This window comes from Xanthobacter sp. AM11 (assembly GCF_047444035.1).
Lineage (GTDB): Bacteria > Pseudomonadota > Alphaproteobacteria > Rhizobiales > Xanthobacteraceae > Xanthobacter.
Map to the genome: position 1 here is coordinate 611,606 of NZ_JBLAOA010000001.1, position 221,260 is coordinate 832,865.

208 protein-coding genes, 2 tRNA genes, 1 other RNA gene, 3 pseudogenes and 1 riboswitch (2 of these 215 cut by a window edge) are annotated in these 221,260 nt (G+C 69.2%); of the genes and pseudogenes, 108 read left to right on the forward strand and 106 right to left on the reverse strand.

Annotation, left to right across the window (positions count from 1 at the left end; all coding sequences use genetic code 11):
- Both yidC and ACI7BZ_RS02925 read left to right on the forward strand, forming a co-directional pair.
- Positions 1–296, forward strand: partial view of a membrane protein insertase YidC gene (gene yidC / locus ACI7BZ_RS02920; RefSeq protein ID WP_414115700.1) — the 3' portion only. Its footprint begins 1,537 nt before the window's first position; 296 of the gene's 1,833 nt are visible here — the last part of the coding sequence; its start codon lies off the left edge, out of view; the stop codon is at positions 294–296.
- A 116-nt stretch (positions 297–412) separates the two neighbouring features.
- Positions 413–1,192, forward strand: coding sequence for an ArsR/SmtB family transcription factor (locus ACI7BZ_RS02925; RefSeq protein ID WP_414115701.1), 780 nt, complete (start codon positions 413–415; stop codon positions 1,190–1,192).
- Between the two features lie 133 nt (positions 1,193–1,325).
- Here ACI7BZ_RS02925 and hemA read toward each other — a convergent pair whose 3' ends face one another.
- Positions 1,326–2,612: a 5-aminolevulinate synthase gene (hemA, locus tag ACI7BZ_RS02930; RefSeq protein ID WP_414115702.1), complete on the reverse strand. Its 1,287-nt coding sequence runs from the start codon at positions 2,610–2,612 to the stop codon at positions 1,326–1,328.
- A 180-nt stretch (positions 2,613–2,792) separates the two neighbouring features.
- Positions 2,793–3,338: a hypothetical protein gene (locus ACI7BZ_RS02935; protein ID WP_414115703.1), complete on the reverse strand. Its 546-nt coding sequence runs from the start codon at positions 3,336–3,338 to the stop codon at positions 2,793–2,795.
- A 652-nt stretch (positions 3,339–3,990) separates the two neighbouring features.
- Here ACI7BZ_RS02935 and ACI7BZ_RS02940 point away from each other — a divergent pair.
- Complete coding sequence (locus tag ACI7BZ_RS02940) at positions 3,991–5,121, forward strand: type III PLP-dependent enzyme (RefSeq protein WP_414115704.1); 1,131 nt, start codon at positions 3,991–3,993, stop codon at positions 5,119–5,121.
- Positions 5,122–5,331: 210 nt separating this feature from the next.
- The gene (locus tag ACI7BZ_RS02945; protein WP_414115705.1) at positions 5,332–5,886 is read left to right on the forward strand and encodes a GNAT family N-acetyltransferase; all 555 of its coding nucleotides are present in this window, start codon (positions 5,332–5,334) and stop codon (positions 5,884–5,886) included.
- Between the two features lie 127 nt (positions 5,887–6,013).
- Here ACI7BZ_RS02945 and ACI7BZ_RS02950 read toward each other — a convergent pair whose 3' ends face one another.
- Positions 6,014–7,444, reverse strand: coding sequence for a homospermidine synthase (locus ACI7BZ_RS02950; protein WP_414115706.1), 1,431 nt, complete (start codon positions 7,442–7,444; stop codon positions 6,014–6,016).
- A gap of 331 nt (positions 7,445–7,775) precedes the next feature.
- Positions 7,776–8,993 (reverse strand): polyhydroxyalkanoate depolymerase, encoded by a 1,218-nt coding sequence (locus tag ACI7BZ_RS02955; protein WP_414115707.1) that lies wholly within the window; start codon positions 8,991–8,993, stop codon positions 7,776–7,778.
- Positions 8,994–9,346: 353 nt separating this feature from the next.
- Here ACI7BZ_RS02955 and ACI7BZ_RS02960 point away from each other — a divergent pair, with 353 nt between their 5' ends.
- Entirely contained in the window at positions 9,347–9,997 is a 651-nt protein-coding gene (locus ACI7BZ_RS02960; protein WP_414115708.1) for a glutathione S-transferase family protein, read from the forward strand.
- A gap of 5 nt (positions 9,998–10,002) precedes the next feature.
- Positions 10,003–10,764 (forward strand): sulfite exporter TauE/SafE family protein, encoded by a 762-nt coding sequence (locus ACI7BZ_RS02965; RefSeq protein ID WP_414115709.1) that lies wholly within the window; start codon positions 10,003–10,005, stop codon positions 10,762–10,764.
- A gap of 40 nt (positions 10,765–10,804) precedes the next feature.
- Here ACI7BZ_RS02965 and ACI7BZ_RS02970 read toward each other — a convergent pair whose 3' ends face one another.
- The 10 genes from ACI7BZ_RS02970 to ACI7BZ_RS03015 form a co-directional block, all read right to left on the reverse strand.
- A complete protein-coding gene (locus ACI7BZ_RS02970) occupies positions 10,805–11,956 on the reverse strand; it encodes a patatin-like phospholipase family protein (protein ID WP_414115710.1) in 1,152 nt (383 codons plus the stop codon).
- A 131-nt stretch (positions 11,957–12,087) separates the two neighbouring features.
- Positions 12,088–12,837, reverse strand: a complete 750-nt coding sequence (locus ACI7BZ_RS02975) for an acetoacetate decarboxylase (RefSeq protein WP_414115711.1) — start codon at positions 12,835–12,837, stop codon at positions 12,088–12,090.
- 164 nt (positions 12,838–13,001) lie between these two features.
- Complete coding sequence (locus tag ACI7BZ_RS02980) at positions 13,002–14,012, reverse strand: WD40 repeat domain-containing protein (protein ID WP_414115712.1); 1,011 nt, start codon at positions 14,010–14,012, stop codon at positions 13,002–13,004.
- Positions 14,013–14,290: 278 nt separating this feature from the next.
- A complete protein-coding gene (locus tag ACI7BZ_RS02985) occupies positions 14,291–15,187 on the reverse strand; it encodes an HD domain-containing protein (protein ID WP_414115713.1) in 897 nt (298 codons plus the stop codon).
- Positions 15,187–15,840 carry a 3-oxoacid CoA-transferase subunit B gene (locus ACI7BZ_RS02990; RefSeq protein WP_414119077.1) on the reverse strand — a complete coding sequence of 218 codons (654 nt, stop codon included), beginning with the start codon at positions 15,838–15,840 and terminating at the stop codon, positions 15,187–15,189. Before ACI7BZ_RS02990 ends, ACI7BZ_RS02985 begins: the two co-directional genes overlap by 1 nt.
- 35 nt (positions 15,841–15,875) lie before the next feature.
- Positions 15,876–16,529 carry a CoA transferase subunit A gene (locus tag ACI7BZ_RS02995; protein ID WP_414115714.1) on the reverse strand — a complete coding sequence of 218 codons (654 nt, stop codon included), beginning with the start codon at positions 16,527–16,529 and terminating at the stop codon, positions 15,876–15,878.
- An 11-nt stretch (positions 16,530–16,540) separates the two neighbouring features.
- Positions 16,541–17,734 (reverse strand): acetate/propionate family kinase, encoded by a 1,194-nt coding sequence (locus ACI7BZ_RS03000; protein WP_414115715.1) that lies wholly within the window; start codon positions 17,732–17,734, stop codon positions 16,541–16,543.
- Positions 17,731–19,134, reverse strand: coding sequence for a bifunctional enoyl-CoA hydratase/phosphate acetyltransferase (locus ACI7BZ_RS03005; RefSeq protein WP_414115716.1), 1,404 nt, complete (start codon positions 19,132–19,134; stop codon positions 17,731–17,733). The genes ACI7BZ_RS03000 and ACI7BZ_RS03005 overlap by 4 nt, the downstream gene beginning before the upstream one ends.
- Positions 19,135–19,250: 116 nt before the next feature.
- On the reverse strand, positions 19,251–20,015 hold the full coding sequence (gene fabI, locus ACI7BZ_RS03010) for an enoyl-ACP reductase FabI (protein ID WP_414115717.1): 765 nt from the start codon (positions 20,013–20,015) through the stop codon (positions 19,251–19,253).
- Between the two features lie 299 nt (positions 20,016–20,314).
- Entirely contained in the window at positions 20,315–21,568 is a 1,254-nt protein-coding gene (locus ACI7BZ_RS03015) for an ABC transporter substrate-binding protein (RefSeq protein ID WP_414115718.1), read from the reverse strand.
- Between the two features lie 164 nt (positions 21,569–21,732).
- Between ACI7BZ_RS03015 and hrpB the strand changes: the two genes are divergently transcribed.
- Complete coding sequence (gene hrpB / locus ACI7BZ_RS03020) at positions 21,733–24,231, forward strand: ATP-dependent helicase HrpB (RefSeq protein WP_414115719.1); 2,499 nt, start codon at positions 21,733–21,735, stop codon at positions 24,229–24,231.
- 1 nt (position 24,232) lies between these two features.
- On the opposite strand, the gene ACI7BZ_RS03025 is transcribed toward hrpB, so the two are convergent.
- Complete coding sequence (locus tag ACI7BZ_RS03025; protein WP_414115720.1) at positions 24,233–24,631, reverse strand: acyl-CoA thioesterase; 399 nt, start codon at positions 24,629–24,631, stop codon at positions 24,233–24,235.
- Between the two features lie 302 nt (positions 24,632–24,933).
- Here ACI7BZ_RS03025 and ACI7BZ_RS03030 point away from each other — a divergent pair, with 302 nt between their 5' ends.
- The 6 genes from ACI7BZ_RS03030 to ACI7BZ_RS03055 all read left to right on the forward strand — a co-directional run bounded on the left by ACI7BZ_RS03030 (position 24,934) and on the right by ACI7BZ_RS03055 (position 31,022).
- Entirely contained in the window at positions 24,934–26,058 is a 1,125-nt protein-coding gene (locus ACI7BZ_RS03030) for a linear amide C-N hydrolase (RefSeq protein WP_414115721.1), read from the forward strand.
- A 174-nt stretch (positions 26,059–26,232) separates the two neighbouring features.
- Positions 26,233–26,607, forward strand: a complete 375-nt coding sequence (rplU, locus tag ACI7BZ_RS03035) for a 50S ribosomal protein L21 (RefSeq protein ID WP_414115722.1) — start codon at positions 26,233–26,235, stop codon at positions 26,605–26,607.
- A gap of 21 nt (positions 26,608–26,628) precedes the next feature.
- Positions 26,629–26,901 carry a 50S ribosomal protein L27 gene (gene rpmA / locus ACI7BZ_RS03040; RefSeq protein WP_414115723.1) on the forward strand — a complete coding sequence of 91 codons (273 nt, stop codon included), beginning with the start codon at positions 26,629–26,631 and terminating at the stop codon, positions 26,899–26,901.
- Positions 26,902–27,045: 144 nt separating this feature from the next.
- Positions 27,046–27,675: a GNAT family N-acetyltransferase gene (locus ACI7BZ_RS03045; protein WP_414115724.1), complete on the forward strand. Its 630-nt coding sequence runs from the start codon at positions 27,046–27,048 to the stop codon at positions 27,673–27,675.
- Between the two features lie 93 nt (positions 27,676–27,768).
- Complete coding sequence (locus tag ACI7BZ_RS03050) at positions 27,769–28,275, forward strand: RNA pyrophosphohydrolase (protein WP_414115725.1); 507 nt, start codon at positions 27,769–27,771, stop codon at positions 28,273–28,275.
- Between the two features lie 338 nt (positions 28,276–28,613).
- Complete coding sequence (locus ACI7BZ_RS03055) at positions 28,614–31,022, forward strand: DUF3141 domain-containing protein (RefSeq protein ID WP_414115726.1); 2,409 nt, start codon at positions 28,614–28,616, stop codon at positions 31,020–31,022.
- A gap of 291 nt (positions 31,023–31,313) precedes the next feature.
- On the opposite strand, the gene ACI7BZ_RS03060 is transcribed toward ACI7BZ_RS03055, so the two are convergent.
- The 5 genes and pseudogenes from ACI7BZ_RS03060 to ACI7BZ_RS03080 all read right to left on the reverse strand — a co-directional run bounded on the left by ACI7BZ_RS03060 (position 31,314) and on the right by ACI7BZ_RS03080 (position 36,739).
- Positions 31,314–32,039, reverse strand: a complete 726-nt coding sequence (locus ACI7BZ_RS03060) for a DUF6925 family protein (RefSeq protein WP_414115727.1) — start codon at positions 32,037–32,039, stop codon at positions 31,314–31,316.
- Positions 32,036–32,761 (reverse strand): annotated as a pseudogene (locus tag ACI7BZ_RS03065) (ABC transporter ATP-binding protein); the annotation flags it as partial. The gene ACI7BZ_RS03060 and the pseudogene ACI7BZ_RS03065, both read right to left, overlap by 4 nt.
- Before the next feature lie 59 nt (positions 32,762–32,820).
- A complete protein-coding gene (locus ACI7BZ_RS03070; RefSeq protein ID WP_414115728.1) occupies positions 32,821–33,831 on the reverse strand; it encodes a FecCD family ABC transporter permease in 1,011 nt (336 codons plus the stop codon).
- On the reverse strand, positions 33,828–34,730 hold the full coding sequence (locus ACI7BZ_RS03075) for an ABC transporter substrate-binding protein (RefSeq protein WP_414115729.1): 903 nt from the start codon (positions 34,728–34,730) through the stop codon (positions 33,828–33,830). Before ACI7BZ_RS03075 ends, ACI7BZ_RS03070 begins: the two co-directional genes overlap by 4 nt.
- Before the next feature lie 8 nt (positions 34,731–34,738).
- Entirely contained in the window at positions 34,739–36,739 is a 2,001-nt protein-coding gene (locus tag ACI7BZ_RS03080) for a TonB-dependent receptor plug domain-containing protein (RefSeq protein ID WP_414115730.1), read from the reverse strand.
- A 107-nt stretch (positions 36,740–36,846) separates the two neighbouring features.
- Positions 36,847–37,043: riboswitch (cobalamin riboswitch) on the reverse strand.
- 256 nt (positions 37,044–37,299) lie between these two features.
- Here ACI7BZ_RS03080 and ACI7BZ_RS03085 point away from each other — a divergent pair.
- The 3 genes from ACI7BZ_RS03085 to ACI7BZ_RS03095 all read left to right on the forward strand — a co-directional run bounded on the left by ACI7BZ_RS03085 (position 37,300) and on the right by ACI7BZ_RS03095 (position 39,195).
- Complete coding sequence (locus ACI7BZ_RS03085) at positions 37,300–38,172, forward strand: alpha/beta fold hydrolase (RefSeq protein WP_414115731.1); 873 nt, start codon at positions 37,300–37,302, stop codon at positions 38,170–38,172.
- A 118-nt stretch (positions 38,173–38,290) separates the two neighbouring features.
- Positions 38,291–38,647, forward strand: a complete 357-nt coding sequence (locus tag ACI7BZ_RS03090; RefSeq protein ID WP_510802976.1) for a UCP034077 family protein — start codon at positions 38,291–38,293, stop codon at positions 38,645–38,647.
- Positions 38,648–38,709: 62 nt separating this feature from the next.
- Complete coding sequence (locus ACI7BZ_RS03095; protein ID WP_414115733.1) at positions 38,710–39,195, forward strand: DUF1269 domain-containing protein; 486 nt, start codon at positions 38,710–38,712, stop codon at positions 39,193–39,195.
- A gap of 98 nt (positions 39,196–39,293) precedes the next feature.
- Here ACI7BZ_RS03095 and ACI7BZ_RS03100 read toward each other — a convergent pair whose 3' ends face one another.
- On the reverse strand, positions 39,294–39,743 hold the full coding sequence (locus tag ACI7BZ_RS03100) for a PaaI family thioesterase (RefSeq protein ID WP_414115734.1): 450 nt from the start codon (positions 39,741–39,743) through the stop codon (positions 39,294–39,296).
- Between the two features lie 288 nt (positions 39,744–40,031).
- A complete protein-coding gene (locus ACI7BZ_RS03105) occupies positions 40,032–41,222 on the reverse strand; it encodes an ABC transporter substrate-binding protein (RefSeq protein ID WP_414119078.1) in 1,191 nt (396 codons plus the stop codon).
- 179 nt (positions 41,223–41,401) lie between these two features.
- Between ACI7BZ_RS03105 and ACI7BZ_RS03110 the strand changes: the two genes are divergently transcribed.
- The gene (locus tag ACI7BZ_RS03110) at positions 41,402–41,851 is read left to right on the forward strand and encodes a MaoC/PaaZ C-terminal domain-containing protein (protein WP_414115735.1); all 450 of its coding nucleotides are present in this window, start codon (positions 41,402–41,404) and stop codon (positions 41,849–41,851) included.
- A gap of 262 nt (positions 41,852–42,113) precedes the next feature.
- Here ACI7BZ_RS03110 and pcaF read toward each other — a convergent pair whose 3' ends face one another.
- The 6 genes from pcaF to ACI7BZ_RS03140 all read right to left on the reverse strand — a co-directional run bounded on the left by pcaF (position 42,114) and on the right by ACI7BZ_RS03140 (position 49,992).
- Positions 42,114–43,316: a 3-oxoadipyl-CoA thiolase gene (pcaF, locus tag ACI7BZ_RS03115; protein WP_414115736.1), complete on the reverse strand. Its 1,203-nt coding sequence runs from the start codon at positions 43,314–43,316 to the stop codon at positions 42,114–42,116.
- Positions 43,313–45,373: a 3-hydroxyacyl-CoA dehydrogenase NAD-binding domain-containing protein gene (locus ACI7BZ_RS03120; RefSeq protein ID WP_414115737.1), complete on the reverse strand. Its 2,061-nt coding sequence runs from the start codon at positions 45,371–45,373 to the stop codon at positions 43,313–43,315. The genes pcaF and ACI7BZ_RS03120 overlap by 4 nt, the downstream gene beginning before the upstream one ends.
- An 81-nt stretch (positions 45,374–45,454) precedes the next feature.
- Entirely contained in the window at positions 45,455–47,113 is a 1,659-nt protein-coding gene (aliA, locus tag ACI7BZ_RS03125) for a cyclohexanecarboxylate-CoA ligase (RefSeq protein ID WP_414115738.1), read from the reverse strand.
- A 21-nt stretch (positions 47,114–47,134) separates the two neighbouring features.
- On the reverse strand, positions 47,135–48,286 hold the full coding sequence (gene aliB, locus ACI7BZ_RS03130; protein WP_414115739.1) for a cyclohexanecarboxyl-CoA dehydrogenase: 1,152 nt from the start codon (positions 48,284–48,286) through the stop codon (positions 47,135–47,137).
- A gap of 141 nt (positions 48,287–48,427) precedes the next feature.
- Positions 48,428–49,210 (reverse strand): 2-ketocyclohexanecarboxyl-CoA hydrolase, encoded by a 783-nt coding sequence (gene badI / locus ACI7BZ_RS03135; protein ID WP_414115740.1) that lies wholly within the window; start codon positions 49,208–49,210, stop codon positions 48,428–48,430.
- Positions 49,211–49,221: 11 nt separating this feature from the next.
- Positions 49,222–49,992, reverse strand: coding sequence for an SDR family NAD(P)-dependent oxidoreductase (locus ACI7BZ_RS03140; protein WP_414115741.1), 771 nt, complete (start codon positions 49,990–49,992; stop codon positions 49,222–49,224).
- 209 nt (positions 49,993–50,201) lie between these two features.
- Here ACI7BZ_RS03140 and ACI7BZ_RS03145 point away from each other — a divergent pair, with 209 nt between their 5' ends.
- Entirely contained in the window at positions 50,202–50,771 is a 570-nt protein-coding gene (locus tag ACI7BZ_RS03145) for a MarR family winged helix-turn-helix transcriptional regulator (protein ID WP_414115742.1), read from the forward strand.
- On the opposite strand, the gene ACI7BZ_RS03150 is transcribed toward ACI7BZ_RS03145, so the two are convergent.
- A complete protein-coding gene (locus ACI7BZ_RS03150) occupies positions 50,737–51,903 on the reverse strand; it encodes an acyl-CoA dehydrogenase family protein (protein WP_414115743.1) in 1,167 nt (388 codons plus the stop codon). The genes ACI7BZ_RS03145 and ACI7BZ_RS03150 overlap by 35 nt on opposite strands.
- Before the next feature lie 330 nt (positions 51,904–52,233).
- Here ACI7BZ_RS03150 and ACI7BZ_RS03155 point away from each other — a divergent pair, with 330 nt between their 5' ends.
- The gene (locus ACI7BZ_RS03155; RefSeq protein WP_414115744.1) at positions 52,234–52,473 is read left to right on the forward strand and encodes a hypothetical protein; all 240 of its coding nucleotides are present in this window, start codon (positions 52,234–52,236) and stop codon (positions 52,471–52,473) included.
- 309 nt (positions 52,474–52,782) lie between these two features.
- Positions 52,783–54,084 (forward strand): tyrosine-type recombinase/integrase, encoded by a 1,302-nt coding sequence (locus ACI7BZ_RS03160; RefSeq protein ID WP_414115745.1) that lies wholly within the window; start codon positions 52,783–52,785, stop codon positions 54,082–54,084.
- Positions 54,085–54,120: 36 nt separating this feature from the next.
- Here the strand turns inward: ACI7BZ_RS03160 and ACI7BZ_RS03165 are convergent, their stop codons facing one another.
- Positions 54,121–54,381 carry a helix-turn-helix domain-containing protein gene (locus ACI7BZ_RS03165; protein WP_414115746.1) on the reverse strand — a complete coding sequence of 87 codons (261 nt, stop codon included), beginning with the start codon at positions 54,379–54,381 and terminating at the stop codon, positions 54,121–54,123.
- Positions 54,382–54,532: 151 nt separating this feature from the next.
- On the opposite strand from ACI7BZ_RS03165, the gene ACI7BZ_RS22085 reads away from it, so the two are divergent.
- The 4 genes from ACI7BZ_RS22085 to ACI7BZ_RS03180 are packed head-to-tail and all read left to right on the forward strand — an operon-like array spanning position 54,533 to position 56,470.
- Positions 54,533–55,324: a helix-turn-helix transcriptional regulator gene (locus tag ACI7BZ_RS22085; RefSeq protein WP_510802982.1), complete on the forward strand. Its 792-nt coding sequence runs from the start codon at positions 54,533–54,535 to the stop codon at positions 55,322–55,324.
- Between the two features lie 21 nt (positions 55,325–55,345).
- Positions 55,346–55,510, forward strand: a complete 165-nt coding sequence (locus tag ACI7BZ_RS22090; protein ID WP_510802984.1) for a WCX domain-containing protein — start codon at positions 55,346–55,348, stop codon at positions 55,508–55,510.
- Between the two features lie 55 nt (positions 55,511–55,565).
- Positions 55,566–56,015: a hypothetical protein gene (locus tag ACI7BZ_RS03175; RefSeq protein ID WP_414115747.1), complete on the forward strand. Its 450-nt coding sequence runs from the start codon at positions 55,566–55,568 to the stop codon at positions 56,013–56,015.
- A 17-nt stretch (positions 56,016–56,032) separates the two neighbouring features.
- Positions 56,033–56,470 (forward strand): hypothetical protein, encoded by a 438-nt coding sequence (locus ACI7BZ_RS03180; RefSeq protein ID WP_414115748.1) that lies wholly within the window; start codon positions 56,033–56,035, stop codon positions 56,468–56,470.
- 347 nt (positions 56,471–56,817) lie between these two features.
- On the opposite strand, the gene ACI7BZ_RS03185 is transcribed toward ACI7BZ_RS03180, so the two are convergent.
- Positions 56,818–57,720 carry a hypothetical protein gene (locus ACI7BZ_RS03185; protein WP_414115749.1) on the reverse strand — a complete coding sequence of 301 codons (903 nt, stop codon included), beginning with the start codon at positions 57,718–57,720 and terminating at the stop codon, positions 56,818–56,820.
- The gene (locus ACI7BZ_RS03190; protein WP_414115750.1) at positions 57,721–58,965 is read right to left on the reverse strand and encodes an MBL fold metallo-hydrolase; all 1,245 of its coding nucleotides are present in this window, start codon (positions 58,963–58,965) and stop codon (positions 57,721–57,723) included. It lies immediately after the preceding gene.
- 640 nt (positions 58,966–59,605) lie between these two features.
- On the opposite strand from ACI7BZ_RS03190, the gene ACI7BZ_RS03195 reads away from it, so the two are divergent.
- Both ACI7BZ_RS03195 and ACI7BZ_RS03200 read left to right on the forward strand, forming a co-directional pair.
- Positions 59,606–59,977, forward strand: coding sequence for a hypothetical protein (locus ACI7BZ_RS03195; protein ID WP_414115751.1), 372 nt, complete (start codon positions 59,606–59,608; stop codon positions 59,975–59,977).
- 390 nt (positions 59,978–60,367) lie between these two features.
- Positions 60,368–60,607 (forward strand): hypothetical protein, encoded by a 240-nt coding sequence (locus ACI7BZ_RS03200; RefSeq protein ID WP_414115752.1) that lies wholly within the window; start codon positions 60,368–60,370, stop codon positions 60,605–60,607.
- Positions 60,608–60,764: 157 nt separating this feature from the next.
- On the opposite strand, the gene ACI7BZ_RS03205 is transcribed toward ACI7BZ_RS03200, so the two are convergent.
- The gene (locus ACI7BZ_RS03205) at positions 60,765–61,616 is read right to left on the reverse strand and encodes a hypothetical protein (RefSeq protein ID WP_414115753.1); all 852 of its coding nucleotides are present in this window, start codon (positions 61,614–61,616) and stop codon (positions 60,765–60,767) included.
- Positions 61,617–61,766: 150 nt separating this feature from the next.
- Between ACI7BZ_RS03205 and ACI7BZ_RS03210 the strand changes: the two genes are divergently transcribed.
- From ACI7BZ_RS03210 to ACI7BZ_RS03225, 4 genes are all read left to right on the forward strand, one after another.
- A complete protein-coding gene (locus ACI7BZ_RS03210) occupies positions 61,767–62,777 on the forward strand; it encodes a PGN_0703 family putative restriction endonuclease (RefSeq protein ID WP_414115754.1) in 1,011 nt (336 codons plus the stop codon).
- A gap of 99 nt (positions 62,778–62,876) precedes the next feature.
- A complete protein-coding gene (locus tag ACI7BZ_RS03215) occupies positions 62,877–63,101 on the forward strand; it encodes an AbrB/MazE/SpoVT family DNA-binding domain-containing protein (RefSeq protein ID WP_414115755.1) in 225 nt (74 codons plus the stop codon).
- Positions 63,098–63,535, forward strand: coding sequence for a type II toxin-antitoxin system death-on-curing family toxin (locus tag ACI7BZ_RS03220; RefSeq protein ID WP_414115756.1), 438 nt, complete (start codon positions 63,098–63,100; stop codon positions 63,533–63,535). Before ACI7BZ_RS03215 ends, ACI7BZ_RS03220 begins: the two co-directional genes overlap by 4 nt.
- 266 nt (positions 63,536–63,801) lie before the next feature.
- On the forward strand, positions 63,802–64,311 hold the full coding sequence (locus tag ACI7BZ_RS03225) for a hypothetical protein (protein ID WP_414115757.1): 510 nt from the start codon (positions 63,802–63,804) through the stop codon (positions 64,309–64,311).
- 159 nt (positions 64,312–64,470) lie between these two features.
- Here the strand turns inward: ACI7BZ_RS03225 and ACI7BZ_RS03230 are convergent, their stop codons facing one another.
- From ACI7BZ_RS03230 to ACI7BZ_RS03240, 3 genes are all read right to left on the reverse strand, one after another.
- A complete protein-coding gene (locus tag ACI7BZ_RS03230; protein ID WP_414115758.1) occupies positions 64,471–65,847 on the reverse strand; it encodes a transposase in 1,377 nt (458 codons plus the stop codon).
- 400 nt (positions 65,848–66,247) lie between these two features.
- Positions 66,248–66,323: transfer RNA gene (locus ACI7BZ_RS03235), tRNA-Glu, on the reverse strand.
- 44 nt (positions 66,324–66,367) lie between these two features.
- Positions 66,368–67,045, reverse strand: a complete 678-nt coding sequence (locus tag ACI7BZ_RS03240; RefSeq protein ID WP_414115759.1) for a YggS family pyridoxal phosphate-dependent enzyme — start codon at positions 67,043–67,045, stop codon at positions 66,368–66,370.
- Between the two features lie 247 nt (positions 67,046–67,292).
- Between ACI7BZ_RS03240 and ACI7BZ_RS03245 the strand changes: the two genes are divergently transcribed.
- A complete protein-coding gene (locus ACI7BZ_RS03245; protein ID WP_414115760.1) occupies positions 67,293–68,921 on the forward strand; it encodes a sensor domain-containing diguanylate cyclase in 1,629 nt (542 codons plus the stop codon).
- Positions 68,922–68,969: 48 nt separating this feature from the next.
- On the opposite strand, the gene ACI7BZ_RS03250 is transcribed toward ACI7BZ_RS03245, so the two are convergent.
- The 4 genes from ACI7BZ_RS03250 to ACI7BZ_RS03265 all read right to left on the reverse strand — a co-directional run bounded on the left by ACI7BZ_RS03250 (position 68,970) and on the right by ACI7BZ_RS03265 (position 72,061).
- Positions 68,970–69,836: a C40 family peptidase gene (locus ACI7BZ_RS03250; RefSeq protein ID WP_414115761.1), complete on the reverse strand. Its 867-nt coding sequence runs from the start codon at positions 69,834–69,836 to the stop codon at positions 68,970–68,972.
- Between the two features lie 3 nt (positions 69,837–69,839).
- Positions 69,840–71,210 carry a leucyl aminopeptidase family protein gene (locus ACI7BZ_RS03255; protein WP_414119079.1) on the reverse strand — a complete coding sequence of 457 codons (1,371 nt, stop codon included), beginning with the start codon at positions 71,208–71,210 and terminating at the stop codon, positions 69,840–69,842.
- Positions 71,211–71,390: 180 nt separating this feature from the next.
- Positions 71,391–71,870 carry an A24 family peptidase gene (locus ACI7BZ_RS03260; RefSeq protein WP_414115762.1) on the reverse strand — a complete coding sequence of 160 codons (480 nt, stop codon included), beginning with the start codon at positions 71,868–71,870 and terminating at the stop codon, positions 71,391–71,393.
- 26 nt (positions 71,871–71,896) lie between these two features.
- Positions 71,897–72,061 carry a Flp family type IVb pilin gene (locus tag ACI7BZ_RS03265; RefSeq protein ID WP_414115763.1) on the reverse strand — a complete coding sequence of 55 codons (165 nt, stop codon included), beginning with the start codon at positions 72,059–72,061 and terminating at the stop codon, positions 71,897–71,899.
- Between the two features lie 204 nt (positions 72,062–72,265).
- Here ACI7BZ_RS03265 and ACI7BZ_RS03270 point away from each other — a divergent pair, with 204 nt between their 5' ends.
- Positions 72,266–73,222 carry a pirin family protein gene (locus ACI7BZ_RS03270; protein ID WP_414115764.1) on the forward strand — a complete coding sequence of 319 codons (957 nt, stop codon included), beginning with the start codon at positions 72,266–72,268 and terminating at the stop codon, positions 73,220–73,222.
- 60 nt (positions 73,223–73,282) lie between these two features.
- Here the strand turns inward: ACI7BZ_RS03270 and ACI7BZ_RS03275 are convergent, their stop codons facing one another.
- Both ACI7BZ_RS03275 and treS read right to left on the reverse strand, forming a co-directional pair.
- Entirely contained in the window at positions 73,283–73,591 is a 309-nt protein-coding gene (locus tag ACI7BZ_RS03275) for a hypothetical protein (RefSeq protein WP_414115765.1), read from the reverse strand.
- A 166-nt stretch (positions 73,592–73,757) separates the two neighbouring features.
- Entirely contained in the window at positions 73,758–77,015 is a 3,258-nt protein-coding gene (treS, locus tag ACI7BZ_RS03280; protein WP_414115766.1) for a maltose alpha-D-glucosyltransferase, read from the reverse strand.
- Between the two features lie 726 nt (positions 77,016–77,741).
- Between treS and ACI7BZ_RS03285 the strand changes: the two genes are divergently transcribed.
- Both ACI7BZ_RS03285 and ACI7BZ_RS03290 read left to right on the forward strand, forming a co-directional pair.
- Positions 77,742–77,987 carry a hypothetical protein gene (locus tag ACI7BZ_RS03285; protein ID WP_414115767.1) on the forward strand — a complete coding sequence of 82 codons (246 nt, stop codon included), beginning with the start codon at positions 77,742–77,744 and terminating at the stop codon, positions 77,985–77,987.
- Positions 77,988–78,261: 274 nt separating this feature from the next.
- Complete coding sequence (locus tag ACI7BZ_RS03290; protein ID WP_414115768.1) at positions 78,262–79,509, forward strand: MFS transporter; 1,248 nt, start codon at positions 78,262–78,264, stop codon at positions 79,507–79,509.
- A gap of 33 nt (positions 79,510–79,542) precedes the next feature.
- Here the strand turns inward: ACI7BZ_RS03290 and ppk2 are convergent, their stop codons facing one another.
- From ppk2 to ACI7BZ_RS03305, 3 genes are all read right to left on the reverse strand, one after another.
- Complete coding sequence (gene ppk2, locus ACI7BZ_RS03295) at positions 79,543–80,358, reverse strand: polyphosphate kinase 2 (RefSeq protein ID WP_414115769.1); 816 nt, start codon at positions 80,356–80,358, stop codon at positions 79,543–79,545.
- A 48-nt stretch (positions 80,359–80,406) separates the two neighbouring features.
- Positions 80,407–80,895 carry a hypothetical protein gene (locus ACI7BZ_RS03300; RefSeq protein WP_414115770.1) on the reverse strand — a complete coding sequence of 163 codons (489 nt, stop codon included), beginning with the start codon at positions 80,893–80,895 and terminating at the stop codon, positions 80,407–80,409.
- A gap of 267 nt (positions 80,896–81,162) precedes the next feature.
- A complete protein-coding gene (locus ACI7BZ_RS03305; protein ID WP_414115771.1) occupies positions 81,163–81,405 on the reverse strand; it encodes a hypothetical protein in 243 nt (80 codons plus the stop codon).
- A 465-nt stretch (positions 81,406–81,870) separates the two neighbouring features.
- On the opposite strand from ACI7BZ_RS03305, the gene ACI7BZ_RS03310 reads away from it, so the two are divergent.
- Positions 81,871–83,136, forward strand: coding sequence for a D-amino acid dehydrogenase (locus ACI7BZ_RS03310; protein ID WP_414115772.1), 1,266 nt, complete (start codon positions 81,871–81,873; stop codon positions 83,134–83,136).
- Positions 83,137–83,146: 10 nt separating this feature from the next.
- Here ACI7BZ_RS03310 and ACI7BZ_RS03315 read toward each other — a convergent pair whose 3' ends face one another.
- The 14 genes from ACI7BZ_RS03315 to hisB form a co-directional block, all read right to left on the reverse strand.
- On the reverse strand, positions 83,147–83,521 hold the full coding sequence (locus tag ACI7BZ_RS03315) for a Na+/H+ antiporter subunit G (protein WP_414115773.1): 375 nt from the start codon (positions 83,519–83,521) through the stop codon (positions 83,147–83,149).
- A 10-nt stretch (positions 83,522–83,531) separates the two neighbouring features.
- Positions 83,532–83,801 (reverse strand): K+/H+ antiporter subunit F, encoded by a 270-nt coding sequence (locus tag ACI7BZ_RS03320; RefSeq protein ID WP_414115774.1) that lies wholly within the window; start codon positions 83,799–83,801, stop codon positions 83,532–83,534.
- Positions 83,798–84,289 carry a Na+/H+ antiporter subunit E gene (locus ACI7BZ_RS03325; RefSeq protein WP_414115775.1) on the reverse strand — a complete coding sequence of 164 codons (492 nt, stop codon included), beginning with the start codon at positions 84,287–84,289 and terminating at the stop codon, positions 83,798–83,800. The genes ACI7BZ_RS03320 and ACI7BZ_RS03325 overlap by 4 nt, the downstream gene beginning before the upstream one ends.
- A 1-nt stretch (position 84,290) precedes the next feature.
- Entirely contained in the window at positions 84,291–85,820 is a 1,530-nt protein-coding gene (locus tag ACI7BZ_RS03330) for a monovalent cation/H+ antiporter subunit D (RefSeq protein ID WP_414115776.1), read from the reverse strand.
- Complete coding sequence (locus ACI7BZ_RS03335; protein ID WP_414115777.1) at positions 85,817–86,170, reverse strand: Na+/H+ antiporter subunit C; 354 nt, start codon at positions 86,168–86,170, stop codon at positions 85,817–85,819. The genes ACI7BZ_RS03330 and ACI7BZ_RS03335 overlap by 4 nt, the downstream gene beginning before the upstream one ends.
- Positions 86,171–86,174: 4 nt before the next feature.
- The gene (locus ACI7BZ_RS03340; RefSeq protein WP_414115778.1) at positions 86,175–89,030 is read right to left on the reverse strand and encodes a monovalent cation/H+ antiporter subunit A; all 2,856 of its coding nucleotides are present in this window, start codon (positions 89,028–89,030) and stop codon (positions 86,175–86,177) included.
- A gap of 235 nt (positions 89,031–89,265) precedes the next feature.
- A complete protein-coding gene (locus ACI7BZ_RS03345) occupies positions 89,266–90,099 on the reverse strand; it encodes a universal stress protein (RefSeq protein WP_414115779.1) in 834 nt (277 codons plus the stop codon).
- A 391-nt stretch (positions 90,100–90,490) separates the two neighbouring features.
- Complete coding sequence (gene coaA / locus ACI7BZ_RS03350; protein WP_414115780.1) at positions 90,491–91,459, reverse strand: type I pantothenate kinase; 969 nt, start codon at positions 91,457–91,459, stop codon at positions 90,491–90,493.
- Positions 91,460–91,474: 15 nt separating this feature from the next.
- Positions 91,475–91,801: a phosphoribosyl-ATP diphosphatase gene (locus ACI7BZ_RS03355; protein WP_414115781.1), complete on the reverse strand. Its 327-nt coding sequence runs from the start codon at positions 91,799–91,801 to the stop codon at positions 91,475–91,477.
- Between the two features lie 55 nt (positions 91,802–91,856).
- Positions 91,857–92,633 carry an imidazole glycerol phosphate synthase subunit HisF gene (hisF, locus tag ACI7BZ_RS03360; RefSeq protein WP_414115782.1) on the reverse strand — a complete coding sequence of 259 codons (777 nt, stop codon included), beginning with the start codon at positions 92,631–92,633 and terminating at the stop codon, positions 91,857–91,859.
- 7 nt (positions 92,634–92,640) lie between these two features.
- Positions 92,641–93,378 carry a 1-(5-phosphoribosyl)-5-[(5-phosphoribosylamino)methylideneamino]imidazole-4-carboxamide isomerase gene (hisA, locus tag ACI7BZ_RS03365; protein WP_414115783.1) on the reverse strand — a complete coding sequence of 246 codons (738 nt, stop codon included), beginning with the start codon at positions 93,376–93,378 and terminating at the stop codon, positions 92,641–92,643.
- A complete protein-coding gene (gene hisH / locus ACI7BZ_RS03370; protein ID WP_414115784.1) occupies positions 93,366–94,013 on the reverse strand; it encodes an imidazole glycerol phosphate synthase subunit HisH in 648 nt (215 codons plus the stop codon). Before hisH ends, hisA begins: the two co-directional genes overlap by 13 nt.
- A 3-nt stretch (positions 94,014–94,016) precedes the next feature.
- Positions 94,017–94,487, reverse strand: coding sequence for a DUF2628 domain-containing protein (locus tag ACI7BZ_RS03375; protein ID WP_414115785.1), 471 nt, complete (start codon positions 94,485–94,487; stop codon positions 94,017–94,019).
- Between the two features lie 9 nt (positions 94,488–94,496).
- Positions 94,497–95,090: an imidazoleglycerol-phosphate dehydratase HisB gene (hisB, locus tag ACI7BZ_RS03380; RefSeq protein WP_414115786.1), complete on the reverse strand. Its 594-nt coding sequence runs from the start codon at positions 95,088–95,090 to the stop codon at positions 94,497–94,499.
- A 165-nt stretch (positions 95,091–95,255) separates the two neighbouring features.
- Between hisB and ACI7BZ_RS03385 the strand changes: the two genes are divergently transcribed.
- From ACI7BZ_RS03385 to hslU, 3 genes are all read left to right on the forward strand, one after another.
- Positions 95,256–96,047, forward strand: coding sequence for an alpha/beta fold hydrolase (locus ACI7BZ_RS03385; RefSeq protein ID WP_414115787.1), 792 nt, complete (start codon positions 95,256–95,258; stop codon positions 96,045–96,047).
- Between the two features lie 95 nt (positions 96,048–96,142).
- Positions 96,143–96,691 carry an ATP-dependent protease subunit HslV gene (gene hslV, locus ACI7BZ_RS03390; RefSeq protein WP_414115788.1) on the forward strand — a complete coding sequence of 183 codons (549 nt, stop codon included), beginning with the start codon at positions 96,143–96,145 and terminating at the stop codon, positions 96,689–96,691.
- Positions 96,692–96,752: 61 nt separating this feature from the next.
- Positions 96,753–98,060, forward strand: a complete 1,308-nt coding sequence (hslU, locus tag ACI7BZ_RS03395; RefSeq protein WP_414115789.1) for an ATP-dependent protease ATPase subunit HslU — start codon at positions 96,753–96,755, stop codon at positions 98,058–98,060.
- Positions 98,061–98,081: 21 nt separating this feature from the next.
- Here hslU and ACI7BZ_RS03400 read toward each other — a convergent pair whose 3' ends face one another.
- Both ACI7BZ_RS03400 and ACI7BZ_RS03405 read right to left on the reverse strand, forming a co-directional pair.
- Entirely contained in the window at positions 98,082–99,518 is a 1,437-nt protein-coding gene (locus ACI7BZ_RS03400; protein ID WP_414115790.1) for a sigma-54-dependent transcriptional regulator, read from the reverse strand.
- An 80-nt stretch (positions 99,519–99,598) separates the two neighbouring features.
- Entirely contained in the window at positions 99,599–101,449 is a 1,851-nt protein-coding gene (locus ACI7BZ_RS03405; protein ID WP_414115791.1) for a tetratricopeptide repeat protein, read from the reverse strand.
- 173 nt (positions 101,450–101,622) lie between these two features.
- Here ACI7BZ_RS03405 and aptA point away from each other — a divergent pair, with 173 nt between their 5' ends.
- Entirely contained in the window at positions 101,623–102,984 is a 1,362-nt protein-coding gene (aptA, locus tag ACI7BZ_RS03410; RefSeq protein ID WP_414115792.1) for an omega-aminotransferase AptA, read from the forward strand.
- 148 nt (positions 102,985–103,132) lie between these two features.
- On the opposite strand, the gene ACI7BZ_RS03415 is transcribed toward aptA, so the two are convergent.
- Positions 103,133–103,285 carry a DUF3309 family protein gene (locus ACI7BZ_RS03415; RefSeq protein WP_414115793.1) on the reverse strand — a complete coding sequence of 51 codons (153 nt, stop codon included), beginning with the start codon at positions 103,283–103,285 and terminating at the stop codon, positions 103,133–103,135.
- Between the two features lie 157 nt (positions 103,286–103,442).
- Positions 103,443–105,299 (reverse strand): aminopeptidase P family protein, encoded by a 1,857-nt coding sequence (locus tag ACI7BZ_RS03420; protein ID WP_414115794.1) that lies wholly within the window; start codon positions 105,297–105,299, stop codon positions 103,443–103,445.
- A 131-nt stretch (positions 105,300–105,430) separates the two neighbouring features.
- Here ACI7BZ_RS03420 and ACI7BZ_RS03425 point away from each other — a divergent pair.
- Positions 105,431–105,505, forward strand: a tRNA-Gly gene (locus ACI7BZ_RS03425).
- Positions 105,506–105,829: 324 nt separating this feature from the next.
- Here the strand turns inward: ACI7BZ_RS03425 and ACI7BZ_RS03430 are convergent.
- Both ACI7BZ_RS03430 and ACI7BZ_RS03435 read right to left on the reverse strand, forming a co-directional pair.
- Complete coding sequence (locus ACI7BZ_RS03430) at positions 105,830–106,573, reverse strand: hypothetical protein (RefSeq protein WP_414115795.1); 744 nt, start codon at positions 106,571–106,573, stop codon at positions 105,830–105,832.
- A 564-nt stretch (positions 106,574–107,137) separates the two neighbouring features.
- Positions 107,138–107,968 carry an HlyD family type I secretion periplasmic adaptor subunit gene (locus ACI7BZ_RS03435; RefSeq protein ID WP_414119080.1) on the reverse strand — a complete coding sequence of 277 codons (831 nt, stop codon included), beginning with the start codon at positions 107,966–107,968 and terminating at the stop codon, positions 107,138–107,140.
- Positions 107,969–108,119: 151 nt separating this feature from the next.
- Here ACI7BZ_RS03435 and rpmB point away from each other — a divergent pair, with 151 nt between their 5' ends.
- The gene (gene rpmB, locus ACI7BZ_RS03440) at positions 108,120–108,416 is read left to right on the forward strand and encodes a 50S ribosomal protein L28 (RefSeq protein WP_414115796.1); all 297 of its coding nucleotides are present in this window, start codon (positions 108,120–108,122) and stop codon (positions 108,414–108,416) included.
- A gap of 257 nt (positions 108,417–108,673) precedes the next feature.
- Here rpmB and ACI7BZ_RS03445 read toward each other — a convergent pair whose 3' ends face one another.
- Positions 108,674–109,444: an alpha/beta hydrolase gene (locus ACI7BZ_RS03445; RefSeq protein WP_414115797.1), complete on the reverse strand. Its 771-nt coding sequence runs from the start codon at positions 109,442–109,444 to the stop codon at positions 108,674–108,676.
- 20 nt (positions 109,445–109,464) lie between these two features.
- Positions 109,465–110,661, reverse strand: coding sequence for a succinyl-diaminopimelate desuccinylase (dapE, locus tag ACI7BZ_RS03450; protein ID WP_414115798.1), 1,197 nt, complete (start codon positions 110,659–110,661; stop codon positions 109,465–109,467).
- A gap of 311 nt (positions 110,662–110,972) precedes the next feature.
- Between dapE and ACI7BZ_RS03455 the strand changes: the two genes are divergently transcribed.
- The 3 genes from ACI7BZ_RS03455 (at position 110,973) to ACI7BZ_RS03465 (ending at position 115,908) form a co-directional block, all read left to right on the forward strand.
- Positions 110,973–113,564: a DUF3772 domain-containing protein gene (locus tag ACI7BZ_RS03455; RefSeq protein WP_414115799.1), complete on the forward strand. Its 2,592-nt coding sequence runs from the start codon at positions 110,973–110,975 to the stop codon at positions 113,562–113,564.
- 104 nt (positions 113,565–113,668) lie between these two features.
- Positions 113,669–114,208, forward strand: a complete 540-nt coding sequence (locus ACI7BZ_RS03460) for a CAP domain-containing protein (RefSeq protein ID WP_414115800.1) — start codon at positions 113,669–113,671, stop codon at positions 114,206–114,208.
- 101 nt (positions 114,209–114,309) lie between these two features.
- Positions 114,310–115,908 carry an AMP-binding protein gene (locus ACI7BZ_RS03465; RefSeq protein ID WP_414115801.1) on the forward strand — a complete coding sequence of 533 codons (1,599 nt, stop codon included), beginning with the start codon at positions 114,310–114,312 and terminating at the stop codon, positions 115,906–115,908.
- Positions 115,909–116,080: 172 nt separating this feature from the next.
- Here ACI7BZ_RS03465 and ACI7BZ_RS03470 read toward each other — a convergent pair whose 3' ends face one another.
- Complete coding sequence (locus tag ACI7BZ_RS03470) at positions 116,081–116,860, reverse strand: HpcH/HpaI aldolase family protein (RefSeq protein ID WP_414115802.1); 780 nt, start codon at positions 116,858–116,860, stop codon at positions 116,081–116,083.
- A gap of 222 nt (positions 116,861–117,082) precedes the next feature.
- Between ACI7BZ_RS03470 and ACI7BZ_RS03475 the strand changes: the two genes are divergently transcribed.
- The 3 genes from ACI7BZ_RS03475 to ACI7BZ_RS03485 all read left to right on the forward strand — a co-directional run bounded on the left by ACI7BZ_RS03475 (position 117,083) and on the right by ACI7BZ_RS03485 (position 120,099).
- The gene (locus ACI7BZ_RS03475; RefSeq protein ID WP_414115803.1) at positions 117,083–118,270 is read left to right on the forward strand and encodes a pyridoxal phosphate-dependent aminotransferase; all 1,188 of its coding nucleotides are present in this window, start codon (positions 117,083–117,085) and stop codon (positions 118,268–118,270) included.
- A 3-nt stretch (positions 118,271–118,273) separates the two neighbouring features.
- Positions 118,274–119,020 (forward strand): lysozyme inhibitor LprI family protein, encoded by a 747-nt coding sequence (locus tag ACI7BZ_RS03480; protein WP_414115804.1) that lies wholly within the window; start codon positions 118,274–118,276, stop codon positions 119,018–119,020.
- A gap of 152 nt (positions 119,021–119,172) precedes the next feature.
- The gene (locus ACI7BZ_RS03485; RefSeq protein WP_414115805.1) at positions 119,173–120,099 is read left to right on the forward strand and encodes a sugar kinase; all 927 of its coding nucleotides are present in this window, start codon (positions 119,173–119,175) and stop codon (positions 120,097–120,099) included.
- A 101-nt stretch (positions 120,100–120,200) separates the two neighbouring features.
- Here ACI7BZ_RS03485 and ACI7BZ_RS03490 read toward each other — a convergent pair whose 3' ends face one another.
- The 7 genes from ACI7BZ_RS03490 to ACI7BZ_RS03520 form a co-directional block, all read right to left on the reverse strand.
- Positions 120,201–120,824: a 2,3-bisphosphoglycerate-dependent phosphoglycerate mutase gene (locus ACI7BZ_RS03490; RefSeq protein ID WP_414115806.1), complete on the reverse strand. Its 624-nt coding sequence runs from the start codon at positions 120,822–120,824 to the stop codon at positions 120,201–120,203.
- 30 nt (positions 120,825–120,854) lie between these two features.
- A complete protein-coding gene (gene dapB / locus ACI7BZ_RS03495) occupies positions 120,855–121,670 on the reverse strand; it encodes a 4-hydroxy-tetrahydrodipicolinate reductase (protein ID WP_414115807.1) in 816 nt (271 codons plus the stop codon).
- A gap of 62 nt (positions 121,671–121,732) precedes the next feature.
- Entirely contained in the window at positions 121,733–122,377 is a 645-nt protein-coding gene (locus ACI7BZ_RS03500) for a DUF1330 domain-containing protein (RefSeq protein ID WP_414115808.1), read from the reverse strand.
- Positions 122,378–122,391: 14 nt separating this feature from the next.
- Positions 122,392–123,108, reverse strand: a complete 717-nt coding sequence (gene pyrF, locus ACI7BZ_RS03505; protein WP_414115809.1) for an orotidine-5'-phosphate decarboxylase — start codon at positions 123,106–123,108, stop codon at positions 122,392–122,394.
- Positions 123,105–123,689, reverse strand: a complete 585-nt coding sequence (locus tag ACI7BZ_RS03510; protein ID WP_414115810.1) for a histidine phosphatase family protein — start codon at positions 123,687–123,689, stop codon at positions 123,105–123,107. The genes pyrF and ACI7BZ_RS03510 overlap by 4 nt, the downstream gene beginning before the upstream one ends.
- A 53-nt stretch (positions 123,690–123,742) precedes the next feature.
- On the reverse strand, positions 123,743–124,360 hold the full coding sequence (locus ACI7BZ_RS03515; protein WP_414115811.1) for a class I SAM-dependent methyltransferase: 618 nt from the start codon (positions 124,358–124,360) through the stop codon (positions 123,743–123,745).
- A 64-nt stretch (positions 124,361–124,424) separates the two neighbouring features.
- Positions 124,425–125,069, reverse strand: a complete 645-nt coding sequence (locus ACI7BZ_RS03520; RefSeq protein WP_414115812.1) for a TetR/AcrR family transcriptional regulator — start codon at positions 125,067–125,069, stop codon at positions 124,425–124,427.
- Between the two features lie 79 nt (positions 125,070–125,148).
- On the opposite strand from ACI7BZ_RS03520, the gene ACI7BZ_RS03525 reads away from it, so the two are divergent.
- Both ACI7BZ_RS03525 and ACI7BZ_RS03530 read left to right on the forward strand, forming a co-directional pair.
- Positions 125,149–126,129 carry an NAD-dependent epimerase/dehydratase family protein gene (locus tag ACI7BZ_RS03525; RefSeq protein WP_414115813.1) on the forward strand — a complete coding sequence of 327 codons (981 nt, stop codon included), beginning with the start codon at positions 125,149–125,151 and terminating at the stop codon, positions 126,127–126,129.
- Between the two features lie 77 nt (positions 126,130–126,206).
- Positions 126,207–126,752 (forward strand): hypothetical protein, encoded by a 546-nt coding sequence (locus ACI7BZ_RS03530; protein ID WP_414115814.1) that lies wholly within the window; start codon positions 126,207–126,209, stop codon positions 126,750–126,752.
- 33 nt (positions 126,753–126,785) lie between these two features.
- Here ACI7BZ_RS03530 and dnaJ read toward each other — a convergent pair whose 3' ends face one another.
- Together dnaJ and dnaK are read right to left on the reverse strand one after the other, a co-directional pair.
- Positions 126,786–127,922 carry a molecular chaperone DnaJ gene (dnaJ, locus tag ACI7BZ_RS03535; RefSeq protein WP_414115815.1) on the reverse strand — a complete coding sequence of 379 codons (1,137 nt, stop codon included), beginning with the start codon at positions 127,920–127,922 and terminating at the stop codon, positions 126,786–126,788.
- Between the two features lie 287 nt (positions 127,923–128,209).
- Complete coding sequence (gene dnaK, locus ACI7BZ_RS03540; RefSeq protein ID WP_414115816.1) at positions 128,210–130,105, reverse strand: molecular chaperone DnaK; 1,896 nt, start codon at positions 130,103–130,105, stop codon at positions 128,210–128,212.
- Positions 130,106–130,322: 217 nt separating this feature from the next.
- On the opposite strand from dnaK, the gene pncA reads away from it, so the two are divergent.
- A complete protein-coding gene (pncA, locus tag ACI7BZ_RS03545; protein ID WP_414115817.1) occupies positions 130,323–130,985 on the forward strand; it encodes a bifunctional nicotinamidase/pyrazinamidase in 663 nt (220 codons plus the stop codon).
- Positions 130,986–131,010: 25 nt separating this feature from the next.
- On the opposite strand, the gene ACI7BZ_RS03550 is transcribed toward pncA, so the two are convergent.
- Positions 131,011–131,391 (reverse strand): VOC family protein, encoded by a 381-nt coding sequence (locus ACI7BZ_RS03550; RefSeq protein WP_414115818.1) that lies wholly within the window; start codon positions 131,389–131,391, stop codon positions 131,011–131,013.
- Positions 131,392–131,579: 188 nt separating this feature from the next.
- Here ACI7BZ_RS03550 and ACI7BZ_RS03555 point away from each other — a divergent pair, with 188 nt between their 5' ends.
- From ACI7BZ_RS03555 to gshB, 9 genes are all read left to right on the forward strand, one after another.
- Positions 131,580–132,248 carry an alpha-ketoglutarate-dependent dioxygenase AlkB family protein gene (locus ACI7BZ_RS03555; RefSeq protein WP_414115819.1) on the forward strand — a complete coding sequence of 223 codons (669 nt, stop codon included), beginning with the start codon at positions 131,580–131,582 and terminating at the stop codon, positions 132,246–132,248.
- 119 nt (positions 132,249–132,367) lie between these two features.
- Positions 132,368–133,312, forward strand: a complete 945-nt coding sequence (locus ACI7BZ_RS03560) for a hypothetical protein (RefSeq protein ID WP_414115820.1) — start codon at positions 132,368–132,370, stop codon at positions 133,310–133,312.
- A gap of 98 nt (positions 133,313–133,410) precedes the next feature.
- Positions 133,411–134,799 (forward strand): sensor histidine kinase, encoded by a 1,389-nt coding sequence (locus ACI7BZ_RS03565; RefSeq protein ID WP_414115821.1) that lies wholly within the window; start codon positions 133,411–133,413, stop codon positions 134,797–134,799.
- Positions 134,796–135,803, forward strand: a complete 1,008-nt coding sequence (locus ACI7BZ_RS03570) for an NADH-quinone oxidoreductase subunit B family protein (protein ID WP_414115822.1) — start codon at positions 134,796–134,798, stop codon at positions 135,801–135,803. The genes ACI7BZ_RS03565 and ACI7BZ_RS03570 overlap by 4 nt, the downstream gene beginning before the upstream one ends.
- Positions 135,800–137,257, forward strand: coding sequence for a nickel-dependent hydrogenase large subunit (locus ACI7BZ_RS03575; protein WP_414115823.1), 1,458 nt, complete (start codon positions 135,800–135,802; stop codon positions 137,255–137,257). Before ACI7BZ_RS03570 ends, ACI7BZ_RS03575 begins: the two co-directional genes overlap by 4 nt.
- Before the next feature lie 8 nt (positions 137,258–137,265).
- Entirely contained in the window at positions 137,266–139,548 is a 2,283-nt protein-coding gene (hypF, locus tag ACI7BZ_RS03580; protein WP_414115824.1) for a carbamoyltransferase HypF, read from the forward strand.
- Positions 139,549–139,610: 62 nt separating this feature from the next.
- The gene (gene rsmI / locus ACI7BZ_RS03585; protein WP_414115825.1) at positions 139,611–140,591 is read left to right on the forward strand and encodes a 16S rRNA (cytidine(1402)-2'-O)-methyltransferase; all 981 of its coding nucleotides are present in this window, start codon (positions 139,611–139,613) and stop codon (positions 140,589–140,591) included.
- Entirely contained in the window at positions 140,584–140,970 is a 387-nt protein-coding gene (locus tag ACI7BZ_RS03590) for a YraN family protein (protein ID WP_414115826.1), read from the forward strand. Before rsmI ends, ACI7BZ_RS03590 begins: the two co-directional genes overlap by 8 nt.
- Positions 140,971–141,039: 69 nt before the next feature.
- Complete coding sequence (gene gshB / locus ACI7BZ_RS03595) at positions 141,040–141,984, forward strand: glutathione synthase (RefSeq protein ID WP_414115827.1); 945 nt, start codon at positions 141,040–141,042, stop codon at positions 141,982–141,984.
- A 24-nt stretch (positions 141,985–142,008) separates the two neighbouring features.
- On the opposite strand, the gene ACI7BZ_RS03600 is transcribed toward gshB, so the two are convergent.
- The gene (locus ACI7BZ_RS03600; RefSeq protein WP_414115828.1) at positions 142,009–142,794 is read right to left on the reverse strand and encodes a class I SAM-dependent methyltransferase; all 786 of its coding nucleotides are present in this window, start codon (positions 142,792–142,794) and stop codon (positions 142,009–142,011) included.
- Between the two features lie 140 nt (positions 142,795–142,934).
- Between ACI7BZ_RS03600 and ACI7BZ_RS03605 the strand changes: the two genes are divergently transcribed.
- Positions 142,935–144,467: a YifB family Mg chelatase-like AAA ATPase gene (locus ACI7BZ_RS03605; RefSeq protein ID WP_414115829.1), complete on the forward strand. Its 1,533-nt coding sequence runs from the start codon at positions 142,935–142,937 to the stop codon at positions 144,465–144,467.
- A 127-nt stretch (positions 144,468–144,594) separates the two neighbouring features.
- Here the strand turns inward: ACI7BZ_RS03605 and ACI7BZ_RS03610 are convergent, their stop codons facing one another.
- A complete protein-coding gene (locus tag ACI7BZ_RS03610) occupies positions 144,595–145,212 on the reverse strand; it encodes a hypothetical protein (protein WP_414115830.1) in 618 nt (205 codons plus the stop codon).
- Positions 145,213–145,539: 327 nt separating this feature from the next.
- On the opposite strand from ACI7BZ_RS03610, the gene olsB reads away from it, so the two are divergent.
- Positions 145,540–146,688 carry a l-ornithine N(alpha)-acyltransferase gene (gene olsB, locus ACI7BZ_RS03615; protein WP_414115831.1) on the forward strand — a complete coding sequence of 383 codons (1,149 nt, stop codon included), beginning with the start codon at positions 145,540–145,542 and terminating at the stop codon, positions 146,686–146,688.
- A gap of 52 nt (positions 146,689–146,740) precedes the next feature.
- The gene (arfB, locus tag ACI7BZ_RS03620) at positions 146,741–147,163 is read left to right on the forward strand and encodes an alternative ribosome rescue aminoacyl-tRNA hydrolase ArfB (protein WP_414115832.1); all 423 of its coding nucleotides are present in this window, start codon (positions 146,741–146,743) and stop codon (positions 147,161–147,163) included.
- A 117-nt stretch (positions 147,164–147,280) separates the two neighbouring features.
- Here arfB and recN read toward each other — a convergent pair whose 3' ends face one another.
- The 8 genes and pseudogenes from recN to murB form a co-directional block, all read right to left on the reverse strand.
- The gene (gene recN, locus ACI7BZ_RS03625; protein WP_414115833.1) at positions 147,281–148,963 is read right to left on the reverse strand and encodes a DNA repair protein RecN; all 1,683 of its coding nucleotides are present in this window, start codon (positions 148,961–148,963) and stop codon (positions 147,281–147,283) included.
- Between the two features lie 6 nt (positions 148,964–148,969).
- Entirely contained in the window at positions 148,970–149,797 is an 828-nt protein-coding gene (locus tag ACI7BZ_RS03630) for an outer membrane protein assembly factor BamD (RefSeq protein ID WP_414115834.1), read from the reverse strand.
- Between the two features lie 555 nt (positions 149,798–150,352).
- Positions 150,353–151,288 (reverse strand): UDP-3-O-acyl-N-acetylglucosamine deacetylase, encoded by a 936-nt coding sequence (gene lpxC / locus ACI7BZ_RS03635; protein ID WP_414115835.1) that lies wholly within the window; start codon positions 151,286–151,288, stop codon positions 150,353–150,355.
- A gap of 481 nt (positions 151,289–151,769) precedes the next feature.
- A complete protein-coding gene (gene ftsZ, locus ACI7BZ_RS03640; protein ID WP_414115836.1) occupies positions 151,770–153,563 on the reverse strand; it encodes a cell division protein FtsZ in 1,794 nt (597 codons plus the stop codon).
- An 85-nt stretch (positions 153,564–153,648) separates the two neighbouring features.
- Complete coding sequence (gene ftsA, locus ACI7BZ_RS03645; protein ID WP_414115837.1) at positions 153,649–154,974, reverse strand: cell division protein FtsA; 1,326 nt, start codon at positions 154,972–154,974, stop codon at positions 153,649–153,651.
- Positions 154,971–155,927 carry a cell division protein FtsQ/DivIB gene (locus ACI7BZ_RS03650; RefSeq protein WP_414115838.1) on the reverse strand — a complete coding sequence of 319 codons (957 nt, stop codon included), beginning with the start codon at positions 155,925–155,927 and terminating at the stop codon, positions 154,971–154,973. The genes ftsA and ACI7BZ_RS03650 overlap by 4 nt, the downstream gene beginning before the upstream one ends.
- Positions 155,924–156,845: pseudogene (locus tag ACI7BZ_RS03655) on the reverse strand (D-alanine--D-alanine ligase). The gene ACI7BZ_RS03650 and the pseudogene ACI7BZ_RS03655 overlap by 4 nt, the downstream one beginning before the upstream one ends.
- Positions 156,846–156,920: 75 nt before the next feature.
- Positions 156,921–157,898, reverse strand: a complete 978-nt coding sequence (gene murB / locus ACI7BZ_RS03660; RefSeq protein ID WP_414115839.1) for a UDP-N-acetylmuramate dehydrogenase — start codon at positions 157,896–157,898, stop codon at positions 156,921–156,923.
- A 238-nt stretch (positions 157,899–158,136) separates the two neighbouring features.
- On the opposite strand from murB, the gene ACI7BZ_RS03665 reads away from it, so the two are divergent.
- Positions 158,137–158,829, forward strand: coding sequence for a sulfite oxidase-like oxidoreductase (locus ACI7BZ_RS03665; RefSeq protein WP_414115840.1), 693 nt, complete (start codon positions 158,137–158,139; stop codon positions 158,827–158,829).
- 99 nt (positions 158,830–158,928) lie between these two features.
- On the opposite strand, the gene otnK is transcribed toward ACI7BZ_RS03665, so the two are convergent.
- From otnK to ACI7BZ_RS03680, 3 genes are all read right to left on the reverse strand, one after another.
- Positions 158,929–160,233: a 3-oxo-tetronate kinase gene (otnK, locus tag ACI7BZ_RS03670; RefSeq protein ID WP_414119081.1), complete on the reverse strand. Its 1,305-nt coding sequence runs from the start codon at positions 160,231–160,233 to the stop codon at positions 158,929–158,931.
- Positions 160,234–160,371: 138 nt separating this feature from the next.
- Entirely contained in the window at positions 160,372–163,137 is a 2,766-nt protein-coding gene (gene ppc, locus ACI7BZ_RS03675; protein WP_414115841.1) for a phosphoenolpyruvate carboxylase, read from the reverse strand.
- A 103-nt stretch (positions 163,138–163,240) separates the two neighbouring features.
- Positions 163,241–164,146 (reverse strand): hypothetical protein, encoded by a 906-nt coding sequence (locus tag ACI7BZ_RS03680; protein WP_414115842.1) that lies wholly within the window; start codon positions 164,144–164,146, stop codon positions 163,241–163,243.
- A 188-nt stretch (positions 164,147–164,334) separates the two neighbouring features.
- Between ACI7BZ_RS03680 and ACI7BZ_RS03685 the strand changes: the two genes are divergently transcribed.
- The 3 genes from ACI7BZ_RS03685 to ACI7BZ_RS03695 all read left to right on the forward strand — a co-directional run bounded on the left by ACI7BZ_RS03685 (position 164,335) and on the right by ACI7BZ_RS03695 (position 165,771).
- Entirely contained in the window at positions 164,335–164,607 is a 273-nt protein-coding gene (locus ACI7BZ_RS03685) for a hypothetical protein (protein WP_414115843.1), read from the forward strand.
- A 194-nt stretch (positions 164,608–164,801) separates the two neighbouring features.
- Positions 164,802–165,410, forward strand: a complete 609-nt coding sequence (locus ACI7BZ_RS03690; RefSeq protein ID WP_414115844.1) for a prolyl-tRNA synthetase associated domain-containing protein — start codon at positions 164,802–164,804, stop codon at positions 165,408–165,410.
- Positions 165,411–165,453: 43 nt separating this feature from the next.
- Positions 165,454–165,771: a hypothetical protein gene (locus tag ACI7BZ_RS03695; protein ID WP_414115845.1), complete on the forward strand. Its 318-nt coding sequence runs from the start codon at positions 165,454–165,456 to the stop codon at positions 165,769–165,771.
- 277 nt (positions 165,772–166,048) lie between these two features.
- Here the strand turns inward: ACI7BZ_RS03695 and ACI7BZ_RS03700 are convergent, their stop codons facing one another.
- The gene (locus ACI7BZ_RS03700; RefSeq protein WP_414115846.1) at positions 166,049–166,657 is read right to left on the reverse strand and encodes a hypothetical protein; all 609 of its coding nucleotides are present in this window, start codon (positions 166,655–166,657) and stop codon (positions 166,049–166,051) included.
- A 73-nt stretch (positions 166,658–166,730) separates the two neighbouring features.
- Between ACI7BZ_RS03700 and ACI7BZ_RS03705 the strand changes: the two genes are divergently transcribed.
- Entirely contained in the window at positions 166,731–167,285 is a 555-nt protein-coding gene (locus ACI7BZ_RS03705; RefSeq protein WP_414115847.1) for a DUF2975 domain-containing protein, read from the forward strand.
- 26 nt (positions 167,286–167,311) lie between these two features.
- A complete protein-coding gene (locus ACI7BZ_RS03710; RefSeq protein ID WP_414115848.1) occupies positions 167,312–167,539 on the forward strand; it encodes a helix-turn-helix domain-containing protein in 228 nt (75 codons plus the stop codon).
- A 16-nt stretch (positions 167,540–167,555) separates the two neighbouring features.
- Here the strand turns inward: ACI7BZ_RS03710 and ACI7BZ_RS03715 are convergent, their stop codons facing one another.
- The 3 genes and pseudogenes from ACI7BZ_RS03715 to ACI7BZ_RS03725 all read right to left on the reverse strand — a co-directional run bounded on the left by ACI7BZ_RS03715 (position 167,556) and on the right by ACI7BZ_RS03725 (position 170,994).
- Positions 167,556–168,002: a GNAT family N-acetyltransferase gene (locus ACI7BZ_RS03715; protein WP_414115849.1), complete on the reverse strand. Its 447-nt coding sequence runs from the start codon at positions 168,000–168,002 to the stop codon at positions 167,556–167,558.
- Positions 168,003–168,068: 66 nt separating this feature from the next.
- Positions 168,069–169,785, reverse strand: a pseudogene (locus ACI7BZ_RS03720) (acyl-CoA dehydrogenase family protein).
- An 87-nt stretch (positions 169,786–169,872) separates the two neighbouring features.
- A complete protein-coding gene (locus ACI7BZ_RS03725; protein WP_414115850.1) occupies positions 169,873–170,994 on the reverse strand; it encodes an FUSC family protein in 1,122 nt (373 codons plus the stop codon).
- Between the two features lie 270 nt (positions 170,995–171,264).
- Between ACI7BZ_RS03725 and ACI7BZ_RS03730 the strand changes: the two genes are divergently transcribed.
- Positions 171,265–172,146 (forward strand): YihY/virulence factor BrkB family protein, encoded by an 882-nt coding sequence (locus ACI7BZ_RS03730; RefSeq protein WP_414115851.1) that lies wholly within the window; start codon positions 171,265–171,267, stop codon positions 172,144–172,146.
- Positions 172,143–172,619, forward strand: a complete 477-nt coding sequence (locus ACI7BZ_RS03735) for an MmcB family DNA repair protein (protein WP_414115852.1) — start codon at positions 172,143–172,145, stop codon at positions 172,617–172,619. The genes ACI7BZ_RS03730 and ACI7BZ_RS03735 overlap by 4 nt, the downstream gene beginning before the upstream one ends.
- A 67-nt stretch (positions 172,620–172,686) precedes the next feature.
- Here ACI7BZ_RS03735 and ACI7BZ_RS03740 read toward each other — a convergent pair whose 3' ends face one another.
- Positions 172,687–173,241 carry an ActR/PrrA/RegA family redox response regulator transcription factor gene (locus ACI7BZ_RS03740; RefSeq protein WP_414115853.1) on the reverse strand — a complete coding sequence of 185 codons (555 nt, stop codon included), beginning with the start codon at positions 173,239–173,241 and terminating at the stop codon, positions 172,687–172,689.
- A gap of 62 nt (positions 173,242–173,303) precedes the next feature.
- On the reverse strand, positions 173,304–174,659 hold the full coding sequence (locus ACI7BZ_RS03745) for an ActS/PrrB/RegB family redox-sensitive histidine kinase (protein WP_414115854.1): 1,356 nt from the start codon (positions 174,657–174,659) through the stop codon (positions 173,304–173,306).
- A gap of 189 nt (positions 174,660–174,848) precedes the next feature.
- Between ACI7BZ_RS03745 and ACI7BZ_RS03750 the strand changes: the two genes are divergently transcribed.
- A complete protein-coding gene (locus ACI7BZ_RS03750) occupies positions 174,849–176,270 on the forward strand; it encodes a polyhydroxyalkanoate depolymerase (RefSeq protein WP_414115855.1) in 1,422 nt (473 codons plus the stop codon).
- A gap of 64 nt (positions 176,271–176,334) precedes the next feature.
- Complete coding sequence (locus ACI7BZ_RS03755) at positions 176,335–177,090, forward strand: M48 family metallopeptidase (protein ID WP_414115856.1); 756 nt, start codon at positions 176,335–176,337, stop codon at positions 177,088–177,090.
- 71 nt (positions 177,091–177,161) lie between these two features.
- On the opposite strand, the gene ACI7BZ_RS03760 is transcribed toward ACI7BZ_RS03755, so the two are convergent.
- The 3 genes from ACI7BZ_RS03760 to ACI7BZ_RS03770 form a co-directional block, all read right to left on the reverse strand.
- Positions 177,162–177,581, reverse strand: coding sequence for a DoxX family protein (locus ACI7BZ_RS03760; protein WP_414115857.1), 420 nt, complete (start codon positions 177,579–177,581; stop codon positions 177,162–177,164).
- 155 nt (positions 177,582–177,736) lie between these two features.
- Entirely contained in the window at positions 177,737–178,900 is a 1,164-nt protein-coding gene (locus ACI7BZ_RS03765) for an AbrB family protein (RefSeq protein WP_414115858.1), read from the reverse strand.
- Between the two features lie 64 nt (positions 178,901–178,964).
- Positions 178,965–180,188: a pyridoxal phosphate-dependent aminotransferase gene (locus tag ACI7BZ_RS03770; protein WP_414115859.1), complete on the reverse strand. Its 1,224-nt coding sequence runs from the start codon at positions 180,186–180,188 to the stop codon at positions 178,965–178,967.
- 235 nt (positions 180,189–180,423) lie between these two features.
- On the opposite strand from ACI7BZ_RS03770, the gene ACI7BZ_RS03775 reads away from it, so the two are divergent.
- A complete protein-coding gene (locus tag ACI7BZ_RS03775; protein WP_414115860.1) occupies positions 180,424–181,014 on the forward strand; it encodes a malonic semialdehyde reductase in 591 nt (196 codons plus the stop codon).
- A 32-nt stretch (positions 181,015–181,046) separates the two neighbouring features.
- Here ACI7BZ_RS03775 and ACI7BZ_RS03780 read toward each other — a convergent pair whose 3' ends face one another.
- The gene (locus ACI7BZ_RS03780) at positions 181,047–181,484 is read right to left on the reverse strand and encodes a GlcG/HbpS family heme-binding protein (protein ID WP_414115861.1); all 438 of its coding nucleotides are present in this window, start codon (positions 181,482–181,484) and stop codon (positions 181,047–181,049) included.
- 293 nt (positions 181,485–181,777) lie between these two features.
- Between ACI7BZ_RS03780 and ACI7BZ_RS03785 the strand changes: the two genes are divergently transcribed.
- From ACI7BZ_RS03785 to ACI7BZ_RS03835, 11 genes are all read left to right on the forward strand, one after another.
- A complete protein-coding gene (locus ACI7BZ_RS03785; protein WP_414115862.1) occupies positions 181,778–182,275 on the forward strand; it encodes a universal stress protein in 498 nt (165 codons plus the stop codon).
- Between the two features lie 614 nt (positions 182,276–182,889).
- Positions 182,890–183,717, forward strand: a complete 828-nt coding sequence (gene rimP, locus ACI7BZ_RS03790) for a ribosome maturation factor RimP (protein ID WP_414115863.1) — start codon at positions 182,890–182,892, stop codon at positions 183,715–183,717.
- Complete coding sequence (gene nusA, locus ACI7BZ_RS03795; protein WP_414115864.1) at positions 183,717–185,312, forward strand: transcription termination factor NusA; 1,596 nt, start codon at positions 183,717–183,719, stop codon at positions 185,310–185,312. Before rimP ends, nusA begins: the two co-directional genes overlap by 1 nt.
- Before the next feature lie 30 nt (positions 185,313–185,342).
- Positions 185,343–186,059 carry an RNA-binding protein gene (locus ACI7BZ_RS03800; RefSeq protein WP_414119082.1) on the forward strand — a complete coding sequence of 239 codons (717 nt, stop codon included), beginning with the start codon at positions 185,343–185,345 and terminating at the stop codon, positions 186,057–186,059.
- Positions 186,056–189,316 (forward strand): translation initiation factor IF-2, encoded by a 3,261-nt coding sequence (infB, locus tag ACI7BZ_RS03805; RefSeq protein WP_414115865.1) that lies wholly within the window; start codon positions 186,056–186,058, stop codon positions 189,314–189,316. The genes ACI7BZ_RS03800 and infB overlap by 4 nt, the downstream gene beginning before the upstream one ends.
- Before the next feature lie 226 nt (positions 189,317–189,542).
- Positions 189,543–189,932, forward strand: coding sequence for a hypothetical protein (locus ACI7BZ_RS03810; RefSeq protein ID WP_414115866.1), 390 nt, complete (start codon positions 189,543–189,545; stop codon positions 189,930–189,932).
- Positions 189,933–189,951: 19 nt separating this feature from the next.
- Positions 189,952–190,383, forward strand: coding sequence for a 30S ribosome-binding factor RbfA (rbfA, locus tag ACI7BZ_RS03815; protein ID WP_414115867.1), 432 nt, complete (start codon positions 189,952–189,954; stop codon positions 190,381–190,383).
- On the forward strand, positions 190,380–191,444 hold the full coding sequence (gene truB / locus ACI7BZ_RS03820; protein ID WP_414115868.1) for a tRNA pseudouridine(55) synthase TruB: 1,065 nt from the start codon (positions 190,380–190,382) through the stop codon (positions 191,442–191,444). The genes rbfA and truB overlap by 4 nt, the downstream gene beginning before the upstream one ends.
- A gap of 307 nt (positions 191,445–191,751) precedes the next feature.
- The gene (gene rpsO, locus ACI7BZ_RS03825) at positions 191,752–192,021 is read left to right on the forward strand and encodes a 30S ribosomal protein S15 (protein WP_414115869.1); all 270 of its coding nucleotides are present in this window, start codon (positions 191,752–191,754) and stop codon (positions 192,019–192,021) included.
- A gap of 260 nt (positions 192,022–192,281) precedes the next feature.
- Entirely contained in the window at positions 192,282–194,465 is a 2,184-nt protein-coding gene (gene pnp, locus ACI7BZ_RS03830) for a polyribonucleotide nucleotidyltransferase (protein WP_414115870.1), read from the forward strand.
- Positions 194,466–194,589: 124 nt separating this feature from the next.
- Entirely contained in the window at positions 194,590–195,273 is a 684-nt protein-coding gene (locus ACI7BZ_RS03835) for a hypothetical protein (protein ID WP_414115871.1), read from the forward strand.
- On the opposite strand, the gene ACI7BZ_RS03840 is transcribed toward ACI7BZ_RS03835, so the two are convergent.
- From ACI7BZ_RS03840 to ffs, 4 genes are all read right to left on the reverse strand, one after another.
- Entirely contained in the window at positions 195,230–195,550 is a 321-nt protein-coding gene (locus tag ACI7BZ_RS03840; protein WP_414115872.1) for a YbaB/EbfC family nucleoid-associated protein, read from the reverse strand. The two genes, ACI7BZ_RS03835 and ACI7BZ_RS03840, sit on opposite strands and share 44 nt — an antisense overlap.
- 16 nt (positions 195,551–195,566) lie before the next feature.
- A complete protein-coding gene (locus tag ACI7BZ_RS03845) occupies positions 195,567–197,432 on the reverse strand; it encodes a DNA polymerase III subunit gamma/tau (protein ID WP_414115873.1) in 1,866 nt (621 codons plus the stop codon).
- 154 nt (positions 197,433–197,586) lie between these two features.
- On the reverse strand, positions 197,587–197,814 hold the full coding sequence (locus ACI7BZ_RS03850; protein WP_414115874.1) for a hypothetical protein: 228 nt from the start codon (positions 197,812–197,814) through the stop codon (positions 197,587–197,589).
- A 220-nt stretch (positions 197,815–198,034) separates the two neighbouring features.
- Positions 198,035–198,133, reverse strand: an RNA gene (gene ffs / locus ACI7BZ_RS03855) — signal recognition particle sRNA small type.
- Between the two features lie 127 nt (positions 198,134–198,260).
- On the opposite strand from ffs, the gene ACI7BZ_RS03860 reads away from it, so the two are divergent.
- The 18 genes from ACI7BZ_RS03860 (at position 198,261) to ACI7BZ_RS03945 (ending at position 217,076) form a co-directional block, all read left to right on the forward strand.
- Positions 198,261–200,261, forward strand: coding sequence for an ATP-dependent nuclease (locus tag ACI7BZ_RS03860; protein ID WP_414115875.1), 2,001 nt, complete (start codon positions 198,261–198,263; stop codon positions 200,259–200,261).
- A 198-nt stretch (positions 200,262–200,459) separates the two neighbouring features.
- Positions 200,460–201,563, forward strand: coding sequence for a hydrogenase small subunit (locus ACI7BZ_RS03865; RefSeq protein ID WP_414115876.1), 1,104 nt, complete (start codon positions 200,460–200,462; stop codon positions 201,561–201,563).
- On the forward strand, positions 201,560–203,374 hold the full coding sequence (locus ACI7BZ_RS03870; RefSeq protein WP_414115877.1) for a nickel-dependent hydrogenase large subunit: 1,815 nt from the start codon (positions 201,560–201,562) through the stop codon (positions 203,372–203,374). The genes ACI7BZ_RS03865 and ACI7BZ_RS03870 overlap by 4 nt, the downstream gene beginning before the upstream one ends.
- Before the next feature lie 12 nt (positions 203,375–203,386).
- Complete coding sequence (cybH, locus tag ACI7BZ_RS03875; RefSeq protein ID WP_414115878.1) at positions 203,387–204,133, forward strand: Ni/Fe-hydrogenase, b-type cytochrome subunit; 747 nt, start codon at positions 203,387–203,389, stop codon at positions 204,131–204,133.
- Positions 204,134–204,463: 330 nt separating this feature from the next.
- Positions 204,464–205,090, forward strand: a complete 627-nt coding sequence (locus ACI7BZ_RS03880; protein ID WP_414115879.1) for a HyaD/HybD family hydrogenase maturation endopeptidase — start codon at positions 204,464–204,466, stop codon at positions 205,088–205,090.
- Positions 205,091–205,099: 9 nt separating this feature from the next.
- Complete coding sequence (locus ACI7BZ_RS03885) at positions 205,100–205,432, forward strand: HypC/HybG/HupF family hydrogenase formation chaperone (protein WP_414115880.1); 333 nt, start codon at positions 205,100–205,102, stop codon at positions 205,430–205,432.
- The gene (locus ACI7BZ_RS03890; protein WP_414115881.1) at positions 205,432–205,839 is read left to right on the forward strand and encodes a thioredoxin domain-containing protein; all 408 of its coding nucleotides are present in this window, start codon (positions 205,432–205,434) and stop codon (positions 205,837–205,839) included. Before ACI7BZ_RS03885 ends, ACI7BZ_RS03890 begins: the two co-directional genes overlap by 1 nt.
- An 11-nt stretch (positions 205,840–205,850) precedes the next feature.
- Complete coding sequence (locus ACI7BZ_RS03895) at positions 205,851–206,705, forward strand: hydrogenase expression/formation protein (protein ID WP_414115882.1); 855 nt, start codon at positions 205,851–205,853, stop codon at positions 206,703–206,705.
- A gap of 9 nt (positions 206,706–206,714) precedes the next feature.
- A complete protein-coding gene (locus tag ACI7BZ_RS03900; protein WP_414115883.1) occupies positions 206,715–207,587 on the forward strand; it encodes a [NiFe]-hydrogenase assembly chaperone HybE in 873 nt (290 codons plus the stop codon).
- Positions 207,584–208,594, forward strand: coding sequence for a nickel-dependent hydrogenase large subunit (locus ACI7BZ_RS03905; RefSeq protein WP_414115884.1), 1,011 nt, complete (start codon positions 207,584–207,586; stop codon positions 208,592–208,594). Before ACI7BZ_RS03900 ends, ACI7BZ_RS03905 begins: the two co-directional genes overlap by 4 nt.
- A complete protein-coding gene (gene hypA / locus ACI7BZ_RS03910; protein WP_414115885.1) occupies positions 208,587–208,928 on the forward strand; it encodes a hydrogenase maturation nickel metallochaperone HypA in 342 nt (113 codons plus the stop codon). Before ACI7BZ_RS03905 ends, hypA begins: the two co-directional genes overlap by 8 nt.
- Complete coding sequence (hypB, locus tag ACI7BZ_RS03915; protein WP_414115886.1) at positions 208,928–209,932, forward strand: hydrogenase nickel incorporation protein HypB; 1,005 nt, start codon at positions 208,928–208,930, stop codon at positions 209,930–209,932. The genes hypA and hypB overlap by 1 nt, the downstream gene beginning before the upstream one ends.
- Positions 209,929–211,407 carry a sigma-54-dependent transcriptional regulator gene (locus tag ACI7BZ_RS03920; protein WP_414115887.1) on the forward strand — a complete coding sequence of 493 codons (1,479 nt, stop codon included), beginning with the start codon at positions 209,929–209,931 and terminating at the stop codon, positions 211,405–211,407. The genes hypB and ACI7BZ_RS03920 overlap by 4 nt, the downstream gene beginning before the upstream one ends.
- A 32-nt stretch (positions 211,408–211,439) precedes the next feature.
- The gene (locus ACI7BZ_RS03925) at positions 211,440–211,739 is read left to right on the forward strand and encodes a HypC/HybG/HupF family hydrogenase formation chaperone (protein WP_414115888.1); all 300 of its coding nucleotides are present in this window, start codon (positions 211,440–211,442) and stop codon (positions 211,737–211,739) included.
- Between the two features lie 11 nt (positions 211,740–211,750).
- Positions 211,751–212,875 carry a hydrogenase formation protein HypD gene (gene hypD / locus ACI7BZ_RS03930; protein ID WP_414115889.1) on the forward strand — a complete coding sequence of 375 codons (1,125 nt, stop codon included), beginning with the start codon at positions 211,751–211,753 and terminating at the stop codon, positions 212,873–212,875.
- The gene (hypE, locus tag ACI7BZ_RS03935) at positions 212,872–213,942 is read left to right on the forward strand and encodes a hydrogenase expression/formation protein HypE (RefSeq protein ID WP_414115890.1); all 1,071 of its coding nucleotides are present in this window, start codon (positions 212,872–212,874) and stop codon (positions 213,940–213,942) included. Before hypD ends, hypE begins: the two co-directional genes overlap by 4 nt.
- A gap of 26 nt (positions 213,943–213,968) precedes the next feature.
- Positions 213,969–214,568, forward strand: coding sequence for a HupE/UreJ family protein (locus tag ACI7BZ_RS03940; protein WP_414115891.1), 600 nt, complete (start codon positions 213,969–213,971; stop codon positions 214,566–214,568).
- A gap of 144 nt (positions 214,569–214,712) precedes the next feature.
- Positions 214,713–217,076 (forward strand): Tex family protein, encoded by a 2,364-nt coding sequence (locus ACI7BZ_RS03945; RefSeq protein WP_414115892.1) that lies wholly within the window; start codon positions 214,713–214,715, stop codon positions 217,074–217,076.
- A 230-nt stretch (positions 217,077–217,306) separates the two neighbouring features.
- On the opposite strand, the gene ACI7BZ_RS03950 is transcribed toward ACI7BZ_RS03945, so the two are convergent.
- Positions 217,307–217,606 carry a hypothetical protein gene (locus ACI7BZ_RS03950; protein WP_414115893.1) on the reverse strand — a complete coding sequence of 100 codons (300 nt, stop codon included), beginning with the start codon at positions 217,604–217,606 and terminating at the stop codon, positions 217,307–217,309.
- A 371-nt stretch (positions 217,607–217,977) separates the two neighbouring features.
- Between ACI7BZ_RS03950 and ACI7BZ_RS03955 the strand changes: the two genes are divergently transcribed.
- The 6 genes from ACI7BZ_RS03955 to ACI7BZ_RS03980 all read left to right on the forward strand — a co-directional run.
- Positions 217,978–218,421 carry a host attachment protein gene (locus tag ACI7BZ_RS03955; RefSeq protein WP_414115894.1) on the forward strand — a complete coding sequence of 148 codons (444 nt, stop codon included), beginning with the start codon at positions 217,978–217,980 and terminating at the stop codon, positions 218,419–218,421.
- Between the two features lie 206 nt (positions 218,422–218,627).
- A complete protein-coding gene (locus ACI7BZ_RS03960) occupies positions 218,628–219,134 on the forward strand; it encodes a TspO/MBR family protein (protein WP_414115895.1) in 507 nt (168 codons plus the stop codon).
- Between the two features lie 36 nt (positions 219,135–219,170).
- Positions 219,171–219,365 (forward strand): twin transmembrane helix small protein, encoded by a 195-nt coding sequence (locus ACI7BZ_RS03965; RefSeq protein ID WP_414115896.1) that lies wholly within the window; start codon positions 219,171–219,173, stop codon positions 219,363–219,365.
- A 31-nt stretch (positions 219,366–219,396) separates the two neighbouring features.
- Entirely contained in the window at positions 219,397–219,975 is a 579-nt protein-coding gene (locus tag ACI7BZ_RS03970; protein WP_414115897.1) for a cob(I)yrinic acid a,c-diamide adenosyltransferase, read from the forward strand.
- A 192-nt stretch (positions 219,976–220,167) separates the two neighbouring features.
- Complete coding sequence (locus tag ACI7BZ_RS03975; RefSeq protein ID WP_414115898.1) at positions 220,168–220,899, forward strand: rhomboid family intramembrane serine protease; 732 nt, start codon at positions 220,168–220,170, stop codon at positions 220,897–220,899.
- Positions 220,900–221,031: 132 nt separating this feature from the next.
- On the forward strand, positions 221,032–221,260 hold the 5' end (the start) of the coding sequence (locus ACI7BZ_RS03980) for an electron transfer flavoprotein subunit beta/FixA family protein (RefSeq protein ID WP_414115899.1). Its footprint extends 521 nt past the window's final position; only the first 229 of its 750 coding nucleotides appear in the window; the start codon lies at positions 221,032–221,034; the stop codon falls past the right edge of the window.

Genomic DNA, 221,260 nt, shown 5'->3' on the forward strand with positions numbered 1-221,260 from the left:
GCTCCTATCTCATGCTGGGCGCCTGGCCCATCATCATGGGCATCACCATGTTCGTGCAGATGAAGCTGAACCCGGCCCCGCCGGACCCCACCCAGCAGATGATCTTCACCTGGATGCCCATCATCTTCACCTTCATGCTGGCCCATTTCGCCGCCGGCCTGGTGATCTACTGGGCCTGGAACAACACCCTCTCGGTGGCCCAGCAGGCGTTCATCATGAAGCGCCACGGGGTGAAGATCGAATTGTGGGACAATCTGCGCTCCGTCTTCAGGAAGAAGACGCCAGCCAAGGGCTGAGGCGGCACCCCTCACCACATCAAAACGCCGCGGCTCCCCAAAGGGCCGCGGCGTTTTCTGTTCGTCCAGATTGGTGACCATATTGACACGTGACTATATTGGCACATAAATAGCCCATGGATGATGTGTTCGCCGCTCTCTCGAACCCTATCCGCCGGGACCTCCTCGACCTGCTCAAGGTGAAGGATGGCCAGACGCTGGGCGAACTGGAGCGCCAGACCCGCCTGACCCGCTTCGGAGTGATGAAGCATCTGAGAGTGCTGGAAGACGCGCATCTGGTCCTCACCCGCAAGGTGGGGAGGGAAAAGCACCACTTCCTTAACCCGGCCCCCATCCAGCTCGTCAGCGACCGCTGGATCTCCCGCTACGCCGGCCCCCACGTGGCGGCGATGGCGAACCTGAAATACCTCGTGGAAGGGATTGCCCCCATGAACACCGCCCCGCCCAGACACATCTACGAGCTGTTCATCAAGGCGACGCCGCAAGCCCTGTGGGATGTCCTGACCGACGACAGCAAGACACCCCTCTACGAACACTTCAACATGACCTCCCGCACCGACTGGCGGACCGGCGGGACCCGCGAATACTTCATGGGCGACCGGGTGGTGATCACCGGCACGGTGCTGGAGCTGGACCCGCCGCGCCGCTTCGTCATGACCTTCTCGGCGCAATGGGCGCCGGAGGTGGCGCAGGACCCGCCCTCGCGAGTGACCTGGGACATCACGCCCGTGGGCGAGGATGCCTGCAAGCTCACCCTCACCCATGACGACTTCCCCGGCGAGACCGCCACCTCGAAGGCGGTGGTCCATGGCTGGCCCGAGGGCCTGTCGCGGCTGAAGACGCTGGCGGAGACCGGGCAGCCCTTCCTGATGACGGCGGTGGCACCTGCGGCCTGAGATGCTTGCTGCCTGAGCGGACCCGGCCGGCATCGGCGCAGCTGGCGGCCGCCGCAAAAAGAAAATGCCCCGGACCAGCCGGGGCATTGTCAATTTCCGAAAGCGTTCGAAGCGCCGGTCAGCAGCCCGGCAGTCAGCCGCCCGCCACCGGCAGCGGGATGGGCGCCGGGCCCAGCGCCGCGCTGCGGGAGGCCGAGGCGCGCTCGGCCACGCGGTCCGCATAGGGCAGCTCCAGCCGCTCCCACACGTCCGAGAGGGCGGTGGCCAGATGGGCGACGAGGGCGTCGTCGTGGAACGGCGTGGGGGTGATGCGCAGCCGCTCCGTGCCGCGGGGCACGGTGGGGTAGTTGATGGGCTGAATATAGATGCCGTACTCGGCCAGCAGCAGGTCGCTGGCCATCTTGCAGGCCTTGGCGTCGCCCACCATCACCGGAACGATATGGGTGGGCGTCTCCATCTGCGGCAGGCCGGCGGCGGCCAGCGCCCGCTTCACCTTGGCCACCTGGGTGCGCTGCCCGTCGCGCTCGGCCTGGGAGGCCTTCAGGTGGCGCACGGAAGCGGCGGCGGCGGCGGCGATGGCCGGCGGCAGGGCGGTGGTGAAGATGAAGCCCGGCGCATAGGAGCGCACGGCATCAATCACCAGGCGCTTGCCGGTGATGTAGCCGCCCACCACGCCGAAGGCCTTGCCCAGCGTGCCCTCGATGATGTCCACCTTGTGCATCACCCCGTCGCGCTCGGCGACACCGGCGCCGCGCGGGCCATACATGCCCACCGCGTGCACTTCGTCCAGATAGGTCATGGCGCCGTAGCGCTCGGCCAGCTCGCAGATGGCGCCGATGGGGGCGATGTCGCCGTCCATGGAATAGACGCTCTCGAACGCCACCAGCTTGGGCCGGTCGCCGGCCGCCTGCAGCAGCTCTTCCAGGTGGCCGAGGTCGTTGTGGCGGAAGATGGCCTTCTGCCGGCCGCCGTGGCGCACGCCCTCGATCATGGAATTGTGGTTCAGCTCGTCGGAGAGCACCACGCAATCGGGGATGAGGCGGACGATGGTGGAGATGCCGGTGGCATTGGAGATGTAGCCGGAGGTGAAGACCAGCCCCTGCTCCTTGCCGTGCAGGTCCGCCAGCTCGCGCTCCAGCATCACGATCTCGTGGCTGTTGCCGGAGATGTTGCGGGTGCCGCCGGCACCGGCGCCGCGCGCCTGCGCCGCCTCGCACATGGCCTTGACCACATCGGGATGGCTGCCCATGCCGAGATAGTCGTTGGAGCACCACACCACGATGTCGCGCGGGCCGCCGGGAGAATGCCACACCGCGCGGGGGAAATGGCGCGCGTCGCGCTCGATCTCGGCAAAGGTGCGGTAGCGGCGCTCCTTGCGCAGGGCGTCGATGGCATCGGCGAAGAAGTGGTCGTAATTCATTCCGAACCCTGCGGCGTCGAGCGGATCGCGGGCGACGATCCTTCATTGTTGTAATGTTATGACGGCAGATTGCTCCTTGTATTGATGCCAATCAAGAGCCCAGCCGGACGCGCGGCGATCCGGCGCGGCTTTCCCGCAAAAGCCGGGCATTCATGCCGATTTCCGCGCGGCGCGGCCGGGTCAGTTCGCCCGGGCCGGGGCGCCGGGCGCCGCCAGCACCAGATCGAGGAGGCGGGGCAGGAAGGCGTCGAAATTGGCCCGCGCCTGGGCCGTGGTGGGCGCGTCGCTCACCACCGAGAGCGAGGCCTGCGGCCCCACCAGCAGGGCATTGACGAAATGGTGGCGGACGCCGGCGGTGGTCTCATAATCGCGGGTGGAGGTGAAGACGCGCACGCCGCGGCTCTCCACCTCCTGCGCGGGGCCGATGGTGGAGGCGTGGGTGTCGGCGACCTGTTCGCGGATGCGCGCATTCACCCGCTCCTGCACGTCGGCGAACTGCGCCAGGGTCATGCGCGCCATGTGGCCGGGCTGGCGCAGGCTCAGCAGCGCCGCGCTGCCGCCGCAGGCCTTGCCGGCGCACTGGAAATAGGTGGTGCCGGTCTGCGCCATCCGGCTGGTCCAGCCCGCCACCTCCAGCCCGAAGGGATTTTCCGCCCGCGCCGCCTGCGGCAGGGCGGCCGCCAGCAGCGGCACGAGCACGGCAAGACCCACTGGAAATCGCACCATGGCCGACACCTCCGGTTGCAGCTATCCCGTAGCGGCCGGAGACCTGCCCGGGCAAGGGGGGCGGCGCGGATTCCCGGCGGCGGCGGCCGGCATTTTCAGGCGGCGTTTTTTCTGCCCCTGCCCCTTGCGCCGCCGGGGCGAATCCCTTAAATCCGCGTTGCCCAAATTCGCACGTGCCTGTGGTCGCGTGTCGGTCGGTAGGATCTCCGGACAAGAGGCCGGAAAGCTGCCAGGACGATCGACAAGCCGGAGGGAACCGGCCCACCCCGCTCCTCAATGCGGGGGACGTGACTTGAAGCAACGACGTAAGGGCTTTTTTGGTCTCGGTCGCCCCTCCAACGGGCGGCGTTACTGAAGAGGCACTACATCTTGCCGGCCGTGCGGAGCGGGAATTCCCCTCCAATCGTGCGCAGTCGTCTTCTCCCCTCGCGTCGGCCTGTCCGTCGCGGGTGGCGCGGCTGCCGTTCGGTCCGATGATGCGGCCGGGATAAAGCCCCGGCGAAGCGGGTACGGCCCGCAGGAACGTCGGCGTGTCCACATCGCCGCGAACCTGCCCGCGCGTGCCCCGGCCGGCCCCATGCGGGTGCCGTCCGTCCTGTCGTCGCACGGGAAATCCGTGCTTCACGAGGCTTCAGGTCACGGGGAGGACACCATGACCGATCGCATCCGCGAGTTTCTCAAGACCCGACGCGAGGACGGCCCCTGCGTGGTGGTCGATCTGGACGTGGTGCGCGCGAACTACCAGACGTTCGCCCGGGCACTGCCGGATACCCGTGTCTTCTATGCCGTGAAGGCCAATCCCGATGCCGCCATTCTGAAGGCGCTCCAGGAGTTGGGCTCCTCGTTCGACTGCGCCTCCACCGGCGAAATCGAGATGGTGCTGGCCACCGGTGCCGGCGCGGATCGCATCTCCTTCGGTAATACCATCAAGAAGGAGCGCGACATCGAGCGCGCTTTCCGCTTGGGCGTGCGCCTGTTCGCAGTGGATTCCTACGAGGAGGTGGAGAAGATCGCCCGCGTCGCCCCGCGCGCCAAGGTGTTCTGCCGCATCCTGTGCGACGGCGCCGGGGCCGAATGGCCGCTCTCGCGCAAGTTCGGCTGCGAGCCGGAGATGGCCGCGGACGTGCTGGAGCACGCCCACCGCCTGGGGCTCGATGCCTATGGCGTCTCGTTCCACGTGGGCTCGCAGCAGAAGAATGTGAACGCCTGGGACGCGGCGCTGTCCTCCGCCGCCGGCATCTTCCGCGAGTGCGCGCTGCGCGGCATCACCCTGTCCATGGTGAACCTGGGTGGCGGCTTCCCCACCCGCTACCTGCAGGACGTGCCCGCGGCCCAGTCCTACGGCGAGGCCATCTTCTCGTCCCTGCGCAAGCACTTCGGCAACGAGATTCCGCAGACCATCATGGAGCCGGGGCGCGGCATGGTTGGCAATGCCGGCCTGATCGAGACCGAGGTCGTCCTCATCTCCAAGAAGTCCGAGCGCGACGCTTTGCGCTGGGTGTATCTCGACATCGGCAAGTTCGGCGGCCTCGCCGAAACCATGGACGAGGCCATCCGCTATCCGCTGCGCACCCCGCGCGACGGGGACGACACCGCCCCCTGCGTGCTGGCCGGCCCCACCTGCGATTCGGCCGACGTGCTTTATGAAAAGACCCCGGTGGAGCTGCCCTTGTCCCTGGCCATCGGCGACAAGCTCATCATCGAGGCGTGCGGCGCCTATACCACCACCTATTCGGCGGTGGCGTTCAACGGCTTTCCGCCGCTGAAGTCCTACGTGATCTGACCCCGGCCGGGCCCGCAAGGCCCGCAGGTTCAGGCCCGCGCATCGGGCCGCAGGGCCTCCCCCGGCGCCGGCATCTGCCGCCCGGGCGTTGAGGAGGGGGCTTCCCCCTCGTCTTCCGCACCGTTCCCGGGGCCCTGCGCCTCCGGCCGCGCTGCCGCGCGGCGGGAACGGCCGTCTTCGCTTCTTCGGTTGTGGCATCAGGAGGTGCTGATGACTGAAATCGTGCTGGAACAGCCGGAAGATGTGGCCCCGCGCGAGGCCCTGCTGGACCTGTGCCTGGGGGAGGCGCGCTTCGCCAGGTCCTCCGAGCGCCTGCGCGAGGGCCGCCGGCCGGCGGACGGCCTCGCCTTCGCCGCTTATGGCCCGGACGGCCGGCTCGCCGGCACCGTGCGCCTGTGGCACGTCACCGCCGGCCCGGGCAAGCCGGCGCTGCTGCTCGGCCCGCTGGCGGTGCATCCGTGGTTCCGCGCCCACGGCCTCGGCGGGGAGCTGATGCGCGCCGCCCTGGACGCCGCGCAGGCCAGGGGCCACGGCGCCGTGATCCTGGTGGGCGACGCCCCCTATTACGCGCGCTTCGGCTTCTCCGCGCAGAAGACCGGCGAATTGTGGATGCCCGGCGCCTATGATCGCCACCGTCTGCTGGCCCTGGAGCTGAAGCCCGGCGCCCTCGACGGCGCCCGCGGCCTCATCAGCCCCACCGGCGCCCGCATCGCCCGGCCGTCTCTGGCGGAGCTGATGGCCGGCGAGCTGCGCCGCTCGGCCTGAGGCCGGCACAGCACGGGCAGAAAGACAGCCAGAATGCAGAAGGCCCCGGAGCATTGCTCCGGGGCCTTCGTGCTTTGGGGCGGCGACCCGCGCGCCTCGCGCTCTGCTCAAGCCGCGCGACGGTGGTTCACCGCACGATGATGTTCTTGAACTGCCACGGGTCTTCGAGGTCGAGGTCCTCGGGGAACAGCTTCTGTCGGCCGGTCAGCGGGGTCCAGTCCGTATAGGTGCCGATCACCGGGCCGAGATAGGGCATCTGGACCTGCAGGCAGCGGCGGAAGTCCATCTCGTCCGCCTCGACGATGCCGGCGGAGGGATTTTCCAGCGCCCACACCATGCCGGCGAGCACGGCGGAGGTCACCTGCATGCCGGTGGCGTTCTGGTAGGGCGCCAGCTCGCGGGTCTGTTCCACCGTGAGCTGGGAGCCGAACCAGTAGGCATTCCTGGCGTGGCCGTAGAGCAGCACGCCCAGTTCGTCCATGCCGTCCACGATCTCGTGCTCGTCCAGGATCTTCCACTTGCCCTGGAAGTGGCCGCCATTGCCGAACATCTCGTGCAGGGAGAGCACCGCGTCGTTGCAGGGGTGATAGGCATAGTGGCAGGTGGGCCGGTAGAGCACCTGGTCGCCGTCACGCACGGTGAGGTAGTCGGCGATGGAGATGGCCTCGTTGTGGGTCACCAGATAGCCGTACTGGGCCTGCGGCGTCGGCGTCCAGGAGCGCACGCGGGTGGCGGCGCCGGGCGACAGCAGGTAGATGGCGGCGCCGCAGCCGGCTTCGTGGGTGCGGCCTTCCGGCGGCATGGTCTTCTCGTGGGTGCCCCAGCCCAGTTCCGCGGGCTGGAGGCCTTCCGAGACGAAGCCTTCCACCGACCAGGTGTTCCAGAACTCGCCCATCACCTTGGGGTTGCGGGCGCGCTGGGTGTCGCGCTCGGCAATGTGGATGCCTTTCACCCCCAGCGCGCGGGCCAGCTGGCCCCATTCCTCGCGGCTCGCCGGCTCGGGCCGGTCGAGGCCGGTGTCGGCGGCGATATTGAGCAGCGCCTGCTTCACGAACCAGGACACCATGCCCGGATTGGCGCCGCAGGTGGACACCGCGGTGGGGCCGCCGGGATTGCGGCGGCGGGCGGCGAGCAGGCTTTCGCGCAGCGCATAATTGGTGCGCGCGGCGTTATCCATGGTCTCGTCGAAATAGAACCCCTTCCAGGGCTCCACCACGGTGTCGATGTAGAGGGCGCCCAGCTCGCGCGACAATTCCATGATGGCGATGGAGGACACGTCCACCGAAAGGTTCACGCAGAAGCCCTGGCCGGGGCCGTTGGTGAGCAGCGGGGTGAGCAGCTCGCGGTAGTTCTCGGCGGTGACTTCCGACTGGATGAAGCGGATGCCGCGGGCATCGAGCAGGGTCTTGTGGTCCGCAACGGGGTCGATGACCACCATGCGCGCGAGATCGAAATCGAAATGCCGCTCGATCAGCGGCAGAGTGCCACGGCCGATGGAGCCGAAACCGATCATCACGATGGGGCCGTCGATCTTGGCATGGACCGGCCAGTCGCTCATGGTGAAACACTCCTCGTCGGGGACGCGGCGCGCGACGGCCCGCAAAGGCCCGGCGCCGTGGCTTCAAGATCCCGGGACACGGCGGGCGGAGCGGCGGGCCGCCTCCTGCGCCTGTGGCCGGGGCAAGTCGCCCGCAGCGGATGCACGGGCGGCGGCACCATGTGTAAAGCATGGCCGCGCGTCAACCAATGACACGCTGCAAAGCCGGCAAACCGGTTGCCGCCCTGCATCGCACCGGTGCGGTGTGCGCCAGATCCGCTTCGGCCGGGTTCCGCTTCGGCCCGCCCCTGCCCCCACGCCACTGCGGTGAAGGGATGGACGGCGCCCGGCCTCAGTCGCTGGCCAGGATATGGTTGCGCACGATGGGATAGACCTGCCCCGCCCATTTGCGCCCAGAGAAGACGCCGTAATGGCCGACGCCCGCCTGCATGTGGTGGCGCTTCTTGTGCGGCCGCAGGGCGGAGCAGATGTCCTGCGCCGCCATGGTCTGGCCGATGGAGCAGATGTCGTCCCGCTCGCCTTCCACCGTCAGCAGCGCGGTCTTGCGCACGGCGCGGAAGTCGATGGGGGTGCCGCGATAGGTCAGCTCCCCCTTCGGCAGGCGATAGTCCTGGAACACGTAGCGCACGGTCTGCAGGTAGAATTCCGCATCGAGGTCGAGCACGGCGAAATATTCGTCGTAGAAGTGCTTGGTGGCCGCCGCCTTGTCCATCTCGCCCTCGGCGAGGTCGTTGTAGAGGTCGAGATGGGCCTTGATGTGCCGCGAGAGATTCATGCTCACGAAGGCGGTGAGTTGCATGAAGCCGGGATAGACCCGCCGGCCCGAGCCGGGAAAGCCCTTCGGCACCGTGGCGATGAGATTCTTCTCGAACCAGGTGATGGGCTTGGAGGTGGCGAGGTCGTTCACCTTGGTGGGGTTGATGCGGCAGTCGATGGGCCCGGCCATGAGGGTCATGGAGGCCGGCGTCGCCGGGTTCCGGTCCTGCCCCATCACCGCCGCCGCCACCAGCGCCTGGACGCAGGGCTGGCACACCGCCACCAAGTGGGAGCCGGGACCCATGATCTCGAGGAAGCGGATCACGTGCTCCACATAATCGTCGAAGGCGAAGGGGCCTTCAGACAGGGGCACGTCCCGGGCATTGTGCCAGTCCGTGATGTAGACGTCATGATCCGGCAGCATCGTCTTCACGGTGTTGATCAGAAGCGTGGCGAAGTGGCCGGAGAGAGGCGCCACCACCAGCACGCGGGGCTGGGCGATGTCCACGTCCTTCTTGAAGCGCAGCAGCGTGCCGAAGGGCAGCACCGCCACCTTCTCCTCGCTCACCTGCACATCGCGGTTGCCCACCTCCACCGAGCGGATGGCGAAATCCGGTCGGCCGTGGCTGAGCCCGGCGCGCTCCACCAGTTCGTAGGCGGCGGCGAGGTGGCGGATGCCCGCATGGGCGAAGCCATTGATGAGGGGCCCCGTGAGGCTCTGCCGCGCCAGACCGGCGAGGAGGCGCACCGGGCTCATGAGATCGGCCTGGGTCTGATACGCGAGATACATCATGGCTGCCCGTGTCGCCGCACCCGGCGGCAACGCCCCCGAGAGGATGCCCGATTGGAAGACTGGAGCATAATGCTTAAGAGTCCTTCTGTTCCGCGCCCTCGGAAAGCCGACGCCCCCCACGGACGGCGGAACGATTAAGTTGTTGTCGCAGACCTGTTTTTGCGCTTTGCAGCAGGCCCGAAGGGTTGTACCTGTTGGGTTGAATATTGGAGCGGAGCGTGGTGCATTGCAACACGCATCCGCAAACACAGCGATCCGGGGCCGCCGCCGTCCGGGCGCCAACGAAAATCCGGGGTGGGACAACGGGGCGGGCCTGACGGTCGAGAGACCAAAATCCGAGGCGCGGGACACGCATGGCGACACTCACCATCTCCAGCAAGAACTACTCCTCCTGGTCCTTGCGCGGCTGGCTCCTGTGCAAGATGGCCGGCCTCGTCTTCGAGGAAGAGCGCGTGCCCCTCGACGACCCGGACATGAAGGCGGAACTGCTGCTGCTCTCGCCCTCCTTCCTGGTGCCGCGGCTGGTGCATGACGACGTGACCGTGTGGGACACCCTCGCCATCGCCATCTTCCTGCACGAGGTGTTCCCCCAGGCGGGTCTTCTGCCGGCCGACCGGGCGGTGCGGGCGCACTGCCTGTCCATCTCCGGCGAGATGCATTCGGGCTTCACCAATTTGCGCTCGGCGCTGCCCATGAACATCAAGGCCCATTATCCGGGCTTCAAGGTGTGGGCCGGGGCGCAGGCGGACATCGAGCGCATCGTCGCCATCTGGCGCGGCTGCCTCACCGCCCATGGCGGCCCCTTCCTCATGGGCTCCGCGCCGACCCTGGCCGATGCCATGTATGCGCCCGTCTGCTCGCGCTTCACCACCTATGACGTGAAGCTCGACGCCGAGTGCGAGGCCTATCGCGCGCGCATCATGGCCCTGCCCTTCATGCAGGAATGGATCGAGGGCGCAGCGGCCGAGCCCGAGGAGCTCGAAGAGCTCGACGCCGAGTTCTGAGCGCCGTGGCCCTACCGGACCCTGCTGCGCTGCTGACCGGCTTCGCCGTTCTGGTGCTCGCCGGCATGGTCAAGGGGCTCATCGGCATGGGCCTGCCCACCGTGGGCATCGGCCTGCTCAGCCTGATCCTCACCCCCGCCGAAGCGGCGGCACTGCTCATCGTGCCGTCCGCCGTCACCAATGTGGTGCAGTACGCCACCGGGCCGAATGCCGTGGCCATCGCCCGCCGCTTCTTCTGGATGATGGCGGCGGTGGCGGCCGGCACCCTCGCCGGCGGGCTGCTGCTGGGCGGGCTGGCGTCGCCGGCGGCCCTGCCCGCCCTCGGCGCGACGCTGCTGGTCTATGGCGGGCTCGGCCTTTCGGCCGTGCCGCTGCACCTGCCGGCGTGGATGGAACGGTGGCTGTCGCCGGTCATGGGGCTTGCCACCGGGCTCGTCACCGGCACCACCGGCGTGTCGGTGATGCCGTCGGCCCCCTATCTCCAGGCCCTCGGCCTCAAGCGCGACGACCTGGTGCAGGCCCTCGGCCTCACCTTCACCGTCTCCACCTTCGCCCTGGCCGGCGTGCTGGCCAGCCCCGGCGCGGCGGGGGTGGCGCTGGGCGACCCCGCCCTCGTCTTGGGCTCCCTCGCGGCGCTGGTGCCGGCCTTTCTCGGCATGGAGCTGGGGCAGCGGGCGCGGCGCGTCATCCCGCCCCTCGTCTTCCGCAGGATCTTCTTCGCCGGCCTCGCCGCGCTCGGCGCCTACATGCTGATGCGCGGCCTGTGACGAACCTTGTCGCAAACATTGGGCGCGGGGCGCCCCGCCCTCACTCCGACAGGCGGTGGATGTCGTGCACCACGATGCCGATGGAATCGTCCGGCTTCTTCAGCCACTCGCCCCGGCGCAGGGTCTTCACCGTGTCCTCATAGCCGGTCTGCCAGTGGTCGCGCATGGAGGTGCCGGAGAATTCATAGTCCTTGAATTCCCGCTCATAGGTCTTTTCCTGATAGATCAGGTGGCAGATGTTCACCGGGCCGGAGGTGCTGTAATCCTCGATGAGGGAGAGGTCGTCCTCCGTGCGCAGCTGCTCGGGAATGCGCTGGAGCGCGTCATAGAGCTTGGAGCGCAGCTCCTGCACCCGGCGGAAGACATCGGTGGTGTAGCGGGTGCGGCTGGAATAGCCGATGTCCTTCTGCCGCTCGGAGACATCGAACATGTCCCGCGGCAGCGGCCCGCGGGCGCTGAACAGGTCCACCTGGAACACCAGCGCGCTGGGATGGTCCGGCTGGTCCAGGAGGAACTGGAGCGGCGTGTTGGAGACGACGCCGCCGTCCCAATAGAATTCGCCGTCGATCTTCACCGCCGGAAAGCCGGGCGGCAGCGCGCCGGAGGCCATGATGTGCTCCGGGCCGATGGTGTGTTCCTTATTGTCGAAATAGATGAAGTTGCCGGTGCGCACGTTCACCGCCCCCACCGAGAAGCGCTTCTCGCCGGAATTGATGCGGTCGAAGTCCACCAGCCTCAGCAGCGTCTCGCGCAGGGGCGAGGTGTCGTAGAAGGAGGTGGCGCCGTTCGCGCCGGTGGGCACCAGCCAGGGGTTGGGCACGCGCGGGCGGAAGAAGCCCGGCTGGCCGTGCAGGATGGTCATGGCCGCCGAGAGCTGGTTGCGCCACTGGCGGAAGATGTCGCCTTCCGGGGTGATGGGCAGCACCTTGCGCGAGGAGATGGTGGACCAGAACTCCTTCAGGCGCGGCACCCGGTCGTCGGGGGCATTGCCGGCGATGATGGCGGAATTGATGGCGCCGATGGAGACGCCGGAGATCCAGTTCGGGTCGCAGCCCACTTCGTGCAGGGCCTCATAGACCCCCGCCTGGTAGGCGCCGAGGGCCCCGCCGCCCTGGAACACCAGGGCGACGCGCTTGTACGCGCCGATGATGTCGCACAGGTTGGGAGGCATGTGGGTGGCGCGCGGCGTCATGGGGCAGCCTTCTCGTCTGGTCCGGGGGCCCGGCGCACAAGGCGGCGCCGGGCCTGGGTTGGATCATGTGCCATGCGCGGGACCGGCGCCACGGCTGCGCCGCCGATCCCGGCGGTTCGGGCGCGGAGGGCTCAGGCCGCGCCGTCCTTCAGGTAATCATAGACCACCTCGCCGAGGCCGAGGGTCAGGTCCGCCTTGATATGGGCGGCGGACAGCACTTCCAGCACCGGCAGTTCGGAAACCCGGCAGAGGGCGTGGGGGAACAGGCCGAGGGCCCCGGGGCCGGTCCAGCATTCCTTGACGGTCACATCTTCCAGATAATAGCGCACCAGTTCGCAGATGCGCGGCGTGGCGTCCACATGGGGGATGATCTTGAGCAGGAAGGTGGGGGTGAGGAGAGAAGCGAGCACCTTCTCCTTGTCCGCCGCCACATGCTTGTAGCCCATGGTGGCGGAGGCGCAGAGCACGCTGCCGTAATGCAGGGTGCCCACCAGCGTGTCGGTCTCCACCTTCATCTTGGGGTTGGCGAACTTCTTGGGGAAGCCCCACAGCTCGCGGCCGCCGGCGATGGGGGATTCATCGTCCAGATACATGGAGTGGGTGTAGCCGCCCTCCACCCCGTTGAACCGCACGGGGATCACCTGTCCGGTCTCGGTATAGTCGCCGAAGCCGGTGGAATCGGGCATGCGGATGAATTCATACTTGACGATGGGCGCGGTCACCTCGAGCGGCTCGGGCACCACCTTTGCCAGCGCCGCGGGATCGGTGCGGTAGGTGATGATCATGTATTCCCGGTCGATGAACCGGTAGGGGCCCGGCGGGTAGGAAGGACTGACGAGCGGCATGGAATAGGCGGTGCGGCGAACGTCAGCGATCTTCATGCCAAATCCCCTTGCTGGATGGATATGTACCCCGATTCGCGGGGACCGCCGGCCGCAACCGCCGCTGCCGGCGCAGACGGGCCCCGGCCGGGACCAAGCGCTTGCCATCAATGGTGGATAGCCCGAACCGGTGACACTGCCGCGACGTCATTCGTCCAGTGTGTTCAAAACGCGAGAAGTCCGCAATGGCCACGCTCGGTGCCGAAGGCAACCGCGCCGCCCTGCCTGTGCCAGGCGATGGCGCCCACGCGCGCCCCGTCCGGCGCGCGCAGCAGCAGTTCGGCGCCGTCGCCGAGGCGCAGCAGCAGGATCATGCCGTCCTCATAGCCTGCGGCCACCACCGGGTCCTTGGGGTGGCACGCCACCGCGGTGACCCGCGACGTGGGCGAGGGCGCGAGCATCATGGGCTCCTTGCCCATGGGGCCGTCCTTGGCCTGGAACGGCCACAGGATCACCTCCCCCGAGCCCGAGGTGGCCAGCCACTTGCCGTCTGCGGTGAAGGCGAAGGACTTCACCCGCGCGGGATAGCCGGTCATGCGCATGTGGGCGCCGTCGGCCACCCGCCAGCCGTGCAGCGCCGGCTCCTGCATGGTGGTGACCAGGAAGCGGCCGTCCGGCGAGAACGCCACCCCGAGGTGCGAGCCCTTCCAGCCGAACAGCTCCGGCTTGGCGCCGGGAGCATTGGGAAACCACAGGGTGACGCCGCCATAATGGGCCACGGCGAGCCGCAGGCCCTTGGGGGCGAAGGCGAGGCCGCCCACGGTGGAGGGCGCATCGAAGCGCCGGGGCTCCGGCGTCGCCCGGCCGTCGGGGAGGACGAAGGCGCTGCGCCCGGCCGAATAGGCCACCGCGCCGCCGGGGCCGAGGGCCACCCGGTCGATCCACCGCCCCTGGGCCTGCGCCAGCAGCGCCGCCGACCCGTCCGGCGCCAGCGCCATGACCCGGCCGTCGTCGCCGCCCGACACCAGCCGCGCGCCGTCGCCCACGGCGCTGAGGACCGTCCCCTCGTGCAGGGAAACGGTCTGCGTCTGCGCTCCCACCAGCGTCGCCCGCCCGTCGGCGGTGACGAAGCACGCCTTGTCCTCGAGGAAGGCGACGGCGAGCGTATCAGCAGCGAGGTCGAGGGGGCGGACGCGATCGGTGAGGCTGGCGGGTGCGGCGGTCATGGAGCCCATGTCTGCGGAGCGGAAAACCCGATCCTAGAGCGCGATCCGAGCAAATTGAACCAATTTGATCGGTGAATCGCCCTCTAACTTAAGGATAGAGAACGCGTTATCCGATCCGCTTGCGATGCAAGCGGATCGGCGCGTGCTCTGGAGCGCGATCCGCCCGGAGGGAACCGCGGCGCGGGGGCCCACGGGCGGCAAATCGCCGTCCGCCCCCCGGAGCAACTGCGCGAGCGGGCAGCGCGCGGATCTGGCCGGCGCATCCCGGTCACCGGCCGTGGCGCCGTTCAGGCGGTGTCGTCGGCATAGATGCGCACGTAGCGCCCGTCCACCTCCACCCCGACGAAGCGCTGGTCGAAGGCGATGCACAGCCGCTGAGCCATGGCGACGATGGCGTCGGTGCTGTCGGTGCGCACCCGCGCCAGCAGGATCTGGCGCCGGCGGCCCTCGAACATGGCGTCGGCCCGCTGCACCGTGACCGAGGGGAAGACATGCCCGAGGGTGGCGCAGAAGCTGTCCACGTCCTCCTCCGTCAGCGGCCGGCAGCCGGTGTTGGGCAGGTAGAGGATGTGGACCTGCTGGCCCACCGCATTCTCCAGGTGCCGCACCGCCACCGCATGGCCCTCGATCTCGAAGGCGGCCTGGTCGCGGATGGCGCATTCCACGTCGTGGGCGGTCTGGTCGAACAGGGCTTCCAGGGCGGCATTGACCCCGCGGCCGGCATCCACCAGATGGCGGCAGCCGTCCAGATAGCCGAGCTTGCGGTCGCTCCCCCAGCCGGCGGGCGGTGACACCACCACGGCCCGCAGGTTGGAGATGACATCCGCGATCTTCACCATGCGGGCGGCTTCGGACTTGGCGGCCATGGCGGCGATGCGGTGGCGGCGGCGCTCGTCCTTCGGCAGGCTCATGTCGTCGGAATTCTCCACGACGATGCCCGCCACCCGCGCGCCGAACGCCTGGCGCAGGTCGTCCACGCTGCGGGGCGTGTCCTCGATCACGTCATGGAGCAAAGCGGCGATGAGCAGCTCGGTGTCGTCGCCGCCGGTGGTGCGAGCCACCAGGTCCAGCACCTCGATAAGGTGGTTGATATAGGGCTCCTGCGCCGCCCCCTTGCGGCGCTGGTTGGCGTGCGCCTCGGCCGCATACGCCAGGGCGCGGGTGAGTTCGGTGACCGCCGGCATCAGCCGAGGCACATGGCGGGCACGTCGCCTTCGATGATCAGCTTCGCCGAGGTCTCGGCGAGGATCCGGTCGATGGAGACATCCGGCCCGCGCTCGCGCAGCACCAAGCCTTCGTGGGTGGGCTCGATCACCGCCAGCTCGGTGACGATGAGGCTCACCCGGCGCAAAGCGGTGAGCGGCAGGGTGCATTCCGGCACGATCTTGGGATCGCCCTTGGCCGAATGCACCATGGCCACGATCACCCGCTTGGCGCCGGCCACCAGGTCCATGGCGCCGCCCATGCCGGGCACCATCTTGCCGGGGACCATCCAGTTGGCGAGGTAGCCGCGCTCGTCGACCTGCAGGCCGCCGAGCACGGTCATGTCCAGGTGGCCGCCGCGGATGATGCCGAAGCTCATGGCGCTGTCGATGGAGGCCGCGCCCGGAACGGCGGTGACGAAGCCGCCGCCGGCGTCGGTGAGGTGCGGGTCCTCCATGCCTTCCGGCGGGCGGGCGCCGAGGCCGATCACCCCGTTCTCGGCCTGGAAATAGACCCCGGCATCATGGGGAATGAAGTTCGCCACCATGCTCGGCAGGCCGATGCCGAGATTGACCAGCATGCCCGGCTTCACCTCCTGCGCCACGCGGCGGGCGATGACTTCCTTGGCGCTCATGGCCGCCCGCGGCCGTTCCATCACGTCGGCTTCCATCACGCGGCCCTCGCAAGCAGGTGGTCCACAAGCACGCCCGGCGTCTTCACCGCATCCGGCGGGATGACGCCCACGGGCACGATCAGTTCCGGCTCCACGATCACGGTCGCGCCGGCCAAGGCCATGATGGGATTGAAATTGTGCGCGGTCAGCGAATAGGTGAGGTTGCCGGCGTAGTCCGCCTTCTGCGAGGCGATCAGCGCGAAGTCGCCGTGGATGGGCTTTTCCACCAGGTAACGCTTGCCATCCACCTCGACGGTCTGCTTGCCGGTCTCCACCGGCGTGCCGAGGCCGGTGGCGGTGAGCACGCCGCCGAGGCCGACACCGGCGGCGCGGATGCGCTCCACCAGCGTGCCCTGGGGCACCAGCTCCACCTCGATCTCGCCGGCGATCATCTTCTTCTGGATCTCCGGGTTGAGGCCGATATGGGAGACGATGGCACGGGCCACGCAGCCGGCGGTCACCAGCTTGCCGATGCCGCGGCCCGGCATCGCCGCATCGTTGGCGACGAAGGTGAGATCGCGGATGCCGCGCGCGACCATGGCGTCGATCAGGCGCTCCGGCGTCCCCACCCCCATGAAGCCGCCGATCAGCACCACTGCCCCGTCGGGGATGAGCTCCGCCGCGTCCTCGGGTCTGATGGCCTTCCTCATGCGTTCCTCCTTCACGCCGCGGCGGACTGCTGGAGCAGCCGCTTCGCGGCACGGGCTATGACGATTTCCTCGTTGGTCGGGATGACCATGATGCGCGCCCGGCTGAATTCGGTGCTGATCACCCGGGCGTTGTCGTCGTTGCGGTCATGGTCGAGGTCGAGGCCGATCCAGTCCAGCCCGTCGCAGATGCGGCGGCGGATCTTGCGGGAATTCTCGCCGATGCCGCCGCAGAAGACGAGGGCGTCGAGCCCGCCGAGGGCCGCAGCGAGGCCGCCCAGCTCGCGGCGGATGCGGAAGACGAAATAATTGATGGCCTCGTGCGCCGCGGGCACGTCCGCGCTTTCCAGCACCCGCATGTCGTTGGAGATCCCCGACAGGCCGAGAAGGCCGGACTTGTTGTAGAAGATGTCGCGCACCTCGTCGATGGTGCGGCCTTCCTGCTGCACCATGTAGAAAATGACGCCCGGGTCCACCTGGCCGCAGCGCGTGCCCATGGGCAGTCCGTCCAGGGCGGTGAAGCCCATGGTGGAGGCCACCGAGCGGCCGCCGAGGATGCCGCACATGGAGGCGCCGTTGCCCAGGTGCGCCACCACCACGCGGCCGGCATGCAGCTGCGGGGCGATGCGCTTCAGCTCGCCGGAAACAAATTCATAGCTCAGCCCGTGGAAGCCGTAGCGGCGGATTCCCTTGTCGTAATATTCGCGCGGCAGCGCGAACATGTCGTTTTCCTTGGGATGGTGCCGGTGGAAGGCGGTGTCGAAGCAGGCCACCTGCAGCGCATCGGGGAACGCCGCCTGCGCCGCCTCGATGCCGGCGATGTTGTGCGGCTGGTGGATGGGGGCGAAGGGCGAAAGCCGCTTCAGCTCGTCCATCACCGGCTCGGTCACCGTCATGGGCTCGGAATAGCGCGGGCCGCCATGCACCACCCGGTGCCCCACCACGCTGGCGCGGGCGGCGGGAAAATGCTCGCGCAGCAGCGCCAGCACCGTGGCGAGGGCGCTTTTGTGGTCGGCCGCCTCGCTGGCGGCAAGGTCGCGCTCCGCCCGCGGCAGCGCCTCGCCCAGATTGGCCTTGAGGCGCGGCTGCCGGCCGATGTTCTCCACCAGCCCCACCGCCATCTGCACCGGCTCGCCGGAGATGTCGTAGAGGCTGAACTTCAGCGAGGAGGAGCCGGCATTGAGGGTGAGGGTGACCGGCTGGGTCATGCGTCGCGCGCCTCTGCTTCACCCGCGATGCGGGCCTGGTGGATGGCGGCCACGGCGCACGAGGCGAGGCGGGCCTGGGCGCTGTCGGCCCGGGAGGTGAGGATGATGGGCACCTTCGCACCCATCACCAGCCCGGCGCCCTCGGCGTGGGACACATAGGTGAGCTGCTTGGCCAGCATGTTGCCGGCGTCCAGATTGGGCACCACCAGCACTTCCGCCCGCCCCGCCACCGGCGAGACGATGCCCTTGGTGCGGGCGGCGGCGATGTCGATGGCATTGTCCATGGCCAGCGGGCCGTCCACCATGCCGCCCACGATCTGGCCGCGCTCGGCCATCTTGGAGAGCAGCGCCGCATCCACCGAGGAGGCGATCTGCGGGTTCACCGTCTCCACCGCCGAGAGCACGCCCACCTTCGGCTGGGCGATGCCGAGGGAGATGGCGAGGTCGATGGCATTCTGGACGATGTCGATCTTGGTGACGAGGTCCGGCTGGATGTTGATGGCCGCGTCGGTCACCAGCAGCGGATGGGGAAGGCCCGGCACATCCATGACGAAGATGTGGGTGAGACGGCGGCCGGTACGCAGGCCGCGCTCCTTGCGCAGGACGGCGCGCAGCAGTTCGTCGGTGTGCAGGTGGCCCTTCATCACCGCGCCGGCCCGCCCGTCGGCCACCAGGTCCACCGCCATGTTGGAGGCGGCGGTGTGGTCCGCCACGTCGAGGATCTCCACCCCGTCGAGGCTCTCCCCGCATTCCTTGGCGGCGGCCTCGATCTTGGCGCGCGAGCCCACCAGGATGGGAGTGATGAGCGTGTGGCGGGCGGCCAGAAGGGCGCCGCCGAGGGAATTGGGCTCCTCCGGGGCCACCACCGCCACGGTGAGGGGCGCCAGCGGCTCGGCCCGCGCCACCAGCGCATCGAAATGGCGGTGGCGCTGCACCAGCAGGCCGGGAATGTCCTGCTCCTCATAGGTCAGCTTCACCTGCGGGGCGGCCACCACCGCCTCGCCACTCAGCAGCAGCTCCACCGGCTCCTCGCGATGGACGGTGGTGGCGAACACCACCGTGCCGTCGGGCCGCTTCTGCGAGAGGCGGACCCGCACCACCAGGTCGTCGCCGGCCTTGGCGCGGGCGTGGAAATCCAGGGTCTGGGAGCGGTAGAGGGTGCCGGCGCCGGGCAGGATGTTGCCCAGCACGGCGGAGATGAGCGAGCCCACCCACATGGCGGGCGCCGTCACCTCGTCCTTGCGGCCGTCATTGTCCAGGTCGTAGCCCGGCAGGTGCATGGGATTGTGGTTGCCGGAGGCGGTGGCGAAGACGAAGAGGTCGTCGGCCGTGCACACGCGGCGAAGCTCCGCAGTGTCGCCCACCTGGAGTTCATCGAACGTCTTGTTCTCGCGCTTCATGGTCGGAAAGCCTTCCGTTTCATGCCATCCCGGGGATGGTTGCAGGCTGGAGCGGCGGTGCGCAGCGGCGCGCGCCCGCGCACGGAGCCTGTCGGCCCGCGCGCCGGGCCGGAGGATCAGCCGACGATGCTGTAGCCGCCGTCGATGAGGTGCACACCGCCGGTGACGTTGGCGGCCTCGCGGCTCGCCAGGAAGGCGGCATAGGCGCCCACGTCCTCGATGGAGGCCAGCATGTGGGTGGGCGCGCGCTCGGCGGCGGCGTTGAGCAGCTCGTCGAAATGGTCGATGCCCGAGGCGGCGCGGGTCATGAGCGGTCCCGGGGAGAGGGCATGCACCGAAATGTGCTTGCCGCCCAGCTCGGCCGCCGCATACCGCACCACCGATTCCAGCGCCGATTTCACCGGACCCATGATGTTGTAATTGTCCACCACCTTCTCCGAGCCGTAGAACGACACGGTCATGCAGGTGCCGCCTTCCGGCATCATCGGCTCGGCCAGGCGGATCATGCGCAGGAAGGAGTGGACGGAAACGTCCATGGCCTGGGCGAAGCCTGCGGCGGAGCAGTCAACCACCCGGCCGTGCAGGTCCTCCCGCGGGCAGAAGGCGATGGAATGCAGCAGGGTGTCGAGCCGGCCCCAGCGGCTGCCGATCTCGCCGAACACCCGCTCCAGCTCGCCGGGAACGCTCACGTCCAGCGGCATGATGATGCTGGCGCCCAGCTCCTCGGCCAGCGGCCGCACGTGGCGTTCCGCCTTCTCGTTGAGATAGGTGATGGCAAGCTCCGCGCCCTGCTCGCGGAACGCCTTGGCGCACCCCCAGGCGATGGACTGGTCGTTGGCGACGCCGACCACGAGCGCCTTCTGGCCCTGAAGCGAAAACATGCAACGCCCCCCGCCTTCGCATGTATTTGCCGTGTCATTTGCTTCACGCGAAGCATGACGTCGGCAGACCTCCCCGCCGGCCGGCCTCATCCCAAAGGATGAGTTCGGCAGACCCAGTCGAGATGCACTCTTATTCCCCGCATCTGACTGTTTTATTACGCGAGGGTGGTGCTGGAACGGACCCAATGTGGCCATTGGCCGCTGGCACCGGCGGGAAGAGCATGGCAACACCGCCGCGCATCGCGGGCCTTTCGGCGGCAGGACGGGGCCCGCGGGGCAGTCCCGCGGGCCGCAGCAGCTCAGTTGGCGGCCTGCGTCTTCACCAGCGGGCAGTCGCCCTCAGCCAGCGGCCGGAACGCCTCGTCGCCGGGGATGACGCGGATGAGCCGGAGGTAGTCCCAGGGATATTTCTGCTCGGCCGGCGTCTTCACCTGGAGCAGGTAGAGGTCGTGGACCATGCGCCCGTCCTCGCGGATGCGTCCGCCATGGGAGAAGAAGTCGTCCACCGGCGTCGCCTTCATCTGCGCCGCCACGGTGGCGGTGTCGGTGGTGCCGGCCGCCTTCACCGCCTTGAGATAATGCAGGATGGCGGAATAGGTGCCGGCCTGCCCCATGGTGGGCATGGCCTTGTGCCGGGCATAGAAGCGCTGCGACCAGGCGCGGGTTTCCGCGTTCAGGTCCCAGTAGAAGCCCTGCGTGAGGATGAGGCCCTGTGCCACCGGCAGGCCGATGGCGTGGATGTCGGTGATGTGCAGGTAGAGGCCGGCCAGCTTGATGCCCGACTGGGGAATGCCGAATTCGTTGGCCTGCTTGATGGCGTTCACCTGGTCCGCCCCCGAATTGGCGAAGGCGATCAGCTTCGCCCCGGAGCCCTGGGCCTGGAGCAGGTAGGAGGAGAAATCCGTCGTGCCCTGCGGGTGGCGCACATGGCCCACCACCTTGCCGCCGCCCTTGGCCACCGCGCTGGCGGTGTCGCGTTCCAGCGCCGTGCCGAACGCATAGTCTGCGGTAATGAAGAACCACGGCCCGTCCTTGGCCAGGGAAGCGCCGGTGCCGGCGGCGAGGGCGTAGGTGTCATAGGTCCAGTGGATGCCGGTGGCGGCGCAGGCCTTGCCGGTGAAATCCGAGGAGCCGCCGGTGGAGGCCAGAACGAGCTTATTCTTCTTGCGGCCGATCTCCTGCACCGCCAGCAGCACGGAGGAGGTGGGAATGTCGGCGATGACCTCCACCTTCTCCTCGTCGATCCAGCGGTTCACCAGCGCCGCGCCCACGTCCGGCTTGTTCTGGTGATCCCCGGCGATGATCTCCACCGGGCGGCCAAGCACGGTGCCGCCGAAATCCTCCACCGCCATGCGCGCGGCGATCACCGAACCGGGACCGGCCATGTCGGCATAGATGCCGGCCTGGTCGTTCAGCACGCCGATGCGCAGGGGCTCGGGATCGGCCGCCGCGGGGCCGGCGGCGAGGGCCACCGCGGCAAGTGCGGCAAGCGCCAGGGCGACGGTGCGGGGGAAGGCTGCCCTGGAGGCAGGGGAAGCGTCGTGCGGGCGCATGGGGGTCTCCGGGAGGAACTGGGTCCCGGATAGTTCACATTTTCTGGTGATTCAATAGACAATACGTCTCGGGTCTGGTGTTTCCATATTTTCACATAATTATACGTAATTACGCAGCCTTTGCCATCTCCCGCACACCTGGCCTATGAGCGGCAGCAGCCGCCATGCTCCCGACACCCCTGCCCATAGACGCCGTTCTCGGCGACCTCACCGCCACTCTCGCCGCCACGCCCTGCGCCGTGCTGGTGGCGCCCCCCGGCGCGGGCAAGACCACCCGCGTGCCCCTCGCCCTGCTGGATGCCCCCTGGGTGAACGGCGGCCGCATCCTGGTGCTGGAGCCGCGCCGCCTCGCCGCCCGCGCCGCCGCCCGGCGCATGGCGCAGACCCTGGGGGAGCGGGTGGGCGAGCAGGTGGGCTTTCGCACCCGTCTCGGCTCCGAGGTCTCCCGCCGCACCCGCATCGAGGTGGTCACCGAGGGCATCTTCACCCGCATGGTGCTTGAGGACCCGGAACTGGCCGGCGTCGCCGCCGTGCTGTTCGACGAATTCCACGAGCGCAGCCTGGATGCCGACCTCGGCCTCGCCCTCGCCCTCGACGCCCAGCGCGGCCTGCGGGAGGACCTGCGCCTTCTGGCCATGTCCGCCACCCTCGACGGCGCCCGCGTCGCCGCCCTCATGGGGCCGGAGGGCGCCCCGGCGCCGGTGATCGAGAGCGCGGGCCGCGCCTTTCCGGTGGACACCCACTATCTGGGCCGCGATCCGCGCACCCCGGTGGAGCGGCAGATGGCCGACGCCATCCTGCGCGCCCTGGCGCAGGAACAGGGCTCCATCCTCGCCTTCCTGCCCGGCGCGGCGGAGATCCGCCGCACCCAGGACCTCCTGGCCGAGCGCCTGCGCGACCCGGCGGTGGATGTGGCGGCCCTGTTCGGCGCGCTGGACGCCGCCGAGCAGGACCGCGCCGTGCTGCCGGCCCCGCCCGGCCGGCGCAAGGTGGTGCTTTCCACCTCCATCGCCGAAACCTCCCTCACCATCGAAGGGGTGCGGGTGGTGGTGGATTGCGGCCTTGCCCGGGTGCCGCGCTTCGAGCCGGACGTGGGGCTGACGCGGCTGGAGACCGTGCGCGTCTCCCGTGCCGCCGCCGACCAGCGCCGGGGCCGCGCCGGCCGCACCGGGCCGGGGGTGTGCTACCGCCTGTGGGGCGAGGGGGAGACGCAGAGCCTGATGCCCTTCGCCACCCCGGAAATCCTTTCCGCCGACCTCGCCGGCCTGGTGCTGGACCTCGCCCGCGTGGGTGTGCGCGACCCGGCCGCCCTGCCCTTCCTCGATCCGCCGCCCGCCCCCGCCGTCATCGAGGCGAAGGCGTTGCTACGGCTGCTCGGCGCCCTCGACGCCACCGACGGGGTGACGCCGCTGGGCCGCCGCATGGCCCGCCTGCCCCTGCCGCCGCGCCTCGCCCACATGGTGGCCGCCGGGGCGGCGCGGGGTGCCGGCCGGGAGGCGGCGGAGATCGCCGCCCTGCTCACCGAGCGCGGGCTCGGCGGCGATGGCGTGGACCTCCTGCACCGTCTCGACGGCTTCCGCCGCGACCGCTCCCGCCGCGCCGAGGACGCCCGCCGGCTCGCCGAGCGCTGGGCCCAGTCGGCCGGCGGGCGGGACGGCGCCGCCGGTGCGGCGGATGCGGCGGCCGGCGACACGCCCTCCCCCGCCTGTCTGCTCGCCCTCGCCTTTCCCGACCGGGTGGCGAAGGCGCGCGGCGACGGCACCCGCTTCCTGCTCGCCAACGGCCGCGGCGGGGTGGTGGACCCGGCCTCATCGCTGGCCAAGGCCCCGTTCCTCGCGGTGGCGGAGGCCAGCGGGCGGGCCGATGCCGCGCGCATCACCCTGGCCGCCGCCCTTTCCGCCGAGGAGGTGGAGCAGCTGTTTGCCGGCGACATCACCGGCGGCGTCGAGATCGCCTTCGATGCCGAGGCGGCGGCGGTGCGGGCGCGCGAGGTGCGGCGCCTGCGGGCCATCACCCTGGCCAGCCGGCCGCGGCCGGTGCCGGCGGATGCGCCGACCGCGCGGGTTCTGGCGGAAGGCATCGCCACCCTCGGCCTCCAGCGCCTGCCGCTGAATGCCGCCGCACAGCAATGGCGCGAGCGCGTGCAGTTCCTGCGGGCCGCCGAGGGCGCCCCCTGGCCGGACCTCTGCGACGCGGCCCTGGCGGCAACGGCCGGCGCGTGGCTCGCGCCCTTCATCGCGGGCCGCACCGCCCTGGCCGACATTGCGGCGGGGGAGGTCTCGAACGCCCTCCACGCCCTTCTGCCCTATGAGCTGACCGCCCGGCTGGAGGCGGAGGCGCCCACCCATTTCACCGCGCCCACCGGCTCGCGCCTGCCCATCGACTATGGCGCGGAAGGCGGGCCGCAGGTGAGCGTGCGGGTGCAGGAATTGTTCGGCCTCACCGCCCACCCCGCCATCGCCGGCGGCCGGGTGCCGCTGACCCTCGCCCTGCTCTCCCCCGCCCACCGGCCGATCCAGGTGACCAGGGACCTGCCCCAGTTCTGGCGCGGCTCATGGCGGGAGGTGCGCACCGAGATGCGCGGGCGCTATCCCCGCCACCCCTGGCCGGACAATCCGGCGGAAGCCCCGCCCACCACCCGCGCCAAGCCGCGGGGCACCTGATTCAGGCGTCTTCCGGCGGCAGCGGGCGCGGGCGGCCCGCCTCGTCGATGGCCACGAAGGTGAACACCGCTTCCGTGACCTTGGTGGTGTCCTCGCTGGCACGGGCGCGGCGCCACGCCTCCACCTCGATGCGCATGGAGGAGCGCCCGACCTTCACCACCCGGGCGAACAGACTCACCTCGTCGCCCACCGCCACCGGGGACAGGAAGCTCATGGCCTCCACCGCCACCGTGGCCGCGCGCCCGCGCGAGCGCCGCGCCGCCACATTGCCCGCGGCAAGGTCCATCTGCGACATGAGCCAGCCGCCGAAAATGTCCCCGTTGGGGTTGGTGTCGGCCGGCATGGCAATGGTGCGGATGGAGGGATCGCCGCTCGGCATGTTCGACTCTTTGTCGTGCATCGGGGTCTCCGCACGCCTAAGGCGCAACGTGGGGGAAGCTCGGCCTCAGCCAATAGACAAATTTTCGCCGGCCGGCAGCCAAATTTGATCCATCTCAGAGAATCGCCCCGCCAGTGCTGCTTATCTGTGTTCGTCCATGTCTTTTCGGGGCAGACAGGGCATGGATGACCGGCTCCGCCTTGCTGTGTGGGCGGAGCCGGTATCTCCTTTCAGCCGACCCAATCGAAGGCCGGCGCGTGTTTCGGCAGGGCATGGCCCTGGCGGCGCACACGGAACGAGCCGGCCGCCAAAGCGAGGCCGCCGTGACCACATCCCCCCGGGCATCATCGCGCTTCACCCTGTCCATCCGCCGCGCCGCCGCGCTGGCCGGAACCGCGCTCGCTCTGGCCGCGGGCCTCGCACCGGTGGCCGAGGCGTGCACGCGCGCGGTCTATCTCGGCTCGGCCGGGGTGGTGGTGACCGGCCGCAGCATGGACTGGTCGGAGGACATGCGCACCAATCTATGGGTGTTCCCCGCCGGCATGGCCCGCGAAGGCGCCGCCGGGGCCAATACGCCGAAATGGGTTTCCCGATACGGCAGCCTGATTGCCTCGGGCTATGACGTGGGCACGGCGGACGGCATGAACGAGAAGGGCCTCGTCGCCAACCTGCTCTATCTGGCGGAATCCCAATATGCCCGCCCCGACGGCCGGCCGGCCCTCTCCATCAGCCTGTGGGCGCAATATGTGCTCGACAATTTCGCCACCGTGAACGAGGCGGTGGAGGCGCTGTCCCGCGAACCGTTCGTGGTGGTCACGGCGGCGCTGCCCAACGGGCGGGCGGCCCAGCTCCACCTGGCCGTTTCCGACGCCTCCGGCGACAGCGCCATCTTCGAGTATCTGGGCGGCAAGCTGGTGATCCACCACGGCCGGCAGTATCAGGTGATGACCAATTCGCCGTCCTACGACCAGCAGCTGGCACTCAATTCCTATTGGGAGGATGTGGGCGGCACGGTGTTCCTGCCCGGCACCTTCCGGGCGGCGGACCGGTTCGCCCGCGCCAGCTTCCTCATCAAGGCGCTGCCCTCCAAGGCCGAGCCGGCCATCATCACCGCCGTGCCCGACCACACCTATGACAACCAGGCGGTGGGCTCGGTCGCCAGCGTCATGCGCGCGGTCAGCGTTCCCCTGGGCTTCATCACCCCCGGCGAACCCAACATCGCCTCCACCTTGTGGCGGACGGTGAGCGACCAGAAGAACCGCGTGTTCTTCTTCGATTCCGCCACCAGCCCCAACACCTTCTGGGTGCCCCTGGCGGAGCTGGACCTCAAGCCCGGCGCACCGGTGAAGAAGCTGGATCTGACCGGCGGCAAGGTCTATTCCGGCAGCGTCGCCGCCCGCTTCGAAAAGGCCGAGCCCTTCACCTTCCTGCCGGTGAAGGTGGACTGATCGCCCCAGCACGCCCGCCGCCCGGGCGGCGGCCGGCCGCCCGCGGTGCATTGACTTTGCAGGCCCCGATGGTGTATCGGACCCACTTCGCGTGGGCCCATGCGCCCGCATTCCCTTTCCCGACCGGAAGAAGCCAGCCCTTCGAGGCTTGGCGGAACACGAAAGCGAGACAAGATGTTCGCGGTCATCAAGGCCAACGGCAAGCAGTACCGCGTTGCCGCTGCCGATGAAATCACCATCGACCACCTCGACGCCGAGGTGGGCTCCATCTTCACCTTCCCCGTGCTGATGCTGGCCGGCGCCTCCGTTGCCGTGGGCACCCCGCACGTGAACGGCGCCACCGTCACCGGCGAAGTGGTGGAGCAGACCCGCGGCGACAAGGTCATCGCGTTCAAGAAGCGCCGCCGGCAGAATTCGCGCCGCAAGCGGGGTTTTCGCGCCGACCTCACCGTGGTGCGCATCACCGAGATTTCCGGCCTGGGCGAGACCGTCAAGGCTGAACCGAAGACCACTGGCGCGCCGGCTGTCGAAGCCGCTGCCGACGCCTGATAGCGAACGAGGAGAGCAACAATGGCTCATAAGAAGGCAGGCGGCTCGTCCCGCAACGGTCGCGACTCCGACGGCCGCCGTCTTGGCGTGAAGCGCTTCGGCGGCCAGGACGTCATTTCCGGCAACATCATCGTGCGCCAGCGCGGCACCAAATGGCATCCCGGCCTCAATGTGGGCATGGGCAAGGACCATACCCTGTTCGCCCTCGTGGAGGGCAAGGTCGAGTTCCGCACCAAAGCCAATGATCGAACCTACGTATCCGTGATCCCTGCCGCCGCCGAGGCGGCTGAATAACCGGCGAGACCTGAAGAATGCAGGATCCCGCCGGTCTCGTCGAACCGGTGGGAGCCTGAACAGGTCGATCCTGGGCTCCTGGACAAACCGGGGAGACGAGACGTCTCCCCGGTTTTCGTTTGTCCGTGCCTTGAGGAGCCCGCCATGACCATCATCGAGACGCCCACCGGAGCGCCGCTCGCGGAGAGCTGTATCCCCGTCCTCGAAACCGAGCGGCTCGTGCTCCGCGCGCCGCGTATCGAGGACGTCGCCGCCGTCGCGGAGCTCGCCAACAATCGCAAGATCGCGGAGATGACCGCGAACCTGCCATTCCCCTACCGGCCGTCCGATGCCCACGCCTTCGTGGAGACCCTGGCCGCTACCCCCGAATCCGCCACCTTCGCTTTGTTCCTGAAGCGCGAGGGCGCCCTCTGCCTCGCCGGCATGTGCTCCTTCGGCCGCCGCGCGCCCGAGCCTGCCCCGGAGATCGGCTACTGGATCGGCGAACCCTTCTGGGGCCTGGGCATCGCCACCGAGGCGGCGCGCGCCGTCATCGACTATGCCTTTTCCGAAACCGGCCTGTCCCTGATCCTCGGCTCCGCCCGGGTGGTCAATCCGGCGTCGCGGCGGGTGCTGGAGAAGTGCGGCTTCCAATGGTCCGGGGTGGGCCTCACCCGGGTGAAGGCGCTGGGCGCCTCGGTGCCGGTGGACCGCTTCCAGCTCGACCGGCGCACCTGGGCGTCGCTGCGCGCCTGGGGCTCCACCGCTTTGCCCCGGCTGCGCGCGCCCCATTGAGGCGCGGCGGCCGGATTGCCCCATGGGAAGGCTTGCGTTGCGCGGCAACGCAAGCCATCAGGGGGTGCAATGCATTCGCCGCGGGCCCCGCTCATGTCCAAGCATGATGACCTTCCCTACCGCCCCTGCGTGGGGCTGTGCGTGTTCAACGCCGCCGGCAAGGTGTTCCTCGGCCGCCGCATCGGCGGCCCGGAGCATGTGGACGCCACCCATTCCTGGCAGCTGCCGCAGGGGGGCATCGACAAGGGCGAGGCTCCCTTTGATGCCGCTTTGCGCGAGCTCTATGAGGAAACCTCCATCCGCTCCGTGACCCGGCTCGGCGAGATCGAGGACTGGCTGTCCTACGACCTGCCCGGCCGCATCGCCGGCGAGGCCTGGAAGGGCAAGTATCGCGGCCAGACGCAGAAATGGTTCGCCCTGCGCTTCACCGGGCACGACAGCGAAATCGACATCGCCCGTCCCGGCGGCGGCCACCACAAGCCGGAATTCATGGACTGGCGGTGGGAAAGCCTCGATCGCACGGCGGAGCTGGTGATCCCCTTCAAGCGCGCGGTCTATGACGAGGTGGTGCGCGCCTTCCGCCTGTATTCCGCCCCCTGAGGCGGCGGACCCGCCCCCCCCGCCGCGCCGGGCGCCAGCCGCCCGATGCCGACCAGCCGCCACTCATGCCCCTGCCGCTCCGGCGGGCGTGGCGCCGCTTGCCTGCTTCCCGGCGCGGCACCCAGTCGAAATGACGTTTTTATGTCATTCCTTCCCGCATTTAAGACAAATATCGCGTCATGCGCCCCCTGCCCCCGACTCCAAATTAAATAGCCAGCTAAAATAAAGATATTCTCCGTCACACACTTGCAGATTGTCTCCTCTAGTTTGCGCTGCGGCAATTTTTTCTGCGCCCGCCGGTGGCATCTCCTGCCACGGGCATGGAGATGGAGGATCGCGTGGACAACCGACCCGAAGAACTGAACCTGGTGAATCCGTTCTTCTCCTCCGTGACGGACGGCAACGCCTGGACGGCGCGCCAGCGCGCCCTCGCCCTCACCGCCCAGACCGCCGAGCTCGCCACCCTGGGGGATCTCACCTCGCGCGCCGTCGGCCGTCACTTCACGTCCATCTCCAAGACCCACGGCGAGCGCCTGCGCGGCACCTTCAACCGCCTGACCGGGCTGGTGAGCGAGCTGACCCGGCAGGACCGCTCCCCCTTCGCCCTCGCCCAGGAAGCCCAGGCCTATCTCGCCGACCGCGCCCAGCGCGCGGTGCTGAGCGCCGACGTGCTGCGCGAGCGCGGCGACGTCTTCTTCACCCACGAGGCGGCCGGCTGCCCGCCGGTGCTGATCTATGACTACGACGTGGTGATGGACGGCAAGGACCTGCCCCGCCCCAGCAATTACATGCTGCTCAAGATCAAGCCGCCGGCGGGCACCGAAATCTTCGACTGGAAGCGCCCCTACGTGATCATCGACCCGCGCGCGGGCCATGGCGCCGGCATCGGCGGCTTCAAGGCCGACAGCCAGGTGGGCGTGGCGCTGAAGGCGGGCCATCCGGTCTATTTCGTCAGCTTCCGCCGCATGCCCGAGCCCGGCCAGACCCTCGCCGACGTGACCCGCTCGGAAGCCGCCTTCGTGCGCAAGGTGCAGGACCTCCACCCCGAGGCGCCCAAGCCGGTGGTGGTGGGCAATTGCCAGGGCGGCTGGGCGACCCTGCTGCTGGGCGCCTCCAACCCGGACCTCACCGGCCCGCTGGTGCTCAACGGCGCGCCGGTGGAAACCTGGTCCGGCGAGATCGGCTCCAACCCCATGCGCTATAATGGCGGCCTGCTCGGCGGCCAGGTGCAGCCCATGTTCTGGTCGGACTATGGCGACGGCGTCTTCGACGGCGCGTGGCTGGTGTACAACTTCGAAATGCTCAACCCGAGCCGCAACTTCTTCCGCAAATATTACGACCTGTTCGAGAAGGTGGACAGCGAGCGCGAGCGCTTCCTCGAATTCGAAAAGTGGTGGAGCGGCTTCTTCCTGCTCAACGAGCCGGAGATCGTGTGGATCGTGCGCGAGCTGTTCGTGGGCAACAAGCTGGCCCGCAACGAGGCCCGCCTGGAGCACGGCCGCTCCCTGGACATCAAGCAGATCCGTTCGCCCATCATCGTGTTCGCGAGCCACGGCGACAACATCACCCCGCCGAAGCAGGCCATCAACTGGATCATCGACACCTATACGGACGAGACCGAGATCCGCATCCGCGGCCAGCGCATCGTCTACATGGTGCATGACAAGATCGGCCATCTGGGCATCTTCGTCGCCTCGTCCATCGCCAAGCGCGAGCATGCGGAAGTCGCCTCCACCCTGAAGACCATCGAGGCGCTGGCCCCCGGCCTCTACGAGATGGTGATCGAGGACGTCACCGGCGAAGGCCAGGGCGCGCATTTCACCGTCTCCTTCGCCGAGCGCCGCATGAGCGACCTGCCCGGCTATGGCGACGGCCGCGAGGACGAAATCCCGTTCGCCGCCGTGCAGCGCCTCTCGGAGATGCAGGCGGACGCCTATGACGTGTTCATGCGGCCGCTGGTGCAGGCCTGCGTGACCCGCGCCAGCGCGGAGATGGGGCGCACCTTCCATCCCCTGCGCATCCAGCGCGGCTTCTTCTCCTCGCGCAACCCGATGATGCAGGCCATCCCGCAGATCGCCAAGGCGACCACCGAGGCGCGCAAGCCGGTGGCGCCCGAGAACCCCTTCGCCCTGGCCGAGCGGCTGTGGGCCGATGCCGTGGAGCAGTCCATGGACATCGTGCGGGACCTGCGCGACGCTTGGTACGAGACGGCCTTCTTCTCCATCTACGCCACGCCCCAGGCGCGCTGGTTCGGCCGCCACTTCGCCTTCGAGCGGACCCACAAGTCCAAGGACGAGCTGTTCGCCCTGCCCGAGGTCCAGGCGGCGCTGCTGCACCTGAAGTCCGGCGGCTTCACCGAAGCGGTCATCCGCATGCTGGTGCTGCTGGCGGACGCCCGCGGCAATGTGCGCCGCGATCGCCTGGAGCGCTCGGCGCAGGTGCTCACCAAGGACGAGCCCTTCCGCTCCCTGCCCATGGCCCAGCGCTCCCAGATCATCCACGAGCAGACCCTGATCGTGGAATATGCGGGTGATGCCGCGGTGCAGACCCTGGCGGACCTGCTGCGCACGCCGGAAGAGCGGCGCCTGGCGGTGGAGGTGGTGCAGTTCGTGCCCGGCCCGCTCGACGAGATGGAGCCCCGCACCCTCTCCATGCTCCAGCGCTTCCGGCACGTGCTCGGCCTGCAGCCGACCACCACCGATGTGCTGACCGACCCCCTCGCGCCGGTGGTGGAAGCGGCCCAATAGGCCGGCCGCCCCCCTCTCCCTGACGGCGACGGCCAACCCCATACCGGGCTGGCCGTTTTGCTGTCGAGGTCTCGAACAGGGAACGCTTTTGCCGCAACGGGCGGGAGGGGAGCTTCAGCCGTGCCCGTCTTTCGGCACGGGGCCGGCGCCGGGTGCTCCATGCGGTGGCGCGCGGGCGGCGCTCGCCCGAACCCATCCGGCACCGGTCGAAGACCGGAGCCGACGGCATCAGGCGCCACGCACGGTTGGTTCCAGGGTCCACGGCGCATCGCCACGGACGGGCCCGCCCCATCACCCGCCGCACGCACCCCCCGCGGCATCCGCCGGCGGATGGATGCCGAGGCAGGGCACCCAGCCCTGCGGAACCGGCACGGTGGCCGCATGGGTTCGCCGGTGGGCCAGCAGCTGCGGCAGCACATGGGTGTGCGGCCCGTCGGGGCTGCGCCCGCCAGGCGGCGGAATGGGCTGGAACACCTCGATGCGCCCCAGGGCGGAGAAGAACACCCGGTGCGGCCCGGCCGCCACCATGGCCGCCATCAGGCCCGGCGCCGCGAAGGCATCCAGGCCCTCGGCCGCCCGCAGCGCGGCGATGAGCGCGGCATCGCGTGTGCGCACGCACGCCTGCGTGCTGGCAAGGCCAACCCCCAGATCGAACAGCAGCGCGCCCCGGTCCTGCTCCCGCAGCGCCGCCGCATCCGGCCCCAGCTCGGTCACCACCGCGCGCCCGGCAAGGGCGGCGGCCGCCTCCGGCAGGCAGGCCACGCAGGCGCGCACCCGGCGTTCGGGATGCCGCGAGGGGGTCTCATAGGCCACCAGCCGGGCGTCGGCATGGTCCTCGACCCGCAGTCCGCCCCGCTCCGTCACCACGGCGATCCGCCCCGGCGCCGCGGTGATGACGGTGGTTTCCCGCGGGTCGCGCATGAATTCGGCGATGGCGCCGAACACACCGAGGCTGAAGCCCCAGAGCGGGTCCCTCACATGGCCCGCCAACAGGCCGAAAACGTCGTTGGTGCTCACGGCTGCGGCTCCTCCTGCTCCGGCTGCGCCGCGCCGCCGCGCCGCCACGGCAGGATGAACGGCTCGCCCTCGAACCGGCCCGCCGCCATGGTGACATCGTAGGCGGCGACCACCTGCTGCGGCACCAGCACCTGCGCCGACGGCCCCTCGGCGATCAAGGCGCCGTCCTTCATCAGGGCCAGGCGGTCGCAGAAGCGCGCGGCGAGGGTCAGGTCGTGCAGCACCGCCACCACGGTGGTGCCGCTGCGGGCGGCGGCGCGCAGCACCTCCATCACCTGCAGCTGGTGGTAGGGGTCGAGGGCGGCCACCGGCTCGTCCACCAGCAGCACCGGGGCTTCCACCGCCAGGGCGCGGGCCAGCAGCAGCCGCGCCCGCTCGCCGCCGGAAAGGGTGCCGGCCGCACGGTGGCGCAGGCCCGTCAGGTCCACTGCCGCCATGGCCCGCAGGGCGGCCGCGTCCACCTGCGCCGGCCCGTGGGGCAGGCGGCCGAGGGCCACCACCTCCTCCACCGGCAGGGGCCAGTGGATGCGCCCGTTCTGCGGCAGGAACGCCACCGTGCGCCCGAAGGCGCGGCGGCCGATGACGGCGGGGCTGCGCCCGCCATAGGCCAGGGTGCCGGCGGCCAGCGGCTCCAGGGCGGCAAGGGCGCGCAGCAGGCTGGTCTTGCCGGCACCGTTGGGGCCGATGAGGCCCAGCATCGCCCCCGGCCGGGCGACGAGGGAGAGATCGCGCACGGCGACCACATCCCCTCGCCGCACGCGGATGTTCTGCGCCTCCACGATCATTCGCTGTCCACCCGCAAGCGCCGCAGAAGGATGAGGAAGAAGGGCGCCCCCACCAGGGCCGTGACCACGCCCAGCTTCAGCTCCGGCCGCGTGGGCACGAGGCGCACGGCAATGTCGGCGCCAAGGGTCAGCGCCGCGCCGGCAAGGCCGCTGGCCAGCAGCAGCCGGCCCGGCCGGTGGCCCACCAGCGGCCGCATGAGATGGGGCACCACCAGCCCCACGAAGCCGATGGCCCCCGCCACCGCCACGCTGGCCCCCACGGCGGCGGCGGTGCCGCCGATGACGAGAAGACGGGTGCGGCGCAGGGAGAAGCCGAGGCTCGCCGCCGCATCCTCCCCCAAAGTGAGGGCATCGAGGGACGGGCCGGTGGCCAGAACCAGCACCCAGCCGGCCGCCATGAACGGCACGGCGAGGGCCACATGGGCAAGGCTGCGGTCGGAGAGGGAGCCCATCAGCCAGAACACCACTTCCAGGGCGGCATAGGGGCTCGGCGCCAGGTTCAGGGCCAGCGCCGTCAGCGCGCCCGCGAGGCTGCTGAGGGCGACGCCCGCGAGAATGAGGGTCGAGGTGCCCGCCCCGCGTGCGGCCAGCGCCAGCAGGAAGGCGGTGGCGAGCCCGGCACCGGCCAGCCCGCCCAGGGGCAGCGCCAGAGCGAAGGCCGACGACAGGCCGAAATAAAAGGCCACCACCGCCCCCAGCGCCGCCGCGCCGGAGACCCCGACCACGCCGGGGTCCGCCAGCGGGTTGCGCATGAGCCCCTGCAGCGCCGCGCCGGTGAGGCCGAGGCTGAACCCCACCCCCACCCCGAGGATGGCCCGCGGCAGCCGCAGTTCCGCCAGCACCAGCGCGGCAAGGCTCTCGCGGCCGGTGAGGAGGTCGGCGAACGCGCCCCCGAGGTCGAGGGGCGCATAGCCCACGGCCACCGAGACGGCGGCCAGCACCAGCACGAGAAGCCCGAGCCCGGCGATCAGCGCCCGGTGGGGGGGAAAAGGTTGCAGGCGCATCATCGTGCCGCGTGCTGCCGCGGGGCACCGGCCCCCGGCATCTGTGCCCGGGCCGCAGCGAGCCGCGCCGCCGCTTCCGCCAGCTCCGGCCCGGCGCAGGTCCACAGGCGGATGGGCAGGGGCACCGCGGCACCGGCGCGGCGCAGCGGGGCAAGGGCGGGATGGCGCAGCATCTCGTCGGCCAAAGAGGGCGGCGCGCCATCGGCCGCATTCACCACCAGCAGGTCGGGCCGCGCGGTGACGATCTCCTCCAGCACCAGCTGGCCGAGCCGGTCGGTGGAGAGGCGGGCGGCCAGATTGTCGAGCCCGGCCCGCGCCATCACCTCGCCGGCGAGGGTGTCGCGCCCGGCGGTGAAGCCGTTGGGCCGCAGCACGATGGCTTCCGGCGGCCGGGCCGGCGGCGGCGGCAGGGCGGCGAAGGCGGCCTCCATCTGCGCCACCATGGCCTCGCCGCGCTCCGGCACGCCCATGCGCCCGGCAACAAGGCGGATCTGCGCATAGGCTTCCGCCACGCTTTGCGGCGCCGCCAGTTCCAGCACCGGCAGGCCGAGGCGCCGCAGCATGGCGGTGGTGGTGCGGGTGGTGTAGGCGCCCACCACCACCAGGTCCGGCTTGAGCGGCACGATCTCTTCGGCCAGGCCCCGGTTCACCGGCACCTGCTGCGCCAGCGCCGCCACGTTGGAGGTGGCGGGATCGCGGGCCAGGAAGGTGACGGATGCCACCTGCCCCGGGTCCGCGAGCCGCAGCACCAGTTCGTCGGCGCACAGGTTCAGCGACGCGATGCGCGCCGGCCGCTCCGCCCCGGCCGCCGCGGGCACGGCCGCGCCGAGGCCCGCCGCGAGGAGCAGGCCCGCGACCCGTGTTGCGCCCCGCCTTGCGGCCGGTGTTGCGGAACCTGCCATGGCCCCTCTCAATAGGTCAGCTTCAGCCCGCCATAGGCACCGAAGCCCGGGGCGAGAAAGCCGTTGGGGTTCTGGTAGCTCTGGTCGAACAGGTTGTCGATGCGGGCGAACACGGTGGTGTTGGCGTTGAAGCGATAATTGGCCGCCACGTTCACCGCCGTATAGCCGGGCTGGTCGATATAATTGGAGCTGAGGCGCACGATGTCCCACCAGGACGAGGCATAGACGAGGCTGGCGGAGAGGTCGAATGCGTCCGTCGGCCGCCAGCCCACCGTCAGGCTCACCTTGTTGTTGGGCCGCCGCAGCGGGTAGCACGAGGTGGCGTCGATGGGCACGCAGGCCGCGCCGAAGGGCTGGCCCGGCGGGGTGTAGCCCACCACGTCGGTATAGGTATAGTCCACCCGCACATCGAGCCGGTCCGTCACCGCCACCGCGACGAAGGCCTCCACGCCCTGCGTGGTGGCGCTGGAGATGTTGACGTTCTGGTAGGTCACCGGATCGTAGCTGATCAGGTTGGTGATGTCGTTGTGGAAGTAGGTGACGCCGAACAACACGCGCTCACCGAAGATCTTCTGCTCGAAGCCGGCATCCCAGCCGGTGCTTTCCTCGGGCTTCAGGTTCGCATTGCCGTAATAGGGCGCATAAAGCTGGTATAGCGAGGGCGCCTTGAAGCCGGTGCCGTAGCTCGCCTTCAGCCGGGTTCCCGTTTCCGGGAACAGGAGGGCGGGCGCAAGGCGGAAGGTGGTGTGGTCGCCGAAGGTGTCGTCGCTATCGTAGCGCACGTTGGCGGCATAGAAGAACCGCTCGGCCAGGGAGCCCTGATATTCAGCATAGGCGCCGGTGTCGCCGGTGGAGGCGTCCATCTGCGTATAAGCGGTGGAGGAACTCATGCTCTCGTCGCGCCGCTCCACGCCCACCAGCAGGTTCTGCCCCGGGGCGACGGCGAGGTTGGTGCGCAAATAGTAGGTCTGCCGGTCGCCCTCATAGTCCCCGTTGGAGCCTTCATTGGGCCCGGTGGTGGGGTTGGAGGAGGTCATGGCGCTGACGCCGAAGGTGGTGGTCAGCCGGTCGTCGAACGCGCGCCACACCCCCTCGCCCTTGGTGAAGAACATGCTGGCGAGGCTGGTGGAGGTCTGCGCCGCCGGAATGCCCACATAAAGCGGGGGCGGGTAGGTATCCGGGGTGAAGGCAAGCCGGCTGTCGATGTAGCGGGCAATGAAATTGACGGTCAGGTCTTCCGTGGCCGCATAGTCGAGGCGGGTGGAATAGGTCCAGTTGTCATAAGTATTGGGATTGGTGGGGTAGCCCGCCGGCACGAGGTTCTGCGGCGTCACCGCAATCTCGGTGGACGAGAAATGGGTGACGTTGAACGAATAGGCGAGTTTTTCCGCCTCGCCGCTCAGGCTCGCCGCCTGGTTGAAGGTGCCCAGGGCGCCGCCTTCCACATAGCCGGTGACCTTGGCCGGCCCCTCGCCCTTGCGGGTTTCCACCGACACCACGCCGCCGATGGCGTCCGAGCCATAAAGGCCGCTCTGCGGGCCGCGCAGCACTTCCACCCGGGCAAGGTCGCTGGCCAGAAGCTGGCCGAAATCGAAGGCGCCGTTGGGCGTGGAGGGATTGCCGGCGTCGATGCCGTCGATCAGCACCTTCACATGGTTGGAATTGGTGCCGCGGATGAACACCGAGGTCTGGCCGCCCGGCCCGCCGGTCTGCACCACATTGAGGCCGGGCAGGGAGTCCAGCACATCCGGCAGCGTGCGCTGCTGGCGGCGGTCGATGTCCGCGGCGGTCACCACGCTCACCGAGCTGGCCACCTCGTTCTCCGGCGTGGGAATACCGGTGGCGCTCACCACGATGGTGGGCAGGTCGATGGTGTTCTGGTCGTCCGCCGCCTGGGCGAGGGCCGGCACGGCGGCGCAGGCGAGGAAGGCGGGCGCAAGGAGAGCAGACGCACGGGAGCGGCGGGCGCGCCGGGTGGCGCGGGCGCAAAACGGAACGGCGGAAGGCATGTCGGCCTCGGCGGGACGAGTGGTCCGTCACCGCGAACGAGGCGCCCCGGCGGATAGGCAATCCGCCCGACCAACCACCATCAGGACACCCCGCCCGATGTGCACGCGCGTGACCACGGCTGACGGCAGGTCTCCTGGCTCGCGGGTCGTCGTTCTCTGCACCGCCTTCCCAGGCCCGAGGGCCCAGTGGCTGATGGCGCAGGACTCGCCGCTTACAGTTGCGGGGGCAGCCATGGCATCGCCGGTCTCCCGGCCCACCATGTTCCCTTTTCATCCAATAGGAACCGTCATGTTCACGCTAGCGTGAGCGACCCCGATGCGTCAACAACCCTGCCCCTGCGGGATCGGCGGCGGGCCGTGCCGGGGTGCCGCCGCGCCGGCGCAGGGCCGTGGCGCGAAAGGAAAAATCGTGCCGGGGCTTTGCCGGCGGCACGATTCGTTGTGAATTGGACACATGGCGCAGGCAAAATGGTTCGGCATCGGGAATCGCTGCTCGCGCGTCCTTGAGGGTGCGGCCGGACGGAGCACGCGCCCGGGCATGGATCCGGTTCTGGTGAGCGATGACCAAGAGCACCTTTCAGGCCGAGGACGGCGCGACACTCTCCTTCTCCGACACGGGGACGGGAGCGCCCCTGCTGCTTCTGGCAGGCCTGACCCGCAACGGGCGCGATTTCGACTATCTGGCCCGGCACCTGCACGGCGTGCGGCTGATCCGCCTCGACAGCCGCGGCCGCGGCGAATCCCAATGGACCGGCCCGGACACCTACAATGTGGCGCAGGAGGCGCGGGACGCCCTCGCCCTGCTGGACCATCTGGGGCTGGCGCGGGCGGCCATCATCGGCACGTCCCGCGGCGGGCTTCTGGGCATGGTGATGGCGGCAACCGCGCATGACCGCGTGGCCGGCCTGTGCCTGAACGACGTGGGCCCGGTGCTGGAGCGCGCCGGCCTGGAGCGGATCGGCGCCTATATCGGCATCGAGCCGGCGGTCGCCACCCTGGAGGAGATCGCCGACCGCATGCCGGCGGCCATGCCCGGCTTCCACAATGTGCCCGAGCTGCGCTGGGAGGAGGAGACCATCCGGCGCTACATCCAGACCACCCATGGCGTGACGCTTCCCTACGACCCGGACCTGCGCAAGTCGTTCGAGAAGGCCATGGCGGGCCCGCTGGCGGACGCCTGGCCGCTGTTCGAGGCCTGCGCCGGCATTCCGCTGGCCCTCATCCGCGGCATCAATTCCGACGTCCTGACCCGCGCCACCGCCGACGAGATGGCCGCCCGTCGCCCGGACATGATCCGCGTCGAGGTGCCGGACCGGGGCCACACCCCCTTCCTGGACGAGCCGGAAGCCCTCGGGGCCATCCACGCCTGGCTGGCGCTGTGCTTCCCGCAGCACGCGGGCGAGGCGCAGGCGGACGCGGCGATGGCATCATAGGCCCGTGCGCAACGGAGTTGGCCCATGGACAGACGCATCGCCGCCCCGCTGCTGGCCGTCGCCATGGCCCTGGCGGGTGGCGCCGCCGCCGGTGGGCCGGCACAGCGCCCGCCGGCCAATGCGGTGGCGGTCACCTCCTTCGCCGAGCTTCTCCCGCGCCCTTATTGCCTGCTGGGTGCCGCCGCCCGGCACCGAGGGCTTCGAGATCACGCTGCGCTTCGGCCTCACCGGCAAGGGAGAGGTGCGCGGCAAGCCGCTGGCCACCTATTCGGTGCTTCCCGGCCCGCCCGATCGCCAGCGCGCGTTCGTCGCGGCGGCCATGCTCGCCCTGCACAATTGCACGCCGGTGCTCATGTCGCCCGAATTCGCGCGGGTCGCAGCCTCGCGGGTGCTGACCCTCCGGCTGATTTCGGCGGGCCGCCGGGCCCAGGTCCCGGGCGCCGCGGCGGGCGAAGAGGGTTGCGTATTGTCCTGACATGGCCTGTAGAAGCGTTGCGGGTCCGATGCGAACCCGGATGCACTGCCTTGGAGAGTGAGATGGCCGACCTCGTTATCATTGCCTATGAGTCTGAGGCCAAAGCGGAGGCCGCGCGACAGGAGCTCCTCAAGCTCCAGAAGGAATATCTGATCGAGCTGGGCGATGCCGTGGTGGCGGTCCGGCAGGAGGACGGTTCGATCAAGCTTCACCAGATGGTGAACACCACCGTCGCCGGGGCGGCGTCGGGTGGCTTGTGGGGCGGCCTTGTCGGCCTTCTCTTCCTGAACCCGCTGCTGGGCATGGCCATTGGCGCCGGCGCCGGCGCCCTCGCCGGAAAGTTCACCGACGTGGGGATCAATGACGACTTCATCAAGCAGGCCAGCGCGTCGCTTGGCCCCAACCAGGCCGCCTTGTGCGTGCTGGTCGGCAAGGTGACCGCGGACAAGGTGGTGGCCGACATGGCCCAGTTCGGCGGCACCGTGCTCCAGACCAGCCTCTCCACGGAGCAGGAAGAGAAGCTCCAGGCCGCGCTGAAGGGCGCGTAGGGCCTATCGCGCGAACGCCCTCCATTATCCTTGTGGCGGGCGATGCACCGCCCCGGTGGGACCGCAGGCCGGCTCCCTCCGGGCGGGACCGCCTGCGTTCAGGTCCTGCCGTCGTGGCCCTGGCCGCGGAGCCACCGGCCGGAAAAGGTGCCGGCCGCGACCACCGCGTCGGGATTGCCCGGTTCGAGGGTGAGTTCGACGGTGAAAAGTCCGCTCAGCCCCCGGCGGCTGATCTGCGCCGCAGCCCCATGGACCGTCGCGCCGCCGGGCGCGGGACGGATGAAGGTGAGATCGCTGCCCATGGTCAGGATCGTGCCGTCGTAATAGCCCGCCGCACCGAAGGCCATGTCGGCCAGCGTCCACAGGGCGCCACCATGGCACGTCCCGTGGCCGTTCATCTGCTGCGGGCCGACCTCCATGGCGACCACCGCCCGCCCCACCCCGGCCTCGACGAGGCGCAGCGGCATCGTCCCGGAGAAGGCATTGCGGGCGAACATCCGCAGAATGCGTTCCCGCAGGCGTTCCGGCGACATCTCCTCATGCGACATGGCTGCGTCCGTCATCGCCTGGCCTGAATTTGAGCGACGCGCCGGCCACCGAAGGCTGAACCGCGCCGCGGGGCGGATCTTCGGACGCTTCCGGCAAGGCCGGCCACCGGCATGTGGAGGCCCTTCCGCGCGGCTCTGTTCCGTTTCGCCACCGGCATTCTGCGCGCCCGATCATTTGCGTCAATAGATTGCCACAACTCCGGCGCACCGGCGGCGGACCCGAGGCCCCCGGGACGGCTAGAGCGCGATCGAGGCCGCCTGGCGGCGGCTCCCTTCATGCGCAACGCATTACTTCACCAGCGGGCAGCCGCCTTCGTTGAGCGGGCGGAAGGCCTGGGCCGCCGGGATGGTGGCGATGGTCTCGTAGACGTCCCATTCGCCCTTGGACCGGGCCGGGGCCTTCACCCGGAACAGGAACATGTCGTGCACCGCGCGGCCGTCGATGCGCACCTCGCCCTTGCCGAACAGGGGATCGTCGATGGGCATCTCGCGCATCTTGGCCAGCACGGCCTTGGTGTCCTTGGTGCCGGCGGCCTCCACCGCCTTCAGATAGTGCATGATGGAGGAATAGACGCCGGCATGGACCTGCGTGGGCATCTTGCCCTTGTGGAGCGCGGCGAAGCGCCTGGACCAGGCGCGGCTGGCGTCGTCGCGGTCCCAGTAGAACGCCTCGGTCAGCACCAGCCCCTGCGCCAGCTTCAGGCCAAGGGCATGGATGTCGGTGATGAAGGTGAACAGGCCGGCGATGGACTGCCCACCCTGCACGATGCCGAACTCGGACGCCTGCTTGATGGCGTTGATCATGTCCTCGCCGCCACTGGCGAGGCCCACCACCTTCGCGCCGGAGGCCTGCGCCCGCAGCAGGAAGGAGGAGAAATCGCTCGTCCCCAGCGGATGCTTCACCGAGCCCAGCACCTGCCCGCCCGCCGCCTTCACCAGCGCGGCGGTGTCGCGCTCCATGGCGTGGCCCGAGGCCTGGTCCACCGCGATGAAGAACCAGCTGTTGCCTCCCTGGCGCACCATGGCCCCGCCGGTGCCGTTGGCATTGGCCCAGGTGTCGTAGGTCCAGTGGATGGTGTTGGCGGTGCATTTGGAGCCGGTGAGGTCGGCGGTCGCGGCGCCGGCATTGAGCTGGATCCTGTCCTTGTCCTTGACGATCTGGCTGACCGCGAGGGCCACCGGCGAGCCGGTGACGTCGCCGATCACATCCACGCCGTCCTGATCGATCCACGAGCGGGCGATGCCGGAGCCGATGTCCGCCTTGTTCTGATGGTTGCCCGAGACGATCTCCACCTGGATGCCCTTGTCCGCGCCCTTGAAATCCTCCACCGCGAGGCGGGCCGCCGCCACCGAGCCGGGACCTGCAAGATCCGCATATGGCCCGCTCATGTCGCTCAGAATTCCGATCTTGATCCGGGTGTCGGCCGCGGCGGGCCCAGCCCCCAGGGCGATGCCGGCCAAAAGCCCGCAAATGCTCATGAAATGACGCATGGCGTGTCCTCCCTAGCGGTGATTGCAGCTGTTTTTGTTGATGCTATTTATGTCAATCACATTCCATATAATATGTAAATATATTTGCTATTTTAGCGACCGCGGTTACCGTGCGCCTTCCGCAGGCGCGGAAAATTCCGCCGGGCCCGGATGACGAGGACAGGACGATGCAGGACTTCCACGTGCAGCCGGGCGATACCGCCGTCTTCACGAAAACGGTTGGCGAGAGCGACGTGTACCTGTTCGCCGGGATCACCGGCGACTTCGCCCCGAACCACGTCAACCGTGCCTTCATGGAACGCTCGCGCTTCGGCCGGCTGCAGGCCCATGGCGCGCTGCTGGTGGGCTTCATGTCCACCGTCGCCGGGATGATCGCGGCCCGGACGCCGCCGGAGGCAAACGAGATCGCCGTGGCCCTCGGCTACGATCGCATCCGCTTCGTCGCGCCCGTCTTCCTGGGCGACACGGTGACCACCCATTATCGCGTCAGCACGGTGGATGCCGTGCGCAGGCGCGCCAGCGCCGATATCGAGGTCACGAACCAGGACGGCACGGTGGTGGCGGTCGCCTCCCACACGCTCGCCTGGCTGGCGAACACCCCCTCCCCGCCCGGATAGGCGATGCCCGCCGGCGCGCCATCGCCGGAGCCGCGGCGCCGCCCCGGTACCCGCGTCACATGTTCGGATAGTTCGGCCCGTCGCCGCCCTGGGGCGTCGTCCAGGTGATGTTCTGTGCGAGGCCTGCAGTCGGCCCGCGATTCAGGTTGACCGGCACGTGCTCCGGCAAAAGGGATCGCCGTCGGAGCTTGCAGGGCCGTTCAGGAACGCCTTTCGACTTGATCTTCACTTCTGCCGTCGCGGCGGCGTCCTCCCATCTGCATCAGATGCGCTCCAGCAGCAGCGCGGCCCCCTGGCCCACGCCCACGCACATGGTCGCCAACGCATGGCGCCCCCCACCCCGCGCCAGCTCCAGCGCCGCCGATCCGGCGATGCGCGCCCCGCTCATGCCGAGGGGATGGCCAAGCGCGATGGCGCCGCCATTGGGGTTCACCCGCGGGTCATCGTCGGCGAGGCCAAGCGCGCGCAGCACCGCGAGGGACTGGGCGGCGAACGCCTCGTTCAGCTCGATGAAGTCGATGGCATCGAGCCCGACCCCGGTCTTCGCGCAGAGCGTCTCCACCGCCGGAACCGGGCCGATGCCCATGATGCGCGGCGCGACGCCCGCCGAGGCCCCGGCCACCACACGGGCGAGCGGAGTGAGCCCGAAGCGCTTTACCGCCGCCTGCGAAGCCACGATCAACGCCGCCGCCCCGTCATTGACGCCGCTGGCATTGCCGGCGGTCACCGAGCCGTCGGGCCGGGTGATGGGCTTCAGCCGCGCAAGCTCGGCAAGGGTCGTGGCCCGCGGATGCTCGTCCTTGTCCACCTCCTGCGTCTTGCCGCGGCCGAGGGCCACGGTGACGGGAAGGATCTCCATGGCGAGCCGGCCGCTCGCCTGGGCCGCCGCCGTCTTCTGCTGGGAGCGCAGGGCGAAGGCGTCCTGGTCCTGGCGGGAGATGGCATGGTCGTCCGCCAGATTCTGCGCCGTCTCGGGCATGGAATCGGTGCCGTAGGCTTCGGCCATGCGCGGGTTGACGAAGCGCCAGCCGATGGTGGTGTCGTGGATCTCCGTGGTGCGCGACCATGGTCCGGCCGCCTTGGGAACCACGAAGGGCGCGCGGGTCATGCTCTCCACGCCGCCGGCGATGGCCAGTTCCATGTCGCCGGACCTTATGGCGCGGGCGGCGGCCGCCACGGCTTCCAGGCCGGAGCCGCACAAGCGGTTCACCGTGGCGCCGGGCACGCTCTGCGGCAGGCCGGCCAGCAGCAGCGCCATGCGCGCCACGTTGCGGTTGTCCTCGCCCGCCTGGTTGGCGCAGCCCATCCACACCTCCTCCACGGCGGCCGGATCGAGGCCGGGATTGCGCGTGAGGAGGGCGGCGAGCGGCAGCGCCGCCAGATCATCCGCGCGCACCGGGGCCAGCGCCCCGCCGTAGCGGCCGATGGGGGTGCGGATATAGTCGCAGATGAAGGCTTGGGTCATGCTTGCCCCTTCAGGTCGTCCGGGCCCAGCCCCTCCCGCGCCGCGCGGCGCAAAAGGTCGGGAACACCCCAGGACAGCGGGTCTTCGGCGGCGAAGGCCTCGATCCGGCGGAGGTTTTCGGAAAGGCCGACGCGGCCGGCATGGTGCATCGGCCCGCCGCGCCAGCGCGGGAAGGCGTAGCCGTGGACCATTACGAGGTCGATGTCGGCGGCGCGCGCGGCGATGCCCTCCTCAAGGATGCGGAAGCCTTCCTCGATCATGGAGCTGACCGCGCGGGTGACGATCTCGTCGTCGGAGAAGGTGCGGCGCGCGATGCCGGCACGGGCGGATTCCTCCACCACGATCCGGTCGATCAAAGTGGAGGCAGAGGCCGTGCCGCCGGCGTAGTCGTACCAGCCGGCCCCCGCCTTGCGGCCGAGCCGGCCGGTCTCCTCGACGATGCGGTCGGCGATGGGGATGTAGCGGAAGCCGTCCTTCGTGCGCCAGCCGAGCCTTTTGCGGTTGGCATAGGCGATGTCGAGGCCGGAGAGGTCCTGCACCTCATACGGCCCCATGGCCATGCCGAAGCCGCGCAGCGCCCGGTCCACCTCAGCCGGCAGGGCGCCTTCCATCAGCATGATGTCGCAGGTCTGGCGATAGCGGGTGAGAATGCGGTTGCCGATGAAGCCGTCGCACACCCCGGCGAGCACCGGGATCTTCTTCAGCCGCGCGGCGAGGCGCAGCGCCGTCGCCAGCGTTGCGGCGGAGGTGGCCTGCGCCCTTATCACCTCCAGGAGCTTCATCACGTGGGCCGGGCTGAAGAAATGCAGGCCGAGGAAGCGCCCCGGATGGCGCAGGCCTTCGCCGACCCGGTTCACGTCGAGATAGGAGGTGTTGGTGGCGAGGATGGCGCTTTCCGGCAACGCCGCATCGAGGGCGGCGAAGACCTTCCGCTTGACCTCCATGTCCTCGAACACCGCCTCGATGGCGAAATCCGCCGGCGGCAGCGCGCCATAGCCCTCGTGGAAGCTGAAGCGCGTCGCCTGCTCCGCCTCCGCGGCCCCGGCGGTGGTCTTGCCCCGCTTCACCGCCTCCGCATAGAGCCGCGCCACATTGGCCCGCGCCCGCTCGACGCCCGGGGCGTCGCTTTCCACCAGCGCCACGCAAATGCCGGCTCCGGCCAGGGCGTAGGCGATGCCGGCGCCCATGGTGCCGCCGCCCACCACCACGGCGGAGCTGATGTCCGCCCCGCCGCCCTTCCCCTGCGCCATGGCGGCGCGCTCGGCGAAGAACACATGGCGCAAGGCCGCCGCCTGGTCGGAGGTCTTCAGGGCAAGGAAGGCCGCGCGCTCCAGCGCCAGCCCCTCGTCGAGGGGCAAGCGGGTCGAGGCATCGACGAGATCAATGGCCTTCAGGGGCGCGGTCTGGCCCGGGCTGCGCCTTGCCGCCTGCCTGCGCGCCGCCTCCACCGCAGCCGGATCGGGCGGCGGGGCCGGCAAGGCGCCGGCGGCGGGCCGGCTCGGGATGGCACAAGTGCGGGCGGCGGTCGCCGGATCGGCTGCCACCCCATCCACCAGCCCCAGGGCCTGCGCCTCGCTCGCGCCGATCACCCGGCCCTCGCCGATGAGCGACAGGGCCGGCTCAAGGCCGATGAGCCGCGGCAGAAGCTGGGTGCCGCCGGCGCCGGGCACGACGCCGAGCGTCACTTCCGGCAGGCCCAAAGTCGCCCCCGGCGCGGCGATGCGCGCCCGGCACGCCAGCGCCACCTCCAGCCCTCCGCCAAGGGCCGTGCCGTTGATGGCTGCGACCACCGGAGCCGGAAAGCCCTCGATCCGGCGGATGATGTCCGGCAGGTGGGGCGCCACGGGCGCGGCGGCGAATTCCCGGGCATCGGCGCCGGCGATGAAGGCCTTGCCGGCGCCCGTCAGCACCACCCGCTGCACTCCCGCGGCCTCGGCCTCGTCGAGCGCACGCTGAAGGCCCTGCCGCACAGCCTGCGAGGTGACGTTGACCGGCGGATTGTCGATGGTGACGAGGGCAACGCCGTCATCGACGATGCAATGAACAGGTCCCGACATGGCGTCCTCACCGGCAGACATGGGGGAAGCGCGCCGTGCGGTTGTCGGACGCGTTCGGTGCGCCGGGTCGCAGGGGCGAGGTCATGACCGGGACTTCTCGTAGGCCTCGCGCAGCAGGGTGCGCAGAGCGAACTTCTGGATCTTGCCCGAGGCGGTGGACGGCAGCCGGTCGCAGACTTCCAGCCGCTCGGGATAGTATTGCCTGGCCAGTTGCTGGCTATCGAGGAAACGGACCATCTCCTCGAAGCTGAAGGTCTTGCCGTTCTTCGGCACGACGAAGGCGCAGGCGCGCTCGCCGAGCCGCTCGTCGGGATAGGCGACGATGGCCACCTGCTGGATGTCGGGGTGCTTGTAGAGCACGCCCTCGATCTCCACCACCGGCAGGTTCTCGGCGCCGCGGATGATGACGTCCTTGGTGCGCCCGCAGATGCGGATGTAGCCCTTCTCGTCCATGCGGGCGATGTCGCCGGTGTCGAACCAGCCTTCGGCGTCCGTAGCATTCCATTGCGGCCGCTTCAGATAGCCGCCGAAATTGGAGCAGCCCCGCACATAGAGCGCGCCCTCCTGGCCGACCGGCAGCACGGTGCCGTCGGCGCCGCGAATCTGCAATTCCATGCCAGGCAGCACGAAGCCGTCGGTATTGATGGAGCGCTCGTCGGGGTCGGAGGGGGAGACGAGGGCCACCGCCCCGTTTTCCGTCATGCCCCAGGCGGAAATGATCTTGGTACCCAGAACCTTCCGCGCCCGCTCCACCAGCGCGCCGGGAATGGCGGTGCCGGCGCACAGGAAGATGCGCAGGGAGGAGGAATCGGTGTGGAGTTCCTCCACCGTGTTGGCAAGGTCCATGAGGAACGGCGTCGAGGCCATGGTGAAGGTGACGCCTTCCTGCGCGATCACCCTGGCGGCCAGCGCCTTGTCCCAGCTGTCCATCAGCACCATGCGGGCCTTGAGCATGAACGGCATGAGCAGGCCGTACATGAAGCCGGTCTGGTGGGCCATGGGAGACGCCATCAGCACCACGTCCGACGCGCCGAGCCCGAGCCGCTGCGCATAAGCGACGAGGTTGGAATACATGGTGTTGGCGGTGTGCATCACCCCCTTGGGCTCGCCCGTGGTGCCCGAGGTGTAGATGAGCTGGCACACCGCGTTGGCGTCGCCGCGGTCGCGGGCGCTGATCTCCCGGACGGCGGGCACCTCCGCGTCGAGGGCGGGATCGAGCAGCGCCGCCTCGAATGCGTCGGCCCCCTCCCCGCCCACCACGACGAGGTGGCGCAGATCGGGCAGGCCCACCTTGAGGCCCTGCGCCATCGCCTCGTGGTCGAAGCCACGGAAGACCTTGGGAACGGCGAACACCCTGGTTTCGCCATGGCGCAGCATGAAGGAGAGCTCATGCGCGCGGAAGATGGGCATCACCGGGTTGAACACCACCCCCAGCCGCAGGCAGGCGATGTAGAGCACCACGAATTCCCAGCCGTTCGGCAGCTGGCAGGACAGCACGTCGTCCTTGCCGAGGCCGAGGCGGCGGAGCCCGGCAGCGGCGCGCCAGGCGAGGTGGTCGATCTCGGCATAGGTCATTTCGCGCCGCGTCCCGGTGCCGGTCATCACGGTGAGCACCGCGACGGCATCGGGCTTCTCGGCGAGGCAGACGTCGAAATAGTCGAGCAGGGTCTTGCCCGGCCAGAAGCCTTCGGCCTCCATCCGGGCGCGGCGCGGCGCGATGAGGACAGCGTCGAATTTCATGGTTTCCTCCCCGTTTTTGGATCAGGCGCCGACCGCCGCCCGGCCCGCCCGTTCGCGGGCGATGATGTTCTTCATGATGTGCGCGGTGCCGTCGCCGATCTGCAGGCCGAGCACGTCGCGCAACCGCTGCTCGAACGGCAGCTCAATGGAATAGGCGGCGTGACCGTGGATCAGCAGGCAGGCATGGATCGCCTCATAGGCGAGAAGCGGCGGCCACCACTTGGCCATCGCCGCCTCGGCCACGTGCGGCAGGCCGTTGTCCTTGAGCCACAGCGCGTTGTAGCTCAGCAGCCGGGCGCCTTCGACGCGGGTGTCGAAATCGGCGAGCTGGTGGGCGATGCCCTGGAACGAGGCGAGCGGCTTGCCGAAAGCACGCCGCTCGCCAGTATAGGCCCAGGTCTCGGTGAGGGACTGGCGGGCCGTTCCAAGGCATTGCAGGCCGATGAGCGAGCGCGAGAAGTCGAAGCCCTGCATCACCTGCACGAAACCTTTGTTCTCCTCCCCCAGCAGGTGATCGACCGGCACCCTGACGTTGTCGAAGAAGATGGAGCCGCGGCCGATGGCGTGCTGGCCCACGTCGGTGAAGCGGGTGGTGGAGATGCCGGGGGTGTCCATGGGCACGAAGATGGCGGACACGCCGTGCGCCTTGTCCTGCGGCGTGCCGGTGCGGGCGAAGACGACCGCGGCGGCGGCCTGGTCGGCGGCCGAGATGGAGGTCTTCTCGCCGTTGATGACATAATGGTCGCCGGAGCGCTCCATCCTGAGGCCGAGATTGGCCGCGTCCGAGCCGCCGCGCGGCTCGGTCAGCGCGATGGCCAGCATGATCTCGCCGGCGGTGAGCTTGGGTAGAAAGTGGCGCTTGATCTCGGGATTGGCAAAATTCGCAAGGATCTGGCCATTGAGCGAGGCGAGGACATTCACATAGCCGAAGTTGAAGTCGCCCTTGGCGATCTCCTCGATGATGACGCCCGAATAGATGCTGCCCGCGCCGCTGCCGCCGAACGCCTCGGGCAATTCGGGCGCGATCAGGCCAAGGCTGCCCATCTCGCGCACCAGGTCCTTGCCGAAGCAGCCGGTGCGCTCGCGCTCCCGATAGCCCGGTGCGAGCTTTTCGGCGGCGAACCTGGCGGCGAGATCGCGCAGGGCGGTCAGGTCTTCAGTGTCGAAAACCATTGGATATGCCGTCGCAGTCATGGGCTTCCTACCTGGGGCTTTTCCTGCCGGATTGGGTTGGGCCACTTTCGCGTGGCCTTGGCATCTCGCGGCCTGGCGCCGGCGCCGGGTGAAGCGGCCGGCGCGTGCGCCGGCCGGCTCCTACTTTCCGAACCTGCGGAAGTCGGGCTTGCGCTTTTCCCGGAAGGCGACGCCGCCCTCCTTGCTCTCGTCGGTGTCGTAATAGAGGCTCAGCGCCCGCATCCCGAGAGCGGAGATGCCCCGGATGCTCTCGCTGTCGGCATTGAACGACACCTTGGCGAGGGCGAGCGCCGTGGGCGAGCGCTCCATCAGCTCGGCCACCCAGCGGTCCACCTCGGCGTCCAGCTCCTCATGGGGCACGACCGCATTGGCAAGGCCCATGGCGAGGGCCTCGGCCGCGCTGTAGCGCTTGTTGAGATACCAGATCTCGCGGGCCTTCTTCTCGCCCACCACCCGGGCGAGATAGGCGGTGCCGAAGCCCGGGTCCACCGAGCCCACCTTGGGGCCCACCTGCCCGAACTGGGCCTTGTCGGAGGCGATGGTGAGGTCGCAGATGGTGGCCAGCACGTTGCCGCCGCCGATGGCGAAGCCGTTGACGCGGGCGATGACGGGCTTGGGCACGTCGCGGATCAGGCTCTGCAGTTCGTCGATGGGCAGGCCGATGACGCCGCGGCCGTCATACTGGCCGTCATGGGCCGACTGGTCGCCGCCGGTGCAGAACGCCTTGTCGCCGGCGCCGGTGAGCACGATCACGCCCACTGTGCGGTCCCAGCCGGCGGTCTGGAAGGCGTGGATCAGCTCGTCCACGGTGTGGCCGCGGAAGGCGTTGTACTTGTCCGGGCGATTGATGGTGATCCAGGCGGCGCCGCCGCGGATATCGTATAGAATGTCAGTATAGCTCATGATTTCCCTCCTCAACCGTGCATGGTGAGGCCGCCGGAGACCGAGATCACCTGGCCGGTGATGAAGGCGGCGTCGTCGCTGGACAGGAACAGGATGGCCCCGGGCAGGTCCTCGGGCTTGCCGAGGCGGCCGAGCGGCACCGCGCGGGTGAAGGCGGTGCGCAGCTTGTCCTTGTCGCCGGCCGCCTCCATGAAGCTTTCCAGCATGGCGGTCTCGGTGACGCCGGGGCACACGGTGTTGAAGGTGATGCCGTTGCGCGCATGCTCGCGGGCGAGCGTCTTCATGAAGGCGACGACGCCGGCCTTGCAGGCGGCATAGACCGCCTCGCCCGAGGAGCCGACCCGCCCCGCATCCGAGCCGATGGACACGACCCGCCCGGCAACGCCGCGCGCGATCATGGAGGCCAGCACCGGCTTGGTGATGTTCAGCACCGAGCGCAGGTTGATGTCGATGATCTTGGTCCAGAAATCGGGCTCAGACTTCAGGAACGGCACGAACAGGTCCCAGCCGGCATTGTTGACCAGGATGTCGATGGGGCCGAAGGCGCTCTCCACCTCGGCCACCTTGGCGGCGGTGGCGGCGGCATCGGTCAGGTCCACCACCGCGGTGGCGGCCTCGCCGCCGGCGGCCTTGATGTCTTCCGCCACCGTCGCGGCCGCGGCCGCGCTGATGTCGGCGACCACGACACGGGCGCCTTCCTCGGCGAAGCGCCGGCAGGTTGCCGATCCGATCCCGCCGCCGCCGCCAGTTACCACAACTACTTTACCTTTCAGGCCTCGCACGGTGGTCGTCCTCCATGGTCGCAGGCGTGGGCGAATGCGCCGGATGCCGGTCTATTTTCGCCGACTTTTGCGAGACGTCGCTGTCCGATGCGCCCGCCGCCCTTATGACACCGCTCTAACGGCTCGCGCTTTTTACGTCAATATATTTCCTTATTTCGGCGTGCGACAGCTCCCTTGACCGAGCCGTGCGGCACGGTCAAAGTGCTGGAATGAAAAAGAATGGCGGCACTTCGCGCGGGATTTCGCCGGGCCTGAGCAACAGGCTCTTCTTCCGGCTCTACCAATGCGCCAACATGTTGCACAAGACCGGCACGCGGGCGCTGGACGACTATGAAATCACCACCCAGCAATGGGCGGTGCTCGGCGCCCTCACCCGCCCCGCCTTCGCCGAGGGCGTGGCGGTGGGCGACCTTGCCGCCTTCCTGCTGGTCAGCCGGCAGAACCTCGCCGGCGTGCTGCAGCGGCTCGAGGCCATGGACTATGTGGAGCGCGCGGTGGACGCCAACGACAACCGCTCGCGCCTCATCCGCCTGACCGCCAAGGGGCGCAGCCTGTGGGACGCCAACATGCGCCCCGTCATCGCCGATTATTACGACGCGGCGCTGGCCGGCTTCTCCACCGAGGACAAGATCCACCTGATCCATTACCTCGACAAGATGCTGACGAACTTCAAGGCCCTGGACCCGGAAGCCGCCGCCCGCCGCCCGGATGAACCGGCGGCGGCGCCCGCCGCCGCGCCGGCGCCTAGAGTCCGGCGCGTCCCTTCGCCTCGGCGGTGAGCGCCTTGGCGATGATGATCTGCTGGATCTGGGTGGTGCCCTCATAGATCCGGAACAGGCGGGCATCGCGATAGAGCTGCTGGGCCCGGTATTCGCGGATATAGCCATTGCCGCCATGGACCTGCACGTTGCGGTCGGCGATCCGCCCCACCGCCTCGGAGGCGAACATCTTGGCGCAGGAGGCCTCCACGCTCACGTCCTGCCCCACATCGCGCCTGCGGGCGGCATCGAGCACCATGCAGCGGGCGGCGTAGGCATCTGCCTTCGAATCGGCAAACATGGCCTGCAGCAGCTGGAACTCGGCCAGCGGCCGGCCGAACTGCCTGCGGCCCACCGCATAGGCCAGCATATCGTCGAGGATGCGCTCGGAAAGACCCACGCAGGCGGCGGCGATGTGCAGGCGGCCCTTGTCCAGCACCTTCATGGCGGTCTTGAAGCCCTGGCCCTCGACGCCGCCGATGAGCGCAGATGCCGGCACCCGGCAGTCGTCGAAGATCACGTCGCACACATGGGCCCCCTGCTGGCCCATCTTCTTTTCCGGCTTGCCGGTGGACAGGCCCGGCGTTCCGCGCTCCACGGCGAAGGCGGAGACGCCGGCCGCGCCCTTCTGGCCGGGATCGGTGCGCGCCATCACGGTGAACAGGCCGGCATGCGGCGCGTTGGTGATGAAGCGCTTGGTGCCGTTGAGCACATAGACGTCACCCTCGCGGCGCGCCGTGGTCCTGACCGATCCGGCATCGGAGCCCACCTCCGGCTCGGTGAGGGCGAAGGCGCCGATGATCTCGCCGGAGGCGAGGCCCGGCAGATATTTCGCCTTCTGCTCCGGCGTGCCGTCAATGGCGATGCCCTGCATGCCGATGCCCACGTTGGTGGCGAACATGGAGCGGAAGGCAGGCGCGGCGCGGCCGAGCTCGAACACCGCAAGGACCTCCTCCTCCATGGTGAGGCCGAGGCCGCCGAACGCCTCCGGCGCGGTGAGGCCGAACAGGCCCAGCTCCCGCATCTCCGCCACGATGGCGGCCGGAATGGTGTCCGCCTCGGCCACCTCGGCCTCTGCGGGGATCAGCCGCTCGTCGACGAACCGGCGGATCGCGTCGAGCAGCTGGGACAAGGTCCCGGGATCCAAGGCCATGACATCCTCCCCGTTATTGTGGAAATATATTGTCCTATATATGCGAGAGGTTCGATCCGCAAGATCACAGATTATTAGGCCTAATTAGGCACTCGTCGGCGCATCGGCGCCAGGTCTGGCTTGCATCAATAAGACAATATATTATCCTGCCTCAGGAGAAGAAAACGACCCTGAAAGCCATTGCCCTGACGCAACGCGGCGCCGATGGCGTCGCTCTTCGCGACATGCCGGGCCCCACCGTGCCTGAGGGGTGGGCGAAGGCTCGGATGCTGGCGGCGTCGGTCAACCACGGCGCCGCCATCCTTTCCATCGAAGTGAGGAGCTGACACCATGAGTTGCGATTGGGCCGCGGACCAACGCGGCAACAAGCACAAGCTGCACAGCGGCGACGCCCTGCGCGATGGCGAGCACCTGCTTCAGCAACGTTGCGACGGCATGCGCATGATCACCGACGCAGCGCCGCCTGCCCCGACCTTCACCGATGCCTACGGCCGTGTGCGCGCCACCGGGCAGAAAGGCGACAACGGGCAGGGCGCGTACGAGGCTCGCCTGCGCGACGCGTGGCGCTGAATTTCGCCGCGGCATACCGAGGGTCGCCCAAGCTGGGTTGTGGTATTTTAGTAACGCACTGTCCACGCACATATATTGGCCACGCGTTGGACAGCGCGCCGCAAAATTCTCGTAAGTGTTTGAAAAGAATGGCGCTCCCAAGGGGAATCGAACCCCTGTTTTCGCCGTGAGAGGGAGAATACATGGGTATTGGCGGACTAAGGTGGATCCTGCTGGATCGTTGAATCACAATATGTTAAGCCGTATCCGTTTGCGGGAATCCGCTGACGGTCGTCTCCACTTACTCCCCAGAATCTTCCCATTCTTCCCATGGCCCGCACCGTCAGAGATACAGCCCTCGAAACCCGCACCGCCCGAGCACGCCTTGCCGTCCGGGGGGAGCCCTATTGGAAGCAGCTCGATGGCGGGCTCGCCCTCGGCTATCGGCGGAAGAAGAGTGGCGGCAGCTGGCTGGCCCGGCGATGGGATGGCGAGCGCAAGCGCTACACGGAACATGCGCTCGGCTCGACGGACGACGTGCAGGATGCGGATGGCGCCGCACACCTGTCCTTCAGCCAAGCCCAGGCGGCGGCTCGCGGCTGGTTCCAGGAAGAGGAGCGCCGTGCGCTGGGGCTCTCCCCCAGCGCCGGCCCCTACACCGTGGGCGACGCCTGCGACGACTACATCGCCCATTATGTGGGGAAGGGCGGCCGGTCGGAATATGCCACCCGCCGGGTCATTGAGATCCACATTCGTCCGTCGCTTGGCGGTGTAGAATTGGCGAAGCTCACCACGCGCCGCATCCGGGATTGGCATCGGGGCATCGCCACCGCACCCAAGATGGTCCGGACCAAGAGCACCGCCAAGGAACGGGCCACACGGGCGGTGGATCACGACGATACGGATGCCGTGCGTTCGCGACGCGCCACCGCCAATCGCATCCTCACGGTGTTGAAGGCGGCCCTGAACCACGCTTGGCACGAACGGCACATCAGCAGTGACGAAGCGTGGCGCGCAGTGAAGCCCTTCGCTGCGGTGGATGCGCCGGTGATCCGCTATTTGAAGCCCGCCGAATGCACGCGGCTGGTGAACGCCTGTGCGGAGCCACTTCGTTCGTTGGTGCGCGGTGCACTGCTGACAGGTGCGCGATATAGCGAGCTGGCCCGCTTGAAGGTTGTGGACATCGATCTCGATGCTCGCACGGCCGCAGTGCGGGAGGCGAAAGGGGGCAAGCCTCGTCACATCGTCCTGACCGACGAAGCCACGGCGCTGTTCCGCAGCCTGACCCATGGCAAGGACGGCAGCGCGCTGGCGTTCGCGCGCGATGACGGCGGCCCCTGGAAGCCGGCGCAGCAGACACGGCCGCTGGCGGAAGCCTGCGCTGCGGCGAAGATCGTGCCGGCTATCGGCTTTCATGTGCTCCGCCACACCCATGCCAGCACTTTGGCCATGGCCGGGGTACCCATGGGCGTGATCGCCGCGCAACTCGGGCATGCGGACACGCGCATCACCGAGAAGCACTACGCCCACCTCGCGCCGTCCTATGTGGCCGACACTATCCGAGCCGCCTTTCCGAAGCTGGGCATCGTGCCGGAGAGCAATGTGAAGGAGTTGGCAGCGAAGAAGGGGTGACGCTTGGTGGCCGGAACGAAGGACCACCTCTCTTCGTCACTCGCCCGGCTCTGCGCGAACTTGCTCCAGAATGCCGATCGCATCGCACCCAATGGCATCGGCGAGCGCCAGGTACTCGATGACGTCGATGCGCCGTTCGTTGCGTTCAATATCGGCGATGTAGGACTGCGGCCGGCCGAGTTTTGCCGCGACCGCCGCCTGTGACAGCCCAACTGCCTTGCGCGCCTCAATCATGAGTTCGCGCAGTTTGGCGTAACGGGGCTGACGAAGGTCGCGCGGCAATTCCGGCATCCGCATGGGGGAGCGGACGCCGAAATAATCGGCTTTTCAGATAATCGAGATTTCAGATAGAATCTCGCATTGCCGGGCTCATGCTTCGCCAATAGGTTGCATCATTGGGTGGCGCCCTGCTCCTGTGGCGGTCACCGGATAATTGCGGGCTTATGTCATGCGTTTCGACAAGGTGCGGGCGTCGCTTGAACTCGCATTGAATCTGGCCGCTTCATCCACTGGCCTCAGCCTGGAAGAGATCAGCGCCGAGCACGGCGTATCCCGAAGCACGGCCGAGCGCATGCGCAACCTCGTCGCCGATCTGTTCGGGCCGCTGGAGCGCATACACGACGGCAAGATTGTCCGCTTCCGGCTTCCCAATCTCCCCAAGGGGGTTCGGTTCATCACCACGCCCACGGCCGCGGAATTGGCGGAGTTGCGGAATCTCGCCCAGGCCATGCAGGCGCGCGATCCCGCGCGCGCAAGCCTGTTGGACAGCCTCTCCCGGAAGATCAGTGCCGGCCTGCGCGCGGCGGACCGTCGGCGCCTGGAACCGGACGTCGAGCTGCATCTGGAAACCGAGGTCTGGGCGCATACACCGGGGCCGGCACAGCTCTGCAAGCCCGAGGTCCTGAAGGCCATCCGAGATGCCATCCTCGCCGCCCGTCTGCTCGAAGTCCGGTATCGGAAGGTCGGCGACGAAACACCGCGGAGCTATAGGGCCATCCCCTATGGACTGATCTTCGGGCGGTCCCACTATCTGGTGGTGGGCTTTCCCGACAACGACCAGCCCCACCAACTCCGACTGGACCGCATCGACGCGGTCGCTGAATTGGAGGAGCTGGCGAGCCGCCCGGAGGACTTCAGCCTGCGGGCCTATGCGGAGCGCTCATTCGGGTTCTTTCAGGAAGAACCGGAGCCCATCGAACTGGTGTTCGACCCGTCGATTGCACCGGAGTTCAGGAACTAGTCCCTGCATCCCGATCAGAGGATGGAAATGCTGGCGGATGGCAGCCTGCGCGTCACCTTCGAAGCGGGAGGTTTCACCGAGCTCGCACAATTCCTGACCCCTTACGTGAATATGGTGAAGGTGATGAAGCCGGAGCGGCTGAGGGGGCTGATGGGCGCGGCGACAGTCGGGCCGGGCCAACCCTGATCGGCCCTGGTCCGGTTTCTGATCCAACTGGGTTCACGATCAAGGGGAGCGCGTCATGCGCCGTATGGTCTTTCTGGTGGGGCATTTAGCCTCGATAGTGCTCGCGAGCGCCGTCTTCCTTTTGTGGCCGAGCACGGGCTACGCCCTGAACCGACAGCTGGAGCCGATCCAGCCGGGACTCTATTCATCGGGGCAGGACGGCGGCTGCGATGACCCGGACAGCAAGGACCGGATGCTCATCACCAAGTCCGAGATTCATCTATACGAGACCCACTGCCGCATCCGCCGCATCTCCGCGCAGGGCTACTTCTACGAGATCGACACCGCTTGCGAATCCGTGGGAGACCGGGGGAGCATCAAGTTCGAGATTGCCCCGCTTTATCTCGGCACCCTCGCTGTCCAGCTGCGAAAGGGCGGCCTGATGTCGGCGACCGACGACCCCATCCTCTACCGCCTCTGCGTCGTGCCGCAGCACAGCCCTAAGGCCGACAACTATTCCCGCTGAAGCAAGGAGGCCAGATCATGACGGCACATGTGACCAAGCCCGCCGAAGCCCGGGATGAGATGCTGGAGAACGGGGCCGAGCCTTCAGCAGCGTGCGTAGGCATCTTCTGGTTCGTCATGCGTGGCGGCCGGCCGGAACTCGCCTCGTGCAAAACGCCGTGGCAGGAGGCGGAGGACTACGGAGACTTCAAGACCGAGTCCACTGCCCACTATGAGTTCTGGCCGAACCTGCAGCGCAGGCTCAAGGTGATCGGAGAATACGAGGATTGGCCGCGTGGTCGCGTCGTCTACAACGTGCGGGACGACCGCTTCACGGTCTATATCGACCGACAGCTTGCCGGAGCCCCCTTCAAGGCCCATCTGCTGGCCCACTTCGCCCTGCCTGCGGACAAGACCACGTTCGCCTTCGACGCCCATTACAGCGGCGCGAAGTTCAAGGTGAAGGGGCAGCCCTGAAGCCCGCCCGCACCCGCACATCTCACAGTTCCGGCCGGTTGAGCGCTCTCCATCAGTTTGGAAAGAGAGCGTTTTCATCGGCCGGTTCTGTCAACAGACGGCCTCGCGCGAGGGCCACGAGGTGGACCTCGGGGCGCCGAGACGCTTGTTCGATGCCGGAGGCATCAGGCCCAGCTTCAGCCTCGGCAATTGGGCCGGCTTGCTGCGCACCCTGCCGGAGGGGTGCTGCGAACTTGTTCTGGCGGCGATGGAGGAAGCTCCGTCCCGGCACCGGGCCGGAGCGGATGCGGAACAACTCTTGCGGGCGCTGGCGGCGGGGACAAGGAACGGGGACCGAGGTCGCCGGCTCACAGTTTCAGGCGCATGCCCGAGGACTTACCCCGGGCCAAGAAGCGCCCTGATCCAAGGTGCTTCTCGAGCCGAGTAAACAGAGGCATTAGGATTCCGTCGCGCTGTTGTTCTGTGAACCCAAATACCACGAGGCGTACATCATCAGGCTTTGTGAGATGCAGCGTTTCTCCATCCGCGATGCGACGGATGGCAGGCGACAAAGAACGTGCACCGTCGCTCATTTCTACGATACGTGAAATATCTTTCGCGATTATCTGATAATTTGTTGTAATTTCATCGCGATTTTGAATCAGAAAGCGGTCGTAACCTTTGATTTGTGCGATAACCCCCTTGTCTTCGTTATCTGACAACTCCGCATTTCCGAATAGCTTTGCCTCCCAGAAAGCCAACTCGATTCCGGATGCGCGCTCCTCGAAAGTAGCAAAATCAATACGTGGGACGCGGCGGCCCTCGGCATCTTCTCGAAACGCGATCTCGACATCGACGAGGTTCGTGTTGGCTTCGGCGATCTCCTGCACACCACGCTTTTCTTTGCCCGCGTAGCGCTGGGCCGCCTTTTTGAGCTTCTCCAGCGTCTCACCTGGGACGTAACGGTGCGTGAGGAGGAGATTTGGATCGAAGCGGAACTCGCTTGTGGACGGGTCGAGAGCAATCTGACGCTTGAGATCTGGATTTAGGAGATATTTGGGGTGCGTTGTGGCGACAATCCCCCTCTCTTTCTTCATCTCTACCTTGAAGATGGACTGGCCGTGCCAATAGACATTAAGGTAGTTGTCGCGCACGCCGATGATGAGTTTCTCGTCCTGAAGCACGTCGCGCCACCAGCTTGGCTGGGCCGCCAGTTCCGCAAGGGCATCCATCATGCCCGGCTTGCGGATGCCACGCTTGAACCCAGCCATTCACACCTCCCACCATTCGCCGTCGTGCCGCACGAAGACGTTCTCGAACAGGGACGGGAACCGGTCCGCCTCGAAGGTGTGGATCGGCACCAGGACCCGCGGCGCAATGGCGCCCGCGAGCCGCTTCAGATCGGGGATCGAGGCGTGGCCCGAGGTATGGATGACCTCGAAGCCGACGCTGTGCGCCTTCAGCGTTGCGAGGAGCGCGGCGGTCTTCTCATCCTTCAGATAGCCGGCCCATTGCGACCAGATGGCATGGGCACCCGAGAGGCATCCGGCTTTCACCAGATCGTCGAGCAGGCTTGCCCGGAACAGCAGCACGTATCGCTCAGGATGCGCAGCAAGGTCTTCCGGATAAAGGCGACCGCTCTTGTGCCGCTCGATCAGGTCGAAGCGCTCGGCCCTCTTCACCTTGACCCGCTGGTGCCGCGGGGTGAACAAGGCCACCTCCGGCCAGGACGTCTGGGGAATGCTGTCCCTGCCCGTCGCGTGCAGCATCTCGGCGGCATAGAGATCGACCACCAGCTTGCGCCCGCAGCGTTTCGCCGCGCGGAAGATGGAGACCACCCGGTCGATGTTCTGGGCCGATGCGGCCACCAACGCCATGCCGGGCGTGCGACGGATCACGTCCGTCAGCGCGGCCTCGATCTCGGTCTCGGTGGGAAAGCGCGCATCTTCATCCAGCCGTCCGAGGCTCGATCCCTCCATCAGCATCACGTCGATGCCCTGGGGCGGCCGGCTCAGCAGCCGCTCGAACAGGGCACCCTTGCGGCCGTGGCTGCGGATGTCGCCCGAATAGAAGAGGCGTCGCCCGCCAGCTTCGACTGTCAGCGCATAGGCGTCGAACGCCGAATGATCGACCAGATGCGGCGTGATTGTGAATGGGCCGATACACAGCGGCTCGCCATCCGCGAGGTGTCCGGCCGCCGAGATGGCCGGCAGGTCGCGAATGAAGAAGGCGGAGGCGTTCAGAATACGTTCGGTGGCCGAGCCCAAGAAGATAGGCAACCCTGCATGAGCCCGCCCGAGCAATCCCCAATGGTCGCGATGGCCATGGGAGATCACGACGCCGAGCAGCGACGGGTCGGGCTCCGAGAACCCGGGTACAGGTGGAAGCACGGCTTCATCATTGGTATCGCCATCCAGAGGCAGGCCGCAGTCGAGCAGCAGACGTTGCCCCTGGGCTTCCAGCTCGATCACGGAGCCGCCGATCTGCTTTGTCCCGCGATGGATGCGCGCCCGCATGCTTCCCCCCATCCACCGGACACGAACCTCGGCAAATTGCCGCCGTCCGCTCCAGACAGATCGCGGTCGAGCGCTACCACGCCGCTACGTCAAATCCGGATGCAGGAGGCGAAGGGCGTCAAGCGGAGTCGTGGACAGCGATCTTGTCGATGTTCGTCCGGCCCTTGCCGAGCGGGCGTGGGATGGCGAATGCGAGCACCCGCACTCAGCCTTGGCGCACGCGCTGTGTTGGCAGCGCCTATCCAGGACTCTACGAGCTGATTGTCTGGATGCCGTTATCGGGTGGCGGCCAATGCTGCCGCAGCTCCGGCCCGCCCCCGACGGCTAAGCCTCCGCGTAGAGGTTCCGCCCAGTTGCTTCGAAGCCCCAGCAAAAAAATCGCTACCGCGATGAGTCATGCGCGAAGCTGCCTCTATATCGCCAGAGCCAACTTCAAATGGAGGCTGAATATGGCACAAGAAAACGGGCATGGTGCCCTCTCAGTTCTGCAGTTTTGTAAGTGGGCCGGGATCGGCCGGTCACTCGCCTACAAGGAAATTGAATCCGGACAGCTGAAGATCAAGAAGGTCGGCCGCCGCACTCTGGGCACCATGGACGCAGCCCGGGACTGGCTTCACGCACTGCCTGGCGGAGCTGGGTGATGGAGGAGCGTAACCGAGCCGCGGCCTGCTCCGGACAACCGCCGCACGAGGACCAGCCAACGGAGACTTCGATATACGAGGTGGAAACCTACCAGGAGTTTGTCCGTGAAGTCTTTGATACGGAAGAGTTTTCGGAGATGCTATTCATCTTCAACATTCCTTTCCGCATGGATGAGGATCAGACCTACTTCAAGGTGCGAGACCTGACTTTCTATCCCGGAAAGGGCTTGATTGTCCGTGACGGTCAAGTGCTTGAACAGAAAGGGATTGACGGCATGCTCGAGCTGCTCGGCCACACCCGCGATGAAATCCCACCGGGCGCGGATCTTTCTGGGCTGCAGCCCTTCGGTCTGGGGGCCAAGAAGGACTGATGTTCTAAAAGTGCCGGCCGGACAGGGCCCCGTCTCCCGAAGCCAAGGGAGACGGGGCCGTTTTTTATTCAATATCGGCGCAGCCCTTGGGTCTCGCGATTAGAACGAATGCCGTATTGGTATCCCTTGGGTCCCTAAAGACTATTTCCGCTCTCAACGCGCCCGAGCTTGTCTGGGCCACACCCGAAACGCGACGCAGGTCGTCGGTGTTCAGGCTGTACGTCGCGCACAATATCGCGATATCCCCCTTCGATCACCGATCGATCCACCCACCATCCACCCACCATCCACCCACCAACATCTCCATGACCACCAGCACTCCCTCTAGCCCCCAGCACCAATGCCCCCCTGGGCCCAATGCTGAGCAGGAGCTGGCTAAAGGAGAAAACCATGCCCAAGACCACCATCCAAACTGATGCTCCACTCCCCGATGACCCGCCCAAAATGGTGCAAGCCATCGACCGCCTCAACAGCCTCGGGATCATGTTCGAGCGCAAGACGCTGTACCAGCTCAAGATTGACCAGTGGAATTTCTACCCCGGCCGGGGGACCATCGTTCGTGATGGCGGCTTGCCCCAGCAGGACAGGGGCCTGGAGGCCCTCCTGAGCCGTCTGTTTCCTTCCCATTAAGTAGGGGTCGGCTCAAAAAATCGCGCACAGCCAAAATGCGCCATTTAACTCATTGTTTTCATACAATTCTTTGGCGCGCGCCTCTGTTGCTCGGGAAATGGAGCACTCCATTATCCAACGCCGGAAAATGGAGTGCTCCCAGACGTGTGCTCACCCCTCAGTCGTCGCTCAGTTGGACGATAACTTCCCCCCTATCCACTCGGCCCCTCTCAAACTCCCAGTCGCTATAGCGGTTTGGCTCGCTAATGTTGGTAATACAATGCTTTGGCGTGTAGCTCGCGTCCCTGCGGGCCTTATGTCCGAGTGATCGCGCGATCCGGACACGTTGAAGCTCAACATATCCGGTTTCCCGTCGCCAAACGCCAGCGAGCGAATTGGCGTCTGGCTTTCCGAGTTGCTTATCGCGCTTCGTCAGCGATGGATCTAGCCCCTTCACGCAATACTTGAACCATTGCCACTGGCTCTTGACGCTGCTTTGCTTGTGGAGCCTGATGTGAAACAGTCGACCTGTAGTCGTGCCCTGCACAATTTCTAGCTCGATGTTCTTAATCCAGCGCCGGAAGGCAGCTTGGAGGCTGTTCGGAACATGAAGCCCGATATGATTGTGATAGCCAATCTTACGGTCGTTCTCAAAAACAGCATAATAGTAAGCTGGATAACGTCTCTGGACCATGAATTTCCGAAATCGGTCCATAAGCACGTTGTAAGCCCGATTCACGTCTGTGGGCGATGATATACCAGCCAACTTCCAGGAAATAGTCAGCTCTATATTAAGAATTGCACCCTTATAATTCGCGAAGCAGATCGCATCATACAGGTCAAATACCTGATAGCGTCGAATGTAGCGGCTACCTTCGCGCGATCGGGCAGGGGGTTCGTTGGCTTCGGCGATCTGGGCCACAGGCATCAACGGAATGGCCGGCTGTTCACACAACCATTGCCAGTCGAAGCCAGGCGGCAGAGTTATCGTCCTGACGGACAGAAGGGAGCGGGGAAGATAGGTCGTCATCAAGCGCCTCAGAGGTAACTAGAGAAGGCGCCGGAAAAAGCCGGCCTCTAATATAGCGTTTTGGACGCCCAAACACGTTGAATTGGAGGTGTGTTAAATCGCCGCAGCGCCGCGGGAATTTATGTCACCGGACGCGAAAGTGGTGACAAAATGGACGATATATCAGATGGTTATGGGCAAGTTAACGCAACCTTGCCCGTGGTTCCTAGGGATATTTTACGTCGATTTCATGTGGACGAGTCTGGCGACACACGATTTGCATGCTGCGCGCGCTTGCTCCAGTCGACTTGGCGTGAAATGTGCGGAATGAAGCCGGGGCGGCATCGATCCCGGAGTGGCAGTCAACGTGTTCTCGGAAGTCGTCTCAGCGAAGTGGATGCCAAGCAGGGCCGTAATTTCTTGACGCCGGACATCGCCCGGCTGGCTCGCCGTGCCGTAGCCTATCGAGAATATGGCGCCCTCATCGATGAGCAGCGCCTGTGGGAGAATCTCCTGTCGAGCCAGCCGCTCACCTTCAACCTGTTCGCACTGTGCCAGGTGGACGAGGAACGCTGCCATCGGCTCTTCGAGCGCCTCTTCCCCGGTTTCTTCGCGAAGGTGGAGAAGCTGGCCTTCGAGCACTCGCCGGGGCGTGGTGATCCGCGCTATCTTGGCGACTACACCGCATTCGACCTCTTCGTGAGCGGTACCGGCCCGGACGGCAGGCCCGCCTTCATCGCCATTGAGGTCAAGTATTCCGAGGATATGCGACAGCCGGGACGGAGTGGGTCTGCCCGGTATCGGGAACTCACCCGTGCCTGCGCCCTTCATCTCGATCCCGAGGCGCCGAGCCTTCTGACCGGTCACCTCGCCCAGCTCACCGCCGAGCATCTCCTGGCCGCTTTGATCCGCGAGCGGTGGGGGCAGGGTGCCCATGGCCTCTTCGTCACGATCGCGCCTGCCGCCAACCGGGAGGCCTGGTATGCCGTGGAGCTTTACCGCTCCATGCTCGACCGTCGGCCTGACGGGGTGCCCTTCATGGCACTGGCCCTGGAGGATGTGATCGCGGCCGTTGGCGAAGCGGGTGACGCCGACCTCTCCGCGCGCCTGCATGCCCGGTACACGGACTTCTCGCTGGTTCATCGTCTCATCGACGACTGGGAGCCCTTTACCGAGGAGTGATTGGGCTGACGCAGGCCCGCTCAGCTGGGCGCGGAAGCGGACCTGCCTTGACGTCCTGCGTTCGTTCATACATCTGTACATACGGAAGGAGCTGTCGCCATGGTCGCGCTCAAGCTTGGAAAGATCGGCAATTCGGTCGGCGCCGTGCTGCCCAAGGAGGTGCTGGCCCGCCTCAAGGTGGAGCAGGGCGACACGCTCTATCTGACCGAGACGCCGGATGGCTATCACCTCACGCCCTACGAACCGGAGTTCGAGGCGCAGATGGAGGCAGCCCGCAAGATCATGAAGAAGCGGCGCAACGTGCTGCGTGAGCTGGCGAAGTGAACGAGCCGGCCGTCCGGCAGGAACCGCGCTGGGTCACAAAGGCCGTTGTTCTCTCCGTTCATGATGCCCAGCTCGCGGAGCATGGCGGCGGCAGGGGTGTGCGGGATGAGGGGCTGTTGGAAACGGCACTCGATCGCCCGAAGAACCGCTACCACTACATGCAGCATGACGAAGCTGGCCAAGTGCGGCTTTCCGCCTCCGACGTGTCGGCCTTGGCTGCTGCCTACGCCTACGGCATCGCCAAGAACCATCCCTTCGTGGACGGCAACAAGCGCACCTCCTTCGTCGTGTGCGAGCTGTTTCTCGCCCTCAACGGCTACGAACTGACCATGGACGACGCCACAGCAGTGAAGACATGGTTGGCGCTGGCCGCAAGTGAGTTGAGAGAAGAGGATCTCGCAAGGAAAATAGAGGCAGCTCTGAATGCGGCGTGATGTACTGTTCTGGAGAAAGTGAGTTTACTCTGAACAGGTGTCCCGTGTTTTGAGGACGATACTATTCCTATATGACCTTTGCCGGCGCGCTTCTGCCCGGCAGCGTCTCATGCCCAGCCTGGGCCCTCCATCTCAAGACCAGAAACAATCCTCTCTCTTCCCTTCTATTTTCGACCAGCGAAAATATCGTTGGTCCTTCTCTCGACCTTCTCCATAAAGCCACCCAGGCCGGGGTGAGGCGCTCTTCTCATGCGAGAGGTCGCTTCATGTTCCCCCACGTTTCCTCAGCCCATCCGCGTCCGTTGCTCGTCCGACACCGCCGTCTTATCCATGCACCGTCCGAAGCAATCATCAGAGCTTGGTGCGACCCGGCCCTCTTCACCTCGCTCGACACGATCGAGCCCCACATCGGCGTGACGTTCAGCATCGACCCGTCGGCCACGCACCGCGCCAGCATCACCCTTGGCGTCCCCCATGCCGGTGCCCAGGAACGCCTGCCCCTCTGCATCCGCTATCAACCTGCGGGTTCGGGCGCCGAACAGTATGTCGCCGGTCCCATTGACGATCCATACGCAATGCATCTCTGCCTGACGCTGTCGCCGACCCTTCATCTCGTCGCAAGCGCCGACAATGGGCCGACCACCCGAAGGACCTTCTGCAGCTTATCATTCGGCGCCAAGAAGAGCGTTGTCTCTCCGCAATGGGCGGTGCAGTTGCTAGTGAACACACTGCAGTTGTTGGCCGAAGGATTGGCAGAGCGAAGCGCCGTCGGGTGAGCGGAGATCGCAAGACGGGTTCAGACAACGTCTGCGCCAGGTGTAGGAGTCCGCAGCGGTTATCACGAATGGTCTGTATGGGGCCGATTCCGTTGAAAAAGTCGGCCTGTGAGGCGTGCTGGCACGGAGCCGGATTTCGCCAGCGGACGCCTTCTCCGGTCATGCCGGGCTGATCTGCGGCGCGCTCGGGAGGAGCTTGGCGAGCTTCCGGAGGTTCTGGGCGGTTGCGGCGAGGTGGAACTCATCCCGAGCTCCGTTCGGGCCTCGCAGGCGCAGGCGGTCGAGCTTCAGGATGCGCTTGAGATGCGCGAACAGCATCTCGACCTTCTTCCGCTGCCGCCGCGACGTGACATAGGCGTCGGTGCCGGCGATGGCCCGCGCCATGTCGCGGGCGCCCTCGTGGATCGAGCGGGGTATTTTCCGGGCAGGCGTGGTCGGGCAGCAGCGAGGCTTCAGGGCACAGGCATCGCAGTCCAGCTTGCTGGCGCGATAGCGCATCATGCCATCCTCATCGACCAGGGGCTTGGGTGTGCGGTAGAACTTCTGGCGCTGCCGCAAGAGCTTACCGGCCGGACAGACATAGGCATCCGCCTCGCGGTCATAGGTGAAGTCGGCTCGGCTGAAGGTGCCGTCGCGACGTCCCGACTTGTCGAACACCGGAACGTGCGGCTCGATGCCATGCTTATAGACCAGCCAGGCAAGCATCTCGGCGGAGCCATAGGCGCTGTCGCCCATCAGCCGTGCCGGGTAAAGGTCGAAGCGGTCCATCGAACGTTCGATCATGCGTTTCGCTGCCAGGACTTCGGCCTGACGGATCGCCGTCGTCGCCTCTACGTCGACGATGATCGCGTTCTCCACGTCGATCAGATAGTTGGTGGAATAGGCGAAGAAGGCTTGGCCACCATGTGCGCCGGTCCAGCGGGCAGCAGGATCTGCCGGCGAGAGGAATTTTGGCGTGACTTCGGTGGCCGCGCCGAAAGCTGCATCGTCGAGCACGGCGAGATATTCCTCGACCGCGCGTCCGGCTGCCTCGGGCGATAGCCCCGCTTTGCCCTCGACACCCTTCTGACGGCTGGCCTCGGCCTTGATCAGGCTGGCATCTACAGCGAAGCCTTCTCCGCCAACCAAGCCCTCCCCGATACAACGCTGCAGCACGGTCTCGAACAGATGCCGGAGCAAATCGCTGTCGCGGAAACGGCCGTGCCGGTTCTTGGAGAAAGTCGAGTGGTCCGGCACGCGGCCATCGAGCCCGAGGCGACAGAACCAGCGATAAGCAAGGTTCAGGTGGACTTCCTCGCACAGCCGCCGTTCCGAGCGGATGCCGAAGCAATAGCCGACGAGGAGCATCCGGATCATCAGTTCCGGGTCGATCGAGGGCCGACCGGTCTCGCTGTAGAAAGGCTTGAGGTGCGCCCGGATGCCGCAAAGGTCGACAAACCTGTCGATGGCCCGCACGAGGTGGCCGGCAGGGACATGGCGCTCCAGGCTGAACTCGTAGAACAGAGCCTCCTGCACCCCGGTCCGCTCGCCCATCATCGCCTCGTCCCTCCATCCGCAAGGACAACTGAATCAGGACTTCGGCCCAACAGCAACGCCGACTTTTTCAACGGAATCGGGCGCAAAGCGGACGCCGCTGAAAGATTGTCGAGCGTCAGCAATGGGTCAACCCCAGCGAGAAGGAAGCGCTAAGCACCGCGCAGCCTCCTGCTCGCTGATGGGACGCCAAGCCGGCTACTTTCGGCTCAGTTGTACGCGGGGTCCATCGCATCGCGGAGAGATGCGCCTAGCTGAGGCCCAGAGCGCGCGACCTTCGTCCCACCCCACCGACTCACCAAATCCCGCCAAAATCCGCCCGCGTCCGCCGACGCATACTCCCCAAATTCTTCCCAGAAACACAAAAGCCCCGCATCGGGCGGGGCTAAGGTCTTGAAAAGAATGGCGCTCCCAAGGGGAATCGAACCCCTGTTTTCGCCGTGAGAGGGCGACGTCCTAGACCGCTAGACGATGGGAGCATCCCGCGGGAAGGGGGCCTCTATATCTGCGAATCGGCGGGACATCAAGCCTCCTTGAGGGCCGGGCGGTGGCCGAAAATCGCGCTGCCCACACGAATGTGCGTCGCCCCCTGGCGGATGGCCGCGGCGAAGTCCGCGCTCATGCCCATGGAAAGGCCGGAAAGGCCGTTGCGCGCGGCGATCTTGGCCAGAAGGGCGAAGTGCGGGTCGGGCACGTCGCCTACCGGCGGAATGCACATGAGGCCGAAGATCTTGAGCTTGTGGCGCTCCCGGCATTCGGCGATGAAGGCGTCGGCGGCTTCCGGCAGGATGCCCGCCTTCTGCGGCTCCGCCCCCGTGTTCACCTGCACGAACAGCTGCGGCTGGCGCCCGGCGCGCGCCGTCTCCTCGGCCAGGGCCGCGGCGATCTTCGGCCGGTCCACCGTGTGGATCGCATCGAACAGGCCCACCGCATCGCGCGCCTTGTTGGACTGCAAAGGCCCGATGAGATGCAACTCCAGGCCCGCATGGGCCGCGCGCAGGTCCGGCCATTTCTCCCGGCTCTCCTGGACCCGGTTCTCGCCGAATGCCTTCTGCCCGGCCGCGATCACCGGAAGGATGTCGGCGGCGGGAAAGGTCTTCGAGACGGCGATGAGGGTTACCGCGTCCTCGGCGCGCCCGCAGTCCCGGCAGGCCTCCGCCACCTGCGCGCGTACCTCTTCCAGCCGTTCGCTCATGCCCATGGCCGCCTTGTCCCCCTGTGGATGCGTACACTCTTTCTGCGGGCGGATGCCCATGGTCTCGCCGTTTGCGTGCCGCCACGCCGGCTTTCCCGTTGCAGGACGGTATCAGCTTGCGATTCCGTGGAAAACCATCCGGCCGGGCGGTCCGAACGTATCTCCCCAAACCCTCGATATGGGTTTAGAAGATCGCAGGGAGCCGGGTGGCACAGTCCATCGGATTCTTTGCGCGGGGGAGCAAGGCCGAGCGATGGTCGAACGGAGTGGCGTGGTTCCTCCCGCCGGAGCAACACGGCGCTCGAGCCTACGCCTGCGCATCCTCTTTCTCATCTGCCTCGTGGCCCTGCCCCTCTCGGCCGAGCGGGTCATCGCCCTTATCGGCGACCGGCAAGCCCTCATCCTCGAGGTGGAAAGCGACGTGCGCGACCTCGCCCGCCGGGCGACGCTCGCCCAGCTCGAGGGGCTCACCCGCGCGCGCACGGTGCTGGAGGTTCTCTCGCGGCAATCGGCCGGCCTGGTGGACGACCCCCAGGGCTGCGCCCGCCTGCTCACCCGCCTTGCCGATGAGGTTTCCGGCATCCAGGGCGCGTTCGTGGCCGACCCCGCCGGACAGGTGGTGTGCGCCCATGCGCCGCTGGGCATGGGCCTCAACATCGCGGAACGGCCCTATTTCAAGGCGGCCCTCGCCAGCGACGACGTGCACATGACGGAGCTGTTCCTCTCGCGCTTCTCCGGGCGCAACGTGGTGTTCCTGCTGCGGACCGAGCGCGACGCCGCCGGCGCCCCGCTGGCGGTGGCCGGCGTGGTGCTGGACCTGCAATGGCTCTCGCGCATCGCCGCCGGCAGCGCGGTCGAAGCCGGCGTGGTGGTGGAGGTCGTGGGCGAAGGCGGCGCCGTTCTGGTGCGCTACCCGCCGTTGCCGCATATCGTGGAACACCGCTTTCCCGACCATCCGCTCACCCGCGCCATCCTGGCCGCCGACGAGGGCGTGGTGACCATGCCCGGCTTCGACGACAAGGAGCGCATCTACGGCTTCAACCGCTTCGAGGGGCTGGACGTGCACGTGGTGGTGGGCTCCGAGACGACGCGGGTGCTCAGCCCCATCGACCGCAAGATCCTGGCCACCGCCGTCGCCCATGTGGTGGCCCTGTGCTGCTTTCTGCTGCTCGCCTGGTTCGCCGCCGAGCGGCTCGTCATCACGCCCATCTCGCGCCTCACCCGGGCGGTGGCGGCGGTGGGCCGGGGTGAGGCGGCCCATGTCAACGATATGGGCGTGCGCGAATTCGCGCCGCTGGTGCAGGCCTTCGACGAGATGGCCCAGCGCCTGTCCCAGCGCAACAGCGAGCTGCGCATCATGAACGGGCGCCTCGCCTCCCTGGCGCGGACCGACGGCCTCACCGGCCTTGCCAACCGGCGCACCTTCGACGTGCAATTCTCGCAGGACTGGGTGCGCGCGCGGGGCGACGGCCTGCCGCTGACGCTGGTGATGCTGGACGTGGACCATTTCAAGGCCTTCAACGACACCCGGGGCCACGTGGCCGGCGACGAGGCGCTGCGCTCGGTGGCCCGCATGCTTTCGGCCGCCGCCACGGGCACGACCCATCTCGTCGCCCGCTATGGCGGTGAGGAATTCATCGTGCTCATGACCGGCGCCCAGCTCCAGGGGGGCGTCGCCTTCGCCGAAGATGTGCGCCGGCTTCTGTCAGAGATCGCCATCGAGCATCCCGGCTCCCTGCGCCGGCGCCTGACGGTGAGCATCGGCGTCGCCTCCATGGTCCCGACCCTGGACGGCAGCCCGGACGCTTTGGTGGCGGCAGCCGATACCGCGCTCTACGAAGCCAAGCGCAACGGGCGCGACATGGTGGTCGCCCACGCCTGAGCCTCCCCCGGCCGGCAGTCCGTCTGCGGTCCAGCGGTGGCGGGCGGCTCAGCGGGGCTGCGGCAGGCGCCGGATGGCGCGCAGGGACAGGCCGGCATCGGCGATGCGCGCCAGCGCCTCGGCCCGCCCCTCCCGGGCCACCATCATGTGGAAGGCATTGGCGTGAAGCAGCGTGTCCGCGTCCTCGGCGATGGCCACGTGGCCGGGCCAGAACAGGAGGTCGCCGCGCCGCACGGGGGCATCGAGGGGCACAGGCGCGCCCAGCTCCGCCTCCTGCATGTCGCTGTCGCGCGGGGCCATGAGGCCCGCCGCCGCCAGCGCCGCCTGCACCAGGCCCGAGCAGTCGATGCCCAGGCTGGAGCGGCCGCCCCACAGATAGGGCACGCCGAGATAGCGCGCGGCCACCGCCACGAAATCCGCCTCCCGCTCGCCCAGGGCGCACAGATGCACCCATGGCAGGAACCCTTCGGGGGTGACGGCGAAGGCGCCGCGTACCTCCCCCACCATCACCCGGCTGCCCGCCACCAGCGCCTCGCGCGGCGGCAGCTTGATGTCGGGCCCGGGAAACACGAAGGTGCGCAGCGCGCACACCTGGTGGGTGGGCGGCAGGGCCAGGGGGGCGAGGGCGTCGGTGGGCATGTAGCCCACATAGAGGTCCGCCTCCAGCTGGACCCAGGACCAGCCCTCCCCGTCGTCCTCGAACACCCGCACGCTCTCGCCGTGGAGCGCCTGCGTCTCCAGCGGCGCATCGCCGGCGGGGCGGCGGCACAGGGGCGCCACGGGCACGGCCACGCGCCGCACCTCCCCCGCCACGTAGCGCGCGGCGGCGACGACGCCCTCCAGGCCGGCGGCGGCGAGGTCCGGGCGGGCCGGGGTGCGGCGCGGATCGCGCGGGGCTGTCAGCTCCTGCGGCATGGCTCAGCCGTGGCGTTCGGCGATGAGGGCGTCGAGGGCGCGGATGGTCTGCGCCTCGCCCCCCTCCGGCCGGCCGGGACGCGCCGTGGGGTTCCAGGCGAAGATGTCCAGATGCAGCCAGGAGCGCGCCGCGCCCACGAACTTCTCCAGGAACAGGGCCGCGGTGATGGCGCCGGCGAAGGCGCCGGAGGAGACGTTGTTGGTATCGGCGATCTTGGAATCGAGCATCCCCGCATAAGGCGCCCAGAGCGGCAGCCGCCACAGGGGATCGGCTTCCGCCGCGGCGAACCGGGCGAGGTCGGCGGCCAGATCATCGTCGGGCGTGAAGGCGGGGGGCAGCTGGGGCCCCAGCGCCACCCGCGCCGCGCCGGTGAGGGTGGCGAAATCGATGAGCAGGTCGGGCGCCTCCTCGTCGGCCAGGGCGAGGGCGTCGGCGAGGACGAGGCGGCCTTCCGCGTCGGTGTTGCCCACCTCCACCGAAAGCCCCTTGCGGCTGCGCAGGATGTCGCCCGGGCGGAAGGCCGCGCCGGACACCGAATTCTCCACCGCGGGAATGAGCACGCGCAGGTCCAGCCGCGCCCCGCGGGCGAGCAGCAGGTGGGCGAGGCCCAGGGCATTCGCCGCCCCGCCCATGTCCTTCTTCATCAGCAGCATGGCCGAGGAGGGCTTCAGGTCCAGCCCGCCGGTGTCGAAGCACACGCCCTTGCCCACCAGCGTCACCTTAGGCAGGCCCGGAGCGCCGGCGCGGATCTCGATGAGGCGCGGCGCGCGCGGGGCGGCGCGGCCCACCGCATGGATCAGCGGGAAGTTTGCGGCCAGCAGGTCGTTGCCCACCACCGTGCGCAGGCGCGCGCCATGGCGGGAGGCGAGGGCGCGGGCGGCGTCTTCCAGCTCGGCGGGGCCGAGATCGTTGGCGGGGGTGTTCACGAGGTCGCGGGTCAGCGTCACCGCTTCCACCGTGCGGCGCAGGGCGGCCTCGTCCACCCCCTGCGGCAGCGCGAGGCGGGCCGGGCGCGGGGTCCCGGCCTTGTAGCGGGTGAAGCTGTAGGTGCCGAGGGCGAAGGCGAGCGCGGCGAGCCGCGGGTTGCCCAATTCCCCCTCCAGCCGGAAGGTTCCGGCCGGCAGTAGGGCCGGCAGCGCGCCCGCGGCGAAGGCATCTGCCCGCGGGCCCGGCGCCACGCCGAACAGGGCGCCGGCAATGCCGCCGTCGCGGCCCGGCAGCAGCAGGAACTTGCCGGCGGCGGCGGAAAATCCCGCCGCATCGGCAAAGCGCCGCGCGTCTTCAGGCAGAGCGAGGGTGGCGAAGGTCTCCTTGGTGACGCACCAGACCGGGAGGGCGGAAGCGGAATCGGACGCGGGAGCGAGGCAATCCATCATGGGCAAACTCCTCGCGCCGCCTCCGGTCCCCCGACCGCGGGAGGGCGGCGCCGAAACTGGACCGTCCGATCTGGGCAGCGCCGTCCTGCGGGCCGGTCGGGTGCGGTTCTATAGCCGGATCAGATCCGGTGGAGTCAACCGGCGGGTGCGGCGATGCCCCGGCCCGACCGGGCCAGTTCAGGCGGCCTGCAGCAGGCTGGAGAAGGGATGCAGCAGCAGCCCCGCGCCGGCCAGGGCGACGCCATAGGGCAGGCTCTGGCTGTGCGCCAGGATGCCGAAGGCGGACCGCGCCCGCATCTGCCGGCGCTCGGCCGCCGCGGCGAGGGTGAGCAGGCCGCAGAGAATTCCGCTCGCCGCCAGGAAGGCGGGCACCTGCAGCGGGTCCACCCACAGCATCACCGCTCCGGCGAGCTTGGCATCGCCCGCGCCGATGAGGTTTTCCGCAAACAGGGAGAAGCCCAGCGCCGTCACCGCCCCCGCCACCAGCAGGCGCAGCGACAGGTCCGGCAGGGGCATGAGGAAGAGCAGGGCCGCAAACCCCGCAAGCAGGATCAGCACCACCAGATTGGGGATGATGCGGCGGGCAAGATCGCTGCCGATGGCGGCGCACAGGGCGGTCGGATAAAGCCCGAGGAGGATGACTTCCGAAACCTGCATGGGCGCCATCGGGAGGGGTCCCGTCCTCAGTTCGCGGCCGAGGCGACGGACGCCTGGAGGCGGGAGAAGGTGGAGGCGATCTGCACCAGGACCGTCACGATGGCGATGGACAGGCCGGCGGCGATGAGGCCGTACTCCAGGGCGGTCGAGCCATCCTCTTCCTGGATGAAGCGGGAAAAGAGAAGCTTCATGGACATTGTTCCGATCAGGGTCCGGGAGCGGGATTGAAAGCGGCACCTGTGCCGCACCGGCCGACGCTAGGCGCGGTCCCTTGCAGGGAAGTAAAGATGCGCGGCCCGGGCCGCCCCGCGCGCCGGGCGCCTGCGCAAAGGGTAAACGCTCCCTTCCCGGCGGCAGGCTTTGACCTTGCGCCCCTGCCGCGGCACTCTCATGCCATGAGCTTTTCCCCCTGCCCCGACCCCACTCCCGGAAACGCCGCCAGCTGCGATGCGGTGGAGATGGTGATCATTCCCCGCGCCCGCGACATCGGCGGCATGGAGGTGGCGCGGGTGCTGCCCTCCACCCACGGCCAGATGATCGGCCCCTTCATCTTCTTCGACCGCATGGGGCCGGTGCGCTTCGACGCCCGGCAGGCGCAGGACGTGCGGCCCCATCCCCATATCGGGCTCGCCACGGTCACCTATCTGTTTGAAGGCAGCATGATCCACCGCGACAGCCTCGGCACCGAGAAGGTGATCGAGCCCGGCGCGGTGAACCTGATGACCGCAGGGCGCGGCATCGTCCATTCCGAGCGCCACGACGCCGCGGTGAAGGCGCGGGGCGGCCCGCTGTTCGGCATCCAGAGCTGGATCGCCCTGCCGAAGGCGCAGGAGGAGAACGCCCCCGCCTTCCTCCATGCCGGCACCGCGGCGCTGCCGGTGGTGTCCGAACCGGGCGTGTCAGCGCGCATCATCCTCGGCAGCGCCTATGGCGCCACCTCTCCGGTGCCGCTGGCCTCCCCCGCCACCTATGCGGAAATAACCCTCGCCCCCGGGGCTCTCCTGCCCATCGACCCCACCTTCGAGGACCGCGCCCTGTTCACCCTCGACGGCGAGGTGGAGGTGGACGGCACCCGCTTCCCCGCCGGCCAGATGCTGGTGATCCGCCGCGGCCTCGCCACCTCGGCGCGGGCAATCACGGCGGCCCGCCTGATGCTGCTGGGCGGCGAGCCGCTGGAGGGGCCGCGCTACATCTGGTGGAATTTCGTGGCCTCCGACCTCGACCGGCTGGAGGCCGCCAAGGCGGCATGGCGCGAAGGGCGGTTCGACCTCATTCCCATGGACCACGACGAATTCATCCCGGCGCCGGGCGACGACCTCGGCCGCCCCCGCCCGCAGATGCCGCGGCCCTGATAGCGGGACACGGGCGCCGCTCCCTGGCGCCGCTCCCTGGCGCCGGGACCGTGACGCCGCTTACGGCATGGGGCAGTCGCGCGCGGCGGCCTCGTCCGCGTCCGCCCCGTGCGGCTGCACGATGGCCGGCGGATCGCTGGCGGGGAAGCTCTCGTCCAACGCCTCATCGAGGGTTTCTGAGGCGTGCGCCTTGCGCTCGCACGCAGCCGCGCGCGCGCTTTCCGCGCCCTCGGCCGGCGCAGCGGAAACCGGGACGGGATCACGCGTGATGGCCGGCGGATCGCTGGCCGGGAAGCTCTCCTCCAGCGCCTCGTCCAGGCGGCGCTCGGTCTGCGCGGCGGCGGCCGCCACAGGATCTGTGCTGTTCACGATGGATACCTCGCTGGCCCGCAGGACGGGCAGAGGACGCTGCAGGGCCGGCGCAAGCCTCGCACAAGCCTTCGCACAAGCCTTCGCGCAAGCCCCGCTCAGGCAGGAACGCCCCGGCGCCGCACCCTGTTCCGGGGCACGGCGGCGCGATCCGCCCGCGCCCGTCTCAGGCCGGCCCGTCGTCGGCCGCCCGCGTCAGCCGCGCCGCCTGGCGGCAGAGGCCGGCCGCCAGCGCCCGCACCATGGCCGGGCGCCGCTCGCCCTCTGCGAGGGTCCGCGCCTGGGCCTCCAGGACAAAGGCATCGGCCAGCGGCCGCCATGCTGTTCCCGCCGGGGCGCGCTCCAGATAGCCGGCGAGAACCGCCCGCTCGGCCCGGCCACGGAACTGCGCCAGCATCTCGCCACGCAACACCGCGGCATCCCGGTCATCGGCCGGCGCATCGGCGGCCACCCGCGCCACCTCCCGCTCCAGGGAGGTCAGCAGGTCGGCCACGTCGCACCACGCGCTTTGCCGTTCCGCGGTGCCGTCCCGTCCACCGCGGGCGCCGATGACGACGGCATCGCTGCCCGTCACCAGAACGTGATCAAGATCGAAGCAGCCATGGATGCGCACCAGCGCGCCGCCGGCATCGGCGAACACCGCGCGCAGCCGCTCCGCCAGGGGGCCGGCGAGGGCGTCCAGCTCGCGGCTCCGCTCGGCCACCTCCGCATCCGCCGCGGACAGCACCGAAAGCACGCCGCGCGCCGCCGCGAGGCGATCACCGATGCGCCGGCGCATGGCCTCCATGTCGTCCGTGCCGGCCACCTGCGGCGCGAAGGCCGGGTCGGGAACGGGGGCGGACAGGGCCACATGCAGGTCGCCGAGACGGCGGCCGACGTTGCGCAGCAGCGGGGTGACGCCGGACATCTCCTCCTCGAACCGCTGGTGGGCGCCGTCCGCGGTGGTGGAGGCGGCATCGAGCGCCCGCTGCAGCTGGGCCGTGGTCCAGTCGGAGCCCCGGCCCTGGTGGCGGACATAGGCGTAGACCAGCGCCACCGGCGCCCGCGCCCCCTCGGGATCGCTGCGCGTCACCGCGCCGAGCAGCGCCGGCGCATGGGCAAAGCCGGCTTCGGTGAGGAAGCGGGCCATCTCCTCCTCCCCCGTGTGCCCGAACTCCACCCGGCGGAACAGCTTGACCGCCACCGGACCGGCCAGCACCAGGCTGGCCGCCGGCTCGTCGGCCTCCGCCAGGGTGCCGGCGCTGTCGCGGGGCACCTCCAGCCCGTCCAGATGGGAGGACGGGGAGAAGGCGATGGCGCCGCCGTCGGGCAAGGGCACGGGCACCTTCTGGCGCAGGGCGCGCACCACCCCACGGGCCAGGCCGTCGCGCACCGCCGCATCGGTGAGGAAGCCCACCCGCCGGCCCTGCCGCACCCGGGTGAGGGCCAACTGCTCGGCGATGGCGGGGGGGTGCTCGTCCTCCCAGGCGATGCACAGGGGCATCAGGCAGCGCTCGGTGCGGCCGGAAACCTGCGCCTCGATCTCCGCCAGCGCCACCTCCCGCTCGGTGCCGGGAAGCCGCATGACCCAGGCGACGCGCACCGCGCCGATCTCCCCCTCCTTGCCGGGAAACCAGCGGCGGCGGGCGAGATATTGCGGCAGCGCTTCCTGCTCCAGGAGGGCGCGATGCTGTTCCGAAAGGGCGCCCATGAGGCCGTCGCGGATGACCAGGGTGGCGAATTCCGGCAGTGCCTCCGGCGCCGGATCGCGCCAGGACGGCTCCGCCGCCGTCGCCGAAAGGCGGAAGGCATAAAAGCCGTAGGGCGGCAGCGTGAGCACGAGGGGCGCCCGCCCCAGCGCCGGCAGGCTGGTGCCGCTGACCAGATCCACCGGCACCCGGCGTTCGAACTCGGCAAGGTCCAGCTCCACCCCCTGCAGGGTGCGGGCGAGATTGGCGACGCACAGCACCGCCTCCCCCTCCAGCTCGCGCAGGAAGGCGAGGATGCGCCGGTTGCGCGGGAACAGCAGGCGGAAGCCGCCGCGCCCGAAGGCGGCATTCTGCCGGCGCACCGCCAGGAAGCGGCGGGTCCAGTTGAGCAGGGAATGGGCGTCGCGCTGCTGGGCTTCCACATTCACGGCGGCAAAGCCATAGAGCGGGTCCTGGATCGCCGGCAGGACGAGGCGCTCGGGATCGGCGCGGGAGAAGCCGCCGTTCCGGTCCGGCGACCATTGCATGGGGGTGCGCACCCCGTCGCGGTCGCCCAGGTGGATATTGTCGCCCATGCCGATCTCGTCGCCGTAATAGATCACCGGCGTGCCGGGCAGGGTGAGCAGCAGCGCGTTCATCAGCTCCATACGCCGGCGGTCGCGCTCCAGGAGCGGCGCCAGGCGGCGGCGGATGCCCAGGTTGATGCGCGCCCGCCGGTCCGCCGCATAGACGTTCCACAGATAGTCGCGCTCGGCGTCGGTGACGGTTTCCAGCGTCAATTCGTCGTGGTTGCGCAGGAAGATGGCCCATTGGCAGGTGGCCGGGATGGCCGGAGTCTGGCGCAGGATGTCGGTGACCGGGAAGCGGTCCTCCTTGGCGATGGCCATGTACATGCGCGGCATCAGCGGAAAATGGAACGCCATGTGGCATTCGTCCGCCGCCGCGCCGAAATATTGCTGGGTGTCCTCGGGCCACAGGTTCGCTTCGGCCAGCAGCATCCGGCCGGAATAATGGGCATCCAGATGGGCGCGGATGCGCCGCAGGATGTCGTGGGTTTCCGGCAGGTTGGCGCAATCGGTGCCTTCGCGCTCCACCAGATAGGGCACCGCATCCAGGCGCAGGCCGTCCACCCCGAGGTCGAGCCAGAAGCGCATGACGGACAAGACGCGCTCCAGCACCTGCGGATTGTCGAAATTGAGGTCCGGCTGATGGGCGTAGAAGCGGTGCCAGTAGAACTGGCCGGCCACCTCGTCCCAGGTCCAGTTGGATTTCTCCACGTCGCAGAACACGATGGGCACCCCCGGATAGCCCCGGTCGTCGTCCGCCCAGACATAGATGTCCCGCTCCGGGCTGCCTTTGGGCGCCCGCCGCGCCGCCTGGAACCAGGGGTGCTGGTCGCTGGTGTGGTTGATGACCAGCTCGGTGATCACCCGCAGCCCGCGGGCGTGCGCCTCGGCGATGAAGCGGCGGGCCTCGTCCATGGTGCCATAGTCCGGCGAGACGCCTTCGTAGAGGGAGATGTCGTAGCCGTCATCGCGCCGCGGCGAGGGATAGAAGGGCAGGAGCCAGACGGCGGTGGCGCCGAGATCGGCGATGTAGTCGAGCCGGGAGATGAGGCCGCGGAAATCGCCGATGCCGTCATCATTGGCATCGAAGAACGACTTCACGTGCAGCTGGTAGATGATCGCATCCTTGTACCAGAGCGGATCGTCGCCGGCGGTGACGGGATCAGCCATGGGCGGCACCCCCGGCAGGCGGAAGCATGGCCCGCGCGGCGGGGCTGGGGGCAAGGCGGCACGGGAGGCGAGGGAGGAAGGATCGGGGCACGGCAGTCCTTGAACCGACGCATGGCGGATAGGGGCGGATGCGAGGGCCGGACGGCCCTTCCCCCTTTCAACGCTGCTGGAGCGTGGCGGTTCCGATGCCGTACCGGCCGTGGCGGCGCGCCGAAGCGCCGGCAGCCGTTCTGCCCCGTGAATGGGGCAGCCGGACGGCATGCGGGGGAATGCCGTCCGGCTGGCGCGACCGGCAACGCATCACCGTTCGCGCCGCCCATTTGCCGGATGCCCCACCCCGCCCGCATCCCGAAAATGGAGGATGCCGCAGCTGGTGGATCAACCGAAACGGATGGTACCCATCCGTTTCGAAAAATTGATCCACCATATCGAATAGTTGTGGTTCGACCTGCTTGCGACAGATGGGTTCCATCTGTCGCGGTCGAACCACCAGGCCCGCAGCCGGAACCGTGCATCGAGGATCGCCGGCGCGAAAAAATCCGCGCGGCCGGAACCGCACGGCCCGTCCGGCGTTTTCCGGGATGAGCGGGCTCAGGGAGCCTCCGGCCCGCTCTCCGGCCATATGCGTTGCGGATGCGGACCTTCCCCCGAACGAGGGAGGTGCGCGGCGCAGTCCGCCGGCAGAAGAAGAACGCAGCCACGCTGCCTGCCACGGAGGAATGATCCATGTATGAAGCTGCCCGCCGCCCGCTGAAGGTCTGTGTCGATGGCTCCTGCATCGTGCTTCGCTCGCTCGACGATGCCATCGGTTTCGTGCGTTCCCACCCTGTGCGCGAGCATGCCGAAATGCTGCTCGACCAGATGGAGGCGGCCCGCCTTCCGGATCTGCAACGCCGCGCCTGGGTTGCCTTCGAGACCTTCGCCGATGCCATGCGGCTCGTTCCGGCGGACACCCCGCGCCGGCTGATGTAGCCTTGCGAAACTTCCCGCAGGGCGCGATCGCAGCGCCTGACGGGACACCCGCCGGCCCATAAGGTTTCAGGGCCGGCACCTGCCGGCCCGGGTGGTTTCAGGGCCGAGCGCGCCCGGCCTGCGGTGCCGCCACCCGCCGCCGGAACCCATGCCCCGGGCGACCGGGCTGACTTCCCGAAATTCATTTGGCGCATGCTGCATTGCGGCATAGACTGGAAGGCATCCATGCCGGCACCCTGCGGTGCCGGTGCCTGCCCCCTGCCCCGGCCTTGCCATGACAGCACAACCCGGCGCCCCGTCCGCCCCGCGGCACGGCCACCCGCGCCTGCCCCTGTTCGCCCTCGGCGCTGCCGCCTTCGGCATCGGCACCACGGAATTCGTCATCATGGGGCTGCTGCCCCAGGTGGCGGGCGACCTTGCCGTCACCATTCCGCAGGCGGGACTTCTGGTGACCGGCTATGCCCTTTCGGTGACCTTCGGCTCCCCGTTCCTGGCGGTGGCCACCGCGCGCATGGACCGGCGCCGCGCCCTCTTGCTGCTCATGGGCGTCTTCATCCTCGGCAACCTCCTGTGCGCGCTGGCGCCGTCCTATTGGCTGCTGATGGGCGCGCGGGTGCTCACGGCCCTGTGCCACGGGGCCTTCTTCGGCCTCGGTGCGGTGGTGGCCGCCGCCCTGGTGCTGCCGGGCCGCAAGGCGCAGGCCATCGCCATGATGTTCGCCGGCCTCACCCTCGCCAATGTGCTGGGGGTGCCCGCCGGCACGGCGCTGGGCGAGGCGCTGGGCTGGCGCAGCACCTTCCTTGCGGTGGTGGTCATCGGCTTTGGCGCCGCCGCCGCGCTTGCCGCCTTCCTGCCGCGCAACCTGCCGTTCACGCCCATGCGCCTTGCGGTGGAAGCGCGGGTGCTGGCCAGCCGGCAGGTGGTTCTCGCCATGCTGATCTCGGTGGCGTCCTCCGCCAGCCTGTTCAGCGTCTTCACCTACATCACGCCGCTCCTGACGACGGTGACCGGCCTTGGCACCTCCAGCGTGACGCTGATGCTGCTGCTGTTCGGGGTCGGGCTCACGGTGGGGAACGTCCTGGGCGGCCGCCTTGCCGACTGGCGGCTGATGCCGTCGGTCATCGGCGTGCTCGCGGCCATCGTCCCCCTGCTGGGGCTGTTCGCCTTCACCGTCCAGTGGGCGGTGCCCGCGGCGCTGACGCTGCTGGCCTGGGGCATTGCCGCCTTCGCCCTCATCGCGCCGCTGCAGCTGCGGGTGGTGAACGAGGCGGCGCAGGCGCCCAACCTTGCCTCCACCCTCAACCAGGGCGCCTTCAACTTCGGCAACGCCATAGGCGCCTGGGCCGGCGGGCTCGCCCTGACCCTGGGCCTGCCCTATGGCGACCTGCCCTTCATGGGCGCGGCCATCGCCGGCCTGGCGCTGGCGCTGGCGGCCTTGTCCTGCGCCCTCGACCGGCGCGCGCAGCCCGCCCCGGCGAAGGGAAGCGACGCCGGCCGGCCCGCCCTCGGCCGGGCACCCTGAGGCTGGTGCGGCAGGGCGCCGGCGGCGGGGCGCTCAGTAGCGCTCGGGCACCAGGTGGCGGGCATAGTCCGCCTCCTGATAGCCATGGGCCTTCTGGCGCTTGGGCAGCTCGATCTTCTCGCGCGGCACCTCCTCATAGGGGATGCGCGAAAGCATGTGCGAGATGATGTTGAGCCGCGCCCGCTTCTTGTCGTCGGAATGGGCCACGAACCACGGCGCCCACTGGGTGTCGCTGGCCTCGAACATCTCGTCCCGCGCGCGGGAATAATCATACCAGCGCGAATAGGATTCCAGATCCATGGGCGAGAGCTTCCAGATCTTGCGCGGATCGTCGATACGGCTTTCCATGCGCCGGGTCTGCTCCTCCTCGGAGACTTCCAGCCAGTATTTGAGCAGGATGACGCCGGATTCGACGATGGCCTTTTCCACATAGGGCACTGCGGAAAGGAACTTCTTCGCCATCTCGTCGGTGCAGAAGCCCATGACGCGATCCACCCCGGCCCGGTTGTACCAGGAGCGGTCGAAGATGACGATCTCGCCCGCCGCCGGCAGCAGCGGCAGGTAGCGCTGGATGAACATCTGCGACTTTTCGCGCTCGGTGGGCGGCGGCAGCGCCATCACGCGGAAGGTGCGGGGGCTCACCCGCTCCAAAATCGCCTTGATGACACCGCCCTTGCCGGCGCCGTCCCGCCCCTCGAAGACGACGCACACCTTGGCGCCGGTGTGCTTCGTCCAGAGCTGGAGCTTCACCAGCTCCGCATGCAGGTCCTTGAGCTTGCGCTCATATTCCTTGCGCTTCATCGGCTCCTTGTCCGACGTCCCGCCGTCGGTTCCGTCCTTGTCGGCCATGGCGGCCTCCCTTCTTCTTTTTGTCGGGTCTGGTCCTTCCTGGTGGCGTCACGCCCAGGAGAGGAAGAAGCCCACGTCACCGGGCATGCCGTTCGGCCAGTCGATGATCATGGCCTTGAGCTTGTAGTGGGCCGGGCGCAGGTGGTCGCGCCACAGCTCGAAGGCCTGGCGGGGGCGGCCGGTGAGGGTGTCGGGCCAGCCCTCTTCCGCATTGTTGATGGCGCGGCCCTTGTCGTTGCAGAGGGTGTTGGGGAAGCGCATCACCATGATCTCGGTCTCGCCGCGCTGGGCCGCGAGGCGGATCTTGGTGAGCAGGTTGTGGGTGATCTCCTGCAGCAGCTCGGGGGTCAGGTCGATGGGCTGCGACAGGGTCTTGACCAGTTCGTCGCGCGCCTTGTCGGCGCGGTCCATGGCGGCGATTTCCTTGGAGAGCTTCGCCTGCTCGACTTCCTGCATGTAGGACCGCAGGTCTTCGGCCGACATGAAGGTCTCGTCACCCAGCGTGCTCTGCTTGTTGCTCTGTGCGGATTGCGGCATGGCAGTCTCCCCGTTTTCCCGCGGCGCCCTCGATGGCGGCCGGAGTTTCACCAGATAAGGACGCATGTCCTTAACCGATATCAATCCCTTTCCTGCGACGCCCGCCCGGCGCCAGGGAAATTTCCGCTTTGTCCCCAGCGGCCCCGGCGCCGGAGGGAGGAATGCGCCCTACCGCGAGACCGGCGCGCGCTTCGGCGCCGCGCACAGCAAAAGGCCGGCGCGGGAAGCCGGCGCCGGCCTTGCTGCGAGAATGTTTCTTCCGGCGACTCAGAGCGCCGCGAAGGTCTCGCTGGGAATGCGGAAGAAGCCGCGGCCATTGGCCAGCGTGCGGTAATAGGGGGCAGCGCCCAGGTAAAGGCGCTCGAACCAAGCCTTCGGGGCCACGCCCTCCGGGCAGCGGTCGATGGTGAAGACATCGGCGTTGGGGCTGAAGCGCACATGGATGAGAACGTCGTCGGCCTTCTGGGCCGGGGCTTCGGCAAACTCGACGCGCTTGGCAAGGGCGGACATCACATCATCTCCTCTGGAAGCAGATCATCAAAATTCCCGGAGGGGCGCCCCGCAGAAGCCCCTTCCGCAGGAAGGCACTCCCGGAATGCACGGCCCGCCGGACAGGGCCTTTCCCGCCGGGCACACCGGCAGGAGCGCGCACCCCGGTTGTGCCCGGGGCCGCGCCGTAGGCGCCCGAAGGCGCCCCGTCAACCGCAGCAAGGCTAGAAGCCGGCGAACGACCATTCTTTGATCATGATCAAGGTTTGGGCGTTACATCTTCGGATACCGGCGCGGCAGGCCGCCGCAGGGGCGGGAACGGCCGGCGGCGACGGCAGCAACCGGCCGGGCCGGAGGCACGAAATTTGCTGGATCACAGGGAACTGCGCCACAGTCCGGCGTAGAATGTGCCATTGCCGACCCGCCCCGTCCCGCCGCCCCCGCGCGCGCGGCGGGACGGACGAGCGATCCGAAGGATCATCGACCATGCACATCCTGGTTCTCGGCAGCGGCGTGGTGGGAACCGCTTCCGCTTATTACCTGTCGAAGGCCGGCCATCAGGTCACCGTACTCGATCGCCAGCCGGCCGCGGGCATGGAAACGTCCTTCGCCAATGCGGGGCAGGTCTCCCCCGGCTATTCCGCCCCCTGGGCCGGCCCGGGCATTCCGCTCAAGGCCATCAAGTGGCTGCTGATGCACCATCGCCCGCTGGTGGTGCGGCCGAGCCTTGATCCCGCCCTCTATGTCTGGCTCGCCCGCATGCTCGCCAATTGCACCGAGGCGGCCTACCGCCGCAACAAGGCGCGCATGGTGCGCCTGGCCGAATACAGCCGCGACGCCCTCGACGCCCTGCGCCGGGAAACCGGCATCGCCTATGACGAGCGCACCCTCGGCACGCTCCAGCTTTTCCGCACCGCAAAGCAGCTCGACCACGTGGCCGACGACACCGTGGTGCTCGACGCCCACCAGGTGCGCTACGAGGTGCTGGACCCCGCCGGCTGCATCCGCGCCGAGCCCGCCCTCGCCCGGGTGCGCGAAAAGTTCGTGGGCGGCCTGCGCCTGCCCGGCGACGAGACCGGCGACGCCTTTCTCTTCACCCAGCGGCTCGCCGAAATCTGCGCCCGGCAGGGCGTCATTTTCCGCTACGGCACGAGCGTGGAGGCCCTGCGGCACGACCGCGGGCGGGTGAGCGGGGCGGTGCTCAAGGGCGGCGAGGTGGTGACGGCCGATCTCTACGTGGCGGCCATGGGCAGCTACACGCCGGCGCTGCTGCGGCCCCTGGGCATCCGCCTGCCGGTCTATCCGGTGAAGGGCTATTCCATCACCCTGCCGGTGACCGACCCCGATGCGGCCCCGCGCTCCACGGTGATGGACGAGACCTACAAGGTGGCCATCACCCGCCTCGGCGACCGCATCCGGGTGGGCGGCACCGCCGAGTTGGCCGGCTTCGACCTCACCCTGCGCGAGCCGCGCCGCGCCACGCTGGCCCATTCCGTGGGCGACCTGTTCCCGACCGGCGGCGACATCTCCCGCGCCAGCTTCTGGACCGGCCTGCGCCCCATGACGCCGGACGGAACCCCCATCATCGGCCCCACCGCCCTGCCCAACCTCTTCACCAATACCGGGCACGGCACCCTGGGCTGGACCATGGCCTGCGGCTCGGGCCGGGTGCTCGCCGACCTCATCGGCGGCCGCGCTCCCGACATCGACACCGCCGACCTCGCCATGGCGCGCTACGCCGCCGCCGCCTGAGCGGCCGCGCTCATTTTCCCGCTTCGCCGTGGCCATCATCCAGGGTGGCCCATCCCGAGGGGGTTCCCGTCGGCGGCAGCCGGTCCCGCTCCTGCGGTGTCAGCAGGATATGGGCCTTGGCCAACATGTGGGCGCTGACCGGCGCGGTGAGGAACAGGAACAGGGTGATGAGCAGCTCGTGGATGGAAAAGCTGCCGCGCACCGCCGCGAAATAGACCATGGAGGCGATGAGCAGCGCGCCGATGCCGAGCGTCGTCGCCTTGGTGGGGCCGTGCAGCCGCCGCATCAGATCCGGCAGCCGCGCGAGCCCGAGCGCGCCGACCAGGAGAAAGAAGGCGCCGATGAGGATGAGCCCGGCGACCAGCGCCTCGACCAGGACATGCATGGGGCCGCTCCTATTCAATGACGTTGCCGCGCAGCAGGAACTTGCAGAAGGCCACGGTGGTCACGAACCCCACCATGGCGAACAGCAGCGCCGCCTCGAAATACATGGCGCTGCCGAAGGCGATGCCGCCGAGCACGATGAGCGCGATGGTCTCGATCACCAGCGTATCCAGCGCCAGCACGCGATCGGTGGCGTCCGGCCCCACCACGAGACGGTAGAGCGTGAGCGCGATGGCGAGGCAGATGGCGCCCCCCGCGATGGCGACGGCGGCGGCGATCATTCGAAGATCCTCTTCAGCCGGCGTTCGTAGCGCGCCTTGATGGCGGCCACCGTGGCCTCCGGGTCGCCGGTGTCGAGGCAGTGCACCAGCAGCGCCCGGCCGTCGGCGGAAAGGTCCGCGCTCACCGTGCCCGGCGTCATGGTGATGGTGCCCGCGAGCATGGCGATGGCCTCCGGGGTGGCAAGGTCGAGGGGCACGCTCACATAGCGCGTGCGCAGGCTCTCGCCGCGCCGGAACAGGATCAGCCGCGCCACCTCGATGTTCGACACCACGATGTCCCACAGCACCACCAGCCCATAAGCGGCAATGGTGAGGGGCGCCTTCAGCCGCGGGCGCCCGGGCCAGAAGGGCGCGGTGAGAAGGGGGATGGCGAGGCCGAGGACCAGCCCCAGCACCACCACGCCCGGCGTCACCGCATTCATGAGGAAGACGAAGACGAGGGTGACCAGCACCGTGAGCAGGGGATGGGGCAGCAGGCGCGCGCGCATGTCAGTCTCCCGCCGCAAGCCGCACGTCCGGCCCCAGCACCGCGCCGATATAAGCGGAGCGGTCCAGGGCCTGGGAGGCGGTGAGCCGGAGCAGGTCCGACACCGGCCCGGCCGCCAGCGTCCAGATGGCCAGGAGCCCGACGAGCCCCACCACCGCCGCCACGGGCAGGGCCGGCGGCGGCTTCGTCTCGACCACCGGCCCGCTGGCCCAGAACAGCACCGAGCCCGCCCGCGCGAAGCCGAAGGTCATGAACAGGCTCGCGCCCAGGATGATGGCCCAGATCCACGGCCACGCGGCCGCGCCGCGCACCGCCTCCAGGATCATCACCTTGCCGAGGAAGCCGGACAAAGGCGGCAGCCCCACCAGGGCGATGGCCACGAGGAAGAACAGGCCGCCCAGCAGCGTTTCGCCCGCCATGGCCGGCGCGCTCACCAGCCGGTCGCTGGCGGCGCCGCGCTGCTCCTGCACCAGCCCGGCGATGAGGAAGAGAGCCGCGCCGGCAAGGGTGGAGTGGACGAGGTAATAAAGCCCGGCCGAAAGCCCCGCGGCATCGAACAGGCCGATGGCCACCAGCAGCGTGCCCATGGAGGCGATGACCGCGAAGGCGGCAAGATCGCGCAGGGTGCGGCTGCCCACCAGCCCCGCCGCCCCCACCGCCAGCGTCACCAGCGCCGCCGGAAGCACCAGCGGCGCTGCCGCCAGCGCCAGCGGCCCGGCACCTTCGCCGAACACCAGCCCGTAGACCCGGATGATGGCATAGGCGCCCACCTTGGTCATGATCATGAACATCGCGGCCGCCGGCGCGGAGGTGCCGGCATAGGTGGCCGGAAGCCACCAGTGCAGCGGCACCAGCGCCGCCTTGGTGGCGAACACCAGGAACAGCAGCAGCGCCCCCACCTTCAGCAGCGCGGCATCCGCCGCCGCCACCTGCGGCACCTTCACCGCAAGGTCGGCCATGTTGAGGGTGCCGGTGACGGCATAGATGAGCCCCACCCCCACCAGGAACACCACCGAGGCCAGAAGATTGATGGCCACATACTGGAAGCCCGCCTTCAACCGCGCCGGCCCGCCGCCGTGCAGCATGAGGCCGTAGGAGGCGATCAGCATCACCTCGAAGAAGACGAACAGGTTGAACACGTCGCCGGTGAGGAAGGCGCCGGTGATGCCCATGAGCTGGAACTGGAACAAAGGATGGAAATGGCGCCCGCGCCCGTCCGCGCCGCCTGCCGCATAGAGCACCACGCCCAGGGCGAGCACGGCGGTGAGCAGCAGGAGGGTGGCGGAAAGCCGGTCCAGCACCAAGGTGATGCCGTAGGGTGCCGGCCAGTCGCCCAGCCGGTAGGCGCGGACCGTGCCGTCGCCGGCCTGGGCGAACAGCACGGCGGCGACGCCCACCAGCAGCACCGTGACCGCGATGGAGACCCCGCGCTGCCGGCGCAGGTGGTGGCGCAGCGCCAGAACCAGGAAGGCCGCGGTCATGGCCGGCAGGAGGACCGGCAGGATGATGAGCTGGTCGAGCGGCGCGCTCATGCCTCGCCTCCCTCGTCGCTGTGGCGGGGGGCGTCGAGCGCGCTGCGGTCGGAGCCGGTCTCCAAATAGCCGCGCAGGGCCAGCACCACGATGAGCGCCGTCATGCCGAAGGAGATGACGATGGCGGTGAGCACCAGGGCCTGCGGCAGGGGATCGGTATAGCCGGCCGCGTCCGGCGCGATCACCGGCGGCCGGTCGATGGCGAGGCGCCCCATGGCGAACAGGAAGAGGTTCACCGCATAGGACAGGAAGGTGAGCCCGAGGATCACCGGGAAGGTGTGGGCGCGCAGCAGCAGGTAGATGCCCACGGTGGTGAGCACGCCGATGGCGAGCGCGACAAGCAGCTCCATGGCCTCAGCCCTCCCTGCCGGCAGCGCCGGGCGCGGCGGGTTCCAGGGGAACGTCCATCGGCGCCGCGCTGCGCGGGGCGGGGTCGATGCGCCCGGCGACGCGGGAGAGCTGGGCCAGCGACAGCAGCATCACCCCCACCACGGTGAGGAACACGCCGAGGTCGAAGCCCATGGCCGAGGCCAGCTCGAAATCGCCGACGATCGGCCAGTGCAGGTGCCCGAAGGTGGAGGTGAGGAAGGGCCGGCCGAAGGCCAGGGCGGCAAGGCCGGTGAGGCCGGCGATGGCCACGCCCGCGCCGATCATGGTTTGGGCGTCCACCTTCATGCGCTCCGCCGCCCAGCCGTAGCCGGAGGCGATGTATTGCATGATGAGGGCGATGGCCACCACCAGCCCGGCGATGAAGCCGCCGCCGGGCTCGTTGTGGCCGCGCAGGAAGATGTAGACGCCCACCACCAGCGACAGGGGCAGCAGCACGCGGGTCGCCACCACCAGGATCAGGGGGTGGACGTCCCGCGCCTCCGCCTTGGGCAGCATGGCCTTGACGCGCCGCACCGCCGCGCCCTTCAGCGCCGGGTCCAGCAAGGCGTAGATGGTGAGGGCGGCGATGCCGAGCACGATGATTTCGGCAAAGGTGTCATAGCCGCGGAAGTCCACCAGGATCACGTTCACCACATTGGTGCCGCCCCCGCCCGGCTTGGACTGGGCGAGGTAATATTCGGCGATGGAGGCGCCGTCCCGCGTCATCACCGCATAGGCCAGCCCCGCCACGCCGAGGCCGGCCAGGCCGGCGATGGTGCCGTCGCGCCAGCGCACGGCGCCATCGTCCTCCCGCGGCGTCGCCTTGGGCAGGAGGTTGAGCGCCAGCAGCATGAGGATGGTGGTCACCACGTCCACGCAGATCTGCGTCAGGGCGAGGTCGGGGGCGGAGAACTGCAGGAAGGCCAGCGCCACCACCACCCCCACCACGCCGGTGAGGATAAGCGCCGTCAGCCGCTCGGCATGCAGCGCCAGCACCGCGCCGCTGGCCAGGACGAGGGCGGCGAAGGCGGTGGCCGCCGGCAGGCTCACGGGCAAAGGCGGCCGGGCGCCGGCCGCGTGGGTGGCGCTCCAGAAGCCGTAGCCGCCGACCGCGACCAGCGTCGCCACCGTCACCCCCATGTAGCGCGCCAGCGCGCCGTCATGCAGCAGGCCGAGCCCGCGCCGGCAGGCCACCACCACGCCGGCGGCCGCGGCCTCGAACATGGCCCGCGCATCCACCCGCGGCAGGCGCGCGCGCACCGCTAGCGCCCGCCGGTAGGCGAGCACGAGCGCCGCGCCCCCGGCGAAGGCGAGGAGGCTCATGACGAGGGCCGGGGTGATGCCGTGCCACAGGGCCAGATGATAATCCGGCAGCGGCCCGCCGATCACCGCCCCGGCGGTCAGCGCCACCAGCGGCCCGGCCACGGCGGCGGGGAACAGGCCGATGGCGATGACCGGCACCACCAGCACCGCCACCGGCAGCCACATGCCCGCCGGCGGGTCGTGCGGATGGCGCGGATAATCGTGACGTTCGGCACCCAGGAAGGTGCCGATGGCAAAGCGGGCCGAATAGGCCACCGAGAACACCGCCGCCGCCGTCGCCAGCACCGGGAAGAGGAAATCGGCCCCCAGATAGGAGGTGTGGGCCGCCGCCTCCAGCATCATCTCCTTGGAGAGGAAGCCGTTGAACAGGGGCACCCCGGCCATGGCGGCGCAGGCGAGGAGCGCCAGCGTGCCGGTGATGGGCATCAGCGCCATGAGGCCGCCGAGGCGGCGGATGTCGCGGGTGCCGGCCTCATGGTCCACGATGCCGGCGCTCATGAACAGGGCGGCCTTGAAGGTGGCGTGGTTGACGATGTGGAACACCGCCGCCACCGCCGCCATGGGCGTGCCGAGACCCAGCAGCATGGTCATGAGGCCGAGGTGGCTGACGGTGGAATAGGCCAGCAGACCCTTCAGGTCGTCCTTGAACAGGGCGATCACCGCGCCGACCAGCATGGTGGCGAGCCCCACCGGCGCGACGATGAGGAACCAGGCCTCGGTGCCCGCCAGCACCGGCCACAGCCGCGCCAGCAGGAACACGCCCGCCTTCACCATGGTGGCCGAATGAAGATAGGCCGAGACCGGGGTGGGCGCCGCCATGGCGTGGGGCAGCCAGAAATGGAACGGGAACTGGGCGGACTTGGTGAAGGCGCCCAGCAGCACCAGCAGCAGCGCCGGGACATAGAGCGGCGAAGCCCGCACCATCTCGCCGCGGGCGAGAATCTCCGAGAGCTGGTAGGAGCCCGCCGCCTCACCCACCAGCAACAGGCCGGCGACGAGCGCGAGCCCCCCGCCCCCCGTCACCACCAGCGCCATGCGCGCGCCCTGGCGCGCATCGGCGCGCTTGCGCCAGAAGCCGATGAGCAGGAACGAGGTGAGGCTCGTCAGCTCCCAGAACACCAGCAGGAGGATGATGTTGTCGGACAGCACCACGCCCACCATGGCGCCCTGGAACAGCAGCAGGTAGGCGAAGAAGCGGCCCATGGGGTCTTCGCGCGACAGATAGAAGCGCGCGTAGACGATCACCAGCAGGCCGATGGCGAGGATCATGGCCGCGAAGAAGAAGCCCAGCCCGTCGGCGAACACCGACAGGGAGAGCCCCATGGCCGGAACCCAGGCGACCCCCGCCTTGGGCACCTCGCCGGAGAACACCGCCGGCGCGTGCGACAGGAGCAGGGCAAGGGCAAGCAGCGTCACGCCGCCGGTCGCCGTTGCGCAGGTGTTGCGTCCGGACCGGATCACCAAAGGCGGGATGAGGGCTCCGAGGAAGGGGATCAGGACCACGAACAGCAAGGTCATGCGTCGGGAGCCTCGTCGTGCCTGCGGTCGGGAGAAAGAGGCGCCAACGCCCCGGCGAAGCAGGTCCGGCGCAACGGTGCCGGAACGTGATGCGGGCAGACTAGTGCAGCTTGCCCGGCAAGTCGCCCTCCTCTTTCGCGAGGGCCGATCAGCTTGCGATGCAACCGGACCGGCGTGGACTCTAGTGGTTCGACCTAGTCGCGACAGATGGGAACCATCCGTTTCGGTTGATCCACTAGTGGTAGATGAAGATGCAGGACTGCGGCGCGCCGATGATGTTCTGGGTGGTGGAGCCGAAGAGGAACTCCTTCAGCCCGCGATGGCCATAGGCGCCCATCACCAGCAACTCGACCCCCTCGCCCGCCGCCTGGGCCTGGATCACCCCGGCGGGCGATTCTGAGGACTGCACCGGGCACGGCTCCACCGCATAGCCGTGGAGCCGCAGATAGGCGGCGGCATCGCGGGCGAGCCGCTCGGCGGCGTCCAGGGCGGTGTCCACGCTCAGCACCCGCACGCGCCGGTCGGCCCAGCCGCCGCAGAGGACGAAAAGCTGCAGCGCGCGCATGGACGGCAGGCTGCCGTCATAAGCGAGCAGCACGTCGCCTTCGGGCCCGATCGCCTCCGGGCAGACCAGGATCGGCCGCGGGGTTGCGGCCAGGAGCTGCGCCAGCGTATCCGAATGCGCCTCCGACACCAGGCCCCGGAAGGTGACGTCGTGGCCGGCGATCACCAGGTCGCAGCCGGCGCTGGCCGTGGTCACCTGCTCGAAGGGGTCGCCTGCGAAGCTGAGGCACTCCGGCACGATTCCCGCGGCCGCGCAGTCCCGGTGGAAGGCCGCGTCGAGCCGTTCACGCAGCGTCTCCGCCTGCGCCCGGAGGCCGGTTTCCATCTGGGCGTGATAGGCCGCCCCGCCGATGGCGCCGGGCATCGGCGCCTCGATGAAGGCAAGGTCGATGCCCGCAAGGCCGATGAGGCGCACCCCCAGGGTGCCGGCGAGCCTGCGGGCATAGGCGCCGGCAGCAATGCTGGAAGGGCTCTCGCCAAGCAGGAGCAGCGCGCTCTTCATCATTTCCGTTTTCTCCATGCACCGCGGAACTGGCCTTGGGGGAGAGCCGCACGGGCGGGAAACCGGAAACCCGCCTCGCCATGCCCGTCCCAGGGCCGGTCCATCACCGGTTCCGCGTCGTCGCGCGGGTCCGGCCCCGATGGCAGATAGAGACGGATAAACCGGCGCTTCTCAAGGGGCGGCCGGCGCGATTGTCGGGGATGGGATGTGGCGCGTTCTCTTTCTCAAATTTAGAGGGCGATTCACCGAGCAAATTGACTCAATTTGCTCGGATCGCGCTCCAGAGCACGCGCCGATCAGCTTGCATCGCAAGCTGATCGGACAACGCGTTCTCTTTCTCAAGTTTAGAGGGCGATTCACCGAGCAAATTGACTCAATTTGCTCGGATCGCGCTCTAAAGCCGCCGCAGGCTCACCTCGGCCACTTCATGGTCGCCGGCCTTGCGCAGGATCAGGTCCGCGCGCTGGCGCGTGGGCAGGATGTTCTCGGTCAGGTTCGGCTGGTTGATGCGCCGCCAGATGGACAGGGCGGTGGCCCGCGCCTCGTCCTCGGTGAGCTGGGAATAGCGGTGGAAGTAGGACAAAGGGTCCTTGAAGGCGGTGGCCCGCAGGCGCATGAAGCGCTCCACGTACCAGCGCTCGATCACGTCCTCGTCGCCGTCGATATAGACCGAGAAGTCGAAGAAGTCGGAGACGAAGGGAATCGCCTTGCCGTCCTTCGGCGGGCGCGTGGTCTGCAGCACGTTCAGCCCCTCGACGATGAGGATGTCCGGCCGGTCGATCTCCACATATTTGTCCGGCATCACGTCATAGAAGAAGTGGGAGTAGATCGGCGCGCGCACCGGGCGGCGGCCGGCCTTGATGTCGGTGAGGAAGCGCAGCAGCAGCGGCAGGTCGTAGCTTTCGGGGAAGCCCTTCTTCTCCATCAGCCCCTCGCGCTCCAGGATGGCGTTGGGCAAAAGGAAGCCGTCGGTGGTCACCAGGTCCACCTTCGGCGTGTTGGGCCAGCGCGCCAGCAGCGCCTGCAGCACGCGGGCGGTGGTGGACTTGCCCACCGCCACCGACCCCGCCACGCCGATGATGTAGGGCATCTTGCCCTCGCCGGTGATCTCCTCGCGATGGTCGAGGAAGTGGCTCATGGCGCGGAACAGCTTCTGCGTCGCCGCCACATAGAGGGAGAGCAGGCGCGAGAGCGGGAGGTAGATTTCCTCCACCTCCTGCATGGAGAGGTGGACGCCGAGGCCTTCCAGGCGGGCGATTTCATCCGGGCGCAGCGTCATGGGGGTGTCGCGGCGCAGCTTCGCCCATTCGGCCCGGGAGAAGGAGCGGTAGGGGGAAAGGCCGGGGTCGAGGGGCCGGTCCATCAGGATGCTTTCTTCTCAGCCGGAGTGACGCGAGGCTTTTTCGGCAAGGCCGGACTGGCCGGTGCGGCGGGCCAGCTCGGCATGAATGTCGGCCAGCGCCACCCCCCGCGCCTTCAGCACCACCAGCAGGTGATAGAGAAGGTCGCTCGCCTCGCAGACGAGCTGCGCCTCGTCGCCGCTGACGGCGGCGATCACCGTCTCCACCGCCTCCTCGCCCAGCTTCTGGGCGCATTTGGCGATGCCCTTGTCCAAAAGGGAGCGGGTGTAGGAGGCGCCCGCATCCGCCGCGGCCCGGGCGGCGACGATGGCTTCGAGGTCGGCGAGGGTGAAGCTGTCGCTCATGGCGCGAGCCCCGGCAGGAGGGACGGGAACAAAGGAAGCGGCAGGGCCGGGAGCCCTACACATCGAGGCGCACCGGCAGGCCCGCCTGCGCAAGGCATTCCTTCGCCTCGCGGATGGTGAAGGTGCCGAAATGGAAGATGGACGCCGCCAGCACGGCCGAGGCCCCGCCCTCGCGGATGCCGTCCACCAGGTGATCCAGCGTGCCGACGCCGCCGGAGGCGATGACCGGCACGTGCACCGCGTCCGAAACGGCGCGGGTCAGGGCGCAATCGAAGCCCTTGCCGGTGCCGTCCCGGTCCATGGAGGTGAGCAGGATCTCGCCGGCGCCCAGATCCACCACCTCGCGGGCATACTGGATGGCGTCGATGCCCGTGGGCTTGCGCCCGCCATGGGTGAAGATCTCCCAGCGGTCCGCCTCGCCCGGCGCCGACACCTTCTTGGCGTCGATGGCCACCACGATGCACTGCTCGCCGAACTTCTCCGCCGCCTCGCCCACGAAGGCGCGGCGGTTCACGGCGGCGGTGTTGATGGACACCTTGTCGGCGCCCGCATGCAGAAGGGTGCGCACATCGTCCACCGTGCGCACGCCGCCGCCCACCGTGAGCGGCATGAAGCACTGCTCGGCGGTGCGCTGCACCACGTCCAGGATGGTGCCGCGGTTCTCGTGGCTGGCGGTGATGTCGAGGAAGGTGAGCTCGTCGGCGCCGGCGGCATCATAGGCGCGCGCGGCTTCCACCGGATCGCCGGCGTCGCGCAGGTCCACGAACTGGACGCCCTTCACCACGCGGCCGTCCTTCACGTCGAGGCAGGGGATGACGCGGACCTTCAGCATGGCACACCTATCGTCCGGCCACCAGCGCCAGCGCCTCGCGGGGGTCGAGCCGCCCGTCATAGAGCGCGCGGCCGGTGATGGCGCCTTCCAGCTTCATGGCCCGGGGCTCCAGCAGCGCCTCGATGTCGGCGAGGGAGGCGAGGCCGCCGGAGGCGATCACCGGCAGGCTGACCGCCTCGGCCAGCGCCACGGTGGCATCGAGATTGAGCCCCTTCAGGAGGCCGTCGCGGGCGATGTCGGTGTAGATGATGGCGGTAACGCCCGCATCCTCGAACCGCCGGGCGATGTCCACGGCGGCGAGCTCGGAGGTCTCCGCCCAGCCTTCCACGGCCACCTTGCCGTCGCGGGCATCGAGGCCCACCACGATGCGGCCGGGATGGGCCTTGGCCGCCTGCTTCACGAACTCGGGGTCGCGCACCGCCGCGGTGCCGAGGATGACGCGGGTGACGCCCTTCTCCAGCCAGCCGTCCACGGTGCGCATGTCGCGGATGCCGCCGCCGAGCTGCACCGGAATGGAGACGCTCTCCAGGATGCGCTCCACCGCCGCCGCGTTCACCGGCTTGCCGGCGAAGGCGCCGTCCAGGTCCACCAGATGCAGGTAGCGGAAGCCCAAAGTCTCGAATTCGGCCGCCTGGGCGGCGGGGTCGCGGTTGAACACGGTGGCCCGCGCCATGTCGCCCTGTTCAAGGCGCACGGCGAGGCCGTCTTTCAGGTCGATGGCCGGAAAAAGGATCACGGATGCCACTTCAGGAAATTCGCGAGGAGCGCGAGGCCCAGCCTCTGGCTCTTCTCGGGGTGGAACTGGGTGCCGGCCACATTGTCGCGCGCCACCATGGCGGTGATGGTGCCGCCATAATCGGTGGTGGCCACAAGGTCGAGCCCGTCGGCCGGCTTGAGGTGGTAGGAGTGGACGAAATAAGCGTTGAGGCCGGCTTCTCCGGTGGGGATGCCGGCCAGCAGCGGGTGCTCGCGCGCCGTCTGCAGGGTGTTCCAGCCCATGTGGGGGATTTTCAGGGCGGGGTCGTTGGGGGCGATGCGGTCCACCTCGCCGCGGATCCAGCCGAGGCCGGCGGTCTGCCCATGCTCCAGCCCGCGCTCGGCCAGAAGCTGCAGGCCGACGCAGATGCCGAGGAAGGGCCGGCCCCTCGCCTGCACCGCCTCGGTCATGGCCTCCACCATGCCGGGCACGGCGTCGAGGCCGGCGCGGCAATCGGCGAAGGCGCCCACGCCGGGCAGCACCACCCGGTCGGCGGTGCGCACCACCTCCGGGTCGCTGGTGACGACGACGCGCTCGGCGCCCACATCCAGGGCGGCCCGCTCCATGGCCTTGGCGGCGGAGTGCAGGTTGCCGGAATTATAGTCGATGATGGCCACCGTCACGGCTCACGCCCCCGGAAAGGCGCCGATGACGCCGCTGGGCGCCCCCATCGGCATGCCGGTGCGGAAGGGCGGGATGGAGGGGGCGGGGCGGGGCCCGGACCAGTGGGAGAAGAAGCGATGCTCCGCCTCCGCCCGGCCCTCCGCCATCACCACCCCGACTTCGCCATAGCCGAGCCGGGCGAGCTTGCGCAGCCGCAGGCCGGGCAGCTCGAAGGCCAAGAGCAGGTGGAAGCCGGCCATCACGATGTCCGGCACCACGTCGGGAAGCCCGCCATATTCCACCGCCGCCAGCAGCAGCGCCGCCACCGCCACATAGGCGGCGAACACCAGCCAGAGGCGGAAGCGCAGCAGCACCAGGGGCGCGAACAGCAGCGTCACCCAGGAGAATTTTTCGCGCACGAAGACGGCGTGGCCGGCGGCCTCCGCCGCGGTGTCGCCGGGATGCTCCCGTGTCATGACGGTCCAGATGCCCATGGCCAGCTCCTAGCTTCCCAGCGCGCCCTTGGTGGAGGGGATTTCCCCCGCCGCCGCGAGGTCCACCGCCACCGCCTGCCGCAGCACGCGGGCAAGGCCCTTGAAGCAGCTTTCCGATATATGGTGGGCGTTGACGCCGTAGAGCGTCTCCACGTGCAGCGTCACCCCGGCGCTGGAGGCGAAGGCCTGGAAGAACTCGCGCACCAGCTCGGTGTCGAATTCACCGATCTTGGCCACCGCAAATTCGGTGCGGAACACCAGGAACGGCCGGCCGGAAATGTCGAGGGCGACGCGGGTGAGCGTCTCGTCCATGGGCAGGAGCACGTCCGCATAGCGGGTGATGCCGCGCATGTCGCCCAGCGCCTTGCGCACCGCCTGGCCCAGCACGATGCCCACGTCTTCCGTGGTGTGGTGGAAGTCCACATGCAGGTCGCCCACGGCCTTGATGTCGAGGTCGAAGCGGGCATGGCGCGCGAGCAGATCCAGCATATGATCGAGAAAACCGATGCCGGTGGAGATGGCAGCCTTCCCCGTTCCGTCGAGATCGACGGTGAGGGCGACGCGGGTCTCCTTTGTCTCGCGGACGATTTCAGCCTGGCGCATGGAATTCCTCCAAGGCCGCGGGTTCTATCAGCAACGCCGCTGCGACGCCATATGGCGAAGAGATGACGCGCGTGCACTTGAATACCGTCGCGACGCACGCGCCGGACGCCTCCCTCTCGCCGGAGCGCCGCGCGCATGGCATATGGCGGAAAAAGGGGAGCGCGCATGCCGACCACACGCAATGACGGGCTGGACCTCGACTTCGGGGTGTCCGGGGAAGGACCGCCCCTCCTCATCATTTCCGGCCTGTCCGCCGAACGCTCCTTCTGGACGCTGGTGCGGCCGTTCCTCGCCGGCTTCACTTTGGTGGAGTTCGACAACCGCGACATCGGCAAGAGCGCGCGGGCCACGGCCCCCTACACCACCGCCCACATGGCGCGGGACGCGCTGGCGGTGCTGGATGCGGCCGGCTTCGCCCGGGCCCATGTGCTCGGCCATTCGCTGGGCGGCATGATCGCCCAGGAGCTGGCGCTGGCGGCGCCGGGGCGGGTGGACCGGCTGGTGCTGGCCAACACCATCGCCCGCAACGACCTCTACACCACCGGGATCATGCGCCTCCTGAGGCAATTGCGGCTTGAGATCGACAACGAGCTGACCTTCGGCGCGGCGCTCACCTCCTTCGTCATCGGCATGCGCATGCTGAAGACCGTTCCCCTGTTCGCCGCCGTGCAGCAATCCCTGGATGCCGGGCTCTACCAGGAGAAGGACGCCTTCCTGCGCCAGCTCGACGCCTGCGTCGCCTCCGACACGCTGGCGCGCCTCGGCGGCATCGCCGCGCCCACGCTGGTGATCTGCAGCGACGACGACCGGCTGTTCGCGCCCGCCATGGCCCGCGAGCTGGTGGCCGGCATTGCCGGGGCGCGCCTCACCGAGATCATCGACACCGGCCACTGCCCCATGGTGGAGGCGCCGGAAAACTTCGGCACCAGCGTGCGTGCCTTCCTGAACGGCGGCTGAGCCGTCCCCTGCCGCACATTGGCCGGCCCCATCGGCGGGGCCGCATGTTGCGTCCGCTCCGGAACGGCATAAGTAAAGTCGGAGCGGAGCTGTTCATGCATTCTTCCCCGGATACCATCTACGGAACAACCATCGTCTCGGTGCGCAAAGGCAACCGGGTCGCCATCGCCGGCGACGGGCAGGTGACGCTGGGCCAGACCGTGCTCAAGTCCAACGCCCGCAAGGTGCGGCGGCTTGGGCGCGGCGACGTGATCGGCGGCTTTGCCGGGGCGACGGCGGATGCCTTCACCCTGTTCGAGCGGCTGGAAGCCAAGCTCGACCAGTATCCCGGCCAGTTGCAGCGCGCCGCGGTGGAGCTGGCCAAGGACTGGCGTACCGACCGCTATCTGCGCCGGCTGGAGGCCATGATGATCGTGGCCGACGCCTCGGTCACCCTCGTGCTCACCGGCACCGGCGACGTGCTGGAGCCGGAGGTGGGAGTGGCCGGCATCGGCTCTGGCGGCATGTTCGCCCTTGCCGCCGCCCGCGCCCTGCTCGACCGCGAGGAGGACCCGGAAGCCATCGTACGCCGGTCGCTGGAGATCGCCGCCGACATCTGCGTCTACACCAACCGCAACATCGTCGTGGAGACCATCGGGTCCTGACGGCGAGGCTCCTGCGCGAGGACGGCGCGCGGGAGGATCTTGAGAAAGACATCACGATCCCATGAGCGACTTTTCCCCCCGCGAGATCGTCTCCGAGCTCGACCGCCACATCGTCGGCCAGGCCAAGGCGAAGAGGGCGGTGGCCATCGCCCTGCGCAACCGCTGGCGCCGGCTGAAGCTGGACGAGAAGCTGCGCGAGGAGGTGCTGCCCAAGAACATCCTCATGATCGGCCCCACCGGGGTCGGCAAGACCGAGATTTCCCGCCGCCTCGCACGGCTCGCCGGCGCGCCCTTCCTGAAGGTGGAGGCCACCAAATTCACCGAAGTGGGCTATGTGGGCCGCGACGTGGAGCAGATCGTCCGCGACCTGGTGGAGGTGGGTATCGGCCTGGTGCGCGAGGCAAGGCGCAAGGATGTGCAGGCCAAGGCGCACCTTGCCGCCGAAGGCCGGGTGCTCGACGCTCTGGTGGGCGCCACCGCCTCCCCCGCCACCCGCGAGGCCTTCCGCAAGCGCCTGCGGGCCGGCGAGCTGGACGACAAGGAAGTGGAAATCGAGCTGCAGGGCGGCGGCCAGGGCATGCCCATGTTCGAGATTCCCGGCATGCCCGGCGCCCAGCTCGGCGCGGTCTCCCTCGGCGACATGCTGGGCAAGGCCTTCGGCGGGCGCGCCAAGCCGCGCCGCGTCACGGTGAAGGAGGCCCACCCCCTCCTCCTGACCGAGGAGGCGGACAAGCTCATCGACCAGGACGCCATCACCCAGGAGGCGATCCACGCCGTGGAGAACAACGGCATCGTGTTCCTGGACGAGATCGACAAGATCGCCGGCCGCGAGGGCCGCTCGGGGGCCGACGTCTCCCGCGAGGGGGTGCAGCGCGACCTGCTGCCCCTCATCGAGGGCACCACCGTTTCCACCAAGCACGGGCCGGTGAAGACCGACCACATCCTGTTCATCGCCTCCGGCGCGTTCCACGTGTCGAAGCCGTCCGACCTGCTGCCGGAACTGCAGGGCCGCCTGCCCATCCGCGTGGAGCTGGAGGCGCTGACGCGCTCCGATTTCGTGCGCATCCTCACCGAGACCGAGGCCAGCCTCGTCAAGCAGTCGGTGGCGCTCATGGCCACCGAGGGGGTGGACCTCGCCATCACCGCCGATGCGGTGGAGGCCATCGCCGATGCGGCGGTGGAGGTGAATTCCAACGTGGAGAACATCGGCGCCCGCCGGCTGCAGACGGTGATCGAGCGGGTGCTGGACGACCTCTCCTTCTCCGCCCCGGACCGCTCCGGCGAAAGTGTGGTGGTGGATGCCGAATATGTGCGCTCCCGCGTCGCCGACCTGGCGCGCAATGCCGACCTGAGCCGCTTCATCCTGTGAGCCGGCGCCCGGCCCGCCGCCTCACGACAGGCGGCGGTTGCTCTCCCAGGCCTGCTTCTTGCGGTAGAGGGTGGAGGGGCTGAGGTCGAGGGCCGCGGCGGCAAGGGAGATGTTGCCGTCGAAGGCGGCGATGGCCGCCTCGATGGCGCGCCGCTCCACCACGCTGAGCGGCTCCACCCGGGCCGGGCCGGCCCAGCCGGCGGCGGTGCCGAACCAGCCGGGGCCGGACGTCTGCGGCGGGCGCGGCGCGCTCTCCTCGCCGCCGGGGTGCGCGCTTTCCGTTTCCGCCAGCATGTCGGGCACCACGGCGGGGCCCTCGCCCTGGATCACGGCGCGGCGCATCAGGTTCTGCAATTCACGCACATTGCCGCGGAAGCTGCGGGCGCGCAGCGCCGCCGCCGCCTCCGGGCCGAGCCGCGGCAGAGGGCGGCCCTCCTCCCCGGCGCAGCGGGCAAGGAAGGCTTCCGCCAAAAGGATCACGTCCTCCCCCCGCTCGCGCAGCGGGGGCATGTGCAGGTTGAGCACGTGGAGGCGATAGAAAAGGTCTTCCCGCAGGCGGCCGGCCCGCACTTCCGCCACCGGGTCGCGGGTGGTGGCGCAGACGATGCGGACGTCCGCCGCCCGCTCCTCATGGGCGCCGACCCGCGCGAGGCGGCCGGTTTCCAGAAAATGCAGCAGCTTGGCCTGGAGCGCGGGATCAAGGTCGCAGATCTCGTCGAGGAACAAGGTGCCCCCGTCGGCCCGCTCGGCCGCGCCGGGCCGGTCCGCATTGGCTCCGGTGGCGCCGCGGACCTGGCCGAACAGGTCGGCTTCCATGCCGGCGCGGGCGATGGCGCTGATCTTGAGGGCCTGGAAGGCGCCGTCGCGGCGGGGCGAGACGGCATGGACCGCCTGCGCCGCCATGTCCTTGCCGGTGCCGCTTTCGCCGGTGACGAACACCGGCGCGCGGGAGGCTGCCACCCGGTTGATCTGGGCATAGAGCGCGACCATGGGCTCGGAGCGCCCGAGGAAGCCGCAGAAATCGCCGCCCCGGGGCAAGGGCGCCCGGCCGGTGGCGCGGCGCCGGTCGGCCCGGCGCGCCGGGGTGCCGGCTAGAAGGCGGTCCACCACATCTTCCGGCTGGAGCGGCTTCAGCACCACGTCGTCGGCGCCGGCCCGCATGGCGGCCACCGCGTCCGCCACCGATGCCCCCGCAAGGGCCACCACCAGGGTGCCAAAGAAGCCGCCGGCACGCAGCCGGGAAACCGCATCCTCGGCCGGCCCGTTCACCGAGAGCAAGGCGGCGGCGCAGCGCGGGATCACCGCCTCGGCGTCCTGCAGCCGGTCCACCTCCACCACATGAAGCGTCTCGCGGCGGCCGAGCGCGGCGCGCATCTGGCGGCGAAGGGCCGGGTCCGGGTCGCAAACGAGCACCAGGATGCGCTGCTCCGGGCGGGAGCCGGGGGGAAGTCCTGTCATGGAACCGATCGCGGAAGGAAGGTCACTGCGCGCATCATTGCCCATCAAGGTAAATGAAGGCTTGCGCTCGCGCCTCCGCGTCAGCCGCGCGGCGGCTTTTCGGCGATGGACTCGCGGGCGAGGCCGGCGCTCTCCAGGGCTTCGAGGGCGCGGCTGGCATGGGCGGCGGTGGGCAGCAGGCGGCGCACCATCTGGCGCACCCCCTCGGCCCCGTCGGGCATGCGGCCCACCAGGGCGGCCACCACATCGCGTTCGTCGCCGGTGCGGCCGAGGGTGTGCAGGGACAGGGCCAGCGCCAGCTTGCTCTCGAAGGCCGAGTGCAGGGTGAGCTGCGGCAGCAGCGCCTGGGCGGTGGGCCTGTCGTCCCGCAGGAAGGCGGCGAGGGCGAGGAAGGCGTCGTGCAGGGGCGTGCGCGCCGCCCCCGCCTTGCGGGCGCGCAGCAGCAGCGCCTCGCCTTCCGCCACCTGCCCCGCGCCGATGAACACGATGGCCGCCGACGCCGCCACGTCGAAATCCAGCGGATTGAGCTGGAGCGCCCTGCGGGCGGTGGCCACCGCATCGTCCGGCTCGCCGGCGAACAGCTGCACCACGGCGAGGGTGCGGGCGGCGAAGGCGCTGGCGGGGGCCAGCTCCACGGCGCGCTCGGCCCCGTCGAGGATCTGCTCCATCTCGGCATGGGTGGGGGTGGGGGTCTCGTCGTGCAGGGTCGCGGTCAGGGCGCTCGCGGCCTTCAGCGCATGGCCGAGGGCGAAATCGGGATTGGCGGCGATGAGCTCGGCGAGGCAGGCATTGACATTCTCCGTCCGCTTGCCGGCCTCGCCCCTCAGCACCGCGAACGCCCCGGCGATGCAGCCGAAGCCCGAAGCCGGCGCCCGCGCCAGCGCCGCCGCCCGCGCCCGCACCGGAATGACGCCGTAGCTCTCCATGACCGCAACGGCGATGTCGTGCACCACCCGGCGTTCGCCCTCGGCGAGGGCGGCGCCCTGCTGCAGGCCGTCGATGGCGGTGGACCAGACGATGGAGCCGTCGCACCGGTCGTTGAGCCGGGCCGCCAGGGAATAGCTGCCATCGGGCCGCCCCTCCACCAGCCCGGCCAGGGCGAACACCGAGCGCGGCGCGCTGGTGCCGCAGGCGGCGGCGAGGTCGGGGCCCGATGCGCCGGCCGCCTTCACATCCACGAAATCGAAGCGGGCGAAGGCATCGCGCATGCGCTCCTCGATCGCCCGCAGGGTGGAGGGGTCGGGCGCCCCGGTGCCGGCGGCCTCGAACGGGCGCACCTCCACCACCGGAAACCGCACGGCGTCCGCGCCGCCGGCGTAATCCTCCGCCCCCCGCTCGATCCTGAAGCCCATGAGCGCGGCGGCCAGCATGGCGAGGCCCGCCGCCGCCACCGCCACGAAGGCGGCGGCCGCCAGCCGTCGGCCGCCGCCGGGCTGGGTCGCCGGGGCCGGCCGGAAAAGCTCCTCCGGCGCGGGGGCGGCGGGCTCCTCCGGCACCGCGGGCGCCTCGGGCACCGGCGCGGCGCGCGGCAGGAACTGCGGCACGTATCCGCCCTTGGGAATGTCGATGACCACCGGATCGTCGGCGCCGCCGGTGGCATAATAGCGCTCCAGCGCCCGCCGCAGGCGGGTGGCCTCCACCCGCACGATGGGGTCGGCCTGCGGATCGAACGAGGCGGGGCGGCCGAGGGCCTCCACCGCGATGGTATAGCCCTTGATCTCCTCCGCGCGCCCGTCGAGGGTCGCCTGCACCACGAAGCGCAGGAAATCCGCGAGGCGCGGCGAGGCGGAGAAATCCGGCGCCGCGAGCACCCGCTCCAAAGCGGCAAGGCACATCTGCGGCGTCACCGCCCCCGCCGCGTCCGCGGGCGAGGCGGGCTGCGCGCCTTGCGTACCGGCGGCATCCTGCGCCGCAAGGATTGTCTCTACCAAAATACCGTCCTTACCTACGGTCAGTGCCCTTTTTGGGTCAGAAGCCATGCACACGCAAGAGGCGGGGGCATCGCCAGCGGTGTTTCCAGCCGCACCTTGCGCTGATAGCTTCGCCACCGGTGAGGCCGGACGATGACGGCCGGGGCCGGCCCGGCATGGAGGAGAGTTTCATCATGGCTCTGGATGATATGGTCCCGGAAGGCTCGGTTGCGCAGGCGGACACGGTTCCGAACGACCTGGAAGCCTTCTGGATGCCGTTCACCTCCAATCGCGCGTTCAAGAAGCGGCCGCGCGTCGTCTCGCGTGCCAAGGACATGCATTATTATACCCCGGAGGGACGCGCCATCCTCGATGGCTGCGCCGGCCTGTGGTGCACCAATCCCGGCCATAATCGCGAGCCCATCGTGGAGGCCATCCGGGCGGCGGCGGTGGACCTGGATTTCGGTCCCACCTTCCAATACGGCCACCCCAACGCCTTCCGCCTCGCCACCCGCATCGCCGCGCTGGCGCCGGGGGATCTCGACCATGTGTTCTTCTGCAATTCCGGCTCGGAGGCGGTGGACACGGCGCTGAAGATCGCCCTCGCCTTCCAGCAGACCATGGGCAACGGCGCGCGCACCCGCCTCATCGGCCGCGAGCGCGGCTATCACGGCGTGGGCTTCGGCGGCGTCTCGGTGGGCGGCATCGTCGCCAACCGGCGCACCTATGGCGGCCTGCTGACGGGCGTGGACCATCTGCGCACCACCTACGACCGAGAGAACCAGGCCTTCACCAAGGGCGAGCCGGAGTTCGGCGCCCATTTCGCCGACGAGCTGGAGCGCCTCGTCGGCCTGCACGACGCCTCCACCATCGCCGCGGTGATCGTGGAGCCCATGGCCGGCTCCACCGGCGTCATCCCCTCGCCCCGCGGCTACCTGAAGCGGCTGCGCGAGATCTGCGACAAATACGGCATCCTGCTCATCTTCGACGAGGTGATCACGGGCTTCGGCCGCCTCGGCCACGCCTTCGCCGCCGAGCGCTACGGCGTGGTGCCGGACATGATCACCTTCGCCAAGGGCGTCACCGCGGGCGCGGTGCCCATGGGCGGCGTGCTGGTGCGCAAGCACATCCACGATGCCTTCATGAAGGGGCCGGAGCACATGGTGGAGCTGTTCCACGGCTACACCTATTCCGCCCACCCTTTGGCCTGCGCCGCCGGCCTCGCCACCCTGGACCTGTACGCCGCCGAGGACACCTTCGCCCGCGCCAAGGCGCTGGAGCCGCTCTGGGCCGATGCGGTGATGGGGCTGCGCGACAAGCCCGGCGTGCTCGACATCCGCACCGTGGGCATCACCGCCGGCATCGACCTGACCCCGCGGGAGGGGCTGCCGGGCGCGAAGGGCTACGAGGCGCTGGACCGCGCCTTCCAGGAAGAGAGCATCATGATCCGCACCGCCGGCGACACTTTGGTGATGACGCCGCCCCTCGTCATCTCCGAGGCGCAGGTGGGCGAGCTGGTGGAGAAGGTGGGCCGGATCATCGAGAAGGTGGCCTGACCCCCCGGGCTTGCGCGCCCGGCCGGGCCGGCGGACGAGGTGCCGATCGGCGGCGCCTCGCGCCGGTTCGGCGGCAGGGCGCCGGAGCGGCCGGCGGGGTCGTTCGCCGCTCCTATGGCGCCGCGGCTCCTCAGGAGCGGATCGCGCTCTAAAGCCGCCCGGTCAGCGCCAGCACGATGACGACGATCAGCAGCACGCCCACAATGCCCCCCGGGCCATAGCCCCAGCCCGAGCTGTAGCCCCAGCGGGGCAGGGCGCCGATCAGCAGCAGCACGAGAATGATGATCAGGATGGTGGACATGGGCGGCGCTCCCGGGTGGCCAGGCGACGCCCGCCGCCACCTCATGCCTGCATAACGCGCGCCGGAACGACGCAGTTCCGCCCCCTCCTGCTGCTCCCTCCTTGCCCCTCTCTCCCGCCGCCCCCTCCTGCTGCTCCCTTGGGGTCGGCGTCCCGCGTCATGCCACGGCGAGCGGCGCCGTGGCGGCGGCGAGGAAGGCGCCGTCCTCCCCCTCCAGCAGCGGACCGAGGGCGGCGGCCACCTGTGCGTGGTAGGCGTCCACCTGCGCCCGTTCCGCCCCGTCCAGCAGCGACAGGTCCATGAGCTGGCGGTCATAGGGCGCCAGCGTGAGGGTGGAAAAGCCCAGGCAGGGCCTCTCGCCCCCGGCGATCTCCCGCCGTTCCACCAGGATCAGGTTCTCAATGCGGATGCCGTAGGCGCCGGTGCGATAATAGCCGGGCTCGTTGGACAGGATCATGCCCGGCGCCAGCGGCACATGGCCGAGCTGGGAGATGCGGGCCGGCCCCTCGTGCACCGACAGGCCGGCGCCCACCCCATGGCCGGTGCCGTGGTCGAAATCCAGCCCGGCCGCCCACAGATACTGCCGGGCGAAGGGATCGAGCTGGGAACCGGTGATGCCCTCGGGAAACACCGCGCGGGCGATGGCCAGGTGTCCCTTCAGCACCAGCGTGTAGTGGCGGCGCATCTCCTCGGTGGGGGTGCCCACCGCCAGCGTGCGGGTGACGTCCGTGGTGCCGTCGGGATACTGGGCGCCGGAATCGATGAGGAACAATTCGTGCGGGTGGATCGCCCGGTTGGTGGTGCGGGTGACGCGGTAATGCACGATGGCGCCGTTCTCCCCGGCCCCGGAGATGGTGGGAAAGGAGACGTCGGTGAGCTGGCCGCCGGCGCGGCGGAAGGTCTCCAGCGCCTCCACCGTGTCGATCTCGGTGAGCCGCCCGCTGGGCGCCTCCTTGTGGAACCAGGCGAGGAAGCGCACCAGCGCCGCGCCGTCGCGCACATGGGCGGCGCGCATGCCGGCAATCTCGGCCGGGTTCTTGGAGGCCTTCATGAGGGTGATGGGGTCGGCGCCCTTGTCCACGGTGCCGCCCGCCGCCTCGATGACGCCGGAAAGGCGCACCGGCGCGGTGGCCTGGTCGAGCCGGACCCGCCGGCCCCGCGCGAAGGCGGAAAGCAGGCGCTCCAGGTCGGCGCTGGCGTGCAGCCGGGCATGGCCGGCCAGGGCGGCGCGCACTTCGTGGGAGAGCTTGGTGGGCTCCACGAACAGGTCCGGCAGCCCTTCCGCCGGCACGATGCACCAGGCCAGCGGCAGCGGCGTGTGGGCCACGTCCGCCCCGCGCATGTTGAACAGCCACGCTGCGCCGTGGGGATCGGACACGAGGGCGCCGTCCAGCTTCTCGGCGGCGAGCTTCTCCTGCACGCGGCGCAGCTTGGCGGCCGTATCCTCGCCGGCGACGGAGAGGTCCAGCAGGCGGATGGGCGCGCGCGGGGCCGGCGGCCGGTCCGGCCAGATGGCGGCCACGGGGTCGGTGTCCAGCGGCGCGAGGATGCCGCCGGCCGCCCCGACCGCCTTGGCCAGCCGCTCGCGGGCATCCAGGGTGGTGCGCCAGGGATCGAAGCCGAGCCGGGCGCCGCGGGGCAGGTTGGCCTCGATCCAGGCATCGGGCCGCATCTGCGCCAACGGCACCACGGCATAGGCGCCGCCATCCACCTGGGCCGGGGCCTGCAGGGTGTAGCGGCCGTCCACGAACAGCGCCGCCACCTCCGGCAGCACCACCAGCGTGCCCGCCGAGCCGGTGAAGCCGGTGAGGAAGGCGAGCCGCTCCTCGCAGGCCGGCACATATTCATTCTGGTGCGCATCGGCCCGGGGCACCACATAGCCGTCGAACCCCTGGCGCGCGAGCTCGGCCCGCAGGGCCTCCAGCCGGGCGGGGCCGGCGGCGCCGTCGGCGAGGTCATCGAAACTCTGGAACACCGCCTTGAAGGCGCCGGATGCGGAAAGGTGCAGGGTCATGGATGGGGCGGCCATGGAACAAGGGAATGTGCGCCGACCATAGGACCCGCGCCCCTCCCCCGCAACGCAGTGGGTATTTCGCCGAACACCCTTGATGGAAGTGGGGCAGGGCGATTATGGTCGCGACCGATGCGGGCGTAGTTCAGTGGTAGAACGACAGCTTCCCAAGCTGTATGTCGTGGGTTCGATTCCCATCGCCCGCTCCAAATTCGCGAGCTGTGACAAGAGCTTGTCGGCCTACCGTTGAACTGGACGCTCCCCGCGTTCCCCATCACGTTCCCCATGGTTGTTTACCGCTTGTTCCGGTGAGCCGTCCCCATTCGGGCGACCTTCTGACTTTTCCCGATCGTACCCCGCACATAGCGCAGCGTCGTTGAGCTTTGAGAGTGACCGGCCGCCGATCGGATCGCGTCCAGGTCAGCGCCCGCCTCGCCGGCTTCGGAGATGCCGCCCGCTCGGGCTGGCGCGAGATTGGTTGAGGCCAGAGTGACGGATACGGGGCGTTCTCTATCAATAATTTAGAGACTGATTCACCGATCATGTTGATTCAACCTGATCGGATCAGGCTCTAGTGGATTGACAACGTCTGCGCCAATCACCACGCCGCCCGTCATTCCTAATACCGCGGTCACCGCTGCGGACTCCAGAGCCGCGCTGCCGGAGGGAGCTGCAAAAGGGACAGCAGCGGTCGAATCAGGAGCATCCTCCGCTGGTGGCGGCGTAATGGCGATAAGCCCGTTGCCAGCCTCTTCGGCTGCCGCCGGAGTTATGATAGAGACTTGACTGAGAAAGCTCTGGGTCGAGAGCAACATCAACGATTCCACAGTGTCCATAAGCGTAAAAGTCACCGTCCCGTCAGGAAGTGTGGCTGTAGGCGTGGACGATGAAGGATACCCCATTATAAGCTGACCTGTGAGAACGCCCGAAACTATTCCGGGCCCATAGGATACCTGCACCTGAAATGTGGTAGAAAATTCTGCACCATCGATGGGGTTGTCGGCACCAAATCCAATCTTCCCCAGTACGGACCCGCCCAATCCGAATAGTTGAAATCCAAAACCGGCCATTGGCCCAATCTGAAATGTGTCAATTTTTCCGGCAGTCCGATTATAATTTATATCAACGCCATATCCCCAGTAAAATCCATTGACGTTAATTATATTCTGTCCGTCTAAATTATTAGAAGATTGGAATCCAACCCCTGCGAGCCCGGCATAAAATTTTGTTGCCCCCCAAGCTACGCCAGCTGTGACTGAATAGCTTTGATCCCACAATTCGCTTCGATTAGAATATGAATATATGGGGTATGTACCCCTTAATGTTCTATTATCGGTCGTAGAGTCCTCCTATTTAGTGAGATTAGATCGCTTTGACGCCACCACAAATAAATGATAAACAAAGACGCTAGCTGATGTATTTGCAATTATAATTATTATATCTACGATATCGAAATAACCGGATATTGCATATGTGAAATATGATAAGTATACAATTGTTATAAATAGAAAAGAAGCAACCAATACATTTATATATTTTATAGTTTTATAAAGACTGAAACTAGTAAAATAGATACACATGCCACCGATTATAAAGGATATTAAAAAGTATATTGATGTCAAATAACTATTTTCGAATAAGCTTACGATTATAATATACGATATAGGATAAAGAACAATTAGACACAATCCAAACAATCTAATGTATCTTGCTAGCGCTTTTTCGTTATCTGGAAAAATATAAATCATTTAATACTCCCCTCTGACGCTTGTATAATATGCAATTGGTTGAGAATTGTAGCGCGTGGGGCGCTGCCAACCACGCTAGCAGGATCCCCTCCTTCATCTCTCCCTCCCCGCATCATGCCTGTACCTCAGCAGCGGCGACAGCAGATACTCGACGATGCGCCTCTGGCCCGTCTTGATCTCCGCCGTCACCGCCATCCCCGGCTCGATCGTCTTCCACCCCTGTTCCGTCTCAATCCCGCCCTCGCGCACCGAGATCCGCGCCACATAAGCCGGCTGGCGCGCCTGGCGCTCGGTCTCGTCCGCAGGCGCATCGGCCTCCTTGGCCCGGTCGAGCCGGGCATCGGAGACAACCGCATCCTGGCTCACGCTGTCCACGGTTCCGTGCAGCAGGCCGTAGCGGGTGAAGGAGAAGGCCTCCACCTTCACCTCCACATCCTGCCCCGACTGAACGAAACCCACGTCCCGGTTGGCGAGGTTGGCCTCGATCTCCAGCCGGCTGCTCCTCGGCACGATGACCAGAAGTTGTTGCGCCGGCGTGACGACACCGCCGATGGTGTGGATGGAGAGCTGCTGCACCGTGCCGTCCACGGGTGCGGTGAGCGTCTGGTAGCCCCGGCGCTGGGTCGCCTTCACCGCCTCCTGGCCATGCTCCGAGGCGGCAACCTGGGCCTTGGCGAGATCGGCGAGAAGGCCCTTGCGATATTCCGAGTCGGCTTCCGCCCGCTGGCGTTCCAGGGCACCGAGAGCTTCGGTGGTCTCCGGCTCCCGGTGACCATCCACCACAAGCTGCTGCACCTGCTCCACCAGCTGCCGCCGTGCGGCGGTCGCCGCGATTCCCGGGTCGGTCCCGGCCGGCGCGAAGACCGGCAGGAAGTCCAGATCCGCGCGACGATGCCGCGTCGCCGCAATATGCAGCGGGATGATGCGGGCGTCCGTGCCGGGGGCGGCGCACCTTGACTGGACCCCACGCTACCCCTATAGGAGCCGCTTCCCGATACTGCGGGTGAGTGCCGAAGGGCCGTCATGGCCCCGAGCGGCGTTCCCTGCGAGACACGAATCAAGAAGGACGTCTGCCATGTCCCGGCGGTGTGACCTGACCGGCAAGGGGGTTCTCAGCGGCCACCTCGTGAGCCACTCGAACCGCAAGACCAAGCGCCGGTTCCTGCCGAACCTGTGCAATGTCACGCTGGAGAGCGAGACGCTGAAGCGGACCATCCGCCTGCGCATCAGCGCCAATGCGCTGAAGAGCGTGGACCACCGCGGCGGCCTCGACGCCTTCCTCAAGAAGGCCCGCGACGAGGAACTCTCCCCCCGCGCCCTGGAGATGAAGCGTCAGCTCACCAAGGCGCTGGCGGCGGCCGAAGCGGCCTGAATTCGGCCCTTCACGGGTCCTGCCCTTTGGGGCTGAGCGTTTTGAACCGCGGACGGCAACGTCCGCGGTTTTTGCACGCCGCAAGCGCGCCGGGCCGCGCCCGCCCTCTCCCACCATCGGCCCGGATCCTTGACCGGTGCCGAGCAGGTTCGCTCAGGCGGGTTCGCCGAAGCGCCGCGCGGGCTTGAGCCGCGGGCCAGGCTTATGGGCCAGGCTCACAGGCCAAGCTCACGGGCAAAAGTCACGGGCCGCCGGCATCAGGCCGGGATGGCGCATGCCGCCACGGCGGCGAGCAGGCGCTCGATGTCCTCCGGCCGCGACAGCCGGTGGTCGCCATCCTTCACCAGGGTGAACACCACGTCGTCCTGCGCCAGGCAGGTGACGAGGCGCATGGCGTGTTCCCACGGCACATCCTCGTCCCGTGCCCCCTGCAGGATGCGCACCGGGCAGCCCACGGCGAACGGCGCGCCGAGCAGCAGATGCCGCCGCCCGTCCTCGATGAGGGAACGGGTGATCACATAGGGCTCCTCGCCATAGAGGGAGGGCTTCAGGAAGCGCCCCGTGGTCTCGATCAGCCCCCGCACCGGCGGCGGAAAGCGCTCCCACATGAGGGCCTCGGTGAAGTCCGGCGCCGGGGCCACCAGCACCAGCGCCTTCACCCGCGTGTGCCCGCGTGCCGCCAGGAGGCGGGCCAGCAGCAGCGCGATCCAGCCGCCCATGGACGAGCCCACCACCACCTGCGGCCCGGTGGTGGCGCGATCGAACACCGCCACCGCCTCCTCCAGCCAATGGGAGATGGTGCCATCCTCGAACGCCCCGCCGGACGCGCCATGGCCGGAATAATCGAAGCGCACATTGGCCCGGCCGTTCGCCGCCGCCCAGCCGGCCAGCGCCTCGGCCTTGGTGCCGGTCATGTCGGATTTGAAGCCGCCGAGCCAGAACAGGCCGGGCGCGGCCCCCGGCAGGGTGCGCACGGCAATGTCGCGCCCGTCCACGGGCAGGCGGGAGAAGACTTCTGCGGCGGTCATGAGCGGTCCTGCGGCGGGGATCAGGCGAAGGTGGCGAAATAGCTGGCGATGATGCGGGCGTAGATGCGGGTCAGCGCCTCCACGTCGGCCACCGGCGTCGCCTCGTCCACCTGGTGCATGGTGCGGCCCACCAGGCCGAATTCCACCACCGGGCACAGGTCCTTGATGAAGCGCGCGTCCGACGTGCCGCCGGAGGTGGAGGCCTGCGGCCGGCGGCCGGTCTCCGCCTGCACCGCATCGGCCACCAGGTCCACGAACGGGCCGGGGGTGGTGAGGAAGCTCTGGCTCGCCCCGGGCCGGAACGCCAGGGCATAGGGCGTGCCCGCGGTGTCCAGCCGGCGGGTGATCTCCGCCTTCAGGCTGTCGAGGGTGAAGCGGTCGTTGAAGCGCACGTTGAAGCGCGCGGTGGCGGCGGCCGGGATGACGTTGAACACGGGATTGCCCACGTCCACCGACACCACCTCCAGGTTGGAGGGCGGGAAGAAGGCCGTGCCTTCATCCAGCGGCCCGGCGGTGAGCGCGCCAAGCAGCTTCAGCAGGCGCGGCACCGGATTGTCGGCCAGGTGGGGATAGGCCACATGCCCCTGCACGCCGGCCACGGTGAGGATGCCGGAAAGGCTGCCGCGCCGGCCCACCTTGAAGGCATCGCCCAAGGCCTGCGGGTTGGTGGGCTCGCCCAGCACGCAATGGTCGATGGTCTCGCCGCGCGCCGCCAGCCATTCCACCACCTTCACCGTGCCGTCGAGGGCGGGGCCCTCCTCGTCGCCGGTGATGAGGAAGGAGAGGCTGCCCCGGGCCGGCCGGCCGAAGGCGAGGGCCGCCGCGAGGAAGGCGGCCACCGCGCCCTTCATGTCCACCGCGCCGCGGCCATAAAGCAGCCCGTCGGCGACGGTGCCGGAGAAGGGGCCATGGGCCCAGTGCGCCGCATCGCCCTCGGGCACCACATCCACATGGCCGGCGAAGCACAAATTGGGCGATGTCTCGCCGATGCGGGCGTAGAGATTGACCACCGGCACCCCGGCGGTGGCGAAGGTGAGCCGCTCCACGCGGTAGCCCGCCTCCTCCAGCAGCCGCGCCACCAGCTCCAGCGCCGCCCCGGCATCGGGCGTCACCGACGGGGCGCGGATGAGCGCCGCTGCCAGGGCCACCGCATCGCGGGCGGGAAGATCGGACAGCTCGCCCCCCGACGGGGGCTTGACGGGAACGGCACCGGTCATCAAGGAAAGCCTCTCGCCTCCCGCCGGCATCGGGCCGGGAGGCTTGCGAATGGGGGCATGGCCGGCGAACGCCGGTTCACCGGACATGCACCGACATCTTGCCAGCACGCAAATCCGGACGCAAAACCCTTCGCACTTTGGCCGGTTCTGCTCCAGCGCGAAAGGCGCCCGCCCTTCCGCACGTTGGCGCAGGCGAAGCCGGTGCGGCGGCGCGAATGGCGCGCATTTGGGCCGGCGGGCCTGCCGGCGTCCACAGGTCCGCCACGAGGATGCCGCCTTCGGGCGACAGGAAGCCGCCGCGGAGGTACGACATGCATCTGGTGAAGCCCGCGGCCGCTCTGGTCGCGCTCGTCCTGGTCCTGACGGCGGCGGCGGGAGCCGGCGCGCAGCAAGCGGCCCCGGCCGGCGCCGCGCCCGCCAAATCGGCGCCCGCGGGCCCGGCGCCCGAAGCCGCGCCCCCGGGCGCACCGGCCCCCGCACAGGCCGCAACCCCGGCACCGGCCGCGCCGGAAACCGCCGCCAAACCTGCACCGCCCCCTGCGCCGACCCCGCCGGACCCCACCATCGTCGCCGCCCGCGAGAAGCTGGACGCCACCCGCTCCGGCCTCGATGCGCTGGAGGCCGCCCTGGCGGTGGAGGGCCTGCGGCAGGTGGACCTGGACGAGTTGCGCCAGCGCCTCGACCCCGCCCGCCGCGACCTGCAGGCGGTGACGGACCAGATCGCCCCCCGCATCACCGATTCCCACACCCGCCTCGGCGCCCTCGGCGCCAAGCCAACCGACGGCGCGGCGGAAGACCCGACGGTGACGGCGGATCGCGAACGGCTGCAGAAGCTCACTGCCGAGCTTGAGGCGGTGCTGAAGCTGAACCGCGCCCTGTACCTGCGCGGCGAGCAGATTTCCGACCGCATCAGCTCGCGCCGCCGCGCCCTGTTCACCGGCCAGCTGTTCGAGCGGGCCGACAGCATCCTCGACCCCTCCCTGTGGTCCAGCGCCGCATCGGCCCTCTCGCGGGAACTGCGCTCGCTGAACTTCTTCGTCAGCGACTGGTCGGCCTATTCCTCCCGCCGGCACGGCTCCCTGCCGGCGCTGGGCATCTTCCTGGGCGCGGTCGGCATTCTCGGCGCGGTGGTGGCGGGCGGGCGCTTCCTGCGCCGCCGCCTGCGCACCCCGGCCCCGGGCGAGGGCGAGGCCTTCACCCGGCTGCGGTCCGCCCGCGAGGCGCTGAAGGTGGTGGTCCTGAACGCCTCGGTGGGGCCGGCCGCCACGCTGGCCGCGGTGGCCTTCCTCGGCGCGTTCGACGTGGTGCCGCCGCGCGCGGAAGAGCTGGTGCGCGGGCTGGTGGTGGCGGTCTTCATCAAGGCCATCGGCAATGGCGTGGCGCGGGCGCTGCTGGCGCCGGACGAGCCGTGGCGACGCCTGCCGGCGCTCTCGGACAAGGCCGCGGCCGTGGCCTTCCGCTATTTCTCCTTCGCGGTGTGGACCCTGGCCATCGCCGCCTTCCTCAATGCGCTGCACCGGGTGCTGTTCGTGCCCGTGGGCCTCACCGTGGTCACCAGCGCCCTCATGGCGCTTCTGATCGCCGGCTTCATCGCCCGCTTCCTCGTCAACCTCGCCCGCACCGACGACACCCCCGCCGAACCGGCGGCCGGCACCGAAGCCGCCCCGGCGGCGGCGAGCGGCGGGGGCCAGACCTGGCTGCGGCTGGTGGTGTGGGTGGCGGTGGCCTTCCTCATCGGCGCCCTGGTGGCCGGCTACATCAGCTTCGCCGCCTTCGTGGCCGCCCGCATGGTGGTGGCGGCGGCGGTTCTGGGTTGCCTCTACCTGCTTTATGCCCTCATCGACTCCTTCTTTGGCGAGGGGCTTTCGGCCGAGACGCCGCGCGCCCGCGCCCTCTCCAAGACGCTGGGGCTGAAGCCCACCAGCCTGGAGCTCATCGGCGTCATCGTCTCCGGCCTGTTGAAGGTGCTGCTGTTCGTGGTGGCGGCCTTCCTCATCGCCGGCAGCTGGGGCACCTCCACCGCCGACGTGATGGACACGGTGGAGCGCGCCACCTTCGGCCTGCGCATCGGCAACACCACCATCACCCTGTCGAGCGTGCTCTATGCGGTGGCGCTGCTGCTGGTGAGCCTGGTGGTGGCGCGGGCGTTCCAGCGCTGGGTATCCTCCGCGCTGCTGCCGCGCACCGGGCTCGAAACCTCGCTGCAATCCTCCATCGGCACCATCGTGGGCTATGTGGGCACCATCGTCGCCATCATGGTGTCCATGGGCGAGCTGGGGCTGAACCTCGAAAACATCGCCCTCGTGGCCGGCGCCCTCTCCGTGGGTATCGGCTTCGGCCTGCAATCCATCGTGTCCAACTTCGTCTCGGGGCTGATCCTGCTGGCGGAGCGGCCGATCCGGGTGGGCGACACCATCAATGTGAAGGGCGAGGAAGGCTATGTGCGGCGCATCTCGGTGCGCTCCACCGAGATCGAGACGTTCGAGCGCGCCACGGTGATCGTGCCCAATTCCGACCTCATCACCGGCATGGTGAAGAATTGGACGCACTCCAACACCACCGGGCGCATCATCGTCGCCGTCAACGTCTCCTACGATGCGGACGCGGAGGAGGTGCGCGACATCCTGGTGGCCTGCGCCTGCGACCATCCGCAGGTGCTGCAATCGCCGCCGCCGCGGGTGTTCCTGATGAAGTTCGCCGATGCGGGCATGGCCTTCGAGCTGCGCTGCGTGGTGGCCAATGTGGATTATTCGCTCACCGTGAAGAGCGACCTGCATTTCCAGGTGCTCGCCCGCTTCCGCAAGGCCGGCATCGGCATTTCGGCGCAGCCCTGGGCCTCGCTGGCGCGCGCCCCGGCCGACATGGTGCCCGCCCCGCCCGCGCCGCCGGACCCCCTGCAATGAGGCCGCAGCCGGCGCTAACGCTTCCTCAACCCCGCGCGGCGCACAAGGCGGAAAGCCGCGACGGGGGCGGGGTGCCCCTGTCCCCCCGCCAGCCGGAACCTGCCATGCGCGCCACCGCCCTTCGTCCCCTCTTCGCCGGCGCCGGCGTCGCGCTGACGCTGCTTCTGTCCGCCTGCGGCACCACCGACACCGACCTGAACGCGCAGCCCTCGTTCTATACCAACCTCGCCCGCACCGGTAAGCCGGTGGACCCGGCCGCCGCCGCCTCCATCCTGACCGACTACCGCACCGCCCGCGGCCTGCCGGCGGTGAGCGTGGACGAGCAGCTGAGCCGCATCGCCCAGGACCAGGCCAATGCCATGGCCAAGGCCGACAACCTCTCCCACGAGGTGGGCGGCCGCAGCTTCATGGCGCGCATGAAGGCCTCGGGCTACGACGCCGCCCGCGCGGTGGAAAATGTCGGAGCCGGCTACCACACTCTGGCGGAAGCCTTCTCCGGCTGGCGTGATTCCCCCGGCCACAACAAGAACATGCTGGCCCCCGGCATGACCCGCATGGGCATCGCCACCGCCAATGCGCCCAACTCCAAATACAAGGTGTACTGGGCCCTGATCCTGGCCGAGCCGGACGCCCCCGGCCGCTGAGGCATCGTTCCGGTCGCGGCAAACGACACCGTGGACCTGGCCGTTGCGAGCCTGTAGCGTGCGCCGCAGCAATTGCGGGGGCAGAAGGGCACGGGCCGGTGATGCTGGCGCATACGAGTGAATATGAGCGCCGGCGCCGCGCGTTCCGCTGGGACATTCCGGCGCGCTACAACATGGCGGTGCACGCCTGCGACGCCATCGCCGCGCGCGAGCCGGGGCGGCCGGCTTTGTTCCTGCCCGATGGCGCGGACGTCCGCCCGGTGTCCTACGGCGCCCTGGCGGCGGCCTCCAACCGCCTCGCCCATGCCCTTTGCGCCCACGGCATCCGCCCCGGCGACCGGGTGGCCATCCTGCTGCCCCAGTCGCTGGAAGTGCTGGTGTGCCATCTGGCCGTCTACAAGCTGGGAGCCGTCGCAGTGCCGCTGGCGGGGGCGTTCGGGGTGGAGGCCATCGCCTACCGGCTGGCGGATTCCGGCGCAAAGGCCCTCGTCACCGACGATGCGGGCCTCGCCAAGGTGGCCGGCGCCGCGGCGGCGCCCGGCCTCCTCATCTGCGTGGACGGGGCGCGGACCGGGGCGCTGGCCTTCGGCGCGCTTCTGGAGGCGGCGTCCGACCGGCCGCTGGACATCACCTCCGGCCCGGACGACCCGGCGCTGATGATCTACACCTCCGGCACCACCGGCCAGCCCAAGGGGGCGCTGCACGGCCACCGGGTGCTGCTGCCCCATGTGAGCGGGGTGACCTTCACCCATGAGGGCATCGGCCGCCCGGGCGACCGCATGTGGACCCCTTCCGACTGGGCCTGGGCCGGCGGGCTTTTGAACACCGTGCTGCCGGCGCTGGCGCTGGGGGTACCGGTGGTGGCGCAGCCGCGCGGCAAGTTCGAGCCCGAGGCCGCCTTCGCCCTGCTCGCCCGCGCCGGGGTGCGCAACGTGTTCATCCCGCCCACGGCGCTGAAGATGATGCGCGCCGTGCCGAACCCGAAGGCCCGCTTCGGCTTCGATCTGCGCACGGTGGGTTCGGCCGGCGAGGCCCTGGGGGCGGAAACCTTCGAATGGGGGCGCGAGGCCCTGGGCGTGGCGGTGAACGAATTCTACGGCCAGACCGAGTGCAACTATGTCATCGGCTCCTCGGCGGCGCTGGGGGTGGCGAAGGCGGGAGCCACCGGCAAGGCGGTGCCGGGCCATGACGTGGCGGTGCTGGGGCCGGACGGGCAGCGGCTGCCGCCGGGGCAGATGGGGGAAATCGCCGTGCGCGCCCCCGACCCGGTGATGTTCCTGACCTATTGGAACCGGCCGGAGGCCACGGCGGAGAAGGTGCAGGACGGCTGGCTGCGCACCGGCGACCTGGCCCAGCAGGACGAGGAGGGCTATTTCCACTTCCTCGGCCGCGACGACGACGTGATCACCTCGGCCGGCTACCGCATCGGCCCGGCGGAAATCGAGGACGTGCTGCTGCGCCACCCGGCGGTGGCGCTGGCGGCGGCGGTGGGCCGCAAGGACGCCCTGCGCACGGAGATCGTGAAGGCCGTCATCGTGCTGCTGCCGGGCTACAGCCCCGGGCCGGCGCTGGAGGCGGACATCGCCGCCTTCGTGAAGACCCGCCTTGCGGCCTATGAATATCCCCGCGCCTTCCAATTCGTGGACGAATTGCCGCTCACCACCACCGGCAAGGTCATTCGCCGCCTGCTGCGGGATTAGAGCGCGTTCCGCTCAGCCTGCATCGCAAGCTGAGCGGTAAAACGTTCTCTATCAATAATTTAGAGACTGATCCGAGCAGATTGAACCCATTTGCTCGGTGGTTCGCGCTTCTAAACTTCAGAAGAAGAACGCGCGAGCCCCTTGGAGCCCTGCGTTCGGCCGGCCTGCGTCCTCAGCCCAGGTATTGCCGGGCGATGGCATCCACCGTGCGGGCGAACACGGCGGCATCCACGCCCACGGCGGTGAACACCGAGCCCGCCGCCATGTAGCGCTGGGCCAGGGCCGGATCGCCCACCAGCACGCCGCCGCGGTTGCCCGCCGCCTGGATGCGGCCGAGCCCGGCCTCGATGGCGGCCACCACGTCGGGATGGGTGGGCTGGTGCAGCAGGCCCATGGAGGCGGAGAGGTCGCCGGGGCCGATGAACACGCCGTCCACCCCCGGCACGGCGGCGATCTCCTCCACCCGCTCCAGCGCCTCGATGGTCTCCACCTGCACCAGCACGCACATTTCCTCGGCGCAGCGCTCGAAATAATCCACCGTGCGGCCGAATTTCGTGGCGCGGGAGGCCACCGCATAGCCGCGGATGCCGTGGGGCGGATAGCGTGTGGCCGCCACCGCCGCCCGCGCCTCATCGGCCGTCTGCACCATGGGAATGAGGAAGCTGCGGGCGCCGATGTCGAGGAAGCGCTTCAGCGTGACAGGATCGTTCCACGGCACCCGGACCACCGGCTCGGCGCTGCCGCCCACCACCGACTGCAACTGGTTGAATACGTTTGGTAATTCATTGGGGGAATGCTCCGTGTCCAGCACCAGCCAATCGAACCCGGCGCCGGCGAGGATCTCGCTGGTGTAGTTGGACGGGATGGCACACCAGAAGCCGATCTGCTGCCGGCCGGCGTGAAGCGCATGCTTGAAGGGATTGGCGGGCAGGGTGTTGCGGGGCAGCGACATGGGGGCGGGGTTTCCTCGATTGGCGCACCTGCTTCGAAGCGCGCCCGCCACTATCGCCGGGCGCCGCCCGCCTGCAAAGCGCCCCGCCCCACTCCCCTCCCCCGCCCATCAATGCTATCCAGTCGTCCCCGAAAAAGCGGCGCGGAAGATGCCGCCATCGGGCCACGGCCGGCCGGACCAAAGGCCCGGCCGGAGGAGACGCCCACCCCCAAGGAGTCCACCATGCTCACCACCGTTCCCGCCTTCGACCGCATCGGCGAGGAGAATGCCTTTGCCGTCCTCGCCCGGGCCACGACGCTGGCGGCACAGGGGCGCTCCATTCTCAACCTGGGCATCGGCCAGCCGGATTTCCGCACCCCCGGGCACATCGTCGAGGCCGCCATCAAGGCCCTGCGCGACGGCCAGCACGGCTACACCCCCGCAAACGGCATCCTGCCCCTGCGCGAGGCGGTGGCCGGCGACCTCAACCGCCGCACCGGCGTAGAGGTGGACCCCGACCTGGTAATGATCGTGCCCGGCGGCAAGGTCACCATGTATGCCGCCATCCGCCTGTTCGGCGAGCCGGGGGCGCAGATCCTCTATCCCGACCCCGGCTTCCCCATCTACCGTTCCATGATCGAGCACACCGGCGCCACCCCGGTGCCCGTGCCCATCCGCGAGGAGAACGGCTTCGCCTTCTCCGCCGAGGAGACGCTGGCGCTGATCACCCCGGCGACGCGGCTCCTCATCATCAATTCCCCCGCCAACCCCACCGGCGGCGTGACCCCCGCGGCCGAGATCGACAAGCTGGTGAAGGGGCTGGAGGCCCACCCCCACGTGGCGCTGCTGTCGGACGAGATCTACGACCGCTTCCTGTTCGACGGCGCGGAACACCGCACCCTGCTGGCCTATCCGCAGATCCGCGACCGGCTGATCCTGCTCAACGGCTGGTCCAAGACCTATGCCATGACCGGCTGGCGGCTGGGCTATTCCATCTGGCCGAAGGATCTGTGCGACAAGGTGCGCAAGCTGGCGGTCAATTGCTGGTCCTGCGTCAACGCCGCCACCCAATATGCCGGCATCGCCGCGCTGGAAGGCCCGCAGGATGCCGTGTTCGCCATGACGGCGGAGTTCGACGCCCGCCGCCGCATGGTGGTGGAGGGGCTGAACCGCCTGCCGGGCGTCTCCTGCGCCACGCCCAAGGGCGCCTTCTACGCCTTCCCCAACGTATCGGGCACCGGCTGGCCGGCGGCCAAGCAGCTGGCCTCGGCGCTTTTGGAGGAGGCCGGGGTGGCGGTGATCGGCGGGCCGGATTTCGGCATCCACGGGGAAGGCTACCTGCGCCTGTCCTATGCCACCTCGCGGGAGAACATCACGGCGGCGCTGGAGCGCATGGGCGACTTCCTCGCGGCATCGCGCAAGGTCGCCTGACCGGTGGCGGGCGCGGGCGGCGGCGTGTGGCGGCGGCGGGCACCGGCCGTCCTCCTCCTCGCCGTGGCCCTTGCGCCGGCGCTGCTGCTCTACGTCACGCGGCCGGCCCCCCCGCCCCCCGCCGGCGTGGCGCCGGAGATGATCGGAGCCGCACCGTCGGAAGAGGCGCCGGCGGACACGGGGACACCGGACGCGGCACTCCCCGATCCCGCCCGCACCGACACCGCCCCGCCCCCCGCCGCCAGCGGCCCGGCCGCCAAGGTTGCAACGACGGTTGCAACGACGGCCGCAGCGAAGACCGCCCCGACCGCGCCCGAGCGCTGGCAGCGCTCCAGCCCCTGCCCGCGGGAGCGCCTTTCCGGCCGCCAGTACAATCGCTGCCTTTATGACAACACCCGCACCTCCGAGCAGGCGCTGGAAGCGGAGGTGGCCAACGCCATCGCCGTGATCGAGGCCCGCACCGACCTGCCCGGCGTGCAGCGCGCCAAATGGAAGTCGCTGCTGGACGAGGCCCAGTCCCGCTTCCTGCTGTTCCGCACCTTCGACTGCCAGAGCGTCGCCCCGTTCGAAGGGCCGCGGGGCATCGGCAATTTCGAGCAGCGCGCCTTGTGCCTCATCGAGGCCAACACCCGCCGCGCCACCGACCTGCGCGCCCGCTACGGCTCGCCCATGCCCCTGCCGGAAGGCCCGCAGGGCCCGCAGGACCGCGGCGGCACCTGGACCCACGCCGTGCCCCCGCCGCTGGACTGAGGCCCTGCGGCACGCCCGCGCAGCACCGGGGGGCGCGCCCGGCGCAACTTGTATGGTAGAAAAAGGCCGAACCGGCGGGCCCGCGCGCGCCGGCTTGCGCCCGTCCCGGGACGGGTCCAAAGGTGGCGACACAGCAAGACGGCGGAGGGGCGATGTCCAGGGTGGTTTGCGTCGGCGAGGTCATGGTGGAACTCGCCCGCGGCTCGGATGGCCGCTTCGGCCTCGCCTTCGGCGGCGACACCTTCAATACCGCGGTCTATCTCGCCCGCGCCGGGGTGGACGTGGCCTATGCCACGGCGCTGGGGGACGACGCCTTCTCCGACGACATCCTGGCCCTGGGCACCGCCGAAGGGGTGGACATGAGCCTGGTGCCCCGCGCCCGGGGCCGGGTGCCGGGGCTCTATCTCATCACCACCGACGCCGGCGGCGAGCGCAGCTTCCATTACTGGCGCGACACCGCCCCCGCGCGCGCCCTGTTCGAGCTTGACGGCTGGCAGCAGGTGGCGGCGGAGCTGGTGGCGGCACGGGCGGTCTATTTCTCCGGCATCACCCTTTCGCTCTACACCAACACCGGCCTCGGCCGCTTCCTCGCCACGCTGGAGCTGGCCGGCAGCGAGGGCGGGGCCTGGCGGGTGTTCGACGGCAATTTCCGCCCCCGCGGCTGGGGCGGCGAGCTGGAGCGGGCGCGCACCGTGTTCGCCGAGGCGCTCAAGCGCTCGTCCATGGCGCTGCCCACCTTCGAGGACGAGGCGGCCCTGTGGGGCGATGCCTCCCCCGCCGCCACCATCGCGCGCATCACCACCTTCGGGGTGAATGAGGTGGTGGTGAAGAACGGGGCCGGCGGCGCTCTCATCCATGCGGACGGGCGCACGGTGGAAGTGCCGGTGGAGCGGCAGGTGGCGCCGCTGGACACCACGGGTGCCGGCGACAGCTTCAACGCCGGCTATCTGGCCGCCCGCCTGTCCGGCGCCCCGCCGGAAGAGGCCGCCCTGGCCGGCCACCGCCTCGCCGCCGAAGTCATCATGCACCGCGGCGCCATCATCCCCCGCGCCGCCCAGGCGGGCGTGACGGCGCACTGAGGGGGAACTCAAGAGCCCAGGCTGAGGACCGGCGCGCAGGTCCGTCGAAACGGCGGCCGCGCGTCCTCAACCGGCGGGTCTGGCGCTGAAAGCGCCCCGCCTCAGCCCACCATGTCGCGGGCTTCCAGCACGGTGGAATCCGCCGCGAGGCGGTAGAAGATGGGGGCGCCGGTGGCGATCTCGCGCTTGGTGATGCCGTCCGGGGACAGCCGCTCCAGCACCATCACCAGCGCCCGCAGGGAATTGCCGTGGGCCGCCACGAGCGTGCGCTCGCCGCGCAGCACGCAGGGCAGGATCTCCTGCACATAATAAGGCAGGGTGCGGGCCACCGTGTCGCGCAGGCTCTCGCCCCCGGGGGGCGGCACGTCATAGGAGCGGCGCCACGCATGCACCTGCTCGTCACCCCATTTGGCCCGGGCATCGTCCTTGTTGAGGCCGGAGAGGTCGCCATAGTCGCGCTCGTTCAGCGCCTGGCTGCGGTGGGTCTTCAGCTCCGGCTGCCCCATGGCGTCGAGGATGAGCGACAAGGTGCGCTGCGCCCGGCCGAGGTCGGAGGTGAAGGCCACGTCGAAGCCGAGGCCCTCGGCCTTCAGCAGCGCGCCGGCGCGCCCGGCCTCGGCCACGCCCTGCTCGGTGAGGCCTGGATCACGCCAGCCGGTGAACAGGTTCTTCAGGTTCCACTCGCTCTGCCCGTGACGGACGAGGACGAGGATGCGATCGGACATGGAAAAGCTCCGCGGATGAAGAAAGCGGGATCAGAAATCGGCAAGGCCCAGCACGTCGGCCATGGAATAGAGGCCCGGCTCGCGGCCCTTCGCCCAGCGGGCGGCGGCCAGCGCGCCATTGGCGAAGATCATGCGGTCCTCCGCCTTGTGGGCCAGCTCGATGCGCTCGGACGGGCCGGCGAAGATCACCATATGCTCGCCCACCACCGAGCCGCCGCGCAGGCTGGCGAAGCCGATGGCCCCGGGCTTGCGGGCGCCGGTCATCCCGTCGCGGCCGCGCTCGGCGCAATCATCGAGGGTGCGGCCGCGCCCCTGCGCCGCCGCCTCCCCCAGGAGCAGGGCGGTGCCGGAGGGCGCATCCACCTTCCGGTTGTGGTGCATCTCCACGATCTCGATGTCGAAGCCCTCGCCCAGCGTCGCCGCCACCCTGCGGGTGAGGGCCGCCAGAAGATTGACCCCGAGGCTCATGTTGCCGGACTTCACGATGGGGGTCTTGCGCGCGGCGGCGGCGATGGCCGCAGTGTCGGCGCTGGAAAAGCCGGTGGTGCCGATGACATGGGCGATGCCGGCTTCCGCCAGGCTCTCCGCCAGGCGCACCGAGGCGGAGGGGGTGGAGAAATCCACCACCACGTCGGCGCCGTTGAGGCTCGGGGCCGCGTCGCTCTCCACCGTCACGCCGGTGGGGCGCGTGCCGCACATGAGCCCGGCATCCTCGCCTAGATGGGTGGAGGCGGAATGCTCCAGCGCCCCCACGAGGGCGAGGCCCGGCGTGTCCAGGATGGCCTTGATCAGGGTGCGGCCCATCCGGCCGCCGGCTCCGGCGATGACGATGCGCAGGTCGGACACGGCAAACTCCCTTCGAAGGCGGCAGACCCGCCTTTAATCAATCAATCGGAGGGCGATCCGGCTCAGCCCGGCGGCAGTTCGTGGCCGGTGAAGCCGGAGATGAGCAGCAGGTCGGCGACGGATGCCTCGCGGCGAATGGCAAGGGCCCGCTGGTAGCCCGCAGAGAAATAGCAGGCGCGGGCCGTGGCCACGTCGCGGAAGGCGACGACCATGTAATGCGCGCGCCCGTGCCCCTCCAGCAGACGGTGGCGCCCGCCGCGCACCAGGAACCAGCCGCCATATTCGGCGAACGGCTCGGCCTCGGCGGCCTCATAATCCTTGTAGCGTTCCGGGTCGGTCACATCCACCCGGGCCATCCAATAGCCGCGGGGATGCTCCGGCGTGCCCTCCGGCGGCGGCGCCGGCACGGGCTGGGGGCCCGCATGGCCTTCCACGACGGCAAGGTCGGCCACGGCGGTGGAGCGGCGCAGGGCGCGCACGGCCTGATAATCGGGCGCATCATAGGTGGCCACGGCGGCGTCGAAGCTGTCCATCTCCACCAGCACGTTGCGATGGCGCTTGATGCCTTCCAGCTGCTCGAAATCGCCCCCGCGCACCACAAAGCGCAGGTGGTGGTCGTCCACGTAGCGCTGGTTGGCGTTGCGGTAGGTGATGTAGTCCACCGGGTTGACCACATCGAGATTGAGGAACCAGTACCCCTTGGCCATCGCCCCGTCCCCCTTCAGCCGCCGGCCAGCTCGGCGAGAATGGCGCGCGCCGCCGCCAGCGGATGCTCGGCGGCGGTGATGGGCCGGCCCACCACGATCATGTCCGCTCCCGCCGCCACCGCCTCGGCCGGAGTGGCGATGCGCTTCTGGTCGCCGAGGTCGGCGCCGCGCGGGCGCACCCCCGGCGTCACCACCAGCCGGTCGGGACCCAGAACGGCGCGCACCATGGCCGCATCGGTGGGGGCGCAGATGACGCCGGCGATCCCCGCCTGCGCCGCCTGCGCGGCGCGCATCCGCACCGTCTGCGACACCCCGGCGGCATAGCCGGCGGTGGCAAGGTCGGCGTCGTCATAGGAGGTGAGCACGGTGACGCCCAGCACCTTGAGCCCGCTGCCCGCCGCCCCCCGGGCCGCCGCGGCCATGGTCTGTGGATAGGCATGGACGGTGAGCAGCGTCACCCCCCGCTCGGCGGCCATGGCGGTGGCGCGCTCCACCGTGTTGCCGATGTCGTGCAGCTTGAGGTCGAGGAACACCCGCTTGCCGGCGCCGATGAGGTCGGCGGCAAGGTCGAGCCCCCCGGCAATGGTCAGCTCCAGGCCGATCTTGTAGAAATTCACCACGTCGCCGAGCTGCCACACCAGCGCTTCCGCGGCGCCGACATTGGCATAGTCCAGGGCGACGATCAGGCGGTCGCGGGCTTGGGCTTGGGCTTCGGCTTGGGCGTCGCTCATGCGGCCTCCTCCATGGTGCGCCACCGGTCCACGCGCCCCTCGGCCGTAGCGCGGAACCAGCATCCCCCGCCCACCGGCGGCTGGTCGTGGGCGCGGGAAATGGGGTAGCCCGCCAGGTGGCACAGAAGCAAGGTGCCGACCCCGCCATGGCCGACGAAGATGACCGGAACCTGTCGATCCTCTCGAACCTCAAGAAGCGCGGCAGTGATGGCGGCGACGATGCGGGCCTGCGCATCCACCGCCCGCTCCCAGCCGGCGACGCTCTCCAGCGGGCGGGCGAAGAAGGCGTCGGCCATGGCCTGGAAGGCGCTTTCGGGCAGGTAGCCGGTGGCGGAGCGGTCGTTCTCCTCCATCCCCTCGCGCACCTCGACGGCGAGGCCAAGCGCCCGGGCGAGGATGGCGGCGGTCTGCAGCGCCTTTTCCTCGGTGGAGGAAATGATGCGTTTATAATGGCTTAGATCGAAGCGGGCGGCAAAGGCGCAGGTCCGCTCCCGGCCCAGGTCCGACAGGCCCCAGCGGGGTACCGGGACGGTGGGGTCCACCTTCACCTGCGGATGGGTCAGATAGAGGAAGTCCGTCACGGCGGCCCCGGCGGAAATGAGTGCCGGCGCCGGGCGGCGCCGGCTCCTGCGGCTCAGGGCCGGCGATAGGCCCAGACGCGGGCGGGCGGAATGTTCATCCAAACCCGCGGCGAACGCTCCCCCTCGATGGCGCCGGGCACCAGCGGCACCGGAGAAACCACCGCATAAGTGAATTGCACGAAGGGCGTACCGGGGTGGGAGAGGTCGAACGCCTCGTTCACCATCCGGTGGCGCTCCACCTGCGGCATGGTGAAGAGGGGCAGAGAGGAGATGGTCCCCACCGCCTTGCCCGGCAGCCGGTCCGCCAGCGTCTTGCGCAGGGCGTAGGCGTCGCCATTGATCACCGTAACACCGGGATACCGCAGCCGCAGCAGGGCGCAGAATTCCGGGTTGTATTCGATGAGGAACAGCCGCTCTGGCGCAAATCCGCGCTGCAGCAAGGCCTTGGTGACGGGGCCGGTGCCTGGTCCAAGCTCGATCACGGGGCCGTCCAGCTTCGGGTCCAGATAGCTCGCCATCATCTTGGCCAGCGCCGGGCTCGACGGGGAGACGGCACCGGTCTTCAGCGGATTCTGGAACCACGACTGCAGGAAGCGCACTTCATCCTTGAGATGCGGCTTCGAAAGCGACGGCTGGTGAAGCTGGCTGCGACGGTCGTGGGAATGAAGCATCAACGGCACCTCGGGCACCCGATTGGATCGGATGTCAGGCGCTTAGACGGGAAAGGAGGCCCGGTCAAGGTTTGCCATCCGTTCGCAACGCCCCGTGGAGGAAACTGTCCAGCGCCGCCGACAGAAGCGCGTCCTGCGAGCCGGTGAGGAAGGCGGAGCAGGTGAGCTTGAGGCTGACCGTGCCGTGCACGAGGATCCAGAAGGTCGTAGCGAGGGCGGCCGGGTCCTGCCCGGCGCGGAGCCGGCCGGCGCTTTCGAGGTCCAGGAACACGCCTGCGAGCAGCGAAAATGCCGCAGCCCCGGCCGCATCCTTTCCCGCCAGGGCGCTGGCGGCGAAACCCGGCTCCATGAAAATGAGTCGGTAGGTTTCCGGCTCGCTGCACCCGAAGGTGGCATAGGCGCGGGCGAGCGCATGCAGCCGGACGACGGGATCGGCCGCGCCGCCCGCTTCCGCCAGGGCGGCCAGAAGGCCGCGCATGCCGGCCTCCCCCAACTCCCGGGCGATGGCATCGCGGTTTTCGAAATGCAGGTAAAGGGCGGCGGCAGAATAGCCTGCGGCCTCGGCAATGCGCCGCATGGTGAGGGCTTCGAACCCCTGGTCGAGCACGATGCGGCGGGCTTCGGCGAGGATGCGGGCGCGCGCATCCTCCTTGCGGCGGGCGCGCGGGGATGCGGGCGGCGGGGCGGGGGACGGCGGGGATTCGGGCACGCTTGCGCCTCCGCGCTTGACATGAACGATGTTCATTTTATGAATATTGTTCAGTGAACGTTGTTCAGGAGTTCATCTAATGTCGCCCGCCGCCCTTTCGCAAGCCTCAACCGCCCCCCGCATCGCCCTTCTCGGCGCCACCGGCCCCATCGGCGCCAGCATCGCCGCGGCCCTCGGCAGCGCGGGCATCCCCTTTGCGGTGGTCGGACGCTCAGAAAGCGGGCTCCGGGCCGCCTTCGGCGCGGAGCCACTGGCCGCCCGGCGCATCTGGAACCCCGAAGACCCCGCCAGCATCCGCGCCGCCGTGCGGGGCATGGACACCCTCATCCACATGGTGGGTGTGCCCTATGATTCCTTCCATCTTCACCCCCTCCTCATGCGCCGCACGGTGGAGGCCGCGGCGGCGGAAGGGGTGCGGCGGCTGCTGCTCATCGGCACCGCCTACCCCTTCGGCCACCCGCAGACGGCACGGGTGGACGAGGCCCATCCGCGCCACCCGCATACCTTCAAGGGGCGCATGCGCAAGGAGCAGGAGGATATCCTGATGGCGGCCGATGCGGCCGGGGCGCTGCAAGGCGCGATCCTGCGCCTGCCCGATTTCTACGGCCCGGGGGTGGAGCGCAGCTTCCTCGCCGACATCTTCGCCGCCGCGGCCGCCGGGCGCCGCGCCAAGGTGATCGGCCCCATCGACCGCCCGCACGAATTCGTCTTCGTGCCGGACGTGGGGCCGGTGGTGCGGGCGCTGGTGGTGCGGGAGGACACGTTCGGCCGCGCCTACAATCTCGGCGGCGCCGGTACCATCACGGTGCGGGAGGCGGCACGGCAGGCGTTCGCGCTCATGGGCCGGGAACCGAAGCTGATGGTGGCGGGCAAGACCATGCTGCGCCTTGCCGGGCTGTTCGATCCCGTCATGCGGGAGTTGGTGGAGATGCATTACCTGCTCACCGACCCGGTGATCTTCGACGACACGGCGCTGGCGGCGCGCCTCGGGCCGGTGGGCAAGACGCCCTATAAGGAGGGCATCGCCCGCTGCATGGCCACCGCCTCCGGCAGGGAATGAACAGCGCCCGGAAGGGCAGAACCGTTTACCGTCGGCATCGTCGCCGGCATGCTCGGGGCCAGAGATGGAGGGGGCGCATGAGGGCACGGCTTGCGGCAATGGTGACCCTCTGCGCCATGCTGGTGGCCGCCACCCCCGCTCCGGGCCAGGGGACGACGGCGAACGGCGCGTTCTTCGACCTGTTCCTGAAGGGCTGCCTGCCTGCGGCCCTCACCGAAACCTCCATCAAGCCCTATGCGCAGGCGGCGAAGCTCTCCCCTGCGCCGCCGCTTATGGTGGCGCGGTTCGGCGCGATGATGAAGGACCCCATCGGCTTCATGACCGCCGGTGCCGTGCCTGTCTTCATCCTGCAGGGCCCGGCCACGTGGTGCATGGTCAACTCCCTGCGTCCCGCCGACCCGGATGCGGTGTTCGGCCGGATCGAGGCCGGGCTGAACAGCGATGGAAAGTCATTCCGCCGCGCGCCCGGACCGGAAGAGCATAAATCCCAGGGCAACGCCTCCCTGTCGCGGAGCTATTTCGGCCATGTGGCGGGCAAGGCCTACGTCGTGACGGTCATGATCGTCGAAGATGCGCGCCGACAGCCGCAGGCCGTCGCCTCCATCCGGGGGCCACCGCGCTGAGACCGCCGCCACAATAAGTGAGCGGCTCGCGCCTTATGCTCCCTCACCGCCGGCGAAGAACTCCTTCACCTTGGAGAAGAAGCCGGCGGATTCCGGGTGGGTCTCGCCGGAGCTTTCCTTGTCGAATTCGGCCAGCAGCTCGCGCTGCCGCTTGGTGAGCTTCTGCGGCGTCTCCACCACCACCTGCACATACATGTCGCCATGGTTGCGCGCGCGCAGGATGGGCATGCCCTTGCCGGAGAGGCGGAAGCGCTTCTGCGACTGGGTGCCTTCCGGGATCTTCACTTTGGTCTTGTCGCCGTCGATGGTGGGCACCTCCACCGTGCCGCCCAGGGCCGCCGTGACCATGGAGATGGGCGCGCGGCAATAAAGGTCCGCACCCTCCCGCTGGAAGAAGGGATGGGGCTCGATGGAGAGGAAGATGTAGAGGTCGCCCGCCGGGCCGCCGCGCACGCCGGCTTCCCCTTCGCCGCCGAGGCGGATGCGGGTGCCATCCTCCACGCCGGGGGGAATCTGCACGGAGAGGGTGCGCTCGCGCATCACCCGGCCGGCGCCGCCGCAGGCGCCGCACGGGTCCTCAATGACCGAGCCGCGGCCCTGGCAGGCGGGGCAGGTGCGCTCCAAAGTGAAGAAGCCCTGGGCATGGCGGATCTTGCCGGCGCCGCCGCAGGTGCGGCAGGTCTTGGGGCTGGTGCCGGGCTTGGCGCCGGAGCCGTTGCAGGCCTCGCAGCTGACCGAGGTGGGAATCTTGATCTGGGCGGTCTTGCCGGTGAAGGCCTCCTCCAGCGTGATTTCCATATTGTAGCGCAGGTCCGCCCCGCGCCCGCGCTGCTGCCCGCCGCCGCCACGGCCGCGCCCCATGGTGCCGCCGAACAAATCATCGAAGATGTCGGCGAAGGAGGACGCAAAATCGTTGCCGAAGCCGGGGCCGCCCGCCCCGCCATTCTCGAAGGCGGCATGGCCGAAGCGGTCGTAGGCGGCGCGCTTCTGGGGGTCTTTGAGGACCTCGTAGGCCTCGTTGACCTCCTTGAACATCACCTCCGCTTCGCCATTGCCCTGGTTGCGGTCGGGATGCCACTTCATGGCGAGCTTGCGGTAGGAAGCCTTCAGCACCGTCTCGTCGGCGCCGCGGTCGCAGCCGAGGGTTTCGTAATAATCGCGCTTGGCCATGCTCAATCTTCACCCGCCGCAATCGGCTCACGCCCAAGCCCCCGAAACCACGGAGGGCTCGTCAGCGCGTCTTGCTGATCGTCATGGCCGGCCTCCTGCCGGCCATCCACGCATCGGGCCTGGGAACATGCGTCGCCCTGTGTGCGCCAGCGAACGCTCCGGCGGCCCGACGTGGATGCCCGGGACGAGCCCGGGCATGACGGATGGAAACATCCGAAGGCAATACTGCCTCATCTGCTCTCGCAGACGAAGCAGTCCGGCGGGCGCCAGGGCCCGCCGGCATTTCGTCAGGCCGACTTCTTCTTGTCGTCGTCCACCTCGGTGAACTCGGCATCCACCACGTCGTCCTTCGGCTTGGCGCCGGCCTCGTCGCCGCCCTGTTGGGAGGCATACATGGCCTCGCCGAGCTTGAGGGAGGCCTGGGCGAGGGCGTTGGTCTTGGCCGTGATGGCCTCGGCGTCACCCGCTTCCAGCGTGGACTTGAGATCGGCCAGAGCCGCCTCGATCGCCCCCTTCTCCGCCGCGCCGACCTTGTCGCCATGCTCGGCGACGGCCTTCTCGGTGGAGTGAATGAGGGCTTCCGCGTGGTTCTTGGCTTCCGCCAGAGCCTTGCGCTTCTTGTCCTCGGCCGCGTGGGCCTCGGCGTCCTTCACCATCTTCTCGATGTCGGCGTCATTCAGGCCGCCCGAGGCCTGGATGCGGATCTGCTGCTCCTTGCCGGTGCCCTTGTCCTTGGCGGAGACCTGCACGATGCCGTTGGCGTCGATGTCGAAGGTCACCTCCACCTGCGGCACGCCGCGGGGCGCGGGCGGGATGCCCATGAGGTCGAACTGGCCGAGGATCTTGTTGTCCGCCGCCATCTCGCGCTCACCCTGGAACACGCGGATGGTCACCGCGGTCTGGCCATCTTCCGCCGTGGAGAACACCTGGCTCTTCTTGGTGGGGATGGTGGTGTTGCGGTCGATGAGGCGGGTGAACACGCCGCCCAGGGTCTCGATGCCCAGGGAGAGCGGGGTCACGTCGAGCAGCAGCACGTCCTTCACGTCGCCCTGGAGCACGCCCGCCTGGATGGCGGCGCCGATGGCGACCACCTCGTCCGGGTTGACGCCCTTGTGGGGCTCCTTGCCGAAGAACTGCTTCACCATCTCCTGCACCTTGGGCATGCGGGTCATGCCGCCGACGAGGACCACCTCGTCGATCTGCCCGGCGGTGAGGCCGGCATCCTTCAGCGCGAGCCGGCAGGGCTCCATGGTGCGCTGGATGAGGTCGTCCACCAGCGCCTCGAACTTGGCGCGGGTGAGCTTCATGGTGAGGTGCTTCGGACCCGAGGCATCCGCCGTGATGAACGGCAGGTTGATCTCGGTCTGGGTGGCGGACGACAGCTCGATCTTCGCCTTCTCGGCGGCTTCCTTCAGCCGCTGGAGGGCGAGCTTGTCGTTGCGCAGGTCGATGCCCTGCTCCTTCTTGAACTCGTCCGCCAGATAGGAGACGAGCCGCATGTCGAAGTCTTCGCCGCCGAGGAAGGTGTCGCCGTTGGTGGACTTCACCTCGAACACGCCGTCGCCGATCTCCAGCACCGACACGTCGAAGGTACCGCCGCCGAGGTCATAGACCGCGATGGTGCCGGCCGATTTCTTGTCGAGGCCGTAGGCGAGCGCCGCAGCGGTGGGCTCGTTGATGATGCGCAGCACCTCAAGGCCGGCGATGCGGCCGGCGTCCTTGGTGGCCTGGCGCTGGGCGTCGTTGAAATAAGCGGGGACGGTGATGACCGCCTTCTCCACCTTCTCGCCCAGGAACGACTCGGCCGTCTCCTTCATCTTCTGCAGGATGAAGGCGGAGATCTGCGAGGGAGAATATTTCTTGCCGTCCGCCTCGACCCAGGCGTCGCCATTGTCGGCGCGCACGATCTGGTAGGGGACGAGCTTCTTGTCCTTCTCGACGGTGGGATCGTCGTAGCGGCGGCCGATGAGGCGCTTCACCGCGAAGAAGGTGCGCTCGGGATTGGTAACGCTCTGCCGCTTGGCAGGCTGGCCGACGAGACGCTCGCCGTCCTCCGTGAAGGCGACGATGGAAGGCGTGGTGCGCGCGCCTTCGGCATTCTCGATGACTTTCGGGGCAGACCCCTCCATCACCGCAACGCAGGAATTGGTGGTGCCGAGGTCGATACCGATGATCTTGGCCATATGGTTTCTCCTTGCCGGCAGGCCGACCGGGCCCTTGCGGCACCCGCTGGGGATGACCGCGAGCCCCTCCCGCGGCGGATCCGCCGGCCCCCTTTGATCGAATTGGGGTTCGCCGCGAAACACGGCGATCGAAGGCGCATATAGGGGGGGTGCCTTGGGGCCGCAAGGCGTGCTAGCAGGCTGCGCGGCCCTTTTTCACATCCGCGCGAGGCCCCGCATGAGTGCCCGGACACCGGCCGGCGAGCCCGGCCACGCCATGCAGGCGCGCAGCGCTCTGGTCATCGTGGACCTGCAGGTGGATTTCCTGCCCGGCGGCGCCCTCGCCGTGCCCGGCGGGCATGAGGTGGTGCCGCTCGCCAACCGGCTCGCCGCGGCCTTCCGCAATGTGGTGCTGACACAGGACTGGCACCCCGCCGGCCATGTCTCCTTCGCCACCAGCCATTCCGGCCGCGCGCCCTTCGACTGCATCGACCTGCCTTACGGGCCGCAGATCCTGTGGCCGGAACACTGCGTGCAGGGCACGCCGGGCGCCGGCTTCTCCGCCGGCCTCCAGATACCTCACGCCCAGCTCGTGGTGCGCAAGGGCCACCACCGGGCCATCGACAGCTATTCCGCTTTCTTCGAGGCGGACCGCACCACCCCCACCGGCCTGTCCGGCTATTTGCGGGAGCGGGGCATAGATACGGTCTATCTGGCGGGGCTCGCCCTCGATTTCTGCGTGTCCTGGTCGGCCGTGGACGCCGCCCGGCACGGCTTCGCCACCCATGTGGTGGACGATGCCTGCCGGGCCCTGGACGTGGACGGGTCCCTCGCCCAGGCGGGCGCGCAGATGGCGGATGCCGGGGTCAGGCGCCTGCGCCTCGCCGATCTCGTCGGCTGAGGTTGCTCCCGGCAGGCCGGGGCCTTCACATCTCCACGGCCGTCATCCAGCCCATGGGGGCGCCGGTGGGATCGGCGACGATGGCGATGCGGCCGACGCCTTCGATCTCGAACGGCGGCCGCAGGATGCTCCCGCCATTGGCCTCCAGCAGCTTCAGCCGGGCTTCGAGGTCATCCACATTGATATAGCTGAACCAGTGCGGCGGCACCGCCGGGGGCACGATGTCGGTCTTGTCCATGAGGCCGGCCACCGGCTCGTCGCCCTGCATGGCGAGATGATAGATGCGCCCGCCGTCCATGGGCATGTCGCTGAAGGTCCAGCCCAGCGTGGCGCCGTAGAAGGCCATCGCCCGTTCCACGTCGTCGGTCATGAGCTCGTTCCAGTAGAACTTTCCGTGCGGGGCCATGGCGTCTCCTGCCTCCTTTTTTGGGCGGCCGCACTATGCCCGATGCCGCCCCGCCCGGCCATGCCTCCACCCGCTGGGGATTGGCCAAAGCCGCCCGCGCCCCCTATGGTCGGCCCTGATCCCGCCGGCGATGCAGGCACCAAGGGCGGAAAGGCCTTTTCCGCCGGGTCCCACCGGGAGCAAACCCTATGCCCGTGCCCGCAAGCCCTGTCCCGCCCGCGCCGGCCGCGCCCCTCGGGGTGGCGCCGCTGGAAGTGGCGCCCGGCGCCCTGTGGTACCGGGAGGCGCTGGACCGGGCGGCGCAGGCGGCCCTGCTGGCCGATATCCGCGCGGTGATTGCGGCAGCGCCGCTCTTCGTCCCCACCATGCCGCGCACGGCACGGCCATTTTCGGTGCGGATGAGCAATTGCGGCCCGCTGGGCTGGGTTTCCGATACATCTGGATACCGTTACCAACCCTTCCACCCGGACACCCGCCTGCCCTGGCCGCCGATTCCCCCGGCTCTCATGGCGCTGTGGGCGACCTACGCGGCCTGCCCCGTCCCGCCGGAAGCCTGCCTCGTCAACGTCTATGCCGCCGATGCCCGCATGAGCCTCCATCAGGACCGGGACGAGGCCGACCTCACCGCCCCCGTGCTCTCCGTCTCCCTCGGCGACACCGCCTTGTTCCGCATCGGCAGCGACGACCGGCGGGGGGCGACGCGCTCCCTGAAGCTGGCATCGGGCGACATCTTCCTGCTGTCCGGGCCGAGCCGCCTCGCCTTCCATGGGGTGGACCGCATCCTTGGCGGAACCTCCACCCTGCTGCCGGAAGGCGGCCGCATCAATCTCACCCTGCGCCGCGTCACCGCCGCCTGACGGGTTCGACCCCGGCCACCCCACAGAAAAGCCCGAATGTCGCCGGAAACATGCCATTCGGTCCGAAGCCGGGGAGCGGAGGCCCCGCCAACCGACCTTTCCTCGCGCCGGAGCCCTTCATGCGTCGCCTGCTGTCCGCTGTCCTCCTCGTCGCCGCAATCGCCTTGCCGTGGCTCGCCGCCACCGGGGCCATGGCCGCGGACCCCATCTTTCCGCGCGGCTCCGCGGTGGGCCTCGTACCGCCGCCCGGCATGGTGGAGAGCCAGACCTTTTCCGGTTTCGAGGATCGCGCCCACAACGCGTCGCTCCTCATCGTGGACATGCCGCCGGAGGCGTTCGAGCAGATCGACGCGGGCTTCGCCACCCCCGCCCTGGCCGCCAAGGGCATCACTTTGGACCGGCGCGAGCCCTTCCCCCTTGAGGGCGCCAAGGCGGTGCTCATGGAAGGCACCCAGACCGCCGGCCTGGTGAAGCTGCGCAAATGGGTGCTGCTGGCGGGCAATGCGGCGCTGACCGCCCTCATCACCCTCCAGGTGCCGGAGAGCGAGAGCGCCGCCTATCCAGAAGCGGCGGTGAAGGCCGCCTTCGCCACCCTCGTCATCCGCCCCCTCACCGACCAGGTGGGCGCCCTGCCCTTCGTGGTCACCGACCTGGCCGGCTTCCGGCCGGTGCGCGCCCTGGCCGGCACCACCCTGTTCCTCACCGAGGGGCCCAAGGACGTGATCGAGGGCACCGAGCAGCCGCTGTTCGTGGTCACCGTGGGCGGCGGCGCACCGCGCGACGACGAGCGCCGGCAATTCTCCATCCGCGCTTTGGCCGGCCTGCCGGGGATCAAGGACCTGCGGCTGGAACGGGCCGAACCCCAGCGCATTTCCGGCCAGGCCGGCTTCGAGGTGATGGCCACCGGCGTGGACGCGCGCGACGGTACCCCCATCAAGGTGGCGCAGTGGATCCGCTTCGGGCCCAACGCCTACATCCGCATGGTGGGGGTGTGCCGGCTCGACGCCTTCCCGGACCTCTACGGCCGGATGCGCGCCCTGCGCGACGGCGTGGAGCCGCGCTGACCTTCCGCAGCCGGTGGGCAGCGACCCGGCGCCGCGCATTTGCGCCGGGCCGACGGGCGGGATTAACCTGTGCCCCCGACACCCGTTAAGGACCGCCCATGCCCGCCCCCGAGGGCACCGACTTTCTCGCCGATGCCCCGCTGGCCCTGACGGCGACGGGGGCGGATCTCGGCGCGGTGGATGCGGACCATGCGTGGATCGCGGTCATCCGCAAGATGGACGAGACCTATGCGGAACTCGTCCGCCAGCAGGTGGAGCTGGAGGCCAAGAACGCCGCGCTGGAAGAGGCCCAGGGCTTCATCGCCGGCCTGCTCGGCTCCATGACCGACGTGCTCATCGCCTGCGATCTCAACGGGCGGGTGGAGCAGGTCAACCTCGCCGCCGAACGGGCGTTCGGCCAGGGGGCGGAGGCGCTGGTGGACCGCGCTTTGGGCGACCTCATCGACCCCGCCTCCCCCACCAGCGCCGCCGACGTGCTCGCCACCATGGCGCGGCGCCAGCGCATCGTGGACCAGGAATTCACCCTCGCCACGCCGGACGGCCCCCATGCGGTGGCGGTGAACGGGGCGCTGCGCTTCGATCCGCGCGGGCGGGCGGCCGGCATCGTGCTGGTGGGCCGGCCCATCGGCGAGCTGCGTGCAGCCTACGGCGCCCTCGCCAAGGCCCACGAGCACCTCAAGCGCACCCAGCAGCAGCTGGTCCATGCGGAGAAGATGGCCTCCCTCGGCCGGCTGGTGGCGGGGGTGGCGCACGAGCTGAACAATCCCATCTCCTTCGTCTACGGCAACGCCCATGCCCTGAAGCGCTATGTGGACCGGCTCATCGCCTATCTCGATGCCGTGCACGGGGGCGCCGACGGCCCCGCCCTGGCGGCGGCGCGCGCGGACCTGCGCATCGACCGCGCGCTGACCGACATTCCCGCCGCCCTCTCGGGCATGCTGGAAGGCGCGGAGCGGGTGCGCGACATCGTGGCGGACCTGCGCCGCTTCTCGTCCGACCGGCGCGAGGCGCGCGAGGTGTTCGACATGGCCGGCGTCGCCCGCTCGGCGGTGGACTGGGTGGCGAAATCGCAGATGCCGGACCTCACCATCCGCGTGGATCTGCCGGACGGGCTGGAAACCATCGGCCATCCCGGCCACATCCATCAGGTGATGATGAACCTGGTGCAGAACGCGGTGGACGCCATGGAAGGCCGGCCGGAACGGCAGCTCGAAATCACCGGCGCCCATGTGCCCTCGCCCGAGGGCGAGCGGGTGGTGGTGGAGGTGTGCGACACCGGCCCGGGGATCGCGCAGGATATCATGGGGCGCATCTTCGACCCCTTCTTCACCACCAAGCCCGTGGGCAAGGGCACCGGGCTCGGCCTGTCCATCTGCTACCGCATCGCCGAGGAGCATGACGGCCGGCTGGAGGCGGCGAACCGCCCCGGCGGCGGCGCCGTGGTCCGCCTCGTCCTGCCTTCGGCCCGGGCGGAGCCACGCCCATGAGCGCGCCCTTCACCCTGCTCTGGCTGCAGTCGGGCGGCTGCGGCGGCTGCACCATGTCGCTGCTCTGCGCCGAGGCGCCGGACCTGTCCGCCACCCTCTCCAGCGCCGGCATCCGCATTCTATGGCACCCGACCCTGTCGGAGGAGACCGGGGCCGAGGCGCTCGCCGTGTTCGAGGCGGTGCTGGACGGCTCCATCCGGCTCGACGCCCTGTGCGTCGAGGGCGCCCTGCTGCGGGGGCCGGGGGGCACCGGCCGGTTCCACGTGCTGGCCGGCACCGATACGCCCACCATCGATTGGGTCCGCCGCCTCGCCGCCATGGCGCAGAATGTAGTGGCCGTGGGCACCTGCGCCGCCTATGGCGGGGTCACGGCGGCGGGCGTCAACCCGGCGGACGCCTGCGGCCTGCAATATGACGGGCGCCGGCCCGGGGGGGCGCTGGGCGCCGCCTTCCGCTCCCGCTCCGGCCTGCCGGTGATCAACGTGGCCGGCTGCCCCACCCACCCCAACTGGGTGACGGAAACGCTGATGCTGCTGGCCTCCGGGCTGATCCATGCCGACGACCTCGACATCTACGCCCGGCCGCGCTTCTACGCCGACCATCTGGTGCACCACGGCTGCCCGCGCAATGAATATTACGAGTACAAGGCCAGCGCCGAGAAGATGAGCGACCTCGGCTGCATGATGGAGCACCTCGGCTGCCTCGGCACCCAGGCCCATGCGGATTGCAACACCCGGCTGTGGAACGGCGAGGGCTCCTGCACCCGCGGCGGCCACGCCTGCATCAATTGCACCGCGCCGGAATTCGAGGAGCCGGGCCACGCCTTCCTCGACACCCCGAAGATCGGCGGCATTCCCGTGGGCCTGCCCACCGACATGCCCAAGGCCTGGTTCATCGCCCTGTCCTCGCTGGCCAAGGCCGCCACCCCCGAGCGCCTGAGGCGCAACGCCACCGCCGACCACGTGGTGACGCCGCCCGCCGTCCGGGACATCAGGAAAAGATGAGCGCGGACGCGAAGCGGCTTGTCGTCGGCCCGTTCAACCGGGTGGAAGGCGACCTTGAGGTGCGCCTCGACGTGGCCGACGGCGCGGTGACGGCCGCCTTCGTCTCCTCGCCCCTGTTCCGCGGCTTCGAACGCATCCTGGAGGGGCGCGACCCGCGCGACGCGCTGGTGATCGCCCCGCGCATCTGCGGCATCTGCTCGGTGTCCCAGTCCCATGCCGCCGCACTGGCACTGGCCGCCCTGGAAGGCATCGCGCCCACCGACAACGGCCGTGTCGCCACCAACCTCATCCTCGCCACCGAGAATGTGGCCGACCACCTCACCCATTTCCACGTGTTCTTCATGCCGGACTTCGCCCGGGCCATCTATGAGGACCGGCCCTGGTTCGCAGCGGCGGCGCGGCGCTTCAAGGCGGCGCAGGGGGAGAGCGTGCGCCGCGGCCTCGCCACCCGCGCGAGCCTGCTCCACGTGCTCGGCCTGCTGGCCGGGCGCTGGCCGCACACCCTGGCGCTCCAGCCCGGCGGAGTGGCGAAGGGCGCGGACCAGCGGGACAAGGTGCGGCTGCTGGCCACCCTTGGCGCGGTGCGGGCGGAGCTGGAGGAACGCCTCTACGGCGCGCCGCTGGAACAGGTGGCGGAGCTTTCCGACCGGGCGGCGCTGGAGGCCTGGCGGCGGGCCGGACCGGACGGCGACTTCCGCCTGTTCCTCGAAATCGCCGCCGACCTCGACCTTTCGGCCCTCGGCCGCGCCCATGACCGCTTTCTCTCCTATGGCGCCTATCCCCTCGCCGACGGCCGGCTCTATGGCGCAGGCACCTTCGCCGGGGGTGATCGCGGCCCGGTGGACCCCGCCGCCATCACCGAGGACCACAGCTTCGCCCGCATGGAGGGCCGCGACGCGCCCCATGCCCCGTTCGAGGGCTCGACCTATCCCGACGCCGCCGACACCGCCGGCTACACCTGGTGCAAGGCGCCGCGCCTTGCGGGGCTGGCCTTCGAGACCGGCGCCTTCGCCCGGCAGGTGGTGGCCGGCCATCCTTTGGCCCGCGACCTCGCCGCGCGGGAGGGGGCCAATGTGCGCTCGCGCGTGGTCGGCCGGCTGGTGGAGACGGCCCGCACCCTCATCGCCATGGAAGGCTGGGTGCGCGAGCTGGAGCCCGGCGCCCCCTGGTGCGCGCAGGGCGCCGTGCCCCACTCCGGCCGCGCCTTCGGGCTGACCGAGGCGGCCCGCGGCGCGCTCGGCCACTGGATGGTGGTGGAGAAGGGCCGCATCGCCCGCTACCAGATCATCGCGCCCACCACCTGGAACTTCTCCCCCCGCGACGCGGCCGGCCAGCCCGGCCCGCTGGAAGCCGCGCTGGTGGGCGCGCCGGTGCGGCAGGGGGAGGCCACGCCGGTGAGCGTGCAGCACATCGTGCGCTCGTTCGATCCGTGCATGGTCTGCACGGTGCATTGAGCGGCACCATGGAAGGCGAGGAGATCGTCGTCACCGGCATCGTCCAGGGGGTGGGCTTCCGCCCCTTCGTCTATCGCCTGGCCCATCGCCTCGGCATCTGCGGGGAGGTGCGCAATGCCGGCGACCTTGTGGAGATCCATGCCGGCGGGACGCGGGCGGCGCTGGATGCCTTCGCCCAGGCGCTCGGCGCGCAAGCTCCCGTGCTGGCCCGGGTGGAAGGTCTGGCGCGCCGGCCGGCACCGGTGCCGGCCCCCGGCTTCCGCATCGCCCCGAGCGGGGCGGGAACCGTCAGCGTGGGGGTGGTGCCCGACGTGGCCACCTGCCCGGCCTGCCGCGCGGAGATCGCCGACCCCAAGGCGCGGCGATACCGCTACGCCTTCACCAACTGCACCGATTGCGGGCCGCGCTTCTCCATCGTCACCGGCCTGCCCTACGACCGGCCGGCCACCACCATGGCCGGTTTTTCCATGTGCCCGGCCTGCCGCGCCGAATATGACGACCCCGCCGACCGCCGCTTCCACGCCCAGCCCATCGCCTGCCCCGAATGCGGTCCGCGCCTGTGGCTGGAAGGGGCGGACACGCCGGGGGGCGATCCCGTCACCGCGGCCGCCGCCCTGCTGCGCGACGGCCGCATCCTCGCGGTGAAGGGCATCGGCGGCTTCCACATCGCCTGCGATGCCACCAGCCCCGCCGCCGTCGCCACCCTGCGGGCGCGCAAGCAGCGGCCGGCCAAGCCGCTGGCGGTGATGGCCGGCAGCGCCATGGCCGAGGCTCTGTGCCACATCTCCCCCGAGGAGGCGGCGGCCCTCGCCCATCCCTCGGCGCCCATCCTGCTCCTGCCCCTGAAGGCCGGGGCGGACCTGGCGCCCGGCATCGCCCCGGGGCAGCGGCACATCGGGCTGATGGCGCCCTACACGCCGCTCCACCATCTCCTGCTGGCGGCGGCGGGGCGGCCGCTGGTGATGACCTCCGCCAACCGCTCCAGCGCCCCGCAGGCCTTTCGCGACGACGATGCCCGCACTTCGCTTGCCGGCATCGTGGACGCCTTTTTGATGCACGACCGCCCCATCGCCCGCCGGCTGGATGACAGCGTGGCGCGCCATGCCGCCGGCGCGCTGCGGGTGATGCGCCGCGGGCGCGGCCTCGCCCCCCTGCCGCTGCCCCTGCCGGAGGACTTCGCCGATGCCCCGCCGGTGCTGGCCATGGGGGGCGAGCTGAAGAGCGCGCTCTGCCTGACCCATGGGGCGCGGGCGCTGCTCTCGCACCATCTGGGCGACCTCGACGAGCCGGCCACCGGCGATGCCTTCGAGGCCGCATTGGCCGATTGCACCGCTTTGTTCTCCCATCGCCCGGCGGTGGTGGCGGTGGACCTCCACCCGGATTACCGCGCCAGCCGCCTCGGCCATGCCATCGGCGCCGCCCGCGGCCTTCCGGTGGAGCCGGTGCAGCACCACCACGCCCATATGGCCGCGGCCATGGCGGAGAATGGCTGGCGGCGGGCCGACGGCGCCGTGGCCGGCATCGCCCTGGACGGGCTCGGACTGGGCGACGACGGCACCGCCTGGGGCGCGGAGGTGCTGGTGTGCGATTATCGCCAGAGCCGCCGCGTCGCCCGCCTCTCCCCCATCCCGCTGGCCGGAGGCGATGCGGCGAGCCGGGAGCCGTGGCGTCCGCTGCTTGCGCATCTCGACCGGGCGCTGGGCCGGGCCGCGGTGGACACCGACCCGCATCTTGCCGCCCGGTTCGCCGGCAAGCCCGTGGCCACCCTGCGCGCCATGATGGACAAGGGCCTCAATGCCCCCCGCGCCTCCTCCGCCGGCCGCCTGTTCGATGCGGTGGCGGCGCTCTTGGGCCTTGCGCCCGACCGCCTGAGCCATGAGGGCGAGGCGGCCATGGCCCTGGAAGCGGCGGCGGACGGGACGCCGGCCCCCTATCCCCTCCTGCTGCACCCGCCGCAGGACGGCCTGGCCGAGATCGACCCCGCCCCCCTCTGGCGGGTCCTGATGGCCGACATGGCCGCCGGGCGGCCGCGCGGCGCCATGGCCGCAGCGTTCCACGACGGCCTTGCCTGCGCCTTCGCCGCGGCCGCCGCCGACGCCGCGCAGGCGCACGGGCTGCACGCGGTGGCGCTCTCCGGCGGCGTGTTCCAGAATGCGCGGCTGCTGGAAGCGACCGTTGAGCACCTGCGCGCCCGCGGCCTGCGCCCGCTGGTGCCGGCGCAGGTGCCGGCCAATGACGGCGGCCTCGCCTTCGGCCAGGCGGTGGTGGCGGCGGCGCGCCGGATGGCGTGAACCTCCGCAGACACAGTGCCGGGGGCGTTTCCGTCGCCCGCAGCCGGGACTATGGTGACCCCATGAAGCCGCCGCACGAACAGCACGCCACCCTGCCCGACCTCGCCGCCCCGGATGCGGACGCCCGCCCGAGCGGGCGGCGCACCTTCCAGCTCGCCGGAACGGTGATCGCCGCCCCGTCCCTCGGACCGGGCCTTCATGTGGTCGCCACCCCCATCGGCAACCTCGGCGACGTGACGGTGCGCGCCCTGGAGACCCTCGCCGCAGCCGACGTGATCGCCTGCGAGGACACGCGCATCTCCCGCCGGCTGCTGGAGCGCTACGGCATCGCCACGCCCCTCGTGCCCTATCACGACCACAACGGCGCCAGCGCGCGGCCGAAGCTGATGGCCCGCCTTGCCGCCGGCCATCGCGTCGCCCTCATTTCCGATGCCGGCACGCCGCTGGTGTCCGACCCCGGCTTCAAGCTGGTGGTGGAGGCGGCGGAGACCGGCCACAAGGTGCATCCGGTGCCCGGCGCCTCGGCCGTGCTCGCCGCCCTCGTGGCCGCCGGCCTGCCCACCGACTGCTTCCTGTTCGACGGCTTCCTGCCGGCCAAGGGCGGGCAGCGGAAGAACCGCATCGCCACCCTCGCCGCCGTGCCGGCCACGCTGGTGTTCTATGAATCCGGCCCGCGCCTCGCCGACAGCCTGCTGGACCTTTCCGAGCGCCTCGGGCCGCGCCGGGCGGCCGTGTGCCGCGAGCTGACCAAGGCGTTCGAGGAGGTGCGGCGGGGCGATCTTCCCGCCCTCGCGGCACATTATGCGGCCGCGGACGCCCCGAAGGGCGAGATCGTGCTCGTCATCGGCCCGCCGCTGGAGGAGGCCGCGGGCGACGACGCGGTGGACGCAGCCCTTGCCCGCGCCCTGAAGGACAGCTCGCTGAAGGATGCGGTGGCCACCGTCACCGGCCTGACCGGGCGGCCGAAGCGGGAGGTCTACGCCCGCGCCCTCGCCCTGACCGAAGGTCGCGCCGGCACCGCCCCGCCCGACGGCGATGACTGAACCGGCGCCCCCGGACAAGCTGAAGCGCCGGGCGGCCCATGCGCGCGGCCTCGCCGCGGAGGCGCGCGCGGCGGCCCTGCTTACCGCACTGGGCTTCGCCGTTCTGGCGCAACGGGTGCGCACCCCTGCGGGGGAGATCGACCTCATCGTGCGCCGGGATGATCTTCTCGTGTTTTGCGAGGTGAAGCTGCGGGCGGACCTGGCCGGCGCCGCCTTCTCGCTGCAGCCGCGCCAGCGCCGCCGCATTGCCGCCGCCGCCGAGGCCTTCCTCGCCGCGCACCCTGAATTGTGCCATCTGGACATGCGCTTCGACGTGGTGCTGCTGGCCCGCACCGGCGCGGCCGAGCACCTCGCCGGGGCGTTCGAGCTGGAGACCTGATGCGGGTGGCGGGGTGCGCCCGGCGGCTGTAGATAAAGGCGAAGCCCCAGCCGGGCGCCGGAGATTGCCATGGCCCTCAAGGTCGCGGTCCAGATGGACCACATTGCCAACATCAACGTTGCGGGCGATTCCACCTTCGCCCTTCTGCTGGAAGCACAGGCCCGGGGCCATGCGCTGTTCCACTACACCCCCGACCGCATGGCCATGCGCGACGGCACCATCTTCGCTACCGTGGAGCCGCTGGCGGTGAAGGACGAGGCGGGGGCGCATTTCACCCTGGGGGAGAAGCAGCGCATCGCCCTGTCGCAGATGGATGTGGTGCTGATGCGCCAGGACCCGCCCTTCGACATGGCCTATGTGACCGCCACGCACCTGCTGGAGCGCATCCACCCCGGCACATTGGTGGTGAACGACCCCGCTTATGTGCGCAACGCGCCGGAGAAGATCTTCGTCACCGAATTTCCCGAGTTGATGCCGCCCACCCTGATTTCCCGCGACCTTGAGGAAATCAAGGCGTTCCGCGCGGAGTTCGGCGACGTGGTGATGAAGCCGCTCTACGGCAACGGCGGCGCCGCCGTGTTCCGCCTTGCCGCCGACGACCTCAATTTCGGCTCGCTCTACGATTTGTTCTCCACCACCTTCCGCGAGCCCTGGGTGATCCAGCGCTTCCTGCCGGCGGTGAAGCATGGCGACAAGCGCATCATCCTCGTAGACGGCGAGGCGGCGGGGGCGGTGAACCGGGTGCCCAGCGAAGGCGACCTGCGCTCCAACATGGTGCGCGGCGGCGCGGCGCGCCCCACCGACCTCACCGACCGGGAGCTGGAGATCTGCGCCCGCATCGGCCCGTCCCTGAAGCGGATGGGGCTCATCTTCGTGGGCATCGACGTGATCGACGGCAACCTCACCGAGATCAACGTGACCTCCCCCACGGGCCTGCGCGCCATCAAGCGCCTCGGCGGGCCGGACATCGCCGCGCAGATCTGGGACCGGATCGAGGAAAAGCGCGCCGGCTGATCCTTCGGCCGGCGGCCGCGGCCCTCAACCCGCCTCCAGTTCCAGCGTCATGGTATCGAGGGTGAAGGAGCCGTCCGCCTCGACCTCGAAATGCGCCGCCACGTCGGCGGCCGCTCCGGCGAACAGGGAGCGGATCGCCGCCACGTGCAGCTCCGGTGTGCGGATGCGCGCCACCCAGGCGGAAAATTCGAGCCTGAGCCGCCGCCGCGCCAGGCGCATGGGCCGCAGCCCCGCCGCTTCGGCGAAGGCCACCCATTCCGCTTCGCTGTAATCGCGCCCATGGGAGGGATCGCGCAGCAGCTCCACCGCCTGCAGAAAGCTGTCCGCCACCGGCCAGTCGGGAGCCACCACGTCCATCATCACCGCCAGGCCGCCGTCCTTCAGCACGCGGCGCACGTCCCGCAGCGCCGCCGGCACGTCGCGCCAATGGTGGGCGCTGAAGCGCGAGGCGACCACATCGAAGCTGGCGTCGGCAAAGGGCAGCTGCTCCGCTACCCCCTGACGGGTGCGGATGTTGCCGAGGACGCGCCGCTCCGCCTCGGCCTCCACCGCCGCGAGCATGTCGGCGGAGAGGTCGTAGGCCACCACCTCTCCCGCCAGCGGGGCGGCACAGAAGCTCACATGGCCGCCGCCGCAGCCGAGATCCAGCAGGCGCGCCGGACGCACCTCGGCAAGAAGGGCGCCGAGCGCATCCAGGTCCGCCCCCCGGGCATGGACGGCGCTGGCCACATAGGCCGCAGCCTGGGGGCCAAACATCTGCGCCACATGGCTTTCATGGCTCAAGGGCCCGCTTCCGCCGCTCGCCGTCATGGCCTGTCTCCCGCATCGCAGCCGCCGCAGCATAGCCAGCCGAAAGGCGGGCGCAACATAAATTGTTCCGCTTTCGTTCTTGCGGCCGATGCCCGGCTCCGTTACCGTGGGTTGCGGTTGGGTTCGGCGGGGGCAGGGCAGTGATCCAGCGGGTGGCAACGGTGGCATTCGAGGGGGTGGAGGCCCGCCCCGTGGATGTGCAGGTGCACGTGGCGGCCGGCCTGCCCGCCTTCACCATCGTCGGCCTGCCGGACAAGGCGGTGACCGAAGCGAAGGAGCGCGTGCGCGCCGCCCTCATCGCCTCCGGCCTGGCCCTTCCGGCCCGGCGCATCACGGTCAATCTCGCGCCCGCGGACCTGCCCAAGGAAGGCTCCCACTACGATCTTCCCATCGCGCTCGGCCTCATGGCCGCCATCGGCGCCATTCCGCCCGATGCACTCATGGGGTTCACGGTGGTGGGGGAACTGGCGCTGGACGGGGCCATCGCCGCCGTGGCCGGCGTGCTGCCGGCCGCCATCGGCGCCAATGCCCGCGGCCATGGCCTCATCTGCCCGGCGCCGTGCGGCGCGGAGGCCGCCTGGGCCAGCCCGGAGATGGAGATCCTGGCTCCTGCCTCCCTGGTCCAGCTCGCCAACCACATGTCCGGCCGCCAGGTGATGGGCCGGCCCGAACCACGGATGAAGCCGGCCGGGGAAGCCATGCTCGACCTCAGGGATGTGAAGGGACAGGAAACCGCCAAGCGGGCGCTGGAGGTGGCGGCCGCCGGCGGGCACAATCTCATCTTCGTCGGGCCGCCCGGTGCCGGCAAATCCATGCTGGCCCAGCGGCTGCCCTCCATCCTGCCGCCGCTGTCGCCGGCCGAGATGCTGGACGTGTCCATGATCGCCTCGGTGGCTGGGCGGATCGAGGACGGCGCCCTCATGGACCGCCGCCCGTTCCGCGCGCCCCACCATTCCGCCAGCATGGCCGCCATGGTGGGCGGCGGCGCCAAGGCCAAGCCCGGCGAGGTGTCGCTGGCGCACAATGGCGTGCTGTTTCTCGACGAACTGCCGGAATTCTCGCCGCAGGTGCTCGATTCCCTGCGCCAGCCGCTGGAGACGGGGGAGGTGCTCATCGCCCGGGCCAACCACCGCGTCACCTATCCTGCGCGCTTCCAGCTCATCGCGGCCATGAACCCCTGCCGCTGCGGGCGGGCCGGAGAGCCCGGCTTCACCTGCAAGCGCGGGCCGCGCTGCGCGGACGAATATCAGGCGCGGCTGTCGGGGCCCTTCCTCGACCGCATCGACCTGCATCTGGAGGTGCCGTCCGTATCCGCGTCCGATCTGGTTCTGCCCACGCCGACCGAGGGCTCCGCGGAGGTGGCCGCGCGGGTCGCCATGGCGCGGGAGATCCAGGCAGAGCGCTATGCCGCCTTGGGTCATCCGCGGGTGCGAACCAATGCCGAGGCCTCCGGGCCGCTGCTGGACCAGGTGGCCCGGCCCGACGCCGGCGGCGCGGCGCTGCTGAAGGATGCGGCAGACGCCATGCGCCTCACCGCCCGAGGCTATCACCGGGTGCTGAAGGTGGCCCGCACCCTCGCCGACCTCGACGGTGCCGAAGGCGTGGGCCGGCGGCACCTGGCCGAAGCCCTCGCCTATCGCGCCGCGGCCGACCGGCCGCGGGCGGCGGCCTGACACCGGCACCGGCAAGATGTCCATGCCGGCGCCGCAGGCAGCGGCCCCTGCCGGGGGCGAGGGGTCCGCGCCACCACCCCGGGCGCGCGACGCCCAGGAGAGCGGAACATCCCCCGCCGGCCCGGCCTCAGCGGATCGCGTTGATGGCAAGGCCTTCCAGATAGGTGATCTGTGCAAGGTCGCCCGGCCGCACGTTCTGCAGGTCGGCGAGCACCTTGTCGTTGGCCGCCTTCACCGTGCGCACGGCCCCGTCGAGCCCCTCGAAGGTGACGGTGCCCGCCGCCTTGTTCACATCCACGAAGATGGTGGTGAGGGTGACTTCGCGGACGCCGAAGCCTTCGGGCCAGCCCGGAAGCCCCGCATTGATGGCCACCTCCTTCATCACCTCGCCCGGCCGGCCCTGGTGCGCCTTGCCGAGGGCGGTAACGGCGCCCGGCGCCACGCGGATGATCAGCGTTTCGCCATTGCGAAAATAGCTCAGGTCGCCCAGCAGCAGCGGCGCGATCACCGCCCAGCGCCGGCCGCTCGGGTCCTCCAGCACCATGCGGCGGCTGGCCGGATCGGCCGAGACGAACTGCGCCTTGTAGGTGAGCACGGTGACCATCCCCGCGCCCTGGACCATCACCTGGTCCACCTCGACCGGCGTCGGCCGCGCCGGTGCCTGTGCCCTCACCGCCACGGACATGGGCAGGCACAGGCTCGCCCCCAGCACCGCCGTCACCGCCATTCGACGGATTGTCGTCATGATCACCCCCGGTAAGCCCACGCACCATCATGGCGCGTGGGCTGCCGTTAGCATCGCCCTCCCCCTCCGGCAAGGCGACGCGGCCCGCCGCGCCGGTGCGGCCATTGTCACAAAGGCGTTGGAAAACTATGGTGTTGGTTGCGGTCACATCCTGAGGCTGGCTCATGGCCGGCCAGGGATGGCACAGACCACCGGCGACGTCGGTCAACGCGCAACATATCGTCTTGGCGGAGCACCGCCCGTTCACGGTTCGCCGGCGCATGGCGTGCCGGGGTCGGAGAGCGGCGCGAAACCCGCCAGCGGCGGCCCGGGGAGGGGGTCGTTGCAATGAAACGCACCGGACAAACGGACCCCGGCTTCAACCTTCCCGCCCTCTTCGAGCGCGGGATGGACGTGGCGCGCGACTTCGCCAAGGATTTCGCACGCGACGGCTTCCCCCGCCGCGCCGAGGGGGAAGCCGTCCCGCGGCCGCCCCTGTTCGCTCCCGATTCGCCCTTTCCCGCCTTCTTCGAGAAGCTCGGCGCCAAGGGGATCGCCAACCGGCCCGCGGCCGCCAAGGCCGTTGCCGCAAAGCCCCCCTTCCCCGCGCCGCAGAAGCTGGTCACCGATTTCCGCGCCTATTCGGGCATCCGCCACCGGGACGCCCTGCCGCCGGACGACGACGGCCTGGTGCTTGGCCGGCTCGGCGCCCTGGAAGTGCGGCTCGCCCGCACCGCGCGCGACGTGCGGCGCGCCCAGCGCCTGCGCTACAAGGTGTTCTACGAGGAAATGTCCGCGGTGCCCGATGGCCCCACCCGCCTCGCCCGGCGCGACATGGACAGCTTCGACACCATTTGCGAGCACATCCTCGTGCTCGACCACGATGCGGGCAAGATGGTGCTGGGCCGGCGCAAGCCCAAGGTGGTCGGCACCTACCGCCTGCTGCGCCAGGAAGTGGCCATGCGCCACGGCGGCTTCTACACCCAGGGCGAATTCGACGTCAGTTCCGTCATCGCCGCCCACCCCGACCTCAAGTTCCTGGAGCTCGGCCGCTCCTGCGTGCTGAAGCCCTACCGCAACAAGCGCACGGTGGAGCTGCTCTGGCACGGGGTGTGGACCTATATCCTGCGCAACAAGATCGACGTGATGTTCGGCTGCGCCAGCCTGGAGGGCACCGATCCCGCCGCTTTGGCCCTGCCCCTCTCCTTCCTCAGCCACAATGCCCTCGCCCCCGAGGAATGGCGCGCCCGCGCCGTGGAGGGCCGGCACGTGGCCATGAACCGCATGGCCAAGGCGGAAATCAACCCCAAGGCCGCCCTGCAGGCCCTCCCCCCGCTGATCAAGGGCTATCTGCGGCTGGGGGGCTTTGTGGGCGACGGCGCAGTGGTGGACCACCAGTTCGGCACCACCGACGTGCTGATCATCCTGCCCGTCTCGGTCATCAGCCCGCGCTACGTGGAGCATTTCGGCCCCACCGCCAACCGGCACGCCATCTGAGCGCCCCGGCGCCCGGCTGGCCCCAGGACCGTCGGCGCCGGCGTCCCCCACCATGATCCAGATCACCCCCCGCATCGCCATTTCCGAAGACGAGATCGAGCTCGCCTTCGTGCGTGCATCGGGGCCGGGCGGGCAGAACGTCAACAAGGTTTCGAGCGCAGTGCAACTGCGCTTCAATGCGGTCGCCTCGCCGCATCTGCCCGAAGGGGTGAAGGCGCGCCTGTGGCGCCTCGCCGGCCGGCGCATGACCCAGGACGGGGTCATCATCATCCAGGCCCAGCGCTTCCGCACCCAGGAGCGGAACCGGGAAGACGCCATCGAGCGCCTCGTGGAGCTGATCCGCAGCGCCACGGTGGTGGCGCCGGTGCGCCGCCCCACGCGCCCCACCCTCGCCTCCAAGGAACGCCGGCTCGCCGCCAAGGAGCGCCGCGGCTCGGTCAAATCCCTGCGCCAGAACAAGCCCCCGGCCGATTGAACATCGCGCCGCGACCTTCCGCGCAGCGGACACCCGGCCGTGCGGGAGCGCCCAGTCTCTCCTGGAATAGGAGAGCGATTCACCGCTCACATGGATTCGATCTGATCGGATCGCGCCCTATTGCGCCGATTTGATCAGCCGGTCCGCCGCCGCGCGGGCTTCTGCCGTCACCGTGGCGCCGGCCAGCATGCGGGCGATCTCCTCCCGCCGCGTGGTGGGGGTCAGGGCGGCCACCCGCGTGGTCACCGGCGCCTCCGCATCGGGCACCCCGGCGGCACTGGCCTTGGCGATGAGCAAATGGTGGCCCGCCCGCGCCGCCACCTGGGGTGCATGGGTGACGCACAGCACCTGCACCCGGCCCGACAGGCGGCGCAGGCGCTGGCCGATGGCATCCGCCACCGCGCCGCCCACGCCCGTGTCGATCTCGTCGAAGATGAGGGTGGGGGCGGAGCCCCGGTCCGCCAGCACCACCTTGAGGGCGAGGAGAAAGCGCGCCAGCTCGCCACCCGACGCCACCTTCATCAGCGGGCCGGGGCGCGTACCGGGATTGGTGCGCACCCAGAATTCCACCTGGTCATAGCCTTCGACGCCCGCCGCGGCGGGATTGCTGTCCACCTTGGTGATGAAGGCGGCCCGCTCCAGCTTCAGCGGCGGCAGTTCGGCCAGCACGGCGGCGTCGAGCACGGCCGCGGTGGCATGACGGCCACGGGACAGTTCGTCGGCCGCCACGCGATAGGCCGCTTCGGCATCCGCCACCACCCGTTCGAGGCGCAAGAGGAGGGCGGCGCTCTGGTCCAGCCGCTCCAGGTCGGCCACAAAGCGCGCGGCAACGGCGGGCAGGTCATCCACCTGCGCGCCATATTTGCGCGCGGCGGCCCGCAAGGCGAACAGCCGCTCCTCGATGCGTTCCAGCTCGGCGGGCTCGTAGGCGGCATCGGCCAGGGCCGCTTCGAGATGGACGCGGGCGGTCTCGAGCGCGTCCAGCGCCTGGTCGATGGCCTCCACCGCCGGGCGAATGAGGTCCTGGGACTCCCCTGCCCGCCGCTCCAGCCGCCGGACGGCGGCCGACAGGGAGGGCACCGGCGAGCTGCCACCGGCCACCGCATCCAGCGCCTCGCCGAGGTCAGCCGCGATCTTCTCCGCGCGCATCATGGTGGATCGCCGCTCGGAGAGGGTCGCTTCCTCGCCGGCGGCCGGGGCGAGCGCGCCCAGCTCCTCCACCGCATGGCGAATGAAATCGCCCTCCCGCGCGGCGGTTTCCAGCCGGGCCCGCTCCTCGCGCGCATTGTCCAGCGCATCACGCCAGATGCGCCACAGGCTGCCGAGGGCGGCGACCTGCCCGGAGAGGCCGCCGAACGCATCGAGCAGGGCGCGATGGCTGGCCGGGTCCACCATGGCCCGGTCGGCGTGCTGGCCGTGCAGCTCCACGAGGCTTGCGCCGATGAGGCGCAAGGTCTGCACGCTCACCGCCTCGTCGTTCACGCTGGCGCGGGTGCGCCCGTCGCTCATCTGGATGCGGCGGATGACGAGCGGGCCTTCGTCGGGAAGATCGGCGCCGGCAAGGATGTCGTGGGCGGGGTGATCGGCGGTGAGGTCGAAGGTGAGGGTCACCTGCCCCTTGGCAGCGCCGTGGCGCACCAGCGCACCGTCGCCGCGTCCGCCCAGGGCGAGGGACACGGCGTCGAGCAAAATGGACTTGCCCGCCCCCGTCTCACCGGTGAGGACCGTCAGGCCCTCAGCAAGGGTGAGATCGAGCTTCTCGATAAGGACGATGTCCCGAATCGAGAGCGCCGCCAGCATGGATGATCAGCCAAGCCCCATTTTCTTGAACGCCTGGCTGATCCAGGACGCCTTGTTCTCCTGCGGCTCGGCCCCTCCGGACTGAACCAGCTTATAGGCGTCCTTATACCACGGACTGTCGGGAAAGTTATAGCCAAGCACAGCCGCGGCGGTCTGCGCCTCGCTCACCACGCCGAGGGCCATATAGGCCTCCGTGAGGCGCAGCAGGGCTTCCTCCACCTGCCGGGTGGTCTGGTATTGCGTCACGACCACCTTGAAGCGGTTGATCGCCCCGGTGTAGTTGCGCTGCTCCAGATAATAGCGGCCGATCATCATTTCCTTGCCGGCCAGCTGATCGCGCGCCACCTCGATCTTCTTCTTGGCGGTGGCGGCGTATTCCGTATTGGGATACTTGCGCGCCACATCCTCCAGGGCATCCAGTGCCTGGCGCGTCTTGCGCTGGTCGCGGGTGATGTCGGGAATGTTCTCGTAGAGCGCCGAAGCGACCAGGTATTGCGCGTAGGCCGCATCCTGCGAGCCGGGATAAAGCGCCACATAGCGCCGGCCCGAGGCGATGGCCTCGTCGTATTTGCCCGCCTCGAAATAGGAGAAGGTGGACATGAGCAGGGACTTGCGGGCCCACTCCGAATAGGGGTGGGTGCGGTCCACGTCCTCGAATCGCTTGGCTGCCTTTTCCGGCTCCTGCCGGCGCAGCAAGGTGAGGCCCTCGTTGTAGATCTTCTCGGCCGGCTCGTCTGGAATGAGCAGCTCGTCCTTGTCGCTGGCGCAGCCGGCGAGCAGCGCACCGGCGACCAGGACGAGGGCGAGGCTCCCCGCCCGGACCTTCGCCCGCATACGCCCTGCCCCGAAATCGAATCGCATCACGTTCAGCTTCCGTCCCGCGCCCGAGGGCGTTGCTTGTAACGCAGGACCGCGGGCGAGGGAATTGGAGACGCTGCGCCCCCGTGCCTTTCGCCCCGATCCCGGCCCATCCCGCGGAGAGTGGCCGCCGCGGGTTGCTTCCGTCGCCAGCCCCGCCGGGCCGGATCGGCCCTTGCGGTTCATCCGGGCCCGGACCTGCGCAAGGCAGATGTCCGGCCGGCATGGGTGACGGTGCGCCCCGAACGGAACGGGCTTTCACCGCGCCGTCGGCGGCTCCTTCCGCAGGTCGTGCCCGGCGCGCCCCGCCTCCGGGCCGACATGGAAAATGCCGTGATCTGTGCGGTATCGGGGCTTTCAGTCGGCAATATGGCGACACGGCGGCGCCCGCTGTTCGGTGGCCCGGTGTGACACCCGGGACACGCGGCGCCGGCATGTTTTCAGGGCCAGCCGCACAAGCAAAACGGCGCCCGCGGAGTGCCGGGGCGCCGTCTGAAACTGCCGGGGCGTTCCCGCCCGGGTCGGTGAAGCTCAGATTTCCGGGGCGAACACCGGCACCGGGCTCGCCACACCGATTTCCGCACCCACCGTGTCGCGCACCGGCCGGCTCGGAGCGTCCACCACCGCATAAGCGGAGCGGTCGGCCAGAAGGGCGTCCACCACGGAGAAGTTCAGCTTGTGGCCGCCGCGGAAGGAGCGGTAGCGGGCCAGCAGCGGCAGGCCGGCGAGGGCAAGGTCGCCCACCGCATCCAGAGCCTTGTGCCGCACGAATTCGTCGGAGAAACGCAGGCCGTCCGGGTTGATGACGCCGGCCTCGTCGAGGCAGACGGTGTTCTCAAGGGCGGCGCCGCGGGCATAGCCGGCGGCACGCAGGCGCTCCACGTCCTTCAGGAAGCCGAAGGTGCGGGCGCCGGCCAGCTCACGGCGGAACACCGAGGGGGTCATGGTGGCGGCGAAGCGCTGCCGGCCGATGCTGGCGTGGCCGAACTCGATTTCCACCTCCAGGCGGAAACCCGCCTCATAGGGCAGCAACTCGCCGAAGGAGGCGCCGTTCTCGACCCGGATGGGCTTGAGGATCTTCAGGAACTTGCGGCGGCCGCGCACCTCGGCGACGCCGACGGCGTCGATGGCGGCGACGAAATCCGCCGCGCTGCCGTCGAGGATCGGCACTTCCGGCCCGTCGATCTCGACGAGGGCGTTGTCGATGGAAAGGCCGCTGAAGGCAGCGAGAACATGCTCCACCGTGGAAACCAGGGCGCCGGAGCGATCCCCCAGCACGGTGGCAAGGTCGGTGGCCTGCACCGAATGGCGGCTCACGGTCGCCTTGCGGGGGGCCTGGTCGGCGAAGGAACGAACGAAGACAATTCCGGAATTCGCGGGCGCGGGCTTCAGGGTGAGGGTCGCTTCGACCCCGGCATGAACGCCGACACCTTTCAGGGCGATCTCGCGAGCCAGAGTTGTCTGCATGTCCGGTGCGTCCCGTGCTCGGGAGGGCTCGGCGCCCTGGGGCGGCCTTACTCCTTCCCTCAAACCTTCACCTTGATTTCCTACTTTCGCCGCGGTTGTACGAAAAAACTGTCAACGCGAGGCGTGCAGGAACCTTCAAGCTGGGGTGCACCGTAGTCGCCCGGACGGGCGGCGCCAAATCACGCTTGCTTACCCTCTGTTACCAAGCCTCCGCTTAAAATATTCATTAACTATCAATGGCTTGCAGCCCGAGCCCGACACCCCGCCACAGCGTCTGTTACAGCCTTCGTGAGGGTGGGGACAGGCATGGCGCCGCTTCGGCCGCCGGCCGGGCGTGCGGAATAGCCGGCTCGATTCGCGTTACGCACGGGGCGAGAGCGCCGGGTCTTCAGGTCGCGACAAGGACCGGCCGGATCGCGTCGCAATCCGGCCGGAAATCGGGCGGGGCGTCCGCCCCGGGAACTGCGGCCTGTGGGCCGCCTCAATTGGCCTGGCGGCGCAGGAAGGCGGGAATTTCCAGCTGGTCGTCCTCATCGCCGCGGTGCGGCGCCGGGCGGGACGGCACTTCGGCCGCGGGCCGCGCCGGCGGGCGCTTGGCGAATTCGGAAACCGGGTCGCCGGGACGGCCGGGCATGGTGGGGCGGGCATCGGTGCGGCCTTCGCCGCGCGGGTCCGCACCACGGGGATCACGCGGGTCCACGCCGCGCGGGTCCATCTGCGGCCGGCGCTCGGGGGCGCGCATGCTGGGCTGCTCGCGGCGCGCGGGCTCCGGCTCCTCCTCGCGGCGCCCCACATGGGCGAGGCGCTGCAGCAGGGTCATGCGCTTCTTGTCGGGAGCCGCCTGCTCCACCGGCGGCTCGCCGCGCTGGGCGCGGATCTGGTTCTGCGCCGGCAGCGGCAGCTCATCCACCCGCGGCATGCGGGGCGAACGCGGGCGCTGGCCCTGCGGCGGAATATAGGGGGCGAACTCGTCCTCCACCATCGGGGCCGGCGGGGCCGCCGGCTCCGGCTCGGCATAATAGCCGGAGGTCCGGGGCGCCGCGGCGCGGATGGTCACGTCGTCGATCGCCACGCTTTCCGGCGCCGCGGCATGCTGCCCCCCCTGGCGCGGCTCGGGCGGCGCATAGGTGGAGTGGGCCGGCGCCATGTCGTCGAGGCCGATCAGGTCGTCGGCGGAGATGGCCGCCACGGCGCTGCGGATCTGCGCCTCGCGGGTCGCTTCCACGGCGGCCCGGCCGGCGTTGGAGATCTTGCGGCCCTGCAGTTCCGGGAAGCGGTCCGCCACCGGGGCGAGCTGCTCGGGGATCACCGCCGGGTCGATGCCGGTGGCCACCACGGAGACGCGGATGATGCCGTCCAGCACCTCGTCGAAGGTGGCGCCGAGGATGATGTTGGCGTCGGGGTCCACTTCCTCGCGGATGCGGGTCGCCGCCTCGTCCACCTCGAACAGCGTCATGTCCTTGCCGCCGGTGATGGAGATGAGCAGGCCGCCGGCGCCGCGCATGGAGGTCTCGTCCAGCAGCGGATTGGCGATGGCCGCCTCGGCCGCCTGGAGGGCGCGCTTGTCGCCGGAGGCCTCGCCGGTGCCCATCATCGCCTTGCCCATGTCGCGCATCACGGCGCGCACGTCGGCGAAGTCGAGGTTGATGAGGCCTTCCTTCACCATCAAATCGGTGATGCAGGCGACGCCGGAATAGAGCACCTGGTCGGCCATGGCGAAGGCGTCGGCAAACGTGGTCTTCTCGTTGGCCACCCGGAACAGGTTCTGGTTGGGGATGACGATGAGGGTATCGACGCTCTTCTGCAGCTCGCTGATGCCGTGCTCGGCCACACGCATGCGGCGGGCGCCCTCGAAGTGGAAGGGCTTGGTCACCACGCCCACGGTGAGGATGCCGAGCTCGCGGGCGGCGCGGGCCACCACCGGGGCGGCGCCGGTGCCGGTGCCGCCGCCCATGCCGGCGGTGATGAACACCATGTGCGAGCCGGACAGGTGGTCGCGGATCTCGTCGATGACTTCCTCGGCGGCGGCGCGGCCGACCTCGGGCTGGGAGCCGGCGCCGAGACCCTCGGTCACCGCCACGCCCATCTGCACCACCCGTTCGGCCTTGGTGAGGGCGAGGGCCTGGGCGTCGGTGTTGGCCACCACGAACTCCACGCCATGCAGGCCGGAGGAGATCATGTTGTTAACGGCGTTGCCCCCGGCGCCACCCACACCGAACACCGTGATCCGGGGACGAAGCTCACGAATGTCGGGCATCTGAAGGTTGATCGTCATGCTTTTGCTCCGTCCCGATTGGCCCTGTCCGCCGCTCGCGAATCCTTGATGACCTCTTTGTTACGGCAGCTTTCGTTAACCATGTCTAAAAGCTGTCCTTCAGCCAGCGTCCCACGCGGCCGAAATAATTCGGGCTTTCCCCGGCTACCGCCTGACGGCGGCGCGGCTCGAAATGTTCGAGCCCGGCCACCTGGGGGTAGACGAGAAGCCCGGCCGTAACGGCAAACGCCGCGCCCCGCGCGGCTTCCGGCAGGCGGGAAACGCCCAGCGGGCGGCCGATGCGCACCTGCGGGCCGATGACCCGCGCCACCAGATCCGCCAGCCCCTGCAATTGTGCCGCACCCCCGGTGAGAACCACCCGGCGGCCGGCATCGCCCGCATGGCCGGAGGCCTTGAGGCGGTCGCGCAGCAGTTCCACGATTTCCTCCGCCCGCGGACGGACGATGGTGACGAGGCGGGACTTGGCCACCATGTGCGGCTGGTCCCGCGAATCACCCGAAAGGGGCGGCACGGTCAGCATGTCGTGCTCGTCCGCCGACACCGCCACCACGGCGCCGTGCAGCGCCTTCAGCCGCTCGGCATCGGCGAGCCGCGCCGGCAGGCCGCGGGCCACATCGTTGGTGATGTGCTGGCCGCCCAGCGCCACCCCGTCCACATAAAGGCAGTGGCCGCCCGCCACGATGGAGAAGGTGGTGGTGCCCGCCCCCAGGTCGATGAGGGTGACGCCCAGCTCCATCTCGTCGTCGGTGAGGGAGGACAGCGCCGCCGCATAGGGCGCCGCCACCATGGCCTCGATGGAGAGGTGGCAGCGCTCCACGCACAGCACCAGATTCTTCAGCGCCGTGAGGTCGGCGGTGATGACGTGCATGTCGGCGCCCAGTTCGCGCCCCAGCATGCCGCACGGCTCGCCGATGCCGCGGCGGCCGTCCAGCGAATAGCCCACCGGCAGCGCATGCATCACCGCCCGGCCGTCGCCCACCGCATAGGTGGAGGCGGCCTCCAGCACGCGGCGGATGTCGAACTCCTCCACCGCCGGCGCGGTCAGCCGCACCGCCGCTTCGTAATGCTGCGAGGCGAGGCGTCCGCCCGAGACGCCCACCACCACCGAGGCGATCTGCACGCCGGAGGCGCGCTCGGCCATGTCCACCGCCTGGCGGATGGCAAGCTCCGCCTTGGCCATGTCCACCACCGCGCCGCCCTTGATGCCGTGGGCGCGGGTGTGGCCGATGCCCAGCACGTCGATGGAATGGGTGCGCCGGGTGAGCACGTCCGACGCCCCGCGGGGCTTCAGGCGCGCAATGGCGCACACCACCTTGCTGGTGCCGATGTCGAGCACGCCGACGATGCCGCTTTTCTTGCGCGGCAGCGGCCGCATCTTCGGGGCAAAGCCCTGGGCCAGCCTTTGCCTCATGCGGGGCCTCCCTTCTTGGCCTTGGCCCGTGCCTTCAGCATCTGGGTGCGGGCGTCGGCCGCGGCGTCGGACAGGCGGACCACCACCCGGTCGGGCAGGCGCAGGTCCACGATGGTGATGTCGCGGGTGAGCAATTTCTTCTCTCTGTCGAGGTCCATGAGGGCGACGAGGGCGACGTCCATGCCCGCCTCGGGCAGGCGCACGTCGATGCCGTTGCGCATCTTCAGCGTCCAGCGCCGCTCGGCGACGAGGATGGCGGCGCGCACCTGGTCCCGCAGGGAGGGCAGGCGGGCGAGGGCATCCACGATCTCGCCCACCCGCTTGTGCGCGCCCTCGCCCACCACGATGGGCAGCTGCACGTAGCGCGGATCATCCGAATAGGGCGCAATGGGAATGCCGTCGCGGGCGATCACCTTGATCTCGCCGTTGATCTGCCAGAGGGCGAAGGCCTGGCGCTCGGTCACCGCGATGTCGATGCGGTCGGGGTAGAATTTGCGCACGCTCGCGGACTGGATCCAGGGCAGCGCCTCCAGCCGCACCCGGGTTTCGTCCGCATTGACGAACAGGATGGAGGTGGAGGCCTTGATGCCCGCCACGTCGAGGATTTCCGCCGGGGTCACGTGGTCATGGCCGGAGATGTTGACCTCCTTGACCTTGAAGCCGGCCACGTTGCCGGCGGCATCGGCCACGTCCAGCACCACCTGGCGCGCCACCCCCACATGCCCGCCCAGTACGATGCCATAGACGCTGAAGCCGCCCACCACCGCGAGGGTGAGCAGGCTGGCACTGCGGCGGCCGAGGCGGGTGGAGGCGAGGCGGACCGAGAGGCGGCGCAGCAGCAGCGCGCTGCGGCTGGCGGGACGCGGATCGGGCGGGAGGCGCTTGTGGCGGCCGGGCGGCGGAGCCGCGCCGGGAGCACCCGCGCGCCGCCCCTCGCCCGGACGGGACCTCAACGCTCCAGCGACGCGTCCTCCACCATCCATGTCACAAGCTCGCCGAATGAGATGCCCGCGTGGGCCGCCAGTTCAGGCACCAGGGAGGTTTCTGTCATGCCGGGCTGGGTGTTGACTTCCAGGCAGACGAGGCCGGAGGCATCGCCCTTCGAGACGTCGAAGCGGAAGTCGCTCCGCGACACCCCCCGGCACCCGAGAAGCTCGATGCGCCGTTAGGCTTAACATCTGCACCCGTTGGTAAACTTCAGGTAAAATCCGGGCCGGAAGAATGTGGCGCGAGCCGCCCGGTGCATACTTGCTTTCGTAATCGTAAAAGCTCAGCGACGATTCGATCTCGATCACACCGAGCGCGGTGTCGCCCATCACGGCGCAGGTCAGCTCCAGGCCGGGGATGAAGGCCTCCGCCAGCAGCACTTCGCCGAACGACCAGTCAGGCCGCGTCAGTTCCTGGGGCGGGTGGGCCTGGTCCTCGCGCACGATGAACACGCCGACGCTGGAGCCGCCGGCATTGGGCTTGAGCACGTAGGGCGGCGCCATCACATGGCCCTGCGCCGCCTCTGCGCGCGCCACCAGCCCGCCCGCCGCCACCGGCACGCCGGCCGCCGCGAGCATGATTCGCGCCTGCGCCTTGTCCATGGCCAGCGCCGAGGAGAGCACGCCGGAATGGCTGTAGGGGATCTGCAGGATTTCCAGGATGCCCTGGACGGTGCCGTCCTCGCCGGGACAGCCGTGCAGCACGTTGAACGCCGCGTCGGGCTTCAGGCGGGCCAGCACCTCGGCCACGTCGCGCCCCACATCCACCCGGGTCACCCGGTAGCCCGCCGCCTCAAGGGCCGCGGCGCAGGCGGCGCCGGACCGCAGGGAGACCTCGCGCTCGGTGGACCAGCCGCCCATGAGCACCGCCACGTGTTTCGCCATCGCCTTTTCCCGTTCTGTTCCCGCGCGTTCGCGGACGCCGGGCGCACACCATGGCGCCGTTGCCTTGCGGCTTTGCTAATGCCCGCCAGCCGGCGGCGCGCCCGCAGGAATGCCGATGCGCTTGATCTCCCATTCGAGCTCGACGCCCGAATGGGCCTTCACCCGGCGCCGCACCTCCTCCCCCAGCCCCTCGATCTCGGCCGCGGTGGCGCCGCCCAGGTTGATGAGGAAGTTGGTGTGCAGCTCGGACACCTGCGCCCGGCCGATGGTGAGGCCGCGGCAGCCGGCCGCGTCCACCAGCTTCCAGGCGCTGGTGCCGGGCGGGTTCTTGAAGGTGGAGCCGCCGGTCCGGCTCTTGATGGGCTGGGTCGCCTCCCGGCTCTCGGTGATCCTGGCCATCTCCGCGGCGATGGCCGCCGGATCGCCGGGGCGGCCCTCGAACTCCGCCCGGGTGAAGATCACGTCCTCGGGCACGCCGCAATGGCGATAGGTGAAGCCCATGTCGGCGTTGGAGAAGCGCACCTTGGCACCGGCGCGGGTGACGCCTTCGGCGGCCACCAGCACGTCCTTCGTCTCCCCGCCATAGGCGCCGCCATTCATGCGCAGGGCGCCGCCGATGGCGCCGGGAATGCCGCGCAGGAAGGAGAAGCCGGCCAGGCCCGCATCGGCGGCGGCGCGCGCCACCTTCACGTCGGGAACTCCCGCCCCCGCGGTGATGCGGTGTCCCGCCACGCTCACCTCGGTGAAGCCGCGGCCGAGGCGGATCACCACGCCGGGAACCCCGCCGTCGCGCACGATGAGGTTGGAGCCGAGGCCGACGACGGTCACCGGCACCTCCGCCGGCAAAGCGGCGAGGAACAGCGCAAGGTCGTCCGCATCGGCCGGCAGGAACAGCACCTGCGCCGGGCCGCCCACGCGGAACCAGGTGAGGTCGGCAAGGCTGGCATTGGCGGCGAGGGAGCCGCGCAGGCCCGGCATGCGGGCGGCAAGCTCCGGGACCATGTCCGCGAACCCGTCCCCCGCCGGTGCCGCCGTTTCCTGCGCTGCGCTCATCTTCACCGTCCGCATGTTTCGGCCGTGCCTGTCCCACACCGCGCGCCCCAGGGCAAGCCGGCCGGCCGCAGCGTCATTCTCAAGCTGAGGCATGGCCGGCATGTCCGGGGCAGCGCAGGCGCCCCTTGCCGATCCGCACGGCTTCAGTGGCATCCGGGCGGCGCGAGAGCCGGCGCGCTGTGGCCCCGGGGGCGGAGCCGTGGCATGATCGCGCCTCCATTCGCCTGGAGCTGCCCCCATGAGCGAAGACCTGACGACCTTCCCCGGTACCGATGGCGACGCCCTGCCGCCCGACACCAAGCTGACCACCACCAAGCAGCGCTGGGCGCAGGAAGGCCGCTTCCTTACCGGCCGCGTCGCCCGGCCCGAGACCGAGCGCCTGCCGCCGGGCCAGCACCTGGTGAAGGACTGGCCGGTGCTCGACCTCGGCCTGCAGCCCATGGTCACCGAGGGCCGCTTCCGCCTTGACGTATCCGGCGCGGTGGAACACGCCCTCTCGCTGAGCTGGGACGATTTCCGCGGCCTGCCGCAGACCCGCAGCGTGAGCGACATTCATTGCGTCACCACCTGGTCGCGCTACGACAATGCCTGGGAGGGGGTTTCCACCCGCGACCTTCTGGACATGGTGATGCCCGCGCCCCACGCGGCCGCGGTGATGCTGCACAGCTATGACGGCTACAGCACCAACCTGCTGATCGAGGATTTCGCCGCCGCCGACGCCCTTCTCGCCCATTCCTGGGAAGGCGCCCCGCTGACCCGCGAGCATGGCGGGCCGGTGCGTCTGGTGGTGCCGCACCTGTATTTCTGGAAGAGCGCCAAGTGGCTGAAGGGCATCGAGTTCATCGCCCGCGACACGGCCGGCTTCTGGGAGGCGCGCGGCTATCACCTGCGCGGCGACCCGTGGGCCGAGCAGCGCTATTCCGACGACTGAGCCGCGCCGGCGCCTTCGAAAAACCGGCGGCGCTTACGTGCCGGCGTTGTTGACGACCGGCGGCGCTCAAGCGCCGGCGCTCTTGAGGACCGGCGGCGCTCAAGCGCCGCCGGGCGGCTCCACACCCATCATCCGCAGCGCCCTGGCGAAGAAGTCCGGGCCGCCGAAATTGCCGGATTTCAGCGCCAGCAGCAGCGGCGCGCCCGCCTGCCCTTCGGTGCGCAGGAGCGGCACGCCCGGGGCGATCTCCGGCCCCACAAGGAAGGCCGGCAGGCGCAGGCGGTCCACGCTGGCGCCGGACGTCTCACCCCCGGCGATGACCAGGCGGCGCACGCCGGCCGCCACCAGCCCCTGCGATATGGCCGCCGTTCCATGCTCGATGGCAAGGCCCGCGCGGCTGCGGCCGAACCGCTCCTGCAGCGCCGCGACCGACTGGGGCGTGTCACTGGCGGCAATGAGCACCGGCCCGTAAGCGAGCCGCGCGCGGGCCCAGGCGAGGGCCGCCTCCACTTCCGCCTCGGGATGGGTGACAAGCCCCTCGGCGGACAGGCGCCGCACCGGCATCGTCCCTTCGGCCACCGCAATCTGCTCCAGCGTGGCCGCCGAGCAACTGCCGGCCACCACGGCCGCCGGCCCGTCGATGCCTGCCGCAAGGCCCATGTCCCCGCAGGACTGCCGCAGCACCCGGCCATCGGCCACCAGAGCACGGGCAAGGCCGAGGCCGAGGCCCGAGGCGCCGGTGGACAGGGGCAGCGCCGCCGCTGCCGCGCCGATGGTTTCCAGGTCCTGGTCGAAGACCGCATCGACGATGGCGCTGGTGCGCCCGTCCAGCGCCAGCGCGTCCAGGCGCGCGCGCACCGCCGCGACGCCGGCCGCCACCGTCGCCAGCGGCACCAGCCCCACCCGCCCGGCGCTCTGGCGTTCCAGCACGCGCCTCAGGTCGGAATCGGTCATCGGGTTGAGCGGGTGGTCCTTGAGCGGGCTCTCATGGAGCGGCACCGTGCCGACGAAGAGGTGGCCCATGAACACCGTGCGCCCGGTTTCCGGGAAAGCCGGCGTCACCGGAACGATGGCCGCGCCCGTGGCCAGCCGCAGCGCATCGGTCACCGGGCCGATATTGCCGGCATCGGTGGAATCGAAGGTGGAGCACACCTTGAACAGGATGTGCGAGGCGCCGCGCCCGGACAGCCAGCGCCAGGCCTCCAGCGCCATCCGCACTGCAGCATCGGCAGGCACGGAGCGGCTCTTCAGCGCCACCACCACCGCATCCGCATCGGGCAGCGGCAGGTCGGCCGCGGGCACGCCGATGGTCTGGAGGGTGCGCACGCCCTCCTTGGTGAGCGTGTTGGCGAGGTCTGAAGCGCCGGTATAGTCGTCGGCGATCACGCCGAGGGTGAGGGGCATGGCGTCGGGTCCTTCGGGTCGCATCCCTGCGTCCGGGCACCTTTTCCCCTGGCGAGGACGGCCCGGATCATTTGATCCTATGGGATTAATCGTTTCAATAATGCGTTTCGCGCCAGCCCGGAAGGGCCGGCACGCGCCTCAGCCCGAGTTGCGCAGTCCGGCGGAGATGCCGTTGATGGACAGCTGGATGCCGTGCAGCACCTTGTCGTCCCCCGCATTGGCGCGGTGCAGGCGCAGAAGTTCGATCTGCAGGTGGTTCAGCGGATCGAGATAGGGGAAGCGGTTGCGGATGGAGCGGTCGAGCAGCGGGTTGCCCTCCAGCAGCCTGGCCTGCCCCATGATGGCCAGAAGGTGCTTCAGCGTGCGCTCGTATTCGGCGCGGATGCGGCCGAAGATCTCCGCCCGCAGGCGTTCGTCCGGCACCAGCTCGGCATAGCGCGAGGCGATGGCCAGCGAGCTCTTGGCCAGCACCATGTCCATGTTGGACAGAAGGGTGCGGAAGAAGGGCCATTCCCGGTGCATGGCCTTGAGGAAGGACAGGCCATAGTCCGGCCGCCGCTCGGCGAAGGCTTCCACCGCCGTACCGAAGCCGTACCAGGCCGGCAGCATCAGCCGGCACTGGGCCCAGGAGAACACCCAGGGAATGGCGCGCAGCGAGGAGATGGAGCGCGTCTTTGCCCGCGAGGCGGGGCGCGAGCCGATGTTCAAGGTGGCGATCTCGCTGATCACCGTGGACGACCAGAAATAGTCCTCGAAGCCCTCGGTCTCGTACACGAGGTTGCGGTAGGCGCCGAAGGCGGTGTCCGAAATCTCCTCCATGGCGGTGAGGAACTCGGTGCGCGGCGCATTGTGCTGGGGCTGGAGCAGGGAGGCTTCCAGCGTCGCGGACACCAGGATCTCCAGGTTGCGCCGGCCCACCTCGGGGTTGGAATATTTGGAGGCGATGATCTCGCCCTGCTCGGTCACGCGGATCTGCCCGTTCACCGCCCCGCCCGGCTGGGCGAGGATGGCGTCGTAGCTCGGCCCGCCGCCCCGGCCCACCGAGCCGCCGCGGCCGTGGAACAGGCGCAGGCGCACCTTGTGGGCGCGGAACACCTCGATGAGGCCGATCTCCGCCTTGTACAATTCCCAGCCGGAGGTGACGAAGCCGCCGTCCTTGTTGCTGTCGGAATAGCCGAGCATCACCTCCTGCTCGTCGCCGCGGCTCGCCACCAGCCGGCGATAGGCGGGAATGGCGAAGGCCCGGTCCATCACCTTGGCGCAGGCCTGGAGGTCGGAAATGGTCTCGAACAGGGGGATGATGTTCATGGCGCTGTGGCCGTCCGCCGACACCAGCCCCACTTCCTTGAGCAGCAGCGCCACCTCCAGCAGGTCGGAGACGCCTTCGGCCTTGGAGATGATGCAGTTGGGAATGGCCTGCGGCCCGAGGGCGCGATGCGCCTGCGCCGCCGTGCGCAGGATGGCGAGCTCCGATTGCGTCTCCTGCGAATAGGGCACGAAGGGCGAGGCCAGCGGCCGGGCGGTGGCCAGCTCCTTCAGCAGCAGCGCGATCCGCGCCTCCTCGTCGAGCCCGCCATAGCCGGTTCCTGGCGCGACCTTCTCGAACAGCTCGCCCACCACGCGCTCGTGCACGTCGGAATTCTGCCGCAGGTCCATGCAGGCGAGGTGGAAGCCGAAGCAGTCCGCCGCCCGGCGCAGGCGCCGCAGGCGGCCGCGGGCCAGCACCTTCGATCCGTTGGCGCAGAGGGAATCGTGGATGATGTCGAGGTCGGCGCGGAACGCGGCGGCGCTGTCATAGGGCTCCAGCGCCCCGACCTGCGGCTCCTCGCCCCGCAGGGCGCCGGCGGTGGCCTGAAGCCGCGCCAGCACATAGGCGACCACCAGCCGGTAGGGCTCCTCGCGATGCTCGCGCGAGCGGTCCGGGGAGCGCGCCGCCAGGTCCATCAGCGTGTCGGAGACGGTCACGAGCCGTGCGGCCAGGGACAGCTCCGCGCCGAGGGCGCCGAGCTCGTCCGCATAATGGGTCATGATGCGCTCGCGGTGGAGCCGCACGGTCTCCTGCAGCACCTCGGCCGTGACGAAGGGATTGCCGTCGCGGTCGCCGCCGATCCAGCTGCCGATGCGCAGGAAGGACGGCAGGGCCACCTCCGCCCCGTCCTGCGCCAGGCTGTCCTCGATGGCGCAATAGAGCTGGGGCAGCTCGCCGAGGAAGGTATAGTCGTAATAGGAAAGACCGTTCACCACCTCATCGACCACGGTCAGCTTGATGCGGCGCAGAAGGGCGGTCTGCCACAAGGTGAGGATGGCACGGCGCAGCCGCTCCTCGCCCTCGGCCGCTTCGGCGGGGGTCGGCACCATGCGCTGCCGGCGATCGAGGATCTCGGCGATCTCCATTTCCCGGTTGAGCGTGCTCTTGCGCCGCACCTCGGTGGGATGGGCGGTCAGGACCGGGCTGATGGCGGCGCCGCGGAAGAAGTCCGCCAGCGCCTCGGCGCCGATGCCCTGCTCCTGCGCCCGCTCCAGCGAACAGGCCAGGCTGCCCGCCCGCGGCGCCGAGCCGGCAATGGCGTGGGCGCGGTTGCGGCGGATGTGGTGCTGGTCTTCGGCGATGTTGGCAAGGTGGGAGAAATAGCTGAAGGCGCGGATGATTTCGAGCGCGCGATCGGCCGAGAGCTGGCCCAGCAGGCCCGCCAGCTCCTCGCGCGCGGCCTCGTCCTCGTCGCGGTGGAAGCGGATGGAGGTCTGGCGGATCCCCTCCACCATGTCGAAGACCGCATCGCCTTCCTGCTCGCGCACCGTATCGCCCAGGATACGCCCGAGAAGGCGGATGTCGTCGCGCAGCGGCAGGTCCTTGATGTCCCCGTCGTCGCGCCCCTCGTCCGTGGACCACACCGCGCTCGTCATCTGCCCCGCCCTTTCGTCGAGGCGGGAGCGACGACGCCCCGCCACCTCGACCTTAGTCTTAAGGAAATTGTGCAGGAGCGAAAGTGCGCATGATGCGCTGCGCTCAGATCCGGCCCCGCGTGGCGTAAAGGGCCTCGTGGGCGCAATTGATGAAGACGGTGAAAAGCCCGGCATAGAATCCACCCAGGGCATCGCGGCCCTGAGGGGTCAGGCGGCCGGCCCCCACGTCGCCGCGGGTCAGCAGGCCTTCCGCCTCGGCCACCCGCAGCACATGCAGGACCTGGGCGCGGGAGATGTGGAAGTTGCGCGCCAATTCCGCCACCGCCGGCGGCGGGGCGCCCTCATTGCCACGCACCAGAAGGGAATTGAGCACCATCACGCCGCCGTCGCGCTCGATGATCAGAGCCAGCGCCGGCACCACGTCCAGCAGGCGGAAGCCGGCCCGGTAGCAGCGCCCCATGGACAGGGCGAGATGATTGAAGAACACCATGTGCTCCAGCGCCGCGGGCACCGCCGCCATGGCCGGATCCAACAGGGATACGGCGCCATACTGGATGCGCCAGCGTTCGCGCTGGAGACTCACCATCGCCTCGGTGGGGGCGAGCGGGCGTTCCCGCCGGTCCGTCGCAGCTTCCAGCGGCGCGACGTGGCCGGCCCAGCGCATCAGCGCCAGCAGGGCCCGCGCCCGGCCGCGGCTGCAGATGTTCATTTCCGCGCACAAGGCACCCATCCGCGCCGCCGTGAGCCCGCCGCCGGCGCTTTCGGGCAAGGCGTGGAGATAAAGAATAAAATGGGCGAACACCGCCCGTCCCTTGTCCGCCAGCAGGCGGTTGAAGATCCGGTTTCCCGACGACAGCCGCACCAGGCCTCCTGCGGACAGGTGCAGCGCTTCATCGAAGCGCGGGTGCTGTCGAAGTTGCTCCGGCGTCACCACCGGCAGCCGCGCCATGGGCGGCACCGTCGGATCCCGCCCCTCGGCGGTCTCCGATCCCTTGCTATCGAACTGCACGTTCCCCCTCCGTGCCGTTTCGGCTCCGCCTGCAGGCGGTTCAGTAAAGGCTCGCTCCACGGCTTGAGCCGCAGCAAAGCGCATTGAACTCGCGCCCCTTCCCGGTAAGCTCCCCAAAGCCGACCGGGCAGGACCGCAAGTGTCGCCCCTCCCCATCGGTCACCTTCTTAACCTCCGAGGCTCATTTCATGAAGCGCCTTCTGCTAGCATCGGCCGCCCTGGCCCTCTGGGCATCTCCGACCCTCGCCGACAAGGCCGCGGCGGACAAATGTGCGGCCGGCCTCGGCGGCGACGCGAAGGCGATCTACGCCGCCGCCGCCCCCGGCTTTCCCGCCGCCCAGGACCCGCGCGCCCTGATCACCGAGAAGACCAAGGCGCTGGTGCAGGCCGGCACCGTATCGGCCATGGCGGCGCGCGGCGCTGCGGAGGCGGCGGGCGGCTGCCTGATGCAGATGCGCTGAGAGCGCGACGGGCGCGCGGTGACGCGCGTTCCGCCGTCTTGATCAGGCCGGCCGCGACCGGGGAGCTCTTGAGTCGCGGCCGGCCCCGAAGCATGGACCGGCCGGCGGGCTGCCGTCGCCCGATCATTCCTTCCGGGACCGAAGACCGGCCCCGCCGCCTTCGCTCCACTCACTCCCCGCCAACCTCGTCCGAGATGCCCCTGACCCCCGACGCCCTCATCGCCAGCCTTGCCGCAAACGGCATTCCGGCCACCACCTACACTCACCCGCCGGTGCATACGGTGGCGCAATCCAAGGCCATGCGCGGCGACATCCCGGGCGCGCACACCCGGAACCTGTTCCTGCGCGATTCCAAGAAGAATTATTTCCTGGTCGCCATCGCGGAGGACCGCCCGGTGGACCTCAAGGCGCTGCGCGCGCCCCTCGGGGCCCGGGGCTCCCTCTCCTTCGGCTCGCCGGAAGCGCTGTTCGAGCACCTGGGGGTGCTGCCGGGCTCCGTCAGCCTGCTGGCGCTCGCCAATGATGCGGCCCGGCTCGTGACCGTCGCCATCGACCGCACGCTGATGGGCGCCGAGGCCATCGCCTGCCATCCGCTCTCCAACACCCGCACGAGCGTGCTCTCCCCCGACGCCCTCAAGGCGTTTCTGAAGGTGACGGGCCACCAGGCGCTGGAACTGGACCTGCCGGCCCCGGCGGATGCCGCGGATGCCGGACCGGCGGGTGCCGCAGAGGAGCCCGGCGGGGCCGGCGACGGGGCGGCGGGCGGCGGGGGCAAGAATTGCCATTGTGACGTGCGGGAATGACCTTATAGGTAGCCGAGGTCAAGACTCACTCCCGAGGTTCGCCGTGCGATTGCCCGCCCTCATCCTGACGACCCTCCTTCCTGCAGCCACGCTGGCGCTGGCCGTGCCGACCCCCGCCGATGCGGTGGTCTATTGCCGCGCCGTCGGCGTGCCGAAGGGCTGCGTCGCCCGCCCGGCGCCCGCCGCCCGCGCCGCGGTGCATTGCACCCGCCCGGGCTATCCCGCCGGGTGCGTTCCCGGCGCCGGTGCGCCCGGCGTCGGCGTCACCCCGGGTGTCGGGGTCGGCGCCCCTGGCGTGGGCGTTGCCCCGGGCGCAGGCGTGAATGCCGGCGGCCCGGTCAATCGCGTCGGCGTGCGCTGACGCCATCCGCGACACCGGATGATGTGCGGGGGCAGCCACCGGCGCCCCCGTGCCCGCCTTGAACAAAGCCCCCCGGTGCAATGCCGGGGTGCAGCCGACGGAATTTGCCTGCCGGATCAACCGGCGCGCCGTGCCGTATTCGCCCGGACGGCATCTCCCTCGTTTCCGCCAATGCGGCATTGCCGCCGCCACCCCGGCGCGCCGTGCCCGGATCGCGCGGCGCGCCATCCCCCACGCTGTGCGCCCTCCCCGCCCGCAGCCGCGGGAGCCTCAACGCTCACCGGGCGCAGGGCTCGATGGGCGCAGGATCGGCCCCGGCCTCGGCCGCAAGCGCCTTCAGGTCGAGATCGACCACGAGGGGAATGAAGCTGCCCGACGCCTCGGTCCGCAGATAGGTGCTGAGCAGGATCGGCCCGTCGGGCAATGTGCCGGCGGCGCAGCCTTTCACCCCGACCGAGAGGGAGCCCCGCACCCGGCTTCCCTTCGCCGCCTCGCGCGCCTTGAGGGTCCGCATCTCCTCCCGCGCCGCCTCAAGCCGGCGGCGGCCGTCTTCGGAAAGCCGGAACACGGTGATGCGGAAGCCCGGCTTCTCTTCCGGCTTCAGGGCCGCGCGCACGGCGGCGTCCCCCTCCTCCTCCAGCACCGCCGCCACCGTGGTCTTCTGCGTCTCCGCCCCGGCGAGCCAGAACGACATGGTGAGGACCGCGCCGCCGGGCACCGGGCGCAGCGCATCGGGCGCGCGCACCGCCGCGCGGAGGGTGGCGAGGTCGGCGGTCGCCGGATCGAAGCTCGCGAGCCTGGGCAGGCTGCTGATCGGCAGATGGGAACAGCCGGCGGCGAGAAGGAGGAAGCCGAGGGCCGTGGACAGGCCAAGGAGGAGTTTCATGACGCATCTCATTATCGGTTGATTATTTATTGTTTTACGATAATTTATGAATGCGTCAAGGAAAGGTCTCATCATGTCGCACAGCGTTCGCGATCCCCGCCTCGCCCGCCTTCGGCGCCGCGGGCGGCTGCTTTCCACCGTCACGCTCGTCATCCTCATCGCCCTGGTGGCCGGCAGCCTCGGCATCTGGCTCAACCCGGCCTGGATCGAAGCCGCGGTGGTGCCGCGCGTGGGCCTCACGGGCTATCCGGTGACGCTGGACGGGTTGAGCCAGACCCTTGGGGTCCTCGTCTCGGCGGTGCCGCTCGCCATCATCGCCTACGGGCTCAACGAGGTGCGCCTGATCTTCCGGGATTTCGGGGAAGGAGAAACGGTGTCGCAGACGCTGGCGCAGCGGCTGGAGCGGTTCGGCACCGCGGTGGCGCTTCAGGCCCTCGTCAATCCGGTGGTGGCGACCCTGCTCGGCCTGGTGCTGACGCTGGGCAATCCCCCGGGCCAGCGGGTGCTCGCCATCAGCCTGGCAAGCCATGATGTGGTGTCGGTGCTGGTGGGCCTGCTGGTGATCGGCGTCGGCGCAGTGATGCGCGAGGCGGCCCGCATCGCGCAGGAAAACGAAGGCTTCATCTGAGCCGGACAGGAAGGGCGGGAAGCCTCATGCCCATCGTGGTCAATCTGGACGTGATGCTCGCGCGGCGGAAGATGCGCTCGCGCGAGCTGGCCGAGCGCATCGGCATCACCGAGCAGAATGTCTCGCTGCTGAAATCCGGCAAGGTGCGCGGGGTGCGCTTCGACACGCTGGCGCGCATCTGCGCGGTGCTCGGCTGCCAGCCGGGGGACATCCTGGAATATGTGCCGGGAGACGAGCCGCCGGCGGAGGAATGAACATCCCCGCCGGCGGTCACAGATCCATGCGGTAGCGGACGAAATCGTCGGCCTGAACGAAGGTGTCGTAGAGCCGGCGGGCCGGATTGTCCTGGCGGGTGTGCCAGTACAGGCGCGACCAGCCCTCCTCCCGGCCGAGGCGGACGAGATCCGCGATCAGCCTGCGGCCGATCCCCTGCCCCCGGCAGGCGGGATCGACGAACAGGTCCTCCAGATAGCAGGCCGGGGTGGTCACCCAGGTGCCCTCATGCAGGACGCTGATGGAGAAGCCGGCCAGCTTCCCGTCCCACCGGGCCACGCGGCCCAGCACCGGTGAGGCGGGATCAAGGATGCGCTGCCATGTGCGCGCCGTGACGTGCGGGGCCACCTGCGCCTCGTAAAAGGCATTGTAGCCCGCCCACAGCCGGCGCCATTCGGCCTCGTCCCCCTGCCGGGCCGCCTCGATGACCACCGCCTCGCTCATGGCCCCGCCCTCGGTTCGCCCGCACGCCCGCCCCCGGCCGCTCCACCGCAGGGGACGGGCGGAGGCTCAGTTGCCGCCGTCCAAGAGGCGGCGGGCGATCACCTGCGCCTGGATCTCCGCCGCACCCTCGAAGATGTTGAGGATGCGCGCGTCGCACAGGATGCGCGACACCGGATATTCCAGCGCGAAGCCGTTGCCGCCGTGGATCTGCAGGGCGTTGTCCGCCGCCGCCCAGGCGACGCGGGCGCCCAGCAGCTTGGCCATGCCGGCCTCAAGGTCGGTGCGGCGCCCCTCGTCCTTGGCGCGGGCGGCGAAATAGGTGATCTGGCGGGCGATCATGGTTTCCACCGCCATCATCACGATCTTGTCGGCGACACGGGGGAAGGCGATGAGCGGCTTGCCGAACTGGATGCGCTCCTCGGCATATTTCAGCCCCACCTCCATGGCCGCCTGGGCCACGCCCACGGCGCGGGCGGCGGTCTGGATGCGGGCGCTCTCGAAGGTGGTCATGAGCTGCTTGAAGCCCTGCCCCTCCTCGCCGCCCAGCAGATTGGCCGCCGGCACGGCGAAGCCGTCGAAGCCGATCTCATATTCCTTCATGCCGCGATAGCCGAGAACCTCGATCTCGCCGCCGGTCATGCCCTCGGCCGGGAAGGGGTTCTCGTCCGAGCCGCGCGGCTTCTCGGCCAGCAGGATGGAAAGGCCCTTGTAGCCGGGCTCGGCCGGATTGGTGCGCACCAGCAGGGTCATCACGTCGGCGCGGACCGGATGGGTGATCCAGGTCTTGTTGCCGGAAACCTTGTAGACCGCATCCTCCCCCTGCCCCTCCTTCACCGCGCGGGTGCGCAGCGAGGCGAGGTCGGAGCCGGTATTGGGCTCGGTGAACACCGCGGTGGGCAGGATCTCGCCCGCCGAGAGCTTGGGCAGGTAATGGGCCTTCTGCGCCTCGGTGCCGCCGGCGAGGATGCAGCTCGGCGGCGATCTCCGAGCGGGTGCCCAGCGAGCCCACGCCGATATAGCCGCGCGACAATTCCTCGGTCACCACGCACATGGCTTCCTTCGGCAGGCCGAGGCCGCCGAATTCCTCCGGGATGGTGAGGCCGAACACACCCATCTCCGAGAGCTGGGTGATGATCTCCAGCGGGATATATTCGTTCTTCAGGTGCCACTCGTGGGCGTGGGGGGCCACCTCCGCCTCCACGAAGCGGTGCATCTCGGTGCGCATGGCCTCCGTGGTCTCGTCGAGGCCCGCCTCGCCGATGGTGCCGGTGGGATGGGCGGCGCGCACGATATCGGCCAGCGCCGCACGGCTGGCGGCGGTGTTGCCCCCGGCCGCAAGCGCGGCGATGGCCGGGTCTGCTGCGAGCTGCGCCACCGTCTCGCCGGGCACGTAGAGGTCGGCGAGACGCACGATCTCGCCCTGGCTCATGGGGATGCCGCCGAGGATCTGGGCGGTGTACTCGCCAAGGCCGATCTGGACGATCAGCTTCTCGGTGGCGCCGAACTTGCCCATCTCGGTCAGGCGGTCGGCATAGTGCACCAGCTCGCGCACGGAGAAGACATAAGTGGCGAGCCAGGCCAGCCCGTGGGTGGCGCGCTGCTCCTGCTCCAGCAGGGCGGGCGACAGCCGGCCGCCGTCGCTCACCCGGGCGCGGACGAGGCCGGTGGCTTCCGCCAGCAGGCTCTCAAGGCGCGCAATGGCCGCGCGGCCAAGACCCACCGCATCGATGGCGTCGGTTCCCGCGGTACCAGGGGCGGCGCTGGCGGTGGCGCTGGCGGACATGGGCTCTCTCTCCCGTATTGTGCGTTGCAGAATTTGCCTATCCTTGCCTTCGGAACCATTCCAAGGCAACGCTTCTTTCTACGAATGTCAGCTCTCCCCGGTTCTCATCTCGTCGAGCCGGGCGGCCAGATCCTCCAGATTTTCCCGCACATGCGTGCAGGCGGAAACGGCGGAGAACAGCGCGGTCAGGGTCGATCCGGCGGCGGCATCCAGCACCCCGTCGGCATTGAGCCGCTCCGCCTGCGCCTCCAGCGCCGAAACCGCCGCCCGCGCCGCGCTCGCCGCGGCATCGAGGTCCGCGGCGGGGGTGCCGTCGAGCCGGTCGGCCAGCAGGTGCATGACCATCGTGAGCGCCGCCACCGCCGCATCCATGGCCGGCGCCAGACGGGTCGCCACCGGCTCGGTCAGCGGCCGGTCGGCGCCGCGCAGCAGGATGATGATGGAATGCCACAGGCGGCGGCAGCTGCGCACCACGGGGGCGGGGTCCGCATGGCTGGCGAGGCGCCCGGCCCGCTCCGTGCGCGCTTCGGCGATGCGGGCATCGGCCGCCCGCAGCGCCTTGCGGGCCTTGGCATTGAGGTCATCAATCCCCTGCGGGTCGAGGCCGCGCCCCAGAAGCCCGTCGCGCCCGCGCGCCAGCAGCTCGGCGCAGGTGCGCAAAGCGGTGGCGCAATGGGGAAACAGGTAGAACAAGGCGCTGGCGGGCAGGATGAACAGCGCGCACGCCATTCCCACCACGCCCCCCACCGCGATCTCGAACACCCGGTGCAGGCCGGAAAGCCACGGCTCCACATGGCTGGGGTCCGCCAGCAGCACGATCACCACCGTCACCGGCGCGAGCTTGAAGCTGGGATAGCGCGCCGCCAATGTGGAGGTGAGGAGCACGCTCGCCACCAAGGCAACGAAGGTGAGCGGAACCGAGGGGCCGGCCAGCACCGCGGCCAGCACCCCCACGGCCCCGCCCACCACGGTGCCCAGCGCCCGGTCCAGGGCCACGGTGAGGCTGGCACCGATGGTGGACTGCACCACCAGGATGGCGGTGAGCACCGCCCAATAGCCATTGGGCAGGGCAAGGACGGTGGCGAGGAAATAGGAGGCCAGCGCCGCCACCGCCGCCCGCACGCCAAGCTTCAGATGGGCCGCGGTGAACAGGCCGGAAAGCCGCGCAAGCGGCCCGGCGGGGGCGGGGGCGGGGTCCTCGAGCGGCATGGCGCAATCCTGGAACGAACGTGCGGGGCCGGAGACGTGAGCGCGATCCGGGCCACATTCCCGCGAGGCACGCTGCGGGGCACCCCCACCCTTGAGCGCGACCACCGGTGGACGAGAGCCCGTTCCCTGCGCCCCACGGCCTGCCTTTCAATATTGAAGAGAGCGGCATCCCGCCAGACGCTCCCGCCGGCGGCGCGGCACCGGCCCGGCTGCCGTCGCGCTTGCCATTCACCCGCGAAAGCCCGATGTGACGGGAAAACGGGAGACACCATGCTGCGGCGCACCTACCACGTCGTGCTTGATGCGATCTGGACCTTTTCCGCCGACGACGGCTGGGCCATCGCCAGCCATATCGCGCTGTCGGCGCTCATGTCCCTGTTCCCGTTCCTCATCTTCGTCACTGCCCTGGCCGGCTTCCTCGACCTGCGGCCGCTGGCGGCCGAGACCATCCAGCTGATCCTGGAAACCTGGCCGGAGCAGGTGGCCGGCCCCATCTCCCGCGAGATCTACAATGTGGTGAACCAGGTGCGCACCGACGTGCTCACCTATGGCGTGGTGCTGGCCATCTATTTCTCCTCCAACGGCATCGAGAGCCTGCGCATCGGCCTCAACCGCGCCTATGGGGTGAAGGAGCAGCGCGCCTGGTACTGGCTGCGGCTGGAATCCATCGGCTACGTGCTGGTGGCGGCGGCGGCCATGCTGGCCCTGTCGTTCCTGGTGGTGCTCGGCCCGCTGCTGTGGCAGACCGCGGTGGCCCGGCTGCCGGCCCTGGCGCCGCTGTCGCGGGTGGTGACGCTGGCACGGTTCGCCGCCACCTCGGTCATCCTCGTGGTGGCGCTGCTGGTGGCCCATCTGTGGCTGCCCGCCGGGCGGCGGCGGCTGGCGCAGGTGGCGCCGGGCATCCTCGTCACGCTGGTGCTGTGGCTGGTGGGGGCCACCGCCTTCGGCTTCTACCTCGCGGAATTCCCCGCCAATTATGTCACCACCTATGCCGGCCTCGCCTCGGTGATGATTGCGCTGGTCTTCCTGTACCTCACCGCCACCATCTTCGTGTTCGGCGGCGAGCTCAACGCCGCCATCGAGCGGGCGCGGCTCCCCGTGCGCGCGGCGGCCGGCGCCGCGCCCCTGGCATCGGTGGAAACGGGCCGGTGAGCGCCCCGGCCCCGGAGCCCAAGCCGGACGGGCGCCAGTCGCAGACCGCCCGGGCGGTGCAGCGCGGCGTGCTGCGTCACCTCGCCCTTTCGGGGAGCGCCGGCCTGACCGAATTCGCCCTCGCCTCCGGCCGGCGGGCGGACATCCTGGCCCTCGGTGCCAAGGGCGAGATCACCATCGTCGAGATCAAGTCGTCGGTCGCCGATTTCCGCAGCGACGGGAAATGGCCGGACTATCGCGCCTATTGCGATCGCCTCCTGTTCGCCGTGCCGCTGGACTTCCCCATGGAAATCCTGCCGCAGGACGCCGGGCTGCTGGTGGCCGACGCCTTCGGTGCCGAATGCCTGCGTGAGGCCCCGCTGCACCCCCTGGCCGGCGCCACCCGCAAGGCGCTGACCCTGCGCTTCGCCCGCGCCGCCGCGGCCCGGCTCGCCGCGCTCTACGACCCCGAGCTTCTCAGCGTGCCTTTCTAGCCGCGGCGCGCCCGACCCTTTGGCGCGAGCCGCTACCGCGGCGCGCTCATTCCCCTGGCGCGAGCCGCTACCGCGGCGCGCGCTTGGCCAAAATCCGCTGCAGCGTGCGCCGGTGCATGGACAGCCGGCGGGCGGTTTCCGAAACGTTGCGGCCACACAATTCATAGACGCGCTGGATGTGTTCCCAGCGCACCCGGTCCGCCGACATGGGGTTTTCCGGCGGGGTCGGCTTGTGGTCGGCATTGGCAAGCAGCGCGGCCACCACGTCGTCCGCATCGGCGGGCTTGGCGAGATAGTCCACCGCACCCATCTTCACCGCCGTCACGGCGGTGGCGATGTTGCCGTAGCCGGTCAGCACGATGGCCCGCGCCCCCGGCCGGCTCTTCTTCAGCGCCGAGATCACATCAAGGCCGGTGCCGTCGCCGAGACGCATGTCCACCACCGCATAGGCCGGTGCCGAAGCCTCCACACGGGCCAGCCCGTCGGCCACCGTCTCCGCCGTGGAAACCAGGAAGCCGCGGGCTTCCATGGCCCTTGCGAGGCGCTGCAGAAAGGAGCGGTCGTCGTCCACGATCAGAACCGACCGGTCATCCCCGACCTCGGGCGGCGTCGTCTCATTCATCGCATCTTCCTCGATCCAAGCACTGGCTTTGCCGGATAAGAACCCACACCGGGCTCCGGCTTTTACGCCTCTTTCGCCGTAGAATAATCCGAACCGCGTCCCTTTGTCGCGTCCGTATCCACTTCAATGGCGCGCGCCGGACGCGGCCAGGCCAGGCGGATCACCGCGCCGGTGGCCGGCGGAAAGCGGTTTTCGAAGGTCACGCTCGCCCCGGTGCGCTCCAGCAGCGTCTTGGCGATGAAGAAGCCGAGGCCGAGGCCGCTTTCCTCGTCCGGCTCCTCCCGGTCGCGGGCGCGGGAGGTCACATAAGGCTGGCCGATGCGCCCGCTGACCTCGGGCGCGAAGCCCGGCCCGTCGTCGGTAACCACGATCTCCAGGACGCTCGGGCTCCATTCGGCCCGGATGTCCACCCGCGAGGTGGCGAAGTCCACCGCATTCTCCACCAGATTGCCGAGCCCGTAGAGAAGGCCGGGATTGCGGGCGATGATGGGGGCGTCCTGCCCCTCCTTCACCGACACGGCAATGGTGATGCCGAAATTGCGGTGCGGCTCCACCACCTCCTCCAGCAGCAGGTTGAGGGGCATGCGGTCGAACGGCGCGTCGCCGGAGCGCAGGGAGGTGAGCTTCTGCAGGATGTCGCGGCAGCGGCTCACCTGGTCGCGCAGCAGCGCCACGTCCTCCGCATAGGGACCCGTGTCGCCCAGAGAGCGCTGCATCTCCTTCACCACCAGGGCGATGGTGGAAAGGGGGGTACCCAGCTCGTGGGCGGCGGCGGCGGCAAGACCGTCGATGGCGGAGAGGTGCTGCTCGCGCGCCAGCACCAGCTCGGTTGCGGCGAGCGCATCGGCCAGCTCGCGCGCCTCCTCCGCCACCCGCCAGGCATGCAGGCCGATGAAGCCCACCGAGACCGACAGCGAAACCCAGATGCCGGCAAGGTAGAGCTCCGGCAACACCGGCACGTCGCCCCCCGCCCAGGGCAGCGGCAGCGCCCACAGCCCCACCGCGCCGGCGCAGGTGACGGCGAGGATGCCCAGCAGCACCGTGGTGCTCCAGGCCAGGGTGGTGGCCGAGATCATCACGGGGGCAAGATAAAGCAGCACGAACGGGTTCTTCAGCCCGCCTGTGAGGTAGAGAAGTGCGGTCAGCTGCAGCACGTCATAGGCCAGAAGCGGCCCGGCGGCCGCATCGCCCAGCCGGCGCGCCACCGGATACTTCAGGCGCAACAGCACGTTCACCGCGGCGGAAAGAATGACCACGCCAAGGCAGGTGCTGAGCGGCAGCGGGAAGCCCAGGCCCAGATTGACCACCACCAGCGCGGCGATCTGGCCGCTGACGGCCAGCCAGCGCAGGCGAATCAGCGTGTCGAGCCGCAGCCCGAAGGCGCGGCCATGGGGGGGAGCGGCAAAAGCGGGCGTCATGACCCGCGCCCGCCCGGCCCAGCCCGCAGGCCGGACGGCCCTTTCCCTTCAGGCAACTGTGACATCTGCGCCATAGGGCTCCGCAGAGCCGGACCTATGTCTTTTGTCGGCATTGACCAAACCTGCAACTAGGCTCACGCTTTAACAAATAAAACGCCGCAAAGAGCGCACTAACCGTGAGGACCGCACATGGCAATCGGTGAGTTTGCGAGCGCGACCCGGCTTCCGCCGCAGACGGATGTGGGCCTCTCCACGCCTCTCTACTGGCTTTATGAAATGGGCCACGCCGCGCTGAACCCTTCGCGCGCCATGGCGGATGCAAGCCGCCTGTTCCTGAAGAACCCCATCAACCCCGTTTCGCACACCACCGTCGGCAAGTCGATGGCCGCCGCCTGCGAGCTGTTCGAGCGCACCACCCGGCGCTACGGCAAGCCGGACTGGGACATCAGCCACACGGTGGTGGACGGCCAGAGTGTCCCGGTGCACGTGAACACCGTGTGGAACCGGCCGTTCTGCAACCTTCTGCATTTCGACCGGGCGTTCGAATGCCCGCCGCGCCGGCCGCAGCCGCGGCTTCTGGTGGTGGCCCCGGTTTCCGGGCACCACGCCACCTTGCTGCGCGGCACGGTGGAGGCCATGCTGCCCACCCACGATGTCTATGTGACCGACTGGGTGGACGCCAAGCTGGTGCCCGTCGCCGAAGGCGGCTTCGACCTGTCGGACTATGTGGACTATCTCATCTCCATCTTCCGCCGCCTCGGCGGCGACTGCCATGTGATGGCGGTGTGCCAGCCGGCGGTGCCGGTGCTGATGGCCGTGGCCCGCATGGAGCAGGAAGAGGCGCCCTACGTCCCCAAGTCCATGATCCTGATGGGCGGCCCCATCGACACCCGCGAGGCGCCCACCGCGGTGAACACACTCGCCAAGGACCGCGGCATCGAGTGGTTCCGCCGCAACGTCATCACCACCGTGCCATGGCCCCATGCCGGCGCGCTCCGGGAAGTGTATCCGGGCTTCCTGCAGCTCAACGGCTTCATGTCCATGAACCTGGATCGTCATCTCCAGGCCCATTGGGACCTGTTCCGTCATCTGGTGCAGGGCGACGGCGATTCCGCCGAGAAGCATCGCGACTTCTACGATGAATATCTCGCCGTGATGGACCTGACCGCCGACTTCTACCTGCAGACCGTGGAGAACGTGTTCATCACCCACGCCCTGCCCAAGGGCGAGATTCTCCACCATTCCCTGCCGGTGAAGCCGGAGGCCATCCACCGCGTGGCGCTGATGACGGTGGAAGGCGAGAAGGACGACATCTCCGGCATCGGCCAGACCAAGGCGGCGCACAAGCTCTGCCCGCGCATTCCCGAAGACAAGCGTGCCCACTGGGAACAGCCCGGCGTCGGCCATTACGGCGTGTTCAACGGCTCGCGCTTCCGCTCCGAGATCGCCCCGCGCATTGCCGATTTCATCCTCTCCCAGGAGCTGCCCCGCGGCGCCACCCACCAGCGCACCGCACCGGAGCTGTCGACCGCCCATGCGGACGAGGGGCCGGACGTGTTCAGCCTGAGCGGGAAAGTTACGTCGCTTTATCCCCGGGTTGCTCCGACTTAGGACTGGCAGCCCGGGCGAATTCCAGTGAAGATGGGGGCTCATGTTGTTGCCCCCCGGTCAAGCCATGCTGTTTCGACGCCAGGACCGTCAAGCGCCGCCCCTGCGCACCGCGGAATGGATCGAGCTGATGCTCGATGATGGCCCTTTGCGCGTTACGGTACGTAGGCACCCTCAAGCGCGACGCCTGACCCTGCGGGTGCGGGCCGCCGCCCGTGACGTGACCCTGACCGCGCCGCCCCATGTACCCCTGGCCTTCGCGCATGAATTCGTGCTGCGCCACCGGGAATGGGTGCGGGTGCGCCTGGTGCGCCTGCCGGAGGCGGTGCCGTTCGCGCCCGGTGCGGTCATACCCCTGCGCGGCGAGCCCCACCGCATCGTCCATTGCGCCGAAGCGCGGGGAACGGTGTGGATCGGCGCCGTGGTTCAGGGCCTGCCCACCGTGTGCGTAGCGGGCGATCTGCCGCACCTGTCCCGCCGGGTCCATGATTTCCTGAAGCGCGAGGCGCGCCGGGACCTTTCGGTGACGGTACAGAAATATGCCGCGGCGCTGGGCGTGGAGGTCGGGCGCCTCACCTTGCGCGATACCGCAAGCCGCTGGGGCTCCTGCTCCGCGCGGGGCGACCTCTCCTTCTCCTGGCGGCTCATCCTCGCCCCGGCCTTCATCCTGGATTACCTCGCCGCCCACGAGGTGGCCCACCGGCTGGAGATGAACCACGGGCCGCGCTACTGGCGCCTGGTGGAGCAGGTGTGTCCGCACCGGCGGGAAGCGGAGGCGTGGCTGCGCCGCCACGGCTCCGATCTGCATCGCTTCGGCAGCTGAGGGGCTCTATCCTTAAGTGAGAGGGCGATTCACCGATCAAATCGAGTCCATTTGATCGGATCGCGCTCTAGCTATGGCCCGGAGCGTGTATCGCGCCCGCCGATGGCGAAGGCGCCCGGCCCGGATGCGAAATAGAACAGCAGCCCGCCCACGAGGCCCACATTCTTGAAAAAGGCGATCTGCTGGGCCGAGCGTGCGGCGGCATCGGGAAACTGCCAGAACAGATGGGCCGTGGCGGTGGCGGCGATGACGAAGCCGATGAGCACCAAAGCGGTGATCCGCGGCAGGACGCCGAGGATCAGGAGCACCGGCCCGCCGATCTCCACCGCGGCGGTGATGGCGGCGAGCACCTCCGGGTAGGGTAGCCCCTTGCCGGCGAGAAAGCCGGAGAATCCGGCCAGATTACCCGCCTTGCTCACCCCCGACGGCAGGAACAGGGCCGCCATGCAAAGCCGCGCCACCAGCAGCGCCAGATCGTCCAGTGCCCGCATCCCCGCCCTCCCGATGCACGCCCGCCGGAACACCGTGCGCACCGGCAGGGCCGGCCTGCGACGCGGCTTCGCTGGCCGGCGGCGTGTTGCACAGCCAAGGGCCGCATGATGCTGGCCCCAGGGCCGGCGCTCAACCGTGAAGCCGCAGGCGCCGGTTACGTTTTCGTGTGGTCGCCGGCCTCCTCCGCCGCAGCCGCCTCTTCCGCGGCCGCGAAGACGAGGCGCGCCACCACCGGCAGGGCCACCGAAAGGCCGGCGAAGCGGAACAGGTGATGGGCGCTCATGAAGGCGGGGTCATAGCCCAGAGCGAAGCCCAGCGCCGTCATCGCCTCCAGCGCGCCGGGGGCGAAGGCGGTCACCATCTTGCCCAGGTCGTCCCCGGTCAGCCACGCCGCCAGCACCGCGAACAAGGTGGAGATGGCCACCGCCACCAAGAAGGCGCCGAGGGACGCGAGGAAATAGGAGCGGACCGCGCCGAAGGTGGTGCCCAGAAAGCGCACGCCCACGCTCGCCCCCAGCACCACGAAGGCCGGAACCAGCATCTGCGGCGGCAGCACCGCGTCGGTCAGGGCGAAGCCGTGCAGCGCCGCACTGCCGGCGAGCGCGCCGAGAATGAGGCCCCCGGGCACCTTCAGCGCCGCGGCGAGCAGGCCGGCGCCGGTGCAGGCGGCCAGCAGCAGGGCCACGCCCGCCGGCGAGGAGACGTGCGGCGGCGGTGGCAGCCCGCCCGCCGTCAGGCCCAGCGCGGCGAGCACATTGGGCAGCGCCGCCACCAGCAGGAACAGCCGCAGCGCCTGGGCGAAGGCCACCTGCCGCAGGTCCGCTTTGGTGTCGGCGGCCATGGCCACCACGGTGGCGAACGCCCCCGGCGCAGACGCCCAGAAGGCGGTCTGCCGGCTCCAGCCGGCCACGCGGGTGAGGAAGAACATCCCGCCCGCCATGGTGCCCAGCACGCTCGCCCCCAGGCAGGCCATGGAAACCGGCCAGGTGGCGGCGCGGGCGAAGGTCTCGGGCGTCAGCACCGTGCCCATGGACGTGCCGAGGACGATGAAGGCGGCAAAGCGGACCCATTCCGGCACGGCGATGCGCACGCCGCCCAGGGCAAGGGCGATGGTGACCACCAGCGCCCCGGAGATCCACGCCGCAGGCAGGCCGGCAAGGCTGAAGGCGGCCCCGCCCAGCGCCCCGCCGCCAAGGGTGACCACCACAGTAAGCAGCGGCCGGGCACCGGACCCACCCCATCGGACCCGCCGGGGCGATCGGGCAGGACCCGGCACTTCCCCGTCTTCGGACAGGCCGGATGGCGTTTCACCGCTCATGGGGCACCGCGCCGCCGGTCCATGGGGGCGGATCGCGCGCCGGCATCGAACCTGGACCGCACCGTCACACCGCAGCCTTTTCGAGCCAGCCCACCAGCCGCGCCGCGGCCTGCGCCAATTGCGCCTCGCCCCGGGCGAAGCACAGGCGCATGAAGCCTTCCCCGCCGGGGCCGAAGGCGGTTCCCGGGGCGAGGCCCACATTGGCTTCGTCCACCAGGGTGAGGCCGAGGCTGGCCACATCGCCGTGCCCGGCCATGCCGAAGAACAGGTAGAAGGCGCCCGGCGGCTTCACCAGATCCACCTTGCCGGTGGCAAGCAGCGCGTCGCCCACCAGGTCGCGTCCGCGCCGGGCGCGGGCGATCTGCTCGGCCACGAAGGCCTCCCCCTGGTCGAGGGCCGCCACTCCGCCGCGCTGCATGAAGGCGGCCACGCCGGAGGTGGAATACTGGATCAGGTTCTCGATGATCTGCCCGAGCTTCGGGCTCGCCTCCACCCACCCCATCCGCCAGCCGGTCATGGCCCAGTTCTTGGAGAAGGTCTGCACGAAGAGGATGTGGTCGTCCGCGTCCATCACGTCATGGAACGAGGGGGCGCGGGGCGCGTCGCCATAATAGAAGCGGCCGTAGATCTCGTCGGCGATGATCCACAGGCCGTGGCGGCGGGCCAGCGCCAGCACCGCTTCCAGATCGGCGCGGGTGGCGACGAAGCCGGTGGGGTTGGCCGGGGTGTTGAGGAAGATGGCGCGGGTGCGCCCCGTCACCGCCGCCGCCAGCCGCTCGTGATCGAGGGCGAAGCCGGACGGACCATAGGCGAAGGGCACGAACACCGGCCGCGCGCCGGCCTTCTGCGCCGCCGCCGCCGCATTGGGCCAGGAGGGGGAGGGCAGGATCACCTCGTCCCCGGCCCCCAGCGCCATGGCCAGGGCGATCTGGATGGCCTGCATGCCGGACCCGGTGACGAAATAGCGCGACGGATCTTCCGGCACGCCATAGAGCCGCGCCATGTAGCGGGCGATGGCGGCGCGCAGCTCCGGCAGGCCGCGCTGCCAGGTATAGAAGGTCTCGCCCGCATGGAGCGCGGCGGCGGCGGCCTCGCAGATGAAGGCGGGCGTCTGTACATCGCCTTCCCCGGCCCAGAGAGGGATCATGCCCGGCCGGTCGCGGCCGTAGTTCATCACCTCCACGATGCCGCTTTCCGGCAGGGCGCGGATGTGGTCGCGCACGCGGGCCAGATAGGGGTCCTGGTCTTCCGGCGGGGCGCTGGCGGGCAAGGCGGCTGGCACGGTCATTGGCACTCTCTCGGGCGGTGGGCGACCGGGGCGCCGGAGCGAATCCGGCCCCCGGCGCGGAACCATAGAAGCTGGCGCCGGCAAACACCCATCAAATGGCGTGGTGATTGGATCAGGCGCGGTGATGGCGCCCGTGTGCACCCTTGCAACGGCGGTTTGCAAGTGCGGCCGTTGCCCGACCGGAGGCGAGGCCATACCTCTCGCACCCATGTCCCCCTCCTGCGGAACGCCCATCATGCCCGAGAAGATCGACCAGGCCGCCATCGACCGCCTTTTCCTCAATGCCCGCTCGCAGAACGGCTGGACCGACGCCCCGGTATCGGAGGCGCAGATCCGCATGCTCTACGACCTGGTGAAATTCGGCCCCACCTCGGCCAACACCCAGCCGGCGCGGTTCGTGTTCCTCACCACGCCCGAGGCCAAGGAGCGCCTGCGCCCGGCCCTGTCCCCCGGCAATATCAAGGCGCTGGCGGCCCCGGTCATCGCCATCATCGGCTACGACCTGGCGTTCCATGACAAGATTCCGCAGGTATTCCCGCACAATCCGGGCTTCCGCGACCTGTTCGTGAACAATCCGGCGATGATCGAGCCCCACGCCTTCCGCAATTCCTCGCTGCAGGGGGCCTATCTGCTCCTCGCCGCCCGCGCCCTCGGCCTCGATGTCGGCCCCATGTCCGGCTTCGATGCCGCCAAGGTGGATGCGGAATTCTTCCCCGGCGGCACGGTGAAGACCAATTTCATCACCGCCATCGGCCATGGCGAGCCGGACAAGGTGATGGAGCGCCTGCCGCGCCTCGCCTTCGAGGACGCCGCCCGAATCGTGTGAGGCGGCGCCCGGCGCAAGCCACGGGTGAAGGATCAGTCCTCGCCGGGATCACCGGCGAGGCCGGCGGCGGCGAGACCGGCCAGGGCGCAGGCCTCGTCATTGTCCGACGTATCGCCGGAAATGCCCACCGCCCCCATCACCTGCCCGTCCGCCGCGCGGATCAGCACGCCGCCCGGCACCGGCACCAGCGAGCCGCCGATGGCGGCGGTGGCGGCGGAGATGAAGAAGGGCTGCTCCTTGGCGCGCTTGAACAGCGAGCGCGAGCCCATGCCCAGGGAAAGGGCACCGTTGGCCTTGCCGCGGGCGATGTCGCCGCGCTTCAGGCTGGTGCCGTCCTCCGCCGCGAAGGCCTTCAAGGCGCCGCGCGCATCCAGCACGCATACGGCCAGCGGATTCATGGCGTTGGCCCGGGCATGGCCGAGCGCGGCGACGACGATGGTCTGCGCCTGTTCCAGCGTAAGGTCGGACACCTTTTCCTCTCCCATGCCATGCGGATTGCGGGCTTCGCGCGCCGCACCGCCTGCCGATACTGCGCCTGTTGCGCAGGGCTCCTCTAGAGCACGCGCCGATCAGCTTGCAAGGCAAGCTGATCGGATCACGCGTTCTCTATCCATAAGTGAGAGGGCAATCCGCCGCGATGGAAGCGCCGATTGGCTGTGCCGCCGCCATACCGGCGGCGCGGCACGGCCGCGCGGATTTTTCCCTCCCGCCGGCTGCCCCGCCATGGCACCATGCCGCCGCCTGCCGAGGAGGCTGAAAGTCCATGGTCCTGACGCGACAGAGCCGCGAGCCCGGGCACCGGCGCAAGTTCCTGGTGGTGGTGGACGACACGCCCGAATGCGACCGCGCCATCTATTATGCCAGCCGCCGCGCCGCGGGCACGGACGGCGGCGTGGTGATGCTGGGGGTGCTGGAGCTGGAGGGCGTGAACCAGCAATGGCTTGGCATCGCCGACCTGATGCGCGCCGAGGCCCACGAGGAGATGCAGGCGCGGCTGGACAAATATGCCGCCCGTGCGCGGCAGGTGGCCGGCATCGCCGCGGAGCTGATCATCCGCGAGGGCAGCAAGGCGGACGCCATCACCGCCCTCATCCATGAGGACCGGGACATCGCCATCCTGGTGCTGGCGGCCGGCATGGCCAAGGAAGGGCCGGGGCCGCTGGTGTCCTCGCTGGCGGCCGGGCACGCCTCGCGCTTTCCCATTCCCGTCACCATCGTGCCCGGGGCGCTCTCCGACATGGAGCTGGACGCGCTGGCCTGATGCGCCTTTGACCGCCGGAGCGGACGCGCATGGCGCCCGCCCCGACGGTTCGCCCCGGTCGGCGCTTCACGCGCAACAGGTCCGCGCCGCGGGGGAAGGGAAAAGCAGGCCGCGGCAGGGATGCCGGGGAGAACCCGCAGGCGGCGCGATCGTCCGGGTGTGCCACCCGGCGGACGATGGAATGCGCCGGCACGGCCCTTCGGAAACCCCGGCGGCCCGCGCCAATGGCCGGCTTCAACACCGCCGGTGCGGCACAAATAGGGCACCGCCGGAACCGGAGCCGGCTTGCCGCCTGCACGGACGGTCCGCGCGCCCGGCGCGGACCCCGTTGCGGAGATTTTTCGCGCCCCGCGTGCCGCTGCCCGAGGGGGACGCTTGCGCCCGCGCCGTTTGCAGCTATATTAGCGCTGTCCCCATTGGGGATGCCTCAGCGCCATCGCAGTCGAAGGTGATGAGAGTGGGTCCCGGCGGGACCCGCTCCTTTTCTGCTTATCCGGTGTCCCACCGGAAGGCATGTCCGGCCCCGGCCGGCCTTCCCCTGTGGCCTCAAGGCGCGTCATTCAACCGGCGCCGGTGCCGAACCGCCTGCGCTCCGTAACTCGTCCCGGAGGGACATGACCGAAACTGCCGCTGCGCTCGACGATCCGAACGAGCCGCGCCTCATCACCGAAACCGGGGTGGCCGCCCGCGTGGCCGCCATTGCCTCCGGCGTGCTCGGCGCGCTCGGCTTCCGGCTGGTGCGCGTGAAGGTGACCAACCGCGACGGTGGCACCGTGCAGATCATGGCCGAGCGCCCCGACGGGACCATGAGCATCGACGATTGCGAGGCAGCGTCCCGCGCCCTTTCGCCCGTGCTCGACGTGGAAGACCCCATCGCCAGCGCCTACCGCCTGGAAATGTCCTCCCCCGGCATCGACCGGCCGCTGGTGCGCCTGTCGGATTTCGTCCGCTGGGCCGGCCATGAGGTGAAGGTGGACATGGCCCAGCCGGTGGACGGCCGCAAGCGCTTCCGCGGCATCCTCATCGGCACCGAGGGCGACACCGCCTTGGTGCGCCGCACCGATGCGCCGGCGGGCGAAGAGCCCACCGTCCGCCTGCGCGTGGCCGACATCCACGACGCCAAGCTCATGCTCACCGACGCCCTCATCCGTGAGGCGCTACGGGCCGCCAAGGCCGCCGGCCAGGCGCTGGACGAGGATGCGGAAGCCTTCCTCGACGGCGAGGAGGGCGCCGAAGCCCCCGACGCGGCGGACGCCGACGAAACCGCCATCGACGCCGATGCCCCCGCGGCGCCCTACAAGGGCCCCTCCCGCGATGGCGGCGGCCGCAAGGTGGTTGGCCGCAAGGCCAAGGGCAAGAAGGCCCCCACCAAGAAATCCAACGCCAAGAAGAAGTCCGGCTTCGAGGCCGCCAACGCCAGCACCGTGAAGGAGAAGCACTGATGGTTGCCGTCAGCGCAAACCGGCTCGAACTGCTGCAGATCGCCGATGCGGTCGCGCGGGAAAAGTCCATCGACCGCAGCATCGTCATCGCCGCCATGGAAGATGCCATCGCCAAGGCCGCGCGCTCGCGCTACGGCCAGGAGACGGACATCCACGCGGACATCAACCCCAGGACCGGCGAGTTGCGCCTTGCGCGCCACCTGCTGGTGGTGGACGAGGTGGAGAACACCGCCACCGAGATCACGCTGGACGGCGCCCGCCGGCACAATCCCGCCGCGCAGGTGGGCGACACCATCGCCGACACCCTGCCCCCCTTCGATTTCGGCCGCATCGCCGCGCAGAGCGCCAAGCAGGTCATCGTGCAGAAGGTGCGCGAGGCCGAGCGCGACCGGCAGTATGACGAATACAAGGACCGCATCGGCGACGTGCTGAACGGCCTCGTCAAGCGGGTCGAGTATGGCAATGTGGTGGTGGACCTCGGCCGCGGCGAAGGCATCCTGCGCCGCGACGAGCTTCTGCCGCGCGAGACCGTGAAGGCCGGCGACCGCATCCGCGCCTATATCTACGACGTGCGCCGCGAGCCGCGCGGGCCGCAGATCTTCCTTTCGCGCACCCATCCGCAGTTCATGGCGAAGCTGTTCGCCCAGGAAGTGCCGGAAATCTACGACGGCATCGTCGAGATCAAGGCGGTGGCCCGCGATCCCGGATCGCGCGCCAAGATCGCCGTCATCTCCCGCGACCAATCGGTGGACCCGGTGGGCGCCTGCGTCGGCATGCGCGGCTCGCGCGTGCAGGCGGTGGTGAACGAGCTGCAGGGCGAGAAGATCGACATCATCCCCTGGAACAACGACATCGCCACGTTCATCGTCAATGCGCTGGCCCCCGCCGAGGTGGTGAAGGTGGTGCTGGACGAGGACCGCGAGCGCATCGAGGTGGTGGTTCCCGACGCCCAGCTGTCGCTGGCCATCGGCCGCCGCGGCCAGAACGTGCGCCTCGCCACCCAGCTGACCGGCTGGGACATCGACATCATGACCGAGCAGGAAGAGAGCGAGCGGCGCCAGAAGGAATTCGCCGAGCGCACCCAGATGTTCGCCGAGGCCCTCGATCTCGACGAGATGATGGGCCAGCTGCTCTCCTCCGAGGGCTTCACCTCGGTGGAGGAGATCGCCTACGTACCCATCAACGAACTGGCCTCCATCGAGGGCTTCGACGAGGACACCGCCTCCGAGCTGCAGGCCCGCGCCCAGAAGCACCTGGCCGAGGTGGAAGAGGCGCTCGACGCCCGCCGCACCGAGCTGGGCGTGGAGGACGCGCTGAAGGAGATCCCCGGCGTTACTTCCAAGATGCTGGTGGCCTTCGGCGAAAACGACATCAAGAGCGTGGAGGACCTCGCCGGCTGCGCCACGGACGACCTGACCGGCTGGACCGAGCGCAAGGACGGCGAGACCGTCCGCCACGCCGGCGCCCTGGACGGCTTCGAGTTCAGCCGTGAGGACGCCGAGGCCCTGATCATGCAGGCGCGCATCGTCGCCGGCTGGATCGAGGCGGACGAACCCCCGGCCGACGGCGATGACGCCGCCGCCGACGAAGCCTGAGACGGGAGATGACCCACGGTGCTCGCAACCATGGTCGAGGACGAGACGGACGAGGGCCCGCGCAGCCTTGGCTTGCCGCGGGCGCCCTTGTCGCGCCTGTGCCTTGCCACCAGGCGGGTCACCCCGGTCACACAGATGCTGCGCTTCGTGGTGGGGCCGGACGGACAGATCGTCCCCGACCTCACCCGTAAGCTGCCCGGCCGTGGCGCCTGGGTCTGCGCCACCCGTGCCGATCTCGAGACCGCGCTGAAGCGCAAGGCCTTCGGCCGCGCCTTCAAGGGCAAGGGCACCGCTGCGCCCGGCCTGGCCGATCTCGTCGAGACCCTGCTGCTCAAGGATGCCCGATCGGCCCTGTCCCTCGCCAACAAGGCGGGACAGGTGGTGACCGGCACGACCAAGGTGGAGGCCGCCCTCGCCTCCGGCGCCGTGCGGGGCCTCCTGCACGCTGCAGACGCGCGCCCGGACGGGGTGCGCAAGCTGAACGGGTTCGCCCGTCAAGTCGAAACCGCCGGGGGGCAGCCACTGACCATCATCGATTGCTTTTCGGGCATCGAATTGGACTTGGCGTTGGGGCGGTCAAATGTGGTACATGCGGCGCTGCTCGCGCATCCGACGACCGCAGGATTTCTCGGGCGCTGCCACAAGCTCGGTCGCTGGCGGACGGGAACGTCCGCGGGCGAAGGGCATGGGCAGGGCGAGGATCACGCGCATGTCCCCGGCCGGATGCAAGGAACGGATACGGAATGAACGACACGAAGACCCCAGGCGACAAGACGCTGCATCCCGCCCCCGGCAAGACGCTCACGCTGAAGCGCCCGGTGGAGCAGGGCACTGTGCGCCAGAGCTTCAGCCATGGCCGCTCCAAGGCGGTCGTGGTGGAGAAGGTGAAGCGCCGCGTCATTGCGCCCGGTGAAGCCGGCCATCCGACCCCCGCGGCACCGCCCGCGCCGCCGGCAGCCCCGAGCGCGCCCCGCCCGGCAGCGCCGGCTGCCGCCGCTCCGCCCCCGGTCCAGGCCAAGGCGCCCGTCGCGGCACCCGAGCCCGCTCCGGCTCCGGCGGCCCCGGCACCGAGCACGCCCGCCCCGGCCGCTCCGGCTCCGGCTCCCGCCGCCCCGGTGGAAGCCAAGGCCGCCCCCGCCCCGAGCGTGCCCGAAGAAAAGGCCGCACCGGCGGCAGCTCCTCCGGCGGCGAATGCTCCCGCGGCAAGCGCCCCTGCGGCAAGCACCCCCATGGCAAGCGCCCCCGCCGCTCCGGCGGCCCCTGCGCCGGCCGTGAGCGCCCCCGCGGCACAGGCAGCCGCCACCCCGGCGGCGCCGGCTGCCGCCGCGCCTGCCCCGGCCACATCCGCCAGGCCCGCCGCCCCGCGCCCCGCCGAGGGGACGCGGCACGATGGCGCGCGCCATGACGGCGGACGCAGTGACGGCGGACGCAGTGACGGCGGACGCAGCGACGGCCCGCGCGGCGCCGCACCCGGCCGCCAGGCCGGCGGTTCCCATTCGTCCGGTTCCCATTCCTCCGCATCGCAGGCGTCCGGCCGTCCCGGCGCGCCCGCCCGCCCCGGCCAGCCGCAGCGCCCCGGCAGCTCCGGTCCCGACCGGCGGCCCGGCGGTCCCTCGCGGCCCGGCGGACAGCAGCGCCCGGGTGGGTCCGGCGTCGTCCTGCGCACCCTGACGGAAGAGGAGCGCAACGCCCGCGCCAGCGCGCTGGCCGATGCCCGCGTCCGCGAGGTGGAAGAGCGGCGCATGGCCGAGGAGCGCCGCGCCGCCGAGGAGGAGGCCCGCCGCCGCGCCGAGCGCGAGCGTGTCGAGCGCGCTGAGCGCGAGGCCGCCGAAGCCCGCAAGCGCGAGGAGGAAAGCCGCCGCGCCCAGGAGGACGAGAGCAAGCGCCGCGCCGAGCAGGAGGCGCGCAAGCGCTTCGGCGAGGAGCAGGGCGCCCGCCCGGCCGCCACCACCACCACCCCTGCGGCCCCCGCCTCCACCGCCCGCCCCCTTTCCCCCCGCCCCGCCGGCACCGCCGAGAGCGAGGAAGAGGAACGCCGCGCCGCCCGCCGCGGCCCCGGCGCCCGGCCGGCCGCACCGGTCAAGGTGCCGCGTGCCCCCGCCGGCCAGGAGAAGCAGCGCGGCCGCCTCACCCTCGTCACCGCCCTGTCGGGCGAGGAGGAGCGCCAGCGCTCGGTGGCGTCCTTCCGCCGCCGCACCCAGCGCATGACCGGCCACCGGCACCAGGAGAGCAAGGAAAAGATCTCCCGCGAGGTGATCCTGCCCGAGACCATCACCATCCAGGAGCTCGCCAACCGCATGTCGGAGCGGGCCGTGGACGTGATCCGCATGCTGATGAAGCAGGGGCAGATGGTGAAGATCACCGACGTGATCGACGCCGATACCGCCGAGCTGATCGCCGAGGACCTGGGCCACACCGTGCGCCGCGTGTCGGAATCCGACGTGGAGGAGGGCCTGTTCGACAAGCCCGACGCCCCGGAAACCCTGCTGCCGCGCCCGGCCGTGGTGACCATCATGGGCCACGTCGATCACGGCAAGACCTCGCTCTTGGACGCCATCCGCAAGGCCAACGTGGTGTCCGGCGAGGCCGGCGGCATCACCCAGCACATCGGCGCCTACCAGGTGACCGCGCCCTCGGGCTCGAAGATCACCTTCATCGACACCCCCGGCCACGCCGCCTTCACCGCCATGCGCGCCCGCGGCGCCAAGGTGACGGACATCGTGGTGCTGGTGGTGGCGGCGGACGACGGCGTGATGCCCCAGACGGTGGAAGCCATCAGCCACGCCCGCGCCGCGCGGGTGCCGCTGATCGTCGCCATCAACAAGATCGACAAGCCCGGCGCCAAGCCCGAGCGCGTGCGCTCCGAGCTGCTCCAGTATGAGGTGCAGGTGGAAAGCATGGGCGGCGAGACGCTCGAGGTGGAGGTGTCCGCCAAGGAGCATCTCAACCTCGACAAGCTCCTGGAAGCCATCGCCCTGCAGTCGGAACTGCTCGACCTGCGCGCCAATCCCGACCGCGACGCCGAAGGCACCGTGGTGGAAGCCAAGCTCGATCGCGGCCGGGGCCCGGTGGCCACCGTGCTGGTCCAGCGCGGCACCATGCATGTGGGCGACATCGTGGTGGCCGGCGCCGAATGGGGCCGCGTGCGCGCCCTCATCTCGGACACCGGCGCCAATGTGGACGCCGCCGGCCCCTCCTTGCCGGTGGAAGTGCTGGGCTTCAACGGCACCCCGGAGGCGGGCGACCGCCTCGCCGTGGTGGAGAACGAGGCCCGCGCCCGCGAGATCACCGATTACCGCCAGCGCCAGAAGCGCGAGAAGGCGGCGGCCCGTTCCGCCACCATCCGCGGTTCGCTGGAACAGATGATGAGCCAGGTGAAGGCGACCGGGCGGAAGGAATTCCCCCTCATCATCAAGGGCGACGTGTCCGGCTCGGTGGAAGCCATCATCGGCGCGCTGGAGAAGGTGGGCAACGACGAGGTGCAGGCCCGCATCATCCATTCGGGGGCGGGCGGCATCAACGAAAGCGACGTGACGCTGGCGGAAACCTCCGGCGCCGCCATCATCGCCTTCAACGTGCGCGCCAACAAGGAAGCCCGCGACGCGGCCGAGCGGGCGGGTATCGAGATCCGCTACTACAACATCATCTACGACCTCGTGGATGACGTGAAGAAGGCCATGAGCGGCCTGCTCGCGCCCATCAACCGCGAGACCATGCTGGGCAACGCCCTCATCAAGGAGATCTTCCTGGTTTCCAAGGTGGGCAAGGTGGCCGGCTGCCAGGTCACCGACGGCATCGTGGAACGCGGCCAGCATGTCCGCCTCATCCGCGACAATGTGGTGATCCACGAAGGCAAGCTCGCCACGCTGAACCGCTTCAAGGATGCGGTGAACGTGGTGCACGCCGGCCAGGATTGCGGCATGTCCTTCGAGAACTACCAGGACATGCGCGCTGGCGACGTGATCGAATGCTACCGCGTCGAGGTGATCCAGCGCTCGCTGTGAGGCGGGGCTCAAGTCACCGCAAGACCCCTCTCCCGCCCGCGGGAGGGGGGTGTGAATGCATCCGGGTGCATGCGGCGCTGCCGCATCGCCCTCCATCGGAGCGACACGGTCCAAACCCGCCCGCTCCCTGTGTCATCGGGTGACAGCGCGCTGCGGCACGCGGCCCAAAGGTCTGGTGATGGAACAGCGAATTGCTTCTGCCCGGCCCCGGGCGGCAGAAGCGGCCATGGCGTGGCCGCTCGCGCTCGCTTTGCTCGTCATGCTGCCGCAAGCCCCTGCACTGGCGGACGTTTGCGACAAGATCGCCGGGCCGTGGGTGAGCGGGAATGCCCCGACGGGCTTTCTCGGCCCCGTTGCCGTGGCGGGTCTGGCGCTCGCCTGCGGGCTCGCCTGGTTCACGCGCAGTCTCTGGGTCTCTGCCCTGTGCGCGTGCATCGCGATCCTTCTGGCGGTGCTGGCGGTGTCCGACATGTGGCTCGACCACGCCCTCTACCGCTCAGCGGTGACCGAGGGCTGCCGCTCCCGCACGCGAGATGCACTCGACGCCTTCGCCTTTCTGGCGGGGGCAGCACTCATTTTGATCTGCGGCCGGATGCGCCGCAGCACTGCTTTGTGAGACGACAAGAAGAACGAGAATGAACAGACGAGCTGAACCCTCTGCCGGCCCCTCCCAGCGCATGCTGCGCGTGGGCGAGCTGGTGCGCCATGCCCTCGCCGACGTGCTCCAGCGCGGCAACGTCATGGACCCGGTGCTCTCCGCGCACATCATCACCGTGCCCGAGGTGCGCATGTCGCCGGACCTCAAGATCGCCACCTGCTACGTCATGCCCCTGGGCGGCAAGGACCTTGCCCCGGTGCTCAAGGCGCTGGAGGCGAACAAGAAGTTTCTGCGTACCGAAGTCGGCCGCCGCATGGAGCTGAAATCGGTGCCCGAACTGCGCTTCCGCGAGGACACCTCGTTCGACGAGGGCGCCCGCATGGACGCGCTGCTGCGCTCGCCCCTGGTGGCGCGCGACCTCGACGACCCGCACTCCGACGACAGCGAAAAAGAGACCGACCCGGAATGACCGCCTCCGCTTCCGCCGCCCCCGCCGCTCCCGTCGAGCCGCCGGACGCCGCCGCGCCGCCCGAAGGGCAGGCGAACGCCCGCCCCCCGCGCGCCAGCCGCGAGCAGGACAACCGCCCTCGCGCGCCCAAGCGCGACCTCGACGGATGGGTGCTGCTGGACAAGCCCACCGGCATGACCTCCACCCAGGCGGTGGCGGTGGTGAAGCGCATCTTCGGGGCCAAGAAGGCGGGCCACGCCGGCACCCTCGACCCGCTGGCCTCCGGCTGCCTGCCCATCGCCTTCGGCGAAGCCACCAAGACCGTTCCCTACGTCATGGACGGCCGCAAGACCTACCGCTTCACTGTGCGCTTCGGCATCGAGACCGACACGGACGATTCCGAAGGCAAGGCGGTGGCCGCCTCCGAGCTGCGCCCGGCGGACGAAGACATCCTTGCCGCCCTTACCGCTTTCCGCGGCGAGATCCTGCAGGTACCCCCGGCCTATTCGGCGCTGAAGATCGGCGGCGAGCGCGCCTACGACCTCGCCCGCGACGGCGCCGAGGTGAAGCTGGAGCCGCGCCCCGTCACCATTTTCCGCATCGCCCTCGTGGAGCGGCCCGATGCCGACCATGCGGTGCTGGAAGCCGAATGCGGCAAGGGCACCTATGTGCGCGCCATCGCCCGCGACCTCGGCCGCATGCTGGGCGCGCGCGGCCATGTGTGCGCCCTGCGCCGGGCCTCGGTCGGCCCCTTCCTGGAGGAGGACCTCGTTCCCCTCGACGAGCTGCGCGAGCGGGCGGAAGCCGGCGAAGAGGCGCTGATGGACGCCCTGGACCCGGTGGCGGTGGCCCTGGAGGAGATCCCCCAGATCACCATCACCCCCCCGGACGCCCACCGGCTGCGCTGCGGCCAGAGCGTGATCCTGCGCGGGCGCGATGCGCCCATCGTGCAGGGGCACGCGGCCATCATCTGCCAGGGTGCGCTCATCGCCATCGGCGATGTGGAGGCGGGCGAGATCTTCCCTCACCGGGTGTTCAACTGGGCCCGGCCGCAGCGGCGCAAGGACCCCGCGCCCCGCTAGTGGATCAAGGCGTTGTGGTTCGACCTGGTCGCGACAGATGGGTCCCATCTGTCGCGGTCGAGCCCCTAGGCAGTGTGGACGGGGGCCGGCCGCCTCGGGAAACATTCCTCTGGTTCCACGGGGAAAACTGGCTATAGTCCGCCGCGCGGACGGTGCCGAAAGGCGCCGCGTTCGCATTTGACCTCGACCGTGCTGGACGACATCCCGGCCCGGCCGAGGGGGAACCGGCAGAGCCCCCGCGGCTTTGCCCTGCCGGCGGCGTCCGGCGGCCCGGCTCCCGTTTCACTCTCGTTGAAAGGATGGACCGATGTCGATCACGGCAGAGCGCAAGCAGACGCTCATCAAGGATTATGGCGCGAAGGACGGCGACACCGGCTCGCCGGAAGTGCAGGTGGCGATCCTCACGGAGCGGATCGTGAACCTCACCGAGCACTTCAAGTCCCATCACAAGGACAACCACTCGCGTCGCGGGCTGCTCAAGCTCGTCTCGCAGCGCCGCAGCCTTCTCGACTACCTGAAGAAGAAGGACGAAGGGCGCTACAAGTCCCTCATCGAACGCCTCGGCATCCGTCGCTGAGGCCGGAGCCGGATCACCGCAACGATCCGGCCGGAAAGCGGCCCGGCCCAGGAAGGGCCGGCGCCGTGCGCGCCACGGCGGCGCGCGTGCGCAGCGGGCATGGGGCCTGCTGCGGGTCCGCGAACGAAGGACAGGTCATGGCAGGATCGCCGGACGCAACCGTCGGAGCCTCCTCGTGCAGGAGCGGCTTCGCGCGGCGCGTCCGGCCGTCTTGCTCATGGCCGGGTCTTCTTCGCTTATGAAGAGAAAGATCTGAACTCATGTTCGACATCCATCGCGAAGAGCTGGACTGGGGTGGCCGCACCCTGACCCTCGAAACCGGCAAGATGGCGCGCCAGGCGGACGGTTCCGTCCTCGCCACCTACGGCGACACCAAGGTGCTGGCCACGGTGGTTTCCGCCCGCGAGCCCAAGCCCGGGCAGGACTTCTTCCCGCTCACGGTCAACTACCAGGAAAAGACCTACGCGGCCGGCCGCATTCCCGGCGGCTATTTCAAGCGCGAGGGCCGTCCCTCCGAGAAGGAGACCCTGGTCTCCCGCCTCATCGACCGCCCCATCCGCCCCCTCTTCCCCGAGGGCTACAAGTGCGACACCCAGGTGATCATCACCGTGCTGGCGCATGACCTGGAGAACGACCCGGACGTGGTGTCCATGGTGGCCGCCTCGGCCGCCCTCACCCTCTCCGGCGTGCCCTTCATGGGCCCGGTGGGCGCCGCCCGCGTCGGCTTCATCGACAATGAATATGTGCTCAACCCCACCGTGGACGAGGTGAAGGAAAGCTCCCTCGAACTGGTGGTCGCCGGCACGGGCGACGCCGTGCTCATGGTAGAATCGGAAGCGAAAGAGCTTCCCGAGGAGATCATGCTCGGCGCGGTCATGTTCGGCCACCGCCACTTCCAGCCGGTGATCGAGGCCATCATCAAGCTGGCCGAGAAGGCCGCCAAGGAGCCGCGGAACTTCCAGCCGGCCGACGTCTCCGCCGTGGAATCCAAGGTGCGCGAGATCGCCGAGCACGATCTGCGCGCGGCCTACAAGATCAAGCAAAAGCAGGCCCGCTACGAGGCGGTGGGTGCCGCCAAGGCCAAGGTGAAGAAGTATTACGAGGAGCTGGCGCTCGACGGCACCGCCGTGCCCGCCGCGCAGGTGGTGTCCGACGTGTTCAAGGCCCTTGAAGCCAAGATCGTGCGCTGGAACATCCTTGACGACGGCATCCGCATTGACGGCCGCGACGTGCGCACCGTGCGCCCCATCGTCTCCGAGGTCGGCATCCTGCCGCGCGCCCACGGCTCGGCTTTGTTCACCCGCGGCGAGACGCAGGCCCTGGTGGTCGCCACCCTGGGCACCGGCGAGGACGAGCAGTTCATCGACAGCCTGGAAGGCACCTACAAGGAGCACTTCCTGCTGCACTACAACTTCCCGCCCTTCTCCGTGGGCGAGACCGGCCGCATGGGCTCCCCCGGCCGCCGCGAGATCGGCCACGGCAAGCTCGCCTGGCGCGCCATCCACCCCATGCTGCCGGCCAAGCACGAATTCCCCTACACCCTGCGCGTGGTGTCGGAGATCCTCGAGTCCAACGGCTCGTCCTCCATGGCCACCGTCTGCGGCACCTCTCTGGCGCTGATGGATGCGGGTGTGCCCCTGCGCCGCCCGGTGGCGGGCATCGCGATGGGCCTCATCTTGGAGGGTGAGAAGTTCGCCGTGCTCTCCGACATCCTCGGCGACGAGGATCACCTCGGCGACATGGACTTCAAGGTGGCCGGCACCGAGCAGGGCGTGACCTCGCTCCAGATGGACATCAAGATCGCCGGCATCACCGAGGAGATCATGAAGGTCGCCCTCACCCAGGCGAAGGACGGCCGCGTCCACATCCTCGGCGAGATGGCGAAGGCGCTCACCACCGCCCGCGCCGAGCTGGGCGAGCACGCCCCGCGCATCGAGGTGATGAAGATCGCCGTGGACAAGATCCGCGAAGTCATCGGCTCCGGCGGCAAGGTGATCCGCGAGATCGTCGAGAAGACCGGTGCCAAGGTGAACATCGAGGACGACGGCACCATCAAGATCGCTTCCGCCTCCGGCGACGCCATCAAGGCCGCCATCAACTGGATCAAGTCCATCGCTTCCGAGCCGGAAGTGGGCCAGATCTATGAGGGCACGGTGGTGAAGGTGGTGGACTTCGGCGCCTTTGTGAACTTCTTCGGCTCCAAGGACGGCCTGGTGCACGTCTCCCAGATGGCCAACGAGCGCGTGGCCAAGCCTTCCGACGTGGTGAAGGAAGGCGACAAGGTGAAGGTCAAGCTCATGGGCTTCGACGAGCGCGGCAAGACCCGCCTGTCCATGAAGGTGGTGGACCAGACCACCGGCGAGGACCTGGAAGCCAAGGCCAAGGCCGAGCGCGAGGCGCTGCGCACCGGCGGTTCCGAAGGCGAGGCCGGCGCGGCGGAGTGATCCGCACCACCGGACCGGAAACAGCGAAAGGGCGGCCGCAAGGCCGCCCTTTTCGTTTGCAGGCGGCGCCGCACACGGGCCTGTGGCATCATCCGCCGGGATCTTCTGCTCTCAGGGGGGCGGGATGCTGGACGTGATTGGCGCCTATCTGGGGCGGGAAGCGGCGGCGCTTGCGGATGCACCGGTGCTCGGCCTGCTCTTGCTCCTGCTGGCCGGTGCGGTGGGATGGTCCCTTGCCGCGCGCCGTGCCGGCCGCTCCACCGGATCACCTGGGAACGGGCGGCCGCCGTCCCCGCCGGACCAGCGGGCCATGGTGTCGCCGCCTCCCCTGCCCCAACCGCGCCCGCCCCACCTGCCCCGCTCGCCGGCCCTTGCCGGGCGCGACGCGGCGCTGCGGCACCGGCTCGCCCCGGTTCCCTTCACCGCCTATGCGGTTCCGGCCTTCTCCCTGGAAACGGTGACGTTCCTGGATTTCTGCGCCATCCTGAACGATGCCGGCTGGCGCGTGGAGACGGATACGGTGATGCGCACTCAGGCGGGCATCATCCCGCCAACCGACCGCGCCACGGCGCGCATCCGGCTGGAGCGGCTGGGCGACGGACTGAACCGGGCGGAAGCGGCCATGGTGGAGGCCCTTGCCGCCGCCGGCCTCACCATCGAATCCCACGGCATCAGCAAGGGCCTGGAGCGCCGGGCGCGGGACATTCTGGCGCGCGGCCCGGTGGTGGTGCTGGTGGTGTTCGAGGACGACCCGCGCGAACCGATCAGAACAGCTTCAGCCCCGGGGGCAGCGCCAGACCGCCGGTGAGGGCCTGCATCTTCTCCTGCATCACCCGCTCGGCCTTGCCGCGGGCATCGGCGAGGGCGGCGACGATGAGGTCTTCCAGGATCTCCACCTCGTCGGGCTTCATCAGCGAGGGGTCGATGCGCACCGCCTTGCATTCGCCCTTGGCGGTCACCCGCACGGTGACGAGGCCGCCGCCGGAGGCGCCGTCCACCTCCACCGTCTCCAGTTCCGCCTGCATCTGCTGCATGCGGTCCTGAAGCTCCTTGGCCTGCTTCATCATGCCCATCAGGTCGCGCATGGCACCGCTCTCCTCTTCAATATTCGATCTCGTCGTCGGGCCCGGGGCCGCCCATCAGGTCCTCCTCGGAGGGGGCGAGCACGTCCTCGGGGAGGCTTGCCTCCTCGCGGGTGCGCACGTCCACCACCTCGGCGCCGGGGAAGCGGGCGAGCACCGCGGCCACCAGCGGATGGGCCTTGATGCCCTCCTCCCGCTCGGCGCGCACGGCCTCGTTCTCCTCCGCCAGGGTCGGCCCGCCGGCCGCGTTGGACAGGGACACCAGCCAGCGCCGGCCGGTCCAGTCGGCGAGGCGGCGGGAAAGGTCCTGGATGACGCTGGCGGGGGCGCCGGGCACGAGGGCCACCTCGATGCGGCCGTCCTCCATGTGCACGGGGCGCAGGTTGTTTTCCACCGCGTGCTTCAGCAGAAGGTCGCGCCGCGCCGCCGCCAGGGCCGCCACGTCGGCCAGGCTGGCGAGGGCCGGCCCCGGTGCCGGGGCGATGGCGGACGCGGGCGGGGCGGAAGGCTGGAGCGCGGGGCGCGGCGGGGCGGGGCGGGGCGCCAGGGACAGGCGCGGGCCGCCGCCGCCGCCGGAGGGCGCCGGCGCAGGGGCCGGGGCCTCGGCGGCGGGCTGGTCCTTCAGGCGCCGCAGGGCCTCGTCGGGGGTGGGCAGGTCGGCGGCATAAGCGAGGCGCACCAGCGCCATTTCCGCCGCCTGGGCGGGCTTTGGGGCCTGCTGCACCTCGGTGATGCCGCGGGTGAGCATCTGCCACGCCCGCGCCAGCACCCGCATGGACAGGCCCTGCGCCATGGCCAGCCCGCGCACGCGCTCGGCCTCCACCAGCGCCACGTCGTCCGCCGCCTCGGGCACGATCTTCAGGCGGGTGACCAGATGGGTGAATTCCGCCAAATCGGTGAGGATGACGGCGGGGTCGGCGCCGGCATCATATTGCGCGCGGAAGCCGGCCAGGGCGCGGGGCATCTCGCCTTGCATCAGCGCCTCGAACAGGTCGATGACGCGGCCCTTGTCGGCGAGGCCGAGGAGGCGGCGCACCTCTTCGGCCGACACCTGCCCGCCGCCATGGGCGATGGCCTGGTCCAGCAGCGAGAGGCTGTCGCGCACCGAGCCTTCCGCCGCCCGCGCCACGATGGCGAGGGCCTCCGGCTCGATGGCCACCCCCTCCTTGGCGCAGATGCCGGAAAGGTGCGCGGCCAGAACCCCCGCCTCCACCCGGCGCAGGTCGAAGCGCTGGCAGCGGGACAGGACGGTGACGGGCACCTTGCGGATCTCGGTGGTGGCGAAGATGAACTTCACATGCTCGGGCGGCTCCTCCAGCGTCTTCAAGAGGCCGTTGAAGGCGGCGGTGGAGAGCATGTGCACTTCGTCGATGATGTAGACCTTGTAGCGCGCCATCACAGGGCGGTAGCGGGCGCTCTCGATGATCTCGCGGATGTCGTTGATGGAGGTGTTGGAGGCCGCGTCCATCTCCATCACGTCCACATGGCGTGATTCGATGATGTCGCGGCACTGCCGGCCGATCACCGAGAGGTCGAGGCTGGGCCCGCCGGCGCCTTGCGACGCGCTGTCCATGGGCTCGTAATTCAGCGCGCGGGCGAGGATGCGGGCGGTGGTGGTCTTGCCCACCCCGCGCACGCCGGTGAGGATATAGGCCTGGGCGATGCGGCCGGAGGCGAAGGCATTCCTGAGGGTGCGGACCATGGCCTCCTGGCCGATGAGGTCCGTGAAATCCTGCGGCCGGTACTTGCGGGCGAGCACCCGGTAGGCGGCCGGGGCCGGCGCGGCGGGCGCGGGCACGGTGGGTGCAGGCACGGAAGGCGCGACCTCAGGCAGGCCGAGGTCGAAGCCCGGCCCGTCATCCTCGTGCTGCGTATCCTCGCTCATGAAACCGCCCTGGGGATGACCTTGGCCGGAAGGGCCGGCCGCGCGCCCCATACATAGCATCCGCCGCGCGGGCGTCGATGGGGGGCGGACGCAAAGGGCGAAGGGCGGGGCGCGCCTGTTGATGGCGCGCCGCTGCCGGGGGATCAGGCGGCGCTCACTTCGCCTTGTCGTCCTTGGGCTTTTCGGGAGCGGGGACGCGCACGCAGACATAGCGGCGATAGCCCTCGGCCACGGCCAGCTTGTGGGCGGCATCGAGGCGGGCGGGGACATTCTTGGCGATGGCGGCCTTGCAGGCCTCCTCGGTGGGATAGGAATTATCCCGGTTCGCCAGCGCCTCGGGCTTGACCAGAGCGGTGAGGGTGAGGACGACGACAACCCACATGGGGACCTCCTTGGAAAAGGGCCCTTCTATCCGCCAATCCGCACCGGATTGCGACGGCCGCCGCCGCCAAACCGCCGCCAAGCGGCCGCCGCCCTCCCCGGCGGCATCGGCCAGGCCGCGGCGCCGCGCGCAGGCGCTGCCATGGGCGCGCTTTCCGGGGCGCTGTGTTGGGGGCGCGATCTTGGGGGCGCGATCTTGGGGGCGCAATCTTGGGGGCGAAAGTGGGAGGCTGGACGAAGACCCGAGACCGGGCTCGTTGGGGCTGCTTCCTTCCGGACCTGACCCGGTTGGCGAGTGGCTCGTCCACCGCCAACCTCCCACGCGCTATATGGCAGGGGGAGGGGTGGGATGCAAGGGGAGAGAGGTGGAGAGACCTGCACCAAAGAGAACCGGCTTGCCTACAGCCCGCAGCCATAGTTTTCTACCTATGGTTAGGGGGGGCGAGAATGCGCGCGTATGAGCTTGGAATTCGGAATTTCCGCTCGATCGAGTCGGCCGACATACCACTAGGGAACGTCACTCGCATCATCGGGGCAAATGGAGCCGGCAAATCAACGATACTGAAGGCGCTGGAGCTATTTTACGCTCCAGGCACCCCCAGCCTTAGCGCCGACGATCATTTTGGCCGCGATTACGAAAAAGAAATTGAGATTATCGTCAAGTACAATGGATTAAACGAAACCGAAAAAGATCGGTTTAAGGCTCAACTTAAACCTGATAATTCCATATCAGTATCCCGTGTGTTCACATCGAACCCGAAAACCTCCGGGAAATATTACGGCCGCGCCCTAAGGATGACTGAATTTTCCGGAATTCGCGCAGTCGACAAGGCAGCCGAGAAGCGCGCACAATACGATTTAATTCGCTCAGCGAAACCTGAGTACGAATTAGAAAGGGTGGCCAGGGCCGAGGATATTGAGCCAAACCTCCAAGCGTGCGAGGCGCGAAATAAAGACATTTGCGTCGAAACCAGAGATGATGGGCAATTTTTCGGGTTTCAAAATGTTGCCGCCGGAAAATTGAGCGACAGCACCATGTTCGTTTACATTCCTGCCGTTCGAGATGCATCCTTGGATGCCATAGAAGGCAAAAATTCTGCGGTGACACGACTTTTGGACCTGGTCGTCAAATCTGAAATTGATAGACGACCAGACTTCAAGAAATTCAAAGAAGATACAAATAGGCAGTTTTCAGAACTAATGAAACCTGAAAATCTGTCAGAACTACCAAAGTTGGCAACCATTTTATCTGAAACATTATCTTCATTTTATTCAGATGCATCAGTTTTACTTAACTGGCGCGACTCTCAACCCATATCTATTCCGTTTCCATTGGCGGATATGATGCTAGACGACGAGGGATTTGTTTCTCCAGTTGACAAGACGGGCCACGGGCTCCAGCGCGCATTGATAATAACATTGCTACAGCATCTCGCGATTGCTTCTACGAATTCAGCTGGAATCGCTCCAAGCATTGAAAATCCCACTGAATTAGATGAAGGAGAATCCGAAAATAAGGCACCACCCGATGATCCCGGACTCATTCTCGCGATTGAGGAACCCGAGCTATATCAGCACCCGACCAAGCAGCGCCATTTCTGTAGTGTACTTGAAAAAATTGCGGACGGCGCTCTTCCTGGCACCGCAAATAATACGCAAATTATATTTACGACGCATTCACCAGCCTTTGTATCAATGGAACATTTCGACGAAGTCCGCTTAGTACGCCGAAGCCGAAATGCCAGCCATGGCCAGCGTTGTTGCGTAATTTCAACAGCTGACTTGGGCGATATAGCTAGAGAACTGGCGACAGCCTGGGGACGGGACGCATCTGCATTCTCCGCAGAATCACTCAAGCCGCATTTGCACATTTTTGATGGCGTTGTCGCCGAAGGTTTTTTTGCTGCAGTATCCGTTTTAGTTGAAGGAATCAGTGATAAGGCCGCCCTTATTGCAGCAGCCAAGAGGCAAGGAATTGACTTTTCAGAGAATGAGATCGCAATCATACCATGCGGTGGAAAATCAACTCTGGATAAACCATATCTTGTGTTTAAGCATTTAGGAATTCCAGTATTTATGTTGTGGGATTGCGACAAAGGAAAAAAAGATCCACAACCGCACATAAATTTAGCATTGCAGAAACTCTTAGGAATTCCAGAATCCGAATGCACGGAGTTCCGCCGCTCTATCGAAAAAACATATGCGTGCTTTGAGATTGATCTTGAAAGTGAAATGACATCTGAAATTGGAAAAGATATTTTTGAGTCTTCAATCACCGAAATAGGTGCCACTTATGGGATTACCGGGAGATCTGACGCCCAAAAAATACCGAAAATCATGCAAGATCTATTTATTAAGCTGGAGAGAGAAGGGAAAACATCGCCATCTCTGGATGCAATCGTGAATGCCATTGTCTCGATGAAGCCATCGCCTCTCCGCAGGGCATAACCGTTCGACCGATAACCCCCTTTCCACCTCCCCTCTCAAACCGCTCACACCCCATCCACCCCCTCCGCCCCACCAGCCCGCTCAACTCCCGGAAATCCCTCGCACTCCCCCTCTGGCACACCCCTTGCTGAAACGGTTCCAATCCCCCGGCCTCGACGTCGGTGGGGAGGACAAGGCCAACCAAGGGGGGACGCCTTTATGGCCCTCGAGACGTTCTATGAGGTCATGCGGCGGCAGGGCATCACCCGCCGTTCGTTCCTGAAATATTGCTCGCTCACGGCAGCCGCCCTCGGCCTCGGGCCGGAGTTCGCGCCGCAGATCGCGCACGCCATGGAGACCAAGCCGCGCACCCCGGTGCTGTGGCTGCATGGGCTGGAATGCACCTGCTGTTCGGAGAGCTTCATCCGCTCGGCCCATCCGCTCGCCAAGGATGTGGTGCTCTCCATGATCTCGCTGGATTATGACGACACGCTCATGGCCTCCGCCGGCCACCAGGCGGAAGCGATCCTCGACGAGGTGATGACCAAGTACAAGGGCAACTACATCCTCGCGGTGGAAGGCAACCCGCCGCTGAACGAGGATGGCATGTATTGCATCATCGGCGGCAAGCCCTTCGTGGACCAGCTGAAGAAGGTGGCCAAGGACGCCAAGGCCATCATCTCCTGGGGCTCCTGCGCCTCCTATGGCTGCGTGCAGGCGGCGCGCCCCAACCCCACAAGAGCCACCCCGGTGCACGAGGTGATCTTCGACAAGCCCATCATCAAGGTGCCGGGCTGCCCGCCCATCGCCGAGGTGATGACCGGCGTCATCACCTACATGCTCACCTTCGACCAGCTCCCGGCGCTGGACCGCCAGGGCCGGCCGCTGATGTTCTATTCCCAGCGCATCCACGACAAATGCTACCGCCGGCCGCATTTCGACTCGGGGCAATATGTGGAGAGCTTCGACGACGAGGGCGCGCGCAAGGGCTATTGCCTCTACAAGGTGGGCTGCAAGGGCCCCACCACCTACAACGCCTGCTCCACCGTGCGCTGGAACGATGGCGTGTCCTTCCCCATCCAGGCCGGCCACGGCTGCATCGGCTGCTCGGAAGACGGCTTCTGGGACAAGGGCTCGTGGTATGCGCGCCTGGCTGACCTGAAGGGCTCGGGCTTCGGCATCGAAAGCAACGCCGACAAGGTGGGCCTTGCCGCCGCCGGCATCGTGGGCGGCGCCGTGGCGGTGCATGCCGCCGTCTCCGCGCTCAAGCGCGCCCAGCACAAGAATACCGACACCGGCGCCGACCAGGGAGGCGAGAAGTGACCATCCAGACGCCGAACGGCTTTACCCTCGACACCTCCGGCAAGCGCATTGTGGTCGATCCGGTCACCCGCATCGAAGGCCACATGCGCTGCGAGGTGAATGTGGATGCCAACAACGTCATCCGCAACGCCGTCTCCACCGGCACCATGTGGCGCGGGCTGGAAGTGATCCTGAAAGGCCGCGACCCGCGCGACGCCTGGGCCTTCGTGGAGCGCATCTGCGGCGTGTGCACCGGCTGCCATGCGCTCACCAGCGTGCGGGCGGTGGAAGACGCGCTGCAGATCAAGATCCCCAACAACGCCTTCCTCATCCGCGAGATCATGGCCAAGGTGCTCCAGTGGCACGACCATGTGGTGCATTTCTACCACCTGCATGCGCTGGACTGGGTGAATCCGGTGAACGCCCTGAAGGCGGACCCCAAGGCGACTTCGGTGCTGCAGCAGTCCATCTCGTCGCACGCAAAATCCTCACCAGGATACTTCCGCGACGTGCAGAACCGGCTGAAGAAGTTTGTCGAATCCGGACAGCTTGGAATCTTCAAGAACGGCTATTGGGATAATCCGGCCTATCTGCTTCCACCGGAAGCGGATTTGCTGGCGGTGACGCATTATCTCGAAGCTCTCGATTTTCAGCGCGAAATCGTCAAAGTCCACACCATCTTCGGTGGCAAGAACCCGCATCCGAACTATCTGGTGGGCGGCGTGCCGTGCGCCATCAACATGAACGGCGACATGGCCGCCGGCGCCCCGCTCAACATGGAGCGGCTGAACTTCGTGCAGTTGAAGCTGCAGGAAGCCTTTGAATTCTCGAAGAATGTCTACATTCCAGACGTGATCGCCATCGCCTCCTTCTATAAAGGCTGGCTCTATGGCGGCGGCCTCTCCGGCCAGAACGTGATGGACTATGGCGACTATGAAGCCATCCAGGGCCAGAAGAAGACCGACCGCCTGCCCGGCGGCGTCATCCTCAACGGCAACTGGAACGAGGTGCACCCCATCGACCCGCGCGACCCGGGCCAAGTCCAGGAATTCGTTGCACATTCCTGGTATACCTACGGCGAGGGCAACAACGACAAGGGCCTGCATCCGTGGGACGGCGTGACCGACCCACAATATGTGCTCGGCCCTAACGCCAAGGGCACCCGCACCAATATCGAGGCGGTGGACGAGAACGCCAAGTATTCGTGGATCAAGGCGCCGCGCTGGAAGGGCAATGCGGTGGAAGTCGGCCCGCTGGCGCGGTATATCCTCGCCTATGCCCAGGGCGTAGACTATGTGAAGGGGCAGGTGGACGAGGCGCTGGGCCAGTTCAATACGCTTGCCGGCACCAACCTCACGGCAAAGCAGGCGCTTCCCACCACCATCGGCCGCACCCTGGCCCGGGCGCTGGAGGCCCATTACTGCGCGGCGATGATGCTGGACGATTTCAACCACCTCATCGCCAACATCAAGGCCGGCGACACCGCCACCGCCAACATGGAAAAGTGGGACCCCGCCACCTGGCCCAAGGAAGCCAAGGGGGTGGGCACGGTTGCAGCCCCGCGCGGCGGCCTCGGCCACTGGATTAAGATCAAGGACGGGCGGATCGAGAACTACCAGTGCGTTGTGCCCACCACCTGGAACGGCGGGCCGCGCGATCCCAAGGGCAATATCGGCGCGTTCGAGGCCTCCCTCATGAACACGCCCATGCAGCGCCCCGAGGAGCCGGTGGAGATCCTGCGGACCCTGCACTCCTTCGATCCGTGCCTGGCCTGCTCCACCCATGTGATGTCCCCCGAGGGCGAGGAACTCGCCCGCGTCACCGTGCGCTGAGGGAGCGATGCCATGAGCGACACCTCCCTCTCCTCCGGCGCCGCGCCGCCCGCCACCCCGGTCGCGCCGGCGATCAGCGGTGGAAAGAAGCTGACCACCGTCTACATCTATGAAGCGCCGGTGCGGCTGTGGCATTGGGTGAATGCCCTGTCCATTCTGGTGCTGTGCGTCACCGGCTATTTCATCGCCGCGCCTTTCCCCACCCTCTCGGGGGAGGCGAGCGCCCACTACCTCATGGGCACCATCCGCTTCGTGCATTTCTCGGCGGGCTACATCCTCGCCGTGGGGTTCCTGGGGCGGATCATCTGGGCCTTCTTCGGCAATACCTATTCCCGCGAGCTGTTCACCTTCCCGTTCTGGCGCAAGAGCTTCTGGAAGGGCTTCTTCGTCGAGATCAAGTGGTATGCCTTCCTGAAGCCGCGGCCCATGAAGTTCATGGGCCACAACCCGCTGGCCCAGGTGTTCATGTTCTTCGTGATGGTGCTGGGCCTCACCTTCATGATCTTCACCGGCTTTGCCCTGTATTCGGAAGGAACGGGGCTCGGGAGCTGGCAGGACAGGATGTTCGGCTGGGTCATTCCCCTGCTGGGCGGCTCCATGCAGGTGCATACGCTGCATCACATCGGCATGTGGGTGATCATCCTGTTCATCATCATCCACGTCTATTCGGTGATCCGGGAGGACATCATGAGCCGCCAGTCCATGATCTCCGCCATCACCAACGGCCATCGCACCTTCCGGGACGACGACCCGGAGTGAGCCTGGCTGCCTGGGAAGAAAGGGGGGCGCGGCGCAAGCTGCGCCCCTTTTGCGTTCGGGGCCTGCACGAACACTGGTATTGAATTACAGCATCGCCGACCTCGCCGGGTGGGAAAACCGGATATTCTTATTCCGATTTTCGTCCATTCCGATCATACTTCTTCCACCTGTCACACTCCGGCCACCTGCCGGTTACGGGAGCGCCTTGATCGAAATCAAGCCCTTGGCCGACTTCCGAAGGGGCTGGCACACTCCTTGAATTAGAGGAACTCGAAAGCCAGACGGCGGCAGATCGTCGGTTGGGGAGACAGGCAGGGAGGGATGCGTCGCATGGACGACGAACGGAAAGCTGCGCGCATCCTCGTACTGGGGATCGGCAACATCCTCTGGGCCGACGAGGGCTTCGGCGTGCGGGTGCTGGAGGCGCTGGACGCCTCCCACGCCTTCCCCGACACCGTGACCCTGCTGGATGGCGGCACCCAGGGCCTCTATCTTCTGCCCTATCTGGAAGAGGCGGACGGCGTCGTCATCGTCGATGCGGTGGATTACGATTTGCCCCCCGGCACCCTCCATGTGCTGGCCGACGGCGAGGTTCCCGCCGTCCTGGCCACCCGCAAGGTCAGCCTGCACCAGACCGGCTTCCAGGAAATCCTCGGCCTGCTCGCCCTGCGCGGCCGCACCCCGTCCCGCATCGTCCTGGTGGGCGTGCAGCCCGAACTCCTGGACGATTACGGCGGCAGCCTCACCGCCACCGTGGCGGCGCAGGTGGAGCCTGCCGCGCGCAAGGTGCTGGAAATCCTGAAGGATGAATTCGCCATCGTGCCCGCGGCACGCAGCGGCGCCGGCAGCCTCGTCACCGCCGCGGTCTCCCGCGACCCTTATGAATCCCAGCGCCCGAGCCCCGAGGAGGCCTGCCGCATCGGCGACCCCCGCGTGCTCGCCGCGCCGCGCTCCTGAGGCGCCGCCATGTGCCTCGGCCTGCCCATGCGCATCGAGGAACTGAACGGGCCAAGCGCCCTGTGCAGCGCCGACGGGCACTTCGAAGGGGTGGACCTCGCCTTGGTGCCGGACGCGCAGGTGGGCGACTTCGTGCTGGTGTTCCAGGGCGCCGCCCGCCGCGCCCTCGATGCGCAGGAGGCCCGGCTCATCGCCGAGGCGCTGGCCGGGGTCGCCGCCATCATGGCCGGAGAGGCCGACGCCGCCGCCGTGGACCGCGCCTTCGCCGACCTTGCCGGGCGCGAGCCCCAATTGCCGCCCCATCTCGCCGCGGCCTATGCCGCCGGCCGAAAGGAAGCCTGATGCCCGAGGCCGATGCGCTCCTCGCCCTCCACCCCCTCGTGCGCCGCCTCGTGGCCGAGCGCGCCTATGCCTATGTGGAGGCGCCGGAGGACACCGCCCGCCTCGATGCGCGCGACCATCTCCTGTTCCTGCCCGCCCATGGCAAGGCCCACCTGGAGAGCCCCGACATCGCGGTGGTGCTGCCGGAACTGGTGAAGGCGCTGGGCGGCGAGGCCCAGCTGGGCGGCGCGGTGGCCGGCCCCCGGACCGAGGCGGCCCTGCGCGACGCCATGAGCCTGGCCTTGCCCGCCATCGTCGTGGTGCGCGGCGGCGCGCCGGTGGGCGCCATCTCCCGCATGCGGGACTGGGACGAATATCTCGCGCGCCTCGGCGCCCTGCTTGCCGCCCCCTCCGCCGCCACCCATTGAGGCCGAGCCTTATGTCCTCCTCCCCCTTCGCCACGCAGCCCCCCGTCGGCTTCGGACCCGGCAGCCAGAGTGCGGCCGACGAGGACGGCCTCGCCTACCTGCCGCTGCCGTCCGGCATGCGCACCTTCGAGGCCCATCTGCCGGAGGTGGCGGACAAGGAGCGCCTCGCCCCCGCCCTGGCGGCGCTGGAAGAGGTGATCGCCGCCCTCAACGCCTGGACCCCCGGCGCCTGCCTGCCCGTGGCCTTGGCCCATCTCGACGCCGCCAACCTCGCGCTGGTGGACGAGGCCATGGGCGAGGGCGAGGTGGCGGTGAAGGTGGCCGCGGGCGGCGACGCCCGGCCCATGGAAATCCAGGAAGCCACCTTTGCCGGCGTGTGGCGGGTGCGCGGCGGCGCCGGCATCGACCGCATCGAGGTGGGGGCCTTCCCCCGCGGCGCCCTGGTGCGCGCCTTCGGCAGCGGCGCGGGCATCGACCTGTCCGGCCTCGACGCGCCGCTGCCGGGCATCTTCAACGCCCCGGCCCTGCTGGTGGAGATCGAGCACCGGGCGCGCACCCGGCAGGCGGGGGACGCAGCCCACGTCATCAACCTCTCCCTGCTGCCGCACACGCCGGAAGACCTCGCCATGCTGGACGCGCGGCTGGGCCAGGGGGCCACCACCGTGCTGTCCCGCGGCTACGGCAATTGCCGCATCGACGCCACCGCCACCCGGAACGTCTGGCGGGTGCGCTTCTTCAATTCGCAGGACATGCTCATCCTCGACACCATCGAGGTGAGCGAGGTGCCGGAGGTGGCATGTGCCGCCGTCGAGGACATCGCCGATTCCGCCGAGCGCCTCGTCGAGGTGCTGGCGGCCATCCGCTAGGGGGGCGCCATGAGTGATCCGCGCGCCTTCTTCGAAGGCTCCTATCTGGGCGACAAGGCCCGCCTGTCTCCCGCCGCACGGCTGGAATGCAAGGTGTGCTGGCACGTCTACGACCCGGCGGAGGGCTGCGAGACGTGGCAGATTCCGCCCGGCACGCCCTTCAACGCTTTGCCCGACCATTGGCGCTGCCCGGTCTGCGACGGCGCGCGCGACCAGTTCATGGTGCTGGACGGCGGCGCGCCCCACCTGCCGGCCGTGGCCGCCCCGCCGCCCCCCGACCCCCACCTCGACGCCACGCTGCGCGAGATGCCCGGCCGGTTCGAGGCGGTGTTCCGCGAGATCCATGCGGCCAAGATGAAGGGGGTGCCCTTCGTCAACGAGACGCTGGGGGTGAAGGCGGTGGGCTTTCGCGCTCATGAGGGCCGGGCCCTGGGCGTGCTGGTGACGCCATGGTTCATGAATTTGGTGCTGCTGCCCGGCGCGGGCGACGACTGGTCGGCCTTGCGCACCGGCGACAGGGAACTGATCGAATTCCCCTCGGGCAGCTACGAATTCCTCGCCGCCACACGGCCGGAAACCGGCCCCTACAAGGCCTGCTCCCTGTTCTCGCCCATGTTCGATTTCTCCTCCATGCTGCAGGCGGTGGAAACGGCGCAGGCGGTGCTGCCGGCCCTGCTCGATCCCGCCAATCGGGAGGACGGCACCCGCACCGGCGAGATCCGCCGCCGGGCCGAGGCCCGGCTGGAGGCGGAGGCGGAAGCGCAGAGGCAAGCGGCCGAAGGCGCGCCGGCGCTGCCCCCACACGCCGCCCCGGCGGAGGTTTCACGCCGGGCCATGATCTTCGGCCCTCGCGGCGAAGCCGCCGGAAGCGAGGGCGCATGAGCGCGGCGGGCCACCTCCTGCGCCTCGCCGTCACCCTTGATGCCGGGGGCGAAGGCGGCGCATGGCGGATCACGCGCGAGCGGGGCGCGGACCCGGCGCAGGTCCTGGTGGGCCGCACCCCGCAGGACGCGGCGCGGCTGGTGCCGCTGGTGTTCAATCTGTGCGGTGCCGCCCATGGCCTAGCCGCGGCCGCCGCCCTCGGCCTGCCGCAACCGGCAGATCCCGCCGCCATGGCGCGGGAGACGGTGCGCGACCATGCCCTTGCCATCCTCCATCACTGGCCGGCGGCCCTCGGCGAGGCGCCCGACCGGGACACTCTGGGGCTGCTGGCGCGACCGGGCGGGGATGCCGGCCTGACGGCGGCGCTGGTGGGGGATGCCCGCGCGCTCGCAGCCTTCTCCCCCGCAGAGCTGGAGGCATGGCTCCGCGCTGCGCCAACCCCCACCGCCCGCCGCCTCGCCCAAATCCGCCGCTTCGACCCGGCAGAAGGGCGCGCCGCCCTGGCCGAGCTGACCGAAGCGGATGTGGCCTGCGCCCTGCAGGCCGCAGCCGCGCCGAACCCGCAGCCGGCCGACCCCTTGCGCGAGACCGGCGCCCTCGGGCGCACCGCGGACACTCCCCTGCTCGCCGCGCTGATGGCCGCCGAAGGGCGCAGCCTGTTCGTGCGCCTCCTCGCCCGCCTGGTGGATTGCCTCGCCGCCCTTGCCGCCGCTGCCCGTGCTCCCGCCGCGCCGCAATGGCCGCAGAGCCCGCCCAGCCTCGGCCTCGCGCCGGCCGCCCGCGGGCTGCTGGGCCATGCCGCGCGGGTGGAGGACGGACGCGTCGCCGCCTACCGCATCCTCTCCCCCAGCGCCTGGAACCTGGCGCCGGGCGGGCTGCTGGAGCGGGCCTTCGCCGCGCTCTCCCCCGGCCCGCTGGGGCGGCGGCTGGCGCCGCTCCTGGTGAGCGCCATCAATCCCTGCGTGCCCGTCGTCCTCGCCCCGGCCCGGGAGGCGGCCCATGCATGAGATGGCGGTGTGCGAGAGCCTGCTCAGCGCCATGGAAGAGGCGGCGAAGGCGCAGAATTTCTCCCGCGTCACCCGCGTGCGCCTCGCCATCGGCCGCTTCGCCGGCATCGAGGTGGAGGCGCTGCGCTTCGGCTTCGACGTGGTGATGCGCGGCTCCCTGGCCGAAGGCGCGGAACTGGTGGTGCTGGAGGAAGACGGCACCGCCTGGTGCTTCGACTGCAGCGAGACCGTGCCGCTCGCTCACCGCCTCGCCCCCTGCCCCGGATGCGGCGGGGAACGCCTCGTGCCCAATGGCGGCACGGAGATGAAGATCAAGGACCTGGAGGTCATGTGATGTGCACGGTCTGCGGCTGCAGCGGCGACGGCGCCACCATTTCCGACCCGGCGGGAGCGCCGGCCCACGCTCACACCCATACCCATGCCGACGGCACCACCCACAGCCATGCGCACGGGCACGGGGAAGGGCACGGGCACGGGCACGGGCACGGGCACGAGCATGACCACGGCCACGGCCATACCCACAGCCATGCCCACGACCACGCGCCGCACGACCACGCCGGCACGCTGGACTATGGTGCCGGCCCCGCCCGCGCCCATGCGCCGGGCCTTTCCCAGGCGCGCATGGTGGAGATCGAGACCTCCATCCTGGCCAAGAACGACGATTATGCCGGCCGCAACCGCGCCCGGCTGGATGCCGCCGGCATCCTGGCGCTGAACCTCCTGTCCGGCCCCGGCGCCGGCAAGACCTCGCTGCTGGTGGAGACGCTGAAGGCGCTTTCCGGCCGGCTGCCCTGCGCCGTCATCGAGGGCGACCAGCAGACCGACAACGACGCCGCGCGCATCCGCGCCGTGGGCACCCCGGCGGTGCAGATCAACACCGGCAAGGGCTGCCACCTGGACGCCCACATGGTGGGCCATGCGCTGGAAAAGCTGCCCCTGCCCCCCGGCGGCCTCCTCTTCATCGAGAATGTGGGCAACCTCGTCTGCCCCGCCGCCTTCGACCTTGGGGAAACCCGGCGCGTCACCCTCATCTCCATGGCCGAGGGCGACGACAAGCCGCTGAAATATCCCGACATCTTCGAGGGCGCCGACCTCGTGCTCATCACCAAGGCGGACCTTGCGCCGCATGTGGATGCGGACATGGCAAGGCTGGAAGCCAACATCCGGCGCATCAATCCGAAGGCGGAGATCCTCGCCACCTCGTCGCGCGGCGACATCGGCCTTGCCCGATGGATCGGCTGGCTCGAAGCCGCCCGCGCCACCCGCCTGAACGAGCTGGCCGCCGCGCGCGAGGCGCAAGCCGCCGCCCTTCGCGCCGCCGCCGGGGCCGCGCGATGAACCGCCGCCCCGCCATCCTCGTGGTGGACGACGAGCCGCGCTCGGTGGAGGTCATCGCCCGCGTGCTGGACGAGGAATTCGACGTCTTCACCGCCCTCAATGCGGAGGAGGCGCGGCGCCATCTGGAGCACGAATGGATCCAGGTGGTGTTCTGCGACCAAAGAATGCCGCAGACCTCCGGCGTCGCCCTGCTCACCGAGGTGCGCGAGCGCTGGCCGGACATCCTGCGCATCATCGTCACCGGCTACACCGAGCCGGAAGACATGATCGGCGCCATCAACGAGGCCGGCATCTACCAGTTCATCCCCAAGCCCTGGCACCCGGACCAGCTGCTGCTGGCGGCGCGCAACGCCGCCCACCTGTTCCAGCTGCAGCGCGACCATGAGCGGCTGAACCTGGAAATGAAGCTCACCACCACCACCGCCGAGGCCCGGCTGGGCGCGCTGGAAGCGCGGGTGAAGCAGAATTTCCACTTCGACACCCTCATCCGCGCTCCCGGCAGCGTGCTCAGCGCGGTGTGCACCCGCGCCGCGCAGGTGGCGACCTTCGACGTGCCCGTGCTCATCCATGGCGAGACGGGAACCGGCAAGGAACTGCTGGCCCGCGCCATCCATTATTCGAGCCTGAGGTCCGACCGCCCCTTCTTCGCGGTGAATTGCGGGGCGATCCCGGACGAGTTGCTGGAATCCGAATTGTTCGGCCACAAGAAGGGCGCCTTCACCGGCGCCCACGTCACCCGCATCGGCCTGCTCGACCAGGCGGACGGCGGCACCATCTTCCTGGACGAGATCGGCGACGTCTCCCCCGCCTTCCAGGTGAAGCTGCTGCGCTTCCTGCAGGAGGGCGAGATCCGCCCGGTGGGCTCCAACGAATCCAAGCGGGTCAATGTGCGGGTGCTGGCCGCCACCCATCGCGACCTTTATGGCGAGGTGGGGCGCGGGCGGTTCCGCGAGGACCTCTATTACCGCCTGTGCGCCATGGTGCTGACCCTGCCGGCCCTGCGCGAGCGCCGGCCCGACATTCCGGTGCTGGCCCAGAGCATCCTCGATGCGCTCTGCACCCAGCACGGCAAGCGCGCCAAGGGCTACACCGAGGAGGCCCTTTCCTGCATGCGGGCCTATGACTGGCCCGGCAACGTGCGCGAGCTGCAGAACGAGGTGACGCGCATGCTGGTGCTGGCCGAACGCGACATGCTTTCCGCCGACCTGCTCTCGCCCCACGTGGTGCGCGCCGCGGCGGCCGAGACCCGCGCCCCGGAAAGCCGTGCACCGGAGGCCATCGCCCTGCCGGACGGCGGCCCCCTGAAGGACCGCATCGAGCGCATGGAGGCCACCATCCTCACTGAAACCCTGGTGCGCTGCCGCTGGAACAAGAGCCGTGCCGCGGAGGAGCTGGGCCTCTCCCGCGTGGGGCTGCGCGCCAAGCTCGACCGCTACGGGATTTCCCGCGGCGGCGCCTTCGGCCAGTCCCACTGACGCCAACGAACGCAAGAAGAAGGAGCCACCCCATGTGCCTCGGCATTCCCGGACAGATCGTCGCCGTCGCCGACGAGGAGGCCATGCTCTGCGTGGTGGACGTCTCCGGCGTGCGCCGCACGGTGGACGTGGTGTGCGTCGCCGCGCCCGGCGCGCCCCTGGCGGACCTGGTAGGCGCCTGGGTGCTGGTGCACGTGGGCTTCGCCATGAGCCGCATCGACGAGGAAGAGGCCGCCGCCACCCTCAAGGTGCTCACCGAGATCGGCGAGGCGGCCGCCGAGATGGACGCGCTCACCACCGGCAGCGTCGAGCTGCTCGCCACCCCGCGCTGAGGAGACCGCACATGCGCTATGTGGACGAATTCCGCGATCCGGCCCTGGCCGCCGCGCTGGTGAAGGAGATCGGCGCCATCGCCGCCCGCCTGGAGCGGGGACGGGACCGCCCCTTCGCCATCATGGAAGTGTGCGGCGGGCACACCCACGCCATCTTCCGCTACGGGCTGGAGGGCCTGCTGCCCGACCTGGTGGAGTTCGTGCACGGGCCCGGCTGCCCGGTATGCGTATTGCCCATGGGGCGGGTGGACGATTGCGTGGCCATCGCCGAGCGCCCGGAGGTGATCTTCACCACCTTCGGCGATGCCATGCGCGTGCCGGGCTCCCGCAAGAGCCTGCTCCAGGCCAAGGCCGAGGGGGCGGACGTGCGCATGGTCTATTCGCCTTTGGATGCGCTGGCGCTGGCGCGCCGCAACCCCGACCGCGAGGTGGTGTTCTTCGGCCTCGGCTTCGAGACCACCATGCCCTCCACGGCCCTGACCGTGCAGCGGGCGGCACGCGAGGGGGTGGCGAACTTCTCCCTGTTCTGCAACCACATCACCATCATCCCCACCCTGCGCGCACTGCTGGAGCAGCCGGATTTCGGCATCGACGGCTTCATCGGGCCGGGGCATGTCTCCATGGTGATCGGCACGGCGCCCTACCGCTTCATCGCCGAGGAGTTCGGCCGGCCCCTCGTGGTCTCCGGCTTCGAGCCCATCGACCTGCTGCAATCGCTCCTCATGGTGCTGCAGCAGATCGAGGAGGGCCGCGCCCGCATCGAGAACCAATATGCCCGCGTGGTGCCGGAATTCGGCAATCCGGCGGCGCTGAAGGCGGTGCAGGAGGTGTATGAGCCGCGCGAGACGTTCGAATGGCGCGGCCTCGGCTCCATCGCCGGCTCGGGGGTGCGGCTCACCGCGCCTTATGCGGCCTTCGATGCGGAACGGCGCTTCGCGGTGCCGGACATCAAGGTGGCGGACCCCTCCTCCTGCCGCTGCGGCGAGGTGCTCACGGGGGCGGTGAAGCCCTGGGCCTGCCCGGAATTCGGCAAGGGCTGCACCCCCGAGACGCCGCTGGGCGCGCTCATGGTCTCCTCGGAAGGTTCTTGCGCGGCTTACTATCAATATGGCGGAATACGGGGCGAGGCCGCATGACCATACCTTTCGCCACCCCTGCCGCCGGCCGCCGCCGGCCCTTGACCCACAAGACCGTCACCCTCGCCCATGGCGGCGGCGGCAGCGCCATGCGCGACCTGATCGACGACGTGTTCCTCTCCGCCTTCTCCGGCGCGGAGCGCGCCGCGCCGGAGGACCAGGCGCGCTTTGATCTCGCCGCCCTGATGGCCCATGGCGACCGCCTCGCCTTCACCACCGACGGTTTCGTGGTGGACCCCCTGTTCTTCCCCGGCGGCGACATCGGCAAGCTGGCCGTGTGCGGCACGGTGAACGACCTTGCGGTGGGCGGGGCGCGGCCCGTGGCCCTCTCCTGCGCCGTCATCATCGAGGAAGGGCTGCCCGTGGAGACGCTGCGCCGGGTGGCGGCCTCCATGGCGCAGACGGCGCGGGAAGCGGGCGTCGTACTCTCGACCGGCGACACCAAGGTGGTGGCGCGGGGCGCCTGCGACAAGCTGTTCGTCACCACCACCGGCATCGGCGTGGTGCGCACCGGCCTCGACGTGGGCATCACCCGCGCGCAGCCGGGCGACGTGGTGCTGGTGAACGGCCTTCTCGGCGACCATGGCGCCGCCATCCTCAATGCCCGCGGCGACCTTGCCCTCGACACCCTGATCGAGAGCGACTGCGCCCCCCTCAACGGCCTCATCGACGCGCTGATCGCGGCCGCCCCCGGCATCCGCATGATGCGCGACGCCACCCGCGGCGGCATCGCCGCGGTGGTGAACGAACTGGCGGAGGCCAGCGGCGTGGGTGTGCGGCTCGATGAGCTTTCCCTGCCCATGCGGCCGCAGGTGATGGGCTTCTGCGAGATCCTTGGCCTCGACCCGCTTTACCTCGCCAACGAGGGCAAGATCCTTGCGGTGGTGCCCCGCGCGGAGGCGGGCGCCGCCCTTGCCGCGTTGCGCGCCCATCCCCTCGGCGGGGATGCGGCGATCATCGGCGAGGTCACATCCGAACGGCCCGGCCGGGTCGTCATGCGTACGCGCTTCGGGGGTGAGCGCATCGTCGACATGCTCGTCGGCGACCAACTGCCCCGCATCTGCTGAAACCGTCCAACCCTGGGGAGTCCTTCATGCATCGCACAGCCCGCACGGCCATCGCCGCTGCCGCCCTCACCCTCCTGCCGCAGCTGGCGTTCGCCCATACGGGCGTCGGCGACGTGCATGGCTTCAGCCACGGCTTCGCCCATCCTCTGGGCGGCCTCGACCACCTGCTAGCCATGGTCACGGTGGGCATCTTCGCCTACCAGCTGGGCGGGCGCGCCATCTGGGCGGTGCCGGTCACCTTCGTCGCCCTCATGGCGGTGGGCGGCGCGCTGGGCATTTCCGGCGTGGACGTCCCGTTCGTGGAGCTGGGGATCGCCCTCTCCGTGGTGGTCCTCGGCCTCGTGGTGGCCTTCGGCGTGAAGGCGCCGCTGGCAGTGGCCATGGCGCTGGTGGGCTTCTTCGCCATCTTCCACGGCCATGCCCATGGCGAGGAGATGCCGGCGGATGCCTCGGGCCTCGCCTATGGCCTCGGCTTCATGCTGGCCACCGGCCTGCTGCACCTGGCCGGCATCGGCCTCGGAATGGCCATCGGCCGCTTCGGCGAGGCCTATGGCAGCCGCTATGTGCGCGGGGCCGGCGCGGCGGTGGCGGTGGCCGGCGTCGGCATTCTCGCCGGGCTCATCTGAGGCACGGGCGGCCCCGCATCGCCGGCGCACGCCCGGCGGTGCGGGACCGGCACCGGCGGTGGCCCGTTCCGCCAGCGCCACCCCCGGCGTGACAGCGCCACACTCCTCCGCTATGGCCGTGCGCCCGAGACCGAAGGAGCACAAATGGCCACCACCGCGCACGGCAACGGCGAGATGATCGCCCGGATCATCGCCGCCGAGATCAACGCCCGCCCGGCTCAGGTGAGCGCCGCCGTCGCCCTCATCGACGAAGGCGCCACGGTTCCCTTCATCGCCCGCTACCGCAAGGAGGTGACGGGCGGCCTCGACGACACCCAGCTGCGCACGCTGGAAGAGCGCCTGTCCTACCTGCGCGAGCTGGAAAGCCGCCGCGCCAGCGTGCTTGCCTCCATCGCCGGCCAGGGCAAGCTTTCCGACGAGCTGAAGGGCAAGATCGAGGCGGCCACCACCAAGGCCGAGCTGGAAGACCTCTACCTCCCCTTTAAACCCAAGCGCCGCACCAAGGCGGAGATCGCCCGCGAAAAGGGGCTCGGGCCTCTTGCAGAAGCAATCCTGGCGGACCGCAGCATCGCCCCGGCCGAGCGCGCGGCCGCCTTCCTCACCGAGCAGGTGGCGGACATCAAGGCGGCGCTGGACGGCGCCCGCGATATCCTGGTGGAAACCTTCGCCGAGAATGCGGAGCTGGTGGGCCGGCTGCGCGCCCACATGAAGGCCAGCGCCGTGCTGAAGGCGAAGATGGCCGAGGGCAAGGAGGAGGCCGGCGCCAAGTTCCGCGACTATTTCGACCATCAGGAAAAGTGGGCCACCGCCCCCAGCCACCGCGTGCTCGCCATGCTGCGCGGGCGCAACGAGGAAATGCTGACCCTCGACCTGGTGGTGGACGAGGACGCCACCACCCCGGTGAAGCCGGCCGAGCGCATCGTCGCCGAGGCCTACGCCATTCCGCTGGCGGGCGGCGCGCCGGCCGACGGCTTCCTTTTGGAGGTGGCGCGCTGGGCGTGGCGGGTGAAGCTCTCGCTCCACCTCACCGTGGAATTGATGGGCGAGATGCGCGAGCGTGCCGAAGAGGAGGCCATCCGCGTCTTCGCCCGCAACCTCAAGGATCTTCTGCTCGCCGCCCCGGCCGGCTCGCGCGCCACCATGGGGCTTGATCCCGGCATCCGCACCGGCGTGAAGGTGGCGGTGGTGGACGGCACCGGAAAGCTCATTGCCACCTCCACCATCTATCCGTTCCAGCCGCGCAACGACGTGCAGGGGGCGAGCGCGGAGCTGGCCAGCCTCATCCGCCGGCACAATGTGGAGCTGATCGCCATCGGCAACGGCACCGCCAGCCGGGAAACCGACAAGCTGGTGGCGGACCTGCTCGCCATGCTGCCGCCGCCGCACCCCATCAAGGTGGTGGTGAGCGAGGCCGGCGCCTCGGTCTATTCCGCCTCCGCCACGGCGGCGGCGGAGATGCCGGACATCGACGTTTCGATCCGCGGCGCGGTCTCCATCGCCCGCCGCCTGCAGGACCCGCTGGCGGAGCTGGTGAAGATCGAGCCCAAGGCCATCGGCGTGGGCCAGTACCAGCACGACGTGGACCAGGCGCGCCTGGCGAAGGCCCTCGACGCGGTGGTGGAGGATGCGGTGAACGCGGTGGGCGTGGACCTCAACACCGCCTCCGCCTCCCTGCTGGCCCGCGTGTCCGGCCTCGGCGCCTCGCTGGCGGAGGCCATCGTCGCCCATCGCAATTCGGTGGGTGCGTTCAAGACCCGCAAGGAGCTTCTGAAGGTCGCCCGCCTCGGCCCGCGCACCTTCGAGCTTGCCGCCGGCTTCCTGCGCATCCCCAACGGGGCCGAGCCGCTGGATGCCTCGGCGGTGCACCCGGAGGCCTATGACGTCGCCAAGAAGATCGTTTCCGCCTGCGGGCGGGATGTGCGGGCGCTGATGGGCGACACGGCGGCGCTCAAGGCGGTGGACCCGCGCGCCTTCGTGGACGAGCGGTTCGGCCTGCCCACGGTGCGCGACATCCTCAGCGAGCTGGAGAAGCCCGGCCGCGATCCGCGCCCCGCCTTCAAGACCGCCACCTTCGCGGAGGGCGTCCACGAGATGAGCGACCTCAAGCCCGGCATGGTGCTGGAGGGCACGGTGACCAATGTGGCCGCCTTCGGCGCGTTCGTGGACATCGGCGTCCACCAGGACGGGCTGGTGCATGTCTCGGCGCTGGCCGACCGCTTCGTGAAGGACCCCCACGAGGTGGTCAAGGCCGGCGATGTGGTGAAGGTGCGCGTGGTGGAGGTGGATGTGAAGCGCAAGCGCATCGCCCTGTCCATGCGCAAGGACGATGCCGGCGGGCGTCCGTCCGGTGGGTCGCAGGAGGCGCGCGCGAACACGCCGCGTTCGGACCAGCCGCGCCAGAGCGAGGGACGCGACGCCCGCCGCGGCCCGGCGCAGAAGGAGAAGCCGGGCGCCCAGGGCGCATTCGGCGCGGCGCTGGCGGAGGCGTTCAAGCGCAAGGGGCAGTAGCGGGGCGGCGACGCAAGAGGCCGGAGAAGCAGGTGGCGGGTGGCGGGGGCCGAACGCACTTCCCGCCCCGGCGCCGGCGGCTGTCGCCATCGGCCCGGTCCGGGACGGGGCTGCTCGGGACGAAACCGCGCAATGGCGCGCAGGCCGGAACGGCGGGCGCGGCCTGCATCTTCAGGCGGAAGGCGGATTCACCGGGCGGAATGCGATCCGCCCGGGCTGCGTCCTCGCGCTCAGCGCCCGGCGGTGATGCGGGCGAAGCGGGGCACCAGGCGGGTGAGGCGGATGCGGTGGCCGGCCGGGGGCTCGTCCTTGTCGCTCATCAGCATCACGGCAAAGCCCATCTGTACGCTGCCGAAGGTGAGGCCGAGGGCGAAGGTGAGCACCGCCAGCGCCAGCATCCCGTCCGCCGAGGTGGCGAACAAGGTGCCGAGCCGCGCCACGTCGAACGCCACCAGCAGGCCCACGAACACCGCGGCCACGCCAACGCCGATGGCGGCATGCCGCACCAGGAACTTGACGAGAAATGGCATTGCGAGGCCTCCTCTCCCACCGGGGTGCCCCGCGGGCACCTGGCGCGCGGCAGGGTCCGCGCCCGGAAATCGCTGAAATTGAATGCTGTCATGCCTGCCGGCCCGCCGCAATCGCGCGCCACGGTGCATACGGTCGCAGGCGGGCAACCCCGGGCGCGTTGACCCGCATCAAGGCGACCCGGCGGCGGGGGGCCATGCTGATAAGAATATCCGTCGCGCCGCGCCCCGCGGCCGGCGCCCACCAGAGCACGCGCCGATCAGCTTGCAACGCAAGCTGATCGGATAACGCGTTCTCTATCCTTAAGTGAGAGCGCGATTCACCGATCAAATTGAGTCCATTTGATCGGATCGCGCTCTAGGGAGGCATTCGGATGACGAAGCTCGAAAAGGCGCGGCGGCTGGTTCTGGTGTGCGATGGTGCGAAGGCGCTTCTGTTCGCCGATGGCGGCATTGCGCCGGCGCCCCGGCTGAGCGTGCTGGAAACCCTCACCGAACCACATCCCGGCACCGCCGCCCTCGGCACGGATCGTCCCGGCCGGGTGCATGAATCCGCCAGCACCGCGCGCAGCGCCGTGGAGCAGCCGGACCTGCATGCGGCGGCGGAAGCCGCCTTCCTCGCCCGCGTGGCCGGCCGCCTCGGTGCCCTGGCGGGAGAAGGGCAGATCGGCGCCATTCTCATCGTCGCCCCGCCCAAGGCCCTCGGCACCCTGCGCGAGGCCCTCAGCCCGCAGGTGAAGGCCTTGGTGAGCGGCGAGATCGCCAAGGATCTGGTGAAGCTGCCGGTGGACGAGATCGAGCGCCACATCGCCGCGTGAGCGGCCGACGGCTCGACCCGCAGCGGATTGAAACTCCTCGATTTTGTTGCGCCGGACACAGCGTTGGGCGGCCCGGCCGCCGCCCCCGCAATTGCGTCGTCGCCCTTGACTTCGATCAGACTCGCCTGGGCGGCAGCCGTGCGATCCAGAGCGGCACCCCCGCCCTATAAGGGAGGCGAAGCGTCCCCCCCCCGCCGGAGTGCTGCATGACCAGGACCCTCCCCCGGCCCCTTTCCCCCTGCGCCGTGTCGCGGCTGCGGCTTCTGGGCTGCCTGGCGCTGGTGGCCCTTGTCGCGGTGCTCGGCAGCATGGTCACCGCCCCGGCCATCGCCGGCTGGTACCAGAACCTGGCCAAGCCGGCCTGGACCCCGCCCAATGCGGCCTTTCCCGTCGCCTGGACCGTGCTCTACCTGCTCATGGCGGTAGCGCTGTGGCGGCTGTGGGACCGCGCGCCCCCCGGGCCGGCGCGCCGGCGCGCCATCGCGCTGTTCCTCGCCCAGCTCCTGCTCAATGCGGCGTGGTCGCCGGTCTTCTTCGGCCTCCATGCCATCATCGCCGGCCTTGCGGTCATCCTGGCGCTGGTGGCGGTGCTGGCGGCGGCGGTTATGGCCGCCTTCCGCGCGGACCGGATCGCCGGCGCGCTGCTGGTGCCCTATCTTGCCTGGGTGTGCTACGCCTCCACCCTCAACGCGGCGATCGCCATCCTGAACTGAAGCGGAACGCCAAGCCCGCTTCCCCGCAGGTGCCCCATGGTCCACTGGTCGGTCTATCTCTTCATCCCGCTGGCCCTCGCCCTCGTGGCGGGCGTGCTGCTGCTGGGGCTGTTCAATTTCGCCGCCGGCGGCTCGCCCCAGCGCTCCCAGCGGCTGATGCAGCTGCGCGTGCTGTTCCAGTTCCTCGCCCTCATCCTGGTGATGGTGACGATCTACGCCATGGGACGGTAGGATAAGGCAGCGATGGAGAGAGCTGCGCACCATGGTTAAGCTGAACAAGATCTACACCCGCACCGGCGACGACGGCACCACCGGCCTTGGCACCGGCGCCCGGGTGGCGAAATACGACCTGCGCGTGGAGGCCTACGGCGCGGTGGACGAGACCAACGCCGTCATCGGCGTCGCCCGCCTGCATCTGCAGGGCGATCCGGCGCTGGATGGAATGCTCAAGCGGGTGCAGAACGACCTCTTCGACCTCGGCGCCGACCTGTGCGTGCCGCCGGCACCGGGGGAGGCAGAGGGCGCCGCCCTGCGCATCGTGCCGGCCCAGGTGGCCCGGCTGGAAGCGGACATCGACACGCTGAATGCCGGGCTTTCCCCCCTCACCTCCTTCATCCTGCCGGCCGGCACCGCGGCGGCGGCCCACCTGCACCTCGCCCGCACCGTGTGCCGGCGGGCGGAACGCATCATGGTGGCCCTGTCGCACCAGGCGGACGGCATGGTGGGCGCCCCCGCCATCCATTATGTGAACCGGCTGTCCGACCTGCTGTTCGTCGCCGGCCGCCATGCCAATGCCCGCGGCGCCGACGACGTGCTCTGGGTGCCCGGCGCGAGCCGGTAGCGCGCCGGCACGGTTGGTTCTGCAGCCGGACCTGCCCACGGGGACGCGCCGCGCTGCAGGGAACGCGTTCTCCATCCTGGATCTGGAGGGCGATTCACCGATCAAACTGATTCAATTTGATCGGATCGCGCTCTAAGCTCGCGCCGGACGGGGGTGCGGGTGCCTCGCCTTCCGCAACATGCGGTGAACAACATGTTCGTCCCCATCGCCGACGCCAATCCGCTCGAACATGTGGTGCGCCCCTATGTCACCTGGGCGCTGCTGGCGCTGAACGTGTTCGTCTTCGTGGCGCTGCAGCACGGGGCGTTCGGCGAGGTGAGCGAAGCGGGGGTGCTCGCCTATGGCGCCATTCCCGCCGTGGTGACGGGCGAGGCGGTGCTGCCCGAGGGCTACGAGCGCCTGCCCGCGGCGCTCACGCTGCTCACCTACATGTTCCTGCACGGCGGCTGGCTGCACCTCATCGGCAACATGGCCTTCCTCTGGGTGTTCGCCGACAATGTGGAGGACGCCATGGGCCATGTGCGCTTCCTGGCCTTCTACCTGCTGTGCGGCGTGGTGGCGGGCGCGGCGCACATCGTCGCGGACCCCGGCTCGGAAGTGCCGCTGGTGGGCGCCTCCGGGGCGGTGGCGGGGGTGATCGCCGCCTATCTCATGCTGCATCCCAACATCCGCCTGTGGGCGCTGGTGTTCATGAAGATCCCGCTGCGGGTGCCGGCGGTGTGGGTCATCGGCGCCTGGTTCGCCCTTCAGGTGTGGCAGATCCTCGCCGCCGACGACCAGGACACGGCGTGGTGGGCCCATATCGGCGGCTTTGTCTGCGGCGCCCTGCTCGTCACCGTCATGCGCCGCCCCGGGGTCGCGCTGCTGGATCGCGATCCCTCGGGGGTGCCGAGCCGGCCGGCACCGGGCAAGAGCGAGCGTTGACACGCTTTCGGCCCCCTCCTACGTTGCCGCCCCGCAAGAAATGCTGCATCGCAGGGAACAGGCGGACGTCATGGCGACAGGCGGGATTTTTCGACCGCCGGTCGCATTTTCGGGAACGGGGAGCACGCCTCTATGAAGATCCTGGTGCCCGTTAAGCGGGTGGTGGATTACAACGTTAAGGTCCGGGTCAAGTCGGACGGGTCGGGCGTGGAGCTCGCCAACGTCAAGATGTCCATGAACCCGTTCGACGAGATCGCGGTGGAAGAGGCGCTGCGCCTCAAGGAAGCCGGCAAGGCGACGGAAGTGGTGGCGGTGTCCATCGGCCCGGCCCAGGCCTCCGAGACCCTGCGCACGGCGCTGG

Bases quoted from the DNA above. Each gene is read 5' to 3' on its own strand.
- ACI7BZ_RS02925 (WP_414115701.1), top strand. From the start codon at position 413: ATGGATGATGTGTTCGCCGCTCTCTCGAACCCTATCCGCCGGGACCTC.
- hemA (WP_414115702.1), bottom strand. From the start codon at position 2,612: ATGAATTACGACCACTTCTTCGCCGATGCCATCGACGCCCTGCGCAAG.
- ACI7BZ_RS02935 (WP_414115703.1), bottom strand. From the start codon at position 3,338: ATGGTGCGATTTCCAGTGGGTCTTGCCGTGCTCGTGCCGCTGCTGGCG.
- ACI7BZ_RS02940 (WP_414115704.1), top strand. From the start codon at position 3,991: ATGACCGATCGCATCCGCGAGTTTCTCAAGACCCGACGCGAGGACGGC.
- ACI7BZ_RS02945 (WP_414115705.1), top strand. From the start codon at position 5,332: ATGACTGAAATCGTGCTGGAACAGCCGGAAGATGTGGCCCCGCGCGAG.
- ACI7BZ_RS02950 (WP_414115706.1), bottom strand. From the start codon at position 7,444: ATGAGCGACTGGCCGGTCCATGCCAAGATCGACGGCCCCATCGTGATG.
- ACI7BZ_RS02955 (WP_414115707.1), bottom strand. From the start codon at position 8,993: ATGATGTATCTCGCGTATCAGACCCAGGCCGATCTCATGAGCCCGGTG.
- ACI7BZ_RS02960 (WP_414115708.1), top strand. From the start codon at position 9,347: ATGGCGACACTCACCATCTCCAGCAAGAACTACTCCTCCTGGTCCTTG.
- ACI7BZ_RS02970 (WP_414115710.1), bottom strand. From the start codon at position 11,956: ATGACGCCGCGCGCCACCCACATGCCTCCCAACCTGTGCGACATCATC.
- ACI7BZ_RS02975 (WP_414115711.1), bottom strand. From the start codon at position 12,837: ATGAAGATCGCTGACGTTCGCCGCACCGCCTATTCCATGCCGCTCGTC.
- ACI7BZ_RS02980 (WP_414115712.1), bottom strand. From the start codon at position 14,012: ATGGGCTCCATGACCGCCGCACCCGCCAGCCTCACCGATCGCGTCCGC.
- ACI7BZ_RS02985 (WP_414115713.1), bottom strand. From the start codon at position 15,187: ATGCCGGCGGTCACCGAACTCACCCGCGCCCTGGCGTATGCGGCCGAG.
- ACI7BZ_RS02990 (WP_414119077.1), bottom strand. From the start codon at position 15,840: ATGAGCGCCAAGGAAGTCATCGCCCGCCGCGTGGCGCAGGAGGTGAAG.
- ACI7BZ_RS02995 (WP_414115714.1), bottom strand. From the start codon at position 16,529: ATGAGGAAGGCCATCAGACCCGAGGACGCGGCGGAGCTCATCCCCGAC.
- ACI7BZ_RS03000 (WP_414115715.1), bottom strand. From the start codon at position 17,734: ATGACCCAGCCGGTCACCCTCACCCTCAATGCCGGCTCCTCCTCGCTG.
- ACI7BZ_RS03005 (WP_414115716.1), bottom strand. From the start codon at position 19,134: ATGAAGCGCGAGAACAAGACGTTCGATGAACTCCAGGTGGGCGACACT.
- fabI (WP_414115717.1), bottom strand. From the start codon at position 20,015: ATGTTTTCGCTTCAGGGCCAGAAGGCGCTCGTGGTCGGCGTCGCCAAC.
- ACI7BZ_RS03015 (WP_414115718.1), bottom strand. From the start codon at position 21,568: ATGCGCCCGCACGACGCTTCCCCTGCCTCCAGGGCAGCCTTCCCCCGC.
- hrpB (WP_414115719.1), top strand. From the start codon at position 21,733: ATGCTCCCGACACCCCTGCCCATAGACGCCGTTCTCGGCGACCTCACC.
- ACI7BZ_RS03025 (WP_414115720.1), bottom strand. From the start codon at position 24,631: ATGCACGACAAAGAGTCGAACATGCCGAGCGGCGATCCCTCCATCCGC.
- rplU (WP_414115722.1), top strand. From the start codon at position 26,233: ATGTTCGCGGTCATCAAGGCCAACGGCAAGCAGTACCGCGTTGCCGCT.
- rpmA (WP_414115723.1), top strand. From the start codon at position 26,629: ATGGCTCATAAGAAGGCAGGCGGCTCGTCCCGCAACGGTCGCGACTCC.
- ACI7BZ_RS03045 (WP_414115724.1), top strand. From the start codon at position 27,046: ATGACCATCATCGAGACGCCCACCGGAGCGCCGCTCGCGGAGAGCTGT.
- ACI7BZ_RS03050 (WP_414115725.1), top strand. From the start codon at position 27,769: ATGTCCAAGCATGATGACCTTCCCTACCGCCCCTGCGTGGGGCTGTGC.
- ACI7BZ_RS03070 (WP_414115728.1), bottom strand. From the start codon at position 33,831: ATGATGCGCCTGCAACCTTTTCCCCCCCACCGGGCGCTGATCGCCGGG.
- ACI7BZ_RS03075 (WP_414115729.1), bottom strand. From the start codon at position 34,730: ATGGCAGGTTCCGCAACACCGGCCGCAAGGCGGGGCGCAACACGGGTC.
- ACI7BZ_RS03080 (WP_414115730.1), bottom strand. From the start codon at position 36,739: ATGCCTTCCGCCGTTCCGTTTTGCGCCCGCGCCACCCGGCGCGCCCGC.
- ACI7BZ_RS03085 (WP_414115731.1), top strand. From the start codon at position 37,300: ATGACCAAGAGCACCTTTCAGGCCGAGGACGGCGCGACACTCTCCTTC.
- ACI7BZ_RS03090 (WP_510802976.1), top strand. From the start codon at position 38,291: ATGCGGTGGCGGTCACCTCCTTCGCCGAGCTTCTCCCGCGCCCTTATT.
- ACI7BZ_RS03095 (WP_414115733.1), top strand. From the start codon at position 38,710: ATGGCCGACCTCGTTATCATTGCCTATGAGTCTGAGGCCAAAGCGGAG.
- ACI7BZ_RS03100 (WP_414115734.1), bottom strand. From the start codon at position 39,743: ATGTCGCATGAGGAGATGTCGCCGGAACGCCTGCGGGAACGCATTCTG.
- ACI7BZ_RS03105 (WP_414119078.1), bottom strand. From the start codon at position 41,222: ATGAGCATTTGCGGGCTTTTGGCCGGCATCGCCCTGGGGGCTGGGCCC.
- ACI7BZ_RS03110 (WP_414115735.1), top strand. From the start codon at position 41,402: ATGCAGGACTTCCACGTGCAGCCGGGCGATACCGCCGTCTTCACGAAA.
- pcaF (WP_414115736.1), bottom strand. From the start codon at position 43,316: ATGACCCAAGCCTTCATCTGCGACTATATCCGCACCCCCATCGGCCGC.
- ACI7BZ_RS03120 (WP_414115737.1), bottom strand. From the start codon at position 45,373: ATGTCGGGACCTGTTCATTGCATCGTCGATGACGGCGTTGCCCTCGTC.
- aliA (WP_414115738.1), bottom strand. From the start codon at position 47,113: ATGAAATTCGACGCTGTCCTCATCGCGCCGCGCCGCGCCCGGATGGAG.
- aliB (WP_414115739.1), bottom strand. From the start codon at position 48,286: ATGGTTTTCGACACTGAAGACCTGACCGCCCTGCGCGATCTCGCCGCC.
- badI (WP_414115740.1), bottom strand. From the start codon at position 49,210: ATGAGCTATACTGACATTCTATACGATATCCGCGGCGGCGCCGCCTGG.
- ACI7BZ_RS03145 (WP_414115742.1), top strand. From the start codon at position 50,202: ATGAAAAAGAATGGCGGCACTTCGCGCGGGATTTCGCCGGGCCTGAGC.
- ACI7BZ_RS03150 (WP_414115743.1), bottom strand. From the start codon at position 51,903: ATGGCCTTGGATCCCGGGACCTTGTCCCAGCTGCTCGACGCGATCCGC.
- ACI7BZ_RS03155 (WP_414115744.1), top strand. From the start codon at position 52,234: ATGAGTTGCGATTGGGCCGCGGACCAACGCGGCAACAAGCACAAGCTG.
- ACI7BZ_RS03160 (WP_414115745.1), top strand. From the start codon at position 52,783: ATGGCCCGCACCGTCAGAGATACAGCCCTCGAAACCCGCACCGCCCGA.
- ACI7BZ_RS03165 (WP_414115746.1), bottom strand. From the start codon at position 54,381: ATGCGGATGCCGGAATTGCCGCGCGACCTTCGTCAGCCCCGTTACGCC.
- ACI7BZ_RS22085 (WP_510802982.1), top strand. From the start codon at position 54,533: ATGCGTTTCGACAAGGTGCGGGCGTCGCTTGAACTCGCATTGAATCTG.
- ACI7BZ_RS22090 (WP_510802984.1), top strand. From the start codon at position 55,346: ATGGAAATGCTGGCGGATGGCAGCCTGCGCGTCACCTTCGAAGCGGGA.
- ACI7BZ_RS03175 (WP_414115747.1), top strand. From the start codon at position 55,566: ATGCGCCGTATGGTCTTTCTGGTGGGGCATTTAGCCTCGATAGTGCTC.
- ACI7BZ_RS03180 (WP_414115748.1), top strand. From the start codon at position 56,033: ATGACGGCACATGTGACCAAGCCCGCCGAAGCCCGGGATGAGATGCTG.
- ACI7BZ_RS03185 (WP_414115749.1), bottom strand. From the start codon at position 57,720: ATGGCTGGGTTCAAGCGTGGCATCCGCAAGCCGGGCATGATGGATGCC.
- ACI7BZ_RS03190 (WP_414115750.1), bottom strand. From the start codon at position 58,965: ATGCGGGCGCGCATCCATCGCGGGACAAAGCAGATCGGCGGCTCCGTG.
- ACI7BZ_RS03195 (WP_414115751.1), top strand. From the start codon at position 59,606: ATGGAGGAGCGTAACCGAGCCGCGGCCTGCTCCGGACAACCGCCGCAC.
- ACI7BZ_RS03200 (WP_414115752.1), top strand. From the start codon at position 60,368: ATGCCCAAGACCACCATCCAAACTGATGCTCCACTCCCCGATGACCCG.
- ACI7BZ_RS03205 (WP_414115753.1), bottom strand. From the start codon at position 61,616: ATGACGACCTATCTTCCCCGCTCCCTTCTGTCCGTCAGGACGATAACT.
- ACI7BZ_RS03210 (WP_414115754.1), top strand. From the start codon at position 61,767: ATGGACGATATATCAGATGGTTATGGGCAAGTTAACGCAACCTTGCCC.
- ACI7BZ_RS03215 (WP_414115755.1), top strand. From the start codon at position 62,877: ATGGTCGCGCTCAAGCTTGGAAAGATCGGCAATTCGGTCGGCGCCGTG.
- ACI7BZ_RS03225 (WP_414115757.1), top strand. From the start codon at position 63,802: ATGTTCCCCCACGTTTCCTCAGCCCATCCGCGTCCGTTGCTCGTCCGA.
- ACI7BZ_RS03230 (WP_414115758.1), bottom strand. From the start codon at position 65,847: ATGATGGGCGAGCGGACCGGGGTGCAGGAGGCTCTGTTCTACGAGTTC.
- ACI7BZ_RS03240 (WP_414115759.1), bottom strand. From the start codon at position 67,045: ATGGGCATGAGCGAACGGCTGGAAGAGGTACGCGCGCAGGTGGCGGAG.
- ACI7BZ_RS03245 (WP_414115760.1), top strand. From the start codon at position 67,293: ATGGTCGAACGGAGTGGCGTGGTTCCTCCCGCCGGAGCAACACGGCGC.
- ACI7BZ_RS03250 (WP_414115761.1), bottom strand. From the start codon at position 69,836: ATGCCGCAGGAGCTGACAGCCCCGCGCGATCCGCGCCGCACCCCGGCC.
- ACI7BZ_RS03255 (WP_414119079.1), bottom strand. From the start codon at position 71,210: ATGGATTGCCTCGCTCCCGCGTCCGATTCCGCTTCCGCCCTCCCGGTC.
- ACI7BZ_RS03260 (WP_414115762.1), bottom strand. From the start codon at position 71,870: ATGCAGGTTTCGGAAGTCATCCTCCTCGGGCTTTATCCGACCGCCCTG.
- ACI7BZ_RS03265 (WP_414115763.1), bottom strand. From the start codon at position 72,061: ATGAAGCTTCTCTTTTCCCGCTTCATCCAGGAAGAGGATGGCTCGACC.
- ACI7BZ_RS03270 (WP_414115764.1), top strand. From the start codon at position 72,266: ATGAGCTTTTCCCCCTGCCCCGACCCCACTCCCGGAAACGCCGCCAGC.
- treS (WP_414115766.1), bottom strand. From the start codon at position 77,015: ATGGCTGATCCCGTCACCGCCGGCGACGATCCGCTCTGGTACAAGGAT.
- ACI7BZ_RS03285 (WP_414115767.1), top strand. From the start codon at position 77,742: ATGTATGAAGCTGCCCGCCGCCCGCTGAAGGTCTGTGTCGATGGCTCC.
- ACI7BZ_RS03290 (WP_414115768.1), top strand. From the start codon at position 78,262: ATGACAGCACAACCCGGCGCCCCGTCCGCCCCGCGGCACGGCCACCCG.
- ppk2 (WP_414115769.1), bottom strand. From the start codon at position 80,358: ATGGCCGACAAGGACGGAACCGACGGCGGGACGTCGGACAAGGAGCCG.
- ACI7BZ_RS03300 (WP_414115770.1), bottom strand. From the start codon at position 80,895: ATGCCGCAATCCGCACAGAGCAACAAGCAGAGCACGCTGGGTGACGAG.
- ACI7BZ_RS03305 (WP_414115771.1), bottom strand. From the start codon at position 81,405: ATGTCCGCCCTTGCCAAGCGCGTCGAGTTTGCCGAAGCCCCGGCCCAG.
- ACI7BZ_RS03310 (WP_414115772.1), top strand. From the start codon at position 81,871: ATGCACATCCTGGTTCTCGGCAGCGGCGTGGTGGGAACCGCTTCCGCT.
- ACI7BZ_RS03315 (WP_414115773.1), bottom strand. From the start codon at position 83,521: ATGCATGTCCTGGTCGAGGCGCTGGTCGCCGGGCTCATCCTCATCGGC.
- ACI7BZ_RS03320 (WP_414115774.1), bottom strand. From the start codon at position 83,801: ATGATCGCCGCCGCCGTCGCCATCGCGGGGGGCGCCATCTGCCTCGCC.
- ACI7BZ_RS03325 (WP_414115775.1), bottom strand. From the start codon at position 84,289: ATGCGCGCGCGCCTGCTGCCCCATCCCCTGCTCACGGTGCTGGTCACC.
- ACI7BZ_RS03330 (WP_414115776.1), bottom strand. From the start codon at position 85,820: ATGAGCGCGCCGCTCGACCAGCTCATCATCCTGCCGGTCCTCCTGCCG.
- ACI7BZ_RS03335 (WP_414115777.1), bottom strand. From the start codon at position 86,170: ATGGAGCTGCTTGTCGCGCTCGCCATCGGCGTGCTCACCACCGTGGGC.
- ACI7BZ_RS03340 (WP_414115778.1), bottom strand. From the start codon at position 89,030: ATGACCTTGCTGTTCGTGGTCCTGATCCCCTTCCTCGGAGCCCTCATC.
- ACI7BZ_RS03345 (WP_414115779.1), bottom strand. From the start codon at position 90,099: ATGATGAAGAGCGCGCTGCTCCTGCTTGGCGAGAGCCCTTCCAGCATT.
- coaA (WP_414115780.1), bottom strand. From the start codon at position 91,459: ATGGACCGGCCCCTCGACCCCGGCCTTTCCCCCTACCGCTCCTTCTCC.
- ACI7BZ_RS03355 (WP_414115781.1), bottom strand. From the start codon at position 91,801: ATGAGCGACAGCTTCACCCTCGCCGACCTCGAAGCCATCGTCGCCGCC.
- hisF (WP_414115782.1), bottom strand. From the start codon at position 92,633: ATGCTGAAGGTCCGCGTCATCCCCTGCCTCGACGTGAAGGACGGCCGC.
- ACI7BZ_RS03375 (WP_414115785.1), bottom strand. From the start codon at position 94,487: ATGGGCATCTGGACCGTCATGACACGGGAGCATCCCGGCGACACCGCG.
- hisB (WP_414115786.1), bottom strand. From the start codon at position 95,090: ATGCGCCAGGCTGAAATCGTCCGCGAGACAAAGGAGACCCGCGTCGCC.
- ACI7BZ_RS03385 (WP_414115787.1), top strand. From the start codon at position 95,256: ATGCCGACCACACGCAATGACGGGCTGGACCTCGACTTCGGGGTGTCC.
- hslV (WP_414115788.1), top strand. From the start codon at position 96,143: ATGCATTCTTCCCCGGATACCATCTACGGAACAACCATCGTCTCGGTG.
- hslU (WP_414115789.1), top strand. From the start codon at position 96,753: ATGAGCGACTTTTCCCCCCGCGAGATCGTCTCCGAGCTCGACCGCCAC.
- ACI7BZ_RS03400 (WP_414115790.1), bottom strand. From the start codon at position 99,518: ATGACAGGACTTCCCCCCGGCTCCCGCCCGGAGCAGCGCATCCTGGTG.
- aptA (WP_414115792.1), top strand. From the start codon at position 101,623: ATGGCTCTGGATGATATGGTCCCGGAAGGCTCGGTTGCGCAGGCGGAC.
- ACI7BZ_RS03415 (WP_414115793.1), bottom strand. From the start codon at position 103,285: ATGTCCACCATCCTGATCATCATTCTCGTGCTGCTGCTGATCGGCGCC.
- ACI7BZ_RS03420 (WP_414115794.1), bottom strand. From the start codon at position 105,299: ATGACCCTGCACCTTTCCGCATCCGGCGCCTTCAAGGCGGTGTTCCAG.
- rpmB (WP_414115796.1), top strand. From the start codon at position 108,120: ATGTCCCGGCGGTGTGACCTGACCGGCAAGGGGGTTCTCAGCGGCCAC.
- ACI7BZ_RS03445 (WP_414115797.1), bottom strand. From the start codon at position 109,444: ATGACCGCCGCAGAAGTCTTCTCCCGCCTGCCCGTGGACGGGCGCGAC.
- dapE (WP_414115798.1), bottom strand. From the start codon at position 110,661: ATGACCGGTGCCGTTCCCGTCAAGCCCCCGTCGGGGGGCGAGCTGTCC.
- ACI7BZ_RS03455 (WP_414115799.1), top strand. From the start codon at position 110,973: ATGCATCTGGTGAAGCCCGCGGCCGCTCTGGTCGCGCTCGTCCTGGTC.
- ACI7BZ_RS03460 (WP_414115800.1), top strand. From the start codon at position 113,669: ATGCGCGCCACCGCCCTTCGTCCCCTCTTCGCCGGCGCCGGCGTCGCG.
- ACI7BZ_RS03465 (WP_414115801.1), top strand. From the start codon at position 114,310: ATGCTGGCGCATACGAGTGAATATGAGCGCCGGCGCCGCGCGTTCCGC.
- ACI7BZ_RS03470 (WP_414115802.1), bottom strand. From the start codon at position 116,860: ATGTCGCTGCCCCGCAACACCCTGCCCGCCAATCCCTTCAAGCATGCG.
- ACI7BZ_RS03475 (WP_414115803.1), top strand. From the start codon at position 117,083: ATGCTCACCACCGTTCCCGCCTTCGACCGCATCGGCGAGGAGAATGCC.
- ACI7BZ_RS03485 (WP_414115805.1), top strand. From the start codon at position 119,173: ATGTCCAGGGTGGTTTGCGTCGGCGAGGTCATGGTGGAACTCGCCCGC.
- ACI7BZ_RS03490 (WP_414115806.1), bottom strand. From the start codon at position 120,824: ATGTCCGATCGCATCCTCGTCCTCGTCCGTCACGGGCAGAGCGAGTGG.
- ACI7BZ_RS03500 (WP_414115808.1), bottom strand. From the start codon at position 122,377: ATGGCCAAGGGGTACTGGTTCCTCAATCTCGATGTGGTCAACCCGGTG.
- pyrF (WP_414115809.1), bottom strand. From the start codon at position 123,108: ATGAGCGACGCCCAAGCCGAAGCCCAAGCCCAAGCCCGCGACCGCCTG.
- ACI7BZ_RS03515 (WP_414115811.1), bottom strand. From the start codon at position 124,360: ATGCTTCATTCCCACGACCGTCGCAGCCAGCTTCACCAGCCGTCGCTT.
- ACI7BZ_RS03525 (WP_414115813.1), top strand. From the start codon at position 125,149: ATGTCGCCCGCCGCCCTTTCGCAAGCCTCAACCGCCCCCCGCATCGCC.
- ACI7BZ_RS03530 (WP_414115814.1), top strand. From the start codon at position 126,207: ATGAGGGCACGGCTTGCGGCAATGGTGACCCTCTGCGCCATGCTGGTG.
- dnaJ (WP_414115815.1), bottom strand. From the start codon at position 127,922: ATGGCCAAGCGCGATTATTACGAAACCCTCGGCTGCGACCGCGGCGCC.
- dnaK (WP_414115816.1), bottom strand. From the start codon at position 130,105: ATGGCCAAGATCATCGGTATCGACCTCGGCACCACCAATTCCTGCGTT.
- pncA (WP_414115817.1), top strand. From the start codon at position 130,323: ATGAGTGCCCGGACACCGGCCGGCGAGCCCGGCCACGCCATGCAGGCG.
- ACI7BZ_RS03550 (WP_414115818.1), bottom strand. From the start codon at position 131,391: ATGGCCCCGCACGGAAAGTTCTACTGGAACGAGCTCATGACCGACGAC.
- ACI7BZ_RS03555 (WP_414115819.1), top strand. From the start codon at position 131,580: ATGCCCGTGCCCGCAAGCCCTGTCCCGCCCGCGCCGGCCGCGCCCCTC.
- ACI7BZ_RS03560 (WP_414115820.1), top strand. From the start codon at position 132,368: ATGCGTCGCCTGCTGTCCGCTGTCCTCCTCGTCGCCGCAATCGCCTTG.
- ACI7BZ_RS03565 (WP_414115821.1), top strand. From the start codon at position 133,411: ATGCCCGCCCCCGAGGGCACCGACTTTCTCGCCGATGCCCCGCTGGCC.
- ACI7BZ_RS03570 (WP_414115822.1), top strand. From the start codon at position 134,796: ATGAGCGCGCCCTTCACCCTGCTCTGGCTGCAGTCGGGCGGCTGCGGC.
- ACI7BZ_RS03575 (WP_414115823.1), top strand. From the start codon at position 135,800: ATGAGCGCGGACGCGAAGCGGCTTGTCGTCGGCCCGTTCAACCGGGTG.
- hypF (WP_414115824.1), top strand. From the start codon at position 137,266: ATGGAAGGCGAGGAGATCGTCGTCACCGGCATCGTCCAGGGGGTGGGC.
- rsmI (WP_414115825.1), top strand. From the start codon at position 139,611: ATGAAGCCGCCGCACGAACAGCACGCCACCCTGCCCGACCTCGCCGCC.
- ACI7BZ_RS03590 (WP_414115826.1), top strand. From the start codon at position 140,584: ATGACTGAACCGGCGCCCCCGGACAAGCTGAAGCGCCGGGCGGCCCAT.
- gshB (WP_414115827.1), top strand. From the start codon at position 141,040: ATGGCCCTCAAGGTCGCGGTCCAGATGGACCACATTGCCAACATCAAC.
- ACI7BZ_RS03600 (WP_414115828.1), bottom strand. From the start codon at position 142,794: ATGACGGCGAGCGGCGGAAGCGGGCCCTTGAGCCATGAAAGCCATGTG.
- ACI7BZ_RS03610 (WP_414115830.1), bottom strand. From the start codon at position 145,212: ATGACGACAATCCGTCGAATGGCGGTGACGGCGGTGCTGGGGGCGAGC.
- olsB (WP_414115831.1), top strand. From the start codon at position 145,540: ATGAAACGCACCGGACAAACGGACCCCGGCTTCAACCTTCCCGCCCTC.
- arfB (WP_414115832.1), top strand. From the start codon at position 146,741: ATGATCCAGATCACCCCCCGCATCGCCATTTCCGAAGACGAGATCGAG.
- recN (WP_414115833.1), bottom strand. From the start codon at position 148,963: ATGCTGGCGGCGCTCTCGATTCGGGACATCGTCCTTATCGAGAAGCTC.
- ACI7BZ_RS03630 (WP_414115834.1), bottom strand. From the start codon at position 149,797: ATGCGGGCGAAGGTCCGGGCGGGGAGCCTCGCCCTCGTCCTGGTCGCC.
- lpxC (WP_414115835.1), bottom strand. From the start codon at position 151,288: ATGCAGACAACTCTGGCTCGCGAGATCGCCCTGAAAGGTGTCGGCGTT.
- ftsZ (WP_414115836.1), bottom strand. From the start codon at position 153,563: ATGACGATCAACCTTCAGATGCCCGACATTCGTGAGCTTCGTCCCCGG.
- ftsA (WP_414115837.1), bottom strand. From the start codon at position 154,974: ATGAGGCAAAGGCTGGCCCAGGGCTTTGCCCCGAAGATGCGGCCGCTG.
- murB (WP_414115839.1), bottom strand. From the start codon at position 157,898: ATGAGCGCAGCGCAGGAAACGGCGGCACCGGCGGGGGACGGGTTCGCG.
- ACI7BZ_RS03665 (WP_414115840.1), top strand. From the start codon at position 158,137: ATGAGCGAAGACCTGACGACCTTCCCCGGTACCGATGGCGACGCCCTG.
- otnK (WP_414119081.1), bottom strand. From the start codon at position 160,233: ATGCCCCTCACCCTCGGCGTGATCGCCGACGACTATACCGGCGCTTCA.
- ppc (WP_414115841.1), bottom strand. From the start codon at position 163,137: ATGACGAGCGCGGTGTGGTCCACGGACGAGGGGCGCGACGACGGGGAC.
- ACI7BZ_RS03685 (WP_414115843.1), top strand. From the start codon at position 164,335: ATGAAGCGCCTTCTGCTAGCATCGGCCGCCCTGGCCCTCTGGGCATCT.
- ACI7BZ_RS03690 (WP_414115844.1), top strand. From the start codon at position 164,802: ATGCCCCTGACCCCCGACGCCCTCATCGCCAGCCTTGCCGCAAACGGC.
- ACI7BZ_RS03700 (WP_414115846.1), bottom strand. From the start codon at position 166,657: ATGAAACTCCTCCTTGGCCTGTCCACGGCCCTCGGCTTCCTCCTTCTC.
- ACI7BZ_RS03705 (WP_414115847.1), top strand. From the start codon at position 166,731: ATGTCGCACAGCGTTCGCGATCCCCGCCTCGCCCGCCTTCGGCGCCGC.
- ACI7BZ_RS03710 (WP_414115848.1), top strand. From the start codon at position 167,312: ATGCCCATCGTGGTCAATCTGGACGTGATGCTCGCGCGGCGGAAGATG.
- ACI7BZ_RS03715 (WP_414115849.1), bottom strand. From the start codon at position 168,002: ATGAGCGAGGCGGTGGTCATCGAGGCGGCCCGGCAGGGGGACGAGGCC.
- ACI7BZ_RS03725 (WP_414115850.1), bottom strand. From the start codon at position 170,994: ATGCCGCTCGAGGACCCCGCCCCCGCCCCCGCCGGGCCGCTTGCGCGG.
- ACI7BZ_RS03730 (WP_414115851.1), top strand. From the start codon at position 171,265: ATGCTGCGGCGCACCTACCACGTCGTGCTTGATGCGATCTGGACCTTT.
- ACI7BZ_RS03740 (WP_414115853.1), bottom strand. From the start codon at position 173,241: ATGAATGAGACGACGCCGCCCGAGGTCGGGGATGACCGGTCGGTTCTG.
- ACI7BZ_RS03745 (WP_414115854.1), bottom strand. From the start codon at position 174,659: ATGACGCCCGCTTTTGCCGCTCCCCCCCATGGCCGCGCCTTCGGGCTG.
- ACI7BZ_RS03750 (WP_414115855.1), top strand. From the start codon at position 174,849: ATGGCAATCGGTGAGTTTGCGAGCGCGACCCGGCTTCCGCCGCAGACG.
- ACI7BZ_RS03755 (WP_414115856.1), top strand. From the start codon at position 176,335: ATGCTGTTTCGACGCCAGGACCGTCAAGCGCCGCCCCTGCGCACCGCG.
- ACI7BZ_RS03760 (WP_414115857.1), bottom strand. From the start codon at position 177,581: ATGCGGGCACTGGACGATCTGGCGCTGCTGGTGGCGCGGCTTTGCATG.
- ACI7BZ_RS03765 (WP_414115858.1), bottom strand. From the start codon at position 178,900: ATGAGCGGTGAAACGCCATCCGGCCTGTCCGAAGACGGGGAAGTGCCG.
- ACI7BZ_RS03770 (WP_414115859.1), bottom strand. From the start codon at position 180,188: ATGACCGTGCCAGCCGCCTTGCCCGCCAGCGCCCCGCCGGAAGACCAG.
- ACI7BZ_RS03775 (WP_414115860.1), top strand. From the start codon at position 180,424: ATGCCCGAGAAGATCGACCAGGCCGCCATCGACCGCCTTTTCCTCAAT.
- ACI7BZ_RS03785 (WP_414115862.1), top strand. From the start codon at position 181,778: ATGGTCCTGACGCGACAGAGCCGCGAGCCCGGGCACCGGCGCAAGTTC.
- rimP (WP_414115863.1), top strand. From the start codon at position 182,890: ATGACCGAAACTGCCGCTGCGCTCGACGATCCGAACGAGCCGCGCCTC.
- nusA (WP_414115864.1), top strand. From the start codon at position 183,717: ATGGTTGCCGTCAGCGCAAACCGGCTCGAACTGCTGCAGATCGCCGAT.
- ACI7BZ_RS03800 (WP_414119082.1), top strand. From the start codon at position 185,343: ATGGTCGAGGACGAGACGGACGAGGGCCCGCGCAGCCTTGGCTTGCCG.
- infB (WP_414115865.1), top strand. From the start codon at position 186,056: ATGAACGACACGAAGACCCCAGGCGACAAGACGCTGCATCCCGCCCCC.
- ACI7BZ_RS03810 (WP_414115866.1), top strand. From the start codon at position 189,543: ATGGCGTGGCCGCTCGCGCTCGCTTTGCTCGTCATGCTGCCGCAAGCC.
- rbfA (WP_414115867.1), top strand. From the start codon at position 189,952: ATGAACAGACGAGCTGAACCCTCTGCCGGCCCCTCCCAGCGCATGCTG.
- truB (WP_414115868.1), top strand. From the start codon at position 190,380: ATGACCGCCTCCGCTTCCGCCGCCCCCGCCGCTCCCGTCGAGCCGCCG.
- rpsO (WP_414115869.1), top strand. From the start codon at position 191,752: ATGTCGATCACGGCAGAGCGCAAGCAGACGCTCATCAAGGATTATGGC.
- pnp (WP_414115870.1), top strand. From the start codon at position 192,282: ATGTTCGACATCCATCGCGAAGAGCTGGACTGGGGTGGCCGCACCCTG.
- ACI7BZ_RS03835 (WP_414115871.1), top strand. From the start codon at position 194,590: ATGCTGGACGTGATTGGCGCCTATCTGGGGCGGGAAGCGGCGGCGCTT.
- ACI7BZ_RS03840 (WP_414115872.1), bottom strand. From the start codon at position 195,550: ATGCGCGACCTGATGGGCATGATGAAGCAGGCCAAGGAGCTTCAGGAC.
- ACI7BZ_RS03845 (WP_414115873.1), bottom strand. From the start codon at position 197,432: ATGAGCGAGGATACGCAGCACGAGGATGACGGGCCGGGCTTCGACCTC.
- ACI7BZ_RS03850 (WP_414115874.1), bottom strand. From the start codon at position 197,814: ATGTGGGTTGTCGTCGTCCTCACCCTCACCGCTCTGGTCAAGCCCGAG.
- ACI7BZ_RS03860 (WP_414115875.1), top strand. From the start codon at position 198,261: ATGCGCGCGTATGAGCTTGGAATTCGGAATTTCCGCTCGATCGAGTCG.
- ACI7BZ_RS03865 (WP_414115876.1), top strand. From the start codon at position 200,460: ATGGCCCTCGAGACGTTCTATGAGGTCATGCGGCGGCAGGGCATCACC.
- cybH (WP_414115878.1), top strand. From the start codon at position 203,387: ATGAGCGACACCTCCCTCTCCTCCGGCGCCGCGCCGCCCGCCACCCCG.
- ACI7BZ_RS03880 (WP_414115879.1), top strand. From the start codon at position 204,464: ATGGACGACGAACGGAAAGCTGCGCGCATCCTCGTACTGGGGATCGGC.
- ACI7BZ_RS03885 (WP_414115880.1), top strand. From the start codon at position 205,100: ATGTGCCTCGGCCTGCCCATGCGCATCGAGGAACTGAACGGGCCAAGC.
- ACI7BZ_RS03890 (WP_414115881.1), top strand. From the start codon at position 205,432: ATGCCCGAGGCCGATGCGCTCCTCGCCCTCCACCCCCTCGTGCGCCGC.
- ACI7BZ_RS03895 (WP_414115882.1), top strand. From the start codon at position 205,851: ATGTCCTCCTCCCCCTTCGCCACGCAGCCCCCCGTCGGCTTCGGACCC.
- ACI7BZ_RS03900 (WP_414115883.1), top strand. From the start codon at position 206,715: ATGAGTGATCCGCGCGCCTTCTTCGAAGGCTCCTATCTGGGCGACAAG.
- ACI7BZ_RS03905 (WP_414115884.1), top strand. From the start codon at position 207,584: ATGAGCGCGGCGGGCCACCTCCTGCGCCTCGCCGTCACCCTTGATGCC.
- hypA (WP_414115885.1), top strand. From the start codon at position 208,587: ATGCATGAGATGGCGGTGTGCGAGAGCCTGCTCAGCGCCATGGAAGAG.
- hypB (WP_414115886.1), top strand. From the start codon at position 208,928: ATGTGCACGGTCTGCGGCTGCAGCGGCGACGGCGCCACCATTTCCGAC.
- ACI7BZ_RS03920 (WP_414115887.1), top strand. From the start codon at position 209,929: ATGAACCGCCGCCCCGCCATCCTCGTGGTGGACGACGAGCCGCGCTCG.
- ACI7BZ_RS03925 (WP_414115888.1), top strand. From the start codon at position 211,440: ATGTGCCTCGGCATTCCCGGACAGATCGTCGCCGTCGCCGACGAGGAG.
- hypD (WP_414115889.1), top strand. From the start codon at position 211,751: ATGCGCTATGTGGACGAATTCCGCGATCCGGCCCTGGCCGCCGCGCTG.
- hypE (WP_414115890.1), top strand. From the start codon at position 212,872: ATGACCATACCTTTCGCCACCCCTGCCGCCGGCCGCCGCCGGCCCTTG.
- ACI7BZ_RS03940 (WP_414115891.1), top strand. From the start codon at position 213,969: ATGCATCGCACAGCCCGCACGGCCATCGCCGCTGCCGCCCTCACCCTC.
- ACI7BZ_RS03945 (WP_414115892.1), top strand. From the start codon at position 214,713: ATGGCCACCACCGCGCACGGCAACGGCGAGATGATCGCCCGGATCATC.
- ACI7BZ_RS03950 (WP_414115893.1), bottom strand. From the start codon at position 217,606: ATGCCATTTCTCGTCAAGTTCCTGGTGCGGCATGCCGCCATCGGCGTT.
- ACI7BZ_RS03955 (WP_414115894.1), top strand. From the start codon at position 217,978: ATGACGAAGCTCGAAAAGGCGCGGCGGCTGGTTCTGGTGTGCGATGGT.
- ACI7BZ_RS03960 (WP_414115895.1), top strand. From the start codon at position 218,628: ATGACCAGGACCCTCCCCCGGCCCCTTTCCCCCTGCGCCGTGTCGCGG.
- ACI7BZ_RS03965 (WP_414115896.1), top strand. From the start codon at position 219,171: ATGGTCCACTGGTCGGTCTATCTCTTCATCCCGCTGGCCCTCGCCCTC.
- ACI7BZ_RS03970 (WP_414115897.1), top strand. From the start codon at position 219,397: ATGGTTAAGCTGAACAAGATCTACACCCGCACCGGCGACGACGGCACC.
- ACI7BZ_RS03975 (WP_414115898.1), top strand. From the start codon at position 220,168: ATGTTCGTCCCCATCGCCGACGCCAATCCGCTCGAACATGTGGTGCGC.